At 61.3% G+C, this 230,686-nt stretch carries 205 protein-coding genes and 23 pseudogenes (2 of these 228 cut by a window edge); 111 read left to right on the top strand and 117 right to left on the bottom strand.

What is annotated here, in order from left to right; all coding sequences use genetic code 11:
* Positions 1-190 carry the 5' end (the start) of a formyltetrahydrofolate deformylase gene (gene purU / locus CTP10_RS36375; protein WP_116321507.1) on the bottom strand. It extends 683 nt beyond the left edge of the window, so only the first 190 of its 873 coding nucleotides appear in the window; its start codon is at positions 188-190; its stop codon lies off the left edge, out of view.
* Positions 191-600: 410 nt separating this feature from the next.
* Between purU and CTP10_RS36370 the strand changes: the two are divergent.
* The 6 genes and pseudogenes from CTP10_RS36370 to CTP10_RS36345 form a co-directional block, all read left to right on the top strand.
* Positions 601-1,796 (top strand): annotated as a pseudogene (locus tag CTP10_RS36370) (quaternary amine ABC transporter ATP-binding protein); the annotation flags it as partial.
* Positions 1,789-2,685 (top strand): choline ABC transporter permease subunit, encoded by an 897-nt coding sequence (gene choW / locus CTP10_RS36365; RefSeq protein ID WP_116321505.1) that lies wholly within the window; start codon positions 1,789-1,791, stop codon positions 2,683-2,685. The pseudogene CTP10_RS36370 and the gene choW, both read left to right, overlap by 8 nt.
* A gap of 186 nt (positions 2,686-2,871) precedes the next feature.
* Entirely contained in the window at positions 2,872-3,774 is a 903-nt protein-coding gene (locus CTP10_RS36360; protein WP_116321504.1) for a GlxA family transcriptional regulator, read from the top strand.
* A gap of 174 nt (positions 3,775-3,948) precedes the next feature.
* Positions 3,949-5,106, top strand: a complete 1,158-nt coding sequence (locus tag CTP10_RS36355) for a branched-chain amino acid ABC transporter substrate-binding protein (RefSeq protein WP_116321503.1) — start codon at positions 3,949-3,951, stop codon at positions 5,104-5,106.
* Positions 5,107-5,428: 322 nt separating this feature from the next.
* Entirely contained in the window at positions 5,429-5,923 is a 495-nt protein-coding gene (locus CTP10_RS36350; RefSeq protein WP_116321502.1) for a flavin reductase family protein, read from the top strand.
* 470 nt (positions 5,924-6,393) lie between these two features.
* Positions 6,394-7,967 (top strand): IS3 family transposase gene (locus CTP10_RS36345; RefSeq protein ID WP_271815432.1). Its coding sequence is split into 2 segments (ribosomal slippage): positions 6,394-6,823 and positions 6,823-7,967, totalling 1,575 coding nucleotides; the frame shifts between segments, so codons are not numbered across the junction.
* A gap of 261 nt (positions 7,968-8,228) precedes the next feature.
* Here CTP10_RS36345 and CTP10_RS36340 read toward each other — a convergent pair.
* The 19 genes and pseudogenes from CTP10_RS36340 to CTP10_RS36250 all read right to left on the bottom strand — a co-directional run bounded on the left by CTP10_RS36340 (position 8,229) and on the right by CTP10_RS36250 (position 23,847).
* Positions 8,229-9,323, bottom strand: a complete 1,095-nt coding sequence (locus CTP10_RS36340; protein ID WP_116322846.1) for a branched-chain amino acid aminotransferase — start codon at positions 9,321-9,323, stop codon at positions 8,229-8,231.
* Positions 9,324-9,759: 436 nt separating this feature from the next.
* Positions 9,760-11,028, bottom strand: coding sequence for an adenylate/guanylate cyclase domain-containing protein (locus CTP10_RS36335; protein WP_116322845.1), 1,269 nt, complete (start codon positions 11,026-11,028; stop codon positions 9,760-9,762).
* Between the two features lie 616 nt (positions 11,029-11,644).
* Positions 11,645-12,022 (bottom strand): type II toxin-antitoxin system VapC family toxin, encoded by a 378-nt coding sequence (locus tag CTP10_RS36330; protein ID WP_116322844.1) that lies wholly within the window; start codon positions 12,020-12,022, stop codon positions 11,645-11,647.
* The gene (locus tag CTP10_RS36325) at positions 12,022-12,258 is read right to left on the bottom strand and encodes a type II toxin-antitoxin system Phd/YefM family antitoxin (protein ID WP_116322843.1); all 237 of its coding nucleotides are present in this window, start codon (positions 12,256-12,258) and stop codon (positions 12,022-12,024) included. The genes CTP10_RS36330 and CTP10_RS36325 overlap by 1 nt, the downstream gene beginning before the upstream one ends.
* A gap of 336 nt (positions 12,259-12,594) precedes the next feature.
* Positions 12,595-12,855, bottom strand: coding sequence for an XRE family transcriptional regulator (locus tag CTP10_RS36320; RefSeq protein WP_116322842.1), 261 nt, complete (start codon positions 12,853-12,855; stop codon positions 12,595-12,597).
* Between the two features lie 208 nt (positions 12,856-13,063).
* Positions 13,064-13,198: pseudogene (locus CTP10_RS36315) on the bottom strand (tyrosine-type recombinase/integrase); the annotation flags it as partial.
* Between the two features lie 45 nt (positions 13,199-13,243).
* On the bottom strand, positions 13,244-13,678 hold the full coding sequence (locus tag CTP10_RS36310) for a hypothetical protein (RefSeq protein WP_233528370.1): 435 nt from the start codon (positions 13,676-13,678) through the stop codon (positions 13,244-13,246).
* On the bottom strand, positions 13,678-14,133 hold the full coding sequence (locus CTP10_RS36305; protein WP_233528369.1) for a hypothetical protein: 456 nt from the start codon (positions 14,131-14,133) through the stop codon (positions 13,678-13,680). Before CTP10_RS36305 ends, CTP10_RS36310 begins: the two co-directional genes overlap by 1 nt.
* Before the next feature lie 424 nt (positions 14,134-14,557).
* A complete protein-coding gene (locus CTP10_RS36300; protein ID WP_158577736.1) occupies positions 14,558-14,848 on the bottom strand; it encodes a hypothetical protein in 291 nt (96 codons plus the stop codon).
* Positions 14,849-15,324: 476 nt separating this feature from the next.
* Entirely contained in the window at positions 15,325-15,600 is a 276-nt protein-coding gene (catC, locus tag CTP10_RS36295) for a muconolactone Delta-isomerase (RefSeq protein WP_116322840.1), read from the bottom strand.
* A 93-nt stretch (positions 15,601-15,693) separates the two neighbouring features.
* Positions 15,694-16,035: a 4-methylmuconolactone methylisomerase gene (locus tag CTP10_RS36290; RefSeq protein ID WP_116322839.1), complete on the bottom strand. Its 342-nt coding sequence runs from the start codon at positions 16,033-16,035 to the stop codon at positions 15,694-15,696.
* A 69-nt stretch (positions 16,036-16,104) separates the two neighbouring features.
* Positions 16,105-17,388, bottom strand: coding sequence for an MFS transporter (locus tag CTP10_RS36285; protein ID WP_116322838.1), 1,284 nt, complete (start codon positions 17,386-17,388; stop codon positions 16,105-16,107).
* An 88-nt stretch (positions 17,389-17,476) separates the two neighbouring features.
* The gene (locus CTP10_RS36280; protein ID WP_116322837.1) at positions 17,477-18,139 is read right to left on the bottom strand and encodes a 3-oxoacid CoA-transferase subunit B; all 663 of its coding nucleotides are present in this window, start codon (positions 18,137-18,139) and stop codon (positions 17,477-17,479) included.
* Between the two features lie 5 nt (positions 18,140-18,144).
* Positions 18,145-18,843 (bottom strand): 3-oxoacid CoA-transferase subunit A, encoded by a 699-nt coding sequence (locus CTP10_RS36275; protein WP_116322836.1) that lies wholly within the window; start codon positions 18,841-18,843, stop codon positions 18,145-18,147.
* A 253-nt stretch (positions 18,844-19,096) separates the two neighbouring features.
* A complete protein-coding gene (locus tag CTP10_RS36270; protein ID WP_116322835.1) occupies positions 19,097-20,011 on the bottom strand; it encodes a LysR substrate-binding domain-containing protein in 915 nt (304 codons plus the stop codon).
* Between the two features lie 98 nt (positions 20,012-20,109).
* Entirely contained in the window at positions 20,110-21,000 is an 891-nt protein-coding gene (locus CTP10_RS36265) for an MBL fold metallo-hydrolase (protein ID WP_116322834.1), read from the bottom strand.
* Between the two features lie 360 nt (positions 21,001-21,360).
* Entirely contained in the window at positions 21,361-22,374 is a 1,014-nt protein-coding gene (locus CTP10_RS36260) for a tripartite tricarboxylate transporter substrate binding protein (protein WP_116322833.1), read from the bottom strand.
* A gap of 31 nt (positions 22,375-22,405) precedes the next feature.
* The gene (catC, locus tag CTP10_RS36255; protein ID WP_116322832.1) at positions 22,406-22,684 is read right to left on the bottom strand and encodes a muconolactone Delta-isomerase; all 279 of its coding nucleotides are present in this window, start codon (positions 22,682-22,684) and stop codon (positions 22,406-22,408) included.
* A 35-nt stretch (positions 22,685-22,719) separates the two neighbouring features.
* Complete coding sequence (locus CTP10_RS36250; protein ID WP_116322831.1) at positions 22,720-23,847, bottom strand: muconate/chloromuconate family cycloisomerase; 1,128 nt, start codon at positions 23,845-23,847, stop codon at positions 22,720-22,722.
* A gap of 114 nt (positions 23,848-23,961) precedes the next feature.
* On the opposite strand from CTP10_RS36250, the gene CTP10_RS36245 reads away from it, so the two are divergent.
* The gene (locus tag CTP10_RS36245) at positions 23,962-24,858 is read left to right on the top strand and encodes a LysR family transcriptional regulator (protein ID WP_116322830.1); all 897 of its coding nucleotides are present in this window, start codon (positions 23,962-23,964) and stop codon (positions 24,856-24,858) included.
* A 139-nt stretch (positions 24,859-24,997) separates the two neighbouring features.
* Here CTP10_RS36245 and CTP10_RS36240 read toward each other — a convergent pair whose 3' ends face one another.
* Positions 24,998-25,921, bottom strand: coding sequence for a LysR family transcriptional regulator (locus tag CTP10_RS36240; RefSeq protein WP_116322829.1), 924 nt, complete (start codon positions 25,919-25,921; stop codon positions 24,998-25,000).
* A gap of 174 nt (positions 25,922-26,095) precedes the next feature.
* On the opposite strand from CTP10_RS36240, the gene catA reads away from it, so the two are divergent.
* The 8 genes from catA (at position 26,096) to CTP10_RS36200 (ending at position 34,346) form a co-directional block, all read left to right on the top strand.
* On the top strand, positions 26,096-27,031 hold the full coding sequence (gene catA / locus CTP10_RS36235) for a catechol 1,2-dioxygenase (protein ID WP_116322828.1): 936 nt from the start codon (positions 26,096-26,098) through the stop codon (positions 27,029-27,031).
* 106 nt (positions 27,032-27,137) lie between these two features.
* The gene (locus CTP10_RS36230; protein ID WP_116322827.1) at positions 27,138-28,496 is read left to right on the top strand and encodes a Rieske 2Fe-2S domain-containing protein; all 1,359 of its coding nucleotides are present in this window, start codon (positions 27,138-27,140) and stop codon (positions 28,494-28,496) included.
* A complete protein-coding gene (benB, locus tag CTP10_RS36225; RefSeq protein ID WP_116322826.1) occupies positions 28,493-28,981 on the top strand; it encodes a benzoate 1,2-dioxygenase small subunit in 489 nt (162 codons plus the stop codon). The genes CTP10_RS36230 and benB overlap by 4 nt, the downstream gene beginning before the upstream one ends.
* A 38-nt stretch (positions 28,982-29,019) precedes the next feature.
* Positions 29,020-30,042: a benzoate 1,2-dioxygenase electron transfer component BenC gene (gene benC / locus CTP10_RS36220; protein ID WP_116322825.1), complete on the top strand. Its 1,023-nt coding sequence runs from the start codon at positions 29,020-29,022 to the stop codon at positions 30,040-30,042.
* Positions 30,039-30,815, top strand: coding sequence for a benzoate diol dehydrogenase BenD (gene benD / locus CTP10_RS36215; RefSeq protein ID WP_116322824.1), 777 nt, complete (start codon positions 30,039-30,041; stop codon positions 30,813-30,815). The genes benC and benD overlap by 4 nt, the downstream gene beginning before the upstream one ends.
* 99 nt (positions 30,816-30,914) lie before the next feature.
* Positions 30,915-32,315 (top strand): MFS transporter, encoded by a 1,401-nt coding sequence (locus tag CTP10_RS36210; protein WP_116322823.1) that lies wholly within the window; start codon positions 30,915-30,917, stop codon positions 32,313-32,315.
* Positions 32,316-32,371: 56 nt separating this feature from the next.
* Entirely contained in the window at positions 32,372-33,196 is an 825-nt protein-coding gene (locus CTP10_RS36205; protein ID WP_116322822.1) for a 3-keto-5-aminohexanoate cleavage protein, read from the top strand.
* A 328-nt stretch (positions 33,197-33,524) separates the two neighbouring features.
* On the top strand, positions 33,525-34,346 hold the full coding sequence (locus CTP10_RS36200; protein WP_116322821.1) for a hypothetical protein: 822 nt from the start codon (positions 33,525-33,527) through the stop codon (positions 34,344-34,346).
* 16 nt (positions 34,347-34,362) lie between these two features.
* Here CTP10_RS36200 and CTP10_RS36195 read toward each other — a convergent pair whose 3' ends face one another.
* From CTP10_RS36195 to CTP10_RS36155, 9 genes are all read right to left on the bottom strand, one after another.
* Entirely contained in the window at positions 34,363-35,754 is a 1,392-nt protein-coding gene (locus CTP10_RS36195; protein ID WP_116322820.1) for an aspartate aminotransferase family protein, read from the bottom strand.
* A gap of 216 nt (positions 35,755-35,970) precedes the next feature.
* Positions 35,971-37,260 carry a 4-aminobutyrate--2-oxoglutarate transaminase gene (gene gabT / locus CTP10_RS36190; protein WP_116322819.1) on the bottom strand — a complete coding sequence of 430 codons (1,290 nt, stop codon included), beginning with the start codon at positions 37,258-37,260 and terminating at the stop codon, positions 35,971-35,973.
* 10 nt (positions 37,261-37,270) lie between these two features.
* Positions 37,271-40,225, bottom strand: a complete 2,955-nt coding sequence (locus tag CTP10_RS36185; protein ID WP_116322818.1) for an FAD-binding and (Fe-S)-binding domain-containing protein — start codon at positions 40,223-40,225, stop codon at positions 37,271-37,273.
* Positions 40,226-40,466: 241 nt separating this feature from the next.
* Positions 40,467-41,948 (bottom strand): NAD-dependent succinate-semialdehyde dehydrogenase, encoded by a 1,482-nt coding sequence (locus tag CTP10_RS36180; protein ID WP_116322817.1) that lies wholly within the window; start codon positions 41,946-41,948, stop codon positions 40,467-40,469.
* Positions 41,949-42,053: 105 nt separating this feature from the next.
* Positions 42,054-43,709: an ABC transporter ATP-binding protein gene (locus tag CTP10_RS36175; RefSeq protein WP_116322816.1), complete on the bottom strand. Its 1,656-nt coding sequence runs from the start codon at positions 43,707-43,709 to the stop codon at positions 42,054-42,056.
* Positions 43,709-44,593 carry an ABC transporter permease gene (locus tag CTP10_RS36170; RefSeq protein ID WP_116322815.1) on the bottom strand — a complete coding sequence of 295 codons (885 nt, stop codon included), beginning with the start codon at positions 44,591-44,593 and terminating at the stop codon, positions 43,709-43,711. Before CTP10_RS36170 ends, CTP10_RS36175 begins: the two co-directional genes overlap by 1 nt.
* Positions 44,594-44,613: 20 nt before the next feature.
* A complete protein-coding gene (locus CTP10_RS36165) occupies positions 44,614-45,570 on the bottom strand; it encodes an ABC transporter permease (protein ID WP_116322814.1) in 957 nt (318 codons plus the stop codon).
* Positions 45,571-45,592: 22 nt separating this feature from the next.
* On the bottom strand, positions 45,593-47,212 hold the full coding sequence (locus CTP10_RS36160; protein ID WP_116322813.1) for an ABC transporter substrate-binding protein: 1,620 nt from the start codon (positions 47,210-47,212) through the stop codon (positions 45,593-45,595).
* Positions 47,213-47,264: 52 nt separating this feature from the next.
* Entirely contained in the window at positions 47,265-48,557 is a 1,293-nt protein-coding gene (locus CTP10_RS36155; RefSeq protein WP_116322812.1) for an NAD(P)/FAD-dependent oxidoreductase, read from the bottom strand.
* A 204-nt stretch (positions 48,558-48,761) separates the two neighbouring features.
* On the opposite strand from CTP10_RS36155, the gene CTP10_RS36150 reads away from it, so the two are divergent.
* The 3 genes from CTP10_RS36150 to CTP10_RS36140 all read left to right on the top strand — a co-directional run bounded on the left by CTP10_RS36150 (position 48,762) and on the right by CTP10_RS36140 (position 51,293).
* Complete coding sequence (locus CTP10_RS36150; RefSeq protein ID WP_147316294.1) at positions 48,762-49,787, top strand: N-acetyltransferase; 1,026 nt, start codon at positions 48,762-48,764, stop codon at positions 49,785-49,787.
* Between the two features lie 4 nt (positions 49,788-49,791).
* On the top strand, positions 49,792-50,727 hold the full coding sequence (locus tag CTP10_RS36145; RefSeq protein ID WP_116322810.1) for a 2-hydroxyacid dehydrogenase: 936 nt from the start codon (positions 49,792-49,794) through the stop codon (positions 50,725-50,727).
* A 74-nt stretch (positions 50,728-50,801) separates the two neighbouring features.
* On the top strand, positions 50,802-51,293 hold the full coding sequence (locus CTP10_RS36140) for an Lrp/AsnC family transcriptional regulator (protein ID WP_059970353.1): 492 nt from the start codon (positions 50,802-50,804) through the stop codon (positions 51,291-51,293).
* A 48-nt stretch (positions 51,294-51,341) separates the two neighbouring features.
* Here the strand turns inward: CTP10_RS36140 and CTP10_RS36135 are convergent, their stop codons facing one another.
* The 6 genes from CTP10_RS36135 to CTP10_RS36110 form a co-directional block, all read right to left on the bottom strand.
* A complete protein-coding gene (locus tag CTP10_RS36135; protein WP_116322809.1) occupies positions 51,342-51,692 on the bottom strand; it encodes a cupin domain-containing protein in 351 nt (116 codons plus the stop codon).
* 71 nt (positions 51,693-51,763) lie between these two features.
* Entirely contained in the window at positions 51,764-52,462 is a 699-nt protein-coding gene (locus CTP10_RS36130) for an HAD-IA family hydrolase (protein ID WP_116322855.1), read from the bottom strand.
* Between the two features lie 14 nt (positions 52,463-52,476).
* A complete protein-coding gene (locus CTP10_RS36125) occupies positions 52,477-52,962 on the bottom strand; it encodes a helix-turn-helix domain-containing protein (protein WP_233528368.1) in 486 nt (161 codons plus the stop codon).
* Between the two features lie 178 nt (positions 52,963-53,140).
* The gene (locus CTP10_RS36120) at positions 53,141-53,491 is read right to left on the bottom strand and encodes a cupin domain-containing protein (protein ID WP_116322808.1); all 351 of its coding nucleotides are present in this window, start codon (positions 53,489-53,491) and stop codon (positions 53,141-53,143) included.
* 69 nt (positions 53,492-53,560) lie between these two features.
* Positions 53,561-54,262, bottom strand: coding sequence for an HAD-IA family hydrolase (locus CTP10_RS36115; protein WP_116322807.1), 702 nt, complete (start codon positions 54,260-54,262; stop codon positions 53,561-53,563).
* Between the two features lie 108 nt (positions 54,263-54,370).
* Positions 54,371-55,990 carry an ABC transporter substrate-binding protein gene (locus tag CTP10_RS36110; protein WP_116322806.1) on the bottom strand — a complete coding sequence of 540 codons (1,620 nt, stop codon included), beginning with the start codon at positions 55,988-55,990 and terminating at the stop codon, positions 54,371-54,373.
* A 200-nt stretch (positions 55,991-56,190) separates the two neighbouring features.
* On the opposite strand from CTP10_RS36110, the gene CTP10_RS36105 reads away from it, so the two are divergent.
* Positions 56,191-57,132: a LysR family transcriptional regulator gene (locus CTP10_RS36105; protein ID WP_116322805.1), complete on the top strand. Its 942-nt coding sequence runs from the start codon at positions 56,191-56,193 to the stop codon at positions 57,130-57,132.
* 407 nt (positions 57,133-57,539) lie between these two features.
* On the opposite strand, the gene CTP10_RS41475 is transcribed toward CTP10_RS36105, so the two are convergent.
* Positions 57,540-57,779, bottom strand: a complete 240-nt coding sequence (locus CTP10_RS41475; RefSeq protein WP_442875252.1) for a hypothetical protein — start codon at positions 57,777-57,779, stop codon at positions 57,540-57,542.
* On the opposite strand from CTP10_RS41475, the pseudogene CTP10_RS36095 reads away from it, so the two are divergent.
* Positions 57,762-57,961 (top strand): annotated as a pseudogene (locus CTP10_RS36095) (hypothetical protein); the annotation flags it as partial. The gene CTP10_RS41475 and the pseudogene CTP10_RS36095 sit on opposite strands and share 18 nt — an antisense overlap.
* A gap of 440 nt (positions 57,962-58,401) precedes the next feature.
* Here CTP10_RS36095 and CTP10_RS36090 read toward each other — a convergent pair.
* The 7 genes from CTP10_RS36090 to CTP10_RS36060 all read right to left on the bottom strand — a co-directional run bounded on the left by CTP10_RS36090 (position 58,402) and on the right by CTP10_RS36060 (position 66,830).
* Positions 58,402-59,571: an iron-containing alcohol dehydrogenase gene (locus CTP10_RS36090; RefSeq protein WP_116322804.1), complete on the bottom strand. Its 1,170-nt coding sequence runs from the start codon at positions 59,569-59,571 to the stop codon at positions 58,402-58,404.
* 55 nt (positions 59,572-59,626) lie between these two features.
* Positions 59,627-61,225: an acyl-CoA synthetase gene (locus CTP10_RS36085; protein ID WP_199414707.1), complete on the bottom strand. Its 1,599-nt coding sequence runs from the start codon at positions 61,223-61,225 to the stop codon at positions 59,627-59,629.
* A gap of 62 nt (positions 61,226-61,287) precedes the next feature.
* Positions 61,288-62,466: a CaiB/BaiF CoA transferase family protein gene (locus tag CTP10_RS36080; protein ID WP_116322803.1), complete on the bottom strand. Its 1,179-nt coding sequence runs from the start codon at positions 62,464-62,466 to the stop codon at positions 61,288-61,290.
* A 19-nt stretch (positions 62,467-62,485) separates the two neighbouring features.
* A complete protein-coding gene (locus tag CTP10_RS36075) occupies positions 62,486-63,259 on the bottom strand; it encodes an SDR family NAD(P)-dependent oxidoreductase (RefSeq protein WP_116322802.1) in 774 nt (257 codons plus the stop codon).
* Complete coding sequence (locus CTP10_RS36070) at positions 63,259-64,431, bottom strand: acyl-CoA dehydrogenase family protein (RefSeq protein WP_116322801.1); 1,173 nt, start codon at positions 64,429-64,431, stop codon at positions 63,259-63,261. The genes CTP10_RS36075 and CTP10_RS36070 overlap by 1 nt, the downstream gene beginning before the upstream one ends.
* Before the next feature lie 37 nt (positions 64,432-64,468).
* A complete protein-coding gene (locus CTP10_RS36065; RefSeq protein WP_199414706.1) occupies positions 64,469-65,578 on the bottom strand; it encodes a phosphotransferase family protein in 1,110 nt (369 codons plus the stop codon).
* A 4-nt stretch (positions 65,579-65,582) separates the two neighbouring features.
* Positions 65,583-66,830, bottom strand: a complete 1,248-nt coding sequence (locus CTP10_RS36060; protein WP_116322800.1) for an ABC transporter substrate-binding protein — start codon at positions 66,828-66,830, stop codon at positions 65,583-65,585.
* A gap of 196 nt (positions 66,831-67,026) precedes the next feature.
* Here CTP10_RS36060 and CTP10_RS36055 point away from each other — a divergent pair, with 196 nt between their 5' ends.
* On the top strand, positions 67,027-67,782 hold the full coding sequence (locus tag CTP10_RS36055; RefSeq protein WP_199414705.1) for a FadR/GntR family transcriptional regulator: 756 nt from the start codon (positions 67,027-67,029) through the stop codon (positions 67,780-67,782).
* Between the two features lie 12 nt (positions 67,783-67,794).
* Here the strand turns inward: CTP10_RS36055 and CTP10_RS36050 are convergent, their stop codons facing one another.
* Complete coding sequence (locus CTP10_RS36050) at positions 67,795-68,700, bottom strand: LysR family transcriptional regulator (protein ID WP_116322850.1); 906 nt, start codon at positions 68,698-68,700, stop codon at positions 67,795-67,797.
* A gap of 186 nt (positions 68,701-68,886) precedes the next feature.
* On the opposite strand from CTP10_RS36050, the gene CTP10_RS36045 reads away from it, so the two are divergent.
* The 3 genes from CTP10_RS36045 (at position 68,887) to CTP10_RS36035 (ending at position 71,782) form a co-directional block, all read left to right on the top strand.
* The gene (locus CTP10_RS36045) at positions 68,887-69,420 is read left to right on the top strand and encodes a 2,4'-dihydroxyacetophenone dioxygenase family protein (RefSeq protein ID WP_233528367.1); all 534 of its coding nucleotides are present in this window, start codon (positions 68,887-68,889) and stop codon (positions 69,418-69,420) included.
* 127 nt (positions 69,421-69,547) lie between these two features.
* A complete protein-coding gene (locus CTP10_RS36040; protein ID WP_334223330.1) occupies positions 69,548-70,861 on the top strand; it encodes an MFS transporter in 1,314 nt (437 codons plus the stop codon).
* Between the two features lie 102 nt (positions 70,862-70,963).
* The gene (locus tag CTP10_RS36035) at positions 70,964-71,782 is read left to right on the top strand and encodes an alpha/beta fold hydrolase (RefSeq protein WP_116322799.1); all 819 of its coding nucleotides are present in this window, start codon (positions 70,964-70,966) and stop codon (positions 71,780-71,782) included.
* A gap of 25 nt (positions 71,783-71,807) precedes the next feature.
* Here CTP10_RS36035 and CTP10_RS41470 read toward each other — a convergent pair whose 3' ends face one another.
* From CTP10_RS41470 to CTP10_RS36015, 4 genes are all read right to left on the bottom strand, one after another.
* Positions 71,808-71,945, bottom strand: a complete 138-nt coding sequence (locus CTP10_RS41470; RefSeq protein WP_442875251.1) for a DUF779 domain-containing protein — start codon at positions 71,943-71,945, stop codon at positions 71,808-71,810.
* A gap of 512 nt (positions 71,946-72,457) precedes the next feature.
* Positions 72,458-73,105, bottom strand: coding sequence for a 4-carboxy-4-hydroxy-2-oxoadipate aldolase/oxaloacetate decarboxylase (locus CTP10_RS36025; RefSeq protein ID WP_116322798.1), 648 nt, complete (start codon positions 73,103-73,105; stop codon positions 72,458-72,460).
* Between the two features lie 26 nt (positions 73,106-73,131).
* Positions 73,132-74,115 (bottom strand): Bug family tripartite tricarboxylate transporter substrate binding protein, encoded by a 984-nt coding sequence (locus tag CTP10_RS36020; protein ID WP_233528366.1) that lies wholly within the window; start codon positions 74,113-74,115, stop codon positions 73,132-73,134.
* A 31-nt stretch (positions 74,116-74,146) separates the two neighbouring features.
* The gene (locus CTP10_RS36015) at positions 74,147-74,821 is read right to left on the bottom strand and encodes an RraA family protein (protein ID WP_116322797.1); all 675 of its coding nucleotides are present in this window, start codon (positions 74,819-74,821) and stop codon (positions 74,147-74,149) included.
* 86 nt (positions 74,822-74,907) lie between these two features.
* On the opposite strand from CTP10_RS36015, the gene CTP10_RS36010 reads away from it, so the two are divergent.
* Together CTP10_RS36010 and CTP10_RS36005 are read left to right on the top strand one after the other, a co-directional pair.
* Positions 74,908-75,804: a LysR family transcriptional regulator gene (locus tag CTP10_RS36010; protein WP_116322796.1), complete on the top strand. Its 897-nt coding sequence runs from the start codon at positions 74,908-74,910 to the stop codon at positions 75,802-75,804.
* A 581-nt stretch (positions 75,805-76,385) separates the two neighbouring features.
* Positions 76,386-77,895: pseudogene (locus CTP10_RS36005) on the top strand (ISL3 family transposase); the annotation flags it as partial.
* A 547-nt stretch (positions 77,896-78,442) separates the two neighbouring features.
* On the opposite strand, the gene CTP10_RS35995 reads toward CTP10_RS36005, so the two are convergent.
* Positions 78,443-80,311 carry an ISL3 family transposase gene (locus CTP10_RS35995; protein WP_116323889.1) on the bottom strand — a complete coding sequence of 623 codons (1,869 nt, stop codon included), beginning with the start codon at positions 80,309-80,311 and terminating at the stop codon, positions 78,443-78,445.
* Positions 80,312-80,549: 238 nt separating this feature from the next.
* Here CTP10_RS35995 and CTP10_RS35990 point away from each other — a divergent pair, with 238 nt between their 5' ends.
* From CTP10_RS35990 to CTP10_RS35965, 6 genes are all read left to right on the top strand, one after another.
* Complete coding sequence (locus tag CTP10_RS35990) at positions 80,550-81,056, top strand: hypothetical protein (RefSeq protein WP_233528482.1); 507 nt, start codon at positions 80,550-80,552, stop codon at positions 81,054-81,056.
* 11 nt (positions 81,057-81,067) lie between these two features.
* Complete coding sequence (locus tag CTP10_RS35985; protein ID WP_116323887.1) at positions 81,068-83,014, top strand: Mu transposase C-terminal domain-containing protein; 1,947 nt, start codon at positions 81,068-81,070, stop codon at positions 83,012-83,014.
* A 96-nt stretch (positions 83,015-83,110) separates the two neighbouring features.
* Positions 83,111-84,169, top strand: coding sequence for an ATP-binding protein (locus CTP10_RS35980; RefSeq protein ID WP_116323886.1), 1,059 nt, complete (start codon positions 83,111-83,113; stop codon positions 84,167-84,169).
* A 1,093-nt stretch (positions 84,170-85,262) separates the two neighbouring features.
* Positions 85,263-85,907 (top strand): hypothetical protein, encoded by a 645-nt coding sequence (locus tag CTP10_RS35975; protein ID WP_199414760.1) that lies wholly within the window; start codon positions 85,263-85,265, stop codon positions 85,905-85,907.
* 150 nt (positions 85,908-86,057) lie between these two features.
* A complete protein-coding gene (locus CTP10_RS35970) occupies positions 86,058-87,707 on the top strand; it encodes an ISL3 family transposase (RefSeq protein WP_116323892.1) in 1,650 nt (549 codons plus the stop codon).
* Positions 87,708-87,846: 139 nt separating this feature from the next.
* On the top strand, positions 87,847-89,490 hold the full coding sequence (locus tag CTP10_RS35965) for an ISL3 family transposase (protein ID WP_116323885.1): 1,644 nt from the start codon (positions 87,847-87,849) through the stop codon (positions 89,488-89,490).
* Positions 89,491-89,897: 407 nt separating this feature from the next.
* On the opposite strand, the gene CTP10_RS35960 is transcribed toward CTP10_RS35965, so the two are convergent.
* The 8 genes from CTP10_RS35960 to CTP10_RS35925 form a co-directional block, all read right to left on the bottom strand.
* The gene (locus CTP10_RS35960) at positions 89,898-90,992 is read right to left on the bottom strand and encodes a porin (protein ID WP_147316347.1); all 1,095 of its coding nucleotides are present in this window, start codon (positions 90,990-90,992) and stop codon (positions 89,898-89,900) included.
* Positions 90,993-91,154: 162 nt separating this feature from the next.
* Entirely contained in the window at positions 91,155-92,474 is a 1,320-nt protein-coding gene (locus CTP10_RS35955) for an MFS transporter (RefSeq protein WP_116323883.1), read from the bottom strand.
* A gap of 77 nt (positions 92,475-92,551) precedes the next feature.
* A complete protein-coding gene (locus tag CTP10_RS35950; protein ID WP_116323882.1) occupies positions 92,552-92,878 on the bottom strand; it encodes an NIPSNAP family protein in 327 nt (108 codons plus the stop codon).
* 2 nt (positions 92,879-92,880) lie between these two features.
* Positions 92,881-93,663 carry a 2OG-Fe(II)-dependent halogenase WelO5 family protein gene (locus CTP10_RS35945; protein ID WP_116323881.1) on the bottom strand — a complete coding sequence of 261 codons (783 nt, stop codon included), beginning with the start codon at positions 93,661-93,663 and terminating at the stop codon, positions 92,881-92,883.
* 85 nt (positions 93,664-93,748) lie between these two features.
* On the bottom strand, positions 93,749-94,168 hold the full coding sequence (locus CTP10_RS35940) for a cupin domain-containing protein (protein WP_116323880.1): 420 nt from the start codon (positions 94,166-94,168) through the stop codon (positions 93,749-93,751).
* Between the two features lie 173 nt (positions 94,169-94,341).
* Positions 94,342-94,962, bottom strand: coding sequence for a 3-isopropylmalate dehydratase small subunit (gene leuD / locus CTP10_RS35935; protein ID WP_116323879.1), 621 nt, complete (start codon positions 94,960-94,962; stop codon positions 94,342-94,344).
* Positions 94,955-96,346, bottom strand: a complete 1,392-nt coding sequence (leuC, locus tag CTP10_RS35930; protein ID WP_116323878.1) for a 3-isopropylmalate dehydratase large subunit — start codon at positions 96,344-96,346, stop codon at positions 94,955-94,957. Before leuC ends, leuD begins: the two co-directional genes overlap by 8 nt.
* Positions 96,343-97,245: an isocitrate lyase/PEP mutase family protein gene (locus CTP10_RS35925; RefSeq protein ID WP_116323891.1), complete on the bottom strand. Its 903-nt coding sequence runs from the start codon at positions 97,243-97,245 to the stop codon at positions 96,343-96,345. The genes leuC and CTP10_RS35925 overlap by 4 nt, the downstream gene beginning before the upstream one ends.
* 88 nt (positions 97,246-97,333) lie before the next feature.
* On the opposite strand from CTP10_RS35925, the gene CTP10_RS35920 reads away from it, so the two are divergent.
* The 3 genes from CTP10_RS35920 to CTP10_RS35910 are packed head-to-tail and all read left to right on the top strand — an operon-like array spanning position 97,334 to position 99,369.
* A complete protein-coding gene (locus CTP10_RS35920; protein WP_116323877.1) occupies positions 97,334-98,077 on the top strand; it encodes a maleate cis-trans isomerase family protein in 744 nt (247 codons plus the stop codon).
* 3 nt (positions 98,078-98,080) lie between these two features.
* Positions 98,081-98,740, top strand: coding sequence for a GntR family transcriptional regulator (locus CTP10_RS35915; protein ID WP_116323876.1), 660 nt, complete (start codon positions 98,081-98,083; stop codon positions 98,738-98,740).
* Complete coding sequence (locus CTP10_RS35910; RefSeq protein ID WP_116323875.1) at positions 98,737-99,369, top strand: isochorismatase family protein; 633 nt, start codon at positions 98,737-98,739, stop codon at positions 99,367-99,369. The genes CTP10_RS35915 and CTP10_RS35910 overlap by 4 nt, the downstream gene beginning before the upstream one ends.
* 403 nt (positions 99,370-99,772) lie before the next feature.
* Here CTP10_RS35910 and tnpC (CTP10_RS35905) read toward each other — a convergent pair.
* The 8 genes and pseudogenes from tnpC (CTP10_RS35905) to CTP10_RS35870 all read right to left on the bottom strand — a co-directional run.
* A pseudogene (tnpC, locus tag CTP10_RS35905) lies at positions 99,773-100,330 on the bottom strand (IS66 family transposase); the annotation flags it as partial.
* A gap of 120 nt (positions 100,331-100,450) precedes the next feature.
* The gene (locus tag CTP10_RS35900; protein ID WP_116324049.1) at positions 100,451-101,467 is read right to left on the bottom strand and encodes a site-specific integrase; all 1,017 of its coding nucleotides are present in this window, start codon (positions 101,465-101,467) and stop codon (positions 100,451-100,453) included.
* Positions 101,464-102,432: a tyrosine-type recombinase/integrase gene (locus CTP10_RS35895; protein WP_116324050.1), complete on the bottom strand. Its 969-nt coding sequence runs from the start codon at positions 102,430-102,432 to the stop codon at positions 101,464-101,466. The genes CTP10_RS35900 and CTP10_RS35895 overlap by 4 nt, the downstream gene beginning before the upstream one ends.
* Complete coding sequence (locus tag CTP10_RS35890) at positions 102,429-103,229, bottom strand: site-specific integrase (protein WP_271815750.1); 801 nt, start codon at positions 103,227-103,229, stop codon at positions 102,429-102,431. Before CTP10_RS35890 ends, CTP10_RS35895 begins: the two co-directional genes overlap by 4 nt.
* 1,214 nt (positions 103,230-104,443) lie before the next feature.
* Positions 104,444-105,487: pseudogene (tnpC, locus tag CTP10_RS35885) on the bottom strand (IS66 family transposase); the annotation flags it as partial.
* Positions 105,488-105,538: 51 nt separating this feature from the next.
* On the bottom strand, positions 105,539-105,886 hold the full coding sequence (gene tnpB / locus CTP10_RS35880; RefSeq protein ID WP_116324013.1) for an IS66 family insertion sequence element accessory protein TnpB: 348 nt from the start codon (positions 105,884-105,886) through the stop codon (positions 105,539-105,541).
* Complete coding sequence (locus CTP10_RS35875; protein WP_233528503.1) at positions 105,886-106,191, bottom strand: transposase; 306 nt, start codon at positions 106,189-106,191, stop codon at positions 105,886-105,888. The genes tnpB and CTP10_RS35875 overlap by 1 nt, the downstream gene beginning before the upstream one ends.
* Positions 106,192-106,636: 445 nt before the next feature.
* Positions 106,637-107,671: an IS110 family transposase gene (locus CTP10_RS35870; RefSeq protein WP_116324011.1), complete on the bottom strand. Its 1,035-nt coding sequence runs from the start codon at positions 107,669-107,671 to the stop codon at positions 106,637-106,639.
* Positions 107,672-107,789: 118 nt separating this feature from the next.
* Between CTP10_RS35870 and CTP10_RS35865 the strand changes: the two genes are divergently transcribed.
* Entirely contained in the window at positions 107,790-107,963 is a 174-nt protein-coding gene (locus CTP10_RS35865; protein ID WP_158577780.1) for a hypothetical protein, read from the top strand.
* A 1-nt stretch (position 107,964) separates the two neighbouring features.
* Positions 107,965-108,207: an EAL domain-containing protein gene (locus tag CTP10_RS41465; RefSeq protein ID WP_116324010.1), complete on the top strand. Its 243-nt coding sequence runs from the start codon at positions 107,965-107,967 to the stop codon at positions 108,205-108,207.
* Positions 108,208-109,118: 911 nt separating this feature from the next.
* On the opposite strand, the pseudogene CTP10_RS35855 reads toward CTP10_RS41465, so the two are convergent.
* Positions 109,119-109,526 (bottom strand): annotated as a pseudogene (locus CTP10_RS35855) (tyrosine-type recombinase/integrase); the annotation flags it as partial.
* A gap of 579 nt (positions 109,527-110,105) precedes the next feature.
* Between CTP10_RS35855 and ltrA the strand changes: the two are divergent.
* Positions 110,106-111,638 (top strand): group II intron reverse transcriptase/maturase, encoded by a 1,533-nt coding sequence (gene ltrA, locus CTP10_RS35850; protein ID WP_116324009.1) that lies wholly within the window; start codon positions 110,106-110,108, stop codon positions 111,636-111,638.
* Between the two features lie 58 nt (positions 111,639-111,696).
* Here the strand turns inward: ltrA and CTP10_RS35845 are convergent.
* Positions 111,697-112,652: pseudogene (locus tag CTP10_RS35845) on the bottom strand (IS5 family transposase).
* 344 nt (positions 112,653-112,996) lie between these two features.
* On the opposite strand from CTP10_RS35845, the gene phbB reads away from it, so the two are divergent.
* Positions 112,997-113,740 carry an acetoacetyl-CoA reductase gene (gene phbB / locus CTP10_RS35840; protein ID WP_116322542.1) on the top strand — a complete coding sequence of 248 codons (744 nt, stop codon included), beginning with the start codon at positions 112,997-112,999 and terminating at the stop codon, positions 113,738-113,740.
* Between the two features lie 723 nt (positions 113,741-114,463).
* On the opposite strand, the gene CTP10_RS35835 is transcribed toward phbB, so the two are convergent.
* The 3 genes from CTP10_RS35835 to CTP10_RS35825 form a co-directional block, all read right to left on the bottom strand.
* Positions 114,464-114,820, bottom strand: coding sequence for a cupredoxin domain-containing protein (locus CTP10_RS35835; protein WP_233528343.1), 357 nt, complete (start codon positions 114,818-114,820; stop codon positions 114,464-114,466).
* The gene (locus tag CTP10_RS35830; protein WP_116322541.1) at positions 114,817-115,347 is read right to left on the bottom strand and encodes a DUF4142 domain-containing protein; all 531 of its coding nucleotides are present in this window, start codon (positions 115,345-115,347) and stop codon (positions 114,817-114,819) included. The genes CTP10_RS35835 and CTP10_RS35830 overlap by 4 nt, the downstream gene beginning before the upstream one ends.
* A gap of 225 nt (positions 115,348-115,572) precedes the next feature.
* A complete protein-coding gene (locus CTP10_RS35825; protein ID WP_116322540.1) occupies positions 115,573-116,865 on the bottom strand; it encodes a c-type cytochrome in 1,293 nt (430 codons plus the stop codon).
* Positions 116,866-117,217: 352 nt separating this feature from the next.
* On the opposite strand from CTP10_RS35825, the gene CTP10_RS35820 reads away from it, so the two are divergent.
* From CTP10_RS35820 to CTP10_RS35790, 7 genes are all read left to right on the top strand, one after another.
* Entirely contained in the window at positions 117,218-117,502 is a 285-nt protein-coding gene (locus tag CTP10_RS35820) for a hypothetical protein (protein ID WP_147316287.1), read from the top strand.
* 8 nt (positions 117,503-117,510) lie between these two features.
* The gene (locus CTP10_RS35815; protein WP_233528342.1) at positions 117,511-118,440 is read left to right on the top strand and encodes an RNA polymerase sigma factor; all 930 of its coding nucleotides are present in this window, start codon (positions 117,511-117,513) and stop codon (positions 118,438-118,440) included.
* Positions 118,441-118,498: 58 nt separating this feature from the next.
* Positions 118,499-119,317, top strand: coding sequence for a GTP cyclohydrolase FolE2 (folE2, locus tag CTP10_RS35810; RefSeq protein ID WP_116322537.1), 819 nt, complete (start codon positions 118,499-118,501; stop codon positions 119,315-119,317).
* 49 nt (positions 119,318-119,366) lie between these two features.
* Entirely contained in the window at positions 119,367-120,092 is a 726-nt protein-coding gene (locus tag CTP10_RS35805) for an FAD-dependent oxidoreductase (RefSeq protein ID WP_116322554.1), read from the top strand.
* A 247-nt stretch (positions 120,093-120,339) separates the two neighbouring features.
* A complete protein-coding gene (locus tag CTP10_RS35800) occupies positions 120,340-120,600 on the top strand; it encodes a hypothetical protein (RefSeq protein ID WP_116322553.1) in 261 nt (86 codons plus the stop codon).
* A gap of 44 nt (positions 120,601-120,644) precedes the next feature.
* On the top strand, positions 120,645-120,893 hold the full coding sequence (locus CTP10_RS35795; protein ID WP_116322536.1) for a DUF2933 domain-containing protein: 249 nt from the start codon (positions 120,645-120,647) through the stop codon (positions 120,891-120,893).
* 35 nt (positions 120,894-120,928) lie between these two features.
* Positions 120,929-121,096 (top strand): hypothetical protein, encoded by a 168-nt coding sequence (locus CTP10_RS35790; protein WP_158577726.1) that lies wholly within the window; start codon positions 120,929-120,931, stop codon positions 121,094-121,096.
* A gap of 274 nt (positions 121,097-121,370) precedes the next feature.
* On the opposite strand, the gene CTP10_RS35785 is transcribed toward CTP10_RS35790, so the two are convergent.
* Positions 121,371-121,664 carry a phasin family protein gene (locus tag CTP10_RS35785; RefSeq protein WP_116322535.1) on the bottom strand — a complete coding sequence of 98 codons (294 nt, stop codon included), beginning with the start codon at positions 121,662-121,664 and terminating at the stop codon, positions 121,371-121,373.
* An 854-nt stretch (positions 121,665-122,518) separates the two neighbouring features.
* On the opposite strand from CTP10_RS35785, the gene CTP10_RS35780 reads away from it, so the two are divergent.
* Both CTP10_RS35780 and CTP10_RS35775 read left to right on the top strand, forming a co-directional pair.
* Entirely contained in the window at positions 122,519-122,911 is a 393-nt protein-coding gene (locus tag CTP10_RS35780) for a GreA/GreB family elongation factor (protein ID WP_116322534.1), read from the top strand.
* A gap of 566 nt (positions 122,912-123,477) precedes the next feature.
* Complete coding sequence (locus CTP10_RS35775; protein ID WP_116322533.1) at positions 123,478-123,702, top strand: amidohydrolase family protein; 225 nt, start codon at positions 123,478-123,480, stop codon at positions 123,700-123,702.
* 506 nt (positions 123,703-124,208) lie between these two features.
* On the opposite strand, the gene CTP10_RS35770 is transcribed toward CTP10_RS35775, so the two are convergent.
* The 5 genes and pseudogenes from CTP10_RS35770 to CTP10_RS35750 all read right to left on the bottom strand — a co-directional run bounded on the left by CTP10_RS35770 (position 124,209) and on the right by CTP10_RS35750 (position 129,895).
* A complete protein-coding gene (locus CTP10_RS35770; RefSeq protein WP_116322552.1) occupies positions 124,209-125,072 on the bottom strand; it encodes a hypothetical protein in 864 nt (287 codons plus the stop codon).
* A 980-nt stretch (positions 125,073-126,052) separates the two neighbouring features.
* Positions 126,053-126,445, bottom strand: a pseudogene (locus CTP10_RS35765) (ISL3 family transposase); the annotation flags it as partial.
* A 487-nt stretch (positions 126,446-126,932) separates the two neighbouring features.
* On the bottom strand, positions 126,933-127,253 hold the full coding sequence (locus tag CTP10_RS35760) for a hypothetical protein (protein WP_147316286.1): 321 nt from the start codon (positions 127,251-127,253) through the stop codon (positions 126,933-126,935).
* A 451-nt stretch (positions 127,254-127,704) separates the two neighbouring features.
* The gene (locus CTP10_RS35755) at positions 127,705-128,730 is read right to left on the bottom strand and encodes a bile acid:sodium symporter family protein (protein WP_116322531.1); all 1,026 of its coding nucleotides are present in this window, start codon (positions 128,728-128,730) and stop codon (positions 127,705-127,707) included.
* A gap of 568 nt (positions 128,731-129,298) precedes the next feature.
* Positions 129,299-129,895 carry a protoglobin domain-containing protein gene (locus CTP10_RS35750; RefSeq protein WP_116322529.1) on the bottom strand — a complete coding sequence of 199 codons (597 nt, stop codon included), beginning with the start codon at positions 129,893-129,895 and terminating at the stop codon, positions 129,299-129,301.
* Between the two features lie 130 nt (positions 129,896-130,025).
* Here CTP10_RS35750 and CTP10_RS35745 point away from each other — a divergent pair.
* A pseudogene (locus tag CTP10_RS35745) lies at positions 130,026-130,161 on the top strand (IS5/IS1182 family transposase); the annotation flags it as partial.
* A gap of 300 nt (positions 130,162-130,461) precedes the next feature.
* On the opposite strand, the gene CTP10_RS35740 reads toward CTP10_RS35745, so the two are convergent.
* The 5 genes from CTP10_RS35740 to CTP10_RS35720 form a co-directional block, all read right to left on the bottom strand.
* Complete coding sequence (locus tag CTP10_RS35740; RefSeq protein ID WP_116322528.1) at positions 130,462-131,268, bottom strand: lipo-like protein; 807 nt, start codon at positions 131,266-131,268, stop codon at positions 130,462-130,464.
* Positions 131,265-131,879 (bottom strand): sigma factor-like helix-turn-helix DNA-binding protein, encoded by a 615-nt coding sequence (locus CTP10_RS35735; RefSeq protein ID WP_233528340.1) that lies wholly within the window; start codon positions 131,877-131,879, stop codon positions 131,265-131,267. The genes CTP10_RS35740 and CTP10_RS35735 overlap by 4 nt, the downstream gene beginning before the upstream one ends.
* Positions 131,849-132,142 (bottom strand): sigma factor-like helix-turn-helix DNA-binding protein, encoded by a 294-nt coding sequence (locus CTP10_RS35730; RefSeq protein ID WP_199414694.1) that lies wholly within the window; start codon positions 132,140-132,142, stop codon positions 131,849-131,851. Before CTP10_RS35730 ends, CTP10_RS35735 begins: the two co-directional genes overlap by 31 nt.
* Positions 132,143-132,174: 32 nt before the next feature.
* Positions 132,175-132,327, bottom strand: a complete 153-nt coding sequence (locus tag CTP10_RS35725; protein WP_233528339.1) for a sigma factor — start codon at positions 132,325-132,327, stop codon at positions 132,175-132,177.
* Positions 132,328-132,544: 217 nt separating this feature from the next.
* Complete coding sequence (locus CTP10_RS35720) at positions 132,545-133,309, bottom strand: metallophosphoesterase (protein ID WP_116322551.1); 765 nt, start codon at positions 133,307-133,309, stop codon at positions 132,545-132,547.
* Positions 133,310-133,858: 549 nt separating this feature from the next.
* On the opposite strand from CTP10_RS35720, the gene CTP10_RS35715 reads away from it, so the two are divergent.
* The 7 genes and pseudogenes from CTP10_RS35715 to CTP10_RS35685 all read left to right on the top strand — a co-directional run bounded on the left by CTP10_RS35715 (position 133,859) and on the right by CTP10_RS35685 (position 137,925).
* On the top strand, positions 133,859-134,065 hold the full coding sequence (locus CTP10_RS35715; RefSeq protein WP_233528338.1) for a hypothetical protein: 207 nt from the start codon (positions 133,859-133,861) through the stop codon (positions 134,063-134,065).
* A 45-nt stretch (positions 134,066-134,110) separates the two neighbouring features.
* Positions 134,111-134,404, top strand: a complete 294-nt coding sequence (locus CTP10_RS35710) for a hypothetical protein (RefSeq protein ID WP_233528337.1) — start codon at positions 134,111-134,113, stop codon at positions 134,402-134,404.
* A gap of 828 nt (positions 134,405-135,232) precedes the next feature.
* On the top strand, positions 135,233-135,757 hold the full coding sequence (locus CTP10_RS35705; RefSeq protein WP_116322527.1) for a hypothetical protein: 525 nt from the start codon (positions 135,233-135,235) through the stop codon (positions 135,755-135,757).
* A gap of 105 nt (positions 135,758-135,862) precedes the next feature.
* Complete coding sequence (locus tag CTP10_RS35700) at positions 135,863-136,282, top strand: MarR family winged helix-turn-helix transcriptional regulator (protein WP_116322550.1); 420 nt, start codon at positions 135,863-135,865, stop codon at positions 136,280-136,282.
* Between the two features lie 133 nt (positions 136,283-136,415).
* Positions 136,416-136,850 carry a universal stress protein gene (locus tag CTP10_RS35695; RefSeq protein WP_116322526.1) on the top strand — a complete coding sequence of 145 codons (435 nt, stop codon included), beginning with the start codon at positions 136,416-136,418 and terminating at the stop codon, positions 136,848-136,850.
* A 30-nt stretch (positions 136,851-136,880) separates the two neighbouring features.
* Positions 136,881-137,133: pseudogene (locus CTP10_RS35690) on the top strand (RNA polymerase sigma factor); the annotation flags it as partial.
* Between the two features lie 63 nt (positions 137,134-137,196).
* Positions 137,197-137,925: a TerC family protein gene (locus tag CTP10_RS35685; protein ID WP_116322549.1), complete on the top strand. Its 729-nt coding sequence runs from the start codon at positions 137,197-137,199 to the stop codon at positions 137,923-137,925.
* 61 nt (positions 137,926-137,986) lie between these two features.
* Here CTP10_RS35685 and CTP10_RS35680 read toward each other — a convergent pair.
* Both CTP10_RS35680 and CTP10_RS35675 read right to left on the bottom strand, forming a co-directional pair.
* Positions 137,987-138,112 (bottom strand): annotated as a pseudogene (locus CTP10_RS35680) (IS6 family transposase); the annotation flags it as partial.
* Between the two features lie 422 nt (positions 138,113-138,534).
* Positions 138,535-138,957: pseudogene (locus tag CTP10_RS35675) on the bottom strand (ISKra4-like element ISBugl3 family transposase); the annotation flags it as partial.
* A 92-nt stretch (positions 138,958-139,049) separates the two neighbouring features.
* Here CTP10_RS35675 and CTP10_RS35670 point away from each other — a divergent pair.
* From CTP10_RS35670 to CTP10_RS35655, 3 genes and pseudogenes are all read left to right on the top strand, one after another.
* A protein-coding gene (locus CTP10_RS35670) for an IS3 family transposase (RefSeq protein ID WP_116322548.1) occupies positions 139,050-140,254 on the top strand; the annotation gives its coding sequence in 2 pieces (ribosomal slippage) (positions 139,050-139,368 and positions 139,368-140,254; 1,206 coding nt in all).
* Positions 140,255-140,879: 625 nt separating this feature from the next.
* Positions 140,880-142,201 (top strand): annotated as a pseudogene (locus CTP10_RS35660) (IS4 family transposase).
* A 223-nt stretch (positions 142,202-142,424) separates the two neighbouring features.
* Positions 142,425-143,282, top strand: a pseudogene (locus CTP10_RS35655) (IS110 family transposase); the annotation flags it as partial.
* 24 nt (positions 143,283-143,306) lie between these two features.
* On the opposite strand, the gene ybaL reads toward CTP10_RS35655, so the two are convergent.
* From ybaL to CTP10_RS35635, 4 genes and pseudogenes are all read right to left on the bottom strand, one after another.
* On the bottom strand, positions 143,307-145,025 hold the full coding sequence (gene ybaL, locus CTP10_RS35650) for a YbaL family putative K(+) efflux transporter (protein WP_116322524.1): 1,719 nt from the start codon (positions 145,023-145,025) through the stop codon (positions 143,307-143,309).
* Positions 145,026-145,678: 653 nt separating this feature from the next.
* Positions 145,679-147,596, bottom strand: a pseudogene (locus CTP10_RS35645) (aconitate hydratase).
* Between the two features lie 495 nt (positions 147,597-148,091).
* A complete protein-coding gene (locus tag CTP10_RS35640) occupies positions 148,092-148,487 on the bottom strand; it encodes a c-type cytochrome (protein WP_116322522.1) in 396 nt (131 codons plus the stop codon).
* Positions 148,488-149,069, bottom strand: a complete 582-nt coding sequence (locus CTP10_RS35635; RefSeq protein ID WP_116322521.1) for a ferritin-like domain-containing protein — start codon at positions 149,067-149,069, stop codon at positions 148,488-148,490. It lies immediately after the preceding gene.
* Positions 149,070-151,089: 2,020 nt separating this feature from the next.
* On the opposite strand from CTP10_RS35635, the gene CTP10_RS35630 reads away from it, so the two are divergent.
* From CTP10_RS35630 to CTP10_RS41210, 4 genes are all read left to right on the top strand, one after another.
* Positions 151,090-151,569, top strand: a complete 480-nt coding sequence (locus CTP10_RS35630; RefSeq protein WP_116322547.1) for an RrF2 family transcriptional regulator — start codon at positions 151,090-151,092, stop codon at positions 151,567-151,569.
* A gap of 65 nt (positions 151,570-151,634) precedes the next feature.
* Positions 151,635-151,832: a hypothetical protein gene (locus CTP10_RS35625; RefSeq protein WP_116322520.1), complete on the top strand. Its 198-nt coding sequence runs from the start codon at positions 151,635-151,637 to the stop codon at positions 151,830-151,832.
* A 234-nt stretch (positions 151,833-152,066) separates the two neighbouring features.
* Positions 152,067-152,273 carry a cold-shock protein gene (locus CTP10_RS35620; RefSeq protein ID WP_116322519.1) on the top strand — a complete coding sequence of 69 codons (207 nt, stop codon included), beginning with the start codon at positions 152,067-152,069 and terminating at the stop codon, positions 152,271-152,273.
* A gap of 156 nt (positions 152,274-152,429) precedes the next feature.
* Complete coding sequence (locus tag CTP10_RS41210; protein WP_317922844.1) at positions 152,430-153,260, top strand: DUF488 domain-containing protein; 831 nt, start codon at positions 152,430-152,432, stop codon at positions 153,258-153,260.
* 367 nt (positions 153,261-153,627) lie between these two features.
* On the opposite strand, the gene CTP10_RS35610 is transcribed toward CTP10_RS41210, so the two are convergent.
* Positions 153,628-153,999, bottom strand: coding sequence for a carboxymuconolactone decarboxylase family protein (locus CTP10_RS35610; RefSeq protein WP_116322518.1), 372 nt, complete (start codon positions 153,997-153,999; stop codon positions 153,628-153,630).
* Between the two features lie 309 nt (positions 154,000-154,308).
* Here CTP10_RS35610 and CTP10_RS35605 point away from each other — a divergent pair, with 309 nt between their 5' ends.
* From CTP10_RS35605 to CTP10_RS41460, 4 genes and pseudogenes are all read left to right on the top strand, one after another.
* Positions 154,309-154,524, top strand: a complete 216-nt coding sequence (locus tag CTP10_RS35605; RefSeq protein WP_116322517.1) for a DUF2945 domain-containing protein — start codon at positions 154,309-154,311, stop codon at positions 154,522-154,524.
* Between the two features lie 715 nt (positions 154,525-155,239).
* Positions 155,240-156,784, top strand: a complete 1,545-nt coding sequence (locus CTP10_RS35600) for an FAD-dependent oxidoreductase (protein WP_116322516.1) — start codon at positions 155,240-155,242, stop codon at positions 156,782-156,784.
* A gap of 36 nt (positions 156,785-156,820) precedes the next feature.
* Complete coding sequence (locus CTP10_RS35595) at positions 156,821-157,075, top strand: hypothetical protein (protein WP_147316284.1); 255 nt, start codon at positions 156,821-156,823, stop codon at positions 157,073-157,075.
* Between the two features lie 89 nt (positions 157,076-157,164).
* Positions 157,165-157,746 (top strand): annotated as a pseudogene (locus CTP10_RS41460) (hypothetical protein).
* Positions 157,747-157,881: 135 nt separating this feature from the next.
* Here the strand turns inward: CTP10_RS41460 and CTP10_RS35590 are convergent.
* The gene (locus CTP10_RS35590) at positions 157,882-158,625 is read right to left on the bottom strand and encodes a cation transporting ATPase C-terminal domain-containing protein (protein ID WP_199414690.1); all 744 of its coding nucleotides are present in this window, start codon (positions 158,623-158,625) and stop codon (positions 157,882-157,884) included.
* 718 nt (positions 158,626-159,343) lie between these two features.
* Between CTP10_RS35590 and CTP10_RS35585 the strand changes: the two genes are divergently transcribed.
* The 8 genes and pseudogenes from CTP10_RS35585 to CTP10_RS35550 all read left to right on the top strand — a co-directional run bounded on the left by CTP10_RS35585 (position 159,344) and on the right by CTP10_RS35550 (position 166,378).
* Positions 159,344-160,582, top strand: coding sequence for a Mu transposase C-terminal domain-containing protein (locus CTP10_RS35585; RefSeq protein WP_233528336.1), 1,239 nt, complete (start codon positions 159,344-159,346; stop codon positions 160,580-160,582).
* Positions 160,509-161,378 carry a TniB family NTP-binding protein gene (locus tag CTP10_RS35580; RefSeq protein WP_011154320.1) on the top strand — a complete coding sequence of 290 codons (870 nt, stop codon included), beginning with the start codon at positions 160,509-160,511 and terminating at the stop codon, positions 161,376-161,378. Before CTP10_RS35585 ends, CTP10_RS35580 begins: the two co-directional genes overlap by 74 nt.
* The gene (locus tag CTP10_RS35575; RefSeq protein WP_116322514.1) at positions 161,353-161,859 is read left to right on the top strand and encodes a TniQ family protein; all 507 of its coding nucleotides are present in this window, start codon (positions 161,353-161,355) and stop codon (positions 161,857-161,859) included. Before CTP10_RS35580 ends, CTP10_RS35575 begins: the two co-directional genes overlap by 26 nt.
* A 68-nt stretch (positions 161,860-161,927) precedes the next feature.
* Positions 161,928-162,569 (top strand): annotated as a pseudogene (locus tag CTP10_RS35570) (LysR substrate-binding domain-containing protein); the annotation flags it as partial.
* A 136-nt stretch (positions 162,570-162,705) separates the two neighbouring features.
* Positions 162,706-163,377 carry an epoxyqueuosine reductase QueH gene (locus CTP10_RS35565; RefSeq protein ID WP_116322513.1) on the top strand — a complete coding sequence of 224 codons (672 nt, stop codon included), beginning with the start codon at positions 162,706-162,708 and terminating at the stop codon, positions 163,375-163,377.
* 241 nt (positions 163,378-163,618) lie between these two features.
* Positions 163,619-164,602 (top strand): DUF1852 domain-containing protein, encoded by a 984-nt coding sequence (locus tag CTP10_RS35560; protein ID WP_116322512.1) that lies wholly within the window; start codon positions 163,619-163,621, stop codon positions 164,600-164,602.
* A gap of 27 nt (positions 164,603-164,629) precedes the next feature.
* Entirely contained in the window at positions 164,630-165,658 is a 1,029-nt protein-coding gene (locus tag CTP10_RS35555) for a methionine synthase (RefSeq protein ID WP_116322511.1), read from the top strand.
* 210 nt (positions 165,659-165,868) lie between these two features.
* Positions 165,869-166,378 carry a flavin reductase family protein gene (locus CTP10_RS35550; RefSeq protein WP_116322510.1) on the top strand — a complete coding sequence of 170 codons (510 nt, stop codon included), beginning with the start codon at positions 165,869-165,871 and terminating at the stop codon, positions 166,376-166,378.
* A gap of 288 nt (positions 166,379-166,666) precedes the next feature.
* Here CTP10_RS35550 and CTP10_RS35545 read toward each other — a convergent pair whose 3' ends face one another.
* Positions 166,667-167,068, bottom strand: coding sequence for a hypothetical protein (locus CTP10_RS35545; RefSeq protein WP_147316283.1), 402 nt, complete (start codon positions 167,066-167,068; stop codon positions 166,667-166,669).
* Between the two features lie 342 nt (positions 167,069-167,410).
* Entirely contained in the window at positions 167,411-167,839 is a 429-nt protein-coding gene (locus tag CTP10_RS35540; RefSeq protein ID WP_116322508.1) for a hypothetical protein, read from the bottom strand.
* 184 nt (positions 167,840-168,023) lie between these two features.
* On the opposite strand from CTP10_RS35540, the gene CTP10_RS41205 reads away from it, so the two are divergent.
* Both CTP10_RS41205 and CTP10_RS41200 read left to right on the top strand, forming a co-directional pair.
* On the top strand, positions 168,024-168,185 hold the full coding sequence (locus tag CTP10_RS41205; protein ID WP_334223329.1) for a hypothetical protein: 162 nt from the start codon (positions 168,024-168,026) through the stop codon (positions 168,183-168,185).
* A 41-nt stretch (positions 168,186-168,226) separates the two neighbouring features.
* Complete coding sequence (locus CTP10_RS41200) at positions 168,227-168,910, top strand: Fur family transcriptional regulator (protein WP_317920083.1); 684 nt, start codon at positions 168,227-168,229, stop codon at positions 168,908-168,910.
* Positions 168,911-169,564: 654 nt separating this feature from the next.
* Here CTP10_RS41200 and CTP10_RS35530 read toward each other — a convergent pair.
* Positions 169,565-170,473 (bottom strand): LysR family transcriptional regulator, encoded by a 909-nt coding sequence (locus CTP10_RS35530; RefSeq protein WP_116322506.1) that lies wholly within the window; start codon positions 170,471-170,473, stop codon positions 169,565-169,567.
* A 140-nt stretch (positions 170,474-170,613) separates the two neighbouring features.
* Between CTP10_RS35530 and CTP10_RS35525 the strand changes: the two genes are divergently transcribed.
* From CTP10_RS35525 to CTP10_RS35455, 15 genes are all read left to right on the top strand, one after another.
* The gene (locus CTP10_RS35525; protein ID WP_116322505.1) at positions 170,614-171,489 is read left to right on the top strand and encodes an NAD(P)-dependent oxidoreductase; all 876 of its coding nucleotides are present in this window, start codon (positions 170,614-170,616) and stop codon (positions 171,487-171,489) included.
* Positions 171,490-171,687: 198 nt separating this feature from the next.
* Positions 171,688-172,614 carry a VOC family protein gene (locus CTP10_RS35520; RefSeq protein ID WP_116322504.1) on the top strand — a complete coding sequence of 309 codons (927 nt, stop codon included), beginning with the start codon at positions 171,688-171,690 and terminating at the stop codon, positions 172,612-172,614.
* A 1-nt stretch (position 172,615) separates the two neighbouring features.
* Positions 172,616-172,993 (top strand): YciI family protein, encoded by a 378-nt coding sequence (locus tag CTP10_RS35515; RefSeq protein WP_116322503.1) that lies wholly within the window; start codon positions 172,616-172,618, stop codon positions 172,991-172,993.
* 7 nt (positions 172,994-173,000) lie between these two features.
* Entirely contained in the window at positions 173,001-173,948 is a 948-nt protein-coding gene (locus CTP10_RS35510; protein ID WP_116322502.1) for a fumarylacetoacetate hydrolase family protein, read from the top strand.
* Positions 173,949-174,017: 69 nt separating this feature from the next.
* A complete protein-coding gene (locus CTP10_RS35505) occupies positions 174,018-175,151 on the top strand; it encodes an ABC transporter substrate-binding protein (protein WP_233528335.1) in 1,134 nt (377 codons plus the stop codon).
* A 236-nt stretch (positions 175,152-175,387) separates the two neighbouring features.
* A complete protein-coding gene (locus tag CTP10_RS35500; RefSeq protein WP_116322499.1) occupies positions 175,388-176,380 on the top strand; it encodes an ABC transporter substrate-binding protein in 993 nt (330 codons plus the stop codon).
* Between the two features lie 35 nt (positions 176,381-176,415).
* Positions 176,416-177,015 (top strand): nuclear transport factor 2 family protein, encoded by a 600-nt coding sequence (locus CTP10_RS35495; RefSeq protein ID WP_116322498.1) that lies wholly within the window; start codon positions 176,416-176,418, stop codon positions 177,013-177,015.
* Positions 177,016-177,149: 134 nt separating this feature from the next.
* Positions 177,150-178,973, top strand: coding sequence for an amidohydrolase (locus CTP10_RS35490; RefSeq protein ID WP_411860274.1), 1,824 nt, complete (start codon positions 177,150-177,152; stop codon positions 178,971-178,973).
* 39 nt (positions 178,974-179,012) lie between these two features.
* The gene (locus CTP10_RS35485) at positions 179,013-179,456 is read left to right on the top strand and encodes a DoxX family protein (RefSeq protein WP_116322496.1); all 444 of its coding nucleotides are present in this window, start codon (positions 179,013-179,015) and stop codon (positions 179,454-179,456) included.
* A 74-nt stretch (positions 179,457-179,530) separates the two neighbouring features.
* Entirely contained in the window at positions 179,531-180,166 is a 636-nt protein-coding gene (locus tag CTP10_RS35480) for a c-type cytochrome (RefSeq protein WP_158577725.1), read from the top strand.
* Positions 180,167-180,233: 67 nt separating this feature from the next.
* Positions 180,234-180,851 carry a flavodoxin family protein gene (locus CTP10_RS35475; protein WP_116322494.1) on the top strand — a complete coding sequence of 206 codons (618 nt, stop codon included), beginning with the start codon at positions 180,234-180,236 and terminating at the stop codon, positions 180,849-180,851.
* A gap of 8 nt (positions 180,852-180,859) precedes the next feature.
* Positions 180,860-181,780, top strand: coding sequence for a branched-chain amino acid ABC transporter permease (locus CTP10_RS35470; protein WP_116322493.1), 921 nt, complete (start codon positions 180,860-180,862; stop codon positions 181,778-181,780).
* Positions 181,780-182,802, top strand: coding sequence for a branched-chain amino acid ABC transporter permease (locus CTP10_RS35465; RefSeq protein ID WP_116322492.1), 1,023 nt, complete (start codon positions 181,780-181,782; stop codon positions 182,800-182,802). The genes CTP10_RS35470 and CTP10_RS35465 overlap by 1 nt, the downstream gene beginning before the upstream one ends.
* Positions 182,799-183,566, top strand: coding sequence for an ABC transporter ATP-binding protein (locus CTP10_RS35460; RefSeq protein ID WP_116322491.1), 768 nt, complete (start codon positions 182,799-182,801; stop codon positions 183,564-183,566). The genes CTP10_RS35465 and CTP10_RS35460 overlap by 4 nt, the downstream gene beginning before the upstream one ends.
* Complete coding sequence (locus CTP10_RS35455) at positions 183,563-184,282, top strand: ABC transporter ATP-binding protein (protein WP_116322490.1); 720 nt, start codon at positions 183,563-183,565, stop codon at positions 184,280-184,282. The genes CTP10_RS35460 and CTP10_RS35455 overlap by 4 nt, the downstream gene beginning before the upstream one ends.
* Here the strand turns inward: CTP10_RS35455 and CTP10_RS35450 are convergent.
* The gene (locus CTP10_RS35450; RefSeq protein ID WP_199414689.1) at positions 184,279-184,788 is read right to left on the bottom strand and encodes a MarR family winged helix-turn-helix transcriptional regulator; all 510 of its coding nucleotides are present in this window, start codon (positions 184,786-184,788) and stop codon (positions 184,279-184,281) included. The two genes, CTP10_RS35455 and CTP10_RS35450, sit on opposite strands and share 4 nt — an antisense overlap.
* 205 nt (positions 184,789-184,993) lie before the next feature.
* On the opposite strand from CTP10_RS35450, the gene CTP10_RS35445 reads away from it, so the two are divergent.
* The 8 genes and pseudogenes from CTP10_RS35445 to CTP10_RS35410 form a co-directional block, all read left to right on the top strand.
* The gene (locus CTP10_RS35445; protein ID WP_233528334.1) at positions 184,994-186,607 is read left to right on the top strand and encodes an FAD-dependent oxidoreductase; all 1,614 of its coding nucleotides are present in this window, start codon (positions 184,994-184,996) and stop codon (positions 186,605-186,607) included.
* Complete coding sequence (locus CTP10_RS35440) at positions 186,595-187,467, top strand: intradiol ring-cleavage dioxygenase (protein ID WP_116322487.1); 873 nt, start codon at positions 186,595-186,597, stop codon at positions 187,465-187,467. The genes CTP10_RS35445 and CTP10_RS35440 overlap by 13 nt, the downstream gene beginning before the upstream one ends.
* Before the next feature lie 11 nt (positions 187,468-187,478).
* Positions 187,479-188,549 carry a maleylacetate reductase gene (locus CTP10_RS35435; RefSeq protein ID WP_116322486.1) on the top strand — a complete coding sequence of 357 codons (1,071 nt, stop codon included), beginning with the start codon at positions 187,479-187,481 and terminating at the stop codon, positions 188,547-188,549.
* Between the two features lie 21 nt (positions 188,550-188,570).
* Positions 188,571-188,983: pseudogene (locus CTP10_RS35430) on the top strand (Rieske 2Fe-2S domain-containing protein); the annotation flags it as partial.
* Between the two features lie 29 nt (positions 188,984-189,012).
* A complete protein-coding gene (locus CTP10_RS35425) occupies positions 189,013-189,393 on the top strand; it encodes a hypothetical protein (RefSeq protein WP_233528346.1) in 381 nt (126 codons plus the stop codon).
* Positions 189,394-189,777: 384 nt separating this feature from the next.
* Positions 189,778-190,092, top strand: coding sequence for an NIPSNAP family protein (locus tag CTP10_RS35420; RefSeq protein ID WP_116322485.1), 315 nt, complete (start codon positions 189,778-189,780; stop codon positions 190,090-190,092).
* A 293-nt stretch (positions 190,093-190,385) separates the two neighbouring features.
* Positions 190,386-191,477 (top strand): porin, encoded by a 1,092-nt coding sequence (locus CTP10_RS35415; RefSeq protein ID WP_116322484.1) that lies wholly within the window; start codon positions 190,386-190,388, stop codon positions 191,475-191,477.
* A 322-nt stretch (positions 191,478-191,799) separates the two neighbouring features.
* Positions 191,800-193,098 (top strand): annotated as a pseudogene (locus CTP10_RS35410) (DUF4158 domain-containing protein); the annotation flags it as partial.
* Between the two features lie 160 nt (positions 193,099-193,258).
* Here CTP10_RS35410 and CTP10_RS35405 read toward each other — a convergent pair.
* Positions 193,259-193,504, bottom strand: a pseudogene (locus tag CTP10_RS35405) (tyrosine-type recombinase/integrase); the annotation flags it as partial.
* Positions 193,505-193,796: 292 nt separating this feature from the next.
* Between CTP10_RS35405 and CTP10_RS35400 the strand changes: the two are divergent.
* The 3 genes from CTP10_RS35400 (at position 193,797) to CTP10_RS35390 (ending at position 197,048) form a co-directional block, all read left to right on the top strand.
* Entirely contained in the window at positions 193,797-194,861 is a 1,065-nt protein-coding gene (locus CTP10_RS35400) for an SMP-30/gluconolactonase/LRE family protein (protein WP_233528333.1), read from the top strand.
* A 179-nt stretch (positions 194,862-195,040) separates the two neighbouring features.
* On the top strand, positions 195,041-195,931 hold the full coding sequence (locus tag CTP10_RS35395) for a c-type cytochrome (protein WP_233528332.1): 891 nt from the start codon (positions 195,041-195,043) through the stop codon (positions 195,929-195,931).
* A gap of 37 nt (positions 195,932-195,968) precedes the next feature.
* Positions 195,969-197,048: a YncE family protein gene (locus CTP10_RS35390; RefSeq protein WP_233528331.1), complete on the top strand. Its 1,080-nt coding sequence runs from the start codon at positions 195,969-195,971 to the stop codon at positions 197,046-197,048.
* A 126-nt stretch (positions 197,049-197,174) separates the two neighbouring features.
* Here the strand turns inward: CTP10_RS35390 and ppc are convergent, their stop codons facing one another.
* From ppc to CTP10_RS35295, 19 genes and pseudogenes are all read right to left on the bottom strand, one after another.
* Positions 197,175-200,120 (bottom strand): phosphoenolpyruvate carboxylase, encoded by a 2,946-nt coding sequence (gene ppc / locus CTP10_RS35385; protein WP_271815975.1) that lies wholly within the window; start codon positions 200,118-200,120, stop codon positions 197,175-197,177.
* Positions 200,121-200,170: 50 nt separating this feature from the next.
* Positions 200,171-200,404, bottom strand: coding sequence for a hypothetical protein (locus tag CTP10_RS35380; protein ID WP_116323244.1), 234 nt, complete (start codon positions 200,402-200,404; stop codon positions 200,171-200,173).
* 137 nt (positions 200,405-200,541) lie between these two features.
* Positions 200,542-201,291 (bottom strand): 2,3-diphosphoglycerate-dependent phosphoglycerate mutase, encoded by a 750-nt coding sequence (gpmA, locus tag CTP10_RS35375; protein WP_116323243.1) that lies wholly within the window; start codon positions 201,289-201,291, stop codon positions 200,542-200,544.
* Positions 201,291-202,585: pseudogene (gene eno / locus CTP10_RS35370) on the bottom strand (phosphopyruvate hydratase). The gene gpmA and the pseudogene eno overlap by 1 nt, the downstream one beginning before the upstream one ends.
* Positions 202,586-202,590: 5 nt before the next feature.
* Positions 202,591-204,006, bottom strand: a complete 1,416-nt coding sequence (gene pyk / locus CTP10_RS35365; RefSeq protein WP_116323248.1) for a pyruvate kinase — start codon at positions 204,004-204,006, stop codon at positions 202,591-202,593.
* 14 nt (positions 204,007-204,020) lie between these two features.
* Complete coding sequence (locus CTP10_RS35360) at positions 204,021-205,649, bottom strand: NADP-dependent glyceraldehyde-3-phosphate dehydrogenase (RefSeq protein WP_116323242.1); 1,629 nt, start codon at positions 205,647-205,649, stop codon at positions 204,021-204,023.
* Between the two features lie 23 nt (positions 205,650-205,672).
* Positions 205,673-206,428, bottom strand: coding sequence for a triose-phosphate isomerase (gene tpiA / locus CTP10_RS35355; RefSeq protein ID WP_116323241.1), 756 nt, complete (start codon positions 206,426-206,428; stop codon positions 205,673-205,675).
* 70 nt (positions 206,429-206,498) lie between these two features.
* Positions 206,499-207,801 (bottom strand): annotated as a pseudogene (otnK, locus tag CTP10_RS35350) (3-oxo-tetronate kinase).
* Complete coding sequence (locus CTP10_RS35345; protein WP_271815974.1) at positions 207,798-207,929, bottom strand: hypothetical protein; 132 nt, start codon at positions 207,927-207,929, stop codon at positions 207,798-207,800. Before CTP10_RS35345 ends, otnK begins: the two are co-directional and overlap by 4 nt.
* Positions 207,926-208,819: an L-threonate dehydrogenase gene (ltnD, locus tag CTP10_RS35340; protein WP_116323240.1), complete on the bottom strand. Its 894-nt coding sequence runs from the start codon at positions 208,817-208,819 to the stop codon at positions 207,926-207,928. Before ltnD ends, CTP10_RS35345 begins: the two co-directional genes overlap by 4 nt.
* A gap of 109 nt (positions 208,820-208,928) precedes the next feature.
* Positions 208,929-210,251, bottom strand: coding sequence for an MFS transporter (locus CTP10_RS35335; RefSeq protein ID WP_116323239.1), 1,323 nt, complete (start codon positions 210,249-210,251; stop codon positions 208,929-208,931).
* Positions 210,252-210,385: 134 nt separating this feature from the next.
* Positions 210,386-211,210, bottom strand: a complete 825-nt coding sequence (locus tag CTP10_RS35330; RefSeq protein WP_116323238.1) for a FadR/GntR family transcriptional regulator — start codon at positions 211,208-211,210, stop codon at positions 210,386-210,388.
* Between the two features lie 720 nt (positions 211,211-211,930).
* Positions 211,931-214,132, bottom strand: a complete 2,202-nt coding sequence (locus tag CTP10_RS35325) for a xanthine dehydrogenase family protein molybdopterin-binding subunit (RefSeq protein ID WP_116323237.1) — start codon at positions 214,130-214,132, stop codon at positions 211,931-211,933.
* On the bottom strand, positions 214,133-214,606 hold the full coding sequence (locus CTP10_RS35320; protein ID WP_116323236.1) for a (2Fe-2S)-binding protein: 474 nt from the start codon (positions 214,604-214,606) through the stop codon (positions 214,133-214,135).
* Positions 214,607-214,685: 79 nt separating this feature from the next.
* Positions 214,686-215,711: a 4-hydroxy-2-oxovalerate aldolase gene (gene dmpG / locus CTP10_RS35315; RefSeq protein ID WP_116323235.1), complete on the bottom strand. Its 1,026-nt coding sequence runs from the start codon at positions 215,709-215,711 to the stop codon at positions 214,686-214,688.
* Complete coding sequence (locus CTP10_RS35310; RefSeq protein ID WP_116323234.1) at positions 215,708-216,670, bottom strand: acetaldehyde dehydrogenase (acetylating); 963 nt, start codon at positions 216,668-216,670, stop codon at positions 215,708-215,710. The genes dmpG and CTP10_RS35310 overlap by 4 nt, the downstream gene beginning before the upstream one ends.
* Positions 216,671-216,705: 35 nt before the next feature.
* A complete protein-coding gene (locus tag CTP10_RS35305; protein WP_116323233.1) occupies positions 216,706-217,473 on the bottom strand; it encodes a 2-keto-4-pentenoate hydratase in 768 nt (255 codons plus the stop codon).
* Positions 217,470-218,273: a 2-keto-4-pentenoate hydratase gene (locus CTP10_RS35300; RefSeq protein WP_116323232.1), complete on the bottom strand. Its 804-nt coding sequence runs from the start codon at positions 218,271-218,273 to the stop codon at positions 217,470-217,472. The genes CTP10_RS35305 and CTP10_RS35300 overlap by 4 nt, the downstream gene beginning before the upstream one ends.
* Entirely contained in the window at positions 218,270-218,563 is a 294-nt protein-coding gene (locus CTP10_RS35295; RefSeq protein WP_233528418.1) for a tautomerase family protein, read from the bottom strand. The genes CTP10_RS35300 and CTP10_RS35295 overlap by 4 nt, the downstream gene beginning before the upstream one ends.
* Before the next feature lie 33 nt (positions 218,564-218,596).
* On the opposite strand from CTP10_RS35295, the gene CTP10_RS35290 reads away from it, so the two are divergent.
* Complete coding sequence (locus CTP10_RS35290; protein WP_116323231.1) at positions 218,597-219,502, top strand: LysR family transcriptional regulator; 906 nt, start codon at positions 218,597-218,599, stop codon at positions 219,500-219,502.
* Positions 219,503-219,518: 16 nt separating this feature from the next.
* Here the strand turns inward: CTP10_RS35290 and CTP10_RS35285 are convergent, their stop codons facing one another.
* Positions 219,519-220,430: a LysR family transcriptional regulator gene (locus CTP10_RS35285; protein ID WP_116323230.1), complete on the bottom strand. Its 912-nt coding sequence runs from the start codon at positions 220,428-220,430 to the stop codon at positions 219,519-219,521.
* A gap of 112 nt (positions 220,431-220,542) precedes the next feature.
* Between CTP10_RS35285 and CTP10_RS35280 the strand changes: the two genes are divergently transcribed.
* Both CTP10_RS35280 and CTP10_RS35275 read left to right on the top strand, forming a co-directional pair.
* Positions 220,543-221,517 carry a Bug family tripartite tricarboxylate transporter substrate binding protein gene (locus tag CTP10_RS35280; RefSeq protein ID WP_158577749.1) on the top strand — a complete coding sequence of 325 codons (975 nt, stop codon included), beginning with the start codon at positions 220,543-220,545 and terminating at the stop codon, positions 221,515-221,517.
* Positions 221,518-221,545: 28 nt separating this feature from the next.
* A complete protein-coding gene (locus tag CTP10_RS35275; RefSeq protein ID WP_116323228.1) occupies positions 221,546-222,070 on the top strand; it encodes a GlcG/HbpS family heme-binding protein in 525 nt (174 codons plus the stop codon).
* A gap of 52 nt (positions 222,071-222,122) precedes the next feature.
* On the opposite strand, the gene CTP10_RS35270 is transcribed toward CTP10_RS35275, so the two are convergent.
* Positions 222,123-222,968: a TrmB family transcriptional regulator gene (locus CTP10_RS35270; protein ID WP_116323227.1), complete on the bottom strand. Its 846-nt coding sequence runs from the start codon at positions 222,966-222,968 to the stop codon at positions 222,123-222,125.
* 207 nt (positions 222,969-223,175) lie between these two features.
* On the opposite strand from CTP10_RS35270, the gene CTP10_RS35265 reads away from it, so the two are divergent.
* The 5 genes from CTP10_RS35265 to CTP10_RS35245 all read left to right on the top strand — a co-directional run bounded on the left by CTP10_RS35265 (position 223,176) and on the right by CTP10_RS35245 (position 227,220).
* Complete coding sequence (locus tag CTP10_RS35265; protein ID WP_116323226.1) at positions 223,176-223,901, top strand: RraA family protein; 726 nt, start codon at positions 223,176-223,178, stop codon at positions 223,899-223,901.
* Positions 223,902-223,913: 12 nt separating this feature from the next.
* Positions 223,914-224,933, top strand: coding sequence for a D-2-hydroxyacid dehydrogenase family protein (locus CTP10_RS35260; protein WP_116323225.1), 1,020 nt, complete (start codon positions 223,914-223,916; stop codon positions 224,931-224,933).
* Complete coding sequence (locus CTP10_RS35255; protein ID WP_116323224.1) at positions 224,930-225,907, top strand: Bug family tripartite tricarboxylate transporter substrate binding protein; 978 nt, start codon at positions 224,930-224,932, stop codon at positions 225,905-225,907. The genes CTP10_RS35260 and CTP10_RS35255 overlap by 4 nt, the downstream gene beginning before the upstream one ends.
* Before the next feature lie 26 nt (positions 225,908-225,933).
* Positions 225,934-226,722 carry an SDR family NAD(P)-dependent oxidoreductase gene (locus tag CTP10_RS35250; RefSeq protein ID WP_116323223.1) on the top strand — a complete coding sequence of 263 codons (789 nt, stop codon included), beginning with the start codon at positions 225,934-225,936 and terminating at the stop codon, positions 226,720-226,722.
* A gap of 288 nt (positions 226,723-227,010) precedes the next feature.
* A complete protein-coding gene (locus CTP10_RS35245; protein WP_116323222.1) occupies positions 227,011-227,220 on the top strand; it encodes a tautomerase family protein in 210 nt (69 codons plus the stop codon).
* Between the two features lie 219 nt (positions 227,221-227,439).
* Here the strand turns inward: CTP10_RS35245 and CTP10_RS35240 are convergent, their stop codons facing one another.
* Positions 227,440-230,686, bottom strand: the 3' portion of a protein-coding gene (locus CTP10_RS35240; protein WP_116323221.1) for an AAA family ATPase. The gene runs 176 nt beyond the window's last position; 3,247 of the gene's 3,423 nt are visible here — the last part of the coding sequence; the start codon falls outside the window, past its right edge; its stop codon occupies positions 227,440-227,442.

Raw genomic sequence — 230,686 nt, 5'->3', positions numbered from 1 at the left:
CCTGCGCGTCCGTTGAATGGAACACGCAGCGCAGGAAGAAGCGGTTGCTCAGGTCGTCGTCGAAGACGGTCAGCTCATCGATGTAGCAGCGATGGCGCTCGAGCAGGCCGACCGTGGCGGCCACCTGCCCCGGGGCACTCGGGCACGACAGCGTCAGGATGTGCTGCTGTGAAGGAGACAGCGCGTTCATGCGAATCCTCTCTGGTTGACTGGCCGCGCACGCATCGTGCGCGCACATGCCATGCGCCAAGTAGATCAGGCCGCGCGGACACCGGATAGAACCGAAACGCCGCGATGCTGGTACCAGCCCGCCGCGCCGAGCGGTGCGCCTGACCCGCCCATGAGGCGCCCATGCCGGATCGTCGGGGTCGTTTGTGAACAGTCGGCGTCAAAATCGCCTTGCCTGGTTGTCTTTGTCGTATTTCCGCAAGCGCTTGTCGGAATTCGTCGGCAGGGGAGGGCGTTTCTTGGCAACCATGTAGGGAATCGCGCAATGCAGGTTGCGGTGCGACGACAAGGTTTGCTCAGGCATTCCAGGGAGGAAGTAGCAACGTGCCGCCAGCGTTTCCCGGACCAGTGGAAAAAGCGTTGGCATGCCATATGACGAGTGAGTCCCCGCAGGACCAGGAGAAGTTTCAATGGATAGTCCCAAGGTCGTGGTCGAAGGTCTGTGCAAGGTCTTTGGCAGCAATCCCAGACAGGCGCTCGACATGCTCGCCGCCGGTTCGACGAAGGATGATGTGTTCCGGCGCACCGGCCAGGTGGTCGGTGTGCACAACGTGTCGTTCGAAGTGAAGGAAGGCGAAATATTTGTGCTGATGGGCCTGTCGGGCTCCGGGAAGTCTACGTTGATCCGCCTGGTGAACCGGCTGGTCGAGCCCACCGCCGGCAAGGTCCTGATCGGCGGCCGCGACGTGGCCGCAGTGAGCCGCGGCGAGCTGATCGCGCTGCGCCGCAAGGACATGAGCATGGTGTTCCAGTCGTTCGCGTTGATGCCGCAGCGCACCGTGCTGTCAAATGCCGCGTTCGGGCTGGAGGTGGCGGGAGTTGGCAGGAAGGAGCGCGAGCGCCGTGCCATGGACGTGCTGGAGCAGGTCGGCCTCGCGACATTCGCGCAGAAGCTGCCGCGCGAGCTATCGGGCGGCATGCAGCAGCGCGTGGGCCTGGCGCGTGCGTTGGCGGTCAATCCGTCGCTGATGATCATGGACGAGGCCTTCTCCGCGCTGGACCCGCTCAAGCGCAAGGAAATGCAGAACGTGCTGCTTCAGCTGCAGAAGGAGCACCGGCGCACCATCATGTTCGTATCGCACGACCTGGAAGAGGCGCTGCGCATCGGCAGCCGGATCGCGATCATGGAGGGCGGACGGCTCGTTCAGGTTGGCACGCCGCAGGAGATCATTGCTAACCCGGCCGACAACTACGTCCGCAAGTTCTTCGACGGCATCGACACAAGTCGCTACCTGACCGCCGGCGATCTGATGCAGACCAATGCGGTGCCGACCCTGTCACGGCTCGATGCGGCCAACATTGCCGCGACGCTGAACGGCAGCGAAGACTATGCCTTCGTGCTCGATGCGCAACGCAAGCTCCGTGGCTTCGTCACGCGCGACGCGACGCAAAGCGTGCGTCCCGTAGAGAGCATCCGGCGCAACGCCTCGCTCGACCACGTTGTCGAGCGCGTCGTCGCGAATCCCAATGCCCTGCCGGTCGTCGATGACGACGGCTGCTATTGCGGCTCGGTCAGCCGCGCCGTCATCCTGAAAGCAATCACGCACTCGCGAGGCAACCATGTCTGAACTACTCCCACTCGGCCGCTGGGTCGACCAGTCCGTCCACTACCTCCTCGATCACGATGCGGCAACGTTCGACGCCATCGGCCGCGCGATAGGGGGCCTCGCTGAATGGATCGAGCGCGGCCTGCAGGCCGTGCCGATGTGGCTGATGATGGCCATCTTCATCGGCATCGGCCTCTGGCGCGTCGGCTGGCGCTTCGCTCTGTTCGCGGCCGCGTCGCTGTTCGTGATTTTCGCGACCGGATTCTGGGATCAGACCATCATCACGCTGGGCCTCACGCTGTCGTCCACCATCATCAGCCTGCTGCTTGGCGTTCCGCTCGGCATCTGGGCGGCGAAGAGCAGGGTAGTGGCCGCCACCGTGCGCCCGGTCCTTGACCTGATGCAGACCATGCCCGCATTCGTCTACCTGATTCCCGCCGCGATGCTGTTCGGCCTCGGGCGCGTGCCGGGCATCCTGGCGACGGTGATCTTCGCGATGCCGCCCGCGGTACGGCTGACCAGCCTTGGCATCCGCCAGGTGAACATGGAGATCGTCGAAGCGGGCCATGCCTTCGGCTGCACGCCGTGGCAACTGCTATACAAGGTGCAGTTCCCGAACGCGCTGCCGTCGATCATGCAGGGCGTGAACCAGACCATCATGATGGCGCTGTCGATGGTCATCATCGCATCGATGGTCGGGGCCGGCGGCCTGGGCAACGAGGTGCTCGCGAGCATCCAGCGGCTGGATATCGGCCTGGGCTTCGAAAGCGGGCTCTCGGTCGTGCTGCTGGCGATCGTACTGGACCGCATCACCGAGAGCTTCGGCCGCGCGCCTGGTGACGCGAAGGCGCCGCTGTTCGCCGGGCTCAGGCAGCTGTTCGGCGCCAAAGCCAGCACGGCGCAAGCCTGATCCAGCGCCAGCCGCCGCCAGGAAATTGATCCGAGGGCCGTTGCAGCCGTGCCAACCGACAGCGCTTTCCCATCGATGCCGGCCACCGCGCCCCTCGGGCCACCCGGCGCACCCGGCTTACCCGGCTTACCCGGCCCATTAGGGCCACTCTCGCATTTCGGCTTCCTGACATTGCCTGACTTCTCGATGATCGCGTTCTCGAGCGCGGTCGAAGTGCTACGCATGGCCAACTACCTCGGGCGTGCCGATCATTACACGTGGTCGATCTATTCGACCGACGGCGATCCGGTGCATGCGAGCAACGGCATCGTGGTACGGCCGACGCGCGCGCTCGACCACTCGGCACTGCCGGATGTCATGATCGTTTGCGGAGGCATTCGAATCCGCGATACCGTCGACGAAGGCACGCGCGCCATGCTGGCGAAGCTGGCCGCGCAGGCCATACCGCTCGGCAGCATCTGCACAGGCGCCTACGCACTGATGTCGAGCAAGCTGCTTGACGGATACCGCTGCGCCGTGCATTGGGAAAGCCGGTCGACGCTGCACGAGGAGTTTCCGCTGGTGCATTTCGCCGACGAGCTGTTCGTCATCGACCGCGACCGGCTCACTTGCACGGGTGGCACGGCACCCATCGACATGATGCTGCATCTCGTCGGCTTGCGCTTCGGCCGGCAACTTGCGGCGCAGGTCTCCGAACAGTTCATACTGGAGCGTATTCGCAGCGCGACCGATGCGCAGCCGATCCCGGTCAACGCGCGGGTCGGGCTGTCGCGGGCGGAGCTGGTCGAGGTGGTGCGGCTGATGGAGGCGAACATCGAGGAACCCCTGTCACTCGATGAACTGGCGCGGCTGGTGCGGCTGTCGCAGCGCCATCTGCAGCGCATGTTCAAGTTTTATCTGAACGTGTCGCCGACCCACTACTACCTGACCCTGCGCCTGAAGCGGGCGCGCGATATGCTGCGCACGACCAGCGCGTCGATCGCGCAGGTGACGGCGGTCTGCGGATTCCAGTCGCCGTGCCATTTCAGCAAGGCATACCGTGCGCAGTTCGGCCATGCGCCCAGCCACGAACGCCGGCAGCCAGGGTGAGTGGTCAGCACCGCGCCGGCGCTTGGAAATGCGTGCATCTGTGTGTGAAAGTGTCTTTTTCGACATGCGACGCCACGATCGCTTGCATGGCTGTGCCATTAGAATCAATGGCAGGGAATTAGGCCGGCTGTAAATGGCATCCCGTCGACTCATTTTGGTCGCGGAGAGGATTCAATGACCAATCTTGCCGGAAGGCTGCTCGTTGCGAGCCTGAACGTCATACTGCTGTCCTTCGCTTGCACCCAGTCCCATGGGGCCGATCGGAAACAGGTCGTCAGGATCGGCGTGTCCACGCCACTTACCGGGCTCAATGCCGCCAATGGCAAGGACATGGAGAACGGTGTTCGCCTCGCCGTAGAGGAAGCCAATGCGCAGCGTATCCGGCTGGATGGTCAGGATGCCCGTTTCGAACTTGCTCCGGCGGACGACCAGAGCGATCCGCGCATCGGCGTTCAGGTGGCCCAGAAGCTGGTCGATGACGGGGTGGCCGTGGTTGTCGGCTACTACAACTCAGGCGTCGCGCTTCCGGCCGCGCCGATTTTCGCCCGGGCAGGTATCCCGGTAATCCATCCGGCGGCTACCAACCCGGCCATTACGCAGCAAGGCCTGAAGACCGTTTTCCGCATCATTCCGACCGATGCGCAAAACTCCGGCAACGCAGGCAAGTACGCAGTCACGGTAATGAAGGCGCAGCGCATTGCCGTGATGGATGACCGGACCGCGTTCGGCCAGGGGGCGGTGGACGAGTTCAGGAAGGCCGTCGCCGCGGCGGGCGGCGAGATCGCGATAGCGGAATATACCAACGACAAGTCGGTCGAGTTCAGCGCGCAGCTCACGAACATCCGGGCCGCCAACGCCGGCCTGCTGTTCTTCGCCGGACTGGACAACCAGGCGGCGCTCATCACGAAACGCATGCGCGAGCTGGGCATGCGCACCCAGTTCGTCGGCAGCGGCGGTATCGCCGACAGCATCTTCCTGAGCATTGCCGGGCCCGCTGCGGAAGGCGCGATGGCATGGGAATATGGGCGCCCGATCGACAGTCTGCCGCAAGGCAAGGCTTTCATGCAGAAGTTCCGGAAGCGCTTCGGCAGCGACAGCCTCAGCTATGCGCCGTTCGCCTACGACGCCGCGTGGGTGGCCATCAACGCGATGAAACAGGCCGGCTCCGCGAAGCCTGCCGAATTCACGCCGGCGCTGCGCGCAACGCAATACGAGGGGGTGACCGGGAAGATCGCCTTCGATGCCAATGGCGACCTGAAGAATCCCACATCGACCCTGTACCAGGTCAGGGGAGGCCACTGGACGCCGGTCACGACGATTGCGGTCGAGTGACGTGCGGGCTGGCCTCGTGGCGGTACTTCGGGGCAGAACGCGAATGCGATCTCCGGCGCCTGCATACGCATGTGCTTAACACTCCCGAGTAAGCCGGGTTGCCAGAATCCAGCCTTGGCGCGAATGTCCCAAGGTATCGACGCACCGGTTCTATCTCCCAAGCTGAAAAATTTGATGTACTAGTGACACGCCCTGCGGCCGACGCTCGGTTCGGAGCCCCCGGAACTGGTACGGCAGGGATGGCCGAGGGCAGTACGTCCGTCAGGACAGTTGACATCTTCATGTCGTCAGCTTGGCACACCGTTGGGTGAAAGGAAACATCATGGAACAGATCGATGGCCTGGCTTTCCGCAAGGCGTTGGGTGCTTTTCCCACCGGGGTGACCGTGATGACCACGTTGGACGCCACCGGAAGGAGGTGTGGAATGACAGTCAACTCCTTCAGTTCTGTCTCGCTGAATCCACCCTTGATTCTGTGGAGTCAGTCGCTTTCATCGAAAAGCTACACCGCGTTTCGGGATGCCGAGCGATTCGCTGTAAATATCCTGTCAGAAAATCAAATTCAGATATCCAGACAGTTCTCGACCGCCAGCGACGACAAGTTTCGAAATATTACCTTTCGATCTGGTTTGGGAGGTATTCCCATCATTGGTTCATGCGCTGCAAACTTGGAATGCGTGAAGGTTTCCGCCCATCGTGAAGGCGATCATGTCATTTATATCGGTCGAGTTATCCGCCTGGAACGGTCCGAGCACAGGCCACTCGTCTTTGGTGATGGGCGCTACCTTGTAGCACGAGCCCACGAGCAAGATCGTTAGCGGTTTTTCCCGCACCCCGGGGCAACTGCTGCGCGTGTTTTCGATACAAGCTCTTGGCGCCAGACTTACAGGTGTTGGCGCTTCGAAGTATGAACATCCGCGCCCCCCCCTGACATGGTGGTTTTACTTGCGTATCGAGTTTTCCGTAGAAAAGGATGCGAGTCAATGAAGACCAGGAACATGGCGGTCCCCATTATTTTCACGGCAAGCCTAGTCGTCGCGTATTTTTTACCAGATCGGATATCGGTTCCGATGATTCTATTGGCGTCGGTAATGGCTGTCAGTCATGCATGCCTAAGGAAATAGCATGCGTATAACGTGATGTCGCGTTGGTTGATTGTTGCCCTTGCCGGTCACCTCCAGCCGCCAGCGCACGACATCCTGAGCATCGCGCCGGCAGAAGAACCCCCCGCGGCAGAATAGATGTCGCCCCTATAGAATTTGAACCCTGGGGGCGATGAGAGAGAGAAGTGGCTCGTTACGGGAAGGATTTCAAGGACCGGGCGGTAGCGCGGTTGTTACCGCCGGAGAGTGCGGCGGTGGAAGTGGTTGCAAGGGAACTGGGTGTGGCAGTGGCCACGCTGGAGCGCTGGCGTGCGGACGCTATGTCCATGCCCGCTCGCGAGCGGGCATGGACAGCGGCGGCCAGGTTTGAGGCGGTGCTGGCGACGGCTGCGATGGACGAGGCCAGCAAGAACGCCTGGTGCCGTGAGAACGGTGTGTATCCGCAGGAGTTGGAGCAGTGGCGTGCTGCCGCCACGCAGGCGCTGGCGGAGCCCGAGGATGCGCGCGCCACCCCTCGCGAGACGAAGGCCGATCGGCGCCGCATCAAGGAACTCGAACGCGAGCTGCGCCGCAAGGAGAAGGCGCTGGCTGAAGCCGCCGCCCTGCTGATACTCTCAAAAAAGCTAGAGGGCATCTTCCCGAAGGACAAGGACGAGGACGCATGATCGGCCTGGAAGATCGCCACACGATGGTCCGCCATATCGAAACCGCGCATGCAGGCGGCGCTCGCCTGCGCCTGGCGTGCGAGGTAGCTGGCATAACCGTGCGCACTCTGCAACGCTGGAAGGCCCACGATGGCCTGGTGGTCGGCGACCGCCGCCCCGGGGCCGAACGGCCCACGCCCGCGCATGCGCTGAGCATTGAGGAGCGCGAACGCATTCTGGCCGTTGCCAACGAGCCGCGCTTCGCCGACATGCCGCCGGCGCGCATCGTACCGATGCTGGCCGACGAGGGTGTCTACCTGGCCAGCGAATCGAGCTTCGGTCGGGTGCTGCGCGCCCATGGGCAGACCCGGCATCGAGGACGCGCTAAGGCGCCGCGCCAGCGCCGTCCGCCCACCACGCACGTGGCCACGGGGCCGCGCCAACTGTGGTGCTGGGACATGACGTATTTGCCGGCCGAGGTCGCCGGGCGCTGGTTTTATCTGTACCTCATCCTGGACGTGTACAGCCGCAAAATCGTGGGCTTCGAGGTCCACGACCGCGACGACGCCGACCACGCGGCGCATCTGGTCAAACGCACAGCGCTGGCCGAGGGCATTCACGCCATGGCGGCCAAGCCGGTGCTGCACGGTGACAACGGCGCCACGCTCAAGGCCACCACGGTGTTGGCGATGTTGCACTGGCTGGGCGTCAAGCCCTCGTACTCGCGTCCGCGGGTGAGCGACGATAACGCCTTCGTGGAAAGCCTGTTCCGCACGGCCAAGTACCGGCCGGAGTTCCCGTCTACAGGCTTTGCCGATCTGGTCACGGCACGTACGTGGGCGGCCCACTTCGTCCACTGGTACAACCATGAGCACCGGCACAGCGGCATCCGCTACGTGAGCCCGGCACAGCGCCATGCCGGAGAGGACAACAAGATTCTGGCCGCGCGCCACGCGCTCTATGTTCAGGCTCGTGACTGCAACCCGCGTCGCTGGTCACGACACACGCGCGACTGGTCGCCAATCGACACGGTCACGCTCAATCCGGAGCGCGAGATTGCCGTGCCCACCGGTGGTATCAAGCCAGGAGCCGAAAACCAGCGTTTGGCTGCATGAATGAGGCGACATCTACCTTGACGCGCGCCGAGAACGCCCCCATGGTGGTCGCGGTCAGCTCCGACGCCCGCAGTCCGCCCAGATAGCGCACGGGCAGCACCCAGCGGCAGCGTGCTGTGTGCAGGCGCTCCCGAGCGGTCTCGGTCGGCACTGCGCGCTTCGCTTCATCGCAACACCTCGCTGTTGAGGACACCAGCAAGACCACGCCTGACAGGCGCTGTCACGGCCCTGACCCGGTCAACCCGGGGCAGGGCGCCGGGCTCAGGCGACGTAGTGGACCCAGCCGAGGGTGTCTGGCTCCTTGCCGCGCTGGATGCCGGTCAGCAGCGTACGGAGGCGGCGGGTGACTTCGCCTTCGCCGCCGTTGCCGATCGTGAATTCACCGCCGGCATGGCGTACGTTGCCGATGGCAGTCACCACGGCGGCGGTGCCGCAGGCGAACGTTTCCTTGACGCGGCCGCTGTTGGCATCAGCCTGCCATGCGTCGAACGCGTACGGGGTTTCCGACACCTTGATGCCTTCGCGGCGGGCCAGTTCGATGATGGATGCGCGCGTGATGCCGGGCAGGATCGTGCCGGACAGCGGCGGCGTCAGCAGCGAGCCGTCCTCCATGACGAAGAACACGTTCATGCCGCCGAGTTCCTCGATCCAGCGGTGTTCAGCGGCGTCAAGGAAGACCACCTGGTCGCAGCCTTTCTGCGATGCCTCCGTCTGCGCGATCAGGCTGGCCGCATAGTTGCCGCCGCACTTCGCTGCCCCGGTGCCGCCAGGCGCAGCACGCGTGTACTGGTCCGACACCCACACCGTGACCGCCGACTTGCCGCCCTTGAAGTACGGGCCGACCGGGCAGGCGATCACGCAGAACACATACTCGGCCGCGGCGCGCACGCCGAGGAAGGTCTCCGTAGCAAACATAAACGGGCGCAGGTACAGGCTGCCGTCGCCGCCCGGGATCCAGTCGCGGTCGATGTCTACCAGCGCTTCGACGGCGCGGAGGAAATCGGCTTCCGGCAGGTCGGCCATTGACATGCGGGCGGCGGAGGCGCGGAAGCGCTTGGCGTTCTCCTGCGGGCGGAACAGCGAGATCTTGCCATCAGCGCCGCGATAGGCCTTCATGCCTTCGAAGATTTCCTGCGCATAGTGCAGGACGGCGCAGGCCGGGTCGATCTGGAATGGACGGCGCGCTTCCACCTTGGCGTCATGCCAGCCGCGCCCCTCGGTCCAGCGGATTGTGACCATGTGGTCGGTGAACACGCGTCCGAAGGTAGGGTCGACCAGCGCGGCCGCGATCTTGTCGGCCGGTGTGGGGTTGGGGTGACGCTCCACGGTGAACTGCAATTGTTTGTCGGCGCTCATGTTTCTGTGTCTCTTCGTCTTAGGCTAGGGATTCCAAATGTCCTATGCAATACATGCAAGTCAGTCCCGGGATAAAAGGAGGCAAGTGGCGGTAAGGCCCAACGCTTCCCTCCCATCCGGTGCATGGGCTGAAGTGTAACTCGATGGTGCGGTGCAGTATCGCAAGCGCAAACCACAGTCGCGGTTCGTCGGTATCGATGACTGGGCGATCGCACGCGGTCACCATACGGAACGATCATCGTCGACCTGGAGTGACAAGGCGTGCCCGCAGCGCTTGGGTTGGCGAACCGTCGCATATTGCACCAAGGTAAAAGCCACCCCAATAACCAGAAAATCCTGGGACTTCGCGGGCACGAATTTCGCTGGCTGATCGACGGTTCAGGGCGACTCGACAGCAAGATAGCCCTCTGGAGTGAGGGCTATCTTGCCTTTCGCCTTACGTCACGTGGCCATTGCCCCCAGCCCGGCAAGCAGGGTTGCGGCCCGTCAGGAACCAGGTTTGCAGCGTGCCGATCCCTTTCGCCTCGATCGCGCCGCGCTCTTCGAACAGGAACGACTCGCCCAGCAGGCGCCTGGTCGCGTCGGTGACCTGCACCCGTCCGGCCACGCCGTGGGACTCCATCCGGCTCGCGATGTTGACCGCGGCACCCCACAAGTCGTAGATGAACTTGCGCTTGCCGATGACACCGGCGACCACTGGTCCGCTATGGATGCCAATGCGCAGCTGCAGGTTGAAGCCGGTGCGTTGGTTAAAGTGCATGAAGGCCTCGGTCATGTCCAACGCCATCTGCGCTGCCCGCACCGCGTGATCAGGTGCCGGCTCCGGCAGCCCCGCGGCCGCCATGTAGGCGTCACCGATGGTTTTGATCTTCTCGAGGCCGCGGAGGTCGGCAACGGTGTCAAACTCGGTGAAGATCTCATTGAGGACGGCCACCAGCTGCTCGGGGCTCATGCCCGCTGAAAACCGCGTGAAGGCCACGATGTCCGCGAAGAGGACCGTCACGTCCGGAAAGCTGTCGGCGATGAGTTCCGGATCGCCGCTGGCGACAAGATCAGGACGCGTTTTCAGCCGTTCAGCGATCGAGCAGGGCAGCAGATTGAGCAGCAGCCGCTCCGACAATGCCTGCTCGGCCAGAAGCCTGTCGTAGAGGCTCTGGAGCTCGTCGTGCTGGCGGCGGATCAATTCCCAGCTTGCCTGCAGTTCCTCGTTCTTCCGTGCCAGCGCGGCTTCTGCGCGCTTCTTCTCGGTGATGTTGCGCCCTTCCGGGAGCAGGAATACAACGTTTCCGTTCGAATCCCTGATCGGCAGCAGCGAGAAGTCGACAATGATCGTCTCCTTGCCCTCGCCCTTGGCCTGGACATAGTTTTCGAAGTCGCACCGGACAAATTCGCCCTGGCTTGCGCGTTGGATCATTTCTCGCAGCAACACCTGGGTCTCTGGCGAGCCCACCCACCAGCGGGCCTCCCAGAACGGCTTGCCTCGAATGTCGTCCATCCGTATGCCAATCGCCTCTAGCGCGGCACGGTTGATTTCGAGCATCGTGCCGTGCGCATCCAGCAGGCCCACGAACTGGTACATCGCGTCCAGCATGATGCGCGCGAGCTTGTCCCGCTGGGTCTGGAAATCGTCGCTCACAGAAAGCGTGACATCTCGCACCCGGAGTTCCATGGGGGTGGAGAAATGCCGTGGGTGAATGGTAGCCATGCTTCACCTCTCGCGTCTCGGGCACCGCGACGAGCGCGTGCCCGATTTCGTCAGAAGACCGTGACTACCTTGAACCATAGTTTGTCGGCGTCAATCCGTACCCGGGCATATCCCCATGGAAGCCAACTAAGGCTTCAAAATATCAGAGTTAAGCGTCGTGCGAAAAGCGCTCGGTCGTGGTCAGGCCGCCGGCAAGCCTCCAGCGCGCGGTCGGTTGCGGGTCGGACAGAAAGCGCTCGTATGCCGACAGCGCGGCGACCCCGACCGCCTACCGGCGCGAGGTCGAGCAACTGATTCTGTGGGCGGTCCTGCAGCTCGGCAAGCCACTGTCCTTGGACCTGCTCGCGTAGCGCGCGAGCCAGGCGGTGGCGTCGGAAGATCATCGGCGGCGGCGATGCGGGTGGCGCTGGCCGTGGCGCGGTTGCTGCCCGCCCGCGCCGTCTGAATTTGGACGCGGGAGCTGTTCCATGAGTAGGTGTCGTATTTTCAAGAAACTGGCCGAGCTGGAGGAGCGGTCGAATCGGGCCGCCCCCGGCTGCCAGGCGTAGTCGGCCAGAGTAGTGGGCCGGGAAACATGTCCGCTTACATGCCGTCACTGCCGGAGTTTCTGTGGACCTTAAATCCGAATGACGAGGTCGGAATACTTCCAGACGTGTTCGTCTGCCGATAGCAGTCGCAATGGTTCGATGATTGCCTGGGCGATCAGCAGCCGATCAAATGGATCTCGATGGTGGGTTGGCAGATGACGCACTGCGGCTGCATGCGAGTTCGTCACAGGAAGCTCGCGAAAGCCTGCGGCGGCAATTTCAGCGATGAGTTCGTCGACATCGACCTCGATCTTGTCGAGGCCCGCCTTGATGGAGATCTCCCAGATGCTGGCTGCACTGATGAAGACCTCCTCGGCATCCAGGATCAGTCGCTCCGCGGTCTTGCTCAACTTCGGGTCATTCGTGACCGCCCAGATGAAAACATGGGTATCGAGAAGGATGCGCATTACCTTCCTTCGAATGCTGCCAGCAATTCATCCGGAAGCGGGGCGTCGAAGTCGTCTGTCGTGCGGATCTTGCCCTTCAGCCCGCCGAGGCGCCGTGGGCTCTTTGACTGGACGTACGGCACCATCCGGACCACAGGCTTGCCCGCCTTCGCAATCACGACCTCTTGGCCTTCCACCACCTCTTCGATGAGGCGGGAAAGGTGCGTCTTGGCCTCATGGATGTTCACTGTCTGCATGGCTTTTCTCCCTGACGGACTTAGTCTAGCTTAGTCCAGACCTATCGGCAAGGATTGCCCCGATCTAGGCGCGTTTTCTCGGCGATATCAGAGCGGGGCGACGAGATGCGCGCCATGAAGCCACGCAGGTGCGGCACCGGATCGCGTTGGGAACCGAGAAATAGCGGGGACTGCAGATAGCCGACTGCTCCCCTTCACCAGGTCACCAACATCGCTTGGTATCGCCACCCAGCGCGATGCACCCTGGCAGCGTTCCGTGCCTAGGGCATCGGGCGTTGTTGGCTGGAGGTGACCGGCAAGAGCGGCAAGACGGACCCGTCCGATCAGCGGCTTAAATCACCGCAAGGGAAGGCTTAGCCGATCCCGCCAGTTGCGCAGTTCGGCTGCGCGGAAGGACTGGAATTTCCCGCACAGTGCCAGGAGCAGATCGGATTGCGGGGTGTCAATCAGGGTGGCGGCCTCCGACAACCGGAGCCCGCTCACTTTGATGCGGTCGGTGATGTCTTTCACGATGTTCGCTTTCAGCGGGATTTCTTCGGCGTCTGCGAAGCCAAGCTGCGCATAGACATTATTTTTTCCATACTCGAAGCAAAACATGTGAACTCCTTTCATTCGCTAGGCAACAACCCCTTTCTGCATCGTGCGTGATGGTGGCTGAGGGCGCGATTATTCCGCGAAGTGCATGTCAACACAATCTCGGGGAAACACTGAGAAGGGCCGCGCGACTGTTAACCGCTCGCCGTCTGCGCTGCGACGGCTGCCCAAGGACGGATCCGAAAAGGGGTTGGGCAGCCAAGGGAGAAGGACCTTGTGCATCGCGCCGGCAGAAGAATGCGCCCATGGGGGTGGCGGTCAGTTCCGACGCTCGCAAGCCGCCCAGATACAGCACCGTCAGCACCCCGCGGCAGCGCGCCGCGTGCAGGCGTTCCCGCGGAACTGCATGAACTCGATTTCTAAGGAAAAGCCTTGGCCCCTCGTCGCACCGTTATGTCAGCTCATTTGTTGGGGATCCGCCATCGAAATTCTTGAAGGCGGTTTTCAGAACACCGACCAGATCTGCCACGATTTCCGCATTATCGAGAACAGGGAATTCCTTTCGGAGCTTGTTCGAGACTGCACCCTGGTTGTCCCTGACCGAGCGGATGATCCGATCGATATCGGCGTCAGGACCGTCGATGATGTCCTTCACCATCCGCCTGGCGGTCGTCCACTCCTGCAGAATCCCGGCCTCCGTCCTCATCTCCTGCCTGATGGTCCTGTCGATGACATCGGCCATATACTCTACCTGCACAGTCAGGTCAGGGTAACGCCATGCCAGCAATGCCGCGTCGTACCCTGCGAACTCAAAGTTCGACTGGACGCCATCCGGATACAGCCGGCGGGTTGGCGCGAACTCACAAAGGTTGCCATACGTGGCCATTAATTGTCCCGTACGCGCCAACGAGCATTTCGAGTTGGCGCCGTTGCGGCAAAGTAGGTCTCAGGGTCGATCGCGTCGACGTAGTTGCCCCCGGTCACGGCCTCGACGCCGGCGATCTGCCGACCGGTGAGCCACTCATATAGAAATCCAACCCGTCTGGCATACTGCCCGGTACGCTCACTATTCAGCCATGCTGCCAACTCCGCCTGTGGGAGCACATCAAAGAGTCGCGCCAGGAATTCGAGATGGACGCCCTCTTGTCGGAGTGCGTAAGTCAGGTGGGCCTGCAGAGTGGGCGCCTGGCGAGAACCAGCCGGGTAGGTCTCAAGCGTTCTGCCATCGGTCACCACGGAGCGCCGAGCAGCGCCGATCTCGCTGGTGATCTGAAAATCCTGTACTGGGGTGACGTCATAGTGCTCTGAGAGCCACTTATATCCCATCCATTCTGTCGTCAAGGCGTGCTCCAGTCGCTTAATTTGGCTGGCAGACGTTTAAAAATTCCGCGAATCCTTGATTGTCGTTTAAACGCCACTTCTCTGCTCCCATTTTTATCCTGTCCGTGGGATTGCTAGCAGTGTCGCACGCCATCTGCTCGACCCGACCGGGCACTCCCAGGAACGCACTATGGTCTGGGCGACCAGTATTCGAGCAACGGGATGTCAATGACCAGGCGGCAGGGGGCGTCGATCTCGAGCATGCCTCGCATATGACGGACGTGCTTGGTTTGACGATGCTGGTCTTTGCCAAGGCGCATGCGCCTTGGCTCGAAGACGCTGTGCGGCCCATGCGTCCAAGACCGGCGAGCTGGCAGGGTGGGATTAGCCTCTTTGCGAGACTTCCATCCTGGCGTAGTGGTCAGCATCGGCATCAAGTAGGGAGTCACCGTTGTGCTAAGCCAGCCGGGTCTGACTTAGCAGAGGTGACAGGGTGCCGTGGCGCGGAGATGGCTTGCTGTGTGCCTTCGCTGAGCCGGCTGTCTATGCCAATGGCACCTACCAGGTCGAACCACGACTGGCGCATGCCATAGACGCCAATGGTCGCAAACACCAGGATCCCGGCATACAGGTATGGGCGCGGAACGACGACCTCACCCATGCCGATTGCGTAGGCGACCGTGATCGAGTCCTTATGCACATCCAACCCGACATACAAAGTGATATCGTGTTCCATGCTTTGCGACACGTGTCGCCGTCTGTCGACATGTTTGAGCTGCCGTTTCCGACCGAACACTACAAGCTTGCGATGGGATGGCATCCTCGCAAACCATGAAGACCTGCTTTGACATGGCTGCGAGCGCAGGTCTTGGAACTCCTTTCTCAGTAAGGCTGATCTGCGTTCCGTGACTGTCTCCCACTTGTCGTGGCTCAGGAAGAACGCTCCGATCACAGACAAGGAACAAGGCGTCCATTTTCGGAGCTGCACCAGAGCGACTTGGCGGTGTGCATTTTTCAGACGGCGTCTGGCGAAATGGTCGATGGGCCAAACCTGGTATTCCGGCCGATCCGCAACGTGGAGCCTTGGCGTGCGTCGTCCGCCATGTCGGATCAGAGGGGGCCGTTAGCGTGACAACGCCAGCGGGTATTGCCTTGCCGGCGCGAACCTTCCAGCGCCGGAGAGGGGTCATTTCGATTCAGTGGTGACGCTGCTCAGATCGCAGACGGATGTCGTGCCAGCGGCGTGACCTGGATGGTCATGTAGGGGAATAGGGGTAGTGATGACAGCAGATCATGCAACTCGTCATGGCTTTCTACATCGAAGATGCTGATATTGGCGTAGCGCCCCGCCACGCGCCAGAGGTGTGGCCATTTTCCGGCCCTCTGCATTTCGATCGCCCGCGCCTTTTCCGCCGCCTTGATGGCTTCGGCACGGTCTGCGGGGACTGAGTCGGGAATCTTCACGTCCATCTGAACGCAGTAAAGCATGATGTCTCCTTGTCTGTTCCAGGTAAGTGGGGCTGGAACCGGGCCGCCTCCGGTCCGGCTTCAGCCTATGCGCTAAATCGGGTAAGGCGGTGCCTAGCCAGCGCTCCTCGCGCCGGCGACGGATGCGGTGCGAAATGGCTTGAGCCGGCCGATAAAGGTCTTGCCGTGTTCGAACCACGCCTTGCGGACGTCGGAAGCCATGTAGCGGTCGTAGTCAGCTTCGTTCTCGAACCAGCATTCGCCGATGGCGTCCACATGCCCGATGTCGAAAAAAGGCACATGGGTGTCGGTCGGCTGCCCGGCGACGAGGCGGACCTCATACCGGTGCAGGCCAGGCACATCGTGCGACATCTCGTAGTGGCGCAGGCATTCAGCGCGGAAGGCTTCGTCGGTCATGCCTTCTGGCTTGACCAGCAGGTACAGCATGCGAATCACGTGGATTCTCCTTGTTGTCGGATTAACCATGGTCAATGGCTTGTGAACCTGGCAATCGTGCGATGCCCTTCAGGAAGGTGCGCGCGCCGGGTTGGCGAGCGTGACCGTGTCGCCGTCGTCCTCGGTGCCGATGTTCTCGATGGCAATACCTCGGGTCTCGGGCAGCAGCAGCATGCCGAAGACCGCGAACGCATAGGCTGCGAGGCAGAAGGCGCCCATGGCATTGGCCAAGCCGATATGAGTGGACAGCACGCCCACGCCGACGACGGAGCCCGCGCCGACTGACTTGCCCACGTTGTAGGCGAAGCCCATGCAGGTCGTGCGCACGTTGGTGGGAAACAGTTCGCTGAGGAACGGTCCCAGCGCGGCGAACATGCCGATGGCCGAGAAGCCCACCAGGAATCCCAGGATGGCGGTGAGCGTCGGGTTCAGCGGCAGCAGCATATAGCTGACGGTGACGATCCAGGCACAGATCGACAGCATGATCAGCGTGGGGCGGCGCCCGATGCGATCGCACAGGTCCGCCGCCACCGCGAAGCCGCAGAACGAGCCGAAGGCCATGATGAAGACGGTGACGATCCGCGAGGTGGCGGCGACCTCACGCTGGCTCAGCAGGGACGGCAGCCAGACCAGGATGGCGTAGCAGCCGGCCTGAAGCCCGATCACCAGCACGCTCGACAGGATCAGCGAACGCGCGTACCGGCGATTGAACACCGAAGCCAGCGACGCGCGCGGCGCGCTGCTCTGCCGGGCACGCTCGAACATGGGAGCGTCCTTGATATGCCGGCGGATAAACAGCACGATTGAGGCCGGGATGATGCCGATCCAGAACGCCGCCCGCCATGCCATGTCCTGCGGCAACCAGGCCAGCAGCAGCGTTGCGACCACCGCCGCCAGTGCCCAGCCGAGAGCAAAGCCGGATTGCACATAGCCCATGGCTTTGCCGCGGTGCTTCGGGTCGATGACTTCAGCCATCAGCGCGGCGCCGACGGCCCATTCTCCGCCAAAGCCGAGGCCCTGCAGCGTGCGTGCCACCAGCAATTGGTGATACGTCTGGGCGAAGCCGGCCAGCACACCGAAGAACGTAAACCAGACGATGGCAAAGACCAGGATGCGGGCACGGCCGTAGCGATCGCTGAGGATGCCGGCACCCCAGCCGCCGATCGCCGTGACGATCAGCGCCACGGTCCCGAGCACGCCGACCTCCGCCTTGTTCAGCCCCCACGCGAGCGTCAGCGCGGGTAGCAGGAAGCTGAACATCTGCATGTCGAACGAATCCAGGGCCCAGCCGGAATAGCAGGCCCAGAATGTCTTCTTTTGCTGGGGTGTCCCAGTCTTGTACCAAGTCAGCATGTTTGTCTCCTCTCTGTGTCGATCTGTCTGGATGGGCGGCCGGCGTTGCACCCTGTGTTTGAACAGGCACCGGCGCGGGTGCCCGGTTTCATGCGTATTCGGGCCGTAGCAGGGTGGTGAAGTCGAGTTCCACGTCGGTCACGGCCTGCAGCGCCTGTGGCGACATGTCGCCGACGGTTTCGATGACCGACACGCCGCGCGGGTCGATGGCGAAGGTGCCGAGTTCGGTGTAGACGCGGCTGACGCAGCGCAAGCCGGTCAAGGGATAGCTGCACTGGCGGCGCAGCTTGCTGGCCCCGTCCCTGGTGAGATGGTCCATCATGACGAACACCCGCCGGGCCCCGATGGCCAGATCCATCGCGCCGCCCACGGCCGGGATGGCATCGGGCGCGCCGGTGTGCCAGTTGGCCAGGTCGCCATGCTCCGATACCTGGAACGCGCCAAGCACGCAGATGTCGAGATGGCCGCCGCGCATCATGCCGAAGGCATCGGCATGGTGAAAGAATGCCGCGCCTTGCTCCAGGCGGATGGCTTCCTTGCCGGCGTTGATCAGGTCCCAGTCTTCCTGCCCCGGCTCCGCTGCCGACCACTGACCCAGCACACCGTTTTCGCTGTGCAGGATGACTTCGCGGTGCCGGGGCAGGTGGTTGGCCACCAGCGTGGGCAACCCGATGCCGAGGTTGACATACGATCCGTCGGGGATGTCCCGCGCCACGCGAGCGGCCAGCATATTCCTTGCCACTTGATCCATCGTTCTCACCCTGCCTGCATGACTTCAGCTTGTGCGGCTGCGCCGTCGCGCAGGACGACGCGGCTAACGAAAATCCCGGGCGTCACGACGTCCTCGGGGTCTAGGTCGCCTAGTTCGCATACGCGAGCTACGGCCGCGATCGTCTGGCTTGCCGCCATTGCCATGACGGGCGCGAAGTTGCGCGCGGTTTTGCTATAGATGAGGTTGCCCCAGCGGTCGGCGGCCGCGGCGTTGATCAGCGCGACATCGACAGGCAGGGGGTACTCGAGTACGTAGTCGCGACCGTCGATCTGGCGGGTCTCCTTGCCCTCAGCCAGCAGCGTGCCGTAACCAGTGGGCGTGTAGAAGGCGCCGATGCCGCTTCCGGCGGCGCGCAGGCGCTCGGCCAGCGTGCCTTGCGGCACGACTTCCAGCTCGATCTGGCCGGCGCGGTATAGCGCTTCAAATACATGGGCGTCGCGCTGGCGCGGGAACGAACACACCAGCTTGCGCACGCGTCGTGTTTTCAGCAGCGCCGCCAGTCCGGTGTCGCCGTTGCCGGCGTTGTTGCTGACCACCGTGAGGTCCCTGGCGCCCTGCTCGATCAGGGCGTCGATCAGTTCGTCGGGCATGCCGGCGCCGCCGAATCCGCCAATCGCGATGGTGGCGCCATCGGGGACATCGTCCATGGCTTCGCGCGCCGTTCTGTAAAGCTTATCGATCATGTCTCACGTCCTTGTTGTCTGCGAGACTAGATTGCCATGCAGTCGGTGGCTTCACAATTTCGGGTTCTGCAAGCAGCCTTAGCGTTGGCTTAAGGCGTGGTGAAGCCGGGCAACAGCACGCTTGCTTGCGGCGGGAGGCGCGCTATGCTCGTCAATCTCCATAGCTGCGAACGCGGGCGACAACGTACCCACGCGAGCCGGTCTCGGTGCTGACACCGAGCGGGTACGGGGCAGATGCAAGCAGGGAAGGGAGCTAGCCAGCGCTGCCGCCCGGTGCGTAGCGGCCGATCAGCCGGTTGGCGAACTCGCGGGCGAAGCTCGACAGGCCTTCCAGGTCTCGCGCGCAAACCTGGAAGGTGCGGATGGCCCAGTCATCGCGCAGGTTGCAGGCGCCAATCGGCTGCTCGCCCTTGAGGCGCGCGAACGCGGCCTTTGGCATGATGGCGATGCCAGCGCCGGCGGCGACCATGCGGCAGATGGCGTCGTAACTGGCCACATGCACGCGGATGGTCATGGGCTTGTGCAGCGCGCCGGCAGCACGCGTCATGAACATCTGGAAGGCACTGCCTTCAAGCAGCGCGACGAAGGCGTATTCCAGCGCCTGCTCGAACCAGACATCGCGCTGCGCAAGCAGCGGATGGCCAAGTGGTGCGACCAGAATCAGCGTGCTCTTGACGAAGGGCACCGCCTGCAGGCCCGTGGTGGGCACATTGCCGGAGATGATGCCCAGATCGGTGGCACCTTCGCGCACCAGGCGGACGATGTCGTCGCTCAGGCGCTCACGTACGTCGATGCGCACGTCCGGGTGGCTGGCGAGATAGTCGCCGATCACCGGTGGCAGGTACTCCGTGATGGCCGTGGTGTTGGCCACCAGCTTGAGCTGCCCCGAAAGGCCCGCAGTGAACGGCTGGAGGTTGCCTGTGAGCCGCTCCAGTTCGGCGAGCACCACGCGGGCGTGCTGGAGATAAACCTCGCCGGCCGCCGTCAACGCTACCCCCTGGGGCGAGCGCTCCAGTAAGCGCACACCCAGCGTGTCTTCGAGATTCTTGATGCGGTTGCTGACTGCCGGCACGGAAAGGAAGGAACGCTCCGCGCCACGGGTCAGGCTGCGCGTCTCCGCTACATTGACGAAAAGTCGGAAATCGGTGATGTCGAAGGGAACGGCCATGCCGCAGTTCTCACGAAGAAACTGACTGTGCCACGCTCATACCCGCGAGGGCGGGTAGGCGCGCGGCGGGAAAGCGGCCGTGCCGTGGCTACCATTGGTCACCAGGTGGCGGGCTCGAAGCGAAAGCCTTCGCCCTGTCGGCGCACGTAGCCACAGTAGGGCTCGCCGAAATGCACCGGCAAGACCAGTGCCTCGCGGTCAGCGGCCTGGTTGAGGAAGGCCAGGCGCGTACTGCGCGCCAAGTCGGGGCGGATGCAATAGCCGGAATTCACGTCAGGGCGCACGATTTGCAGCGGACTGTGCAGGATGTCGCCGCAGAATATCGCTTCCTCACCCTGCGAGCGGACGCGGAACGCGATCTGGCCAGGGCTGTGACCCGAGGCGGCCTCGACCTGCAGGCAGTTGGCGATCTCCTGTCCGGGCAATATCATTTCTGCCAGGCCTTCTGTGACCACTGGCATGACACTGTCAAAAAACGACTCGCCGAATACATCCACCACGCCCGGCTCCTTGTTGCGACCCTCGTCGCAGAAGACAAAGTCATCCTTGGGGATGTAGTAGCGCGCATTGGGGAAGGTCGGTACCCAGCGGTTGTCCTGCCAGATAGTGTTCCAGCCGACATGGTCCGCATGCAAGTGCGTCATCACTACATGAGTGACCTTCTCCGGCGGTGCGCCAGCGGCGATCATCCACTCGCGCACCAGCGTGTTGAGCATATTCATGCGCGCAATGCCGGCGCGCGGCTTGAAGTTGCCCACGCCGGTATCCACCACGATGATGTTGTCGCCGGCGTGCACAACCCAGAACTGGATCGTCACGATCAGCTTGTTCATGTGTGGTATCCAATGGTGCGGCGCCATCAGGCCAGCGTTGGCATCGAGCACGGCGCGGTCGATGTCCGGGAAGAGGAAGGCGGGATCATGCGTGGGTCCCGCGTATTCGAGGATGCGGGTGATCTTCAGGTCGCCGAGGGTGCGCGATTGCATCATGTTCCGTGTCTCCTTTTCTGGTGTTGCGATGGGCCGCCTTGGGATCTGTCTTGCGGCATGGCCAACGCCCGTATTAGCGGAGGTCAAGCATCGGTGATCTTCATCCCGCCGCCAATTTTTCATTCCAAAAGAGGGGTTTCAGGCAGATTCATGCGTGCATTTCACACTCGAATGTGTGTCAGGCCGAGCATAGCGTGGACCGAGAGCCCGATGACGGAATACATCCTTGGAGCAGGCGACCAGCGAGTTGCTCGCGCTTGAAGCCAAGCAATCAGGTATTGAACCAGCGTATATGCGAGCTTCAGCAAATGCGCTGGTCGCCAAACAATGTCCATTTGGTCGACCAGGCACGATGTGCGGTCAGTCGGCGCGAATGCCACGCTCGCGGATCAGCACGCCCCACTTCTGGCTTTCCTTCGCCAGGTGGTCGCGCAGGGCGGACGGCGTGCTGCCGATCGGCTCAGCACCGATCAAGGCCAGACGCTTCTGCACCTCCGGTTTCTTCAGTGCCTCGAGCATGGCTCGGTTCAGCGACTCGATCACCGGCTGCGGGGTCTTAGCCGGCACGAAGGCGGCGAACCAAGGCGATAGCTCATAGCCAGCCAACCCGGACTCGGCTACGGTAGGCACATTGGGCAGCGCCGTCGAGCGCTTGCTGGTCGTTACCGCGATGGCGGTGAGCTTGCCGGAATCGATATGCGGCTTGGCCGAGGTAATGCTGTCGAACATGTAGTCGACCTGGCCGCCAAGCAGATCGGTCATGGCCGGGCCACTGCCTTTGTAGGGAACGTGCAGCAGGTCGACGCCCGCCATGGAAGTGAACAACTCGCCCGCCAGGTGGATCGAGGTGCCGTTGCCCGCCGACGCATAGGTGTACTTGCTCGGCCGCGCCTTGGCATTGGCCACCACCTCCGCTACCGTCTTCGCGGGCGTCTTGGCCTTGCTTGCAACCAGCACATTGGGTACCACCGCCAGCAGCGACACCGGGGCAAAATCCTTCACCGGATCGTAGCTGAGCTTGCCGTACAGGGCCGGATTCACCGCCATGCCGTTGGCCACGATGATCATGGTGTAGCCGTCGGCCGGCGCGCGCGCAACCAGCTCCGCGCCGATGTTGCCGCCGGCGCCGGGGCGATTCTCCACCACGATGGCCTGACCGAGCGTGCGCGACATATCTTCACCCAGCGTGCGCGCGATATTGTCCATCGCGCCGCCGGCCGGAAACGGCACGATCCAGCGGATCGGGTGGTCGGGCCACGCTGCATGGGCGGGCGCGCTGGCCGCGGCCAGGACGAGCGTCAGCGCGGCGGCGCCGGTGCGGGCGTCAGGTGTGGTCAATGGCTGCGGGAACAGCCGTTGCAGCAGGGATTTCATTTGTCTCCGTCCTGTCTTTTGATTGAATCGTTCAGCGTATCGACGACGGATGCTTCGCCAGCGGCGTGACCGCAAGCTTCATGTACGGGAACAGCGGCAGGCCGGCCAGCAGCGTGTGCAGTTCGTCGTTGGATTCGACATCGAAGATGCTGTAGTTGGCGTATTCGCCCACCACGCGGTAGAGCTGCTGCCACTTGCCCTGGCGCTGCAGGTCCTGTGCGTAGGCCTTCTCGCGCGCCTTTATCTCATCGGCCTGGTCCGCGGGCATGTCGTGCGGCAGGTTGACGTCCATCCGTACCAGATAAAGCATGAGGGTTTCTCCGATCGTGTTGGGGCGGGCTGAGTTCAGCCTTGCTTTCGGCGATAGTGCGCCAGCTTGTCCTCGTCCAGCGCGAGCCCGAGGCCCGGCCCCTGCGGCAGGTGCAGCGCGAAATCCCGGTACTCCGGGCGCGCCGTGACGATATCGTCCTTGAGCAGCAGCGGCCCGAACAGTTCCGTGCCCCATGCGAGCTGCGGCAGCGTGCAGAAGCCGTGGGCGGCGGCGATGGTGCCGACGCTGCCTTCCAGCATGGTGCCGCCGTACAGCGCGATGCCGGCCGCATCACCGACCGCGGCAGTGCGCAGCATGCCGAAGATGCCGCCGGACTTGGCGATCTTCAGGGCAAACACGTCGGCGCCACCGATGCGTGCCAGCTCCATCGCGTCTTCCGGCCCGCACACCGCCTCGTCGGCCATGATCGGCACGACAAAGCGTGCGGCCAGTCGGGCCAGCGCGGCACGCTGTTCGCGTGGCGTGGGTTGTTCGATCAGGTCGATGCCGGCGGCTTCCAGCATGGCGATGCCGGTGGCGGCCTCGGCCTCGTTCCAGGCCTGGTTCACGTCAACGGTCACGCGGGCACGATCGCCCAGCGCGCGCTTGATCGCGGCCACGTGGGCCACGTCTTCGCGCACGGCACGGCGGCCGATTTTGAGCTTGAACGTGTTGTGGCGGCGGGCTTCCAGCAGTTGCTCAGCTTCTGCGATATCGCGCCCGGTATCGCCACTGGCCAGGGTCCACAGCGCCGGCAGCGTGTCGCGCACGGCGCCGCCCAGCAGCGTGGCCAGCGGCACGCCGAGGCGCTTGCCCTGCGCATCCAGCAATGCGGTTTCCAGTGCGGACTTGGCGAAGCGATTGCCGCGCGCCACCTTGTTCAGGCGCGCCATGGCCGCATGCACGTTGGCGGCGTCCTGGCTGACCAGCGCGGGAGCCAGGTAGGTGTCGATGGTGAGTTTGATGCCTTCGGGACTTTCGTCGCCGTAGGACAAACCACCGATCGTCGTGGCCTCGCCGATGCCTTCGATGCCGTCGCTGCACTGCAGCCGCACGATAACCAGCGTCTGCTGCTGCATGGTCGCCATGGCGAGCTGGTGGGCCCGGATGGTCGGTAGGTCGACGAGGATTGCTTCGACCGCCGTAACCGTTGCATGGGTCATTCGATACCTTTTCGGTGCTATTTGAGTTGCCTCTGAGTATGTATCTCGACCGTATGGGTGTCCAAGACTATTCGTGTCTGATAGCATACCGTACAGGTATTTCTGGGATCAAATATGGAGCTTCGCCACCTACGCTATTTCCAGACCGTCGCTCAGGAGTTAAATGTGACGCGGGCGGCTTCGATCTTGCATATGGCCCAGCCGCCCTTGTCCCGACAGATCCGCCAGTTCGAGGATGAGATCGGCGTGGAGCTCTTTCACCGCGTCGGTCGCGGAATGCGCCTGACCGAGGCTGGGCGCTTCTTGTTGGAGCAATCGCTACAAATGACCCAGCGGCTGGAGGAAACCATCGACGCCACGCGGCGTATCGGTCGCAACGAGAAGCGCTGGTTTGGCATTGGCTTCGTGCCGTCGGTACTGTACGGCTTCTTGCCAGAGCTGATTCGCGAACTGCGAGGTGCCGATAGCCAAGTGGAAGTAGGGCTCAGCGAAATGATCACGGTTCAGCAAGCGACCGCACTCAAGGCCGGGCGCATTGACCTGGGTTTCGGTCGCATTGCGTTGAACGATCCCGGCATCGTGCAAACGGTTGTAATGAACGAGCCGTTGATCGCGGCGTTGCCGGCTGCCGTCGCAGTTCGAGGTGACGACGCGCTCACGCCGGAAGAGCTGGCGCGGCGGCCGTTCGTGCTTTACCCTGCGCGACCAAGGCCCAGCTACGCGGATCATCTGCTCTCACTCTTTCGCGCCCGCGGGCTTCAGTTGCGGGTGATACAGGAAGCGAATGAACTGCAAACCGCGCTGGGGCTAGTCGCGGCCGGTCTGGGCATCACCTTGGTGCCGGCCTCCGTACAACGCTTGCACCGCGACGACGTGCGTTATTACCCCATTGAAGCACCTGGTTTCGTCTCGCCAGTGATCATGAGCATGCGGGCCGGCGACACGTCGCCCTTTCTGGCGCGCGCGGTGGAATGGGTGTTGCAGCACGCGGAGTCCCCCCTCAAGGCATAGCGTCCTAGTTCTGGGTCGGTGCCAGATAGGAAAACGCCAGCGCCGGGCTGCTGACCCCAGTATCCAAATCGGCGCCTTCACATCTGCCGATCAATTGGCGGGAGACGCGCTACCGCACATGTCGGCAACGACGACCGTTCTATGACCCCTTGTCCGTGCGAGGCACATAGGGAATTCCCTCTTCCTCGTAGAGTCGATAAATCAGTTCCAGCATTTCCTTGATGTCACGCGACTCATCCATCGCACGCATACTCATGATAATGGGCGAGGTGAGGGTTGGGTCGTCCAGTTCCATGTAGCTCACGTCGTCGCGCTTCAGCCCATAGACGCTGCTTGGGACGACTGCAATCCCTTCTCCTGCCGCGACAAGCCCCAATGCAATCTGCAATTCGCGCACGTCATAGATGCGCCGAGGGGTGAGGGCTCGCTCCTGGAAAGCCGACAGAACCTGATCCGCGTAGCTTGGCCTCGGTGCCTTGGGGAAAACAATGAGTGTTTCGTAGATGAGGTCCCGAAGCGCGAGCACCGGCTTCGAGGTTGAGAGCGGATGACCGACAGGAAGTGCAACGATCATTTTCTCCTCGCGGAGAATCACCCGGCGGATGTTCGCATCCTCGTGTCGAATCCGACCGAACCCTACATCGATGCGTCCGTCCTTGAGGGCGCGAATCTGGTCCATCGTCGACATCTCGTGGAGGCTGAGCTCGACCGACTTGTTCTCGTCCCGGAATCGCCGAATGATCTTTGGAAGCATGCCGTAGAGCGTGGACCCCACAAAGCCGACGGACAGACTGCGCTCGATGCTGCCAACACGCCTTGTCATGGATTCCAGCTCGTTCGTCTGCGCAATGAGATGCACTGCGTGCGAGTAAAAAAACTTGCCTGTCTCGGTGAGCTTGAGCGGACGAGAGCTTCGTTCGAATAGCTGGACCCCCAGTGTTTCTTCGAGCTGCTGTATTTGGCGGCTTAACGGCGGCTGCGCGATATGGAGCCGCTTTGCTGCGCGCGTGAAGTTGCGTTCCTCGGCAACCGCTACAAAATAGCGAAGATGTCGCAGCTCCATACAATACCTCCAAGATATGATCCGATACTAAAACGGTGTTGGACTCACCTGTTTGCCGTCCTCTATTCTGCCATCACGCTCTGTTTCAAGGCCGCATTATACCTTCTGAGTACATTCAGATCGACTTGAAACAAGGGTTTACCCCACCAAAGCACAGAAAGTTTAGGAGCAGACATGAGTGTCAAAGTGTTCGACTCGAAGGAAGTGCAGGACCTGCTGAAGGCCGCTGCCAATCTGGGAAACCAGGAGGGCAACGCTCGTACCAAGCAGATTACTCATCGTCTGCTAAGCGACCTCTTCAAGGCCATCGATGACCTCGACATGACGCCCGACGAGATTTGGGCCGGTGTGAATTACTTCAACAAGCTCGGACAAGATGGTGAGGCGGCCCTCCTGGCCGCTGGCCTTGGTCTCGAGAAGTATCTCGACATCCGCATGGATGCAGAGGACCGTGAAGCTGACATCCACGGTGGCACGCCGCGCACGATCGAAGGCCCGCTGTATGTTGCTGGCGCCCCGGTGCGCGATGGCGTCTCCAGGATTGATCTCAATGCCGACGAAGACGCGGGTCCGCTCATCATCCGTGGCACTGTGACCGGACCGGACGGCAAGCCCGTGGCCGATGCGGTTGTCGAATGCTGGCACGCCAACTCCAAGGGCTTTTACTCGCACTTCGATCCGACCGGCGCGCAAGACGATTTCAACCTTCGCGGCGCGGTGAAGACCGGGGCTAACGGCAAGTACGAGTTCCGCACGCTGATGCCCGTTGGCTACGGCTGTCCGCCGCAAGGCGCCACGCAACAGTTGCTTGACGTGATTGCCCGCCACGGCAACCGCCCGGCGCACGTACACTTCTTCGTAACGAGCGACAAGACTCGCAAGCTCACGACGCAGATCAATATCGAAGGCGATCCGCTGATCTGGGACGACTTCGCTTATGCAACTCGCGAAGAACTTGTGCCGCACGTTGTCGAGAAGACGGGCGGTGCCGCGCTCGGCCTCAAGGGCGACGCGTACAAGGAAATCGAATTCAACATCGAGTTGACCCCGCTGGTGCAAGGCAAGGACAACCAGCTTGTGAAGCGCCCTCGCGCCTCCGCCACGGCGTAACCCCTCACGCGGCGGCCTCTCTCGCCAGGCCGCCAACTTCCCCGCAAGAATTATCTGAACCGATGCCAAAGGGCTTGATCACGAAGCCCGCATAGGGAGACGACTCATGTCCGCAACTTTCGATAAAGCACGGCAACTGGACGATTTGCTGAGCAACGCCGTCCAGGATGACAAGGAAAATGGTGTCTTCCGTTGTCGCCGCGACATCTTCACGAACGCCGATTTGTACGAACTCGAGATGAAGCACATCTTCGAGAGCAACTGGGTCTACCTCGCGCACGAAAGCCAGGTACCGAACAATAACGATTACTACACGACGTGGATTGGTCGTCAGCCAATTGTCATCACGCGTGACAAGGCCGGTGAGTTGCACGCGGTCATCAACGCGTGTGCTCACAAGGGCGCCATGCTGTGCCGTCGCAAGCACGGCAACAAGGGCAGCTTCACCTGCCCGTTCCACGGCTGGACCTTCTCGAACGCCGGCAAGCTGCTGAAGGTAAAGGACGAGAAGACCACCGAGTATCCGGTGCAGTTCAACAAGCAGGGATCGCACGACCTGAAGAAGGTCGCGCGCTTCCAGAACTATCGCGGTTTCCTGTTTGGCAGCCTGAGCGAAGACGTAATGCCGCTCGAGGACTATCTCGGCGAGACGAAGGTCATCATTGACCAAATCGTCTCGCAGGCGCCGGATGGTCTCGAAGTGTTGCGAGGCAACTCTTCGTACATCTACGACGGCAACTGGAAGATGCAGATGGAAAACGGTTGTGACGGCTATCACGTCAGCACCGTGCACTGGAACTATGCCGCAACGATGGGCCGCCGCCATGTCGAAGGCACCAAGGCCGTTGATGCAAATGGTTGGAGCAAGTCGGTTGCGGGCGTGTATGGCTTCGAGCATGGCCATATCCTGCTTTGGACCAACACGATGAATCCTGAAGTGCGTCCTGTCTATCAACATCGCGACGAAATCACAGCTCGCGTTGGCGAAGACAAAGCCAAGTACATCGTGAATCAGACACGAAACCTGTGCTTGTATCCGAACGTGTTCCTGATGGATCAGTTCAGTACCCAGATTCGCGTCGTCCGTCCGATCAGTGTCGACAAGACAGAAGTCAGCATCTTCTGCTTCGCACCGAAGGGCGAAAGCGCAGAAAGCCGCGCGATCCGCATTCGTCAATACGAAGACTTCTTCAACGTCTCGGGCATGGGCACCAGCGACGACCTCGAAGAGTTCCGCGCGTGCCAGGCGGGTTACGCCAGCACGACGTCGATGTGGAACGACATGTCGCGCGGCGCACCGTTGTGGGTCCATGGACCTGACGCGAATGCGAAAGGCATGGGTTTGAACCCGCTTATCTCGGGCGAGCGTAGCGAAGATGAAGGTCTCTTTGTGGTTCAACACGAATATTGGATGCGGGTGATGCGCGAAGCCCTGCGCCAAGAACAGGCGGAGGCAGCCGTATGAGCATCGACTATCAAAAGATCTGTGGCGCTCTCTATCAAGAGGCGCGCTTTCTGGATGACCGTCAGTGGGACGAGTGGTTGGCCTGCTACACAGCAGACGTCACCTACTGGATGCCGGCCTGGGATGACGATGACAAGCTCACCGAAGACCCGCAAAGCCAAATTTCCCTGATGTACTACGCCGACCGCGGCGGCCTGGAAGACCGGGTGTTTCGTATCAGAACGGAGCGCAGCAGCGCGTCGATGCCGGAGCCGCGCACCAGCCACCACGTTACCAATATCGAAGTGCTGGCGGAGCGGGATAACGAAGTCGACGTTCGATACAACTTCAACACGTTGAGCCATCGTTACAAGGTCACGGATCAGTATTTCGGCACCGCCTACATCACCTTCCGCAACGTTGACGACCGGTTGCTGATTTCGAGCAAGAAGATTGCGCTCAAGAACGACTATATCCGCCAGGTGCTGGACGTCTACCACGTCTGATGCCACGGGTTGGAATGAGAAAGGACGCAGGAGGTAACATGTCCAGCTACAACATCGCACTGAACTTTGAAGACGGCGTGACCCGCTTTGTCGAATGCAAGGCCGGCGAAAAGGTTCTCGATGCCGCTTTTCGCGCCAAGATTAACCTGCCGATGGATTGCTCCGACGGCGTGTGTGGCACCTGCAAGTGCCGCGCAGAGAGCGGCCGCTACGATCTGGGCGACGACTTCATCGAGGACGCGTTGAGCGACGACGAGAAAGCTAGCGGTCTCGTGCTCACGTGCCAGATGGTGCCGCAGAGTGACTGCGTCATCGCAGTTCCGGCATCGTCGACGATGTGCAAGACCGAGCAAAGCAAATTCGCTGCGACGGTCACGAAAGTCGAACAGCACAATGATGCGGCGGTGGTCCTTGAGTTGGACGTGGACACCATCCCTCCGGTCTTCCTCGCTGGCCAGTATGTGAACATCGACGTCCCCGGCAGCGGAAAGCATCGGTCGTACTCATTTTCGTCTGCGCCAGGCGCATCAAAAATCAGCTTCCTGATCAAGAAAATCCCTGGCGGCGTGATGAGCACCTGGCTCGAATCGGCGCAGCCAGGCCACAAGGTGCAACTGACCGGCCCCCTGGGCAGCTTCTACCTCCGGGCAGTGGAGCGTCCCTTGCTGTTCCTGGCTGGCGGCACGGGCTTGGCCCCATTCCTGTCGATGCTGGAAGTCCTGATTCGCGCGAACTCTGAGCAGAAGGTGCATCTCATCTACGGCGTGACACGAGACCTCGACCTTGTCCAGGTGGAGGCTATCGAGGCGTACGTCGCGAAGTTGCCGAACTTTACGTTCAGCACCGTGGTCGCAGAAGCGGAATCGAGCCATCCCCGCAAGGGCTGGGTGACCCAGCATATGCCGGCTGAATGTCTGAACGATGGTGATGTTGACGTGTACCTGTGCGGACCTCCGCCGATGGTCGACGCGGTGCGCAAGTATTTCGACGACAACGGCGTGAAGCCCAACAGCTTCCATTACGAGAAGTTCACGCCCAACGCAGCCCCGGTGACCCCATGAGCGCCAGGCGATTCGAAGGCAAGGTGATGGTGGTCACCGGTGCCGCGCAGGGTATCGGACGCGGCGTCGCGCTACGCGCCGCCGCTGAAGGTGCGAAGGTTCTGTTTGTCGACCGCGCCGACTTCGTCTCCGAGGTCGCGGCGGAAGCAGTTGGGGCCGACACTGCCGGCTTCATTGCCGACCTCGAGACCTATGAAGGCGCGGCGTCCACGATGGCCTTCGCCGTGGAGAAATTTGGTCGAATTGACATTCTGATAAACGGCGTCGGCGGAGCCATTCGCATGCGGCCCTATGCCGACTTCGAACCGGCTCAGATTGATGCGGAAATCCGCCGCTCGCTCATGCCGACCTTGTACAGCTGCCACGCGGTGCTTCCGCACATGCTCGCTCAAGGACGCGGAACCATCGTCAACGTTTCCTCGAATGCAACGCGCGGCATCCGCCGCGTTCCGTATTCGGCTGCAAAGGGCGGTGTCAACGCGTTAACCCAGTCGCTTGCGATGGAGTATGGCGAGCACAACATCCGCGTGGTTGCTGCGGCACCCGGCGGAACCGAGGCGCCTCCCCGGCGCGTGCCTCGCAACGCGGCCGGTGATAGCGAGCAAGAGAGGACCTGGATGGGCGAGGCGGTGACGCAGGTTACTGAGTCGACTTTCTTCAAACGCTACGGCACGCTCGACGAACAAATCGCGCCGATTCTGTTCCTTGCCTCTGACGAGGCAGGCTATATCACGGGCGCTGTGCTGCCGGTTGCGGGCGGCGACAACGGCTAGAACTCATCGAAAGAAGAGACGAGCTGGAGGCGCGCGCGAGAACCGCAGTTGCCGCGGAGAACGCCGCGACCATTCCTAAAACAATGGAGGAGACAAAGCATGCGTCATATTGACGTTCACAAGCTCGCCGACGATGTGCGCTTCAACAGATTCCACGCTGGCCTGCTGTTCTGGTGCGCGCTTATCATCATCTTTGACGGCTATGACCTTGCCGTCGTGGGCATTGCGCTCCCATCCATCATGAAAGACATGGGCGTCGACGCGACCCGCGCCGGCTTCATGGTCAGTTCCGCGCTGTTCGGCATGATGTTCGGCGCCGTCATCATGGGTACGATTGCCGATCGCATTGGCCGGCCAAAAGCCATTGCAGTCTGTATTGCGCTCTTCAGCGTCTTTACTGCTGCGGCGGGAATGACGCAGGATCCGGTCACGTTCAGCATTACCCGGTTCCTTGCCGGATTGGGCATCGGCGGTGTGATGCCCAATGTCGTCGCCCAGATGACAGAGTTCTCGCCGCGCAAGATCCGCGGAACCATGGTCACGCTGATGTTTAGCGGGTATTCCGTAGGCGGGATTCTCGCCGCAATCATGGGCAAATCACTGATCGAGACGTATGGTTGGCAATCGGTATTCCTGGCTGCGAGCGTTCCCGTACTTATCATCCCTGCTGCGTTGAAGCTGATGCCGGAGTCACTGGCCTTCCTGATCCAGCGCAATCGTCTGGACACTCTCAAAGCAGTGCTGGCCCAGATGGAGCCCACCTACCGCGCTCAGACGACAGACCGGTTCGACTTGCCGCAGACCGAGAAAGGGTCCAGCGCTCCCATCAGCATGCTGTTCCGTGATGGCCGCGGATTCAGCACCGTGATGCTATGGGTCGCCTTCTTCATGTGCCTGTTCATGGTCTATGCATTGAGCTCCTGGCTCGCGAAACTCATGGCTGGCGCGGGCTATAGCCTCGGCTCGGCACTGACGTTCGTGCTGGTGTTGAACTTTGGCGCGATGGCCGGCGCAATCGGAGGTGGTTGGCTGGCAGACAAGTTCAATATCAAATACGTGCTGGTTGGCATGTACGCACTTGCCGCGATATCGATCACGCTGCTTGGCTACAAGATGCCGACCGAGGCCTTGTTCGTCGTGGTTGCGCTCGCCGGAGCATCCACGATCGGCACGCAAATTGTGACGTACGCCTATGCAGGGCAGTTCTACCCAGTTACCGTCCGGGGCACGGGCATTGGCTGGGCATCTGGTGTCGGCAGAAGCGGCGCAATCCTCGCGCCCATTGTCATCGGCGTGCTGGTAAGCATGTCCCTTCCGCTCCAGCAGAATTTCGCCGCAATGGCAGTGCCTGGTGTCATAGCAGTGCTGGCTGTGCTCCTGATTGACCATAAGCGGTCGGCATCGGTGATCGACAGCAGGTCGGGCCAGGGCGAAGAGGATTCGGAACGGACGGTCGTTCTAGACGGCGCCCAACCAGTACAGAGGTCGCGTTATCGGTGACCCTGGAGGCACCAAGAAATACCGCGTCCACGCTACCTATTCTACTGAGATCAAGCATGAACAAGCCTTGCATCATTTCTGTTGCGATCACGGGATCACTGCCGCGCAAGAAAGACAATCCGGCTGTGCCAATCACGGTGAGCGAGCAGGTGGAGTCGACCCAGGCGGCATTCGAAGCCGGGGCGACCCTGGTCCATCTTCACGTACGCAACGATGACGAAACTCCCACGTCAAATCCTGATCGTTTCGCCTTGGTGCTGGAGGGCATTCGCAAGCACGCGCCGGGCATGATCACCCAGGTGTCCACCGGGGGCCGCTCCGGGGCCGGCAATGAGCGAGGTGCCATGCTATCCCTGCGGCCGGACATGGCATCCCTGGCCACCGGCTCCGTCAACTTCCCGACCCGGGTCTATGACAATTCGCCCGACCTGGTCGACTGGCTCGCCGCCGAAATGAAAACCTACGGCATCAAGCCCGAAGTCGAGGCGTTTGACCTGTCGATGATCTTCCAGGCCGCGGCTATGCAGGCAGCGGGCGCGATCGTGGGTCCCCTGCATATCCAATTTGTGATGGGCATCAAGAATGCAATGCCTGTCGATCGCGAAGTGCTTGAATTCTACGTTCGTACCCTTAACCGCCTTTCGCCCGATGCAACGTGGACCGGCGCAGGCATTGGTCGAGATCAACTGACGATGGCTCGCTGGTCTCTCGAGCTAGGGGGGCACTGCCGCACCGGGCTCGAGGACAATGTGCGCATGGACAAGAATACACTCGCCCTGTCCAACGCCGCGCTGGTGCGCCAGGTTGCCGAGCTGTGCGAGGAGTATGGTCGCCCCGTCGCGACCGCAGCTCAGGCTCGCGAGATCCTGAGCTTGTGCTGAGCACCTTCCCACATCGCTCACTACAACACCAACCCAAGCCGTTCAACTGGACCGAGAGCGCTCGCGACATCCTTCAGAAAGTCATTCGCGTCAACCGCTGACCAAATTTCAAGATAACCGCCCGGTGTCGTGAAGGAGAGTGAACCAAAACGTGGGAGGCCATTTCCGTTGACTTGACCGCCGTCATAGACGGCATGACCGCGCCGTACCCGATGGGATACGGTGCTTGGAATCCGCGAAGTTTCTAACGAAAAGAGCCCATCCAGCCCGCCCGGCGCGCTGACCGTATCAGCTATGCTGGCGACGTTGCCAACCGATCGGAGTTGCTATGCGACTGATCATCGAGGCCCGCCTGGAGGGTGGGAAAACGGGTGAGACTGAAGCAACGATCGTTGCTGTGGTGGAACGAAAGGACCGGAGCGTCGCCGACCTGGGACTTACACTTGCCGAAGGTCGCGCCTTGCTTGCTGAGGTTCAATCGTTACTGGTGTCGGAGCAGACTGCCGGGTGGATGGGGGGCCAATTGGCTTGCGATCGTTGTGGCTCGATGCTGGCGCATAAGGACGCACGGTCGATCGTGCTGCGAACCGTGTTTGGCAAGGTCGACGTGCCGAGTCCGAGGCTGTGGGCGTGCAACTGCGCGGCGAAGCAAGGACAACCGCGCCGCTCAGTGAGTCCGCTGTGCAAGGCCGTTCACCAGCGTGTGACGCCGGAATTGGAGTACCTGCAGGCCAAATGGGCTGCCCATCTACCCTACCGTCAGGCCACTGAGCTGCTTCGAGAGGTCCTTCCGCTGGACAAAGGGATTTCCTTCGGTAGTACTCGCCGTCGGATCCTCGCCATCGGGAGGGCGCTGGACGCGCAGATCGAGCGCGATATCGTGTCTGGACCCAAAGCGGTCAGCGGAGAGCAGATTCGCGAATCGACCACCGTCGGCTGCGTGAGCGTCGACTCGGCTTGGCTGAGCTTCAGCAGCAGCCCCAAGAGCCGCAAAACGGCGCGCGAGCTTGCCGAGCTGAAATCGCCTTGGGCGCAGAAGTTGACTCGGGATCGACATGTCAACATCGTTGCGGGCCGCGCAACTCTTGCTGATCGCACCCCGCGTCTCTACGCGTACGTGCTAAGAGGCAATGGCGCGCGAATTCTCTAGCTGCGCAGGGTTCGAATCAGTTCGAAATGGCGGCGCGGACAGCAGGATCGGCCAGAACCTCGTCAAGCGCACTTCGCAAACGAAGGAACAACGTTTCAAAGTCGGCCTCCGAATAGCACAATGCCGGCGCAAAGCCAAGGATGTTGTCCCCGAAGGCCCGGTAGATCAAGCCGTTTCGGTACCCTGCGGCGAACAGCTTGTCGGACAGACCCAGGGCCGGGTCAAAGCGCTGCTTCGTCGATTTGTTGCTGACCAGTTCGAGTGCCCCAAGCAAGCCCAGGGAGCGAGCATTGCCCACCAGCGGATGGTCCAGCATCTGCTTGAGGCCATCCGAGAATGGCAGTGCGACGCGCTGGCCATTGGCCAGCAGTCCACCTTCCTGGTACAACCGCAAGACCTCCAGCGCCACTGCGGCACTCACCGGGTGAGCGGAATAGGTCATGCCGTGTCCAATGGACTGGCCGGCCGGCGTACCGTCCGCGATACCGTTGTAGACCGCATCGGACATCAGCACAGCACCCATTGGCACGTAGCCCGCCGTCAGCCCCTTTGCCACCGTCATGAGGTCTGGCTGCACATCTTCGTGCTCGCACGCGAACATCGGACCAGTACGGCCGAAACCCGTAATGACCTCGTCCGCGACGAACAGAATGTCCAACTCCCGGCACGCATCGCGCATTGCCTTGAGCCATCCGCGGGGCGGTACGATAACTCCGCCCGATCCTTGTACCGGTTCGCAGAAAAACGCCGCGACGTTCTCCGGGCCGAGTTCTTCGACCCTCTTGCGCAGCGCCGCCACGGAAGCAGCAATGATTGCAGTCTCATCGGTTCCGTCAGGCTGACGATACGGATAAGGAGACGGAATGTAGTGTTGATTGGCGCGAGGCAGGTCGAAACCGTAGTGGAACGCGGGCAGGGCAGTCAGGCCGGCGCCGAACGACGACGATCCGTGATAGCCACGCTCCAGAGAAATGAAGTGCTTCTTTGCCGGGCGGCCGGTGGCATTGAAGTAGGCTGTAATGTAGCGCACAGCCGAATCCACCGCGTCCGAGCCGCCTAGCGTGAAATAGACATGCCGCAGGGAAGCGGGTGAGAGCTCGACCAGCTTCGAGGCCAGCTCGATCGCCGGTTCGCTGCTGAAGTGAAAATAGCCGGTGGCATAGGGCAACTCGCGCATTTGTCGTGCCGCCGCTTCCACCACGCTTTCCTGGCCATACCCCACGTTGACGCACCATAGCCCGGCGAACGCATCCAGCAGTTCGTTTCCATCGGCATCGCGGACATAGGCACCCTTTCCGGAGGTGAGGATGGTGGGCCCTCGTTGTTCATGAGTGCGCCAGGCCGAGACGGGATGAATGAGGTGGGCGCGGTCTAGCGCGACCAGGGCTTCGTGGGATTCAGAGTGCATGGGCAAGGGTCGGTGCGAGAAAGGTCGCACTCAGCATATGCTGTTTCAGGAAGTAGTTGATGCCGCAATGCCACTGCGCAACCGGCGCCCGTCGCATAGTTAATGCCGATTCAGCAGAAAATGCCGCGCGCCACGAGAAGTGGACGTTCCCTGTCCCGGCCGTCCTACTGTGGGGGGGGGGGCGCGGCGGGTACGACCGTCGCGCCCATGCCAATATCACTTGGAAATGCTCGTGGACGCCCCAATCGCGTCACGCAGGATGGTCAAGGCCTCTGCGATGGTCTCGGGGGCGCTGTTCAACGGCGCCAGCAGGCGCACCGTGTTGCGATGCACACCGCACTTGATAACCAGCAGACCGCGCGTACGGCATTCGTCGATGACCGTTTGCGCCAGCGTAGCGTCCGGCTGGAAGGGGTCGCCGTCACGCACGAATTCCAGTGCGAGCATTGAGCCGACACCACGGACGGTGCCGATTGCCGGGAAATCACGCGCGATGGCGTCGAGACCGGAACGCAGCAGCTCGCCGGTCTGCTTTGACTTCTCGAGCAGCTTGTCCTGCTCGAAGACATCCAGCACGGCCAGCGCTGCGGCGCAGGCCAGCGGGTTGCCGGCGTAGGTGCCACCAAGGCCGCCGGGAGCAGGGGCATCCATGATTTCGGCACGACCGACCACACCGGCCAGCGGAAGACCGCCGGCCAGGCTCTTTGCCACCGTCACGAGGTCCGGCTGAATGCCGGCGTGCTGGAAGCCGAACATCGTTCCCGTGCGGCCAAAGCCCGCCTGGATTTCGTCGAGGATCAGCACGATGCCGTGACGCTTGGTCAGTTCACGGAGCGCCTGCAGGAACTCAGTACCCGCCGGCAGGAAACCGCCATCGCCCTGAACGGGTTCGAGAATCACAGCGGCAACGCGCTCGGGAGCTATTTGCGTGGCGAACAGATCCTCGAGCGCGCGGATTGCAGCGGCCGCGTCGAAGCCGCGATACGGATCTGGGTAAGGGGTATGGTAGATGTCTGCCGCCTGGCCGAAATTCTGTTTGTATGGCGTGCTCATGCCCGTCAGCGTCGAACCCAGAAGGGTGCGGCCGTGGAAGCCGCCGCGGAAGGCGATGACGCCGGGCACATTGCGATAGGCACGCGCAATCTTGATGGCGTTTTCCACCGCTTCTGCGCCTGTTGTCACGAGTAGCGACTTGTAGGCTTCACTTCCGCCAACCAGCTTGTTCAGTCGCGCTGCCAGATCCACGTACACGTCATAGCCAACCACCTGAAAGGCAGCGTGCGTGACGCGGTTCAATTGCGTGCGCACGGCCTCGACGACCTTCGGGTGATTGTGGCCAATGTTCTGGACACCGATACCGCCGACAAAATCGATATAGCGGCGACCCTCCACGTCCCACAGATAGGCACCCTCGGCCTTCTCGGCGAAGAGGGGATGGGCCGTGACCACTCCGTGGGGCACGTGTTTGCCGCGCTCGGCGATATAGGCTTGGTTGGTTTGGCTCATGCTAGATACCTCATTGAAGTTCAGCGACAGCGGCGTCGCGTTGATTTGCGGGGGCAACAGATCGGTCAATAGGGGCAGTCGCTTCGGCTAGAACCTCGGCCAAGTGGCGTGCATCGCGTCCGGATACCTTGCGAATCTGGGACCGGCAGCTGAAGCCGTCGGCAACCACCGTGGCGTCGGCGCCAAGGACGTCAAGCTTAGGAAGAAGCGTACTCTCGCCAATGCGGCGAGAGACGGCTGCTGTCTTCTCGTGGTAGCCAAAGGCACCGGCCATACCGCAGCAGCCGGTGTTCATTACGTTCAGGCCCATCGCGCTCTCTGCGCTCGAGCCACCGCATGCGCGCTGGTGGCAATGGGCATGTGCATGGACTTCCGTACTGGCCTCAAGCTTGATGCCGGCGCGCTTGGCGAACTCGGCCATCGTCTCGGTGAGACCCGCTAGCCTCTTCGCCCTCGGATCATTGGGAAGCATTGCCAGCATTTCGTCGCGGAAGACCGACAGACAGCTTGGCTCCAGTACCAGAACGGGAACACCCGCTGCGATGGGATCTGCCAGCACGTCAAGCAACTCAAGCAAATTGTTGCGCGCCTGGTCGAGAAGACCGACATCGTAGAAGGGGCGGCCGCAGCAGACGTGCCGTGAACTAAGCCGTGCGCGCCAGCCGTGCCGCTCGATCACCTTTACGGCCGCCTCCAGCACGTGCGGGGTGAAGCCGTTGTTGAAGCTGTCGGTCCAGACCACCACATCGCGCGGACCAAACGATTCGTTGCGCACGGTCTCCAGACGCCTTGCCGTATTGCTGCGGCGGAATGCCGTGTCTGCCACCGGTGGGAGAGCGGCACCCTCTGCCAGGCCGAACATTCTTCCGATCCTTCGCGAGACGCGGTTCTGCATGACTGCATTGAACGCGCCGCTGAAGCGGGTCGCGACGGGCAGCCACTGTCCGAGTCGGCCGATCAATGCGTCCATCGGCGCGCGCATACGTCGCTGATAGTAGCGATAGAGGAATTCGCTTCGGTATTTTGGAATATCGACGTGGGTGGGACAGTCGTTCTTGCAGCCCTTGCAGGAAAGGCAGAGGTCCATCGAGTCCTTCACGTCCTTTGCATCGCGCGTCTCGTCGATGATCTCGCCGTTAAGCATCTCAAAGAACATGCGTGCCCGCCCACGCGTGGCATATCGTTCCTCACGTGTGGCCTTGAAGCTGGGGCACATGGTGCCACCGTCCAGCGAACGGCACTTGCCCATGCCAATGCAGCGTTCGGTTTCACGTCCGTAGCCGGCGTTGGCACCGGCGCCCATCGGGTACGTGAACACGCTGGGGACGTCGCTGCGGCGATAGTCAGGGCCCAGCCGGAGGTTGGCGTCGACCGGCATGGCGTCGATCAGCTTGCCGGGGTTCATCAGGCCGTGCGGGTCCCATAGGGCCTTGAACTCGCGGAAGGCCTGCATAAGGCGTGGGCTGAACATGAGCGGGAGCAGCTCGCCCTTGGCCTGGCCGTCACCATGCTCGCCGGACAGGGAGCCCTTGTACTTGACCACCAGTGCTGCCGCCTCTTCCAGAAACTTGCGCCAGTCGCTTACGCCGGCCCTGGACCGAAGGTCGAAGGTGATGCGCGAGTGGATGCAACCGTCGCCAAAATGGCCATACATATTGGTCTTGTAGCCATAGCGGGCGACCAGTGCAGAGAACTCTCTCAGGTACGGGCCGAGCAGGGACGGCTCGACCGCGGCATCTTCCCAGCCTACCGTGGGATCGGGTTGGCCGGGCACCGTTGACAGTGAGGTAGCCGATGCCCCGGTTTCGCGGATGGCCCACAGTCGGCCCATTAGCCCGGCGTCTTCAACCAGTCGGACACTGGGCTTTGAGGCAAACGTTGCTGCGGCTGCCGACGCATGGCGTGCCTGCCTGATGGCCTCGCTGCGTTCGCTCGCTCCGAACTCGATCATCAGCCAGGCATTCCCGGCCGGAAGTTCGGCGATGTCGTCGAGCTTCAACCCCAGCTCCTTCAAGCCGCCGATGATGCCGGTGTCGAGGCCTTCCATGGCGATCGGGCCAAGGGGCAGCAAATCCGGCACGCAGTCCGCAGCGTCAAAGATCGACTCGAAGCCGAGCACGAGCAGGACCCGCTGCGACAATCCTTCCACTAGCCGTGTCTCGGCACGCAGAACGGTGGCGCATGTACCTTCTGTTCCCACCAGTGCACGCGCAATATTGAATCCGTTATCGGGCAGCAGCTGGTCCAGGTTGTAGCCTGAGACGCGACGCTTCAGACGGGGAAAGCCGACACGAATGTCCTCCGCATAGCGATCGGCGAGATCACGCAGCCCTCGCACAATGCGGGCACGCTCGCCACCGGCGGCCAAGTGCTCGGCGTACGCGGCTTCGCTGGTGGCACCGACCCAGAAGCGAGCCCCGGTGGCCGTTACCACCTCCAGACGCTCGATATTCTCGACGGTTTTTCCTGCCATGACCGAGTGGGCGCCGCAGGAGTTGTTGCCGATCATGCCGCCCAGGGTGCAACGGCTGTGTGTGGCGGGATCCGGGCCGAACGTCAGACCATGGTCAGCGGCAGCCTGCTTGAGCTGGTCGCAGATGACACCTGGCTGTACGCGACCGATGCGCGCTTCCGAGTCAATCGACTCAACGGCATGCAGGTATTTCGAATGGTCGATACAGATCGCTGCATTGACCGACTGTCCGCTCATCGAGGTACCCGCACCACGTGGCACCATTGCCACCCCCAGTTCGCCACAAGCGCGCACGGTAGTCTCGAGATCCGCCATGGTGCGGGGGATGACCACACCCAGCGGAACCTGCCGGTAGTTCGAGGCTTCGGAGGCGTAGATGGCACGCGTCACCTGGTCAAATCGCAACTCCGCCGTGGTCTCTGCTTCCAGGCGTTTGCGCAGGCGCAGCAGCAGGTTGAGATCGCGTGGCAATTGGGAGGTGGCTTGTGTCATAGTCGTCGCGGTTCGGCCCGTTCGGCGCCCGATGCGCAGGGGTTGTGGCTCAGTATAGGGAGGCGGGCAGTCAAGCTTTGACCGAAATCGGGGGGCTGTTCAGCAGCGTATTTCGTTGTCTGACGCCGAACAGCAGTTCCTTTTTTCGTGCCGGCCGCGCTCAGTGAGTGCGGCGGTTAGGCGCGAGATAAAGCAGGATGAGCCCGCGGTATCCGCAACCGCAGGCTCGAATGCCCCCTGCTCAGTCGAGCTGACCTTGGCAGACGTACTTGATGTGCATGTACTCTTCCAGACCGTAGCGTGAGCCTTCACGGCCATAGCCGGAGTCCTTGATCCCGCCGAAGGGTGCCGCTTCCGCTGCGATGGCGCCTTCGTTGATACCGACAATGCCGGACTCGAGCGCGTCGGCCAGGCGCCAGATGCGCTTCACGTCGTTCGAATAGAAGTAAGCCGCAAGACCGAAAGGCGTAGCATTGGCGGTGGCCACGACTTCAGCCTCGGTCGAAAAGCGCGTCACCGGAGCGACGGGCCCGAACGTTTCTTCGCACGAGCACTCCATCGTCGCATCGACATCCACGAGAACCGTCGGCGCGTAGTAGTTCGGTCCCGGGCAGCGGTCCGATTTGATCCGCTTGCCGCCCGCCACCACGCGGGCGCCGCGGCTAACTGCGTCATTGACGTGGCGCTCGATCTTGTCCACGGCGCGAGCGTTGATCATCGGGCCGATCTGCGCGGCCGAGTCGGTCGCGGGCGCCACGACGAGTGCGCTGACACGAGCTGCCAGCTTTTCCACGAATGCATCGTGGACCTTGTCCTGCACGAAAATGCGGTTGGGGCACACGCAGGTCTGACCGCCATTGCGGAACTTGGCAGCCATCAGTCCCTCGACCGCTGCGTCGAGATCGGCATCATCGAAGACAATGAACGGAGCGTTGCCACCCAGCTCCAGCGAAAGCTTCTTGAGCGTGTCAGCAGAGCGGCGCGCCAGGTGCTTGCCTACCGGTGTCGAACCGGTGAACGTCATTTTGCGTACACGGGGGTCGTCCAGCCACACGTCAACCACTTCGGCGGCACGTTCGCGCGATGCGGTAACGATGTTCAGCACGCCCGGCGGTACACCTGCCTGCTCGGCAAGCTTGACCAGCGCCAGCGAGGTAAGGGGTGTGTCTTCCGCGGGCTTGCATACGACGGTGCAGCCTGCCGCGAGGGCCGGGGCAATCTTGCGGGCGATCATCGCTGCCGGGAAGTTCCACGGGGTAATGGCAGCGATCACGCCGACGGGCTCACGCAACGCAAACATGCGACGGCCGGGTACCGGCGCTGCGATGACATCGCCATCGGCACGGGTCGCTTCTTCGGCGAACCACTCGATGTAGCTGGCTGCGTACATGACCTCGCCCTTGCCCTCGGCAAGCGGCTTGCCTTGCTCTCGCGAGATCAGGCGGCCGAGGTCCTCTACGTGCGCGACGACAAGGTCATTCCAGCGTTTGACGATCTGCGCTCGTTGCTTGGCCGGTACCTTCTTCCACGTTGCAAACGCTGCATGGGCAACATCCACGGCGTGCCTGGCGTCCGCTGCGCCGCTGTCCGGCACGATGGCAAACACTTCGTCGGTCGCCGGGTCGCACACGTTCAGCGTGCGGCCATCCGCGGCGGCGCTCCATTCCGCGCCGATCAGATTGGCGCCAGGCATGAGGATGGGGTTCTGGATGGTCAAAGACATTTCATCTCTCCTAGGCAACAGGGGGCCGCTGCCACGTCGCGCAAATGCGCAGACATGGCGAAGCAGCGATTCGGGTTATGAAGGAAGTAGCTGCGTCGGCAGCAGCTAGTGCGTTGCCACGGCCGAGTTCTCACATGCGGAGCGGGCAGCGGCCAGATCGACCTCGTCGATCCACCCACGCCGCAATTCCGGTACGGAACGGGCAAGCAGGTCGTAGTACGGGTGATGGGGTCCGCGCTCGTAGTCCGCGTGTGCAACCTGTGTCAGCTTGCGGCCGTGCTGCATCACCACGATTTCGTCGCAGATCGCCCGCACAGTGTGCAAGTCGTGACTGATGAACAGGTACGACACCCCAAGTTCGCGGCGCAGCTCCGCCATCAGGTCGAGGATCGCCGCGCCAACGACAGTATCAAGCGCAGAAGTAATCTCGTCGCACAGGATCAGCTCCGGCTCAGCCGCAAGCGCGCGGGCCAGGTTGATACGCTGCTTCTGCCCGCCGGAGAGGCCGGCAGGAGTGCGGGCAGCAAGGCTGGCAGGAAGCCGGACCAGATCCAGCAGCTCCCGGATGCGTGCACTTTGCTTGGACCCGCGCAACCCATGGAAGAATTGCAAGGGACGGGCCAGGATTTCCTCGATGGTGTGCGACGGATTCAACGCAGTGTCGGCCATCTGAAACACGATCTGGATCCGGCGCAAAGAATCACGGCTGCGTTTGTCCAAGGATGGCGGAAGCGGCTGTCCGTCGAACTTGATGCTTCCCGCGCATGGCGAAACCAGGCCTGCGATCGCCCGGGCCAACGTAGTTTTCCCCGAACCGGATTCGCCGATTACCCCAATGGACTGGCCCCGGTGAAGTGTCAGATCGATGTGGTCGAGGATCTTCACTGCCGGTTGTCCTTTGGCGTCGACCGGCCCATATCCTGCGGACACTCCTTTGACTTCCAGTAGCACCGGCCTCGATGCGGCACTCTCGGGCCTGCCGCCACGCTCTGCCGGTCGCGCGGCGGCCAGCAAGCTTTGCGTGTAGTCATCTACTGGTGCATGCAGAATCTGGTCAGTCTCGCCAAGCTCGCGCATCTTGCCGTCGCGAAGCACGAGGATGTGATCGGCTACTTGCGCCACAACGGCAAGGTCATGACTCACGTACACTGCAGTTGAGCGCCGCTCGCGCACCGCACGGCGGAATGCACGCAGTACTTCGACCTGCGTGGTGACATCGAGAGCCGTCGTCGGCTCGTCGAGAATCACGAGATCCGGATCGGTGATAAGCGCCATGGCGGCCATCAAGCGCTGCAGTTGACCCCCCGACACCTGATGGGGATAGCGCTCCCCAATTGTCTCGGGATCAGGCAGTGCCAGTTCCCGGAAGAGATCGATGGCCTTGCGCTCAGCGCTGGCGCGGTCCATCAGCCGATGGATCAGCGCCGGCTCGACCACCTGATCCATGATGGTCCGCGACGGATTGAAGGACGCTGCAGCGCTCTGCGCGATATAAGTGATGGACCGGCCGCGCAATGTGCGTTGCTCGGATGGCGACAGCGACAGCACCTCGGTGTCGCCAACGCGGATGTTTCCGCCGGCGATCCTGCAACCCTGGCGGGCATAGCCCATCAGGGAAAGCGCCGTGGTGGTTTTTCCTGACCCAGACTCGCCAATCAGGGCGAGGACTTCGCCAGGAGCAATGTGGAAGTTGACGTCGTCAACGATGATGGTGTCGCCTGCCGCGATGCGCAGGTTCCTTACCTGTACTGACTTGCCCATTATTTTCCTCCGGCGCGTGCCGAGCGGCCCGGCAGGTTGTCGATGACAAGATTGACCGCGATCGTCAGGCTCGCGATGGCCAGGGCCGGTGCGATGACGGCCATGCTTCCGTCTGCGAGCGCGCCAATGTTTTCGCGCACGAGTGACCCCCAGTCGGCGTCGGGCGGCTGAATGCCGAGGCCCAGAAAGCTCAGACTCGCAAGCAGAAGGACGACGTAGACAAAGCGCAGGCCAAGATCGGCCAGCATTGGTCCGAGAATGTTGGGCAGAATCTCCTTGCGCATGATGTAGGCAGTGCTTTCGCCTCGCGTCCGGGCAACTGTCACGTAGTCCATCGCATTGATGTTGACGGCAAGCGAACGGGCAATACGAAAGGCGCCAGGCACGTAGATGATCGCGGCGGTGACTGCGAGCATCCAGACCGAGGAGCCAAACGCCGCGACCATGATCAGCGCAAACATCTTGCTCGGAATGGCGGTCAGCGTATCGAGGCCTCGGCTCAGGGCCACATCGATCCATCGTCCGCTAACCGTGGCGAGAAGCGCTAGCGAGATGCCAATGCCACTCGCACACAGCGTCGAGACCAGCGCCACGCACACCGTGTAGCGGGCTCCCAGAATGACACGAACCAGCATGTCACGACCGAGGTAATCGGTGCCAAGCCAGTGTTGCACGCTCATTGGGGCGAATACCTGGACATCGCCAGAAGGGGTGCCGTCGGTGGTGATCAGCATGGGACCGATCACCGCCGCCGCCAGCCAGGCCAGCAGCACCAGCGCGCCGAGCCAGCCCGCCGGACCAAGCCTGGGAAAGCGGAACCGGAAGCGTGATTCTGTTGGGGTCACGGACGACTGCCGGGTGTGGGTATTGGTTGTCGTGGTCATATTAATCATCCAATGGCGCGTCAGCGATGGCGCAGGCGCGGATTGGCCACGATGCCGCAGACGTCGGCCAGCGTGACGAGAAGCAGGTAAGCCACGCAGAAGATCATGGCGCACACCTGGACTACTGGCATATCGCGCTGCGACACGCTGTCGACCATGAGCTTGGCGATGCCGGGATAGTTGAAGATGGTCTCGACAATGATGACGCCACCGAGCAGGTAGGACAGGCTGAGTGCGACGGCATTGGCGATCGGGCCAATCGCGTTGGGCAACGCATGGAACAACACCATCCGCGACGGTGAGGCACCCTTCAGGCGCACCATCTCCACATACGGGGCGTTGAGCTGGTCGATCACCGCAGCCCGGGTCATGCGCAGCATCTGCGCCACGATGACGCAGCACAGGCTTAACACCGGCATCGCCAATGAACGCAGCAGCGTTTGCCACGAGTCGCCTTCGCTGACATAAGCAAGGGCGGGCAGCCAACGCAACTGGACCGCAAACAGCAGTACTGCAAGGGTAGCGACAAGGAATTCCGGGATCGATACGACGGCGACCGAGCCGATACTTACTGCGCGATCAAACCACGTCCCACGATAGACGGCGGCCAGAATCCCAAGGCCCAGGGCAATGGGCACCGAGATCAGCGCCGTCAGCCCCGCCAGCAGCAACGAATGCGGAAGGCGGCCGCCAATGGTCTCGGTAACCGCCATCCCGGTCACCAGGGACGTGCCGGCCGTTCCCTGCAGCATGCCGCCCAGCCACTTCACGTAGCGTACGGGGGCCGGCACATCCAGGCCCATCTGTGCCCGAAGCGCGGCCAGCGCTTCAGGCGTGGCGTCCTGGCCAAGTTGCTCCTGAGCGGCGTCACCAGGCAACACCGCGGTGATGGCAAAGACGATCACGGAAACCGCCAGCAGCGAAAGCACGGCCATGCCGAGGCGGCGTGCCAACAAGCGCAGAATGAAAAAATTCACGATGCCTCCTACACCCTTCTTATCAAGCCGCCAGCCAGACGTGCTCGGCGAACGAATAACCCATCAGTCCACCGAGCGGTACGGGTGACAGTCCCTTCAGGCGCTTGTTATAGCCGTCTACCGAGGCGACAAACAGCGGGATGCCGATGCCGGCGTCCTGGCGGACCATGCCCTGCATCTCTGCATAGATCTGCTTGCGCTTCGCCAGATCGGTTTCGGCGCGCGCCTGCAGCAGCAGGGCGTCGAACTTTGGATCCTTGTAGCGCGACTCGTTCCAGGTTGCGTCGGATTTGAAGAACTGGGTGAACAGCGTGTCTGCGCTGGCTCGCGGATTCACGTTGCCGAAGCCGACGGGGCTGTTGAGCCAGTGGTTGGACCAGTAGCCGTCGGCCGGCATGCGCTTGACTTCAAGGTTCAGTCCCGCGGCCCGGGCGCTCTGCTGCAGAATCTGCGCCATGTCGACGGAGTACAGCGCGGCCGGCGACGCCACGACAGGTATCGGCGCGCTGCCGATGTTGGCCTTCTTGAGGTGGAACTTCGCCTTCTCCGGGTCGAACTTCGTCTGCGGCAGGCCAGCGGCGTAGAAGCGGTTGGTGGGATCGATCGGCTGGTCGTTACCGAGCACGGCATAGCCCATCGCAATGCTCTTCTTCATCAGTTCGCGGTCAAGAAGCAGCTTCATGCCCTGAACGAAATCGGGATTGGTGCCCGGACCGGTGTCGCGCCGCATGATCAGATCCGTGTACTGACCGGACTGTGTGACGAAAATATCGGCATTGGGCGAGCCTTTGACGCGGGATGCCGAGCGCGGATTGATCGACGCAACAAGATCAAGATCGCCGGAGAGCAGCGCGTTCACGCGGGCGCCTTCGTCGCCGATTCCGACGAACTCGATTTCGTCGAGATACGGCTTGCCGGGCTTCCAGTAGTTTTCGTTGCGGACCACTACCGAGCGCACGCCCGGCTTGAATTCCTTGAGCTTGAACGGACCGGTACCGATGCCCTGGTTGAAGTCAGTCGTTCCGGCACGGACGATATGGAAGTGGAAGGTGCCGACGATGACCGGGAAGTCAGCATTCGGCGCCGTCAATACGACGGTCACTTCATTGGGGCCCGAGGCCGTAACGCTCTTGATCTGCTCGGCCAGCGACTTTGCCTTGGAGGCCGTTGCGGGATCCTTGTGGCGCATCAGGGAGAACACCACGTCGGCCGGGGTCAGGGCTTTGCCATCGTGGAACGTCACGTCCTTGCGCAGCTTGAATACCCACGTGGTCGCGTCCTGTGTGGCAAACGAGGCGGCAAGGGCCGGTTGCGGCGTAAGCGTCGAGTCAAGTTCGGTCAGACAGTTGTACAGCATCGTTCCGCGACAGTAGTCAGTCTTGTTTGACTGCTTGGCCGGATCGAGCGTATCAGCCGCTGAGGCGTTATCGCCGGCTACGCGAATGCGTCCACCGCGACGAGGCGTCTGGGCGTGCGCCGACACCGCGACGCCTGCCAGCGATCCCGCCAGGGCCGCCTGCATGCTGCCTGCGGCCAGCAGCTTGAGAATATCGCGTCGTGTGGCGCCGCGTTGCAGGGCATGCATGATGCGGGACGATTCGGTGGGACCGACGAAGTCTTCCAGCGGCTTCTTGTCAAACATGGCGATAGATCCTTGATGGGGGCGGAGCGTTGTTCGGAGGGGTCTCGCAGCGTCAGGACACTGCGTCCTTCATCCTGAAATAGAGGCCGACGGCGGGCAGGAACCACGGCGGGCCAACGTGGCCGGGGATAGCAGGCCAGTCGCGCCCGCGCCACGGGTTGGCTGCGGCTTCGCCGGCCATCACCCGTGCCATGCACTGGCCCATGTGCACTGACATCTGTGTGCCATGACCGCTGAACCCCATGGCGTAATACAAGCCGTCGCGCTCGCCGGCATGCGGCAGGCGATCCTGGGTCATGTCCACCAGCCCGCCCCAGCAGTAGTCAATGGCAACGTCAGAGAGTTGCGGAAACGCTTCAAGCATGCCGGCGCGAAGGATGGCGCCGCTGCGTGCGTCCGATTGCGGGCTCGACACGGCGAAGCGCGCACGGCCGCCAAAGATCAAGCGGTAGTCCGGTGAAAGGCGGAAGTAGTGGTGGACGTTAGCGGTCGTCACGTACGTGCGCTGGCCAGCCAGCAGCGCCTGGGCGCGCTCCTTGCCCAATGGGGCGGTGGCAATGATGAAGCTGCCGATGGGGACGATGCGGCGACGCAGCCAGCCGAAGCTGCCATAGCTGCCGTGGCGGCTGGCTCCGGTAGCGAGCAGCACCTGGTCGGCCTGCACGGTACCGCGCGGCGTGTGGACACGGTACGAGTGTCCATTGCCAACGCGTGTCAGCCGTTCCACCGGCGTATTGAAGTGGATCGCAGAGCCATGGCGCGCAGCGGCGCTGGCCAGACCAACGGCAAATCGGCCCATGTGCATCTGGCCGCTTTTCTTGTAGAGCAGGCCACCGTGATATCGGTCGCTCGCAACTTCGGCGTGTACTCGCGCGGCGTCCAGGAGCTCCACGTCAGTATCGACACCATCGCGTTGCAGACGTTCGCAGCTGCGCAACAATGCCTCCATGTGGGAAGGCCGGGAGGCGAGCTTCAGCTTGCCACGGCGCACAAAATCGCAAGCGATGTTTTCCTCGCGTACGATTGATTCCACCGTATCGACGGCGGCGTCATAGGCGTGATACCAGGCACGCGCCAGATCGGCGCCGACGCGTGCCGCCAACGTGGCGTAGTCGACAGCAAGGCCATTGTTGACATGTCCACCGTTGCGACCGGACGCTTCCCCGGCAGGCCTGTCGCCTGCTTCGAGGACAATGACGCGCGCGCCTCGTCGTGCCAGGCTCAGCGCCGCCGACAGGCCGCAGAATCCACCGCCCACGACCACGACATCTGCCGTTGCGGGCAATGGGTCAGCCGATCCGGCGAACTCTGGTACACCTTCCTTCCAATAGCTATCGAGCTTCATTTCAGTCGTGGTTTGGGGCCGCTGGCGCTGCCTGGGTTGCTGTCAAAGCCTGCTGGCGTTGCGCTGCGTGCGAGTTGCGTCATCACGCTGAAATTGAAGCATGCATGCCCGATGAGTTTATGGGGTATTTATCGCCGCCACAGCGAATACTGCGGTTTCTGTCGGGCCATTCGGCATTGCCTGCCACGGGCACGCGGCACGTGCATGTGCACCGCAAAAAACTCAGGGATTACCCGCGGACTGCACCGCGCTGGTGCGCCTTCGCCGGGCAAGCATTTTTTCCTATCACGGCGATCTCCTTCGACGCATCATGAGCGCTTCCTGACTGAATCCCGTTGCGTCGTGGAAACAATGGAATCGGCAAACACTTACGAACAACCTGCTGGTAACGCCCTTCGAATTCGCCCGATGGTGGAGAGTGACCTGTCAGATGCTCTCCAGCTCCTGGAGCGGGCCGGACGGCCGCATCGACTGCGTGATCTGACGGCACTCTTTGAGGTTGGGGAGGGCGTTGTTATCCAGGCAGGCGATGCCACGGTTGGCATGGGCATGCGCTGGCTCTGGGGCGCAGAGGAAGCGTCCGTGGGGCTGATCGCTGAACACCCTTCCTGGCGAGAGCATGGCGTCAGCGAGCAACTCATGAATGCGCTTTGCTCGGGGCTCGAGCGTCACGCTGTGCGCATGCAAGTGACGCCCCCTTTACCGGATTGGGCAACTCGCCTGGGTTTTGTCCACGTGGGTGATATTGCACGGCTTGAAGGGCGTGCCGCGTTGCCGCCGCTCGTAGCCTTGCCGGATGGTTACCGTTTGCGGCCAGCAGGCCGCAAAGACCTGCTCCTGCTGACACAGCTGGATACCGCTGCGACCGGCATGACGAGGATGAAGATGCTGCAGTCATGGCTGCCCAACGCGCTGGCTACCATGGTGGTGGACCACCCGGACGGCGCTCAGGGCTTCGCGCTGATGCGTCGGTTCGGCCGTGGTGCCGTGATCGGCCCAGTGATTGCGCCATGTACTGAAACGGCCAAGGCATTGATTGCACATCTGGCCGCCATGGCCGATGGGCGTTTCCTGCGGTTGGATGTGATGAACGCTCCGGACTTGCGTGAGTGGATCGAGACAATCGGGTTGGAGCAGACGGGCCATACGGCCCTCATGGTCAAAGGCGGCCTCCAGCAACGCCAGCCACAGTGCCGCTGTGTCGTCCTGGCCGACGAAACCTTAGGATAAGAGTATGCGAGACGAGGTCACCTTTCTCTACAAGGCTGATCCCATTCGAGGGCAGACGTGGGCGGAAGTGTTTGAGCGGGAAGCGCCGCACGTGCGCTTTCGCATGTGGCCTGACATCGGGAATCCGGGTGATGTGGAGTACCTGGCCGCCTGGGAGCCGCCAGATGACCTGGCCGCCTTTCCGAATCTGCGTGTGTTGTTTTCTACCGGTGCGGGCATCGATCAGTTCGACCTGGACAGGCTGCCCGACCACGTGCCGCTGGTGCGCATGATCGAGCCTGGCATTGTCGAGGGGATGGTCGAATATGTCACGCTGTCAGTGCTCGCGCTGCATCGCGACATGCCAGCGTACAGGCGCCAGCAGGCGCAAGGCAACTGGAGACCGCTGCAGGTTCGCTCCGCGGAGTCCTGCCGCGTAGGTGTGCTTGGCCTTGGTTCGCTTGGGCAAGCGGTATTGACCAGGCTCGCTTCGTTCGGCTTCGATTGCGCGGGTTGGGCGCGGTCGGCGCATCGGCTGGACGGGGTGCGGACATACTGCGGATGGTCTGTTCTTGACGCGTTCCTTGCGCGCACCGACATTCTTGTGTGCCTCTTGCCGCTGACGGAGGAAACGCGCGGCATTCTCGAAGGCTCGCTGTTCTCGAAGCTGCCTCGTGGCGCGAAGCTGGTGCACGTCGGACGCGGCCAGCATCTTGATGCCGCGGCGCTCATGACGGCGCTCGACGATGGCGTGCTAGGTGATGCCATCCTTGACGTCACCGATCCGGAACCATTGCCGCCTGGGGATCCGCTATGGCGTCACCCCAACGTCTGGATCACGCCCCATGTGGCAAGCATGACCCGGCCAGACACTGCTGCGCGCGTGGTGCTCGAAAACTTGCGGCGCATGAAGGCAGGGGAACCCATGGTGGGACTGGTCGATCGCGCCAAGGGATACTGACCGGGAAAGTGCCTGTTGCTTACTCCGTGGCGGACGGAGAAAATGCTGGGCACACACTTCTGTCGCAAGGAAACATGGTAGCCCCCGTAAAACTCGACCGTCTGGACCTTCGTATTCTGGCCCAACTCCAGAAGAACGGTCGTATGACCAACGTGGATCTGGCGGAGGCGGTAGGCTTGTCTGCCAGCCCCTGCCTGATTCGCGTCAAGCGCCTCGAACAGGCCGGCTATATCGGTGGGTACAGCGCGCAGATCAGGATGGACAAGCTGGGCGACATCCTGACGGTTTTCACCGAGATCACTCTGGAGGATCATCACCGGGAGGATTTTGTGCACTTCGAGAAGGCGGTAGCAAATATCGACGAGATTGTCGAATGCCATCTGGTGAGCGGTGGCTATGACTACCTGCTCAAGTTCATCACGCGGGGTGTGAACCATTACCAGGAAATAATGGAGAACCTGCTGGAAAGCAATATCGGGATCGAGAAATATTTCAGCTTTATCGTCATCAAGTCTCCGTTTATCAAGACCCATTATCCGATCGAGCGTCTGTTCCCGTCGACGTGAATGGCATGGCGTGCCGGACCCCAGGGGCGAAAGCCCCCGGAGGATCGCTTAGCCCATTACCACGTAGACTTTGCGAAGGGTCTCGCGGATATCCCATACACCCACGGTGTTGGCGGGAAAGAACAGGGTATCTCCGGCACGAATCTCCCGCGGCGCTTCGCCGGCGGGCGTAAATGTGCAAGCGCCGCTCAGAATATGCATGACTTCCGCATTGGCCAGTTGCCGTTCGAAGCGACCTGGCGTGCATTCCCAGAGTCCGCTGCGATTGGCGCCAGAGCCCTCGATTGGAACCTCCAACGATACGGTTTCGCAGGCAGGCTGGCTCAGGGGGCGCGCGACCGCGCCGCTGGCTGTGAGGCCGTCGGCCCGGGCAGAATCTGAAACAATGACGATCGGCATAGGGAAGCTTGAAAGTGCAGAGGAAGGCGCCCAAACCTGGCTGGCTGGGCGTGCAACATCACAGAGTCGGCTTACTTGCCGGCTTCGACCGCGTCAGCCAGTTCGGCCAGAAAGTGGAAGTGGTAGTCCGGCGTGGTGTGTGCGGATTCGATCGTGCCACCGGATCCCTTTTGCGCATGCCGGCGCTCGATCCAGCAGGTCGTGATGCCGAGTTCTTTCGAGATGCCGATGTCGTGATATTGGCTCTGGGCGACGTGCAGGTTATCCGCCTGCTTGTAGCCCCAGGCGCCCTCGTAGCGGCCCCGCGCATAGGCAAAGTAGCGGGCGTCAGGCTTCTCGCACATGGCATCATCGCAGCTCAATTCCATGTCGAACGGATTGCCCAGCGTTTCAGCGAAGTGGCGCAGTGCCCAGGTTTGCGCGTTGGTCATCGTGACCAGCTTGAAATGCTTGCGCAGGCGTTTCAACGCTTCGACCGAATCGGGGAACGCGGGCCAGTGAGCGACGGAGTCGCGGAAGCCCTTTGCGATCTCATCGGTCGCGGGCAGGCCCAGGCCGGGGGCGATGACCTTCCAGCAGCGCTCCAGGTCGTCCGGGTACCAGGTCGTGTCGGGACTCTTGCGGGCTTGCCTGTAGGCAGCCAGGAAGTCCTCGTCGCCGAGCTTGGAATCCGGCGCGACGCTACGCAGGTAGTTGAGCATGCCGCGCTCGAAGTCGATCAGGGTGCCGACAACGTCGAAGGTCAGGACTTTGAAATCTTTCAGACTCATGGTGAACTCGCTCGTCAATGAATGGGGGCTGAGGCAGGAAGCGAAGCGCCACTCGGGCTCTGCAATTGCCGCGGGGTCAGCCCGCAGGCATTCTTCAGGCAGAGTGCAAGATGGCTTTGATCGTAGAAGCCGCACGCCTGTGCCGTGTCGGCAGGGGAGCAACCCCGTTTGAGCATGGTGCGCGCGCGTTCCAGCCGGGCGCCGCTGATGTATCGATGCGGCGGCATCCCGAGCGCCTGGCGAAACAGCGTGACGAAGCGGCTGACGCTGAGCCGGCAAAGCTTTGCCAGCTGCTCCAGCTTCAGGCGCTCGTCCAGATGCTGGTGAATGTACGTCAGCGCTGCTGCCACACGCGGATAGCTTGCGTGAGTGGGCAGGATTTCGACAGCGGTTTGTGGGGCGCATGCTGTGGCTTTCATGACCACCAGCATACGAGTAACCGCGCCGCGCTTCTCGCTGATGTTGCTGCGCCTTTCCGCATTGAATTGCAAAATGGGCATGGGCAAAAGCAGATCGTGTTGTGAATTATGAGGCACCTCAAACTGTGCCCCTCAAGGGCTCATTCAGATCGTCCCGAAGGGGGATCAGCGCGTAAGGACGCAGTCCCGAAGGCGACAGATTGAGACGTCGCATCGATCGCAGCATTGGATGAGCGTCCGCCCGCGTTTCGCGCGGCCCTTACTTCAGGATCACGAAGACCTTGCGCATTGGCTCCTGGATCTCCCAGGTGCCGGTCGTGTTGGCGGGGAAGAACAGCGTGTCGCCTGCCTTGATGCGCATCGGCTCGCCGCCGGTCGGCGTGAATATGCAGGCGCCTGCCAGGATATGCATGACCTCGGCTTCCGGCACCTGCCGCTCGTAGGATCCGGCAGTGCATTCCCACAGGCCGGTGCGGTTCTCGCCCGCGCCTTCGAGCGCGACTCGCAGGCTGCTGGTGCGGCAGGGCGGCTGGCTTAGCGGGCGACCGACCGGGCCATCGTCGGTCAGCTTGTTGCATTGCGCGGCATTCGGGATGATCGTGATGGGCATTTTCAATACGCAAGGACGAAGGGCGCACACCGCGATATCGCGGTGTGCGCCCAGGGGGTAGGGAGGGACTTACTGGTTGGCCTCGACAGCGTCGGCGAGCTGCGTCAGCGAATGGAAGTGATAGCTCGGCTCGGTCAGCTCGGGTACTTCCATGGTGCCGCCGAAGCCGGGCTGCGCGTGGCGGCGCTCGATCCAGCACGTCTTCAGGCCGAGCGCGTCTGCCACGCCGATGTCGTGGTACTGGCTCTGCGCCACGTGCAGGTTGTCTTCCTGCTTGAAGCCCCATTTGGCGTCATAGCGGCCGCGGGCATAGGCGAAGTACTGCGGATCAGGCTTTTCGGTCAGTGCATCGTCGGCGGTGTTGCTGTCGTCGAACGGAAAGTCCAGCGTCTTCTCGAAGTGCGACAGCGCCCAGCGCTGCGAGTTGGTCATCGCGACGAGCTTGAAATGTTTGCGCAGGCGCTTCAGCGCATCCACGGAATCGGGGAATGCCTTCCAGTGCACCACCGAGTCGCGCAGCCCTTGTGCGAGGGCGTCGGAATCGGGCAAGTCCAGGCTTTTCGCCATCAGGTGCCAGCAACGCTCCAGGTCATCGGGGTACCACATTGTCTTGTCTTCGGCCCGCGCCCGGCGGTAGGCGGCGAGGAATTCCTCGTCCGTGATCTTGCTGTCCGGCACGACGCGACGGAAGTAGTCGAGCATGCCACCTTCAAAGTCGATCAGCGTACCGACCACATCGAACGTCAGTACCTTGAAGTCTTGCAGTGCCATCAGATGCCTCTCTCGGAAAAATGAAGCGAAAAAAAGCGAAAGGAGTCCCCGGCCGCAACGGCGTGCGGCCGTGGTGGAAAGAAAAACTGGATCTTCCAGCGGGCGGGCTCAGCCTTCGAGCCAGACGTTCTCCGCGAACGAGTAGCCCATCATGCCGCCCAGCGGAATCGACGAGAGCCCCTTGAGCTTCTTGCTATGGCCGTCGATGGTGGCGACGAACAGCGGAATGCCGATACCCGAACCCTCGTGGATCATCACCTGCATGTCGGCGTACATCTGCTTGCGCTTTGCCATATCTGTTTCGGCGCGCGCCGCGGATAGCAACTGGTCGAACTTTGGATCCTTCCAGCGCGATTCGTTCCAGGTCGCGTCCGACTTGAAGAACTGCGTGAGGATGGTGTCCGCGTTTGGACGCGGCACGATGGAGCCGAAACCCACCGGGCTTTGCAGCCAATGATTCGACCAGAAGCCATCGGCCGGCATGCGCTTGATATCGAGATTGAGACCGGCCTGCCGTGCGGACTGCTGCAGTACCTGTGCGATATCCACCGAATACATGGCCGCCGGCGAGGCCACCACGGGGATCGGGGTGCTGCCCAGATTGGCCTTCTTCAGGTGGAACTTCGCCTTCTCGGGGTCGTACTGGCGTTGCGGCAACCCCGGAGAATAGAAGCGGTTGGTCGGATCGATCGGCTGGTCGTTGCCGGTCAGTGCATAGCCGAGCGCGATGGATTTTTTCATCAGCTCGCGATCCTGCAGCAGCTTCATGCCCATCACGAAGTCCGGGTTGGTTCCCGGACCCGTGTCCTTGCGCATGATCAGGTCGGTGTACTGGCCCGATTGCGTGACGAACACGGTATGGCCTGGCGAACCCTTGATGCGGGCAACGGAACGCGGATTGACGGTCGTGACCAGGTCGAGGTCGCCGGATAGCAGCGCGTTGACGCGCGCACCCTCGTCGCCGATGCCGACGAACTCGATCTCGTCCAGATACGGCTTGCCGGACTTCCAGTAGTTCTCATTGCGCGTCACCACCGAGCGCACGCCCGGCTTGAACTCCTTGAGCTTGAAGGGGCCGGTGCCGATTCCCGCGTTGAAGTCGGTGGTGCCGCTCTTGACGATATGGAAGTGGAATGTTCCCAGAATGACCGGCAGGTCGGCGTTCGGCGCGGACAGCACCACGGTTACCTCGTTCGGGCCGGAGGCCGAAACGCTGTCGATCTGGTCGGCCAGCACCTTGGCCTTGGAAGCGGTGGCAGGGTCCTTGTGGCGCATCAGGGAGAATGCCACGTCGGCTGGCGTCAGGGGTTTGCCGTCGTGAAAGGTGACGCCCTTGCGCAGCGTGAAGACCCAGGTCTTCGCATCCCTGGACGTGAACGACTCGGCCAGCGCCGGCTGGGGCGCGAGCGTTGCGTCAAGCGACGTCAGGCCGTTGTACAGCATGTTGCACCGACAATAGTCGACCTTGTTCGACTGCTTGGCCGGGTCCAGCGTATCGCCCGCGCCAGCATTGTCGCCGGCCACCCGGATCCGGCCGCCGCGGCGCGGCGTCTGTGCATGCGCCGAAACCGCCATGCCGGCCAGGCCTCCGGCCAGCGCTAGCTGCATGCCCCCGGCCGCAAACATGGCGAGCACGTCACGGCGGGTAAAGCCCCGCCGCAGTCCGTCCATGATGCGCGTGCTCTCTGCTGGGCCGATGAGGTTGTCAAGCTGGGTGCGGTCGTTCATGGCAGAAGGTTCCCTGGTGGCGTCGTCGCGTATGACAAGACTGCGTCTATGTAATAGGATCGGGCGCAGGACGAAACCGGCTTGGGTGACGTCCAGACAGCTCGCTTAGTGCAAAAATCCCTGTAACACGCCCAAAGTTTAGGAACACGGGGGACACGCGGGCAACTTCCCAATTGTTGGGTCAGGCATAATCTGAGGTTATGGCCAATTTCCGTCGCAAGCTGCCTAGCGCCAATGCACTATTCGTCTTCGAGGCCGCCGGGCGCTGCGGGAGCCTCACCAAGGCGGCTGCGGAGCTGTATGTCAGCCAGCCCGCGGTGAGCCGCATGCTGGCCCGCATGGAAGAGCGCATGGGCGTGCGCTTGTTCAACCGGGTGCGCGGCGGCGTCGAGCTGACCGATGACGGCCGCCTGCTGCATCAAGCCATTACCGCCGGGTTCAATACCATCGAGGCGTCAATCAGCGAGATCGAGGCGCGGGCGACCGGCATGGAGACAATCACCCTGTCGGTGTCGACCGCGTTCACGACGCACTGGATGATGCCGCGCATGGAGAAGCTGCGGCGGGACTTTCCCAATGTCGACCTGCGCTTCCAGCTGATTTCCGGCAAGGTGGGCGGTTCGATGCACGATGTGGACCTGGGTATCCGCTTTTTTACCGGCAACGAGAGGCCCGACGCGGGTGCGCTGCTGATGCCGGAGATCATCCTGCCGGTCTGCACGCCGGGCTACCGCGACAAGCCGGTGCACGGCAGCGACATCATCATCAACCTGACCGACAGCTTCCGAGACTGGCCGAATCTGTTTCCAGGCCTGCGCCAGCGGGAGCTCGATCTGTACAGCCTGAACTTCTCGGACTATTCGATCGTCATCCAGACTGCGATGCTGGGCCAGGGCATCGCACCGGGCTGGCTCAATGTCGTCTCGCACTGGCTGCGGCTGGGCACACTAGTGCCTGCAATCAGGCAAACGCATGTCACAGAGCGGCGCTGCTATCTGGTCCAGCAGCCCACTGGCACGCCGCGGCCGACAGTGGCGAAGCTGCGTGACTGGATTCTCGAGGAAACCTTCAGGGATCTGGAGGAGATCGACCGGATGTATCCGGAAATGGAGCTGCTAAATCTGGCCTCGGGACGAGGGTAGAGATCCTTGGTACGGTCGGGGTGCGACGAGGGCTTTGGAAGCCCGCAAAGCCCGCTAATCGGGCCAGCTTCTTGGTAGCGCAATTCCGTGCGAAGCGCGCAGCGGTAGCGCGCAAGCTCGGCTCGATCAGTTCATCGGTGCCAGCCACCAGCGCTCGATGCCCCTGGGCCTCGTGCCGGCAGAAGAACGCGCCCATGGTGGTGCCCGTCAGTGCTGACGCGCGCAAGCCGCCCAGATAGAGCACCGTCAGCACCCAGCGGCAGCGGGCCGCGTGCAGCCTTTCCCGGCCCGTCTCGGTCGGCATTGCTGCGACGGTGTCCTTGACCGTCTCCCACAGGTCATGGCTCAGATAGCGGGCAATGCGCGCCTGGGTGGAGGCGCGCCGGCGGCGGGCGAGGGCGAGCGGATTAACGCGGGTAGCCCGCCTCGGTCGACCACGCGAACATCGCGTTCAGGATCTCCATCGCCTGGCGCACGTGCCAGGCGGCGATGGCGTGGCGGCATGTTCGGGGAATCCCCCCAGTGGCGAACCTGCGCACGGTTCGTTGGTCGATTGAAAGCTCGCGCGCGATCGCCCAGTCATCGATGCCGACGACCCGCGGTCGTGGTTTGCGCTTGCGCCGCCCGACAGCAAGCTGATCGAACAAGGTTTTGGCTGGGTCAAGACGGTCGGACGCATGCGTCAGGTGATGGTGCGTGGACTGAAGCGAGTCGACCAGATTTTGTCCTGAGCATGGCCGCCTACACCCTTGTATACATGCATTTGCTGGGACAGGCGGAAGTAACTTTACAACGACGCTGGATCTTGGCAGCGTCCTCCAACCAATAAGGTATCAGGTCACGCGCCGGGCCGACGGTCACGCATCGTTCGCACGGATGCCTGAACAAGCGATACCTTTCATCGTGCCGCCCCTGTGTAGCACCATCGCCCGCTCGTACAGCGCCAGCCGCGTGGCTGATCGCTCAGGCGCTGCGATAAGCGTGAGTGGGTTGCGGCACAAGGTTATGCCACCGACCTTCACTTGCTGCGCGGCTTCCGATTCCCGCTATGGTCGGACAAAAAATGCTTGCGACTTGCTTGGCTGCTAGCGGCGCTTTCGACCGTCTCGCAGTAGGCAACCCACCGGCCCATGGCGACAATCTCGGTCGATGGGTGCGCACGCATGGAATCGCCTACGTTCGTCAACACCTCCGCGCCAGCGCACCTTCGTCACACAAAGTGCGGAAGACCAGCGATTACGAAAGTTCACGCGTGGGGACATTGTCGCCTCACCACGCCGACTGCAAAATATCGACCACCTGCTGCGCGCGGTCGATGCGGCGCGGGTTGGCGCGAACCCATTGGTTCTCCAGCGCCAGCCGTGCCAGGGTTTCGAACTGCGCTGGCCCGATGTCGAGCTCCCGCAGCCGCGTCGGCAAGCCCAGGTCATGGATCAGCGCGGACACCAGGCCAGCCGCGTCGGCTCCCTCATGTCCCAGCGCGCGCGCCACCGCGCGTTGCGCGGGTGCCGTCACCCCGAGGTTGTAGCGCATCACCGCCGGCAGCAGCACGCACGAGGTGATGCCGTGCGGAACGCCGAGGGCGCCACCCAGCACGTGCCCGATGCCATGGCTGGCGCCGTAGCGCACGCGGTTGACGCCGCTGGCGCAGAGCCAGACGCCAAGCTGGCAGTCCAGGCGTGCCGCATGGTCCGCCGGATCTTCCCGGTGCCGGCGCAAGGCGGCAGCCAGTAGTGCCAGTCCGTGCAGGCAGGTGGCGTCCGTCATGGCTTGCGCATCGACCGAGCAGACCGATTCCACCGCATGGTCGATCGCACGGATGCCGGTGGACAGCCAGAGCTGCGATGGCGTATGCACCGTGATTGCCGGATCCAGGATCACGCTGGCTGGCCCGATGCCATTCGCGGTGACATGATGCTTGCTGCCGCTGACGGGGTCGGTGCAGCCGGCCAGGTCGCTGAACTCCGCCGCCGACAGCGTGGTTGGCACCGCGATCTGCCGGCACGGCGGCGCAGGGATCTGTGGCACCTGCGGCCGCCCGGCGGCATCGACCCGCACGCGAATGGCATCCATGGCGGCGGCCGTGCGCACGTCCTGCGCCAGGCAAGCCAGCGCGACTTTGACGGTATCGATGGCGGTACCGCCGCCGATGGTGACGACCAGGTCGGGGCGCACCTCGCGCATCGCGCTGGCCAAGGCCATCACGGCGTCGCGCGGCACGTGCTCGACGCAGGCATCGAACAGGCCGACCAGCTTGTCGCGGACGCCAGCGATGGCGCCGCTCACTGCGCTGGTGGTGCGGTTCAGGGTGCGGCTGCTGACCACGAACACGCGCGTGGCGCCGCGCTGGCTGGCTTCCTCAGCCAGCACTTGCGCGGCGGGACGGCCAAAATGCACGCGTTCAAGCGGCAGGTAGCGATAGGTTCCGACTGGCATCATGACTCCGTATAGCGGGGGTTTTTCATGCGGGATGGCTTGGCCCACCGTGCGCAGCCTACTCGCGCTCACGCAGCAGGCGCCGCATCAGCTTGCCGCTGGCGGTCTTGGGCAGGGCGTCGACAAAGGCGATCGCGCGGGGATATTTGTAGGGTGCCGTGACCTGCTTGACATGGTCCTGCAGCGCGCGCGCCAGCGCATCGTCCGGCGTGAAGCCCGGCCGCAGTGTGACGAAGGCCTTGACGATCTCGCCGCGCTCCGCGTCCGGGCTGCCGACCACCGCGCACTCCAGCACCGCCGGATGCTCGATCAGCGCGTTCTCCACCTCCATCGGGCCGATGCGGTAGCCGGCCGAGCTGATGATGTCGTCGCTGCGGCCGTCGTAGTACAGGTAGCCGTCGGTATCGGCATGCGCGAGGTCGCCGGTGAGGAAATATTCGGTGCCTTTGTGCTGTGCTTGGGTCGTGGCGGTCAGCGCAGCATCGTTCCAGTAGCCAAGCATCACTTGCGGATGCGGCAGTCGCAGCGCGAGCTGGCCACTGGCGCCGGGTGGCAGCGGACGCCCCTGCTCATCCAGGATCGCCAGCACCGAGCCCGGCAGCGGCAGTCCCATCGAGCCGGCACGCGTGGGTACCCCGGGTGGATTCACCACTGTCATCAACGTTTCGGTCTGGCCGTAGCCTTCGCGCAGTTCCACGCCGGTGGCCTCGCGCCAGCGGCGCACCACTTCCGGGTTGACCGCCTCGCCCGCGGACACGGCCAGGCGCAACCGTCTCAGGTCGTAATCGGCGAAGCGCGCGTTGACGAGGTGGCGGAATTCCGTCGCGGCGCCGCAGAACACGGTGACGCCGTGGCGCGCGATCAGCGCCAGCCGCTCGGCCGGATCGAACGGGCCGTTGTAGAACAGCACGGCGGTACCCGCGGACCACGGCCCGAACAAGATGCTGGTGCCGGCCTTGCTCCAGCCAGTATCGGCAGTGCACCACATTAGGTCGTCGGCGCGCAGGCCCTGCCAGTGGCAGGCGGATACGCGCCAGCTGTAGAGAGCGCGCGTGGCGTGCAGCACGCCTTTGGGGTTGCCGGTGGAGCCGGAGGTGTAGTAGAGGATCGCCGGCTCGTCCGGCGCCAGGTCGGCGCAGGCGAACTCGTCGCTGCAGGCGGCCAGCGCCGCGTCGAAGTCGAGCCAGTCGGGCGCGCCACCCACGGCGATGCGGGTGCCGATGCCATGGATGCCATCGAACTTGCCGACGCTGTCGCGATGCGCGATCACGGCGGTCGCGCCGGCATGGCCGATGCGGTAGCCGACGTCCTTGGCCGTCAGCATCTCGATGCAGGGGATCGGCACCGCGCCCAGCTTGAGGCAAGCAACCATCGCGATCTGCCAGTGCGCAATGCGCGGCAGCATGACGATCACGCGGTCGCCGCGGCGCACGCCCGCGCCTGCCAGCAGGTTGGCGCAGCGGTTCGTCAGCGTGCGCATGTCGCCAAAGGTGTAGCGGCGCTCGGCGCCGGTGTGGTCGCACCACAGCAAGGCGAGTTTGTCGGGCTGCAGCCGTGCGTGCGCGTCCACCACGTCGCGGCCGAAATTGAAGCTTGCTGGCAGGGACCAGCGGAAGCGCTCGTATATGTCGGCGTAGGCCGTCATCGGGTCGGGCATTTCTTGTCTCCTGCGGCGCTGCGATGGCGCCGCCTGCATTGGCATCGGGTAAAGGTTCGGCGCTAGATCACGGCACGTTCGCGCAGGTGCGCGATCTCGTCGGCGGTATAGCCGAGTCCGGCAAGCACGGATTCATTGTGCTCGCCCAGCCGCGGCGGCGGCAGCCGCATGCTGCCAGGCGACGCGGAGAACTTGATCGGGAAGCCGAGCTGCGGGATGCGTCCTTCGACCGGGTGGTCCAGATGCTGCAGCATGCCCCGATGACGCAGCTGCGGGTCGTCGAAGGCCTCGGCCATGGCGTTGACGGGGCTGGCCGGAATATCCGACCCCGCCAGACGCTCCACCCACGTATCGCGTGGCTCGGCACCAAATACCGAGGTCAGGACAGCCTTCTGCAGCAGGGCGTCCTCGCCAGTCGGCCATTGCATCGGCTTGAAGTCCGGGCGGGCGATGAGGTCGCAGAAGCGGTGCCAGAAGTGCGCCTCGATAATCCCGAGCGACAGGTGACGGTCATCGGCGCAGCGGTAGACGTTGTAGCAGGGCGCCTGGCCGATGAACGGCCGCTCGCCCCCGCGTGGCTCCACGCCTCCGAACAGGTAGTCCGCCGCGTGATAGCACAGCCAACTCACCAGGCCGTCGGTCATGGCGATATCGACGAACTGGCCGCGGCCGCTGGCACCGCGCGCCGCCAGCGCGGTCAGGATGCCGACCGCCGCCATCAGCGAGCCGCCGCCGACGTCGGCGATCGACAGCCCCGGCACCATCGGCCCCGTTTCGGGCGTGCCGAACAGCTGCAGCGCACCGGTGAGCGCCATGTAGTTGAGGTCGTGCCCGGCCGCCTGCGCGCGCGGACCGTCCTGGCCGTAGCCGGAGATCGCGCAATACACCAGGCGCGGATTGTCTGCGGCCAGCACATCGTAATGCAGCCCCAGGCGCTCCATCACGCCGGGGCGGAAGCCTTCCACCACGACGTCGGCCTCGCGCGCGAGCCGCAGGAACACCTCCTTGCCCTCGGGCGCCTTCAAATCAAGCGTCAGGCTGCGCTTGTTGCGGTTGAGCAGCAGGAACGACCCGGATTCCTGCTTGTGGATCGGGGCGAACTGGCGGTTATAGTCGCCTTGCCCGGGTTGCTCGATCTTGAGCACGTCGGCGCCGTAGTCGGCAAGCAGCTGCGTGCAGAACGCACCGGGCAGCAGGCGGGTCAGGTCCAGAATCTTCAGTCCTTCCAGCGCGGAGGTCATGGCGGTCTCGCAGGAGTTATCAGGTGGCGGTCCAGCCGCCGTCCACCAGCAGGCTGTGGCCGGTGACGTACGCGGCGGCGGGCGACGCCAGGAACACCGCGGCACCCGGCACGTCGGCCAGGCTGCCGAACCGGCCCATCGGGATCCGCGACAGCAGCTTCGCGCCGATATGCGGATGCGTGACCACACCAGCGGTCAGGTCGGTATGCACGAAGCCGTAGGCTATGGCGTTGACGCGGATGCCTTGCTCGGCCCAGTCGTGGGCCAGCGCCTTGGTCAGTTGCTCCACGCCGCCCTTGGAAGCCACATAAGGCACCTGCCGCTTCAGCCCGATATGCCCGGCGATGGAACTGATATTGATGATCGCGCCCTCGCGGCGCGGCAGCATGGCGGCGCCCAACTCCCGGCAGCAGCGATAGACGCCAGTCAGGTTGACATCCAGGATCTGGTGCCATTCCGACGCGGTGGTGCGCTCCATCGAAGCATAGTGCGGATCGATGCCGGCATTGTTGACGAGGATGTCGATCTGCCCGAAGCGGTCGAGCACGGCGTCGCGCAGGCGCCGGATGTCGTCGTCGATGGCCACGTCGGCGGTGACCGCCAGCGCCTGGCCGCCGTGGCTGGCGATGGTGTCGGTCACGTCGGCCAGCTTGCCGGCGGTGCGACCGCAAACCGCCACGGCGGCGCCGTGTGCCGCGAGTGCTTGCGCGATCGCGCGGCCGATGCCGCGGCCGCCGCCGGTCACCACGGCAACCTTGCCGCGCAGGTCGAACAGCGTTGCATAGTTGGTCATCACACCCCCTCCGTACGCAGCACGCGGCGCGCAATGGCCCAGCGATGAACTTCGGATGGGCCGTCGTAGATGCGGAACGCGCGCGCCTCGCGGAAGATCTGCTCGACCACCGTGTCGCGCGTCACGCCCAGCCCGCCCAGTATTTGCATGCAGCGGTCCGCCACGCGGAAGATCGCCTCGGCGCAGAACACCTTGGCCATGCTGGACTCGTGCCGCGCATGCAGCCCCTGGTCGAGCAGCCACGCCGTATGCCAGATCGACAAGCGGCATAGGTGCATGTCGATCTCGTTGTCGGCGAGCATGAAGCCGACGCCTTCATGCTCGCCAATCGGCTTGCCGAACGCGTGCCGTTCACGTGCATGCGCGGTGGCGATGTCGTGCGCGCGGCGTGCGGCGCCGAGCCAGCGCATGCAGTGCGTGAGGCGCGCGGGCGCCAGCCGTACCTGCGCATAGCGCAGGCCCTGGCCGACTTCGCCGAGCACCTGGTCGGGTCCTACGCGGCAACCCTCAAAGAACACCTCGGCATGCCCGCCGGCAAAGCTCTGGTCGATGCTGTCGATGATGCGGCCGATGCGGATGCCCGGAACGCGCATGTCGGTCAGGAACATGGTCGGCCCGCCGCCCTCGCCAGGCACGCGTGCCATCACGATGGCAAAGCCAGCACCATCGGCACCGGTGATCAGCCATTTGTGGCCATGGATCACGTAGCCATCGCCGTCGCGCTGGGCCGTGGTTTGCAGCAGCTCGGGATCGGAACCGGCGCCGGGATGCGGCTCCGTCATGCAGAAGCAGGAGCGGATCTCCGCTGCCGCCAGCGGGCGCAGCCAGCGCGCCTTCTGTGCGGGCGTGGCCACGGCTTCCAGCAGGTGCATATTGCCTTCGTCGGGTGCGGCGCAATGCAGCGCCAGCGGCCCGAGCAGCGAATAGCCGGCTTCCTCGAACACGACCGCGCGGCCGAGATGCGACAGCCCCAGGCCGCCCCATTGCTCGCCAACGTGAGGCGCCAGCAGCTCCGCCTTCCGCGCGCGGTCGTTGAGTGCCACGCGCAGCGCCTCGGTGGGGCCATGCGCGCCGCGGCCGGCATCCGCCTCAAGCGGCAGGATCTCGTCGCGGATAAACGCCGCGGTGCGCTGGCGCAGCGCCTGCAGCGGCTCGGGTAAGGTGAAATCCATCTGGCTTGTCTCCGTATTGCGGATGTGCTTGTCCGCCTTAGCTCGCGCGTCCGCGCGCGATGTCGTGCGTGAAATCCAGGATCGAACGGCCGATGTGACCGAAGCGGGCATAACGGGGCTCGGTGGTGGCGCCTGCGAGAAAGCGCGCATGCAACTGCAGGAAGACCACGCCCAGTTTGAACATCGCCAGCACGCGATGGAACGGCAGGTCCGACAGGTCGCAGCCGGTGCCGCGGCGATAGGCTTCGGCGACCTGCGCGCGCGACGGGAAGCCCGGCGCGGTGGTCGGCATCTGCCGAAGTTCGCGCACGGCGTCGGGGTCGCCCGGCTCGGTCCAGTAGCTGAGCAGCGTGGCCAGGTCGAACAGCGGGTGGCCACGCGTGGCCATGTCCCAGTCCAGCACGGCGCGCGGGCGCAGGGTCGCGGGATCGAGCACGATGTTGTCGAGCTTGAAGTCGCAGTGCAGCAGCGTCGCCCTGGCGTCCGGCGGGCAATGCGTGCGCAGCCACTGCGACAGCTCGCGCACGGCGATGCCAGGCGCCGCGCCGTCGAGGGCTTCGGCGCGGCGCGTCCAGCCATCGATCGCGCGGGAAAGGAAGCCCTCGGGTTTGCCAAGGTGATCCAGGCCGACCTCGGCGGCGTCGGTGCCGTGCAGCTGCACCAGCAGGTCGACCAGCGTGCGGGCAAGCCGCGGCCCGGCGACGCGGCTGTCCAGCCACGGCGGCAGGTCGGCGCCGATGGTCAGGCCCGGCCGGTACTCCATCACCAGGAAGTGGGCGCCCAGGACATCGGGATCGACGCAGTACAACAGGCTGCGCGGCGCCTGTGGGAAGCGCAGCCACAGCCGGCTGCTGAGCACGCGATGCTCGCGCGCCATGTCGTTGGCGCCGGGTGGCAGCGGGCCGGGCGGCGGGCGCCGCAGCACGCACGGCTGCCCGTCCAGGCGGATCAGGTAGTTGAGGTTCGCCAGGCCGCCGGCAAACTGCCTTGGCATCTCCGACAGGTCCAGCTCATGGCCGAGCCCCGCGAGATACCGGCGCAGCCGGGCCCAGTCGAGCGGCACGGTCTGGCCGCGCGGACGGAAGCCGGGCAGTTCCGCATCCGCTTGCGGGTGTGGACGCGGCGCGGCGGGGAGGATCGTCGCCACGGCCTTACTCCTTGCGCGCGCCGGCGCAGGTCGACCTGGCGAGCGGCAGGAACGCCTGGTCGCCGGGGATTACCTGCCGCACGTGGTAGTAGTCCCACGGATACTTCGACTCGGCGGGCGTCTTCACCTGCAGCAGGTACATGTCGTGCACCATGCGTCCGTCTTCGCGCAGCTTGCCGTTGCGCGCGAACATGTCGGCGACGGGAAGCTCGCGCATCTTTTTCACCACGGTCATCGAATCGTCGCTGCCGGCGGCCTGCACCGACTTCAGGTAGTGCAGCACCGCGGAGTAGACGCCGGCCTGCGCCATCGTCGGCATGCGCTTCTGCACCGCATGGAAGCGCTTGGACCAGGCGCGCGTCTGCTCGTCCAGATCCCAGTAGAAGCCTTCCGTCAGGAACATGCCCTGCGCTTTGTCGAGGCCAAGGCTGTGTACGTCGGTAATGAACATCAGCGTCGCCGCCATGGTCTGCTTGCGCGTGATGCCGAAGTCTGCCGCCTGCTTGATGGTGTTGGTGGTGTCATTGCCGGCATTGGCCAGCGCGATCACCTTGGCCTTGGAGGCCTGCGCGGCCAGCAGGTAGGACGAAAAGTCCGAGCCCGGGAACGGGTGCGTCGAGCGCCCGACGACCTTGCCGCCGCCGGCGATAACCACCTCGGATGCGTCCTTCTCCAGCGCGCGGCCGCCGGCGTAGTCGGCGGTGATGAAGTACCAGCTGTCGCCGCCGCGCTTGAGCACGGCCCGGGCGGTGCCGGTCGCGAGCGCGTAGGTGTCATAGGTCCAGTGCAGTGCCGTGGGCGTGCAGTCCTCGTTGGTGATGCGGGTCGAGGCGCCGCTGGACACGATCACTAGCCGCTGCTTTTCCCTGGCCAGCTTGACCGCGGCAAGCGATGCCGAGGACGCGGGCAAGTCGACGATCATGTCGACCTTGTCTTCGTCGAACCACGCGCGCGCCTTGGTCGACGCGATGTCAGGCTTGTTCTGGTGGTCGGCCGAAACCAGGCGGATCGCGAATGATGGCTTGGCGCTGGCCTTGAAGTCTTCCACCGCCATTTTCGCGGCCAGCACGGAGCCTGAACCGGACAGGTCGGAGTAGATCCCCGACAAGTCGGTGAGGACGCCGATGCGCACCTCGTTCTCGGAAATGAGAGGTGGGGTGGCGGGTGGCGTGGCGGACTTTTGCGCCAGCGCGGGCGGCAGAGCGAGCGCCAGCGCCCACGCCACCGCTGTGGTGAGTGGTTTGCGTTGCATTTGTCTCCTCTCCTGGCCGGTGAAGCGGCCGGTGGGTGTGGACCGAACGTCTGTCGGTTTGTCTGACAATCAGAATAGCAGCCACTTTTTCGTTGTCAAGGGCTGGTGAGGTTTGACAGCGGAGAAGTGATTGAATAGTCTGATGGTCAGACAATGAGACCAGCCGGTGCACGCCGGCCCAGATAAGGAAACCGCGTTGGAAGCCGCATTCGAAAAGATCCGCACCGTCCCGGCCTACCGGGTGCTAGCCGAGGCCATGATCGAACGCATCCTCGACGGCCGCCTGCGCGAAGGCGATCCGCTGCCGACTGAAGCGAAGTTGTGCGAGATGTTCGGCGTCAACCGGTCCACGGTGCGCGAAGGCATCCGCGTGCTGGAGGAAGCCAACCTGGTGCGCCGCGAGCATGCCAAGAAAATGGTCGTGACGCGGCCCTCAGAAGCCGAGGTCGGCAAGCAACTGGAGCGCGCACTGGTGCTGCACGAGATCGTCTTCGACGAGCTATGGCAGGCCATGTCGGTGCTGGAGCCGCCGATGGCACGCCTGGCCGCGGCGCGCGCGACGCCCGAAGCGCTGGAGCGGCTCGACGACAACCTGCGCAGGACCGAGCTCGCGTTGAAGGCAGGCGAGAGCCTGGTGGAACTGGATATCGAGTTCCACGGCATCGTCGCCGGCATGAGCGGCAATCGCGCGCTGGTGCTGGCCCGCGAACCGCTCAGCCGGCTTTTCTATCCGGCATTCGCCGCCGTGATGACGCGCGTGCCAGTGGCGGGCAAGCGGCTGCTGGAGGCGCATAAGACCATCGTTGCCGCGATCCGCGCCGGCGATGAGGATGGCGCCGAAGCCTGGATGGAGAAACACGTGCAGGATTTCCGGCGCGGCTACCAGGCCGCCAAGCTCGACCTGCAGTCGCCGGTGGCTTCTCCGCACCGCGCGGCGGCGCGCGCGGAGTGATGCCGCCGGGCGCTACCGCGCCCAGGGCTGCGCCGCCATCCGTTCGGTCAAGGTATCGCAGAAGACCTTGACGCGCGGGCTGAGATGCTTGCGGTTGGGGTAGACCAGGTAAAGCGGCTCCTTGGCCGGATCCTGGTAAGACTCCAGCACTGGCACCAGGCGGCCGGCGCGCAGATCCACGCCGATATGGAACTCGGCCAGCCGTACGATGCCGAAGCCGCCGAGCGCGAGGTCGCGCGCGATCTCGCCCTGCGTGGTGTCGACAACGCTGGCCGGCCGCACGCCGTAGGTCGTGCCGTCCATGGCTCGGAACGGCCACACGTTCCATTCACTGACAAAGCTGAAGCCGACGCAGGTGTGCTGCTGCAGATCGTCTGGCGTCTCCGGCGTGCCATGCCGCGCCAGGTAGGCGGGCGCGGCGCAGACGATCCACCGGCTCGACGCGATCTTGCGCGCCACGCGCGATGAGCTGGGCAGGGCGCCGCTATGGATGGCGATATCGACGCCTTTGTCGAAGGCGTCTTCATACTGCGGCGCAATATGGAATTCCACCGACAGTCCCGGGTGTGCTTGCAGGAATTGCGGCAGCCACGGCACGATCTGGTGCCGCGCGAAGGTCAGCATGGTGTGGATGCGGATCCTGCCGTGCAGCGCTTCGCCAAGCGCTTCGCCGTGCGCTTCGGCATCGGCCATCGCTTCCACCACCCTCTCGGCGCTGGGCAGATAGCGCTGTCCCTCTTCGGTCAACGCCACCGTGCGACCCTGGCGCACGAACAGGCGCACGCCGAGCCGCGTCTCCAGTCGCGCCACCAGCTTGCTGACCGCCGACGGCGTGAGGTCGAGATTGCGCGCGGCCGCGGAAAAGCTGCGGCTGCGTGCCGACTGCAGGAATGCGACGAGCTCTGAGTATCTGTCCACGGTCCTGTTGCCCCTGCCTGCATCCATCTGGTAATCCGCAATTGTCGATGCACTGCGGCAGCGCAACCTGTGCCGGCGTGTCACAGCGGCTATTCCGCCGCGGTGCTGGTTCGCGGCGTGATGGCGAAACACAATGCGCTCAACCCTGCCTGGCCAGGGTCCGGTACCCACTCAAAGGAGCTCGCTGTGCAAGTGTATTCGCGCAAATTCCACAATCCCCGCGGCGTGCAAGCCGCGGTGAACCCGCTGCCGCCTGACGCGCGCCCTGACATCTTTTTCGGCAACCTGACCGACATCGACGATATCCGATGGATCTCGCAGGCCGATGGCGTTTCGTTTTTGCCGCTGTGCCTTGGCGTGACGCAAGGATATTACGTCAATCTGCTGCGCGTCCGTAAGTCCGGGGTGCTGTCTTGCCACAAGCACTTCGGCGCGGTGCACGCCGTCGTTCTCAAGGGTCGCTGGTTCTATCTGGAGCATGAAGAGATGTACACCGAAGGCTCTTTCATCATGGAGCCGCCCGGGGAGACCCATACGCTGGTGGTGCCGGACGACGTGCCCGAAATGGTCACCTGGTTCCACGCCATGGCGGGCTACATCTATCTCGAGGACGGCAACATCATCGGCCACGAGGATGTCTTCACCAAGCTCAACGCCGCGCGGCGGCACTACGAAGAGAACGGCCTGGACCAGCGCGACCTCGACAAGCTGATCCGCTGAGGCGCGCATCGCCGCCCCGGCAATACGACGGCATCCCTACGGCATCACGACAAGCACGCGCGGCGGCGGCCGCGCGCGACAACACAGAGGACCTTGACGACACCGAGCAAGGACCCGCGGAGACAATATGGAAATGCAGACCAGCCAGGCGCAGGAACTGGCGCAAGCCCCGCGCGCCCCCGCGCGCCGCACAGCCGTGCGGACCATCTTCGCCGGCAGCATTGGCAACACCGTCGAATGGTTCGACTGGTCGGTCTACACGGTATTCGCCGTCTATTTCAGCAAGCAGTTCTTTCCCGGGCAGGACAGCACGGCCGCCTTGCTGTCGACGTTTGCCGTGTTCGCGATCGGATTCTTCATGCGCCCGTTGGGTGGCTGGCTGATCGGTGCGTTCTCCGACCGCTACGGACGGCGTAGTGCGCTGACGCTGTGCATCATGATGATGGCGGGCTCGTCGTTCGTGATCGCGATCCTGCCGACATATGCACAGATCGGCATCTGGGCACCCGTACTGATGACGGTTGCGCGCATGGTGCAGGGCCTGTCGGTCGGCGGTGAATATGGCGCGGCCACGACCTACCTGACCGAATCGGCACCGCCGGCCAGGCGCGGCTTCTACGGCAGCTTCCTCTACTTCAGCATTGCCGCCGGGCTGCTGCTGGCGTCCGGGATGGCCTGGCTGATGACGCGCTACATGACCCCCGAAGCGTTGCATGAATACGGCTGGCGCATCCCGTTCTTCCTCGGCGGCTGCGGCTCGCTGTTCGGCTTCTGGCTGCGCCACGGGGTCGACGAGACGCAGGCCTTCACCCGGCTGAAGGCGGCGGGAGAGGTCCGGCGCCGCTCGCTGGGCTGGGTCTGGCAGCACCACCGCGGCGCGATGCTGCGGCTGATGGGCAGCACCGTGTTGCCGGCGTTCAGCTTCTACCTCTTCGTCAGCTACATGCCGGTCTACGCCATACGCAAGGGCGGTGTCACGCCTGAAGTCGCGTTCCAGGCGAGCGCGATCGCCATCGCGCTGTTCATGCTCGCGCTGCCGCTGTGCGGAGCGCTGTCGGACAGGCTGGGGCGGCGGCCGCAGCTCATCGCCTTTGCGCTGGCCAATTTGCTGTTCCTGTACCCGGTGGTGTCGCTGCTCAATGCGGACTTCCGGACGCTGCTGCTGATCGAGTGCTTCGGGATGCTGACGTACGTGCTGTATGCGTCGATCGCGCCGTCGATCATGGCCGAGTGGTTCGATACGCAGGTTCGCGGCGTGGGCATCGGTGCCGCCTACAACCTGGTGGTCGCGCTGGTTGGCGGCACCACGCCGTACCTGCTGACGTGGCTGTCGTCGCGCGGGCAGGAGGGGTGGTTCTTCCTCTATGTGGGCTGCGGCGCCTTCGTCACGCTGGTGACGTTTTGCAAGATGCCAGAAACGCGCGGCGTGCCGCTGCGATAACCGCGGCAAGCGCGGACGGCCAGCCGCCCATGCGAGCTGGCTGTTGCTGCCGGCAGAGCCGGCGCACAATCCTTTTCAACCTCAAGAATGCGAGGCAATGACATGCAAAGACTGACGATCGACGTGGACGGCGTCGCCACCAGCTATCTCAGCGCCGGGGATCCGGCGGATCCCGTGGTGCTGATGATCCACGGCACTTTCTGGAGCCGCGTATGGCAGCCCGTGCTGGATGATGTAGCCGCCGCCGGACTCTATTGCGTGGCCGTGGATCTGCCCGGGCTCGGGCACTCCGATGGCGAACTGACGGTCGAGACCGCATCGGTCCCGGCGCTGGCGGGCTGGGTGGAACGGTTTGCTGACGCGCTTGGGATTGCCGGCCCGGTCGGGGTGGCGGCGCACGACATCGGCGGCGGCATCGCGCAGCACCTGATGGTGCATGGCAACATCGGCGTCAGCCACCTCGCGCTGCTCAATGCCGTGATGTATGACTCGTGGCCGGTGCCTGCCGTGGCGCGCTACCGCGACCCCGCCGTAGCCGCCGCCACCACGCATGAAGAACTGGTGGCGGCGCGGCGCATCGCTATCACGCGCTGCCTGGACCGCGCGGCCACGCCCGTGCGGGTGGAGGAATACCTGGCGCCATGGCTGCAGGCGCGGGTGGCGCGGAACTGGATTGCGCTCGCCGCCGCGGCGGACAACCGCTATACGCAGGCATTGGTGCCGGCGTTGCGCGAGTCGCAGATCCCCAAGCTGCTGATCTGGGGCGAGGATGACCCGTTCCAGCAGGTCGAGCACGCCGAACGCTTCGCGCGCGAGATGCCGCACGCGCGGCTGGTGCGGATTCCGCATGCGTGCCATTTCCCGGCGGAGAACGATCCAGAAGCGGTGGCGAAGGCTTTGCGGGAGTTCTTCCGGCCCTGAGGTGGCGCGAGGAGGGGCGGCGCTATCAGCCAGGCTTCGCGGCCAGCCACGCCGCTTCCGTATCACTGAGCAGCTTCGACCGCGTCAGGAACCTCTGGCTCGTCCGCCCCTCCAGCGAAAACATCCCACCCGCGCCCGGCACCACGTCGATCACCGGCCGCATTTGCTGCCAGTACTCGAACTACGCGCGCGGCGCGACGGCGATCTCGCTCAGCCGGACATCGGCCGGTCCGACCAGCAGCTCGCCGTCGGGGTAGCACATCTGCCGTCGTCACACAAACTGCTGAAGGCCCAATTTTCCTTTGTTCCACGGGATGCAAAGTAGTGGGCGCTGTCGATGCTGCGATCGATCAACTGCGCCAAACCCTGGCGACCGAGCAGATGAAGGTTTGGCTTCGCGGCTGCCGAGCCTGCCTGATGTTCCGACGTTCGCCGAGGCGGGCTTGTCGAACTTCGAACTCGAGGTTTGACACGGCCTCTACGCGCCGAAAGGTAGGCCGACCACAGTCATTGAGCAATTGAACCAAGCTTTGTGCTTCGCGCTTACCGACCCGCGCTCGTCGGTAATGCGTCGCCATGATGCAAGCAAGTCAGAAGGCTGTCATTGTGTCCATCTGACGGTTTTCTGACTCGTTGCCCTTATTTGGTCTGCTCAGGTACTAGTCGGAAGGTTCGTCATCGCAGGCCGTATGAATCGAGCGTCGCTTGAAGCCCAAGAAGCTCGACCATCGTAGCGCCTTGCTCGAGCTTCCTCCTCATGCCGGCTTCTTTTTTCTCTCGTGCTTCGCTTGCGTCGATGACCGATTGGAGTTCCTCAGCTGCTACGACAACAAGGCCATCGCGGTCGCCGACGATGATGTCACCGGGATTGATTGGCGCGCCACCAACCACAACTGGCACGTTCAGTCGGCCCGGCTGTACCTTGTTGGTCCCCCGGATGCTGAGGCCGCGGCAGAATACCGGGAAGCCCATTTCGACGATGTTTGTCGCATCGCGAACGGCACCGTCGATGACCAGGCCTGCGATGCCAATTTTCTGTGCTGCAAACGTAAGCACATCACCCCATGGGCCGGCATTGACGAATTGCTTGGCGTCGACCACGAGCACATCGCCTGGTCGCGCCTTCGTCAGCGCATAGTGAATCATCAGGTTGTCGCCAGGCCGGATGTCGAGGGTCAGTGCAGGACCGGCAACACGCATCGAGGGGTCCAAGGGGGCAATAGCCGAGTCCACGGCACCTCGCTGGCCCTGAGCTTCGTGAATGGTTGCGGTGCCCAGGCGAACGAGTCGCGCAAGCTGGTCTGCGGTTGCAGGATGGTTCATGTCGAATATTCCCGAGTTCGTGTTGCTTAATCGACCTTCGCGCCGGACCGCTTGACCAGCGATTCCCAGTACGGCATCTCCTTCGTGATGAAGGCGCGGAACTGAGCCGGCGTGCCGCGAACGTCGCCTGAGCCCAAGTCGTTCAGCTTCGATGCGATGCCGGGTTCGGCGAGGACGGCATTGAGTTCTGCGTTCAGCCTCTGGATAAGCGGGGCAGGCGTTTCGGCGGGTACGAACAGGCCGTACCAGTTCTCAATGACAAAGCCAGGGAATCCCGATTCCTGCATCGTCGGGACGTCCGGCAGCGTCTTTGAACGCTTAGCTCCGGTGGTGGCCAGCAGACGCAGCTTTCCGGACTTGATGTGAGGCGCGATTGCCGTCGTCGTTTCGAATGCAATGGGTACCTGGCCTGCGATGACGTCGCTCAGCGCCGGGCCTTGGCCTCGATAGGGAACGTGCACCATATCGAGCTGACGCTCGAGCTTCAGCATTTCGCCTGCGAGATGCTGCGGGCTGCCGCTCCCTCCGGATGCATAGCTGTATTTCCCAGGCGCGGCCTTGGCCTGGTCGACCAGTTGTCCAACTGTCTTCACCGGAAGCGATGCATTGACGTAGAGAACGAGGGGAACCGAGGCCACTTCGCCAACTGGGGCCAGCGCTTGGGTTGGGTCGAGCTTCAGCTTGTAGAGGTTCCGGTTGATGACTATCCCGGTATTGTTTCCGAGCAATGCGGTACAGCCATCCGGCTTGGCACGCGAGACAAACTCGGTGCCGATGTTGCTGCTGGCACCTCCCTTGTTGTCGACGATTACCGTCACGCCGAGTCGCTTGGACAACCCGGGCGACACAATACGAGCCAGGATGTCTGTCGTACCACCAGGCGGATACGGCGAAACGAGACGCAGGGTCGGGCAGGGATAGGCGTCAGCAGCCGCGACCGTTGCAGAAGTGAGTGCGCAGGCTACGGTAGCAGCTGCGAGCGCGGCCATGGGATACATCTTCCAGCTCATCTTGTCTCCGATAATTTTTTTGGGTGTGGCGTTAGTGGCCAGTGCGCTGCAGCGTGTGGTAGCCGAACTGGCGTCGTGCCTCACCGAGCGAGGTGCCGGCCAGTGCGGCTTCGAGAATCTTCCCTTCCACCTCACGGGTGCGAAGGGCGCGGTCAAATACCTCTGCGGCACGCGCTTCTGGTATGACCACTACGCCATCGGCGTCTGCAACGATGTAGTCGCCAGGCTTTACTCGGACATCGCCCAGACTGACGACTTCGCCCACTGCCCTGACCTGGACGCGGTCTTTGCCAGTTCGCATGAATCGCCCGCGTGCGTAGAGTGGGTAGTTGGCCTCTTGGGCTTCTGCAGTGTCACGACAGACACCGTTGATAACGGTGCCGGCGATACCGCGGTGCTCTGCGATTTTGCTCATGATGCCGCCCCACACAGTGCAGTCGACGCGGCCGGAATTGTCTAGGACGGCGACTGCGCCTTGAGGGATGTCATCCAGGTAGTCGCCAACGGTCCCTGGCGTCGCGGTGTCGACCGGCACAAATGCGACCGTAAAGGCTTGGCCAAAGATGCGTGGCTCCCCGGCCTGGAGACCGATGCCGAGTGCGCTACCAGGCAGTTTGAAGTAGTCGAGCGCGTCCGAGATTTCGGCTGTGCTGAGGGCACGAGCTGCGTCCAGCAGACTTTTTGCGGGGGGCGAGGAACCGTCCATTGCATAACTCCATGTGTGATGGATGGAGTTTCGAGTAAAGTTTGAACTGAATCAAACATCAAAAATTGGTCTTACATTCAAAAAAAATGAACTTGAAGCAGCTGCGGTACTTCTGTGAGGTGGTGGATGCCGGCAGCGCTGTGGCTGCCGCCAGTCGCCTGTTTGTCGCGCCCACGGCAATCAGCATGCAGATATCGCAGCTTGAGTCGTTGTTAGGCGCGCCAGTGTTCGACCGGTCCAACCGGCCGATGACCCTGACATCCACGGGAAAATTCCTTTATCCGAGGGCGAAAGAACTGCTTTCTGAGATGCGTCGGCTCGATGAGGAGGCAAGGGCGGTCGCTGCTGGCAATCTCGGCTGGCTTGGAATTGGATTTACTCGGTCCGCAATCTTCTCCCTGGTCCCCGAGGCCGTGCGGCGTTTTCGAGAGAAGCTCCCAGGCATTCAGTTGGACCTGATTGAGCAACTATCCGAGCATCAGCCCGAATTGCTGAGAAGTGGCCGAATTGACGTCGGCATCTCGCGCTACATAGGGGAGTTCGATAGGGCCAGCGACCTTACCTACACGGAGCTGTTTGACGACCCTTTCGTCGCAGCGGTGCCAATTCAGTCACCGTTAGCGAAACGCAAGGCGGTGCGGGCCTCGGAGCTGGATGTGTTGGCGCTCATCCAGTATCCGAAAGACCCTCAAAGTCGGTACGCTAACCAGATGGTGGATGCACTTCGTCAGGCCGGCGGAAATCCACGGGCGGGGCACGAAGCCATTGAAATTCACACGGCACTGGGCTTAGTGGCTGCCGGACTGGGATTCACAGTGGTCGGTGCATCGGTTGCGGCGGTCAATAGACATGACGTGGCATTTGTTCGAATTGCACATATGCAAACGCAAGCGACGTTAGTGGCTGTGACACGAGCTGACGACGAGAGTCCGGTTGTGCAAGAGTTCGTTGCTGCCTTGGCGCTTGCGCATCCCAATTCGTGACGGTCAAGCGGGTAAGGAGTGGCCAGAATGAGCGCGACGAGATGTAGTGAGGACCGCCCTGGTTTTTGGCATAGCCGACAGCGCAGCGCTCGACGACCGGAAATCGAAGCTGCTGCGCGAGTTCGGCGAGTGGGCTTGGCGCGTGTCTCTAGTCCGCCTTTGCCCCGGAGATGCGAACTTGTTCTGCAGCGATGGGCATCTGCTTCTTGACGAAGGTCCAGTACTCATCCACACCCATCGGCTTGACTGGCAGTGAACCTTGCTCCGAGAACTCCTTTTGAAGCTCGGGGTCTCGCAAGGCCTGGTTCAGCGCCGTGTTCAGCTTCTCCAGCGCCGGCCTCGGCGTGTTGGCTGGCGGTCTGCATCGACGGCATGGTGGTCCGGCCTGGCGACCTGATCATCGGTGATGGTGATGGGCTGCTCGTCGTTCCCGCCGAAGAAGCCGAAGTAATTGCGGTCCGTGTGGAAGAAGTACAGCGAACCGAAGCCGGCGTTCTGGAATCCGGGTCTTCCGCACTTTGTGTGACGGCCGAGTCGAGGGCTTGATTTCGGGCCGATCTGGCCCCATGTTAGTTGTTACCATGAGCCAGGTTCTCGGTGGGATCGATCGCATTCTCACCCGCGTGGGTAAGCGCTTCGTTTCCTTCGTTTCCAGCGACGCGCGAGGGGAGACCATAACTGTCGAAGCCTGCAGTACGGTTCGCGCGGCACCTTGTCCTGCCTGCCATTGTTGGAGTCACCGACTCCACGGCCGCTATGTGCGCAGGCTGGAAGAACGTCCGATGCTCGAGCAGCGGGTCGTACTCGCGATTGAGGTGCGTCGCTTCAAGTGTACGAACGCCAACTGCCCCCGTCGTACTTTTGCCGAGAACATTCACGCCTTGGCCGGTCGGTATCAACGTCGTACGCGGTCGCAGGCTCGGGCGCTGCACGCGCTGGGCCACGCCCTCGGTGGTGAGGCGGCCGCCCGGCTTGCTGACACCTTCGGCTTGCGTACCAGTGCCGACACCGTGCTGCGGGAGTTACGCAGAGCTCCTGAGCGCAAACGCAAACCACGACCGCGGGTCGTCGGCATCGATGACTGGGCGATCGCGCGGGGTCACCAGTACGGAACGATCATCGTCGACCTGGAACGACGTGAGCCGATCGAAGTGTTCGCCGGCAGGGAAGCCATTGCAGTGACCGCGTGGATGCGTGCGCACCCATCGATCGAGATTGTTGCCAGGGACCGGTCCGGGGCCTACTCCGAGGCGGTCGACATCGCGCTGCCTGCAGCCACGCAGGTCTCGGATCGGTGGCATCTGCTGTGCAATTTGCGGGACAACGTCGAGAGGCTCCTATACCGACTCGGACCGCAACTGCGCCAAGCCGCGCAGCAAGTCGAGGTCGGTGGCGTAACCCAGGGATGGCAGCGCGAGTTGAGCCGCAACTCACTTTGGTCATGGCAGCGCCTGAGCGATCAACGCCGCGCCTCGCGGGTGGAGCTGTACGAGCGGGTTATGACGCTACACGCCCAGGGCGGCACGATGAAAGGAATCGGGCGCGAGACTCTCAATCGACCGTCGAACCGTGCGCAACTTCATCACCGCGGGGGCATTCCCCGAGCGCGCACCCAGAGCGCGGGGTCCGACGCCTTTAGATCCCTATCTCAGTTACATCGAGGAACGAGCACAGGGCTGTTGCTTTCCTGAACTGATCTGGCTGGAACTCAAGCAGCGAGGTTATACGGGCAGTCGCGCCGCCGTTCGGAATTGCGTGATTCGCCTCCTTTTTCCGCAGGGCAAGAAGTCTCTTTTCCAGGCACCCGTGCGCACGATGCCGTGCCCGTCGCCCAGGCGCGTGTTCGAATGGCTTATAGGATGGAGGAAGCTCGCGTTGGAGGAGCCCAGGAGCGCGGACCACGAGCGCTTCGTGCAGGCGCTGTGCAAGATCGAACCCGTGGTGGGCGAGGTCCGCAGCCTCGCGCGGGAGTTTCTCGGGCTCATGCACCGGCGAAGTCTGCGGCAGTTCGATCGATGGTTGAAGCGTCTTTCGCGCTGCGACGCTGCGGAAATGCGAAGGTTCGCGCAAAGCCTGCGCGCCGACTTACCGTAGAACGGAGCAAGTCTGTCACTCCGGAATCCAGCTGGAACCCGCATCGAATATAGAAATCCGGCCGGTGAATTGACACTATTGCTTGCACTCCCAGGAGAGTGAACCAAAACGTGGGAGGCCATTTCCGTTGACTTGACCGCCGCCATAGACGGCATGACCGCGCCGTACCCGATGGGATACGGTGCTTGGAATCCGCGAAGTTTCTAACGAAAAGAGCCCATCCAGCCCGCCCGGCGCGCTGACCGTATCAGCTATGCTGGCGACGTTGCCAACCGATCGGAGTTGCTATGCGACTGATCATCGAGGCCCGCCTGGAGGGTGGGAAAACGGGTGAGACTGAAGCAACGATCGGGGTCTTCCGCAATTTGTGTGACAACGGCGAATTCGTGTCGAGGACCCTTGCCGTCGTCTTTCCCGCCCGACTACCACTATTCTTCTTACTGACTAACGTAAGCGAGTCCGCCAGCCTCGCCGTGGCCACACGAACTCACGCGCCTGCGATCGCGACCGGACTGGCGGGGCCTGTAGAACAAAGCCGGCCGGTTTAGTTTGGCTTCAACACCCGCAGCCGCAGAAGCTCGATATTGGCGCGGCCATACATTTGGCGCTTGAGGAGCTTGAGCCGGTTGACATGACCCTCCGTCTGGCCATTGCTCCATTGCAGCCTGAAGGCCGCCCGCACAGCCGGTAAGTCGGCGCTCAGGCTTTGCGCGAACCGACGCATTTCCTCAGCGTCGCAGCACGACAAACGTTTCAACCATCGATCGAAGTGCAGCACACTTCGTCGGTGCATGAGTCCGAGAAACTCCCGCGCGAGACTGCGGACTTCGCCCACCACGGGTTCGATCTTGCACAGCGCCTTCACGAACCGCTCGTGGTCCGCGCTTTTTGGCTCCTCGATGGCGAGGTTCCTCCATCCGACAAGCCATCCGAACACGCGCCGGGCCGAGGGCATCTGCATCGTGGGCTTCAGGGCAAGCGGGGTCTTGCCCAGCGGAAAGAGGAGGCGGGTCACGCAACTCTGCACGCAGGCGGGACTGCCCTTATAGCCGCGCTGTTTGATTTCTTGCCAGATCAGTTCAGGAAAGCGACAGCCCTGGATGATTCGTTCCTCGATATAGTCGCGATAGGGATCCAAAGGCGTCGGACCCGGCGCTTTGAGTGCGCGCTCGGGGAATGCTCCGGCCCTGACGTACTTCTGCACGGTTGCTACGCTGATTGAGAGTTCGCGCGCGATTCCTCTGATCGTGCCGCCCTGGGCGCGTAGCGCCATCAACTGCTCGTACAACGCCAGTCGCGTGGCGCGTCGCTGAGCGCTCAGACGCTCCCATGACCGCTGTGCGTTTCGGCGGGGAATCCCCTGACGTTCCAGAGGCGTCGGACCCCGCGCCCTGGGTGCGCGCTCGGGGAATGCTCCGGCTTTGACGTACTTCTGCACGGTTGCTGGGCTGATTGAGAGTTCGCGCGCGATTCCTCTGATCGTGCCGCCCTGGGCGCGTAGCGCCATCACCTCCTTATACAACGCTAGCCGCTTGGCGCGTCGCTGAGCGCTCAGACGCTCCCATGACCGTTGTGAGCTTCGGCGCAGACCCTGCCGGCCCAGGGTCACCCTACTGACGTTTACTTGCTGGGCGGCTTGGCGCATTTGTGGCCCGAGTCGGTATAGCAGCCGCTCGACGTTGTCGCGCAGGTTGCTCAGCAAATGCCAGCGATCCGAGACTTGCTTGGCCGCCGGCAGCGCGAGGTCGACCGCTTCGGAATAGGCCCCGGCCCGGTCCCTGGCGACGATCTCGATCGATGGGTGCGCACGCATCCACGCAGCCACCGCAATGGCGTCCCTGCCGGCGAACACTTCGATCGGCTCACGTCGCTCCAAGTCGACGATGATCGTTCCATACTGGTGACCGCGCGCGATCGCCCAGTCATCGATGCCGACGACCCGCGGTTTTGGTTTGCGCTTGCGCTCAGGTACTCTGCGCAATTCTCGCAGCACGGTGTCAGCACTGGTGCGCAAGCCCAAGGCGTCGGCAAGCCGGGCTGCTGCCTCACCACCGAGGGCGTGGCCCAGCGCGTGCAACGCCCGAGCCTGCGATCGCGTACGACGTTGAAACCGATCGGCCAAGGCGTGGATGTTCTCGGCAAACGTACGACGGGGGCAGTTGGCGTTCATACACTTGAAGCGACGTACCTCAATGGCGAGAACGACCCGCTGCTCGAGCATTGGACGTTCTTCCAGCTTGCGCACATAGCGGCCGTGGAGTCGGTGACTCCAACTATGGCAGGCCGGGCACGGTGCCCTGCGAACTGTACTGCGGGCTTCGACAGTAATGATCTCCCCTTGCACTTCGCTGGAGACGAAGCGCTTGCCCACACGGGCGAGAATACGTTCGATCCCACCGAGAACTTGCCTCATGGTAACGATCAACGTAGACCAATTCGGCTGGAAATCAAGGCCTTGACTCGGCCGTCACACAAAGTGCGGGAGACCCAGATTTACTTCAGTGGCTGATGTCATGCCGGATGCCTTACGTCAGTACAGTCGCCCACTTGCCTTCGCCCGCAATGGATGGCGGCGTCGCATTGAGCTGTACAGCCCAAAGCTTGGGCGTCGGTTGAGCCTCGGCAGCTATGAGGCTTACCGGACATGGCTCATGGTCGAAGCCAATCCTGCGATCGAGACTTTCACCGAGCGCCCGGCTCGCGTGGCGGGACCGGGCAGTGCAATGATTGACTTCTGGATTCGCCTGCGGGATGCGCCTGCAGGGGAGTTCTGGTTGATTGAGCATCGTGATGCCAAGGAAGGCGACGATCGGGCAGTTGAAGAAGACACTGGCTCCGATAGTCTTTTGCATGGTCTGCCTGTTCGCGTCATTCATCAATCCGAACTAGAGGCCTGGAGGGTGCCGATCGCTAATTGGTCGCGCATTGTTCCCTACCTCGTCAGCTACCGGCGGTTCCGTACCCCTGTGCTCGAGCAGGCCATTGTGGTCTACCTGAATGAGCCGAGGGCGTTGGATGCGATCGTTGAGCGCTTCTCCGAATATGATCAAGCGAGTGTGGAGGCGTCACTCTTTGCATTGTTGGCATCCGGCCGCGTCGTTAGTCCCGACATAGCGGTAGCACCGCTGAGCGGCGCGACTTCCTTTCAGCGGGTATAGGAGGTGTCCAAATGGCCGGCTCGTCTCGCCGAATCGATCCGAACACAATTCGCCTGTCGGATTGGCCTCAACTTGACGAGCGTGTCCTCACGAGCGAAGCGCGGACCACGTTTGGACAGCGCCGCGATGCGATTGAGGCTTATGCCAGCGGTAGCTCTCTTGCGCAGGTCTACGAGACCTGGGGTATCCACCGTTCAACCTTAAGGCGTCTGGTCCGTCGAGCTATGAGCGCGCACCCGGATGGCCGCCCATGGGGATATCGGGCGTTGGTGCCGCATGTCCACGTGCAGCCTTATGAACGAAGCAAGGCGCCTCATGCGATCGCGCACGGCAAAGCGGGAAATGCTGGGGCCTTTGGACAATTGCTGCAGCGTCACCGTAATCTGGCCGAGCAGTTGCGTAAAGAGATCGAAACCAGAAAGGTCCATTTGCAGCCCGGTGAGAAAGGCCGTCTGGTGGGCCTCAAGGCGGTGGCGCACCGCTTTGAGCAGTCCTGTCGTGAATTGGGCCTAGGCGCTGGCGATTATCCGCTGAACCAGAAGTGGAAGGGCTTTCGTTCATTGGCCAGCACACTAAGGGGGTGGCTGCAGGATGATTTCGACTTAGCTGCGCGTGCCGCCGGCCAAAGGATCAAGCCCGCTTCGGCGCTCCGGCAGTTGCCTGAACGTGGATCCGCCGATGCGTTTGATACGGTCGAGTTCGACGCCCATAAGATGGACGTTCGCCTGAAGGTGATCGACAACGATCCACTGGGCGGCGAACAGAGCTATGAGATCGAGCGCGTCTGGTTACTGGCCATCATCGATGTTGCTACGCGCTGTCTCCTGGGCTACACCATTTCTTTGGGTCGCGAATGTAACCGCTTTGACGCCATCGAAACCTTCAAACGCGCCGTGACGCCGGCGAAGGTCCCCGAACTCACGCTGCCGGGCCTGCGCCTGCTGCCTACCGGCGGTTTCGTCTCGCAGGCCTTGGAGCCAACCAGCTACGCCTGCTGGCGACAGATCCGGCTAGACAATGCGCGAGCGCACTTGGCGACCACCAGTCTCGATGTCGTGTGCGAGGCGTTGGGCTGCACGGCCGATTTTGGTCCGGCATATCAGCCCGATGACCGGCCGTTCATCGAGCGCTTCTTTGGTACGATCGCCGCAACGCTATCGCGACGGCTGCCGGGGGCGATACCAGGAAAGGATGCGGCGCAGGTTATGCTGAGACGTCTGCGCGATCCGACCGACTCTCTACGGCTCCTCGTCACCTCCCAGGAGTTGGAGGAGTTGTTGCACCTGACGGTGTGGAACTATCACGGCACGCCCCATGCTGGCCTGGGTGGCTTCACCCCACTGGAGATGATGCGCCGGCATGTGCTTGGCATTGGTCGCGAGGCGATCCGATTGCGCCTGATCCCCAAGCCGATACGGGAGCATCCGGAACTGCTGCATGACCCGGTACTGTGCCGCGTCCATGGGAACCTCGGCCGTGGTGAGCGACCATACATTACCTTCTATCACGTGCGCTACACGAGCGAGCGGCTTGCCAGAAGCAGCGGCTTGATTGGCAAGCGTTTACGCGTTCACTATGACCCCTCGGACTTGAGAAGGCTCTGGGCCTGTACCGAAGACGGACACATGTTGGAGGACTTGTTCGCTAGCGGCAGATGGCGCGACGAGCCGCATTCGTTGCGGGTGCGCCAGCAGATCTTCAAGGCCAAGCGGGCGCGCGAACTAGACTTCGGCCCGGGCGACAATCCGATCGAGGTCTTCCTTGCCCTCAGACGTAAGCAGGCCGCAAAGCGTCGGAGAGCGGCCAGCGACATCGCGCAGGTGCAGCGCGAGCGCCGGACAGCAAAGCCTCCCGCCACTGAAAGTGAAACCGTGACACCCGAACAGCCGCCTTCGCCACTGGCCAAGGGTCCCGTTAAAGGCAAGGCGTTGCGCATTATCAGGGGGTACTCCCGCTGATCATGGGGGCGCGCGCGCAAACGGGCGCTGGCCGGGCCCGACTGTAGCCGGCCATGAAGGGCGAAGAGGAACTGATCTCGCCGGCAAGGAGCAGGCATGAACGAGAAGACCACCACGGCCTCGAAAGGCGCACCGCGCGCACGTGTCAGCGCGACCCGAGTCCGCGCAGCCAGCCGCACGCCTCATGCAACGACGGTGAATCCGGCAGACCTGACGGTGCACAATCATCCGCTTGCTCGCCGCCACTATCGGGTGGCGACGGCAGCGATCGAAAGCTTCGTCGACCTCGTCGAACACTGCGTGCGCGTACTGATCCCGGGCGCGTTAATCTACGCCCGTCCTCGCATGGGCAAGACTCACGCAATTGACTATTTGGCATTGCACCTTGGCAGGAACCGAGGTGACATCCTCGTGCTAAGGATGTCCTGCGAATATCATCGCACCGACTACGAGGGGGCGTTCTTCAGTGCATTGTTGAGCGCCGCTGGCATCAGGGACCCACAACCCAGGCTCATTGCCGACAAGCGCTTCGCTTTGATGCGTCGGATTAACGAACAACTACAAATGCGCTCAGGTCACATTGTGGTTCTCTTTTGCGATGAAGCACAGCGACTGTCCAAGCACGCACTGGAATGGCTGCGCGACGTCCATGATCAGCTCGCCCACCACGGCGTGCGCCTGATCACCTTTCTGGTAGGGCAGCCCCAGTTGATGGAGCAGAAGGCGCAATATCAGCTGTCTGGTGACGAGCAAATCGTCGCTCGCTTCATGATCGAGCAAATGCACTTCAGAGGCATTACAGGCGCCGTTGAAGCAGCAACCTGCCTGGCTAGCTATGATATGACTCGCTATCCAGAGGACACCGGGAGCACCTTCACGGCCTTCTTCTATCCCGACGCGTACGCTGCCGGCTTAAGACTGGAGCAATCTGCCACGGCGCTGTGGAATGGCTTCGTGAACGCCCACACGGTCGCGCAGCTGGCTGGACCGATAGAACTCCACATGGATTATTTTAGTCGTGCAGTCGAGTCGGTGCTACTGAACGGTCCCCAGTGGGACAGTGCAGGACTGGTACTAGATTCGGCGCATTGGGAGCGAGCAGTGCGGGAGTCGGGGTACGTCGCCGCGCAACAGACCGTCCAGCCGGAGGTATAGACCATGGTCTTGCCGATCCTTGTGCCCGACCTGACGGAGCCCGCTCCAGCGAAGCTGTGGATACCGCGGACGTCTACTAATTCCGCCACGCCGGTTGCTCCGCTCAATCGATCGCCGCGTGTGCGTAAGCCCGCTGACTTGAACATGGCGGTGAGCATTGCAACGGAGCGCGAACGAGCGATTGTGAGGGTCTTGCGTCCGCTGGGGATTGGGCCCCTCTCGCAGAAGCAAGCTAAGAAGGCTGGCCAACGGCTGGGAATCCATTGGTCTACGGTGTATCGCTTGCGCCGGCGCTTCCTCGCGGATCCTGTGGCGAGCGCGTTGATACCTCATGACCGGGGTCCCAAGGTGGGAGATCTGCGTCTAGCAGCTACGGTCGAGAATATCGTGAGTGAGGTGCTTACCGATTGGCTGCCGAGACAGGGTCGTCTCGCGCATCCGCTGCTCGAGGTCTGCGCCGAAATCCAGAAGCGATGCGCAGGAGCGAGTGTTAATCCGCCAAGCCGAGCTACCATTTCGCGACGCTGGGCCGCCCATCGGACGGCGGAGGCGGTGAGCAGTGCGAGAGTCCGACTTCCGCTCAGCAAATCGTCTTGGGCGTGTAAGACCACGGTTCTGAACATGCCGGAGACGATTGCAACGGAGCGCGAGCGGGCGATTGTGAGGGTCTTACATCCGCTGGGGACGGGTCCGCTCTCGCGTCAGCAAGCCAAGAAGGCTGGCGAATTGCTGGGAGTCCATCGGTCGACGATTTATCGCTTGCGCCGGCTTTTTCTCGCGAATCCTGTGGCGAGCGCGTTGATACGTCATGACCCAGGTCCCAAGGTCGGGGATCCGCGTCTAGCGGCGACGGTCGAGAAGATCGTGAGTGAGGTGCTTACCGACTGGCTGCCGCGACAGCCTCGTCTCGTGCATCCCCTTCTCGAGCTCTGCGTCGAAATCCGGAAGCGATGCGCACAGGCAAGTGTTAGTCCGCCAAGCAGGACTACCATTTCGCGACGCTGGGCCGCCCATCGGAAAGCGTAGGCCCAAAGCAGTGCGAAAGTCAGGGCACGTCGCCGCGTAACAGATAGTGCGGTTGGAAGTATAGACCATGGTCTTGCCGATCCTTGTGTTGGAGCTGTCTGAGCCCAACCCCGCGTACGAGCCGATACCGCGCAAACGCAAGGCAGTTCCACCGCCAACGAGTAAGCGCGATAAGCTCATCCGTCAATGGCACCAGATCCTGGGTAGCCGAGCGTTTATGTCCAACAGCGGGCGCTATCAGACCCGCGCATCGAGCGACTGGACATACGAGGCAATGGCCGGCGGCGAATCGAGTGCGTTGCTGCACGACAGCGAGCATTTGACAAGATTATTGCTGCGCCGGGCGTGGGCAAACGTGCCGCGTCGCCAACAGCGGCTGCTTCGTCTCGCCGTTCGATGTTTCGATCCGAACAAGCCCGCCATCAAGGTGGCAGCCACTCAGGTCAACGCGGCGGCGTGGCTGCTCGCCGCGATGCACTGGAACGGCTGTCGGCATCCCAGCGCTCTGTGGTGCAAGCCTCTGCATCCGCTGACTGGAGTGGTGCGTTGGCTCAGCGGCTTTGACGTTGTCGAACAGCATGAGCATTCGCGAGAGATCCTCACGAAGCTGGCGGAAAGGGTAGGGCGGGTCGAGCGACATAGCCGCCAACTCGTTGTTGCGATGAGGGCCGAAAGGCAAGTTGTCGCGTTGCTGCCAGAACTGCTGCAGTGAAGGCCTTTCCAGCGGCCCAGTCACCACATTCTTGAAACGGAACTGTATTACTTCATAAGCGGAACACGATTACGGGTCTCCCGCACTTTGTGTGACGGCCGAGTCGAGGGCTTGATTTCCGGCCGGTTTGGCCGTACGTTGATCGTTACCATGAGGCAAGTTCTCGGTGGGATCGATCGTATTCTTGCCCGTGTGGGCAAGCGTTTCGTCTCCAGCGATGCGTGCGGGGAGACTATTACTGTCGAAGCCTGCAGTATGGTTCGCGCGGCACGTTGTCCTGGCTGCCATCGTTGGAGTCACCGACTCCACGGCCGCTATGTGCGCAGGCTGGAAGAACGTCCGATGCTCGAGCAGCGGGTCATTCTCGCTATTGAGGTGCGTCGCTTCAAGTGTACGAACGCCAATTGCCCCCGTCGTACGTTTTCCGAGAACATCCACGCCTTGGCAGGCCGGTATCAACGTCGTACGCGGTCGCAGGCTCGCGCTTTGCGCGCGCTGGGCCACGCCCTCGGTGGTGAGGCGGCGGCCAGGCTTGCTGACGCCTTGGGCTTGCGCACCAGTGCCGACACGGTGCTGCGGGAGTTGCGAAGAGCTTCTGGGCGCAAGCGCAAACCACGACCGCGGGTCGTCGGCATCGATGACTGGGCGATCGCGCGCGGTCACCAGTACGGAACAATCATCGTCGATCTGGAGCGACGTGAGCCGATCGAAGTGTTCGCCGGCAGGGACGCCATTGCGGTGGCTGCGTGGATGCGTGCGCACCCATCGATCGAGATCGTCGCCAGGGATCGGGCCGGGGCCTATTCCGAAGCGGTCGACCTCGCGCTGCCGGCAGCCAAGCAGGTCTCGGATCGCTGGCATCTGCTGAGCAACCTGCGCGACAACGTCGAGAGGCTGCTTTACCGACTCGGGCCACAACTGCGCCAAGCCGCCCAGCAAGTAAACGTCAGTAGGGCGACCCTGGGCCGGCAGGGCGGCGGACTAAGCCGCTTCAACTCACTCAGGTCATGGGAGCGTCTGAGCGATCAGCGACGCGCCACGCGGCTGGCGTTGTACAAGCAGGTGATGGCGCTACGCGCCCAGGGCGGCACGCTCAAAGGAATCGCACGCGAACTCTCAATCAGCGATGTAACAGTGCAGAAGTTCGTCCACGCGGGGGCATTCCCCGAGCGAGCACCCAAGGCGCGGGGTCCGACGCCTTTGGATCCCTATCGCGACTATATCGAGGAACGAATCCTCCAGGGCTGTCGCTTTCCTGAACTAATCTGGCAAGAACTCAAGCAGCGAGGCTATAAGGGCAGTCCCGCCACCGTGCAGAGTTGCGTGGCCCGCCTTCTCTTTCCGCTGGGCAAGACGCCGCATGTCCAGAAGCCCGTGCAAACGATGCCAATTCCGTCGGCCCGGCGCGTGTTCGGATGGCTTGTCGGATGGAGAAAGCTCGCTGTCGAAGAGCCACAGAGCGCGGACCACGAGCGGTTCGTGCAGGCGCTGTGCAAGATCGAACCTGTGGTGGGCGAGGTCCGCAGCCTCGCGCGGGAATTTCTCGGACTCATGCATCGGCGAAGTCTGCGACATCTCGATCGATGGTTGAAACGTTTGTCGTGCTGCGACGCTGTGGAAATGCGTCGATTCGCGCAAAGCTTGCGCGCCGACTTACCGGCTGTACGGGCGGCCTTCAGGCTGCCATGGAGCAATGGCCAGACCGAGGGTCATGTCAACCGGCTCAAGCTCCTCAAGCGCCAAATGTATGGCCGCGCGAATATCGACCTTCTGCGGCTGCGCGTGTTGAAGCCGAACTAAATTGGCCTGCCTTGTCCTTTTGGACTCGCTTAGTCCGGTCGCGATCGCAGGCGTGAAGTGTAGTAATCGCGGGTCTCCCGCACTTTGTTTGACGGCCGAGTCGAGGGCTGGCCGATTTGGCCGTACGTTGATCGTTACCATGAGGCAAGTTCTCGGTGGGATTGATCGTATTCTCGCCCGTGTGGGTAAGCGCGTCGTCTCCAGCGATGCGTGCGGGGAGACCATTACTGTCAAAGCCTGTAGTACGGTTCGCGCGGCACGTTGTCCTGGCTGCCATCGTTGGAGTCACCGAATCCACGGCCGCTATGTGCGCAGACTGGAAGAACGTCCGATGCTCGAGCAGCGGGTCATTCTCGCTATTGAGGTGCGTCGCTTCAAATGTACGAACGCCAATTGTCCCCGTCGTACGTTTGTCGAGAACATCCACGCCTTGGCCGGTCGGTATCAGCGTCGTACGCGATCGCAAGCTCAGGCGCTACACGCGCTGGGCCACGCCCTCGGTGGTGAGGCGGCCGCCCGGGTTGCTGACGCCTTGGGCTTGCGCACCAGTGCCGACACCGTGCTGCGGGAGTTGCGAAGAGCTTCTGGGCGCAAGCGCAAACCACGTCCGCGGGTCGTCGGCATCGATGACTGGGCGATCGCGCGCGGTCACCAGTACGGAACAATCATCGTCGATCTGGAGCGACGTGAGCCGATCGAAGTGTTCGCCGGTAGGGACGCCATTGCGGTGGCTGCGTGGATGCGTGCGCACCCATCGATCGAGATCGTCGCCAGGGACCGGGCCGGGACCTATTCCGAAGCGGTCGACCTCGCGCTGCCGGCAGCCAAGCAAGTCTCGGATCGCTGGCATCTGCTGAGCAACCTGCGCGACAACGTCGAGAGGCTCCTTTACCGACTCGGGCCACAACTGCGCCAAGCCGCGCAGCAAATAGAGGTCGGCAGCGTGACCCAAGGCCGGCAGGGGGTGCTGAGCCACAACTCACTCCGGTCATGGCAGCGCCTGAGCGATCAGCGACGCGCCACGCGGGTGGCGCTCTACGAGCGGGTGATGGCACTGCGCGCCCAGGGCGGCACGCTCAAAGGAATCGCGCGCGAACTCTCAATCAGCAAAGCAACCGTGCAGAAGTTCGTCCACGCGGGGGCATTCCCCGAGCGCACGCCCTGGGCTCGGGGTCCTACGCCTTTGGATCCCTATCGCGACTATATCGAGGAACGAATCGCCCAGGGCTGTCGCTTTCCTGATCTGATTGTGCGAGAACTCAAGCAGCGAGGCTATAAGGGCAGTCCCGCCTGCGTGCAGAGTTGCGTGGCCCGCCTTCTCTTTCCGCAGGGCAAGGCACCGCTTGTCCAAGTACCCGTGCGTACGATGCCGTGCCCGTCGGCTCGGCGCGTGTTCGGATGGCTTGTCGGATGGAGAAAGCTCGCTGTCGAGGAGCCGAAGAGCGCGGACCACGAGAGCTTCGTGCAGGCGCTGTGCAAGATCGAACCCGTGGTCGGCGAGGTCCGCAGCCTCGCGCGGGAATTTCTCGGACTCATGCATCGGCGAAGTGTGCGACATTTCGATCGATGGTTTAAACGTCTGTCGTGCTGCGACGCTGCGGAAATGCGTGGGTTCGCGCAAAGCCTGCGCGCCGACTTACCGGCTGTGCGGGCGGCTTTCACGCTGCCATGGAGCAATGGCCAGACCGAGGGTCATGTCAACCGGCTCAAGCTCCTCAAGCGGCAAATGTATGGCCGCGCGAATATCGAACTTCTGCGGCTGCGCGTGTTGAAGCCAAGCTAAACCGGCCTGCCTTGTTCTACAGGACCCGCCAGTCCGGTCGCCATCGCAGGCGCGTGAGTTCGTGTGTCCGGGAAGCGGTTGGGGGGCTCGCCCACGTTAATCAGAAATAGGAATGGTGGGTAGTGGGGCGGGAAAAACGACGACAAGGTCCTCCGCGTGAGTTTGCCGTCGTCACACAAATTGCGGAAGACCCGCGATTACTTCTCTTCACGACCAGCCAAAAATACCGAGCAACTTGACAAGGTCAATACATATCAGTGTTGTTGGTCCAGTCGGTTACCTCGGTGCCAAATTTATCTTCCGCTACGGCACCGCGGCCTGCGCCTCCCACTCGGACCCACGTGCCCGCAGGCGCGCCGCCGCCATGCCGAACAACTCATTCACTTGTGGCCCGGGCCGGCTGCCGGTCAGAACACGTGGCGGATGCCAATGTGCACGGCGCTTTGGGTATGGGCAGATAGGGCGGTTGGGGCGAGGAAGTACAGTTGCGCACCGCCGTCATGGGCGTATTGGTACGTGTACAAGGCGTACACGCTGGTGCGTTTGCTATAGGCATACTGGGCGCTGGTGCCAAACTGATCGCGCTTCCCCGTCAAAATGGCGTTGGCAGCGCCGTGGTTGGGCTGATAGCGCGCATAACCAATGCCGAGGCTAAGGGGGGCGGTTAGCTGGTAACGCAAGCCAACGTCATAGACGTCGACCCTGTCGTTCGTCAGATTCCACTCGCTACGCGTATACAGTGCATTGAAGGAAAGTGCCGTTGTGATATCCCAAGCAAGGCCGGCACCGACGACGGTATATTTCCCGCCCGTTGCAGGATCCTGCCGCATCGTGTAGGTGCCTTGGGCAGCCATGCCGCCTCGATCGAACTGCGCGGTGGCGCTCACGGTGCGACCCGCTGAAGGCTGGCCGGGTTGCTCGCCGAGCCCGTACATGGCGCCGGCTGTGAAGCCGCCCCAGTTTGGTGTCTGATATTTGACGGAATTATCCACGCGACCTCCGCCAAGGCGATCAATATCGGTGGAGCTACCATTGGTGCCGATGAATGCCCCGGCTGTCAGCGGTCTTAAATAGTACGCGCCCAGGTATCGATTACTCCCATATCGGTTCATGTCGAACATGAAGTCGTACTGGCGGCCGAAGGTCAGCATGCCGGCGCTGCTTGATGATAGGCCGACCCAGGCCTGCCGGCCGAAGATACGCATGGCAGATGCTGAGCTTTGACCGAGCGTGCCATCATCTGTATTGACACCTCCCTCGAGCGCGAACAACGCGCGCCAGCCCGTGCCGAGGTCTTCATTGCCGCGCAGGCCGAAACGGCTGGCGGCTGTTCCCCCTGCTTGTTCGCGCACATTGGAATGACCGCCGATATCATTGACATAGGCAATGCCGGTATCGATCAGGCCGTACAGCAGCACATCTGCCTCGGCGTTGCTCGTCCACATAGTCAAGGCCAGCGATGTGACGGTAGCAGTGACAGGTTTCAGCTTGGCGTGGAGCACAGTTGTTCTCTCTTAAGGGAATTTTGGTTGCGGTTTTCTGGAAATCGACGCGCGCAGACACCCGTTCCGAATGCCATTCGGCATCGGATGTCGCGCGAAACTGGTGACGGGACGCGTGCCGCCGGCGCGTCGCCCGTGGGCGTTGCGCCGGTGCGGCGGGAGTTAGCGGTTCACCAAACGGGCTGGGATAGCCATTACAATCACGGCGGCCAATGCTAGGCTGCCGGCGGTCAGGTACATACCGACTGCCCCGCTGCCAGTTGTGTCACGTAGCCAGCCGACCAAGTACGGGCTGACAAATCCGGACAGGTTAGCCACCGAACTGATGACGGCAATTCCCGCGGCGGCGGCCTTTCCGCCGAGCAGGAGTGTGGGCAGGCGCCAGAATTGCGCGAAGGCTGTCAGGATGGCGGCGGTCGCAACGGTGAGCATAGCGATCGCGAAAATGGTCTCGGTGCTGTAAGTCATACTGAGGACCAGAGCGATGGCACCCACCAGCGCGGACATCGCCAGGAACGTTTTTCGATCTCGCCGGGCGTCGGCTACGCGTGCTACCCATACCATCGCAGCGATGGCGGCTCCATACGGAATGGCGCTAAAGAGGCCGATGTCGAGCAACCCCTTGATACCGGCCTCACGGATTAGCGTTGGCATCCAAAAGCCCATCCCGTAGATACCCATGCCAATGCACAGTTCGATCAGGCACATTACCCAAACCATCGGCAAGGTGAATGCATCGCGCACCGAGTGACCAATCTGTTCTGTGTGTTCTGCGGTGAGATTCTGGAGCAATCGCTGTTTCTGCGGCTGGGTAAGCCACTGGGCATCGTCAACACGGTCGCGCAACATGAACAGGACGACAAGACCCAGCAAGATCGTTGGCACGCCTTCAATCAAGAACATCCATTGCCACCCACGCAAACCGCCGGCATCGTGAAAGGCCTGCAAGATCCACCCGGACAACGGACCGCCGACCACACCTGCTACCGGCACGGCAATGAAGAATAGCGACAATGGCTTACCAATGCGGCTCGGTGGGATCCAGTAGGTCAGGTAGAGCACAATCCCGGGGAAGAAGCCTGCCTCTGCGACACCCAGCAGGAATCGCAGGACGTAAAAAGTCGTCGGGGTTTTTACGAACATCATCGCTGCGGAAAGAAGTCCCCAGGTGATCATGATCCGTGCGATCCATCGACGCGCCCCTACCCTGTGCAACACCAGATTGCTAGGCACCTCAAAGATGAAATAGCCAAGGAAGAAGATCCCGGCGCCTAAGCCGTACACCGTTTCGCTGAATCCAAGGTCGCCTAGCATCTGCAGTTTCGCAAAGCCGACATTGACCCGATCCAGGTAAGCCATTGCGTAGCTGATGAACAGGATCGGAATGAGTCTCCAGGCAACTGTTCTGTACAGCGCAGCGTCTGCTTCCTCTCCGACCGCCGGCGCTACATCGGCAGGCGTGGCCTCTCGTGTTGTTGTCATGGCGTCAGTATCCTTTGTGGTTCGGGCACCGGATTATTGCGGCGCCATCCGTCTTGGTTGTAAGTAATCAGAACATCTCAGGCTTTCGCGTTGCCGATCCGGGAGAAGCGGGTGGGCACTAGCAGCCGGTTCTCCATTCGCGCGATCATCGGTAACACCTTGGCGGTAAATTCAATCCACCTATCGTCTTGGGCGAGTTGTGCGCGCTTTTCCTCCCGGTCGCCCATGGTGCAGAACTGCCACAGGTGCACCACGCCATTTAGCGTGCCAGTCTCTGTGGTGAAGTACGCAAGCGGGCTTCCCAGGTAGCGCTCCTGGATCGGCAAGCCCTCGACTTCGACCAACATCAGGAAGTCACGAGTCTTGCCTGGATGCAGGGTGTAGGTGCGTTCCTCGACGATCATGGTTATGCCCACATTGCGAGAGAGCGATCCGGCATGCGCCCGATGAAGGAGCCGATGGAGACGCGATCTACCCCCGGCTCGGGAATACCTGCGCCGATCTCATGCGGGTTGCGGGTATTGAAGATGACTACATCGCCAGCGGTGGGGGCATACTCGAAAGCCGGTGCACCAGCCACAATGTCGTGCGAGAGCCCGTAACTCTTCGGAATTTCACCCTCGACGCGCTCTGGTGTCCACGGTGCGTTGTGCACGGTCGTGATGCCACCGAATTTCGGCTGCTCGGAAAAAAAATTCCAGCCGAGTTGTGCGTCGATATCGCGAATCGAATAGTCAGGCGTGTTGAAGGGGGCGTAATCCGCGTGCAGATCCACGCCTTCCGATGCCAGGCGGATGATGCCGGCAAAATAGTGACCCATGCCGGGCTCCTCTGCGGCCCCGACTTTGTGGGGGTAGACCGACGACAGCGTATCGATCAGCCGCTGCACAGGATCGAATGCGCGTGCGGTGACCTCGGCCAGATCGGCATTCGCGACTTTAACAGCGTCGAAGTAGTCTGACTTGGGTCGGTCCCAGCGATATTCGTACTGGGCCATGCCGATGTAGCCGATCCGCTTGGCGACGTTGTAGTACTTAATGTTGCCCCGCTTGGCGGACTGGGTGAATGCAATACACTCCTCGGGGGTTGCGAAACCCTTGATGCGGATCGCCGGAATCTTATTATTCAGCAGTGCCTCAAGGTTTTCGCGGGTCAAGCTATGTTCACGCAGGCTGGTCCATGTTGCCATTGTTGATCTCCTTGGTGATAGCTGGCGCGCGCCCGCGCCGCGAGCGGTATGTGCAGCGGAAAGGGTGCGCCATAGTATTGGCGGACTATTCTTTGGACAGGGCTTCGAGTTGCTCCGGCGTGACCCATGTCTTCCGCGGAGGGGACTTGATCTCAACCTGCTCGCAGTCTTCCAGTGCTTCGCTGAAATGCTCCACGCCAAGGGGATGCAGCCAGGATGCGCCAGGCTCGGCGATAAACTCCTTGCCACCAATGATGAGTCGCAGGCGGCCTGAGATCAGGTATCCGATTGATTCGTGGTCCATGTGTTTGTGGACCGGATCAACTAAGCCTTTCTTGCGGTAAACATGAAGGAACAGCATGTCGTCGCCCACAAGCATCTTGCGAACTTCAACGTGGCCCTGTTCTTTGACGCCCTCGACCGCAGCGATCTGTTCTGGCGCAATATCGTCGCGGTTAGCGAAGTAGCTCTCGGATTTGGCGAGGATGCGCGATGTGTCAGTCATTGGAATCTCCTACTCTGAAATGGTTTGGGTTGAACGAACTTTGGTCGCAAATGCGAATCTCTTTCCTATAACGTCCTTGGCAGAGCCTGGAATTGAACGTCGCCCGATCGAGGACAGCATCCGGATGGCGTGCCGGGAAGTCTTGGCCGCCACGGGGGCATTCGGGTGTGGCATCAGGTTGTCTCCTGCCATGGGCCAAGCCATGGCATTTCTGTCGCTGTCCTCCGTTCATAGGCTAAGAGGTGCTGGTGCAGTGCCAAGGTGGCTGCGATCTCATCGGTACCGCTGAGCAGGCGTTCGGCGTCGCCCGCCTCCAACTGGAAGGGCAGGCGAGCACCGTCGGCCAGCTTGATCTGGCGCTGGCGCACGTCAATGCCTATGTCGGTAGTTTCGGTGACTGCCAATGCGGCGACGATTGCGCGATACTCCACAGGTGCGACGCTTGCGGGAATGATTCCGTTGCGCAGGCAGTTGGAATAAAAGATATCCCCAAACGAAAGTGCAACGATGGCACGCACGCCGCAATCGGCCAAAGCCCACACGGCATGCTCGCGTGAGGAGCCGCAGCCGAAGTTCCTGCCCGCCACCAGCACCGTGGCGTGGATGCATGGCGCGTTCTCGAAGCGACGAAATTCATCAAGACGCGCCGTCCGCCAGTCCGCGAACAGGGCAGGGCCAAGTCCCGTGCGCTTGGTCGTGCCGAGAAAGCGGGACGGATAGATGGCGTCGGTATCAACGTCGTCGCGGGCAAGCAGCAGGGCGGGACCGGCTGCTTCAAAAATGGGCTCAGGCATGTAGAAACTCTCGCGGGTCGGTCAAATATCCGGCGACCGCCGAAGCTGCAACGGCGGCGGGGCTTAGCAAGTGTGTCCGGCCACCACTGCCCTGGCGGTTTTCAAAATTCCGGTTCGAAGACGATGCGCAGCGTTGACCCGGCTGCAGTTGATCGCCGTTCATTGCTACACACATCGAGCAGCCGGGGCCACGCCACTCGAAGCCCGCGCCGACAAAGATGTCGGCCAGGCCCTCCGCCTCGGCCTGGTGTTTCACGGCGGCGGAGCCGGGAACAACCAGCGCTTGCACGTTGCGTGCCACGCGTCGACCAGCGGCGATGGTCGCTGCCGCGCGCAAATCCTCGATACGCGAGTTGGTGCAGGATCCAATGAATGCTACATCGATGGGCACACCTTGGACGGCCTGACCGGCTTTCAGGCCCATGTAGTCGAGCGCAGCCTGTATCCGGTCACGCTCGCCCCGAGAGTCGGCGGCGTCCGGGTCTCCGGCGCGGCCGCCAAATGTGGTTGCGTCAGCGGGAGTCGTGCCCCACGTAAGGGTGGGCTCAATGGCGCTGCCGTCGATGCGGACCGTGGTGTCGAAGTCGCGCCATGAATCGGTTTTCAAGGATAGCCATTTCTGCGAAGCGCTTTCTGAAGCTGCGTTCTGCAGTCCCGCCGCATGCTCTCGCAACCAGGACACCGTGACTTCGTCAGGCGCCACCATACCGAACCGCCCCCCAGCTTCGATTGACATATTGCACAATGTCATTCGGCCTTCCATGCTCAGCGCACGCACTGTGCTGCCGAAGTACTCGATCGCGCTGCCGACTGCGCCCGCTGTGCCGATTTTCGCGATGATATGCAGCGCCAGGTCCTTGGCATAAACAGCCGGCCCAAGGGCGCCCGTCACCTCAATGCCAAGCGTGCGCGGTCGCCGTACCCAGAGGCTCTGTGTTGCAAGCACATGCTCGATCTCTGAGGTACCGATACCGAAGGCAAGTGCACCGAATGCGCCCAGCGTCGCCGTATGGGAGTCTCCGCAGACCACCGTGCAGCCCGGCACGACAAAACCTTGTTCCGGAGCCGTGACATGGACAATGCCATGCCGACTGGTATGCAATGGGAAAAACGGAATGCCGGCAGCCGCGGCGTTGGCGGCCAGCGTGTCGACCGCTTCACCGCAAGCAGCAGCGGGGCCCTGCAAGGTGGGTACGGAATGATCCGGCACGGCGATATGCCGGCCCGGAACACGCACTCGGCGCCCCGCCATTTGAAGCTGATCGAAAGCCTGTGCGCTCGTGACCTCATGCAGGACGTGGCGATCCACGTACAACAAGTCGCACCCGTCCGCCCGCGACGCTACGCGGTGGGAATCCCAGAGCCGCGAGAACAGGGTCGTCACAGCGCGTGCTCCCGGGCGTTGGATTGGATGCGATCTGTCGCGGCGAAGTAGTCCTGCAACCCCATCCGCTCATTGAATTGAGAGAAGGAGGCAAGAGCCGCGGTGTCGATCCTGCCATCGCACAACTGGCTCAGCGTTCGCCCGATGGCGTACGTGGCCGAGAAAAGAAGTGTTGCTGGATAGATGGCGATGGCATAGCCAATCTGCTGAAGGGTGGCCGGAGAAAGGTAGGGAGTTTTGCCGCCTTCGACCATGTTGGCCAGCAGTTTTTCGCCGCGGAAGGTGCCACATATCCGCGCCATTTCCTCCTCGGTCCGCGGGGCTTCGACGAACAGGATATCGGCACCCGCACGCAGGTAGCGTTCACCACGGCGCAAGGCCTCGTCCAAGTCGTGGGTGGCCCGGGCATCGGTTCGCGCGATGATCTGGAGCGGGACATCACCGCGCGCATCCACTGCCATATGAATCTTCTCGACCATTTCCGTGACATCAGTGACCTGCTTGTCGTCCATGTGTCCGCAACGCTTCGGGGATACCTGGTCTTCGAGCTGAATGGCAGCCGCGCCCGCTCGGATGTAGTCATGCACGGTCCGACGTACGTTGAGCACGCCGCCGAAACCTGTGTCGGCGTCCGCAATTAGTGGAACGCGTGTGACATCGGAGATCCGACGAACCTGATCCGCTAGTTCACTGCCCGTGATGAGTCCAAGGTCTGGCATGCCCAGTGAGGCCGCAGTTACTCCATATCCGGTCAGATAGATCGCAGGGAAGCCTGCCTGCTCGATGAGACGGGCACTCCAGCTGTCGTAGGCTCCCGGCGTGATGACGATAGGGCTCTCTTCCAGCCGTTTCCGCAGCGTCTCACCCCTGATTGTACACAGTGAGTCGTTTTTTAGCATGTCCATCCCCTGTTTTTGGTTCGATCGTGTACAATCCTACGCAGGTGTTCGATGATATGCAACTTTTCTTTTGGGAAGAGAAACTGAAATGACTGACTCCCTGGGTTACCGTCGCAAGTACGCGGTGCTGATCCCTTCGACCAATACTTCGGTGCAGCCAGAATTTGATGCTATGCGACCGCCGGGTGTAACGAACCACATCAGCCGGATCCGCATCCCCAATATCCCGCTCAGCGACAACGCTGACTTTCAGCGTCTGATTGACCTCATTGCCGCAGCGCAGGACGAAGCCGTTGACTCGGTGATGTCGTGCGAGCCGGACCATCTCGTGCTCGGCATCTCCGCGGAGACGTTTTGGGACGGCTTGGCCGCAAGCCGCAAACTAAAGTCCTACTTGGAGCAAAAGACTGGCCTGCCGGTGGCGATGGGATCTGATGCATGCTCTCTTGCGCTAGACGCATACGGGGCCCGCACGATCGGGGTGGTCACGCCTTACCAGCCGGTTGGCGACGAAAATGTGGTTCGCTTCTTCGAGGAGTGCGGCTATCGTGTAAAGAAGATCAAGGGCCTGCGTTGCGCAAGTCCGGTGCAGATCGCCCACGTCCAGCCTGAAACGCTTGCCGAAGCTGTCGAAGAGGTCAACGGCCACGATGTCGATGCTGTGGTACAGGTCGGCACCAATCTGGCCATGGCATCGTTGGCTGCCAAGATGGAGCTGAAACTGGGAAAACCGGTGCTTGCAATCAATTCGGCTATTTATTGGCAAGCCTTACGAAGCGCCGGCATCAACGATAAGATCAGCGGCTTCGGATCGCTTCTAGAGAGGTTCTAAGCAATGAAAGGCAGCAACGGAGCCAAATCCACGGCCGGCGAGATCTATGGGCTTATCAAGGAGCGCGTTATCGATGGCGCTTTTCCGGCCGGCATGCGACTTACTGAAGACGGGCTGGCATTGGAGTTCGGGACCTCGCGTACCCCTGTGCGCGAAGCCATGCGTTTGCTCGTTAGTGACGGGTTTCTACACTTCAAGCCGAATAGCGGCACGTTCGTGCGTCATTGGACTGTAGACGAGCTGCGTGACATCTTTGACCTGCGGTTGCTGTTGGAAAGCGAGATTGCCAATCTGGCTGCTACGCATATCACCGCCGAAGAAGTCGCCGAACTACAGCAAATCCAGGACGAAATCGAGTCGCAAGGCCTTGACATGAGCGAGGAAAACCTGACCCGAATCAGCGCACTGAACCGCGAGTTCCACAGGCTGATTGGGCAGGCGAGCCGCAATTCTCGGCTTGTCGGCATGTTGACCAATGCGATCGAAGTGCCAATCGTCCAGCGTACGTTTCGCCGGTATGGCTCAACGCAACTGCAGCGCAGCTTCCATCACCATCGCGAGTTGATCGATGCGTTCTCCGCGCATGACGGCATGTGGGCACGAAGCGTTATGCACTGTCATATCAACTCGGCCAGGCAAGCCATGATTCGAGATACGCAATGACTAATACAGCGCTCCAACAAGACTATGCCGATTCAGGCTTTGGGCGCTCTCTGGGCTTAGGGAGTAGTCAGGCGGTGATCATGGTGGATTTCGCCTGCGCGTATTTCGATCCCTGCTCGCCTCTTTTCGCACAGGCGGAAGGCGTGCGGCGATCGGCTATTGCTATGCTGAGGCTCGCGCGTAGGATGGGGTTGCCGGTCATCCATACTCGAGTGGAGTACGATAGCGAGGGGCACAATGGCGGCGTGTTCTATCGGAAGATCGGAGCGCTTTCTGTCTTTCGGCAGGGCAACCCGCTTGGTGCTTTCGCAGAAGGACTGGAACCCACTGCCGGGGAGATCGTGTTGACGAAGCAGTACGCCAGTGCTTTTTTTTCGACGCCGCTTGTCTCAACTCTCAATGCGCTACGCGTCGATTGTGTACTAATCGCAGGTATGAGCACCAGCGGCTGCGTTCGCGCTACGGCAGTGGACGCAATCCAGTTCGGCTTTATTCCTGTCGTGCTGGAAGACTGCGTCGGAGACCGGAACGATGCGCCCCATCAGGCTAGTCTTTTCGATCTGGCTTCGAAGTATGCCGACGTCCGCAGCAGCAGTGATGTATTCGATGCGCTTTTGGGGCAAGGCTGATCCCTCATACAGTACGGCGGGGAGAGTTGCCGAAATACAATGCCCAAAGCGATCGCGCCGCAAAGCAAAGGGGAAAATGAGCGGTACCTCCGGCGGGGGCAAGCCAATGTAATGCACGTGCCGATGTCGTAGCCATCGGTATTGCCATTGAACCCTGCCTGAAAGGTGCCGATGAAGCCGGGTGGCGCTGTGCTTCCGTGAGCGTCGATTCGGCATGGTTACGGCATTGCGACTCCGTGAGAGGCCTTGGTCGCCACGTCAACCTTATTGCCTAGCGCGCGACATTTACCGACAGGCCACCAAAGTTCTATGCCTATGTGCACCGGGAAGTTACCTCGGCTGCAGCGCGGCTCGATCAGCTGTAACCGTCCGGCGGACAGCGTTCTTGACGACGGGGTTGCTTTCAGGCGGCGGTCGAACGGATCTGCTCAGCCATGGCCCATGGCAGCAGTTCGCTGACGCGATTGACGGGGTGGTCGGCGATGCGCGCAATGACGTGGCGCAGGTAGGCCTCGGGGTCGAGGCCGTTCAACTTGGCTGAGGCCACCAGCGAATAGATAGCGGCACCGCGTTCGCCGCCACTGTCAGAGCCGAAGTGCAGGAAGTTCTTTCGGCCGAGGGCAACGGCCCGCAGCGCACGCTCCGCTGCGTTGTTATCGATCTCAACGCGACCGTCACTGGCATACAGGGTCAATGCCGACCACTGATTCAATGCATAACCAATAGCCTTCGCGGTATCGCTTTTGGGCGACACCTTGCTGAGCGTCGAACGTAACCAGATCTCGAAGGCCTCCAGCAATGGACGCGCCCGCTCCTGTCGGACGCGCCTTCGCTCGTCGGGAGGCTTCCCGCGGATATCAGCCTCAATAGCGTAAAGTTCGCCGATCCGGCGCAGCGCCTCAGTGTTGACGTCGTTCCTGCGTGCTAAGTACAGATCGTGGAACTTTCGTCTCGCGTGAGCGGTATCTGGAGCTCCAGATACGGCGCAGTATCCCGAGTACGGTTTTATGCTGAGCATCGAGCGGTCGACGCTTTTACGTAGACTTCGGATGCTCCTGCGTCACCACATAAATCTTATCGCTTACAGCGAACTCAGAAACGCGAGAAGGTCGGGTTTCGGTTTCCATGATCTCGCATGAGCAGGCTCGATCCCAGCATGCTGCCAGAACATTTCCAGGGCATCGCGCTTCATCTGAAGGTTTGTCTCGATGTAGCGTCCGGTTGTCGCAATGCTCGCATGACCAAGATAGTCGCGAATCACCGGCAAGGCGTTACCCGATTGCAGCAATCCGACAGCACAACTGTGCCTCAGTACATGTGGCGTGACCCGCTTATGAGCGAGCGCAGGCAGTTCCCGAGCCGCGGCTTGCACGTGCCGGCGCAGAATGTAGGCAATCCCATCACGACTTAGCGCTTCTCCATGGCGATTGAGAAAAACATGAGGCTGTGTGCCCGGATGGTTGATCGTTCCTAGCCGGCGAAGCGCATCGGCAGTCTCGCGCCACAACGGCAGGAGTCGATCCTTGCGACCTTTACCGTGGAGCCGGACCTGCCGTGGAGAGGCTAGTTGCAGGTCGTTCCAGCAAAGACCCGCCGCTTCACTGACACGCGCGCCGGTATTGTAGAGAAACAGCAGTAATGCGTAGTCGCGATGCCCACGAATGGTCTTTGTGTTGGGCGTTGCAAGAATCGCACGGACTTCATCAGCTTCCAAATAGGTCGCCGGCTGATGTCGTGCCTTCTTTGCCGGAATTGCGAGCGCTCCGGCATACTGATGCGAGTGAACGATGTCTGTGCGCAGCAGGTGTTTGAAGAAGCTTCGAATAGCGGTACGTCGACAGTTGCGCGTTGCCACCGAGTTTGACCGGTCCGTCTCGAGATGAAGGAGGAATCGGGAAACCGTTGCAGCATTCATGTCACCAAGATCAATAGCCGAAACGCTGCACCCCTTGTTCGTCGCGACGAACTCAAAGAAAAGCTTCAGGGCATCGCGATAGGCGCGCACCGTATGGATGCTAGCACCGCGCGCGCGTTGCAGGTAATCGGCAAAGAACGACTCGACCCGAATGAACAAGGCCGCGGATGGTGCATTCTTCATTCTGGACTATGCGCATGGCGCAGATGATTCTGGAGCTGTCTGCTGGCGAGATCCAGCAGTTGTGGTGTCGCCTTCAGGTAGACCTCTGTACCGAGCACGTCCTGATGACCGAGATAGGCAGATAGTAAGGGTAGCTTTGCGTGGACATCCACTCCGGTAGATGCCCATGCCGTGAGACGATGCACCGCGAAGGCGTGGCGGAACTCGTACGGTCTCGGTCCGATCCTGCCGGCGGGTGGTTTGATCGCCAATTGCCGAAGCAACCGCCGAATTGCCTCCGATGCGGACTTCACCGTAAGTGGTGTGCCGTCCAGACGAATGAACAACGCTTGCGGTTCTTTGACGCGACGATTCCGAAGGAGCTGTCGACGTGCCTCCAGGTATTGATGCAGCTCCCTGGCCAGATCCGGGCGAAACGCCACGATGCGGGATCGCCCTTTACTGTGCGACACCAGGAACGTGTTGCGGCGGAGATCTACGTCCTCCATATTCAGGTGGACCGCTTCTCCCAGTCGCAGGCCAGTGCAGTAAAGCACCAGCATCAATGCGCGAAACATTGGCCCCCAAATCCAGCGACCGCGATGGCTGCTCGCCGCATGCAGGAGCCGAAGCACTTCTTCATGCGAGAAGATGTACGGGAGAAACGGCGATTCCTTGACTGGCGCGAGCGCATGTTCGGGAACATATCCGCGCGGATCGGTGCGGCGCCTGTAAAGGCACAACTGGCGGACCACCCCGAATTCCTGGCTCACCGTGACGGCCTTGCGTCCGGCGACGCGCGACGACCATCTCCGGATAGCCTCATCAAGTGCCACGGTCTGCTCGCCCCATTGTTCGGCAATGAACAGCACGAAGCCGTTGAGCACAAACTCGCCGCGGTGATATTGCACGCCCATGGCACGCCGGAAGTTCAGAAAGTTCGCTGCATCACGGGCCAGCCCTCTCGCTGTCACAAGCGTTCTCATGATGGCACCGGCAGTGAAACGTCCCGCAACGACTCCGTTGCAATGCGTACGTATGCAGAAATGGAATCCGGGTCGCGATGGCCAAGAATATCGGAGACTACCCGCGGGTCCGCACCAAGGTCAATTTGACGTGATGCGTTGGAGTGACGCAGCACGTGGCTGCCGAGGTAAGTAGCTGTCAAGCCGGCCACGGTGGCATGCTTGACCACGATGTGCCTGACAGCGGACGCGCAACTCAGAGGGGCGAATGGCAACTTGCACTGAAGAAATAGATAGCGGGTCGTTGCGTGTGGTGGTCTTCCGTCGCGAAGATAGAGAGCCAGTGCCCTCGCGACGGCCGGCAGCAGCGGTAACGTGAAGGCCGTTCCGGTCTTCGGTCGAATCACCCGAAACGTGGCGGCGCTCCAGTTGATATCGTCAAGTCGCAGCCCGATCACTTCGCCGGCGCCGAAGCCATAGGTGCTCATCATTAGCAGTATCGCGTAGTCGCGCAGACCACACGGATTTGACCGGCTAACGGCATGGAGCAACCGCTGCACATCCTCCCACGGCAGCGCCCGACGTGGACGCTCATACTTTGGCTGTACGGGCGCTATTACTGAATCGGCGAGATTGCGCCGGCTGCGAGCGGTGGCAATCAGAAAGCGCGCGAAAGACCGGATGCTGCCAGCGATGTCGGCCGTCGTGGTACGGGCGTATCGATGACTGCAGTCAACGAGAAACGTATCGATATCAACCAGAGTCATGGAGCGCCACGTCTGACCGCACTTGCGAAGATGCTCCAGAAAATAGCCCATGTGGATCAGCCTCTTGTGCACAGTCGTCTGCGGGCTGCCGCGATGTGCTATGAGGTGATCCGTGTATGCGCGCAGTACCCCCGTCGCAGGGCAACTGGCAACCGGCGCAACCCGCCAGGGCGGCGCTTCCCTTCCGAGCACGCAATAAACACGATTCAATGCGTGAACCGCAGTCCTAGCGTTCGCCGCTGCGTCGGGACCTATATCATGCCGTCGGGAATACCAATCGACGAAGCGACGTGCACCATAGAGAGTCAACTGGGCTTGCTCGTGCAGTCCGCGCTGGTCGCAATATGCCCTGAAGCGCCTGATCCACCGGAGATACACGTAGGCACTGCCGTCCTTTACGGAGCGGTCGTCACGCCACACGTGGATGATCTCGCTCGTCGTCGGGGACGGCCTGGATCGGCGTGTATCGGTCGGATCAAGCTGCATAATGTTTGCTCAAAGTTGACCGCTGCAGCGTAGATCGGCTCGCGCCTCCCGTCAGGCCCCGTGTCTTGTTGGTCAAGCGCAGGACGGATCCACACGCCTCGCTGCAATCTCAGAAAACCCAGCGGTGCCGGTAGTTCGCTGAGTATCTGTGGTGGGAGCGCATGCCTCAACTCCAGTAGCGTCCGGTACGGGCTGGCTTCGCCGGGCATGCGGCACCTTTGCGGCATGCTCGGCGTTGGCAGTTGCAGGGAAGATACCGCATGCAGCGCTGCTTCAACCGCGCGTACCCTGCGGCGCAACCAACGTACAGCCGACGGCAAACTCACGTCGTCCCGCCGTAGCGCATCGGCAGCGGCCTCCATGCTGCGCACATGCGGCAAGCTTGCGACGGCGGCGTCGATCGAGGCAAGCAGACCCGGCAGCCTTGCGGCGAGAAAATCAGGCAGGAGACTGAAAGTTCGGTGTCCCTGAGGACAGTACCACCTGGCAATGCGCATCCCTGATGGTGCCGCACGCCGATAGGTGCCATGGCGAGCAAACGAGCAACCGCCAGAGGGATGCAACGGACAACGGTCCAAACGCGCGATGAGCCATTCGCGATTCGCGACGTAGCTCTCGGCACTCGATACCGTTCGCAGTGGGATCTGCATGTTCACCGCCCAGACGCCGTACATGCATAGCGTCCAGACAGATAATATGCCGAGTTGTTTGGCCCTTCAAACTCGTCCGTTGGCGCCCGAACGGCGCTCACCCCACATAAAACGGTACTCGGGATACTGAGCGACACATCCGGCCTCTTGCACCTCGCCGTCTCTGTAAATCGAGTTGTAGCCTGCGAATGCGTCAGCTTGCAGGATCCCCCTGAAGCCTTTCAGGTGGGCTTGCGGATATTCGCCTGACCGACTCGGGCTGTACGCAAACCATACGGCTGGCGCGTCCACTGAACCAGCGGGCCTGTCGTCACGTACATAGGTCCAGAGCCGTCCGGTCTTGGTCTTGCCCTTCCCAGGTTCAAGTACTGGTACCGGCGTATCGTTAGCGTGGATCTTCGACGCCGCCATCACGTACTGCCGGATTGCATCGACCAGGGGGCGCAATAGTGCGCTGGCTTGTCCGACCCAGTCGGCAAGTGTCGAGCGGCTCAACTCGACGCCATCCCGCGCGTATATCGCCGACTGCCGATACAGGGGGAGATGGTCGCAGAATTTTCCAACCAGGACACGGGCGAGCAGACCAGGACCAGGCATACCGCGATCAATGGGCCGGCTGGGCGCTGGTGCCTGTACGATGCAGTCACAGCAGGCACAGGCCTTCTTTGGTCGACGATGCCGGATCACTCGCCAGTGCCCCGGCACGTACTCGAGTTGCTCGGCGATGTCTTCGCCAAGCTCGTTGAGCGTTCCGCCGCACTGCGGACAGCACACATCGTCAGGTTGATGGACGAGATCTTCGCGCGGTAAATGATCAGGGAGGGCTCTGCGTCCAGTCGGCCTGGTCACGTCCTTTGAGCGCTGCTCGCTTGCGTCGAGCACTCCGGCACCTTCGTCGGCCTGCAGATCCTCCAGACGTAATTCCAATTGTTCGATCTGGCGATCAATCTTCTCGGACTTGCGCCCGAACTGCATTCGTTGGAGCTTTGCGATCCACAGCTTCAGGCTCTCGATTTCCAGTGCTCGATCTGAGAGTGTCCTCTGAAGCGTCGCGACCGTGCCACGTAGATTTTCCACGTCGCTGTCGCGCTCGCGAAGCTCAGCTTCCCGCGCCAGAAGCAGGGCCTTCAAGGCGTCGATGTCGTCGGGAAGTGAAGCGTTACTGGAGGTCATGCAGGCAGTCTAGGCGCCAGCGTCACTCCCCACGTGTGTTGTCACAGACGTTTACAAAGCACTGCACGGACGGGCCGCATTGATGGGTTGCCGCCAGTCGAACCCCTCCAACAGAAGGCCAAGTTGCGCATTCGTCAGGGCCACCACGCCACCTTCGGCACGCGGCCAGGCGAACCTACCCCGTTCCAAACGTTTGGCGAACAGGCACAAGCCACCGTCCCGCCAGTACAGACACTTGAGCAGATCACCACGTTTGCCCCTGAAGATAAAAACGTGGCCAGAGAATGGGTCTTTCTGCAGGACCATCTGCACTTTGGCAGCTAGGCCATCGAAACCACATCGCATGTCAGTAAATCCTGCAGCAACCCAGATCCGGGTGTTCGCCGGCGGCTCCATCATCAGCTCAGCCATTGCACGATCATACGCAGGGTTTCTGGATCGACTCGGCCTTCAATGCTCACCTGGCCCTTGGCCAGGTGCAATCGGATGACTCCTGCTGGCAACGCTTCCGGCCGCTCGCATGGCTTGCCCGTGAGCGACGCTTCGACTCCGGGGCCTCTGACTACAACGGGGAACAGCACTGGGGTGTCACCAACATGGGGGATCCCTAGTTGGCCTGCTCGAAGCATGCGACGCCACCGAAAGACCATGTTCACGTTTAGACCGTGTTCCAGCGCCAGCTTTGAAACCGAGACGCCTGGCACGCACGCAGCTTCTGCAAGCCTTTGCTTCAGTTCGATCGGATGATTGCGGCTGCCGCGTACGCGGCCACCACGCTTAGCCACAGTCTCCAAAGTAGTCTTCGCCAGATTTTTGATGGGAACTACTCTGGATAGGTTCGACTCTCGCGTCTACACGGCCATCAGCGGACGTACATGGACGCCCCCAGTTTGCCAAGCTCTCACTCATGACAACGAGAAGAGGAAGATTGCTCCCGTACATCCGGACTTTTGATGCGAGCATGGACATGCTCACTGTCCCTGATGGGATTTGCTGGTCGGCGCCTCGATCGCTTACACGCACTCTTGGTGCCTCGTCCGGGAAGGGCTTTGCCGACCACGGTCTTACCTGTCTCGCCATCACTTCGTGATCGCTTGCGCAATCTGTGGTGTGATCCCTCTGAAGTCTGTTTTGACTGGCCCGACTTGACTACGCGGCTGCGATAGCAGGCGTGTAGTCGGGTCGGAACTGACGGTCGTGCGCAAGCAAAGCCCAAACGATTCTAGCTGTTTTGTTGGCCAAGGCGACCGCCGCGACGTTAGCGTTTCGGCGCGTTGTCAGCTTGACCAGCCAACTATCACGGTCGTTCCTCTGCGTCGCTCGATAGATTACCGACCGCGCTCCGTGGATGAGCAAGGTTCGAAGGTATGCATCACCTCTTTTACTCATGCCAAGCAACTTTGCCTTGCCGCCGCTGGAATGTTGTCGAGGCACAAGTCCCAGCCACGCCGCGAGTTGCCTTCCGTTGTCGAAGTTCTTTGCATCGCCCACCGTCGCAGCCAGCGCGCTCGCTGTGATCGGTCCGATTCCAGGCACCTGCTCGAGTCGTCGGCTGATTTCGTCGTCACGATGCCAAGCCTTAATTTGTGCCTCGATCTCTTTGACCTGTTGATCGAGCAATTTTAGGTGCTCGAGCAGACGGTCGATAAGCTGGCGGAATGTGCCAGGCAAATCGTTCGTCGCATCCTCGATCAGATCCGGCACACGTAGGGCGATATAGGCAATGCCTTGTGGCACAACGAGACCGTACTCAGCCAGCAGGCCACGGATCTGGTTGGCCTGAGCGGTGCGAGCCTTTATGAAGCCCTGGCGCACGCGATGGAGAGAGAGGACTGTCTGCTGTTCGATGTTCTTGATCGGTACAAATCGCATCGTGGGCCGCGTTACAGCCTCGCAAATGGCTTGTGCATCGGCCGCATCGTTCTTGTTGCTCTTGACATAAGGCTTCACAAACTGCGGCGCCATCAGCCGGACCGTATGCCCTAGCGCCTGCAGCTTACGGGCCCAGTGGTGTGCACTGCCGCACGCCTCCATCCCGATCAGGCAACTCGGGAGGTTGGCGAAGAACGCTGCAACTTGCTCACGCCGCAACTGCTTGCGCAGCACCATCTTGCCTCGCTCGTTTGCGCCGTGGACCTGTAGCACATTCTTGGCCAGGTCGATCCCAATTGTCGTAATTTGCATGATGGATGCCCCTTCCGGTTTGAGTGGCTAGCGACACTTCCACTCTGGCACATCGATGCCGTCACCGGGTGGGGGCGTCCATCCCATTGCTTACGATCAGCTCCTCAGTCGAAACGGTGTGGCGACCGACGAACGCGTTACCGTGATCAACGACGGCGCCGGTGATTTTGAAAAGACCGTCCAGGGTAGTCAGCTCGCACGCGCCAGAATTCCCGATTGGTTCGGTGGGGGCGAAGGCTTTCCCGATCAGGATGGTGCCGGCAGCGGGACTCGAACCCGCACCCTAGATTAGTATGGCCAAGGCTCTAAATTTGCGAATCGTGGCTGAGGGCGTGGAGACTGCCGACCAAGTCCGGTACCTCCGCGAACAAGGTGTGGATTGGGGGCAGGGATGGTGGTATGCAAAGCCAATGCGAGCAGACGATTTCCAGTCTTTCGTCGAACAATGCAACGGGTCAACCGGAGGTAGTGGCTTTTGTTGCACCGCAGGCAGTGGAAACTCGTCGTATACATCGACCGGAAGCAAAGGTAAATGACCTGCCTCAGTTCCCGGTGCAGCACCCATGAATAACATTATGGCAGTGGGGATAGCAAGAGGCAGGCGGCGGCCGAATCAGGCTGGCGCCGATGCGCCGCGCCGGCGCTGCGGCCCGGCAGATGATTGAGCTGGTTGCCGCTGCGCAATGGGGTGTACCGTCCAGGCGCGCCTTCACGAACTCATTTACATCCCTAGCGGTCGCTGCCGAAGCTATGGCGAGTTTGCGCAGGCCGCGGCACAACAATCCGTGCCGCCGGCCGAGCAGCTCAGGTATCGCGAGAATGGCCTCGCGGTCGGGCTTGCGAACGCCTCGCTTGCAGTTGCTGCGCCCGTTTTGCATCCTCCCTCCGGGCGAACCCGACCGCACTTTGTGTGACGAGCGCGCACTGGCGTGGAAGATGTTGTCGCGTGGAACGGCCGTCGTCTCCACCGCCCACCACCACCATTCTTCGTGGGCGAGGCCGCCAGCCTCGCGCCGGCCGCACCAGCTCACCGCCTGGGATGGCGATCGGACCAGCGTGTCCAGCAGGTCAAGGCAATCTCCAAGCAGACTCCGGATAGATTTAAGCAAGCTTGGATGGCAAGCTGGAGGAGCAATTCATCTACAAGTACCCACACTTTCGGTCGCCGTAGATCCAACTGAGCACGTAGACGGGCGCATCCCCCAATTTCGTTCCACTCCCACGAATGACGACCTTCAACAACAAGCATAGGGAGAATGGTTGTTTGATAGCCAAATTGCAATTAATCGCCGAGCTTTATCTGCAACGACCAAACAGCTAGCATGAAACCCACCCCCCCCCCCATACTTTCACGATCATGAAACTACCATGCGACAAAGCGGAGGGACGTCCCACAGAAACCGAAAGACAAAGGCCCCCGCCGAATTCGGCCTAGCGAGCTACGTGCTCAAGCCTTGCGGACCCAGCCAATCCGGTGCCGCTCCTGCGTGGCTTCATGGCGCGCATCCTCCTCGCTATGCAGGTAGCCGCTCGTCGTCGAGATCGACGCATGCCCGAGGTTATCCCTGACGTAGCGCAGGTCCACCTGCTGGTCGGTCGTGTGCGAGCCGGCGGTATGGCGCAGCCAGTGGGCCGAGGCACTGGCCAGTACTGCGGCTTGCGCCTCCCACTCTGGCCCCCGCGCCCGCAAGCGCTCCGCGGCCATGCCGAATACTTCTTTCAGCACCAGGTGCAGCGCCCCGCGTGACAGGGCCTTGTCGCGCCCCGTCTCACGGCCGATCACCGGCAGCACCAGCGGGCGCATCTCCCCAGGCTGCGGGCTAGGCGCCAGCCCGTGGGCGCGGCGGTAGCGTGCGGGAGCGTTGGGACTTGGCTTCAGCCATTCGTCCGAACCGGTCGAGGAACTCGGCCAATTCAGCGGGCATCTTCTATCCTGGGTGTCGCATCCGCCCCAATCGGTGATTGGCTCCTCTCGATTGATGACTTCATCTCGAGCTCGGCAGGCGACCGAATCGCTCAATGCTAAACGCCCATTTCCAATACGGTGCTTTGCACTCCCATGGGCGTTGTTGCATAGTGCGCCGGGAGACCGGCAAGGAGTAACGGGTGAAAGTCCCAGACAGCGAAGATCTAGCAAATCACGTTGTCCCCGAGTCATGCGTGGCGGTCCGCGAGGAGCGTTGCGAAGCGTTGACAGGGGTGCGTATAGGCCAGCCATTGAGCCACGATAGAAACGTTCATCCCGGGCGCCGACGCAGTTATGCAGGCGGAAGGCAACATGGTGGGGCGCGCTACAGCGAGCGCGTCACCGGCCCGGCGTGGTCTGAGACCCTGGCATGTACGTACGCTCCTTGAACGGGAACCGGGAGATCTCTCGTCTGGCCAGTCGCAGCGCAGGGCTGGTCCGTGTTGGGAAGGCGAGGAGCCGTAGCCGATGATGAACGGACGAGAGAAGTCAGACTCCGCCATAGTAGCGATGAAGCTTGCGAACAAAGTCGGGAAACCGGCCGCGGAGTGGGTGGAGCGAAGGGCGGGGGCCAAGGGGAACGCGGGTCAGCCACACACGTGCCGGGCACAGAACCGGGAAAGCGTGCCACAGGGGCTGGAACGTGTACGACACGCTGCAAGGCAGCGGAAGAAGGAGCGGTTCACCGCGCTTTCGCACCATGTCACAGTTGATTTGCTCCGGGAGGCATTCTTCGCGCTCAAGCGCAAGGCGGCGCCTGGGGTGGACGGCCTGACGTGGCAGGACTACGAGGCCGGCTTGGAAGAGCATCTTCAAGCTTTGCACGCGGCAGTTCAGAGCGGAGCGTACCGGGCACTGCCAGTACGGCGACGGTATATACCGAAGCCGGATGGCAAGCAGCGTCCGCTGGGGATCGCCGCGCTGGAGGACAAAATTGTCCAGCGAGCGGTGGTCGAGGTGCTGAACGCGATCTACGAGGAGGACTTCCTCGGGTTCTCGTACGGCTTCCGGCCCAGGCGCAGCCAGCACGATGCGCTGGATGCACTGGCGGTAGGGATCACCAGCACCCCGGTGAACTGGATTTTCGACGCCGACATTCGGGGCTTCTTTGACTCGGTAAGCCAGACTTGGCTGATCCGCTTCCTTGAGCACCGGATCGGCGACGAACGCATCATCCGCCTTGTGCGCAAGTGGCTCAAGGCGGGCGTTCTGGAGGATGGAGAATGGAGCGTCAGCGAGACAGGCACGCCTCAGGGCGCGGTGGCATCGCCACTGCTCGCCAATATATACCTGCACTACGTCTTCGATCTCTGGGCCGAGCAATGGCGACGGCGAGAAGCCAAAGGCAACGTCATCATCCTGCGCTATGCGGATGACATCGTTGTTGGCTTTGCGCATGAAGCCGACGCACGGCGCTTCTGGGATGCACTGCGTTCGAGGTTTGAGCAGTTCTCGCTTGCGCTTCACCCGGACAAGACCCGGCTGCTCGAGTTTGGTCGCTACGCAGCGGCCAACCGGGCGCGCCGAGGGCTTGGCAAGCCGGAGACCTTCACCTTCTTGGGCTTCATTTACATATGCGGGAAATCCCGTCGCGGGTCCTTCCAACTTCAACGAAAGACTCGTGGCGACCGTATGAGAGCAAAGCTCAAGCAGGTTAAGGAGCAGTTACGACAGCGCATGCATGAACCGATCCCCTTACAAGGGAGATGGCTCAAGCAGGTGGTCAGTGGCTACTTCGCGTATCACGCGGTGCCCACGAACTCGCGGGCACTTGGCGCCTTCCGTCACCACGTCACTGAACTCTGGCGACGCACGCTACGGCGGCGCAGTCAGAAGGATGGCATGACCTGGGAGCGGATTGCCAAGATCGCTGACGCCTGGCTCCCGAAACCTCGAATCCTTCATCCGTGGCCTGACCGGCGCTTTGCCGTCAATCACCCAAGGTGGGAGCCCGGTGCCCGAATCGGGCCCGCCGGGATCTGTGCGGGGGGTGCCCAGTAATGGGTATTCCTACCGCGATAATCAGATCTGAAAACAAAGGTTTCCCGTGCTGATGAATTCAGGCGATGCGGACGGACTGCGGGCGTGCAAGGGCCGCCATGCGGTTGAGTACGCCGACGCGGATCGCCACCTCGGCCGCCTGGGCCCCGACATCACGCGCCCACAAGCGATTACCCGTGAGTGTCTTGAGCCGGTACATCAAGTTTTCGACCAGCGAACGCCGGTGATAGCCGCTGGACGTCTTCCATTCGCGCCTGCCACTTCGGGCAATGGCGTCAATGGCCTCGTTGCGCCAGACCGCACCGGACGTGGTCTGCGGCCATGGCATCGCTCCCTCACGCGGCGGAATCGACGGTTGCGCGCCTCGCGCAGCAATCGCCGTGTGGCATTGCTTCGTGTCGTATGCGCCATCGCCACCGATAATGTCGATTGGCGTATCGGTGGGGATTTGATCGAGCAACTCGGGCAACACGTCAGCGTCGCCAACGTCCTGATGTGTCATCAAAGCTGCGCTTACCTTGTCTTGGCGTCCATCGCCAGATGCACCTTGCGCCAGGTGCGCCGCTTCGAGTAGCCGTGCTTGCGCACCTTCCACTCGCCCTCGCCGAATACCTTCAGGCCAGTGCTGTCGACCACCAGGTGCAGCGACTGACTGGCGCGCTGCACCGGCAGCACCACGTTCAGATCCTGCGCGCGGCGACTCAGAGTCGTGTAGTTCGGGACTGGCAAATCGGCGAAGGCGAGCTTGCGAAGGCTATGTGCAAAGCCCTGCAGCGCACGCAACGGCAGACGGTACACCTGCTTGATTCCGAGCAGCATCTGAATCGCCGCGTCCGAGTAGACGTGTGGCCGGCCACGCCTGGGCGACGCCGCCTCGGGCGCTGCATTCATCACGCTTTCATCGATCCACATCGTGACGTCGCCTCTCGCGATCAAGCCTGCGTTGTACTTTGCCCAGTTCCTGACACGGTAGGTCCCCTTTGGCTCTCCCCGCTTGTGTTCGTCCTTGCGCATCTCTCGGGCAAAAATCGAGAATCTACGCAGTTACCCGAAGAGTTAACAGGGGCGCCGCCCAGACCGTTGCGCGTAAACGTCAGGGCCCAGCCAGACACCCGGATTTATGCAACAACGCCACTCCCATGCGGCGATGCGGCGATGCGGCATGTTCGGGGAATCCCTAGTCCAGATAAACGCATAATGCATAGAAATGCAAGGATGAGATACATCTCGCGTGCGTATCAAGAAACTGATCTGCGGCGGGACTGAATAACCACCTCCGATCGGCCGGCAATAACTGGGGGGCGCGCGCCACCAAGAAAGCGTAGTGACCTAAACTCGATCACGAGGAGTTGAGTGCAATGAAAAAGCAGATTGCAGTGGTGACTGGAGGCATGGGTGGGCTGGGCGAAGCCATTAGTGCCAAGCTCCATAACGCGGGATATACGGTGGTGGTTACCCATTCCCCTAGCAATGCTGGTGTGGCGGGCTGGCTGACCCGGATGGCGGCAGATGGGCGTCAGTTTCAGGCCTATGCGGTCGATGTCGCCGACTACGACTCGTGCCAGGCATGCATTGGCAAGATCCAATCTGAAGTCGGTCCGGTCGACATCCTTGTGAATAATGCTGGCATCACACGGGATGCCAGCTTCAAAAAGCTGGACAAGGTCAATTGGGATGCGGTCATCCGCACCAATCTGGACTCGGTGTTCAATATGACGAAGCCGGTATGCGACGGCATGGTGGAGCGGGGTTGGGGTCGCATCATCAACATATCTTCCATCATCGGCTCCAAGGGTGGCTTCGGTCAAACCAACTACGCGGCCGCCAAGGCGGGCATACATGGCTTCACCAAATCGCTTGCGCTTGAAGTTGCGAAGCGGGGCGTGACCGTCAATACCATCTCGCCGGGATATATTGCCACCGCGATGGTCACGGCAGTGCCCAAGGATATTCTGGATACCAAGATCATTCCGCAGATCCCGGTGGGTCGCCTGGGGAAACCCGAAGAAGTGGCAGCGCTGGTCGCATACTTGTGTTCCCGCGAGGCTGCCTTCGTGACAGGGGCCAACCTAGCTATCAACGGCGGCCAGCACCTGCAGTAACTGCGCCCCGTCCACGAAGATATGACCGGCCTTGCCGCCGGTCGTTCACTGCGAGACTACGAGTCGGGCTTGTAGGTGCCGCTCTGTCCCATCGTTGGGACTTTCGAGCTGGTTGTAGCCTGGGGTGTTCAAAACAACGGTAGCGCGAACGATCCGATTGTGTGCGCGTTGCCAGATGAACTCGATGAGTTCTTTCGCCTGAATTCGGCCTGGTTCGGCGTTGGCAACAGGCAGGTCTCGCCCGTGCTTTGCCTCGTTGGCCCACGTCCGGGCACTCATCTTTTGGCTGCCGGCTCCAGCCCAAGGTGCGTCATTGAAAAATTGCTCAACGCAAACAGCGTAGGCAGTTGTCGCTTGTTCTTCACCAAGCCACGGTAACGCACCCGAGGTAGGAGAACCGGCACGTGATCAGGTGCGGAACAAATGCTCGACCTCGGCGCGGATATGGGCAATGACGTGCTCAAGTCCATCGCGCCGCTTCCCCAACGGCGTCGCCTTGTCCAAGGCCCGGTGCTCACCCTGGGCGCCTCGCGGTGTGCCGGTTGACGGTGACGTCTTGGGTTTTATCACGCTTTTCGACCCCTCGGTAGCCGACATCACCGAACACGTCACGCCTCTTGCCATGGAGGAATGCATAATGATTCGACAAGGACGTGGCGCGGCGGCGGGGCAGGCTTCCTGAAGCTCGGCCGCACGCCGCAATGATCCAAACGTTGCCCCGTTTCATTCGACGCGAAGGGTGGCTTTCATGGTCGGATGCAATGTGCAGATATAGGGAAATACGCCGGCCTTCCTGGCCACGTATTTCCACGACTTCCCAGTTGCGATGGCCTTTGAGTCGAATCCGCCGGATTGCGCCGTCACCGTGTGTGGAAAGAAGTCCCGGTTGATCCACACAACGGTGTCGCCCGCCCGCACGGTGAGGGCCTGCGGTTCGTAACGGGTACCCTCAATCACCACCGTGTGCATGACTGGCCTAGCGCTTGCTGTAACGATCGGTTGCACCAATAGCAATCCTGCCGTGGCCCACAGCGCCGCAGCCCGATATCGCGTGGCCAGTACCCCCATACGCGTCATCATTTCTTCATGCCGAGCGAGGCCTGAATTCCCTTGGCATGCTCCAGGTGCGCCACGAAGGCAGGCCGAACCTTTACCAGCAGCGCTTTCAATTCTTCGTTCTTGGCATTTGGTATCAACGTCTTATCCATTGCATCGATCACGGTCTGATGATAGGTGATCTCGTGGTCGACGTAGGCGCTGTCGAACTCGGCTCCCTTGAGGCCTTTGAGTTTCTGTAAGTTCTGGTCGCCGCCCGTCTTGAGACCTGTGCTGGTCGCGCTGTCTTCGGGCTTGACCTTAAGTTTTTTCACGAGTGCGCTTGCAGACTTATTGACGCCGGTATGATCGGTAATCATCTGCTGTGCGAATGCCTTTACGTCTTTGCTGGATGCCCGTGATTTGGCGAGTTTTCCGGCGTCGATGTCAACTTGATTCGCCGTGACGACAATGGCGGCGATTTGCGCGTCGTTTGGTGCGGCCTCCTCGGCCACTGCTGCGCCGGTTGAGAGAAACATAGCGCAGGCAAGGATGATGTTTGTGATTTTCATGGCTTCGTGTCCTCATTGGTTTGTAATACGTCCCATCAGTATAGGAGTCACCTGGATTGTTTGAACCGAAATTTGCATTCGTTGCGTGGGCATCTTTGTAGGGGGCAAAACTCACGCATCGAAGCCGGGTATTACACGCGCATGCCGCGGATAGGTTGGGGATCGGAATTCGCGCTGTCACGGTCACGGATTGTGCGTTCACACACGAACTTGGCTCAAGCGACGCTACAAGGATTTTAGGTATTCGGCCAGATCGGCGATCTCCTGGCTGGTCAGGCTAAGCGCCTGCTTCGTGTTGTAGGTCTGCACGACATCCGTCAGCGTCGCAGCCGACCCGTCGTGGAAGTAGGGCGGGTGCTGCCATACGCCGCTCAGCGGCGAGGTCCGATACTGCTTGGTCGCCGAGCGGGATGCATAGCTTGGCGATTCGGGTTCGGCCATCGAATCGGCGGGCGGATGTAGGCGCGAATTAGCGTCCGTGAAGGTCGTTCCGCTATGACAAGTGGCGCATCTCCCGGCGCCTTCGAAAACGAGCTTTCCCCGCTGCGCCGCCATATCGTCGAAACTGCCGGCCGGTGCCGGCGGGGCCTTCAGGGATAGCTGGTAGGCCTGCAGGGCTGGGAGCTTGCTGGTGACAAGATCCTCCGTGCCATGCGTGATGGACAGGTTCAGCCGCGGTTCGGACACGGAGCCAAGGCCGCCCATTTCTGCCACGGCGACATACCGGTTCCAGTAGGCGATGTCTTCGCCGTCGCCGGTAACGGTAATGCGATGAATGCCGGCCAGACCGTAGGCGGGCGGGATCACAACAGGGTTGCTGAGCCCGTCGATATTGTGCCGGGGATCAAACTTGCCGGCGCCCCACGCATTGAGGACCGTCTTCATGGCGGCATCCACCGCCGGCGACAACGCAATGATTGCGCCCGGGCTGAGATCGCGATTGGCCCATCCATCCAGGCGCTTGCCAATGCCGGGCGCGAACGAGTTGTCGACCGTCGAATGGCATAGCGCGCAGGTGATCCCGACCCGGACCAGCTTGTCCACTCCGTTAATGGTTTCGACGGTGCCTTTGACGCCGACGACCGCGTTCAGTTTCAGCAGAGCCACGGTGGTGGCCGGGCTCTTCAGGTCGACGGTGCCATTCCTGATGCCGTCCACGACCGCCGCGGGCAAGGCTTCAGCATCCACTTTCAGACCGACCGACAGGGCGGTCACGGGGTCGACTGCCGTGGCGATGACCTCGTGCATCTTCAGTGTATCGGTCCAATGTGCTTCATCGCCAAATGTGTCGAACCGGAAGATCTGCTTGCCCTGTTCGACCAGCGCTGCCTGCTTCGCTGTGGCATCCTCGTTGACTGCCACAGTCTCGCCCGACGAGCCGCCGCAAGCCGCGGCAGCCGCCACGGCGGCGCCTGTCGTCATGGTGGTCAGCAAGCGCCGGCAGGTGATCATTGAGCGCGCCTGCCGCCTGCGCATTGGTTGGGTCGCGGGCGGATGTACGTGCGGAACCTGTTTCATGATCAGTCTCCTTCGTTGTGGATGAAACCGCTGCGATTGAGCCGCGGCGCAGCAGCGCAGGGTGGTAGGCGATGGTGTCAATGCATGACGGGCGGAACGCCGGGCGGGCTCCCCGGCGCGCGAGCACGATCGGGGCATCGTTCCGACGGCGGGTCGATTGGCCTCGTGGGCGTGCTGCTGAGGGGGCGCTCTGACATGACATCCACCCGTTCTACTGGTCTGGACATTAGACGCACCAAGTCGCCGAAAGGTGACAGACCACGCGCTACCCATGAGCTGCAAGGTTCCATCCGAGGTTTGGCAAATGGCGTAGCACGGAGCACTGCCTATGAACTCGCCGGACAGATCGCCTATGATGAAAGCGGACATAAAAAAAGATATGGCCCTGCTTCGAGAGAAGGCTCAAGCCGGCTGCGAAGCAAAAAGATGCCTCCACCACTCGATGGCAGGGCCGGAGGAAGATGCTGGCGAGCCACAAGATGAACCGGAGGCGGTCGTCGATCGTTTCCCGTTCCGCCGCCGCAAGATCCATCGCAGGTTTCCGGATGCATGGATGAAGGCGCGCTTTTTCCCAGAATCTGAAGGCATGCGTCTGGAATTGTGGCCACCGCCCGTGGATGCATGGCCACGCCCCTGACAATCCTAATGCCGAAGATCGGCTCAGCGTTTCCTCGCCCAACGGGCAGTTATCGTCAGGACGGCATGGCCGCGAGCACACGCGTGAAATCTGTGGCGGAAATCGACGCGGACCAACTGGCGTCAATTGCTTGCCCCGTAGTCAAATTGCCTGTCACCTTTGTGGGACGTCACGCGTCTAATTGCCAGAAGCCGGAAAAAGGAGCGATATCCAGAATGCCTAATACAGTGAGTGCCCAGCAGCCACCACCGACCATTGACGCTCGCCCGGATGCCGACCTTGTGACGGGCGCCAGAACCGGGGATGCAAGTGCATTCGAGATCATCATGCGCCGCAACAACCGTCTGTTGTTCCGTGCAGCGCGGGGTGTGGTGTCTGATGATGCCGAGGCTCAGGACGTGGTACAGGAGACCTATCTGCGCGCCTTTATCAGCCTGGATTCGTTCCGCGGCGACGCTGCCTTGAGTACCTGGCTGGTGCGCATCGCAATCAATGTCGCGATGAGCGCGCAACGCAAGAGAGGGCGGCTCATCCAGATGGAAGACAGTGAGGAACTTGGGGCCGAACCTTCGCAGGAGAATTTGATGTCATTCCGCACCGCGGACAGCGAATCGCCCGATGCCATGGCCGAACGGGGCCAGATGCGCGAGATCTTGCAAGGAGCGATCGAGCGGTTGCCGGCCATCTACCGCAGCGTTTTCATTCTGCGCGCGGTCGAAGACATGAGCGTCGAGGAAACGGCATTCTGCCTTGACGTCAGCAATGATGTTGTCAAGACCCGTTTCCTGCGGGCGCGCACGATGCTGCGCGCCATCCTGGCTGAGCAGGCAACGCCATACTTGCATGCCACCTTCGCGTTTGCCGGATCGCGCTGCGACGCTGTGGTCAACCATGTGCTGAGCGAACTCAACCGGCGCGGCCTGATCAGGCCGCACTGATGCCAATACCGCTGGCAAGCCCGGGTACCTACCCTGCGCAAACAAACAAAGGACGAATATGAACGCCCCAGAGAGAACCGCTTTCCTTCCGGACGTGCAGGCGACTGAGGATCAGCGGAAGCTGGCCATCGACGCCGTTGGCGTCAAGGGGGTGCGGTATCCGGTTACCTTGCGTGCGGGCAAGAGACTGTTGCCGACCATCGCAACATTGTCGATGGCCGTCGGGCTGCCGGCCACCGCCAGGGGTACGCATATGTCCCGCTTCATCGAGATGCTGGAGGCTGAGAAAGAAGCGCTCGACCAGGCCGGCTTCAAGGCATTCCTGTTCGCCATGCTGCAGCGATTGGATGCACCTAGCGGGGAACTTGAGATGCGGTTTCCATACTTCGTCAGGAAATCCGCTCCGGTCTCGGGCGTGCAGAGCCTGCTCGACTATGAAGTGCGTTGGCTAGGTACCGTGGCGGAAGACAGGCAGTATGGATTCTGGATGTACGTTACGGTCCCAGCTACCAGCCTGTGCCCATGCTCGAAAGAGATCGCCGCATACGGCGCACATAATCAGCGCTCGCACATCTGCGTCGGGGTCAGGCTCGCGGAAGAGATGGCCGTCGAGGAACTGATTGCCATCGCCGAACGCAACGCCTCCTGCGAAGTGTATGGCCTGCTGAAGCGCGCAGACGAGAAATACGTCACTGAGCAGGCATACGACAACCCGAGGTTTGTCGAAGACCTGGTGCGCGATGTCGTGCTTGCGCTGGGTAGCGATGCGCGCGTGATGGAATTCGAGGTCGAGGCGGAGAACTTTGAATCGATTCACAATCACTCGGCTTTCGCACGCATCACGCATCCGGGTCACGTGAGGCTGACCAGGCGGTAGGGGAAGGCGAAAGTATCCGGACCAGGCAACCCATTCTCGAGGGCATATGATGAATTCCTATGAAGTAAGGCTGAAAGGATGCGAAGAAGTCGCGGCTGGCACCTTCGCCTTTCATTTTGAAAAGCCGTCCGGTTTCCATTTCAAGCCCGGCCAGGCGATCGACCTGGTCCTCCCCGATCCTGCGCCGCCCTCGGGGCGGTACCTCGCGCGACACACGTTCTCACTTGTTAGTGCACCGTTCCAGGATGAACTGGTCATTGCGACGCGAATGCGCGACAGCCCGTTCAAGCGGGCAATCAAGTCCTTGTCAGCCGGTGCCATCGTTAGGCTGGAAGGGCCGTTCGGGTCCCTGACCCTGCACGGCGATCGCGCACGGCCCGCGGTCCTGGTTGCGGGGGGCATCGGTGTCACGCCCTTTGTCAGCATGCTGCGGCAGGCGGCGCGGGAGCAGTTGCCGCAGCGCATTCTGCTGCTTTACGCCAATCGCCGCCCGGAAGATGCTGCATTCCTCGTCGAGCTCAGGCAGCTTGAGCAGAGATACAAGTACTTCCACCTGATTGCGACAATGACGCAGGCAACAAAGTCCGCGCTTGCGTGGGACGGCAGAGCTGGCCAGATTGACGAAGATATGCTCAGAAGGGCCTGCAGCGAACTTGACGCACCGGTCTACTATGTGGCTGGGCCACCGGGCATGGTGGAAGCGATGCGGGACGTCCTGATTGATCTTGGCGTCAATGAGGATGCGATCCGCAGTGAAGAATTTTTCGGCTACTAGCGAATCACAATCGATTCGAAAAGGCAGGCCGCAGTGCAGAAAGGCCTGTGATCTCGCTTGCCAGCGGAGGGGGCGGTCCGGTATATCTTGCAGCAATTTCCGCGCACGTTGATGACACTGACATACGCCCGAATATTGCCGAGATTGCCCAGAGATCTAGCCAGGGAGCGTCTGGTGTGCAAGCCCAAGCGGTCCCTGATTGGCTGGGGTCGGGAAGTCGCTAATCGCTACAACTATAGCCCTTGTGATGCTTGGCGCGAGCGGCTGGTCCGTGGCGGCCGGCTCAAGCCATGGTGGCGAAGGCCCCAAGTCCGGTGCGCAGGACAAAGGGCCCGACATGATGATGGGCCGCATGATGGGTGGCGGCATGATGGGCAGTTGTCCCATGATGGGGCTTCCTCCTGGAAACGAGAAGCTTTCGATGCAGATGCACGCGGACATGATGCAAGCGATGGGCGAAATCATGCGCAAGTACGCGGACAAGATCCAGACGCCACCAGCGAAGTAAGGACGCCGTTCCGGTTCAAACCTTCCCCGATAGGAGTACCGCAAATGAAATGCGATACGAAGACGCTGATCACAGCGGGCATCGGCCTGCTGGCGATGCTGGCTGCCGCCTATGCTGTATGGCCGCCGGTCCATGCGCTTGTCCCGGGCATTGGCCCGTATTTGCTGCTCTTGCTCTGCCCGCTGTCGATGTGGCTGATGATGAAGAGCATGAGCGCGCACGATGATCAAGTGAGCGCGATGACCGAGCACCTGCCAGCGCAGAAGCCCGATCCGTTTCGCATCAAGGAGTAAGTGGACGGTCGGAGTTCGTAGGGTACGCGCAGCAGATGCGTGCCCAGGCCGCCAACGAAGATGAGAGGTTGCGCGTGAACAAATCGTTGATATGGAGAGTCCTCCTGATCGTGTTCGCCGTGATCGGCGTGCTCGCATCCCTTGGCGCGGTAGGCATGCTCGTGATGCATCAACGCATGATGGGCGGGTTCGGTCTTTGTTAGCCCGGGTGGGCGCGATGATGCGGCGCCTGGCGCTCGGCTTCCTTGCGGTAGGCGCGCTCAGTCTCGGTCGATTCGTGTAGGGCCAGCCAGGCGTCTTGCACTTACCTGCCGGCAGATCAACTCGTTGTCCTCACAGTTGCTGACGCACGGTACGCGCCTTGACGTCATGGCGCGATCCCATGGTGAAGGCAATTGGCTCGCGTTGCGGCGTGACGGCGTAGGTCGGATGCAGGCACATGCGGCGCTGCGGCTTCGTAGCTTCGACCTTGGCGCTTCACGATTCCGGGCTTGGATCATGCTGGAATGAGAAAGCTTGCCCGCTTGCCAACTGCATCAGAACGATCTGCATTGCCAGGAGATCCCGAGGCCTACCCATTGCGAACATCTGTTTCGTGCACTCACCGGATCTTTGCATCGAAATAGGGACCAATTGAAGATTCCATTCGAGTAGCTTCTCAAAGTGAGCAAAAGCTTGCCCCATGAGGCCTACCATGTCCGCCATGCCCCACAAGACTTCAAGGTTCGTCCGCTGCGCTACGGAAATATGGTGTATGGCTAGAGAATTCATGATCACACTCCTGTAAGCAGCCGCGATTTTTCCGCGTGCTGAGGGGGATGGGGCCGCATGCGAGCCCGCCATGCGAAAGCCGGATTCAGCCGGCTTGCGCCCGATTGCCAGGGAAAAAGCTGAACGCTCGCACATGTGCCCGCTGCATGGCAGCAGCGCGCATCTCTGACCGCAAGCCAATGGTCAATCGAAGTTCAACAGGGCGAACCCATTGATCGGATGACCAATACGGAAACAGAAGTGCAAGGTGAGGTGGAATCCGGAGCTTGTTGGGCGCTTCAGTCGCGTGCCCAAAGAAGTTCCGGAAAAATTAGAGGCAGGCGCGACTCACTCCATATCGCGGCTGCTTCGTGCTGTAGAAGTGCGAGGCCTTCGTTGCAGCGCCAACTTGTGACGGTAAGGCTACTATCTGCGATACCGGCTGTCGCTTCACGCCTGATAACCCGAATTGGCAGAAATACTGCACCACCGTATCCATTGCCTAGTTCCTCAAGCAGAAAACTGAAAACGAGTCTGTTGACTATTTGATCATCTTATCCAATTCCCAGGAAAAGGCAAACCGGCTGCCGGTATCCTTGCCTTGGTGCGGAAACCGGCCGGTCGCCCAGGCTTCCCTTGAGACGCGAACCCTGTTTAAATGATGACTGTGAGGATTGTCATTCTCGCATCTGAATTCCCGTGAAACGCACCTTCCCGCTCCATCGCGCGGCGACTGCCGCAATGCTCCCTGCCGCCCGGCGCTCTGCCTGACCTCGTTTGGTACCGTCTGCAGAGCACCGGGCCGAAACTCGTTTCCCTGACGCCATGGACAGTCTGCCTGGCGAATGGATTCAAAGTGATGCGCGGAGATTGCGATGCGAAAGACGATTTTCCTTACAACGGCCCATATCGAGCGGCTCAATTCTCTTGTGCTGGATCAGGGGTTGCCGACGCATAAGCGGCAGTGCCTGCGTGACATGATCGAGCATGCGATCATCTGCACGCACACCAGCCTGCCGGCCAAGGCCATAACGCTGCATACCCCATTTTTATGCATCGAAGCGCACCATCGTGAGCATCTGCTTTGGCGCATTGTGTACCCTGAAGACGCCGACTATCGCCAAGGCAAGCTGTCAATCCTGTCGCCGGCGGGTATGGCGCTGTTTGGTTTGCACGAGGGCCAGCATGTCCGTGTCGCGGTACCTGAGAGCCTGAACTTTCTCGAAATCACGGTCGAGGAAATCCTGGAGTCTGAACGCATCCATTGAACTTTCCAAAGATCAGGATAGCGCCCCTCTGGCTTGGGTCCCTGCGCAGGTGGGGACTTGACCGTCAGAGGAGATCGCACTCGGCACCAGTGCTGACGTGAAGCAGAAGAAGGGCATTGTCGAGTTTGGGATCGGGAGGGATTAAATGGCGTAGTGATAAGGCGGCACTGCGCTTTCGCGGGCCACCGGTTCTCGGTGGCAATCGTCTCATGCGATCCGCTGGTCGTTTTTTGTTGAACCACGCTATGTTGAGGCGCTGCTATTCGAGCGCGGCGTAGTCGTCAGCTACGAAACGATCCGCCACTGATGTGACAGGTGCTGGGCAACGTTCGCCCACTTGCGTCGAAGCCGCACGTCGCAAGCTCGGTTCCAACTGCCATCAGGGACGAAAATGTTCGTCACGCTACGCCACGAGCCCTATGTGTTGTGCTGTGGCGCGCGGTCGATCAGCACGGTATCCGAACTCGACATCCTTCTGTAGAAGCAGACGGGACAAGGGTACAACAGTTAAGTGGTTCCTCAAGCGCGTGCGGGCCGCTTGCTCCAAGGCGCCAAGCAGGATCATCATGGGACAGTTGCGCAGCTACCCGGCTGTCAAGCCAGAGATCCGGGAGTTCACGATGGTCGAGCACGTGTTCGTAGGGGCCAAAGCACGCGGCAAGGAGCAGCAGATCCCGCTGAAGGATGCCATCGATGCAATCACCATCCACGCCGTACGCTTCCTGAACTTGGCTGACCGCGTCGGCTCAATAGCTCGGCAGGCATGCGGAAATGGTGATGCTGGACTGTGACGCCTTCCAGGTCACCGAGGCCGAGATGGGCTACAACGGAGCGCTGCAAACAAGCTTTGAAGGCAGGGAGTCTATGCCGCGGACTGAACGCCAGCTACGCGTTCCATCCCATCAGGTCCAGCGCGAGCACCAGCCCCGCCAAAGCGCAGGTTGCCGACACGCCAGCCAACAGTCGCACATCTCGGAACGCCTCGCCCGCTCGCCTTGCCTGTGCCGCCGCGACGAGTGCAGCGAGGCCCATTCCGGCCAATACACACCCTATACCTACCATAACGATTACTTGCTCCTATGATTCTGCAGAGTTCCGCGACTACTGCGATCGCGGTCCAAAGGTGACCGGGTCAGGACCCACTTTCTCAGTGAACGTCAGTTGCACATGGCGCTTACTGCTGACGGACAGGCATAGGTTCCGCTCACGGAAGTCGCCCAGTGTGGCCAGCGCACCGTCGTGCTCGACCACCATGCCCTGCAAGCGCACGCCACGCCTCTGGATCAGCAGCCGCGCCTCAGCGCGGCTCCCAGCTTCCGCTCACCAGCCTGGCGGGCTTCTGTCTGGCGACGACGCGGGCGCTATCTTCCCAGATGTCGACGCGCACGTTCAGGCCGGCATAGATGCCGTAGCCCGGCCCGGTCAGGATGTCTTCCTCGGTCTGCACGCCTTCGCCGGCCTTGATGGCGCCTTGGGCGGCGATGGTCTCTCTGGCCTTGATGCCCCAGCCCGCCTCCAGATGCTGGCCGGCACGGATCGCGCCGCCAGCCTCGATGCCGCAGCCGGCGACGATATCGTGCTGGCCTTCGATATTCCCACCCGCCTTGATGCCCTGGCCGCAGCGGATAGCGCCTTGCGCCACGATGTTCTGCCCGGCCTGCAGGTTGCCGCTCACCGATATGCGCCCACCGGCGGTAACATCCCAGCCGGCGCGGACATTGCCCTTGCAGTCGATCTCGGTCTCGGCTTCGATGCCCCAATTGGCCTTGACGTCGCCGCCGGCTTCGATGGTGCCGCCGCTGTAGAGATTGCCCGCGCTGTCGATGTTCTCGCCGGCGACGATGGAAATGCCGGCCCGGATGCCCGCGCCGACGCGGATGCTGCGCCCGGCCCTGACCACCGACTCGACATCGATGTCGCCGCGCACGATCACGGTGCCGGCAAAGACCAACGCCTTGGCATCGAGCTTATCGAGCGTGAGCACGGCGTCGGTCGGGCCGAACTGGTTGAGCAGCCAGCAGGCATCGTTCACGCGGTTGGCTTGGACCAGGGCGTCAAGCAGGCGCTGGTAGTCGGTGCCGTCGTGGCGGTTGCGCAAGAACCATCTGTAGCCACCCGCGCAGGGACGCTTGGCTTTGACAAAATTCTGAGTGAGTTCCATGACCATGAAGACGTAGCTTGTAGGCTGGCTTCCCCGCTGCGCTGCGGCCCGACCCGGCGCTAGCCGGCAGGAAATCGTGCAACGCGGTTTCGCGCCGGAGCGGCCGGCGCGCACCTAGATCCGATCCCGTCCTATCGGAATCTGATCGAGGTCGGATCAATCGAGATTGAGGGCGAGGTAGAGGACGGCCATGGCCCCCATCACGCAAAGTGTCCTGCGATAGATGACTAAGGTCTTGCGGCTGATCGTCGGCATGCGCTCTCCCATTTGCACGTTGAACAGTGGGCCGTCATCGATGCTTGCGGCCCCCGGGCAATGTGCCGTGCAGGGAGATCAGATCCGGACTGTGGGCTAGTCCCTGATTCCCCGCACGGCTAAGAGAAGCACGGCGGGAAGATGGAACTGTTGGGCGACGCTGACTTGCAGGGCGGCTAGGCCGCGGTGCTGTGCACAGGCGCGTGCAGCCGCAACATGCTTGGCATGCTGGCGGTTGGCGGTGCGGATCTGTACAGAGTGCATTCGGTCGCTACGTTTGCTGGAGGAGGGTTGTTATGCGCCGAACCATTGTTGGCCGGCTTCCGGTGGGGCTAAGTGCCCCTATATTCGGTTTCGCCGCTCAACTTGCAGGGCTGCTTGCCCCGCCCGGATGCGGAGACTGAGTTCACTTATACCATATGCGGTGGGGTTTGCCCACCTTGCCGGCAGGATCGGCAGCGCCAGGTTGCCGATCCCGTGGCGCCAGATGGAGCGATGAAGAACACAAGAACGCGCTATCACGGTCATCGCTTTCCCGCCGCCGTCATCAGTTGCGCGGTGGGCTGCTATTTCGGTTCAACCTCGGAGGGAGCACTGGCGAATGAGTTGCGGACTACGTAGGGGTGGTAGATACTGATGGTGGGCAACTTGCGAGCGTTGCCCGACACTTTCTTCGTGGACTTTCCTGGGCTCTCTGCCTTCTGGCTGAGGGCCATTTTTTTGGTTCACCGATTTCCGGGGAACGCCGCCCGGATTTTCAGGAAGAAGTAATGGTCATCGCGGAAGCCGTAGGCCATGCGTTTGATGACCTTGATCCGGTTGTTGATGCCTTCCACCAGATTGGTCCCCAGTGGCCAGCCGCTGTGGGCCAGGATGCCTGGCAGGTATGGCTTGAGCCGTTTGGCGAACTGACATAGCGGCGCGATGCCACTGGCCATGGCCCGGTCGTACCATTCTTGCCAGAAGCGCTTGGCGTAGCCGGCGTTTCGATATGTCCAAAGCGTCTTGAGGTCGTCCTTGAGCACGTAGACGGTCATCAGCGCCTGGTTGGCCGCCAGTATTTCCTCAAGGCGGATCTGATCGGCCTCACGGGTAACGTTCTCCCGATTGCGCAGCAGGTGAGGCTCATTAATTGTGCCGCCGGCTCAAATCTTCCCTTGGCGATGGTTCGCGCTCAGATGCCGGCATGCCAAGTATTCGCCGCACCTCGTCTTCGTCGATGACACCTACTCCGCACGCCGGGCACTTCAACAAATTCAGTACGATGGACGAGCCAGGCTCCGGCGAATTAATCTCAAGGCAGACGGGAGACAAGGGGATCTCCTTGCAGGTGGGGCAAAGCATGAGGGGCAGATTCTAGTTGTTGGCCGGCACCCGAGAGGCGGGGCCTCAATGATACGTCTTGGGGACGACGACGGCCTCAAAAACCCCTACAGCGGCGCTTCAGTGCAAGAACGTACTGTATGTGCCGTCGCCTTGACTGAGTACTGCTGGATGCGAGTGGTTGCTGCCTTCCCAGTGGCAGCATTGTGGAGTTGGAGCCGGCCAGAGAGAATGACCTGTCGCGTCGGTTCGGCGTTGGATACGAGGCAAGCGGGCGTCAGGCTAGGGTTGCGCCGAGCGCATCGTGTCGACCTCAATTACCGGGAGCCTTGTTTGATCTTCGTCCGCTCTGGACACCACACCCCCTACCTGAACCTGTTCCCCAAGCATAGGTTTGACTGCGTCTGGATCAACGCCGTCCAGAACCCAAACAACTCCACTGCGTGTATGGATCACCCAATAGGTGAACGGTGCGTTGCCACGTAACGACAATCGTCCGCGAACTTCGACATGCTGACCCACGGAGTATTCCACAGCGTCGACGGCGAGCGTGTAGGCGGAGGTGCCAAGTATCAGGACGGCCATTGTGATCTTTTTTAGCATTATCGTCTTCTTAGCAAAGAAAGACCTCAAAGTGAAATGTTGCCCGAGCCGGCGTCATTCTGATTTCATCAGTTCCACTAGACTCGCGAAGCAGCCCGGTGGATCGAGGCGTGCCTTACCGTGCAGCCGTAGCTTACCGAGCGCGGTCAGTATGCGAAGAGTTCATCGGCGAGACTGTTGTCAGCTCGTCACAAGGTATGAACCGCGCCGGGAATCCCGGAGACTGAGCTTCCATATAGATTTGTGTGACGACCGCCAAAGGCACTCCTGTCTCTGCGAGATTCTCCTAATGAGTCCATGCTCGTTCGTGGTTATCATCGCTCCCCGCAGCTATTTCGCGTGCAACCCGCCGCCGGCGAGGAACCCTTCGGTCTGAACCGGCCGCTGCGCCGGCCCCGGCTCTGGCTTGCGCCGTGGCGGCACGGGCTGGGCTTTCGCCACGACGCTGGTGTCAGGCGCGCGCGCGTGGGTCCTGCCGCTGCACCGATTCGCGCATGGCATAGCGCGAGGCCATTACCGAACAGACTATCAGCTGCAGCTGGTGGTACACCAGCAGCGGCAGCACCAGCAGGCCCAGCGCCGGGTGGCCGACGAACAGGATCTTGGCCATCGGGATGCCGTTGGCCAGGCTCTTCTTGGAGCCGCAGAAGACAGCGGGGATCTCGTCCTCCACGGGAAAGCCCAGGCGGCGCGCCACGACGGTGGTGGCGCCCAGCACCACGAACAGCAGCACGGCGGCCAGCGCCATTACCGCGGCGATGGTTTGCCACCGGTACTGGTGCCACAGGCCAGCGGCGGTGGCGTCACAGAAGGATGAATAGACGATCAGCACGATCACGCCGCGGTCGAACTTGTTGGTGATCTGCTTGCGCCGGGCCAGCCAGCCACCGATCAGCGGGCGCAGCAGCTGGCCCAGTGCGAACGGCAGCAGCAGCTGCAGCGCCACGCCGGTCAGGGCCTTGCCCAGCGGCATCGCGGCGCCGCTGGCGCTGATTACCAGGCCCATCAGCACTGGCGTCACTGCCATGCCGATCAGACCGGAGATGGTGGCATTGAAGATGGCGCCTGGTACGTTGCCGCGCGCCATCGAGGTCATGGCCACCGACGACGATACCGTTGACGGCAGCGCACACAGGAAGAACACGCCCAGCAGCAGATCCGCCGGCAGCGCGTTGCGCAGTGACAGAAACAGCAGCAGGCCGATCATCGGGAAGACGACATAGGTGAAGGCCTGCACGAACACATGCAGCTGCCAGTTGCGGGCGCCGGCCACCAGTTGGTCACGCGACAGCGCCGCGCCGTGCAGGAAGAACACCAGCGCCACGCCCAGGCTGGTCACCACGCCCAGGTGGAGCGGGCCCTTGCTGCTGCCCACCTCGGAGGCCAGCAGGGCAATGCCGATGGCGGCCAGCATGATCAGAACAAAGCCGTCGATCACGTCATAGAGTTTCTTGAGCGTGGAAACAATCTTGGACATCTAACAGTTTTGCCTAGTATTGGACGTCAGCGGGATCGCAGCGTACGAACTTGTGCTGACCGATCAGCAGGAGGACGTGATCCTGCCAACCATCGACATAGCCCAGCAGACGGCGTAGGCCGGCGCCGACGGGAGTAAAAGAGCGGCTAACAAAACCATGTCAGCGGCAGCGCCCGATGGGCACCGCCGCGAAATATATCGTGCTGCCTTTGGCGCAGGCCGTAGCGCTGCCTGAGGACACGACCGAGAAGTCCATGTCGACAATGGCGGCCGGCGGTAAGCTCCCTGATCCGCTCGGCGACAGACTCGGTCTTGTACTGGATCACGGGCCGAAGTGGACAGAGCGTTGTGTACTCAGGAACATGACTGCCCTCCAATAGCGTGCCTCGTCGGTGCAACGTCGTGATCTCAGATCTACGGCCACTGCGTTTTGCTGAAGCGCGCTATCAAATCAGCAGCGCCCCCGAGCCCCGCATGGCGGCGTGGCTCAAACAAAACAGCCTCCGGAATTCCTCACCTCTTTCCAACTTTCCGCGTGCTCGAGCTGGCGATGTCAGCCAGGAAGGACTCAAAAGTCCCCGGCACTGACATAGGAGTAACTCCAGAGCGTCGCCTGGAGCAAACAAGTCTTGACCCATGCGGCATGCATAGCTTCTACATCCTCACGGCTATGGCCGTGCTTGGCTAGAAATGGCCAGAGCGTATGCGTAATGGGATAGATCAGCAAGAACAGGTCCCTGAATGGAACAATGCTAGTCGCGGCCACGCCGTCGGTACGGTTCTTCGCAATCCGATGGTGCCGCCGGCCAATCTCGTACTGGTAGTCAAGCCATGCCTGGTCATACTCGGCACGCGCCGTATCGAGAATCCACTGGCCAAAGCGTTTGCGCACCGCAGCAAGATAGTCACCGAGCGGACTTCCGTCAAGTTGACTCGCGAAGGTCGAGACCAGATGCGGGTTCGAGGCGACGAAGCCGTACCAGACATCTAGAATTGCCTCGACTTGCTCTTTGAGCACATCATGCGATAGCCGAAGGAACTTAGCATCCTCGTCGCCGAACAACACGCTCTTCTTCATCAACTCGAACTCAGTCATCGTGATGGGGAAACTTGGGATGTCGGACGAACCGTAGAGGTAGCCGGGAATTTCCTTATCCTGACTCATCGTGCGCTCCTTTGAAGCTTTGAGGCGTGACACACACCATCCCTGTGTCACGATAGGCGGCTTGCCGGGTCGGATCAAGACCTCACTCTTCGGCAGAGGGAACTCCACGCCGTGAGCGGCTGGTCTGTCAACGATTGCCTGGCTGCCCAACTTCAAGCGCTTGCGCGTCCAATTCGAGTGCCTCGCCGTCATCGACGAAGCCTTCTTGAAGTTCGCCTGCCTGCTGCATCATCTGCTGGCGCCACCTCAGGAAGTCAGTTTGTTAGGCCCTCCTACAGCAGAATTCGAAATTTGAATTTCGTGCCTTGGTGAACGAGCTGCCTGCTGCGTTGGACTACAAGTTTTCCACCCGGCCGGGTGAAGGCCGGGAGGTCCGTCCAATGGTGTGAGGTGGCCCCAGCGAAAACTTTACACTATTAATAATACATCATATCGTGATATATACAGACGACCCGAGTGTAACCCACCGCGCCCTTTGCAACAGCCCGGGATGCTCGTTGCCAGGGGCCGAGACACACGTCGCTGTCCAATTGTTGGGTTCCCGGGTGATGGGATAGATGGGCAGGCTAAGCGCTGGCGCGCCGGCTACTACCAGCATCCTGCACGGCGGGTGTATCGTCGGCCCAGGCCAGCGCGCGGTAGTCGAAGTCAGCGAGCAGGTTCGGCTTCACCACATCGAAGTAGGGCGAGAGGTCGAAGTCCCGTGGTGTGTACAGGCTGTGGTGACGGATGTGCAGAATTTCGCGATGACAGTGCTGGCAGGCGGGATCGGCGGAGCCCGACCGGGTCACATCGGGCAGAATCGGATAGCGCAGCGTCTGGAATGCCTGAGCGATCAGGGTGGAGCAGATCGCTCGCGTTGGCTCGCCGCTGCCCAGGGCAAGCAAGCGCCGCCGCCATCGCGCCGGCACGGGCGGCGTCGGAATGAGGTAGCGCGCGAGATCGATCACATTCCTCAGATCGTACTGCTGGCCGATGCGTCCGATCGTATGCGCGACGAGCTTCTGCACGTCTTGCGTCGACAGCCCGACGGGCCTGCAAATGCGCGTGTGCAAGCCGGCGAACACGCTCAGGCCCACCGCGCGCACGCCGCCTCGCAGATCTGCTTCGACGAAGGTTGGGCGCTCCCCGCCGCTGGCCGGAGGCGGTAGCGCATCGCCCACAAACAGCGCCGCGTGCGACCAGGTGGATTGCGTCAGGTACTTGATCGCCACGCTGATGCGCGTATTGCCTTCGACCAGAAGCACGTCGCCAGGACGCAGTGCCGCGGCAAGCAACCCCGGCGCGACGGTCGCCACCAGCGAGCCCTGTCGCTTAGGCGCGCCAAGGTATTCCGCCAGGTGCGTTCCAATGAACGCGAGCAGCGCGTTCATTCGCGCCCTCTTGAGCAGAGGGGTGACCCCATGGGGGATTCCCGATCAGCTGCAACCGGTGCCAGCACGGCCACAACGATGCGATAGCACCGCTCTCCGTCAAAGGCGAACGCATTGCCAATGGACGCGTCGATGTCACTCGACAAGCCCTCGCGCAGCAGGTTGCGAGCGCGAAAAAAGTGTGGGCGCACCGTCGCCTCTGAGATCTCCAGCGCTTGGGTAACCTCCTCGACGCTCAATTCCTCGACCGCGCGCAGCACAAAGATGCTGCGAAAGGTGTCTGGAAGCAGGTCGATGCGCGCCTCCATCAGCTGGCGGATTTCCGAGCGCATGGCGACGCGATCCGGTTGTCGGTCTGGATCATCTTGCAACCACACTTGCGGCTTTGGCTCGGCAAAGTTCATCGCGGCAGCCAAGGGAATGATTTGCGCATCCCTGCCGCATGCCGACTTGACGCGATGGGCGAAGGTCGAACCGTGGGACCGGATCAGTCCTCGCTGGTGGAGCTCGCCGAGAACATGGCTGACTACCGCGTCGCAGCGCTGGCCGGCAAAACTGAACTTGTTGTGCAAATGGGGCTTCATCTGTTCGGCCAGGGATTCGCGCGGCATGGCGCGCGCCCGCAGGAAGCGCGTCTTGACCACATCGTTGCTGACACCGAGGCAAACGCGGTTTCCTCTACGCTCATGTCCTCGACGGCTCGCAGAATGAATACGCGGCGGTCGATGGCCGGCAGGTGCTCGACGGCACCCTGCAAGAGCTCGCCTACCTGGCCTCGTTCGGCCATGGCATCGGGCGGTTCACCGTCGGGGGTGCGGAAGGACATCACATTCTCCGGAAAGGATTCGGTCGCCAGGCCTTCACTGTCTTCCATTTGCACGATCCGGCCATTCTTGCGCTGAGCGCTCACCGCGACATGGCAATGCGCGCCAGCCAGATGCTCAGCGGAGCCTCGCCGCGAAACGAACCCAGCCTGGTGAAGGCGCGCAGGTAGGTTTCCTGCACCACGTTCTGGGCCTCGGCGTCATCAAGAACCACGTCGCGTGCGGTGCGGAACAACAGGCGCTGTTGCGACGCATGACGGTCTCGAAGGCCGAGGGTTCGCCGGCGCGGGCGCCGGCTACCAGGTCAGCATCCGGGCGGCCATCGACAGCAGCCGGTAAGGGCTTGGCAATCCGATTCTGGTCCATTGGCGTGAGGCTCCTTTTCCGGCTTCTGGTCATTCGACGCATGCAGTTGCACGAAGGTGACAGAGGAGGGGAGCACGGCCAGCAATCTAGGTCACTTCGACCACAAGTTCGGGGTCGAACGACGGGTTTTCGGCCACCCCATTGCGTACGTAGCCTCTAGGATTGGCAATGACGCGCGTGTCCCCTATTCGATAGTCAAAGCTGTCGTGGGTATGGCCGTGCATCCAGAGCTGAGGCTGCCATCGCAGGATGCGGGACTTGAGATCCGAGACGAAACACGCGTTGAGCAGCGAGTGGGAGAACCTGGGGTGAATGCTGTCGCGCGACGGAGCAAAGTGCGTGATCACCACGGTTGGGCCGTCGTGCCGCTCGCGAAACTTCTGCTCCAGCCATGCGACCGAGCCGTCGAACAGCAACTGCGATAGCGCTGGGGTAAATTTCTGCGCAAAGTCGGGGGCGACCTGAATATGAGAGAAATCGCGCACCAGTTCGGTGGCCTGTCGCAGGCCAAGCTCCCTCTCATCCGCACGCCGGTAGAGCCGGTAGTCGGACCAGAGCGTGCAACCCAGGAAACGCACGTTGCCACAGAGCGCTTCGGCGCGCTCCAGCACGCGCACTGAACTGCCATCAGCGTGAGCCCGCAGCTGTGTCATGGTGGTCATTAGGTCCGTCCCGTAGAACTCGTGATTACCGGCTACGAACAGCGCGGGCTGGCGGAGCTGCTTCGCCCAGTTGATCGCCGCCTCTGGGCGGCAGATATCGCCCGCGAGCACGGTCACATCGGCGCCCGTTCTGGGCGGCTCCATCGGATGGACGGACAGGTGCAGGTCCGACAGTAGTGCGATCTTCATGGCAGCCCCTACCTTGGCGCGGCTCAAGGTTTGGTCACATATCCGGATCTTTCCATCATAGTCGATGGCTCCTGCAGCCTCACACCGTGCAGTGAGTTCGTGCGGCTTGTCACCTTTTCATTGCTGTGCACGTCTAACGGCCATCAGCAAGCGAGCAGACAGCTTCCTTATGTCTGAGCGTCTGCCCAGACAACTCGTGGGCGAGCCCGTCGTCGCGCTTACATCGGCATTCCTTCTGGCTTCGGTGGTTTGTCGCCGGAAGCACAGACCGTTGCCACCGGCGATAGATTGCCTGCCGTTCGTCCGTTGCGGTCCCTTCACCCGTCAGCAAGGATATGAACCATGAACAAGATACTGCCGGTGCTCATGCCTGAACCGTAATCCCTGCCTGCACCGCAGCCGCATCCAGCGACGGCGTGGCGAGGCTTGCTCAATACGATAACGGCCGCCGTCGCGGTGCTGACTGCTGCAGCCTGTGGCGGCTCTTCGGGAGACGGTGGGGGCAGTCCGGCATCGAGCCAGGCAGCCGTGATTGAAGAAGGCAAGTAGATGTTCCGCTTCGAGACATTCGGCGACGAGGCGCAGTTGACCGATAACCTGAAGATGCACGAAGTCATTGGCAGCGCGGTGGATCCACTTACCGCATTGTCAGTCGTGCTGAAAGTGGACGCCGAGGCGCTGCCCGAGGCAGTCGCGGCGGGACTCAGGAATGGCACGGTTGACTCACGAGCCCATCCAGCATGGTGGCGCTGCTGAAACTGAATGCAGTGGTCGGCGTCAAGGGAACCGTCGAGACAGCCAATGGCGTCGACGGTGGACAATTCGATCGCGCCGGGCTTTGGCAAGTGCCTGGACGGATGGGCCAATCGCGATCTCAATCCCAGCGCGATCATTGCGCTTTCGCGCGCCGTCGACGCAGCGATGAAGAAGGTCTTCAATTCCTGGGGCGCGGGCAAGTTTGATCCCCGACACAATATCGACGGCATCAGCAAGCCGGCGGTGATACCCCCGCATACGGCCTGGCAGGCATTCATCGCATCACCTTTACGGGCGATGGTGAAGACATTGCCTACTGGAGCCCCTATGTCGCAGTAGCTGAAATAGCAGTCTTGGCTCCGTGTCCCGAGCCCCGCCTGACTTGGCCGAGTACCTGAAATCGTTGTGACCATGGTCGGTTCCATGACTCGTCGCATCAGGATCGATCACCGGACACGGCACTTTCGAGAACCAGCGCGCACTGCCGGCCTTACACCAATCGCAGGCGCGCCACAGCGCGCCGCTACGCTCGCTACCAGGTCCTGCTCAATTGAAGGAAGGCATGCGTTTCATCATCAGCACCGCTCGCCCCTGGCATTGCCGGCATAGGGGGATGCGCGCCGCAATGAGATTGCGCTCGCTCGACGGACAAGCCTGGGCGCCGATCAGGTCGCTGTCGTGGGAGTAGGTTCAGGAGGGCGATGCCACCCTAGACGTGCACGTCGATTTCCAGATGGCCTTTGGAACGATGGGGAAGGCCATCGCAAATGACCCTGTCCTGTTCGCCTGCGGTCCTGGGATGTCTGGCCGCCCACTGCGCAAGCCATCTCGGACCCATGCTGATCGGGTCTATGACCAGAAACATATCGTCCGATATCCGCAGGCAAGACCTTAAAGCCGTATCTGCGGGTGGTGCCGCACTTCCACGAATATTCTGCGTGGACCACAAAGGGTTCCCGGACGTGGTTCATCGAGTGCTATCGGCTTGAATATATCACAGTATGATATAAATTTAGGTATGAGGACATGCTCTACCGGGTCCAGGAAACAGGCTGTTCGCGTTCGGTCCGGCTGCATCTGTCTGCCTAGGCTGGGTTTGCCGTGCTTCTTGCCAAGTTTGTCGTCGGAGACGGTGTCACCAGGCCTCGCTCACTGCAGGAGGACATCATGGAACTTCGCACGCAATCGCACCACTTAGCGCGTCGAACGCCAGACTGGCGCGTCGCCGTCATCGCCGGACTTGCTGCGGGGGTGATCTTTCTGCTACTGGAAGTGCTGGCGACGTGGATTTTGGGAACAAGCCCGTGGGTACCGTTGCAAATGACGGCAGCCATCGTCATGGGGCACAGTGTTGTTTCGCTACAGCCTACCTTTGACCTAGGCATCACGCTGGTGGCGTTAGTGGTTCACTTTGCGCTGTCCGTCATTTTCGGACTGGTCCTGGCAGCAATCATGGCGTTGTTTAGATTTGTCTCGAGTATCGGTATGGCCGCACTAGCGGGTGCCATCTTTGGACTGGTTGTCTATGGGCTTGCCTTCAACGGCATGACTCGAGTTTTTCCGTGGTTCGGGGATGCGCGCGGCGCTGCTAGCCTCGTTACACATCTCGTGTTCGGACTGGTGGTTGCCATTACCTATATGAAACTAGAGCGTAAGCTCGACAACCGTGTCACGACGCCTGCCAAGAGGTGACGCCAGCTTGACAGGGACTTGGTTGGTCAAGGCACATGCTTCGCTGCAATAGCAGTCCAATGTTGGGCCGACCAAGGGTCACTGGCGATGTCCAGGGAGCAGAGTATGAATCCTGACACGCGATACGACGTAACAAAGCAGAACTTCGAAGCGCTGTCCGAGTTTCGGTACGAACTGCGCCGCTATTTGCGATTTTCCGAAGTAGCAGCGCGCGCGGAGGGCATCACGCTCTTACAGTATCTGCTGCTGCTACATATCAAAGGCTTCCGCGATCGCGATTGGGCAACGATTGGGGAATTGGCAGAACGCTTGCAAGCCGCCCCAAACGGCGTCGTCGCCTTGGTGTCGCGCTGCGAGGCGGCAGGGTTGGTGACCCGCTTGCAGAGTGACGCGGATCACCGCCAGGTGGAAGTGCATCTGGCGGCGCGAGGTGAGCGTTGCCTGATGCATCTGGCAGCGCTTCACAAAATCGAGCTCAAGTCATTGGGTTCGGTTTTCAAGATAGCAAAGCTGTCGATACCCTAGCCTCTTTTGGCCGGATGGACGCATTTGCTTGCGATGCATGGGCAATGCCGAGATCTCAAACGATGTCCCGCGGAGAAACAAGTCTATCCTTTAGAGATAGCCACCCGCGGCATTCAATAGAAGGAGCTATAAGATGTTCAAGCACGTCCTGCTACCCACCGATGGATCCGATCTCTCCAGGAAAGCTGCGGCGGCTGCCATCGAATTTGCGAAGTCAAGCGGCGCGAAGATCACCGCCTTCACTTGCATGGATGAATATCCCTTCCTGCAATCGAGCGATGCGAGTCACCAGACACGCAAGACATTCGAGGAGCACGCTGCGGCGGACGCGCGTGCTCGCCTGAACCAGATCGTCGCGGTTGCAGAGGCGGAGGGTGTCGCCTGTGGCACCGATTTGACGACATCGACCACACCATATAGGGACATCGTGACGGCAGCCACCCGACACGGTTGCGATGTAATTTTCATGGCATCCCACGGCCGACGGGGCCTTGCCGGTCTGCTGGTCGGAAGTGAAACGCAGAAGGTCCTCACGCATTGCACGATTCCGGTCCTCGTCTATCGCTAGGACCTTCCGCGGATTTGCTGGGCATGGAAGCGGGCAGAAGGCCAAACGCTACAAGATAGTCGAGCCCCATTGCAAGTGTTCTCGTTGCGGGCACTTGATGAGTCGAGCGTCGAAGAGGTTGCGCAATGGGTCGAAGTTCCCAAGGCCACGGTGCGTACCTGCTTCTTCCGTGCGCGCGAACTCTTGCGCGAAGCGCTGCCCCGTGCAAATGGATGTCGCGCTTGAAGATGCATTCTCATTTGCAGAAGAGCGCTGTGACCGCATTGTGGAAGCTGTTTTGGCCCTCTCCACGGGCGGCCTTTCCGGGTTATGCCGATGTTGGATTTCATTTTTGGACTGGACGTTTATGCTCGAATCCATCGAGACGCTCCATTGGGGCGCCGTATTCCAGATCGTTCTGATTGATATTTTGCTCGGTGGCGACAACGCTGTTGTCATCGCCTTGGCCTGTCGCAACTTGCCAGTCAGGCAAAGGATTAAAGGCATACTTTGGGGCACGGTCGGTGCCATCTTGCTTCGAGTCTTGCTCATCGCGTTTGCACTCACGCTGCTGGAAATTCCTTTCCTTAAGGTGGTGGGTTGTGTCCTGTTGGTGTGGATAGGAATCAAGCTCCTTGCGCCTGAGGAAGATGAGCACGGGAAGATAACAACCGGTGGTACATCGGTTTGGTCTGCCGTCAAAACCATTATTGTTGCCGACTTTGCGATGAGTCTGGACAACGTTATTGCCATTGCAGGCGCAGCCCAGAATACCCACGTGGATCATCATCTGTATTACGTGATTTTTGGCCTGTGTGTGAGTGTACCGATCATTGTGTGGGGCAGCACGCTGGTACTGAAACTGATAGATCGTTTCCCGGTGGTCGTGACATTGGGTGCAGGATTGCTGGGCTGGATTGCCGGTGGCATGCTGATAACTGACGTCGTTGTTGTCGAGCACTTGGGTCAGCCCAGTTCAATGCTCAAATTGACTGTAGAAATCGTCATTGCACTGCTGGTCATTGCCTCAGGGAAATGGCTTGTGGCACGCAGGCGGCGGAACATGTCAGTCAGTGAGAGGTCTGCGGCGACGTAAGGTGTGTCTCTGTCGCAATAAGGGCGTGGTGACGAGCGAAGTGGGCGAGTCAAAAAGTCGCTCAAGCGGCCAAGGAATAGAATTGCTCTGCAGCGGACGGAGTGCTCCCATCGGGGTACTGCATCTGTCCCTTGGCGATCATATGCATCAACTCGATGCCGCTAAGGAGAATGGGCGCGCAGCGAAAGGCCAGCCCTGCGCGCGCAGCGACACGTGACGAATTCATTCAACACACTCCGTCATTAATTTAGCTTCCACCTGGTGCGCAGCCTTGGGCCTTGTCCATGTTGCGAGTCCTTTGCCGGGAGGGAGTCGAACCCTCTGGACTCCAACGAAAGGTTTCCGCTTTCACATCCCCCTTTTCCAGGCTTTCCCTGGCGCGATGTCATTTCCCTTCACATCTGGAGCATGGTTCTCACGTTCCGTACCAAAGCATGCGCTTAGATCATGCCGCCTATACACCGGCTGCCACCGGGCCCGTAAACAGGTGCCGTCCCGGTTTGTCCTGAGGCGCTTGGCCAACCTCAGTTTCGACAGCGTCCTAGGCAATAACGATGCGGGGAGTGGAAAGAAACTGGGGGATGCGCCCGTTTACGTGCTCAGTTGGATCTACGGCGACCGAAAGTGTGGGTACTTACAGATGAATTGCTCCTCCAGCTTGCCATCGAGCAGTTCGACTCGCGCCTCGAGAAGGTAGTGGGCACCGTTGATAGACCACCGCATCTGCTGTCGTTTGGACAGACGGCGGGTGATCAAATGATTCATCACTGATTCTGCCGGAGCGGTAGAGATTCGCCTCCCCGCCCGCCTTGCGCGCGCATAGTCAACAAGGATGGCTGCGTTGTGCTGGAGAAAACTGAGGAGTCGATTGGCAGCACCGAAGGTAGTCGCTGCGGCAGGGCCATAGAAGCTTTCACGCTTCAACGCCTCCACTTTCATGGAGGCAGCCAACGTCCTGGTCAACTCTATACCTATTGCCGCTCGGCCTCTCCACAGTGCATCTCGTATTTTGCGCCATATCTTTTCGCACTGGAGCGGCCCCCTGAAACGCCGGACACAGTCCCCCATTTGCAATAGCGGGTCGGCATACGACTGTGTTTATGACTAAAACGAAGCAGGAATTGGTGGAAGTGTTGACGGGGCCGGAGCGCCGGCGGCGGTGGTCGCCGGAAGAGAAGCTCGCGATGGTGCGCGAGAGCTGCGAGCCGGGTAAGACGGTGTCGATGGTGGCGCGCCAGCATGGCGTAAATCCGAACCGGCTCTTTCATTGGCGCAAGCTGTACCAGGATGGCAGCCTGTCTGCGGTCAGTGCTGGGGAGGAGGTGGTGCCAGCTTCGGAGTTGAGCGATGCGCTCAAGCAAGTTCGTGAGCTGCAACGCCTGCTGGGCAAGAAGACCATGGAGAACGAGATTCTGCGCGAGGCAGTGGAGGTGATGAAGTCGCGAAAATGGATTGCGCGCTCACCCTCATTGCCGGGGGACGACCTGTGAAGCGGGTCTGCGAAGTTCTCGGTGTAGCGCGCTCGAATGTGGCAGAGAAGCTGACTCGTCCTGCGGATTGGCGGGATGGGCGCGGCGCCAGGCAAACCGACGATGCGGGGTTGGTCGAGGAGATTCGGAATGCGGTCGCGCATCTGCCCAGCTACGGCTATCGCCGGGTCTGGGGTGTACTGCGTAGGGAGCGCGAACGCCACAGTGCACCGCCCGTCAATGTGAAACGGGTCTATCGGGTCATGCGTGTACACGGCCTGCTGTTGCAACGCAGAGCGGTTGCGCCGAGGCCTCAGCGCCGGCATGACGGCAAGGTTGCTGTAGAGAAAACCAATCAGCGCTGGTGCTCTGACGGCTTTGAGTTCCGCTGCGACAACGGCGAGCCATTGCGCGTGACGTTCGCCCTGGACTGCTGCGACCGAGAGGCGATGAGCTGGGCGGCGACCACCGGCGGGCATAGCGGTGATGTGGTCCGCAACGTGATGTTGGCCGCCGTCGAGAATCGCTTTGGAAACGTGCTGAAGACGCCGACGGAAATTGAATGGCTGACCGATAATGGCTCGGGCTACACGGCCGACAAGACCACGGCGTTTGCGTCGGCCATCGGCCTGAAGCCGCTGACCACGCCGGTCTGCAGCCCGCAGAGCAACGGGATGGCCGAGAGCTTCGTGAAGACCATGAAGCGTGACTACGTCGCCTTCATGCCCAAGCCAGATGCGGAGACGGCGGTTCGCAATCTGGCCATCGCCTTTGAGCATTACAACGAGCAGCACCCCCATAGCGCCCTGAATTACCGCTCCCCGCGGGAGTTCAGACGTGCGCTGGCCTTATCAACCTAAGGGTGTGACCGTGTCCGGGGACACGGGGGCAAATCCACGCACCGTGAGAAGATCTCTGGGCGCGGTAGAATGTAATGGCGCGAGAACAGCGGTGATCGTATCGAGTGAAGTTTCATCGCAAGGTGGAACCAGTCGAGCATGGGTGACGCTACTCGAGGCGCGATTTGGGTCACCAGGCTTCGCATCCCGCTTGCACCGTCGTTAACGACGTCCACGAACGTCGACAGGAGACCAACCGCACTGCTTCAAGGCTGCGCTCACTAAAACACGCGCCAGGGTTCGACGAGGAATTGCGCAGGCAAATCGCCTTGTCATCCTACCCTCTCGTTCAATTCGGCCTGCGAGCACCTCGAACTTCGAGATCTCCTCGAATGGATAGGCTGTAACCACAGTACTGTCAATAGCCATCGAAAGCGATTTCGCCCGTTCCTCGCTCTGAGGATCCGAGCCCCACCCCAATGCGAACCAGAGGGTTCGACTCCCTCCCGGCAAAGGCTAAGAGCCACCCCTTTCAAGGTGACGAAGAATAGGGCACGCTCCGTGTTCTCGAAGCGAAATCGGAGTCAGTGGCGTGGTACTGGACGCAGTGGTGGAACGCTTTATCGAACACAGCCCGATCAGCGTGATGGCGCGCCTGGGGTTGCAACGCGCTCTCGATCCGGCCTGGATCGACGAGTTGTTCGAGCAGGAGCGGGAAACGCAGTACACGCGGGAGCTATTGTTCTCGACCACGGTGGAAATCATGTCGCTGGTCGCCGTGGGGCTGCGGCCGTCGGTGCATGCGGCGGCCAAGGCCAGTCCGGCGCTGCCGGTTTCCATCACCGCGCTGTACGACAAGATCAGCCGGACCGAGCCGGGACTGGTTCGTGCCCTGGTGCAAGGCAGCGCGCGGCGGCTGGGCCCGGTCGTGCAACCGATGTTGCGCAAGCAGCCGCCCTCGGTGGACGGCTATCGTCTGCGCATCGTCGATGGCAGCCACTTGCCGGCGAGCGAAAAGCGCCTCAAACCATTGCGTGGGTTTCGGGGCGCGGCCTTGCCCGGGCAGTCATTGGTGGTCTACGACCCGGATACGGCGATGATCGTCGATCTGGTGCCCTGTGAGATGCCCATGCCCAGGAGCGGGCCATCATGGAAACCCTGCTCGAATCGGCCCAGCCTGGCGAGTTGTGGATCGCCGATCGCAACTTCAGCACCCGGGCGATCCTTGCCGGCTGGCAGCAACGTGGCAGCGCCTTCCTCGTGCGGGAGCACGGCCGCAATCCGAGCCCGAGCGAACTGGAGCCGGCACGCGAAATGGGCCGGGTCGAAACCGGGCTCGTGTACGAGCAGGCGGTCAGCATTCTGGATGATTCGAACACGCCACTGGTGCTGCGGCACATCGAGTTGCATCTGGATGGCGCGACCGAGGATGGTGACACCGTCATCCGCCTGCTGACGAATGTTCCGGCAACCCACCTGACAGCCGAGGCCGTGGCCAGGCTGTACCGGCAACGCTGGAGCATAGAGAATCTGTTTCAGCGACTCGAATCGGTGCTCAATAGCGAGATCCGTTCGTTGAGTCAGCCGCGCGCGGCGCTGCTGGCCTTCGGCGTGGCAGCGCTGGCGTATAACGTGCTGAGCGCAATTGCGACAGCGGTGAGAATCCGGCATGAACTGGATAGCAGTGACATCGAGCTCTCACCGTATTACCTCGCCAGCGAAATCCGGGCGATGTATGCCGGCATGATGATCGCTGTGCCGGCCGAGGTATGGCAAGGCTATGACCCGCTCACACCGACCCAACTCGGCCGTGAGCTGCTCAGGATGGCGAAGCACGTTGATCCCCGCGCGATGCGCAAACATGTGCGGGGACCGAAAGCGCCCAAGAAGAATGGCTATGTTGCCGGCTGCGTGACACGACGGCATGTGTCTACCGCCCGTGTGATCAAGGCTGGACGTGTCGATTAATCACCTTGAAAGGGGTGCCTTTAACTGCCCTGCACACAAAAAAACTGACAGGCCCGTGGAATTTGACATCAAGGCAGCCTTTGATCAGATGGTATGGACGCCTCCCCCCGGCAACGGGGCGCCGCTTACCTGCAAGAGGAACTGTAAGGATCCTCGCTGCCGTGGCATCCCTATGCCAAAGTGGAGGTGTCGATTGCAACGACCCTGATCGGGAGGATCCAAAATGAAGCTTATCGTCATCGGCATGGATATTGCCAAGTATGTCTTCCAACTTCATGCGGTGAATGCCAACACCGGAGAAATCGAGCGCATCAAGTTGAAGCGGAGCCAGGTCACCGACTTCTTTGCTCAACGGGAGCGTTCACTCATTGCCATCGAAGCTTGCGGCAGTGCCCACCATTGGGCACGAGAACTGCAGAAGCTCGGCCACGAAGTGAAGCTCATCTCTGCGCGATCGGTTCGTCCCTTTGTGTTGCGTAATAAAACCGACGCTGCCGATGCCCGAGCTATCTGGACAGCAGTCCAGCAGCCCGAGGCGCGGTTTGTTGCGATCAAGAGCGAGCAGCAACAGACCATTCTGGCGCTGCACCGCATCCGGGCTCAACTGATGAAGTTCCGGATCATGCAGACGAACGCATTGCGCGGCTTACTCTATGAGTTTGGTGAAGTCCTTCCGGAAGGTTATCGGGTATTTGCCGAAAAAATTTCTGGTGCGCTCGCCAAGATCGCGAATCGCTTGCCAGCCATGCTGATCGACAGCCTACGAGAGCAATGGGCACGCGTGCAGGCAACCGACAAGGAAATCGCTGCGCTGGAACGTCGGCTCAAGGTTGCGCTTCGCGACAATCAGGAATGCAAGAAGATCGCTGAAATTCCTGGCGTGGGCCTGCTAACCGCCACGGCTGCGGTGGCTGCGATCGGCGATGCCAAAACGTTTCGCTCCGGGCGTGAATTCGCTGCCTGGCTAGGCTTGGTACCGAAGCAAACGGGCACCGGCGGTCAGGTGCGCCAGCTCGGCATTAGCAAGCGAGGTGACACCTACCTGCGCACCCTGCTCATACACGGCGCAAGATCGGTGATCATATCGAGGCTCGTGTAAGGCAAATCAAACTTCTGCGTCGTGATTGCTTTGCGGTACAAAGCGCCCAAGAACGTGAGCAGACATACCCTTCGCAAGTTCCTCTTCCCCGAAGAAGACAGCGCCCAACTTCTCCTTGCGAAGAAGCTGCGACTCGTCTTCGCTGTGCGTGCGAAGGACGATCTCAACTTGAGGATTTAGCGTCTTGGCCGTTTCGACCATCTGACGGACAGAGAGGGGCTCGGGCACAGCCACGACAAGCATAGCGGCATCGGCTATATGAGCTTGAATCAGGACGGCGGGGTCTGCGGCATTCCCGGACACTGCAGCAAAGCCTGCCTTTCGCAGGCCTTCGACTAGCTGGCGGTTCTCGTCTGCGATGATGAAGGGAATACCACGTTGCTGCATCGCGCTAGCAATCCGTCTCCCAACACGGCCATAGCCGACCAGCACGACCTGACCCCGAAGGTACTTACGTTCGGTGCTCGTCGGTAATGCGGCGTATGGGTCTCCACGTTGCTCTAGTCGGCGCGCCACGGAGGAACGCGCCAGGATCCAGTCGCGCACGGGCTCCACCGCAGCGAATATTAACGGGTTGATCGCAATGGAGATCAAGGCGCCGGCCAAGACAAGGCTCATGCCCTCTTCCGGCAGTAAGTTGAGCGAAACTCCCAAGCCGGCCAGGATGAATGAGAACTCGCCGATCTGCGCGAGGCTGGCGGAAACGATCAAGGCAGTGTTCAGCGGATAGCGGAATGCCAAGACCAACGCAAAGGCTGCCAGCGATTTGCCCAGGACAATAATGGCGACCACCGCCAGTACGTGCAAGGGTTGCTCCCGCAGAATCTCTGGCTTGAAAAGCATGCCCACGGATACGAAAAACAGCACCGAGAACGCATCGCGCAGCGGCAAGGACTCTTGCGCGGCGCGATGGCTGAACTCCGACTCACGCATCACCATTCCGGCGAAGAAGGCGCCTAGCGCGAATGACACATGAAACAGCTCGGCAGCACCAAATGCAATGCCGATCGCCACAGCCACAACAGCAAGCGTAAACAGTTCCCGCGAACCGGTTTTGGCCACCTGCCACAGCAGCCAAGGCAGCACACGCCGACCGGCAATCAACATCAATGCGATGAAAGCCATGACCTGCAGCAGAGTCTGTAGGAGCGTGACGCCCAGAGACTCTGAACTTTGCGCCGACGCGTTCATTGAGCCGCCAAGCAGGCCGGCGAGGGGTGGTAACAGGACAAGCACCAGCACAGTCGCCAGATCCTCGACCACCAGCCAGCCGACGGCGATCCGGCCGTTCATCGTTTCCAGTACACCGCGGCTTTCTAGCGCTTTCAACAGAACAACGGTACTGGCGCAAGACAAAGACAAGCCGAAGATCAGACCAGTGCCCCAATGCCAATCCCAGGTCCACGCGATGAGCGTGCCCAGCGCCGTGGCAAGTCCCATCTGGACGACAGCGCCGGGTATGGCAATGCGCTTGACCGCTAGCAGGTCACTCAATGAGAAGTGCAGCCCAACGCCAAACATCAAAAGCATGACGCCGATCTCGGAGAGCTGGGATGCCAGATTCACGTCGGCGACGAAACCAGGGGTGGCAGGTCCTATAATGATGCCCGACACAAGGTAGCCGACGAGCGCCGGAATCTTGATGCGTTCGGCGAGAAAGCCTAAAACGAGAGCAATGCTGAACCCTGCGGCGATCGTGGTGATTAGTGTTAGGTTGTGATCCATGCTTCGTCAGCGGGGGGCCATCTAGGCAAATGGCCGTGAAATGCGGGGAGAAGAGGCATTGTAACGGTAGTGACCGTTGCTGCAATTTGAGGCAGGCGACCCTGTGATGCGTTGAGGTCTCTGCATCGGCTCTGTCGCGGCAAGGAGGTAAATGCGCTCCCGGGTCTACCAGGTAGATTGCGATCAGGGGGCCAGCGAATTGAACTGCTCTGCAGCGGACGTAGTGCTCCCATGAGGGCGCTTCATCGGGCCGGTTGAATGGAATCTTCAATGGGTTCATGCTGCTTTTCCAGGCTCTTGCGAGTACACGAAGCAGCTGCTGGCGATGAGCAGGCCTCGGGATGTCTTAGCAATGCAATTTTTCCTAAAGCATTTGGCTAGCGGGAAAGCTTGTTTGCACCCACGAGTGGTGCCTGCGATGGCTTGATCAGCTCGCCATAGACACCAATGTCACGAGATGCCGAAGATGCGGGCGCACGGATCCAGACCCAGTGCTCGCTCTTTCGACATATCTCTCGAGTTCTTCAATACCGCATTCAGCAAGGCATATTTTGGGAGCTTCTTTAGCAATGAACACCGGCACGTCACGCCTTGTGACTGTCATCATCTCCCGTGGGAGAAGCCTGGTGGCGGGCGGACCATTCGACCCGTGATCAGTTCCGCTCACGCATCCAATTGATCAGGCCGCCGGCGCACAGCACCGCGACCTGACGCGGCGAGAGTTGGTGAGTCAGTATTAGCCGGTCGCCGCTGCCCTCGATGCTGGCCTCAATCTCGGATCCTGCGGCCAGGGCAACGTCGAAATGCTCGAGCACCAGCACGTCACCCTGTGCGAGCTTGTCGTAGTCACTTCCGTGCTTGAACGTCAGCGGCAGCACCCCGAAATTAATCAGGTTCTGCCAGTGAATACGGGCGAAGCCTTTGGCGATGACGACGCGCAGGCCCAGATACCGCGGCGCGATGGCCGCGTGTTCGCGGCTCGAGCCTTGCCCATAGTTCATCCCACCCGCGATGGCGTGGGCGCCAGCGGCTCTTGCGCGCTGCACATAGTGCTCGTCGAGCTGCTCGTAGACGAAGTCGCTGATAGCGGGAATGTTGCTGCGGTAGGGCAGCACGCGGGCACCGGCCGGCATGATGTCGTCGGTAGAAATGTTATCGCCGACCTTGAGCAGCAGCGGCAGCCTAAGCTTGTTCGGTAGCGGACCGAAGTCCGGCAGTGAATGGATGTTTGGGCCCTTCAGCAAAGTCTGCGCACGAGCCTGCTCGTATGTCAGCGGCGCCATGAGATTCTGCGTGTCAACTACGGGATCCTCCGGCTCGACGATACGCGGATAGTCCATTCCTAACCCGCGCGGATCCGTGATTCTCCCAGTCATGGCCGAGGCCGCAGCTGCAGACGTGATCCTCGCGCGTGCCGGAACGGCCCGCGAAGTTGCGCGGCACGGTGCGCAGGCTGTTCTTCCCGGTGGCCGGGGCCTGGCCCATACCGATGCAGCCGTTGCAGCCGGCCTGATGCAGGCGAGCACCGGCGTGTAGCAGGTGAATCACGTGCCCGTCGCGCATCAAGGTTTCCAGCATACTGCGAGAGGTCGGATTCACGTCGAACGAGACATGTGACGCCACGGTGCCGTTCCGGACGATCTGGGCCGCCACTGCAAAGTCACGGTAGCCCGGATTGGCGGAGGATCCGATATAGGCCTGATAAATTTCTTCGCCGGCCACTTCTCGCACCGGGACGACATTGCCTGGACTGGACGGTTTGGCAATCAATGGTTCGAGCAGCGACAGGTCAATTTCGGCCTCTATGTCATAGCGGCAGTCAGCATCGGCCAGCAGGCTGGTGAAAGCATCCTCGCGACCCTCGGACGCGAGAAAACGTCGCACTGCTTCATCGGCGGGAAATACACTGGTCGTCGCGCCGAGCTCGGCACCCATGTTGGCGATCACATGTCGATCCATCGCCGACAGCTTGTCCAGGCCCGGCCCGTGGTACTCGATGATGCGGCCGATGCCGCCGTCGACCCCGTATCGGCGCAACATTTCCAAAATCACATCCTTGGCGCTGACCCAGTCCGGCAACTCGCCGGTCAACTTGATGCCCCAGATTTCCGGCATGTTCAGGTAGAACGGCTCACCGGCCATCGCCATGGCAACCTCCACTCCGCCCGCTCCGATCGCCAGCATGCCTAGTGAGCCGGCCGCGCAGGTATGGCTGTCCGAGCCGAGAAGCGTCTTGCCCGGACAACCGAACCGCTGCATGTGTGTGGGGTGGCTGACGCCGTTGCCAGCCCGGCTGTACCAGACGCCGAAGCGCTTGCAGGCGCTGAGCAGGAATAGGTGATCGTCCGGATTTCTGAAGTCCTCCTGCAGCAGATTGTGGTCCACGTACTGGGCGGAAAGCTCAGTCTTGACGCGGTCCAGCTGCATCGCCTCAAGCTCGAGCATGACCATCGTACCGGTGGCATCCTGGGTCAGCGTCTGGTCGATGCGCAGCGCAATCTCCTCGCCAGGGTGCGTACGACCACTGAGCAGGTGTGTGTCAATCAGCTTCTGGGCGACACTTTTTCCCATGGTTTGCCTCTATTCGGTGAGCGGTGTGAGGGACGACGCCTCGCAATTGGGAGTCCATTCCTGGATAAGAATGGGCGGCAGACTTCACTGCAAGGACCTCATCTCGGCATTGTCGAGGACAGCCAGCAATTGCGCTTCCGCCCGCCGTTCCCGCGCCAACTCCGCTGTATGTAGCAACTAAAAGGCCTTCAACGCACAAATGAAAAGTTGGAACATCTCCGGACAGAATCCGTCTGAAGCCGGCTTGGCCAAGGTCCTCTCTGCGCCTCAAGCACTTCAATGAAGCGGGACATGTGTCGATTAGCACCGCGAGTTGACCCCGTGGTTGCCGCTGATGCTGCCCCGGCCATGAGTGCGATACAGGCCGACCATGCCCGCATCCCGGGTCAAAGTGTGGAGCATCTGCATGCAATTACGGCTCATGCACCGCTGCCATCCAACAGGTATGAGCCGCCACCGGTAGCGGAACAGGTCTCTGACAGAGGCAATCGACAATTACTTGCACTCGGGTGCATCGCTCCTCTGCGTCAGGTAAGCGATCAGATCTGCGCGCTCTTGGTCGTCCTTCACTCCCGCGTACCCCATGCTTGTACCCGGGATCACCTTCAGCGGATCGGCCAGAAAGCGATTCAGAGTGCGTTCGTCCCATACTAGCTTCGATTGCCTCATCGCATCGGAGTATGCGAAGCCGGGCTCGCTACCCGCACGTCGTCCAAGGAGACCGCAATGCTTGGGCCCTGTGCGGTCGTAGGTGAACGTGTGGCAGGCCACACAGCGATCATAGATTGCTGCGCCGGCGGCCGGGTTACCGCGCAAGACGCCGCCGCCGGACGCGGGCGCCCCGGCCAAGGCCGTGATGAGGCCGAAACTCGCCAGGAGGCTTCTGTACATCTACGAGACGAACGCCGACGGCACGGGCGTTTCGCCCAATACATGGCGCAGTACGGCCCAGTGCATGGCCTCATCGCCAAGTATACTGGCGGCCGCTTTGGCGAGGTCACGGTCATGGAAGATCGGCACCGCTCCAAGATAGGCACTGACCGCTCCCTTCTCCAGGGATGCCGCAAAGCGGAGGACGTCGTTCTGGGTCTTGAGCGAGTCGGTCGGGAACGTGTACTTTTCCTTCGCTGAAACTGGCTTACCGCCCAGTTTCGTGATGGTTTGAGAAAGCACGTTCGCATGCTCCTTGTGGTGGCCCTGAAACGTCACAGCGACATCCAGTATTGGCTTCTTCAGTAGTCCGCTTTGCGCCCCGACCTGGTAAGCTGCGATGGCTTCAAATTCCGCTCCGAGCGCGGTATTCAGAACGCGGACGTCGTCCTCCGGCGAGCCTTCCCCGGCGGCTGCAAGCGCTTTCCTACCTGTTAGCAACGCGATCGCCGTGCCTGAGAGCAAGAGACCGGACTGGTGGAGGAAAGCGCGGCGTGTGTCGGCTTGCGCAAAAGGAGTAGTTAGACGTTGAATCGATGACATAGCTGCCTCCTTGACAGGTGTCTTACCTAACTTCACGACGAACTGCTTTTCGCCTGCACTGCAAGCGGAGCAAGGACTTCGACGATGCGGTCGGAGCGCTTTCCCGTAGAAAAGAAACTTCATCCGGAAAATCTTCCGTGCACTTCGCGCAAGAGACGCGTCCGTTAGAAGTGCGTACGCACCGTCACCTCCTGAATGCCAGGACATTCGACGTCCCTCGACGGTCCTTTCTTCCGGCCCGGCGTCACAGGGAATCGGGATTGCCGAAGCGCTGCGACCACGCTTGAGGATGGTCGGGTGTAGTAGTGTGAATCGACAGCCCTATCCATATGGGCCACAAAATGAAGAACTTATGAAGCAGGGACCCAATGCATGCGAAGAAATCGGGGACTGGCGAGGGCGTTCCAACTGTAAAAGCCATACGCCTTCAGTTCGGCACGCACGGAGCTCGTCACACGTTTGCCGTCGTTAGCGCACCATAGCATCGCGCCGCGCTGATTCGATTCGCAAAATTTGCTGAACTCGGTGTCGATTGCAAAACAAGCATTTGAGATGCATGTTATGCCGTAACTGCGAGATTGGCAACGCATATTGCAGCCGAGGCGCTGCAGGCGCGTGCGAACCATTACCATCAATGGCGATCAGCACCTGCAGTGAGTGCGTCCGATGGTTGCGACCGCGGACGGGCTTTCCCCACCCACTCGATGTGGGTGCGCCACCGGCGCGCGCTTAGGCTTCGAGTACGTAAGAGCCGGACGCATTGGCCAATACGACCCAAGCACCCAAGGTAGGCGGCATCGTCTGCTCGCTGGAATGTGCGAGCCATCGTTGCGACCGCGGCCACCACGATCCTTCACATACTGGCGTGCTGGCGGAACCATTCGTTCGGGCTGAGATAGGGGATTGTTCTTGGCCTGCAGGCCAAGACGTTAGTGCCGCCCGGCATTTCCAGGCTCGGGGACGATGCCCGCCCCCCAGACGTGAGCGGGAAGCTGCCCTAAATGTCTGCAGGTGAACCTTGTTGACCGAACGCCAAGGCGACACGTCGTCGCGTTCTTAGCCGACCACAATGATCGGCAACTTGGGATCGGGCAGCGTAATCGACCGACGGTGGGTCTCCTCACGCTGGTTCCGCCAGCGAGTAAGTTTCGTCCCCCCGTCTTTAACGTCACCCTTAGCACCTCAGGGTTCAGCTACAGACAGTTGATCGGCGAGGGTTAATCATCCATTGCTGAGCTGCTGCTCATGATCTGCTTCCGCAGATCGGTGGGACGGCCCGTCAGCAGCCCTCTGTGTAAAGAAAGATGTCACGCAGATGGCATACGGCCACCGCTCCCACGGCGGCCAGCTAAGCGACTTCCGTGCGAGGAAGAGACAAGTCTAGCGACTTGGTCTCACCACGGGTGCATCGATTGCCTGGCACAGCGCCATCTGCTTGCCAGGTGCGGCCAGATGCCACGCCCAGGCCAAAGATGCCACGCCCAGGCCAATCCTGCCAGACCCAACGCATCAGACGAGACGCCGCGCGTGACCTGCAGGAGTGCCGTATGCATGAGTCGGTCGTGGCGCATTGAGCGATCCGGCGGCAGGCGTCGGCGGACAATCGGCGTCAGTGGGGGAGTCGATGACAATCGCCACCAACCGCGGTTTGTCGATAGGTCCTAGGACATCGTAATTCTCAAGCGGTTAGGTGGCTGACTTCAACGTTAGAGAACGGATGTCCGGCGATGCGAACTGGCTCATTCCGAGCGGGCGCGACGCAATAAGCGATGCATGCCAATACGCATCTTGGCGAACCAGCGCTCGAAATTTCCAACGCCGGAGACTGCTAGAAATTGCGTCCTGGCTTCCTGCGCCATGGCAATAGGGGAAAAACCCCAAGGAGGAGGCAGTGAAAAGGTGCGAAATGGCGCAGAAAAAGAAGTATATTGAATGCATGTTTTGCGCTCACCGCCAAATTGGCAAACGCAGGTTGCAGCCGAGACCTTGCAGTCGCGACGACAAGCAAGTGGAGACGCAAATGAGACTGACTGAATACACCGACTACAGCCTCCGCGTGCTTCTCTATGTTGCCGTGCACCCGGATGAATTGGTGACGGTACAGTGCATCGCAGAAACTTTCGGCATCCCCAAGAACCATCTGACAAAGATTGTGGCGCATCTGGGCCAACTGGGATTTCTCACGACCGTGCGAGGACGATGCGGGGGTATTGCGCTAGGTATGGCACCGCAGAAAATCAATCTCGGCAAGGTGGTCCGTGCCACCGAGCCCGATTTCCGGCTGGTCGAATGCTTCGCGTCGGAAGGGAACCGGTGCATCATCACCGGTGCCTGTGGCTTGCGCCATGTCCTTGCTTCTGCGCTCGCTGCTTACCTTGCTGTCCTGGATTCGTACACGCTGAAAGACCTGGTCAAGCGGCCTGAGGCACTTCAACGTGCATTGTCCGGCGCCAGCATCCTCCCGGCCAGGATCGAAAAGCGCGCGCCGCAGACCCACTGAGTTCTGGTGACGACTGTTATGGGCGCTTCCCGGCAGACCTAATATTTGTGACTTAGGAGACAAAAATGCTGAGTCCCCATGAAGTGGCGGCCCTCATGCTGATCAAAGACGCCCCACTTAACTCCGAACTGGATCGTACGGATCTTGACACCCTCCTCGAACGGCAGCTTGTCCGCGTGGAGGAGTTCGTCTGTGGTCACCCAAGTCTCCGTATCACGGCCAGAGGTAACGCCGTCCTCAACGCCATCGTGCGTATCCGCTGAAGGCCGGAGGGGCAAGAGAAGTCGGAAAAACAAGGGAGTCTCAATGAACCTGTTGCCCGATGACTCAAAGGTAAACCCTTTTGGCAAACCATTTTGGTTTCGGTGAGCGTAATAGGTATTCTGCAGGCACGGCAATCGTTTCATTGACGAACAACAATCCAGAGGAGGCCTCCAGCACGTTCGGTTATTTTTTCAAAATGAAAATTCTTTATTGCTCTTAAATTGGAGAATGACATGACGACTGGCATTGTGAAGTGGTTCAACAACGAGAAAGGCTACGGGTTCATTACCCCACATGAAGGGGGGAAAGACTTGTTTGTACATCACAAAGAGATTCAGGGTACAGGGTTCAAAACCCTTGAGGAAGGTACCAGGGTCGAATTCGAGGTCACTCAAGGGCAAAAAGGACCGCAGGCTTCGCAGGTTCGCGTGCTTCGATAGCGCCTCCAGCGTGACCAGCCTGGGCGGCGGCGTCCCACGCCGGCGCGTCAGTGCAGAACAGCTATGGGCTTATGCCATCCACCTCAGTGGATTCGATCGGGCAATGTGCAAGCGATACGCGTTCGGGCAGCCTCTGGTCGATCGCATTGAAAAAGCATGGTGGACAGGATCAGCAATCAGGAGATCGGCTTTGATCACGTCGGACATCATGAAATGGGGCAGGTTGACGGCGCGCACTCCGGCATGTCCCGTCCGGCAACAGTCCGCCGGCGCAAGCCCGGTATATCCGCTGCGAACGAGGCCCTTCGTCGCGGGTTCGCGCGGACGGATAGAGGTATTCTGAAAATGGGGGCAACAGAGCAACCCATCCGACTGCCTGCTGCCAAGGTCGTAAGCCGGACAACGAACGACGTCGATGTCAGGATCCCCGTCACCATCAGGAGCGCGAACGGTCGCGCGGCCATACCGTTTTTCACTATCGGCCATTCAACGCGCCCAGTCACTGCTTTCGTCGGCCTGCTCCGAGTCGCCCACGTCGACGTACTCGTCGACGTCAGAACGGTTCCCCGATCGCGCACCAATCCCCAATACAATCAGGAAGCGTTATCTGCCGCTCTTTCGGAATTTAAAATTGATTACGTGCACATTGCTGAGCTCGGAGGGCTACGGGGAAAGCAACGCAACATTGCAACCCATGTGAACGCATTCTGGATTAATGACAGCTTTCACAACTACGCCGACTACGCGATGACAGAGCCGTTTCAGCGGGGTCTGAGACGCCTTCGCAAGCTTGGCCATACTCGGCGCTGCGCCATCATGTGCGCGGAGGCCCTGTGGTGGCGTTGCCATCGGCGAATCATTGCGGATTACCTGCTCAATGCTGGAGAGCGCGTCTTCCACATCCGTGTGGAGAACCACATTGAAGTGGCTCGGCTCACCTGCGCTGCCCGGCGTACGCCCTGCTACACGCTGGCCTATCCAGCGTAGCTCGGCAATGAGCCACTCTACTGCTGGTGCATGGGGCGCCTCTGCTGCCAGCATCGCGCCAGATCACGCACTCAATCGGAATGTGGCCGGAACGTACGCCTTCCCACAGGCGAGCAAGACGGCTGAAGTGTCTAGTCCAGGCTGCTGGGTCCGCGAGAGACATTTGCCCACCCAACACGGCCAACCTGATGGCGCTTCATGAGGCGCTTGCCCGCCGGGTCGGGTGTGACATCCATATGCGATCGGGCAAAGGCAATTATTCGCCAACTACCGAACGCCCGGACCGTCGACATCCGAGCCCATCCGGCATGCCTGAGGGCCGCGCAGCCCGCGCTCCCGCGGGTCTGCCATACTCGGTTGCACGTGCTTAATGACCGTGGACATGGGGCATCTCTTCCGAATTTGAACTCACATTCGCCGCCATCGTGTCGAGCGCCAGGGCCGAATGGGCATACGCAGCGCCTGCACGCATCTCCGCCGCAACCCAGATGGCCTCCATGATTTCCTGCCCCGTCGCGCCGCTTCTAAGGGCGGCCGCCGTGTGGCCCCGTATGCAATAGGGGCACTGAGTGACATGGGCGACTGCTACCGCGATCAACTGCTTCGTCTTCGTAGGCAGCGCGCCGTCGACGAAAACGCTGTCGCTGAACACCTTGAACGCCGCGAGCGGTCCGGGCGCGAGCTCCTTGCGCCTTGCCGTGATTCCCGCGTCCGACGCCGGATACATTGCATTGTCCATGGCATTGCTCCTAACTGGTTCACTGATGGCGCCACTACGTAACGACGAACACACCCGCCGACAGAACGCAGGCGGCGCTGGAAAGCAGTTGGCCATCGGCCCTTGGCCGCCGATCCGGGATAACACACAAGCGATCAGTTGAAGCCACTGCCACTATGTTGACACTTTCATAATTTAATTTAACTTAAATTATATCATAACATGATATATGCTGAGGATGGATGGGAGCAGTTGCTTTTGCTGTTGAATCGTAACGCGTCTGCGAGATTCTCGGCATCACTGCACTTGCATCGAACAGGGGCATCTATCATGACAACAAGGCTCAGGGTTGGCGATTACGTGACTTGGAACTCGGAGGCTGGTCATGTCAGCGGCAGGATCATAAAGGTGCATACGAAAGACATCGATTACAAGGGGCACACTCATCACGCCAGCGTGGAGGATCCGCAGTACGAGATCAGGAGTGACAAGACCGACCATATCGCGATGCACAAAGGTGGCACGCTGAAAAAGATGCAGCCCTAGAGGGGGGGGGGGGGGACTGCAAGCCGCGGACGAATGTGAAACCTGGCGCTGCGCGGAGCGCATTGGCCATTCGGGATCGCTCCCGTGAGGTTCGCATGTGCGTACAAGGAGCGGGTACGGAAGACTTGGCGCTGGGCGTGACAGGGGCATCAGAACCCGTAACCCTTTTCGCCCTGTACCAACATAGTCCGGCAATCGACGGAGGATACCTATGCGTGCTCGCGCGAGTTGCAAGCGTTTCGTCCTTCCGATAGTGACTGTCTTTTCGATCAGTCTATGGATTCTTGCCTTCGCCTGCGACGTTATCCGTGTGGGCGGAGCCCCGGGATACGCGTGGTCGTCCGTCGCGCTTTTCAGCACGGTAGGCGCGCTTTGCGCGGCAGTACCCGGATATATCGGCCGTCCTTCACAAGGGGGGACGCTCCGCCAGTCAGGAAACGCGCGCTGACACACATGGCCCACAAGCTCTCCGTCGTTGTGCTGAATGCGGCCTATATCCGGCTTCGCGGAATCCCACGAGCATGGGTTCGGGCATGAGCACCTCCGGTTCTGCGTTCGGTCGCCGGTTTCGAACTGTTCTTGGTTTCAGCCTGGCTTGGCGGCCAGATGATGCTCTCTGCAAGGTTGTGTCGGAGGTGGTGAGAATCGCTCGCCTGGCCGTCCTGCGAGTGACGGGTGGGAACCTGCCGGCAATCGTCGACATCAGGAGAATCGAATGAACGAACATGCGAAAAAACTGAGCGGACCGGACCTCGCGAGGGGCATTGCGCTTTCAGAAGTTGCCGACGGCGCGATGCTGCCGGGTCATGCCAACGGCGAGCCAGTATTGCTTCTGCGGCGTGGAGGTGAGCTGTTCGCGATTGGCGCTCATTGCACACACTACGGCGCTCCGTTAGCCGACGGGCTGCTGGTCGGCGACACGATTCGCTGCCCCTGGCATCATGCCTGTTTTAGCCTGCGCACCGGTGAAGCGCTCCGCGCCCCAGCGCTTGATCCGGTTGCCTGCTGGCGTGTCGAACAGCAGGACGGCCGCGTGTATGTTCGCGAAAGGCTTGTGCGTGCGGAACCGAAGCAGTTGCCCCAGGCGGCCGGGACCCCTCATTCGATCGCTATCGTGGGCGGCGGCGCCGCAGGCAACGCCGCCGCCGAGATGCTGCGCCGCGAGGGTTATTCCGGTCTCATCACCTTGCTGAGCGCCGATGCAGCGAGGCCGTGCGATCGACCCAACCTCTCGAAAGGTTTCCTGGCGGGCTCCACGTCCGCAGAGTCGAATCCGCTGCGTCCAGTGGAGTTCTACAAGGCGCATCGCATCGACTTGAAGCTGGATACGCCTGTCGTCTCGCTCGACACGACGAGCCGACAACTTCACCTCGTGGACGGCAGTCGTATTGCATTCGATGCACTGCTGCTTGCCACCGGCGCGGAGCCGGTGAGGCTGGCGGTGCCCGGCGGAAATCTCAGGCACGTGCACTATCTGCGCTCGCTCGCCGACAGCCGCGCACTCGTCGGCAGTGCGCTCACGGCAAAGCGAGCAGTGGTGATCGGCGCGAGCTTCATCGGCCTCGAGGTGGCTGCATCGCTGCGCGCACGCAATATCGAGGTGCACGTGGTTGCGCCGGAGAGCGTTCCCATGGAGAAAGTTCTCGGACCGGACGTCGGAAACTTCATCCGCGGGCTCCACGAACGCCACGGAGTAACGTTCCATCTTGGCAGCACAGCGGTTTCCATAGACCAGAAGGGAGTCCAACTGAAGAGCGGGGAGAATCTTCCTGCCGATATTGTCGTTATCGGCATCGGCGTACGGCCGATGATCGCGCTCGCGGAGCAGGCAGGCCTCGCCATCGACCGCGGCGTCACCGTCAACGAATACCTCGAGACAAGCGTACCGGGCATCTTCGCGGCAGGCGATATTGCCCGCTGGCCGGACCGGCTCACCGGCGAGCGCATCCGCGTCGAACATTGGGTGGTGGCCGAACGCCAGGGACAGACCGCAGCACGCAACTTGCTCGGTCGGCGCGAGCGATTCGACGCCGTGCCGTTCTTCTGGACCGAGCAGTACGATTTCGGCCTTGCTTATGTCGGCCACGCCGAGCGGTGGGATCAGGCCGAGATCGATGGCAAACTCGATGGCGAGACGCAGAACTGCACGGTCACCTATCGGCGGGGTGGCAAGAAACTGGCAGTGGCCATCGTGCACCGGGATCTGGAGGGACTGCGTGCGGAAGTCGAGTTTGAGAAGACGATCGCGACTATAGGCTAACGGCGCGTGAGTATTGTGAGCTAGAGGGAACGCAATATGCAGGCGCAACACGCGCTGGCTGCACGAGTCAATATCGGCGGACTATGGAATGAAATACAGGGACTACTACGAAGTCCTCGCGCTGCAAATGGCGCACCGCAGGATGAGGTACGATGCGCGTATCGCAAGCTCGCGCGCAAGGAGAATCCGGACGTGAGCCAGCAGGCCGACGGCGAGGACCGTTTCAAGGGCTGGGCGTGGCCAATAAGGTTTTCAAGGACGTGGCTGATCAACGAAGAAGTGATTATGTAGCGTTAGTCTTTCGAGGCCAGCATAGAGTGCTGCTGCACCCCTGGCGGGATTGACTTCGTCTTCCCAAAAAGGGCGCTGTCGCCTTCAGCATGACGAACCGTGCCCCGTGCGTATTCCCGCCCGAATTGGGCAGGGCTGATGGCGTCCGGCATTGGCCTGAACGCGATTTTCGCCCACGCCGCAGCGAAGCCCGGCAAGCCGGCTTTCATTTCGCAGTCCGGTACGCTCACAAGGGCTGTACTCGACAGGCCTTCGCCCGGGATATCGGCGTGTCGCATGTCATTTCGCTGGGCGACAGTGCCGACGTGGATCTGGGAGATGTGCTTGATTATCTTGTAGGCAATGGCGACACGCTATGTGGAATCGGTGCGCAACGCTGACAAATTCATGTCCGCGGCATGGGCGTGGCGCGCAATAAGCCCGTGATGGTGGTGAAGGCCGTGCTCGTACCGGAAGGTGCAAAGGCCGCTGCGTCGTACATCGGCACGCTGGCCGGCGCCGATGACGTCTGCGATGCGGCGATGTGCCGGCATGCTCCGCCTCAACATCACCGATCAAGTGTTCGATGCCGTCGAAACGCTGGCAGGTGCATGCTCCGCCAGCCAGCCCACGTCCAATTGGCCATTGTTGTCCGTTCGGACCCAAGGAAAGGGGCCTCGGCGGGCTCTTGATGGACACCGTGTGTTGCTGAAGCTACCGAAAGACTGTGGCTTCGTCGTGGATCAGGAAGGCGGCGCCGATGGTATACGCCTGGGGCTTGCCTTGCAGTAGCGCTCACCCCCCGGTGCGTGCGGCCGCCCTCGAGTTCAGACCGATGCTCGTGCCGCCTGCGTGCTGCCACGAAAAATTCGGAGGCGAGCGAGCAACTTGCGCATCTCCTCGAGCAGCAGCACCAAGGAGGCGACGCCGACCGCAATGAGCCAATCGCTGGCCGTCAGGTCGGCGGTATGGAAAATGCTTTGAGCCGGCCCCCAGTGCACCGCCACCGCCTGCAAACCAAGGACCGCAGTGAGCGACGCCCACAACATGGGGTTATCGAAGAAGCGGCTATTGAACGTCGACCCCTTCTCGGCGCGGGCATTAAAGACGTTGAAGAACTGGAACAGCACGAATGTGGTGAACGCCAGGGTCAGCGCACGTGCTTCGGAGCCGTTCTGCATCCCGTAATACAGCACGCCCACTGTACCAGCCATCATGGTCGCGCCCAGCGCCATGATCTTGCCGAAGCGGCGCCGGCTGAGAATGTCATCGCCACGCCGGCGCGGGCTCTCGTGCATGGCGCCTGGTCTTGGCCGATCGAGCGCCAGCGCAACTGCCGGCGGGCCGTCCATGATCATGGCCACCCACAGCACCTGGATGGCATTGAAGGGCTCCGGCAGACCGGCCAGCGGGGCCACCAGCAGGGTCATTACTGCACCGGTGGTGGTAGAGAGTTGGAAGCGGACGAAGCTGATGATATTTTCGTAGAGAGTTCGGCCCTGCCTTACCGCGCCGACGATGGTGGCGAAATTGTCATCTGTCAGCACCATGGCAGCGGCTTCTTTCGCCACCTCGGTTCCTGTAATGCCCATTGCCACGCCAATTGTTGCAGATCGCCAATACCCCCAGCGGTAGCCGCTATATCCGCTAGCATTCACTCGATCCAACTGATTGATCCGTAATGGATCTTTCGTCCGTTGTGACGTCTACCACTGTTGCTGGTAGGCAACGCGTTTTGGGGCGTTGGGTCCACTAATTCCGCCAGCCTGGGTCACCCGTTCAGTAAATCGCCTAATGTGACTGAGTCACTGTCTTGGACACGCGATGAGGATTGCAACGAAGCGCGAGCTGGCGATTGCGAGGGTCTTGCGTCCGCTTGGGAGGGCTCCTCTCTCGCGTAGGCAAGCCGAGAATGCTGGCAAATTGCTGGGAATCCATTGGGCGACGGTTTACCACTTGCGCCGGCGCTTCCTCGCGGATCCGGTGGCGAGCGCGTTGATACCGTATGAACGAGGTCCCAAAGTGGGAGATACGCGTCTAGCGGCGACTGTCGAGGAAATTGTGAGGGAGGTACTTTCCGATTGGCTGCCGCGACAGCCTTATCTTGCTCATCCGCTCTTCGAGCTGGTCGTCGAAATCCGGAAGCGATGCGCAGCGGCAAGTATTAGTCCGCCAAGCAGATCTACCATTTCGCGACGCTGGCGCGCACATCGGGAAGAAGAGGCACTTCGGCTCGCAACGCTGCCGGGTTCTGAGATTCCCCCAGGCCATCTTGTGGCGCGCTGTCCGATGGACATTGTGCAGATTGATCACACGCTGGCCGATTTGATGCTGGTGGATGATGCGAGCCGACGCCCCATTGGCCGGCCATGGCTAAGCATCGCCCTCGATGTTTCGACAAGATGCGTCGTTGGCGTATACGTCGGGATGGACCGCCCCAACGCGGCAACTGTTGCGTTGCTATTGACTCGCGTTGTCTTGCCAAAGGATGGCTGGCTCGCCAGCCTCGATGTTAGCGTTGATTGGCCTATGCACGGCATTCCACAGCTACTTCATCTCGATAATGCGGCGGAATTCAAGGGCAGGGCATTGCGAGCGGGGTGTCGGGAGTACGGCGTCGAACTGATGTACCGACCTGCGGGGAGACCGTACTTCGGGGGCCATATCGAACGTTTGATGAGGACCATCATGGAACGTGTCCACAGTTTGCCAGGGTCGACTGGCTCGTCACCCAAGGGCCGCAAGGCCAGACCGCCGGAGAAGGAAGCCTCCTTGACGATCCGGGAGTTTGAGCGGTGGCTAGTTCTCGAGATTGCCGAACGCTATCACCACAACGCTCACCGCGGGCTGCAGGGCGCCACTCCGTTTTCGCAGTGGGCGACGGCGGGCCAAAAGACGCCTCCACGCTTACTCCCCAATGCGGCGCCTGAACCATTGCGCTTTCTAATCCAGTTCTTGCCGATGACTTATCGGACCGTGCAGTCAGATGGGCTGACGCTGTTCTACCTGCGGTACTGGCATCCAATATTTGCCGCCTGGCGGGCGACCAAGCAGAAAGTCATTACAAGATACCACCCTGAGGATCTCTCCAGAATCTTTGTCAGTGTCGACGGAAAGCACTACGTTGAAGCGACATTTGCGGACTTGCGTCGTGGCCGAGTGTCATTGTGGGAGCAGCGCAGTGCGTTACGGCGCTTACGATCCCAAGGCAAAGAGTATGTCACAGAAGCGAAGGTATTTGACGCGATTGATGAGCAACGTCGGATTGTCTCCCACGCTAGATCGCAAACGTTAGGAGCAAATCGTCAAGGCGAAGCTCTGAAGGAACTGTCGCCACAGAGCCTTGGCGAGGCGCCAAACTCGGTACGTGCAAACACGTTGGGCAAGCAATCTGAGCCGGCAGTGGATTACAACAAGCCGCCCCCAGTGTCAATGTCGAGCCGCTGTAATTGCAATGCGCCCGCTGCTAACACATCTGCTCCCGGCCGCGAGAGAGCTGGCTATGTGCGACGATGGTGTCAGAATTAAAGGATTGGCACGTAGCCATTGGATAGATTACCCGCGCGCAACCCAAGCACTGGAGATTCTCGAGCGTCTCCTCCAAACACCTCAGCGGGAGCGTATGCCGTGTCTGTTGCTGCACGGAGATTCCAACATCGGTAAGACGCAGATTGTCTCCAAGTTCCAGCGTCGTCATCCACCCGAGTACGACGAAGGGAAGGGCGTCGAGTTGCGAAGTATTGTTGCTATGCAGATGCCACCGACACCGGAGCAGCCGAGGTTCTATTCTTCGTTGCTCTTCGAACTGGGTGCTCCCTTCAACGCGGCGGCAAGGCTATCTGCGCTTGAGAACCTGAGTCGTGCCTTGCTTCGAAAAGTCTCGGCGCGCATGCTGATCGTTGACGAGGTTCATCACTTGTTGGCAGGCAACTATCGGGAGCAGCGTGCATCCCTGAATTTGCTCAAGTTCCTCGCCAATGACTTGAAAATCGCGGTTGTCCTCGTTGGCACTCAAGACGCCGTCTTGGCGCTCCAAACGGATCCTCAGATGGTCAGTCGATTCGCCCGTTTCGAGGTGCCGAGATGGCAGGAGACGGAGGCATTTCGTTCTCTTCTCGCAGCCTTCGAGATGATTTTGCCGCTTCGACGTCCGTCGAATCTCGCACGGCGAGAGATCGTACATGCCATTCTGACTGCAAGTGGAGGGCTAACCGGGGAAGTGTCGCGTGTCTTGACTGTTTCCGCAGAACTCGCGATCCGGGATGGGAAGGAGGCCATCGACCTGGGTCACATAGAGAATGCAGCGCGAACCCTGCTCTCCTGAGGGTGTCAGGCCTTGGCCCGTTGCTCCGCGTCCATTCGATGACGAAGCGTTTGGCGGTTGGCTCGGTCGCCTGGCCGCAAGGTATCAGATCAGTGTTGACCAGTTGTGGCAGATTGGCGACCTTGGTGCGTTTCCGGCGTTGACCAATTCTGGCTGGCTGCTATTTCCCCCGATGGATGAGCAGGCACTGTGCCGCCTTGCGATGCTGACTCATATTGGTATGCCAAGGCTCGAGGCACTTCAAACACCTATGGCGTGGGTGTCAGACCGAGATCAGCTCCCATACTGCTTCGACTGCCTGGTTCTGAATCCCGTCGACGTTTTCTCGCCTCGCTGGAAGCGGGATTGGCTGGATCCGCACACGGCTGTCTGCCAAGTCCCTGGCCATAGGCTGAATTCGCTCCCACCATGCACGCTACGCATCTGCCGCAACCTCACTGCGGTGCTCCATGCGATCAGCAAGCGTCAGCGCAAGGGGTAGGAAAAAGCGGTCAAATCTCCATATTGGCGGAAATTGTGACCACCATTGGCGGAAATAACGATCTGCAACAGCAGTTCGCCCAGGGTGAGCGAGGCGCCCTGCGCATCGGCATGGAATGTCACCCTTGTTACCAGTGGCTGTTGAAAGTCGTGTCGCCCTATTTGGCCGCGTGGCCGGACGTTGACGTAGACGTGAAGCAAAAATTCCAGTTTGGTGGCATCGGCGCGCTGTTCGGTTACGAGATCGACCTGCTGGTCACGCCCGATCCGCTGGACAAGCCGGGCCTGGTATTCGAACCGGTATTCGACTACGAGCAAGTCCTGGTCGTTGCCGGCAATCACAAGCTGGCCAAGGAGGAATACATCAAGCCCAAGCAGTTGACCGATGAGATACTGGTGGCCTACCCGGTGCCGGTCGACCGCCTGGATATCTACAGCATGTTCCTCACGCCCGCCGGCATCACGCCCAAACGCCATAAGGCGATCGAGACCACCGACATCATGCTGCAGATGGTCGCCAGCGGCCGTGGCGTGGCAGCACTGCCGCGCTGGCTGGTGCTGGAATACGCGGACAAAATGGATGTGGTGCCGGTCCGGCTGGGCAAGAACGGTATTGCCAAGCACATCTTTCTGGGCGCTCGTGAGGCGGACATGAGTATCGATTACCTGCGTGCATTTATCGAGCAAGCGAAAGGGCCTGCCGTGGCTTGATTCATCGTTGCGACCGAATCCATGAGCGCTGCTCATGGAAACATGAAAACATATCGATTTTCATGTCCCCGGCCGGACACCATAATTCGGGCTTATTCAGTCCGACGAATGCGGGCGTAATTCATGGAGAGTTCTCATGGCGTCCGCAATCGAACGCAAGCCACTGGCGTTACCCGCCGGACACAAGCAAGTGCTGCTGCATTCCTGCTGCGCACCGTGCTCGGGTGAAGTGATGGAGGCCATGCAGGCCTCCGGCATCGACTTCACGATCTTCTTCTACAACCCGAACATCCATCCGCTGAAGGAATACGAATTGCGCAAGAACGAGAACATCCGTTTTGCGGACAAGTTCGGCATTCCCTTCGTCGACGCCGATTACGATCGCGATAACTGGTTCGCACGTGCCAAGGGCATGGAGAACGAGCCGGAGCGCGGCGTGCGCTGCACGATGTGCTTCGACATGCGCTTCGAGCGCACCGCGCTGTACGCCCATGAGCATGGCTTCCCGGTCATCACCAGTTCGCTGGGGATCTCACGCTGGAAGAACATGCAGCAGATCGACGATTGCGGTGTGCGGGCGGCGTCGCACTACCCGGACATGCTGTACTGGGAATACAACTGGCGCAAAGGCGGCGGCTCGGCGCGCATGATCGAGATCAGCAAGCGGGAAAACTTCTACCAGCAGGAATACTGCGGCTGCGTCTACTCGCTGCGCGACACCAATCGGCATCGCCTCGAAAGCGGCCGGGAACGCATTCAACTGGGCGTGAAGTTCTACGGCGACGACGACTCGGCCACCGAATCCTGAACTCGCCATCTGTAGCCAGATAAGACAGCCTGGTCGCGCTGCGTACCGTCCGGGGCATATCCCGGATCGCCACGGCGCAGGCCCTCGGAATTCCGCTGGGGCATCCGAAGCAACTCGAACCCAACCTGCGCCCCTTATCCGCTGCGATTCTGCACAAGACTGAACGGGCCTCCGGCCATTCCATTCATCATTTTTGTCCCCGCAGTAAGGGGCGTCTCCTTCATCGGGGCATCAGATCACCATGAGCACAGATTTTACATTTTCGATTAAGAGCATTCGTTTCGACGAAGATTATCGCCCGTCAGACAATACGCGCATCACGACCAACTTTGCCAACTTGGCCCGGGGAGAGAGTCGCCAAGAGAATTTGCGCAACACCTTCAGGATGATTGACAACCGCTTCAATGCCTTGGCGCATTGGGACAACCCCAAGGGCGATCGTTATGCCGTCAATCTTGAAATCATCTCCGTCGAGATGAATATCGATGGCGAAAGCAGCGACAACGGCCTCCCCTTGATTGAAATCTTGAAGGCGAATGTTGTCGATCGAAAAACCGGCGAGCGCATCGAGGGCATGGCAGGAAATAATTTCTCATCTTACGTGCGAGATTATGACTTCAGCGTCCTATTACTGGAGCACAACAAGAATAAGCAGGAATTCAGTGCCCCGGATAACTTCGGGGATCTGCACGGGAAGCTATTCAAGTGCTTCGTGAATTCGAATGCTTACAAATCTCATTTCAGCAAGCAGCCCGTTATATGCCTGAGCGTTTCGAGTAGCAAGACCTACCATCGAACTGCGAATCAGCATCCTGTGTTGGGCGTTGAATACCTGCAAGATGAATATTCCCTAACCGATGAATATTTCAAAAAAATGGGGCTGAAGGTTCGCTACTTCATGCCTCCGAATAGCGTTGCACCTTTGGCTTTTTATTTTTCTGGCGATTTGCTCAGTGACTACAGCAGCATCGAGCTTATTAGCACCATCAGCACGATGGATACGTTCCAAAAAATTTACCGCCCTGAAATTTACAACGCGAATTCCGCCGCCGGTGAATCTTATCAGCCGAGCCTGAAGCACGAGGATTTTTCGCTGACTCGAATTGTTTACGATCGGGAAGAACGCCGCCGGCTGGCTATTGAGCAGGGACAGTTTGTCGAGGAGCAATTCATAAAACCGTACCAAGCCATTCTCCAGCAGTGGTCTGCCAACTATGTTCTTTGATCAAATAAAAACGAAAGGTCATTAATCGTGAAAAAATTGCTTCCCACCTCAACTGCCGGCAGCTTGCCTAAACCCTCCTGGCTTGCACAACCCGAGAAACTTTGGTCGCCCTGGAGATTGCAAGATGAGGAATTAGTCGAGGGCAAACGAGACGCTTTGCGTTTGTCGCTGCAAGAACAGCAACACGCTGGCATCGATATCGTCAGTGATGGTGAGCAAACGCGCCAGCACTTTGTTACTACGTTTATCGAGCACCTCAGCGGCGTTGATTTCGAGAACCGCAAGACCGTTCGAATTCGTGATCGCTATGATGCGAGCGTACCCACGGTCTTCGGTGCTGTGGCCCGCCAAAATCCGGTTTTTGTCGAAGACGCCAAGTTTCTGCGTCAGCAAACCAAGCAACCCATCAAATGGGCTTTGCCAGGCCCCATGACCATGATCGACACGCTTTACGACGATCATTACAAAAGTCGAGAAAAGCTGGCTTGGGAATTCGCCAAAATCCTCAATCAGGAAGCCAAAGAACTGGAGGCCGCCGGCGTTGATATCATTCAATTCGATGAGCCTGCATTCAATGTTTTCTTTGACGAGGTAAATGACTGGGGGGTTGCCACACTGGAAAGGGCGATTGAAGGGCTCAAATGCGAAACGGCCGTGCATATTTGCTATGGCTACGGCATCAAAGCCAATACCGATTGGAAAAAGACGCTGGGGTCGGAGTGGCGGCAATATGAAGAAGCCTTCCCCAAGCTGCAAAAATCCAATATTGATATCGTCTCGCTGGAATGTCACAACTCTCGTGTGCCGATCGACCTCATTGAACTCATTCGAGGCAAGAAGGTGATGGTGGGGGCCATCGACGTGGCAACCGACACCATTGAAACGCCGGAGGAAGTCGCCGATACGTTGCGCAAGGCACTTCAGTTTGTCGATGCCGACAAGCTCTATCCTTGCACCAACTGCGGCATGGCCCCCCTGTCCCGTGCAGTAGCACGAGGCAAGCTGAATGCGCTGAGCGCCGGCGCAGAAATCGTCCGCAGAGAACTCTCGAACTAATGCCGAGCTGAAGTCGGAAGTGCCGCACGGGGGGATTGAGGGCAGGTGTAGCCCGAGTATCCGGATGAAGGAAAGACCTTTGTCGACTCCGATTTGGCCGGCAAGCGCAAGCAGGCCCGTAAGGCGCTGTTCTGATCGAAATGGATCAGGTGGCACCGTCGACGGGTTTGCTTGCCCTGATCGAGCGGCACCCAGTATTTAGTACCTAATATGTCACTTTCCAGTACTGCTATCGAGCCACTGCGCTTTCGCGAAGCGCTCGGGCACTACGCATCCGGTATCACGGTGATTACATCGCACATTGACGGCGAGCCGATCGGCTTCACTTGCCAGTCGTTCTATAGCGTGTCGATGAACCCGCCGCTGGTCTCATTCAGCGTCATGTCCAGTTCGCCCAGCTATCCAAAAATTCGCCAGGCGGGTCGATTCGCAGTCAACATCCTGTCGGATAAGCAAGTCGAGATTTCCAACCAATTTGCCCGACGCGGCACGGACAAGTGGCACGGCGTCGAACGACAGGAATCGCCGCTGGGTAATCCGCTCATTGCCGGCAGCCTTCACTGGCTCGATTGCGAAATCTACGCCGAACACACGGCAGGCGATCATTTGATCGTGATTGGTGAAGTGAAAGCGTTGAACCGGCAAGAAGCTGCCGCTACGCAGCCCTTGCTGTATTTCAAAGGCCAATATCGCAACATCGCCGCGCATAAGGCGATTTGAGCGGGAAGGGGTGACTCATCGCGTCGGGTCCGAAGAAGCGTGCCTGTCGGACCTCGGCCTCCGACGGCGGCTTGGGCGCCGGTTGGCAGGGTGCCTTGCACTTCCAGCATCGGTACCTGTCCCTCGGATTGATAGCAGTGCAGTCGAGGGCAGGTCCAGTCGTCTTGTGGCAGCGTCATTGGAAGCGATTGATTGAGGAGGGTTGCTGGACGACCTCGGAAGTTTCACCGACGCTGAGCCCGCAGCGGCGGTGCACTTCTGTATCGGACCCGAGTGCACAGTGAAGAATCATCTGCTTCGGGAAACAAAGCCTACCGCGGTCTCGCGGAGCCGCGGGGACCTCGCCGCGGCAGCCAGTTCTCGCAGCGTGTCGGTTAGCGAAATGCCGCCGACCTCTCGTATGCCTGAATTGATCAGCCGGCCAACCATGCAAATGCCAAACTCGCTCGGCTGCCGGCCGAGGGACCGAAGCAACTCCGGCTCATAGTTCGGCAACGATTCAAGTCCATGGAGAACCGTCCATACCACGCCAAAACCATCTTCCTCTGGGTAGCGCTCAAACACGCTCAGAAGCTGAGGTATTGCTTGCTCGGGATACCCTGCCTGCCAGGGTTCGGCAACGAGCGAATCCAAGGGAAGCCAGTTGTCCTCTTTAGCGACAAAGCTGGCGATGTCGTGAGCGATTTCCACGGTGGCCCGAGGACATAACGAGAGAGGTGTTCGGTCGTTCAGGGCAGAAATTGGAGTTTATCCCGACTGTCTGTTTATGGCCGTACTCGATGAAGCCAGCAGGGATAGCCGCGCACAGGCTCACGGCGCGAGCGTGATCCCTCCCAGTGAGATCCGCCATACGTGGTGACAGTCCTCGTTCGATCAAAACGCAGGCATTGCGTCCTTATACGCCACGGTTTCCTACATCGGGCGCCACTGGTAGATCGCGTGCAGATTTCCCTCGTAGGAACAGCCATCACGCCCGCGACCGTGCGCGAAGCCCCGTGATGCCGTGCCTTATCTCGGATTGCCCGCCCGCTGTCAGGCCTTTTCACTGGCAGGTTCGCCAGCCAGCGCGACTTCCGCCTCGTCGGTCACCGTGCTTTCCGCTATCGCGTTGTCGACTTCCGAAACCATGTCGCCTAGACCGATGACGACCGTGATATTCGGCGTCCAGTTCTTGCGGTCGGTGCTGACCTCGGCAAACGTAGTCACCGTTGCGGTGTAGCCCTGGGCTCTGAGGTCATCGGCTAGCCGTTGCGCGCGCGGTTCCAGCGCTGCTTGCGGATTGTCTTCGTTGATGTCGAGTACCAGTCTGGTCTCGAATTCTTCCTTGCCCCTCTGGATTGCCGTTTGCATTGCCTTGAGTTGCTTGTTCGCGAGCGCGACGAGCTTGCTGTACCTGGATTCTTCCTGGCTGGCGCGCAGTGCCTTGGCTGCGTTGATGATTTCGGTGCGGTCCACGAACATGATTGCCTTTCGAGGTGGGGGAGAGAAAGCGCAGGCGCCGCGCGGGGGCTTTAAGAGCCAGCTTTTCCGGGATGCGACGACAACTGTATAAATATACAGTGCTCGCCAGCTAGCCTGCAAGGGTTGGTGTTTTTGATTTCTTCAAAAAATTTGAAGTGTGCCTGACTAGAAGGCGGGTTATCCGGTGATTCGCTCAAGCCGGACGGGAAGCGGCTTTACGACAACAAAGCCTGAGAGTCTCGGTGCCGGTATCCTGAACCCGCAGAAGGCACGCATTCTTTTGATGCTCGCACTGGCGAATCAGTCCGATTTATCCCAAATCGCGCGCTATTTTAACGAACCGTAGTATCAACGATCTGTGGGGAGAGCCAGGGCTGTGTCTTCCTCATGACCTTAGAGTTGTATCCCTGGCGCGGCGCCGCTGCGTGTTGGGTGAAAGTGTCTGGTCTAGTTGAGGATTTACTACAGCTCGCTGGCGAGAGTGCAAGTCAGCCGTTGCGCTTGGGCTGCGCAATGTTTCACGAATCCACCATCATTAAGTGTAGTGGTGGGGTCATTTTTTTTTGCATAATGAGCGAGTCTCAATGCCATCGGCATTTTGGCATGATATCTATGGAGAAAGTTCAGGGAGAATTTAGCTCTTGGAGCGAGCTGAGTGCTACAGGTCTGCGGCGTACTGTGCCTCGTATGCTTATCCTTTCGATGTTCCAGGAGAAGGCACATCTGCACTTGACCGCAGAAGACATTTTTCGTAGATTTCTAAATGAAAATAGAAATATTGGTTTGTCAACTGTATATCGAGTTCTTCGCCTATTAGTGCAAGAAAAGCTACTGACTTGTCAAAAATTCGAAAACAGTTCAACCATTTTTGAGTTGAACGAAGGCGATCATGATCATTTGATATGCGTCCAGTGCCGGACAGCTGGCGAGTTTTGCGACCCAAAAATAGAGGTTCGGCGGATCGAAATTGCCAAGGAAAAGGGGTTCGTCCTGCGCAACCACACGCTGACTCTTTACGGGCTTTGTGCGAGCTGCCAGGCGAGTGCCGGCAGATTAAACCGATTTGGATAAATAACGCAGGAGCGGTCCACGTTGTCAAACTGGCTGTCGATATCATGCACGGATGCAGGGAAGGGCAGTGCGGGGGTTCTCCCTGAACTCAGGGTAACGGAACCCCGCATGCCTTGCCTAGCGTGTCGGAGATGAGGCGCTCGGAGATCAGCCTCAGGTGCGCCATTGCGCCCCGTCCTAGCCTCCAGCACGCGAATGCAGTGGGGCATCGTGCACGATCGAAGCGTCATGGTCGGCCTGTGCCAGCAGTCGGCGAGCGGCACCATGTCGCCGTCTATGCTGAACAGGCTGTCTGTCAAGGGTTTCCGTGGCTATTGTAGGCAGCAAGCTTTCCTGGCGAGCGCGGTGACGTCGCAGTGTAGGTACCTTTCCAGATTAAACGGGCTGTCGCATGAGGGCTTTCTTCGAGAGTTCTCATGCGAGAGTGCCAAACGATCACAGACTAATGGGACGAATAACTTAGAAATGCAGTAAACCCACGAAATGGCCTGTGCTGCGTTAGGGAGATGGCCGACTGCGGGGTGTCAGCAACTTCCCGGGGCACTCTCCCCATTCATAGAGATCAGCATGTCGTGCAGCGCTCCAGGCGAGTCATGGCCCTCATCGATTTTTCGGGGAAGGTGGCCGAGTTCCTTAAGGTAGAAGCAGCGGTCGTCACGCCTGCGCCTGGAAATCATCGCTCACCACTGTGACGATAAAGTCGCGCAGCCACTTGTTTCCAGGGTCGCGGTGATACCGATCGTGCCAGTAAATGCCGATATCAAAGTCGGGCAGCTGTAGGGGGACCGGTTTGGTGATTATCTCAAAGTGCGGCATCAGCCTCTGAACCAGAATCTCGGGCGCGCACCATAAGAGGTCCGAGGCAATGATGAAGTGCGGGGCGGACAGGTACTGCGGCAGGCGCAATTTGATCTGGTGCCGGGCACCCGCGTCGATTAATGCCTTTTCCAGAACTTGGTGCCCACTGCCGGAATACTCCACGAGCAAATGCTGTTGCTCGCAGAAGAGTTCGGTGCTCAGTTCGTGTTTCGCCAAGGGATGCCCCTTGCGCATGACGCAGACATAGTGCTGACTGAACAGCTGGCGGCGATGAATGCCGGTTTCCAGCGCCGGCAGGAAGCCGAGCGCGAAATCGATCCTGCCGTTGGCCAACCCGCTCAGCGTTTCATCGATCGGCTTGAATACAGTCCGCACCTTGATATGGGGTGCTGCTACCTCAAGTCTTTGCATCAATGCAGGGAGGTGTACTACTTCGCCGATGTCGCGCGTGCGTACAGTAAAGAGCCGGCGGGAAGTGAGCGGGTCGAAGCTCGCCTCTTCTACGAGGGTATTGCGGATCATTGCCAGCGCATCCAGCAATTGCTGGGCAATGGCCGTGGTGTGGGGCGTCGGTTCCATGCGCCGGCCGACCAGCGTGAACATCTTGTCGCCGTGCTCCGTCCGCATCCGCTTTAGCGCACTGCTGACCGCCGCCTGCGTCAGCCCTAGGTTTTCCGCCGCGCCCGTCACCGACCGGTCGCGCCACAAGGCTTCGAAGACATATAACAAGTTGAGGTCTTTCATGAGTTGGTGCTCCGCCGCCGTCCGCGCAGCAAAACTATAAATCCTGTTAATACTATGGATTCTAAGAATCGATATAGTTTAATGAAAAATGCGTCACTAGAATACCCCTAAACATACAGAAATGACGCGGAGACAGAGACATGGGCACCCCAGCAATCGTCGGCGTGATCGGCCTCGGCCAGCTTGGGCTGCCGATCGCCACGAATCTGATCGAGGCCGGCCACCGGGTGGCCGGCTTCCGCCGCACCGGCCGGGAAGAGTTCGTCGCCCGCGGTGGTCAGGCGCTCGACAGCCCGGCCGAAGTCACCCGCCAAGCCGATATCCTGCTGCTTTGCCTGCCAAGTGAACAGGCGGAGCTGGATGTCTTGCAGGGCCCCAATGGCGTCCTGGAGGCGCTCAAGCCCGGGCAGATAGTCATCGAGCTCAGCACCTATAGCAAGGCATTCAAGATCGAGCAGGCCGAACGTATCCGGGAACGCGGCGGTCGGGTGCTCGAGTCCGAGGTCAGCGGCTCACCGCCGATGGTGACGCAGCGCAAGGCCTCGCTGTACTTGGGCGGCTCCAGGGAGCTTATCGAAGAATGCAAGCCGGTGCTCGATGCCATCACGACCCATCATTTCCACATCGGCGAATATGGCGCGGCGGTGGCCATGAAACTGATCGCCAATTATTTGCTATCGATTCATATTCTCGCCGCGGCGGAGGCGATGAACCTTGGTGCCAAGGCCGGCTTCGATCCGCACATGGTTGCCGATGTGATCAAGCATGGTGCGGGCAGTTCGACCATGTTCGCGATTCGCGCACCGATGATGGCGGCGCGTGCTTTCACGCCGGCGATCGGGCCGTTTGTCACACTGAAAAAGTACCTCGACCTGGGCGGTGCATTGGCCGATGAACTGGGTGTCGCCACGCCTCTCTTTTCGGCGGCCGCCCCGTATTTTTACCGCGCTATCGACAGCGACATTTGCGACGAGGACGCCGCGGCGGTCATCAAGCTGCTGGAATCGGAGTCGTAACAGAAGACACAACAACGAGCGTAACGTGATCATCGAGACGCTCGCTTTGACGATCGCGTGCAACGCCGCCCCGCCTTGTCGGTCAAGCCCGAATGGCGCGTCTTTCTCTGTAAGGCGGGGCACATTGTCATCCACAAGGATTGCGAGCCGCTGACGCAGCTGCCGTTTTCTCCCCTCACATATTAGGAAGACATTGCGATGATCCACTCGCTGCTTCACGTCGGCATGACCGTACCCGATCTCGAAATCGGCCGCGCCTTTTATGAGCTATTTGGCCTGGAAGCGCATGCCTGCGGCAACGACCTGGTGTTGCGCTGTCCCGACCGGGCGCAGGATCAGATCCGTATGATGCTAGGGCCGAAAAAGCGCTTGAGCTATGTCTCGCTGGGCACCGACGCGGCTGGGATGCAGACATTGAAAAGTCAGCTGGAGCGTGCCGGCGTGGTGGTCGTGGATGCACCTTTCCGTGTGCCCTTCGGCGGCATTTGGTTCCAGGACCCGCACGGCGACTGGCTCAACGTGCAAGTTGAGGAAGCGGTGCCATCCCTGATGGTGGCGCCGCCGGAAGTCAACGCGCCCGGGCGCTACCGCCGCATCGGCACCCGCGCTTGCGATGTCGCGTCCATGCAAAAGCGGGCGCGGCCACGCCGCCTTGGGCACCTGATCAAGTTCACCCCGGACGTCGACCGCTCTGCCGATTTCTACATGCAGGTGCTGGGGCTGAAGATGTCCGACCGCGCGCAAGACATCCTGGCCTTCCTGCGCGGCGCGCAGGGCGGCGACCATCACATCCTGGCGTTCGCGAAGAGCACGCATACTGGCTTGCACCACCTGAGTTTCGAAGTCGGCGATTTCGATGAGATCGAGATCGGCGCGCAGACTATGGTGCGTGCCGGCTACAAGAGCGCGTTCGGCCCCGGCCGTCACGTGGGTGGATCGAATTACTTTCATTACATCCGCGATCCGTGGAATAGCCTGGTGGAGTACTTCTGGGACATCGACATCATTCCGGAAGACGACAGCGGCTGGGTGCCCTTGAATGTCACGCCGGACGAACTGACCGCGGTATGGGCCAGCGAGCCGCCGCCGCCAGAATTTCCGATGAACTTCGAACTGCCGGACTGACATGGACATCAACGACAGCGTCCGCGCCCTGCTGGCGAATATGGTGCAAAAGCCTTTGTACGTCGCGCTGCGGACACCGAACGACCTGTCGCGCTTCAGCGCGCTGCTGGAAGCGCACCTGCAGTGGGCAATCGCCGCCGAGCAGCGCGGGGAGTTGTTCGCATCCGGTCCGTTCGGGGAAGAAGGCGGTGTGCCGGGTGCCCTGGGGGGAATGTCGATCGTGCGTGCGGCATCAATGGAAGAAGCGCAACAAATACTGTCCCGGGATCCGTTTGTCCGGGAGCGGGTATATACGCCATCAATCAGGAAATGGCTGCTCATGGAAGGCGGCATCACGGTGACGCTGCGCTTCTCGGACCAGTCATACCTACTCCGATAGGAAAACAATGAAATACCAGCTTTTTACGTATGCGGACAAGAACGGGGCCGCAGGGACGGGTATCGCCGTCAACCAGCAATTGTTCGATTTGGCTCGCGCTGCCACGGGTAGCTCGTTGGCCGGGAAATCGGTGATGGAGCTGCTGGATAATTGGGACAGCGCGCATGCCCAACTGCTCGCCATCGCCGATGCCTTGCCCGCATCCCCGGACACATACGTCGACTATAGGCTGTCCGCGGACGCCGTCACTTTCCTGCCGCCGGTCCCGCACCCCGGCGTGATCTATTGCGCCGGCGCCAATTATCGCGACCACGTGGAAGCCATGAGCCGCGCGCTGAACCACAAGCTGGTGGTGGATCCGAAGGCGGAAGGCATTCCGCCCTGGCATTTTCTGAAGGCTGGGAAGGGCAGCCTGGCCGGGCATCGTGAGGTCGTGTCGTTCCCCGCCCACAGCAACATGCTCGATTGGGAAGCGGAACTGGCCGTCGTGATTGGCCGCCGCGCCTCCAAGGTCAGCGTGGATGACGCTTTGCAGTTCGTCGCCGGCTATTCCTGCTCGAATGACTTGTCAGCTCGCGACCACCTGAAGCGGGAGAAGATCGATGTCAGCTCGCCATTCCGCTTCGACTGGATCGGACACAAATGCTTCAACGGTTCCTGCCCCATCGGCCCATTCCTGACACCGGCGGCCTTTGTCGAGTCTCCCGAAGACCTTGACATCAAGTTATGGCTGAACGGCGAACTAAAACAGGATTCCAACACGCGCAACCACCTGTATGGCGTGGCGGATCAGATTTCCTATCTGAGTCACCGCGTCGACCTGCATCCCGGCGACATCATCCTGACCGGCACCCCGGCGGGCGTGGGCGCGGAAAGCGGGACCTTTCTGAAGCGCGGCGATGTGATGAGGGTATGGATCGCAGGGCTCGGTGAATTGGAGACCACCGTCGCTTGATGGCCTTCCTTGAGAATAAGAGTGGAGACAGATATGAAAACTAAACTCAACTGGGCACTGGTAGCAATGATGATTGCCGGCATCGCCCCGGCGGCGATGGCGGACGTCAAAGTCGGCTTCCTGGCGACCCTGTCGGGACCGAGCGCCGATGTCGGGCGCGACCAGGTCGACGGCTTTAGCCTGGCGCTCGATCAGTTATCCGGCAAGCTGGGCGGCGTCGCCGCCTCGGTCACCAAGGAGGATGACCAGCAAAAGCCCGAGGTGGCGATGAATGCGCTTGCCAAGCTGATCGACAGGGACAAGGTCGACCTGATCGTTGGAATGACTTTCGCCAACATTATGATGGCGATGCAGAACCGCATTGCCTCGACCGATCTGCCGTTCATCGGCACCGTCGCCGGTCCGTCCCCTGTGGCTGGCAGCCAGTGCAAGCCCAACCAGTTTGTGATGTCCTGGCAGAGCGACGTGCCGGCAGAGGCAGTCGGCAAGTATCTCGAGGACAAGGGCATCAAGCGCGTCAGCACGTTGACGCCGAACTTCGTCGGCGGCAAGGACAAGATCCAGGGCCTGAAGCGCTACTACAAGGGGGAGATCGTCGATGAGATCTACACCCCGCTCAATCAGCTCGATTTTTCCGCTGAGCTGACCCAATTGTCGGTGTCCAAGCCGCAAGCGGTCTATGCCTTCTATCCGGGCGGGATGGGCGTTACGTTTGTCCGGCAGTTCCAGCAGGCCGGGCTGCAGACCAAGATTCCTCTGCATACTTCCAATACCATCGAAGGCGCCGCCGCGGACGCGATGAGCGCGGCGGCGGCTGGCGCCATCGTGGGCGATACCTGGGCACCCGGCGCGCCCAATCCGCAATCAAAGCAGTTTGTCGCGGCTTTCGAGAAGCGCTACGGACGCACGCCGTCGCCTTACGCGGCGTTTAGCTACGACGCAGCGATGCTGCTCGATGCGGCCATCCGCACCCTCAAGGGCAATGCCGCCGACCACAAGGCGCTGACGGCAGCAATCAAGAATGCGCAATTCAAGTCGGTACGGGGCGACTTCAAATTCGGCAAGAACAACTTCCCAGTACAGAACTACCACATCTACCAGGTAGCCAAGGGCGCGGCCGGCCGGCCCGAGTTCAAGCTGCTGGCGGCCGATGTATTGAAAGAGCATACGGACGCCTACGCGGGGCAGTGCAAGCCCAAATAGGAAGGTCTGAAACCGGAGCACACCGTTGTCAGGAGGCAGCCTCGAGGTCCCCTCCATCGGGGACGCTTTGCCTGAGTTCTCAAATAAAAGGCATATCGCGAACGGCGGTGCGCTCAACCTCTCGGGTATTGTCAGCGACGTGGCCAGCAACACGGTGGCGGCTGGATCGCAAATCGGCCTGATGATTGACTTGCGCCACTTCCTCTAAATCCGCTGCTTGCCGAGGAGGCAATTTCATGAATTGCATCAAGAGAATCGCGTTGACGTTGGTGCTGGCGTGTATCGCCGGCATATCCGCGGCGGCCGAAAGGCCGATTGAACTCATCATATTCCCTGGCGGTTCCAACTGGCCGCTGTGGGTGGCCCAGGACAAGGGCTTCTTCACGGTGGAAGGCGTAGCCGTGAACGTGACGCCCACCCCCAGTTCGGTGTTCCAGATGACAAATCTGATCGACGGAAAATTCGATATCGCCATGACCGCCGTGGACAACCTGATCGCCTATCGCGAAGGGCAGGGCGAAGTGTCCGGCAAGGTCGGCGCGGACCTGGTCGCTGTCATGGGCGGGGACCGCGGTTTTCTCAAGTTGGTTGCAGCACCTGGTGTGGAATCCATTGCCGGCCTGCGCGGTAAGACGGTATCGGTGGATGCCAAAAGCTCAGGATACGCAGCGGTCCTGTTCGAACTGCTGGCGCGGGCCGGCGTGGGCGAGGCCGATTACAAGGTCGAACGCGTCGGCGGCGTCCTGCAGCGATTTCAAGCACTGATGGAAGGCAAGCAGTCGGCCACCTTGTTGGTCTCGCCGTTCGAATTACAGGCACAGGCGCGCGGATTCAAAGTGCTTGAATCGGTGTCGGACCGCTTGGGCGCCTACCAAGGGGCGGTCGCCGGCGTACGTCTGGGTTGGGCCCAGCAAAACCAGGCGCGGTTGGAAAGCTTCATCCGCGCTTATGTGAAAGGGGTCGAGTGGCTGTATGACCCGGCGAACAAGGCGGAAGCGCTGCGGCTGTTCCTGGAGCGCATGCCAAACAGCAATCCGGCGATGGCGGAGGCGGCGTTCAAGGTATTGGTGAATGAGAAAAGCGGGTTCCAGCGCCGGGCTGCCCTCGACCCGGCCGGTCTGGAGCAGGTGCTGAAACTGCGTAGCAAGTGGGGCGTGCCCAGCAAGGAAATGGGCAGTCCATCGAAGTACTACGACCGCAGCTATTACGACCGGGCTACCGGCCACTGACTTCTATCAATCAGGCTGTAACAAGGATAGTTGCAATGACTGATGAACTATTGGACCGTCTGGCGATTCGCGATTTGGTGGAGAACTGGGCACTGTGGCGCGACGCGGGCGACTGGGAACGCTTTGCCACTACCTGGCATGACGATGGCGTGATGATGGCGACCTGGTTCCAGGGTCCGGCAAAGGAATTTATTCGCGTGACCCAGGAGGGCTGGGCCAAGGGTGTGAGCATCCTGCATTTTCTAGGTGGGACTGCGATCGAACTGGCCGGCCAGCGCGCCATTGTGCAGACCAAGATGACCATCTCGCAGCGCGCGGACGTCGATGGCGTGCCGTGCGATGTGGTGTGCACGGGCCGCTTCTATGACTTCGTCGAGAAACGCGACGGCCGCTGGGGTGTCGTGCTGCGACAGCCGATCTACGAGAAAGACCGCATCGATCCGCTGCAGCCTGGGGCCGGACTCGAACTGGACGCCGTGCAGCTGGCGCAGTACCCCGCAGGCTATCGGCATCTGGCCTATATCCAGACCCGCATCGGCTACAACGTCAAGCGCGATATGCCGCAGCTTACCGGCCCCGAGGTCGAGGCGCTATACCAGCGCGGCCGGACCTGGCTGAGCGGCGAAGCGCTCTGACAGCACATTGCCAATTTCAACCGAGGTTTGAAGGAGACAACATGGATCGCAGGGAATTTCTGGTCAAGGCTTCAGCCGCCGCCAGTATTTCTTTGTCCGGTTGCGTCAGCGTGCAAAGTGCCAATGAAGCCGACATGATCCTGCGCGACGGCAGGATCTATACGCTCGACGGCCACAACAGCATCGTATCGTCGATTGCCTTGAAGGGCGGCAAAGTGCTCGCGGCAGGTAGCGATGCCGAGACCGCCCGCTTGCAAGGACCAGGAACCCGCGTCGTTAACCTCGCCGGTCGCGTCGTGATACCTGGCCTGAACGACTCGCACATGCACCTGATCAACGGAGGGCTGCAATACAACCTGGAAGTCCGCTGGGACGATGTGCCCTCGCTGGTAGATGCATTGCGAATTCTGCGCGAGCAGGCGCAGCGCACGCCGCCGGGACAGTGGGTACGTGTGCTCGGCGGCTGGTCGGAATTCCAGTTTGCCGAGCAGCGCATGCCGACGATCGCGGAACTGAATGCAGTCTCACCGGACGTGCCGGTCATGGTGCTGCATTTCTACGATACCGCATTGCTGAACAAGGCTGCGGTGCAGGCGCTCGGCTATGGTAGGGATACGCCCCAGCCCCCGGGCGGCGAAATCGTGAAGGATGCGCAAGGCGAGCCGACGGGTGTGATCCTGGCCAAGCCCAGTATGTTCTCGGTCTATTCCGCCATGCGCCGCGCGCCGCAATTGGGACCGCAAGCGCGCCTGAACTCGATGCGCCAGTTCATGCGTGAGCTGAATCGGTTGGGCATCACCAGCGTGAGCGATGGTGGTGCCGACAATAACTTGGCCGACTATGTCCTGATGAAGGAACTGGCGCAGGGCCGGCACATGACCGTGCGGCTGGCCTGCAGCATGTTCAGCTTCTCGCCCGGTAAGGAATATGCAGACTTCGAATCCTGGATCAAACAGGTCAAGCTGAGCGACGATCCGTTTTACAAGATCTATGGCATGGGCGAGATCTTGACCTTCTCTGCCTTCGATTCCGCAAACTTCATTCTGCCCCGGCCCGACTTGCAGCCTACGGCAGAAAAGGATTTCGAAAAGGTGATCCGCTTGTTCGTGGAGAAGGGCTGGCCGTTCCGCTTCCACGCGACGTATGACGAATCGATCAGCCGGCTGTTGGGCGTGCTGGAGAACGTGCACCGCGATGCGCCGCTGGGGAAAGTGCGCTGGATTCTGGATCACGCCGAGATTATCAGCAAGCGCAATATCGACCGCGTAAAGGCATTGGGCGGCGGGATCGCGGTGCAGGATCGCCTGTACTTCCAGGGCGAGAGCTTCATCCGGCGTTACGGCGAAGGGGCGGCCAGGCGCGCCTCGCCGGTGATGGACATGCTCAAGGCCGGCATACCGGTGGGCGCGGGTACCGATGCGACCCGCATCGCCAGCTATAACCCGTGGATTTCACTGTACTGGTTCGTCAGCGGTAAGACCGCAGGCGGCACCCAGCTGGTCGGCGCAGCCAACCGTCTCGACCGACTCGAAGCGCTGCGCCGCTACACGGTTGGCAGCGCCTGGTTCTCCGGCGAGGAAAAAGTAAAAGGGACGCTGGAGCCGGGCAAGTTCGCGGACCTCGTGGTGCTGTCGGAAGATTACTTTGCGGTGCCGGAAGAACGTATCAAGAAGATCGAGTCGGTGCTGACTGTCATGAACGGGCAGGTGGTGTATGCCAAAGGGCCATTCAGGCCGCTGGCGCCGCCGGACTTGCCGTATGACCCCGCATGGTCACCGGCGGCGGTGGCGCGCGCGGACGAGGGCAGTTATCTGGGGACGGCGCTGAAGAGCAGTAACCATGGCTGCGGCCACGTGCACGGCAATGGCGATTTCTGCGGCGGCGTCAGTCATAACCACGGCTGGATCCAGGGCGATGGAGGGGTATGGACGCTGAGCTGCAACTGCATGGTGGTCTAGGCCAGCCAGAGGACAGGCTGAAACGTGAAGGAGTAAGACATGGAAGAACGTGATTTGATCAGTAACTGCGGTGCATTGATGGGGCGGCTCCTTATCGGCACCGTCTATATCGCGAGCGGCATCGGGCTTGTGGGATCGTTCCACGGCGTCACTGCAATGATGACCGGTAGGGGCATACCGCTACCCATGCTGGCCCTTTGCCTCACGATTGCGGTATGGTTTGTCGGCGGTATCTGCGTCATTCTCGGCTGGCAGTTCCGGCCTGCCGCCTCGGTGCTTTTCGTGGTCAGCGTTCCGGTGGTGGTTGGTATCCACTGGCCGTGGAGTGCCGGCATGAAGGCATTTCCGGATGAATTGAACCACTTCATGCAAGGGCTGGCAATGCTGGGCGGACTGGCGTATCTGGCAGCGTTCGGGCCCGGCAGGTTTTACATTGGACGGACCCGCCGCAATGCACAGTTCGACGTTATGGAGGCGAGGTGAGAGCGGCGCTGCCATGGCTGCTGATTCTCGCTGAATCGGCAGTCGCGAGCCCAGCCATGGCAGGACCGGATGGCATGGCGATCGAAGCCAGGACCATCGCGGCCTACAACCAGGCCAGCTTTGGCGACCGGCAGGGTGATGTTGCCAAGGGCCAGCGCATCGTCATGCAGGCCTGCGCCCAATGCCACGGCGCTCAGGGAAATGCCGTCAGCAGTACGTTTCCGAATCTTTCCGCGCAATTGTCCAGCTACCTTGTGGCGCAATTGATGCTGTTCAAAACAGGCGAGCGCAGAAGTCCGATCATGCAACCCGTCGCCCAGAACCTGAGCGCCAGCGACATGCTGGACGCCGCAGCCTATTATTCGTCGCAGGCGCCCGGCAGGCCCTATGCGTCCAACAATGCGGAACTGCTGGCGCACGGCGAAAAACTGTACCGCGAGGGGGATTCACAGCGTGGTATCCCGGCATGCATCCATTGTCATGGCATGACTGGCAGTGCGATCGCGCCAATCTTTCCAAGGATAGGCGGTCAGTCGCCGGACTATCTCGAATTCGTGCTGGGCGTTCTCAAAACCAAGCGCTTTGTCATCCACGAAGCGTATGTGATGAAAGCCATTCTCACGAACTTCACGCCGGAGGATATCAAGGCGGTGTCGACCTATACATCGACACTGACCGCCGCCAAACCGGAGAATGGGCGCCGACCGTAAGCGATCAAGGCGCTGCCGGCGTTTACACCTTGACCCATCTATAGATTGAAAGAAAGGACCGCTATTCATGACCACCATCGCTATTGTCTTCCACTCCGGCTACGGGCACACCAAGCGGGTTGCCGAACATGTACGGGCCGGCGCCGCATCGGCCAATGCGACCGTCGAACTCATCGCCATCGATAGAGTAGGCAACATTCCCGAGGCCGCGTGGGAAACGTTAAAGAATGCCGACGGCATGATCTTCGGCTCCCCCACCTACATGGGCAATGTGTCCTGGCAATTCAAGAAGTTTGCTGACGCATCCAGCAAGACCTGGTTCAGGAAAGAATGGAAGGGCAAGGTCGCAGCTGGCTTCACCAATTCGGCCAGCCTGAATGGTGATAAGGGATCGACCATTTCCTACCTGGCGACCTTTGCCGCCCACCACAAGATGCTCTGGGCTGGAACCGACATGCATCCGTCCGCCGAGAAGACGTCGACCCGCGACGACATCAACCATCTGGGCGGCTATCTTGGCTTGCTGGTGGCGACGCCTGGCGACGCCTCAGTCGAAGAGATGATCCCCGGCGACCTTAAGACGGCGGAGGTGTTCGGCGCGAACGTCGCAGCGGTGGTGAAGCGGCTGGCGCCAACCCTGCCTGCCCATGCAGACGCCGCCCGGATCCAGTGTGCCGCGCAATAGGAACAGTCATGAGTATCAGCTTGATCCTTCCACAATTACTGAACGGGCTGCAGTTCGGGATACTCCTGTTCCTGCTGGCGGCCGGCCTGACGCTGGTGTTCGGCATCATGAGTTTCGTGAACCTGGCGCATGGTTCGTTGTACATGCTCGGCGCGTATTTTGCGGCGGCGGCGTTCCAGCAGACCGAGTCGTTCACGGTTGCCGTGCTGGCGGCCGTGGGCGGCTGCGCTGTGCTGGGCGTGGTGCTGGAGCGGATCGCCGTCTCGCGCCTGTACAGCCGCGACCACCTCGATCATGTGCTGGCGACCTTCGGCATGGTGCTGTTCTTTAACGAAGCAGCCCGCATGATCTGGGGCCCGCAACCGCACTTCCTGCCGGTGCCGGCCGCCCTCGAAGGCACGATCGATCTGTTCGGCGCGAGCTATCCGGCCTACCGCTTCGCCATCATCGCGGTCGGCCTGGCGGTGGCGGTTGGCGCGCACTACCTGATGCACCGCACCCGGCTCGGCATGCTGATCCGCGCCGGAGCCGTCAATCCGGCAATGGTCGGTGCGCTGGGCGTGAACATCCAACTGCTCAATGCGCTGCTGTTCGCGCTGGGTGCCGCGATGGCCGGGCTTGCCGGCGTCATGGCCGCGCCCGTCCTGTCAGTGCAGACCGGCATGGGCGAGCCGGTGCTGGTCACCACGCTGGTGGTGATCGTGATCGGCGGCATCGGCTCCGTCAGCGGCGCCTTCTATGCCGCGCTGATCGTCGGGGTGGTCGACACCCTGGGGCGCGCCTTCCTGCCGACCTTGCTGCGCGAGCTGATGAGCCGCGACCTCGCCAATGCGGCGGGGCCGGCGCTGGCTTCGATGATGATTTATGTCCTGATGGCGCTGGTGCTCGCATTCCGCCCCGAGGGCCTGTTCCCCGCCAGGAGAAAATAATGCAAGCCAAACTATCCGCGTTTCGGATTTCCGTGGCGGTGCCGCTGCTGCTGTTCGCGGTACTGGTCCTGCTTCCCTTTGTCGCGCATGCGCTGGAGCAGCCGTTTTATGTCACTTTCGTCGCGCGCATCATCGTCTATGCGATCGCTGCCACCGCGCTCAATCTCGCGCTGGGCTATGGCGGCCTGGTCAGCCTGGGCCATGCGCTGTTTTTCGGGCTGGGCGCGTACAGCGTCGCGATCCCGGCGTTCTACGGCATCGACAGCGGATGGGTCCATCTGGCGGTCTGCGTCGTCACCTGCGGCCTGGTTGGTCTGGTCACCGGCGCGATCAACCTGCGCACCACAGGCATCGCCTTTATCATGATCACGCTGGCGTTCGCACAGATGGGCTATTTCGTCTTCGTCAGCCTGAAGCATTACGGCGGCGACGACGGCACCACGATCCTAGCCACCTCGAAGTTCTTCGGACTTGACCTGGGCCAGCCGGATACCGTCTACGCGTTCTCGCTGGCCGTGCTTGCGCTCCTGACCTGGTGGATGGCGCGATTGCGCGTGGCCCCCTTCGGCATGGTGCTGCGCGGCGCAAAGCGCAACGCCCGGCGCATCAATGCGATCGGCCTGCCGGCACGGCAATACCAGCTGTCTGCCTATGTGCACTCGGCCATCCTGTGCGGCATCGCCGGCATGCTGCTGGCCAACCTGAACGCGTTTGCGTCGCCCAGTACCCTGTCATGGATGGTGTCGGGCGATCTGATCGTGATGGTGGTACTGGGCGGTATCGGCACGGTGTACGGCGCGCTGCTAGGTGCCTTTGCCTTGCTTGGGCTTGAAGAGGTGATCAAGCTGTTCACCGAACACTGGATGGTGGTGTTCGGCCCGCTCATCGTGCTGATGGCGCTGCTCGGCAAGGCCGGCCTGGTTGGCCTCCTGGAAGGAATCGAAGCACGTCTGGCGCAAACGCACGGCCGGCCCCGAGGCAGAGCCGCCGTGGTGCAAGCCAAGTCGGAGGGACAATCATGAGCGCCAACCTGTTGCGAACAGAAGCGCTGGTCAAGCGTTATGGCGGCTTGCTGGTCACGGACCACGTGTCGATGGATATCCGGGCCGGCGAACTGCATGCCATCATCGGCCCCAACGGCGCCGGCAAGACCACGCTGATCAACCAGCTGTCGGGCGAACTGTCTTCCAGTGAGGGCAGGGTGCTGTTCTCCGGCACGGACATGAGCGCGCTCCCGACACACCGGCGCGCGCGGATGGGCTTGCTGCGTTCCTACCAGATCACGTCCGTCTTTGAGGAGTTCACCGTGCGCGAAAACGCCGTGTTGTCCGCGCTGGGTGCGCAGGAACATGGGTTCCGCTTCTGGCAACCGATGCTCGGCCGCACGCTGCTGGTCGAGGCGGCCGAAGCCGCGCTGCAGGCCACCGGCATGGCGGGGCGGGCCGATGTCCCCGCTGCCGATCTCGGCTATGGGGAGCGGCGCCAGCTGGAACTGGCCATGGCGCTCGCGGCGCAACCGAAGTGCCTGCTGCTCGATGAGCCGATGGCGGGTATGAGCCCACAGGAATCGGGCGCGGTGGTCGAACTACTGAAAAGTCTGAAAGGCCGCTATTCGATCCTGCTGATCGAGCACGACATGGAAGCGGTATTTGCGCTGGCAGACCGCATCACAGTGTTGGTCTACGGGAGAGTGATGTTTACCGGCACTCCGGACCAAGTCAGGGAGAACCCGGCAGTCAAGGCCATCTATCTCGGTGAAGAAGATATTAAGGAGTGCACCTCATGACTAGCTTGCTCAACGTGCAGAATGTGCAGGCCTCCTATGGGCATGCGCAGGCACTCTTTGGCGTCTCGTTCAATGTCAAGGCGGGTGAAGTCGTTACGCTACTCGGGCGCAACGGCATGGGGCGTTCCACCACGATCAAATGCCTGTTCGGCCTGTTGCCCGTCAAATCGGGCGCGATCCGGTTCGCCGGCCGCTCGGTCGATTCGCTGGCATCGCATCAGATTGCGCGGCTGGGGCTGGGCCTGGTGCCGGAAGGCCGCCAGGTGTTTCCCAACCTGACGGTGGAAGAAAACCTGGTGGCGACGGCGCGGGCCAGCCGGGAGCACGAGTCGTCCCGCAAGAAGTGGACGCTGGAGCGGGTGTACGGCTTCTTCCCACGCCTGAAGGAGCGCCGCGGCAACCTGGGGTGGCAGTTGTCCGGCGGCGAGCAGCAGATGCTGGCGATCGGGCGCGCTCTGATGACCAATCCGCGCTTGCTGGTTCTGGACGAGGCCACCGAGGGACTGGCGCCCATCATCCGCGCGGAAATCTGGAACGCCCTGAGCGAACTGAAATGCGAAGGCTTATCGCAAATCGTGATCGACAAGAATGTCGGCGCGCTGCTGAGGTTTGCCGACCGACACTTCGTGATGGAAAAGGGAAAGGTCGTGTGGAGCGGCAGCTCGGACGCCTTGCGTAACGAACCGGACATCATTCATCAGTATCTGGGAGTCTAGTCGCGCAAGATATCCTCGTCCGCCCCAAACTGCGCCAGGCCTTGCTTGAGCAGCTTGAAGGTTGTCGCACCCAATTCGTCCTGCATTTCATGCTCGGCTTGCTTGATGGCGATCTCAAAGGATTCAAGCCAGGCCAGCCCAGCATTAGTGAAATGCACGATGCGGGCACGCTTGTCATCCGGGTCCGGAATGCGTTCTATCAGGCCGATTTCCTCAAGCTGGCCGATTAGCTCGCCCACGGATTGTTTGGTGATGTCGGCCCGCTTCGCAATCTCCGTCGCGCGCGTGCCACCCACATCCAGATTGCGGGTTATCGACATCTGGCTCAAGGTGAACTCGCCATAGCCAGCTTCGGCCATCAATTCCAACACACGCTTTTCAAAGCGCTGGGTCGCCATATTCAACAGCCGGCCGATGTTGCTTTTGCGCCATTCATATGCAGCCGCACTGGTGGCCGGGGACTCCGTCTTTTTCGTGTTCTTTCTTTCTGCCGTCATGTTTTGCATTAAATACCCGCCGTGAACCGGCGCCAATTGACAATCGTACCCGCTTCCGCCCTTGACCATGTAGTCAGACTACCTTACTATCGTATTTAAGTAAGGAAGCCTTACCAGTTTCCCTGCGACTCTCTACATCAGATAGTGAAACGAGGTCTATATGCTGCCAGTCAAAAGCTCAGTTGTGATCATTGGAGGAGGCCCCTGCGGGCTGATGCTCGCGAACGAATTAGGGCGACGCGGGATAGCAGCGGTGCTGGTGGACGAAAAGCCCGGCACCGCTTTCAACCCGCAGGCCAACGCCACGCAGGCGCGGACGATGGAGCATTTCCGGCGCCTGGGTTTTGCCGATGAAGTAAGAAACCTGGGCTTGCCTGCCGACTATCCGACGGATATCGCGTACTTCACGCGCTTCTGCAAGCACGAGATCGGCAGGTTCGAACTACCGTCGGCGAAACAAGCGAGGGAGAAGGTCAACGGCCTGGCGGGCTCCTGGAGCACGGCTGAATTGCCACATCGCGTGTCGCAGAAATACGTCGAGGCGGTGTTACGCAAGCAGGCAGAGTGCCTCCCTGGCGTGTCGGTCAACTATGGCTGGCGCATGAACGGCTTCCGGCAGCTAGATACCCATGTCGAAGTCGACGTCGAGCGCGTCGAGGACGGACTGCGGCAGACGTTGACCGCCAGCTACATGGTGGGCGCCGACGGCCCGCGCAGCAAGACACGCGAGGCACTGGGCCTGTTCTATACCGGAGAGACCGGGGTGATCCGGGACTTCATGGGCGGCCGCATGTACGCCATTTATGCCCGCTGCCCGGAACTGTACCGCGCCAGCCCCCACCCCCGGGCGTGGATGAATGTGTGCTTCAACACCGAACGCCGGGCCTTTATGGCGGCCGTGGATGGCAAGGGCGAATTCGCCTTCCATACGCAGCTCCAGCCGCATGAAGTCGAGACCGAGCTGACTGAAGACGACGCCCGCCGCATGTTCCAGGCCGCCGCCGGCGCCCCGGTCGAGGTGGAGATTCTTTCGCGCGGGTCGTGGACCGCCGGCCACTCGCTGGTCAGCAATCGTTTCCGCTCAGGACGCGTGTTCCTGGGCGGCGATGCAGTGCACCTGTTCACGCCAGCCGGCGGGCTGGGCTATAACACGGCGATCGAGGACGCGGTCAACCTCGCCTGGAAACTCGCCGCCGTCATCAAGGACAAGGCCGCGGCCACGCTGCTAGACACCTATGAGGCGGAACGCCAGCCGATTGCCAAACGCAATACGAGTTACGCCAAAACTTTTGCCGATTCGCTGGGGCTGTTCAAGCCAGTTTCGGAGATTGAAGAAGATAGTCTTGCGGGCGCGCGCGCCCGGGAACAGGCCGGGCATTATTTCCGGGCACATGGCCGCGCCGAATTCAATATTCCAGGCGTCACCTTCGGCGGCCGCTATGACGGTTCCGCCGCCATCGTCTCGGACGGCACAGTGCCGCCACCCGACAAGGCAAACGAATATATCCCGAGCGCCTGCCCCGGCGGCCGTCCGCCCCACTTGTGGTTGGCGGATGGCAGTTCGCTGTTTGACGCGTTTGGCTTTGAATGGACCTTGTTGGTCCTGGGGGCCGATGAGGCAGGCGGCAACGCCATGGTTGAGGAAGCCGAGCGCAGAAAGATCGACCTTAAGGTAACCACCCTGCAGGTTGCCGAAGCGCGGGCGTTGTACGAAGCGGACTTTGCGTTGATACGGCCGGACCAGATTGTCGCCTGGCGCGGCAATTCCTGCGCCCGGGCGAAAGAAATTTTCCATCAAATCTTAGGCGAGCCACCATGCAAAATTTGAACGAAGACACGATTACACACGCAGTCATCGAGCAAATCGCCCACACGCCGAACCCGCGCCTCAAGCGGATCCTGACTAGCCTTGTCCAGCATCTGCATAACTTCGCGCGCGAAGTGGAACTGTCCGAAGACGAATTGATGACAGCGATCCAGTTCCTAACGCGGTCCGGGCAGATGTGCAGTGACAAGCGCCAGGAGTTCATCCTTCTGTCGGATACGCTCGGCTTGTCGACGCTGGTGATGGCCATGAATAACCGCAAGCCGCCGGCATGCACGGAGTCGACCGTGTTCGGTCCTTTCCATGTCGAGAACGCGCCGGTTTTCCCGCTCGGCGCCGACGTTGCCAACGGCGCCAAGGGCGAGCCGTGTTTCGTGTCCGGGGTGATACGCGGCGTGGACGGCGAGCCGGTGCCGCATGCGCGTATCGAAGTATGGCAAGCGGACGAGGACGGCTACTATGACGTTCAATATGCCGGCCTGGGCAAGTTCCAGGGGCGCGGCGTCCTGTGCGCCGACCAGGATGGACGTTACTACTTCCGTTCCATTGTGGCCGAGCCTTATCCGATTCCACACGATGGTCCGGTCGGAGACATGCTGCGCGCGACAGAACGGCATCCGTGGCGGCCGGCTCACCTGCATTTCTTGATCAAGCAGACGGGCTACCAGACCCTGATCACCCATATTTTCCGCAAGGGCGGTACCTATCTCGATTCGGACGCGGTGTTTGGCGTTCGCTCCACGCTGATCGCCGACTGGCTGCGCCATGAACCTGGTCGTGCGCCCGACGGTTCGATCATGGAAGTCCCCTTTTACACGCTCGAGTACGACTTCGTGCTCAATCCGGCAAAGAAGGATAGCTGAAGGAGAGTCAGATGTTGGAGTTCACCTATGAAAGCCGCATCCCGCGCATAGTGTTCGAACCAGGTGCGCTGCGGCATCTGCGGAGGGAAGTGGAACTGCTCGGAACCACCAAGGCCCTGGTACTGTCGACGCCTGACCAGGTGCGGCACGCCGAGATGGTGGCGGGAGAGTTGGGCCAGCGCTGCGCCGGCATCTTTGCCAAGGCGGTGATGCATGTGCCGATCGAAACGGCGCGGGCAGCGCGCGACGAGGCGCGCCGCATCGGCGCGGACTGCGCCATCGCCATCGGCGGCGGTTCCACCATCGGCCTGGGAAAAGCTATCGCTCTCGAATCGGGGCTGCCCATCCTGGCGATACCAACCACCTATTCCGGCTCGGAAGTCACACCGATCTACGGCGTCACCGAAGCCGGCATCAAGAAAACCGGCCGGGACCCGTGCGTGCTGCCGCAAACCGTGCTCTACGATCCGGAACTGACCACGACGTTGCCATTCTCGCTTTCGGTGACCAGTGGCATCAATGCGATCGCGCATGCCGCCGAGGGGCTGTATGCGCAGGATTGCAACCCGATCATGGAACTGCTGGCGATAGAGGGCATCCGCGCGCTGGCCCAGGGATTGCCCAAGCTGAAGGACAACCCGGGCGACATCGAAGGCCGTGGCAAGTGTCTGTACGGGGCATGGCTGTGCGGCACGGTGCTGGGCAACGTCGGCATGGCTCTGCATCATAAGCTCTGCCACACGCTGGGGGGCACCTTCAATCTGCCGCATGCCGAAACCCATACCATTATCCTGCCGCACGCGCTGGCCTATAACGCACCCGCCGTTCCCGCGGTCATGTGCCGCATCGCACTTGCCATCGACGCGGAAGACGCTGCCACCGGGCTGTGGCAGTTGGCAAAAAGCCTAGGTGCCCCGGTCGCGCTGCGCGACATCGGCATGAAGCAGGAAGACTTAGCCCGGGCGGTGGAATTGGCGGCCACGGCCGCCTACCCCAATCCGCGGCCATTGGAGGTGGATGCGTTGCGAGGCCTGCTGGAACGCGCATACACCGGTCAGCCTCCCTTGATACTCGAGGAGTAAAGCCCATGTTCCTGAAATGCCGAAGGCAAGGTCGTCGCACTGGAAGATTTCTGCCCACACCGGGGCGCGCCGCTGTCACTGGGCTTTTTGCGCGACGGTAAGCTGGTCTGCGGTTATTACGGCCTCGAAATGGAATGCGAAGGCAAGACCATCTCCATGCCGCTGCAGCGCGTCGGCGCTCTCCAAGCATCCGCAGTTTTCCCGTGGTGGAGCTCCATGGCTTCGTTCGGGTCTGGCCGGGCGATGCGGCGCAAGCCGATCCCGCGTTGATCCATCCGCTTGAATGGGCGGAGAGCCCGGATTAGGGCTATGGCGGCGGACTGTATCACATCGGTTGCGACTCCCGCCTGATGATCGACAACCTGATGGACCTGACGCATGAGACCTATGTGCATTCCAGCAGCATCGGCCAGAGGGAAATCGACGAGACGCCGCGCGGCCCCACCCAGGGACGCATCTGTACGTGTGCGGACCCGCCGGCTTCATCGAGTATGTGACCTCGACCGCGAAGCAGAGTGGCTGGGCCAGCGGCAATGTGCATCTGGAATACTTGGGTGTCGGACCGCAGAACACGTCGGCGGATAGCGAGTTCGAGGTGAAGGTCGGCAGCAGTGGCAGGTGCTTTACGGTGCCGGCCAATAGGACCGTCGTGCCCGTGCTCGATACGGTATCGATGTTCCGCTCCCCTGCGAGCAAGGGGTATGCGGGACCTGCATCACGCAACTGCTGGATGGCGCGCCGGACCAGGGCTGTGTACTTCACCGACGATGAGCGCGCGAAGAACGATCAGGTCATACCGTGTTGTTCAAGGGCGAAGAGCAGCGTGCTGGTGCTGGATCTGTAAGGGGTCGCATGCGCCGGATAGACGCCCGCATAGTTCGATGATTGCCACGGTTCCCGAGAGGCATGCGATGCCTGCGCGAAGCCATTCGGTTTGCGGTACTTGGCCTTTTAGTGCCTTGCCGCCATGGGAACTCGACCAGGGTATTAAAAATGAAGCATAAGTTGGATTTATACAATGGTTTTACCTGTGACATCTGGATTTTGGAGGCCGGGCCGACAAGAATATGGTCAGGAGATATAGCGCAACCCCGTCGCTGAGTACCGCACCCTCATTTAATGCGCGCCTTGTTTTCGCGCATGCCTGAAGACGACATCCAAGTCGTCAATATTCTACTAATGACGACACCGCAAAAATCGTCCATCGCACTCAAAAGAAGCCATTGTCATGATTATTGAGCAACGCACCTACTCATTGAAGCCGGGCAAGGTACGAGAGTTCCTGTCCCTTTACGAAGCCGAGGGTCTGGCCATCCAAGCGGAGGCACTGGGTAACCTCCTGGGGTACTTCACCACGGAGACGGGGGAGCTGAATCGAGTTGTACAGCTGTGGGGTTTTGATTCGTTTGAAGAGAGAGTACACCGTCGGGCAACCCTCTCAGGCAAAGAGTCATGGCGCGCGTTCCTGGCCAAGGCTGGTTCACTCGTTATTGCGCAAAAGAATGAGATTCTTCTGCCAGCGCCGTTCTCTCCTATCCGGTGAAGGGCCAGGATGATTCGCTCACACAACCGGTTGGGCTCACCGTTACCGAACTGAAAGTCAGCGGGCGATGTACACGGACATCTTTCGCGTGAAGATATCCGATAGGGGCGGGGATATCCTTGCGTTCCCGCATAGTTCGGCTGGCGGCAATGACCAGATGATCGCATTGTCAAAAGTTCGCAGCTGGCTTGCACCACCTCAGGCCCGGTCGTGCGCTACCGCGAAGGGGCCGCGACAAACGAGTGGCTAATGTCCGCTAAAAACAAATAAAACCAAAATATGGAGGAGATAATATGAAAATTCGCACAATTGCGACAGCGCTCTTGACTGCAATCCCAGGCTTGGCCGGTGCGCAGAACGTGACACTATATGGCGTGGTCGACACAGGCGTCGCATTTGTCAATGGCGTAGGCTCGGCACGGAATACCGAGACGTTCATGCCGAACTTGACCGCTACCGTACCGTCGCGCTGGGGGCTACGTGGTAGCGAGGACCTGGGCGGGGGAAACAAGGCACTCTTCTGGCTGGAGTCTGGCTTTTCGCCAGATAGCGGCGCGGCAAATCAAGGCGGGCGGTTGTTCGGTCGCCAAGCGCTTGTAGGCCTATCCGGCGCGTGGGGCCAGGTGGCATTTGGACGTCAGTACACGATGCTGTTCTGGGCAATGGCGGAGCCTGACATGCTTGGGCCCAACATCTTCGGATCAGGTTCTCTCGACAGCTATATTCCGAACACGCGAGTAGACAATGCCATTTCCTACAAGGGTACTTTTGGCGGAGTGACAGTTGGGGCCACTTACAGCTTTGGGCGTGATGTGGTTAACGCCGGCCCAAGCCCAGCCGGTACGAATTGCGCCGGCGAAAACGCGGCGGATAGTCGTGCATGCCGGGAGTGGTCAGCGCTGATCAAGTATGACGCTCAGCGTTGGAGTGTAGGAGTGGCCTACGATTCTCTGCGAGGCGGTCCCGGTGCGTTCGGTGGCCTCACGAACAGTTCACTGACCGACGACCGGCTATCGGTGAACGGCTACTTCATGCTTGGCGATGCCAAGATTGGTGGAGGATGGCTTCGTCGCGATAATCGCGCAAGCACAACCCCACGCAGCGACATGTACTACGCAGGCGTTTCGTATCCGATCACAGCAGCATTCAGTGTGGACGCCGAGGCCTACCATCTCCGCTTCCACGATAGCCCCAATAAAGCATGGATGTTCGCCGGGCGCGGAACCTATGCCTTTTCGAAGCGTACTTCTGTTTACGGGACGGCAGGCTTTATTGACAACCGTGGAAACTTGGCATTGTCCGTCAACGGCGGCCAGGCTGGCACCAATCCGGGACCCGGCGGAAATCAATTCGGCGCAATGGTCGGTGTGAAGCACATTTTCTGAGGAGGCTCCTCGCCCAGAAGGCTTTGCATAACCCGATGCAGCAAGGCAGCGCCCTCGGTATCCGTCTAATCGCACTTGGACTCTGTTCAGAGTAGGCCTTGCAGAGCTCTGATTCAGTCTTGTCAGTCCGTAAAAAAGTCGATCCTGATGTCAGACACTTGCGGCGCCGCCGCTTCATCCAGAGCGTTATGACGGTCCTTGCTGCTGTTGAGGGCGAGCCGGGATAAAGCCCAAAAACCGGCTGGCTGGTGCAGGGCTACCAGAAGCGCTGCCCGTTCGCGATCGACTACCTGATCGACTTGGCCCGCGGCAGCCGCCACCGCCCGGTGAAGGGACAGAATTTGACCTACGGCAGTTTTTTCAACTCACCAGTGCTGACATCGCGGCAATACGGGAGCGGTTTCGGGCCGACAGATACGCCGCGGTCGGCCTACAACTCGTTTGCCTCCGGGCCTTCGGTCGACCGTTGGACCGGATTGCTGCCGTTCCGCGCAATCTCCTTCAGGACGTGTGCGAAGCTTTTTCCTTGCCGCTGTTGTCGATTGCCAGTCTGAAGACGCTGTACCAACGACGCCCGACGCTATACGAGCATCAGCAATGGGGCAAGGAGCACCTTGGCATCAAGCCGTTCGATGACACCAGCCAGGCCGCTTTGCTGGAAATGCTCCGCATGCAAGCTGCCGCAGCGGCAGACGTGGATGAGCTTGTCACCACCGCTCAGCGATGGCTCTACGATCGCTGCCGCCTCATTCCCGGCCAGCGCCAGATCACCGACATGGCAAGGCATGCATTTTCCGCCTACGAGGCGCAAATGCTCGCAGCGGTTAACCGCGCAGTGCCGGCGGCCACGCTGCAGCACTGCATGGAATCCGTCCGCAGTCGACGGGCTGACGGCTCTGCAACGCACCTCGAGTGGATCAAGGCGCCTTCCAGGCGCAACGGCCCCAAGAACCTCGCTGAAACGCTGGACAAGATCCGCTACCTGAAGTCCCTCGCTGTGCACGAGTGGAATCTGGATGACATCGCTTTGCCCAAACTGCGTGCCTATGCGCAGAAGGTGCAAGCAAGGCGTCCGGCCAAGACCAAAGCACTGAAGGAAAGCACCCAGGCGCTTGAACTGGTGTGCTTTCTACGGATGAGTTTGCTGGAACTCACTGATATCGCGATGCACCAGACCGGCCGACGCAGCCAGGATCTGTTCCGACGCGCGGCCAGCACGGCGCAGTCGACGCACACCCGCTCCGCCGTGGAAGACAGGCAGCAAGCGCTCAAGGCCAAGGCCGTCCTGCAAGAAACGAGCAAGGCGACCGAGCAGCGAGTGGATGAAGCCCTGAAGCACCTGGCCGTCGTCACCGACGCGGTGCATTCGAGCTTTGCGTCACACGTGCGCGCGGCGCTGACCGGTGACCATCAGCGGATTCACGCTCTACTGTCGGGCCTGGAAGGCCTGGAATTCGGCGGCAGGGAGGACGATCCCGGCTTTGCGAACCTCAAGGCATGGCGCGACCTGCAGACAAGGAAGCTCAATGCTCTGCCAGAAGACTTTACGGAAACCGGCGTTGGCGCGGCGTGGCATGACCTCGTCCATGATCCTGACCCAAAGCGCGGCTATCAGGCCTTCCCCCGCGGCAAAGATGAAGGTATTTCATCAATGCTTCCGCTATTGTTCAGTCCCGAGCCAGCACGTGCAAGTAGCATTCGCGTCGAAGCGGTGAGGATCAAGGGGGATTACTTTACGAATACCGTTTGAAGCAGCGGCTACGATACATTGAGGAGGTTGCTTATTTCTCAGTGCCCCAGCCGATCCGGTGCCGCTCCTGCGTGGCTTCATGGCGTGCATCCTCCTCGCTGTGCAGGTAGCCGCTTGTCGTCGACAACGAGCTGTGCCCGAAGTTGTCGCGCACAAAGCGCAGGTCGACTTGCTGGTCAGTCATGTGCGAGCCGGCGGTGTGGCACAGCCAGTGCGCCGAGGCGCTGGCCAGCACCGCGGTCTCCCATTCTGGTCCGCGCTCCCGCAGGCGCTCCGCCGTAGCGCTCTCCAATAAGTTATAACTAGCGGTTATCGCCCAATTCAAAAATGTGAATAGACAGTAATTGGAACGGCGGCAAAAATCTCCACAACAATTCGAATTCAAACAGGAGACAAGCATGCCAGCGACGCCCCGACCTGCGTGGGCGCGCGCTTCCCACTCCGCCGTCTTTTTCCTCAGACCAGCGCACAGAGGTCCACGCCCGGCAAGCTCCGGACGCACTCGCGGACCTGGCCGGCACACCTTCCCGGCATTCGTCTTCAACGACCAATAAAAAGGTAGCCAACCCATGATGTTGCGTCATCCTCATTGCCACCATTTGCATGCCGACGGGCGGTCTCGGCGGCGTTTCCTGGCGTTCTGCAGCGGCGCCGTATTGGCGACGCAGGCCGTTGCACTGGAGTCCGGCCCGCTGGCGGCCACGCGCCTGCCGGAGCCAGTTGTGCTTGACGAACGGTTCCGCGATTTGCTGCGGCCCGGACAGTTTCTGGAGAGGCTTGCGACCGGTTCGATCTGGAGCGAAGGGCCGGTATGGGTACCCCGTCTGCAGAGCGTGCTGTGGAGCGACATTCCCAACAACCGCATGCTGCGGTGGTCCGCGGCCGGCACGGAGGTGTTTCGCCAAACGGCGCAGTTCACCAACGGCCATACGCTGGACCTGCAAGGCCGGCTGGTGTCGTGCGAACACGGCCGGCGCTGCATCTCGCGCACCGAGGCTGACGGCAAGGTGGTCATCCTAGCCGACCGCTACCGTGGCAAGCGCCTTAACTCGCCGAACGACGTGGTGGTCAGGTCGGACGGCTCCATCTGGTTCACTGACCCAAGCTACGGCATTCTCAGCGACCGCGAGGGCTACAAGGCCGAGCAGGAGCAGTCTGGGCGCTACGTCTATCGCCTGGACCCGGTGACTGGCGCGCTCGAGATCGTCGCCGATGATTTCGTGCAGCCCAACGGGCTGGCATTTTCGCCGGACGAGTCGAAGCTGTATATCTCCGATACGTCGGCATCCCACGAGCCCGATGGCAATCATCACGTGCGCGTGCTGGATGTGGCGGCGAACGGCAGGCCGGGCAAGCGCCTCGCGGGCGGCGGCGTATTTGCCGTTATCTCGCCTGGATTGCCAGATGGCTTGCGCGTGGACACCGACGGCAGGGTCCTTATCACCGCCGAGGACGGTGTGCACGTGCACGCGCCGGACGGCACAGCTCTCGGGCGTATCACAGTGCCGGAGAAGACCGGCAACTGCACGTTTGGCAGTGCACCGGGTAGCACGGTGCGCAACCGGCTGTATATCGCCGCGTCGAGCTCCCTGTATGCCATTACGCTGAATACGACGGGCGCGGGGCACGCATGAAATTGTCGCGAATCTATCCTGCTCGATGGTGTGCCGCGGTATTGAGCGGTGCCGCAATGCTGCCAGGGGCGCCGGCGGCGGCGGATTTCTCCGCGCCGCGTGCGGGTGAGGTTGCCGATACCGCGCGCGCTACCCAGCTCCTCAAGCGCCACGCCGCGTTACCGGTGCGGCCATGGTTCGTGCCCGACGCGGCCACCATTCCGGCAGGTGAGGCCGGCAACGAGATCCGCCGCGGTAAGGCGCTCCTCGAGCAGACCGCGAGGTCAATCGGCCCCAATGCGCCGGATCCGGGCAAGCGGTTCGCCGGCAACAACCTCAACTGCGTACAGTGCCATGCCGCGGGTCCGTCCGGCCTGCCGGGCACCAAGCCGTACGCGCTGCCACTCGTCAACGTGGCTCATGAGTATCCGAAACTTGACGTCAAGTCGATGAAGGTGATCACGCTGCAGGATCGCATCGCCGGCATGGTGGGCAAGGGGCCGGTTGGCGGCATCCCCCCCGACAGCGCCGAGATGCGGGCAATCGTCGCGTACCTGAAATGGCTGGGCAGTGGCGGTAAGCCCGATACCCGCATGGCCAAGACGGGCTTGTACGAGGCGGCGCTGCCTTCCCGGCCAGCCAACACGAAGCGCGGCGAGCAGGTGTACCGCGCACAGTGCATCGCCTGTCATCAGCCCGATGGCACGGGCGTGAAGCAAGCCGATTTTGCGCGCGGTGGCGGTTACAGCTTTCCGCCCATCGCCGGCAACGACAGCTACGACGATGGCGGCCACATGGCCATGGTGCCGCTGATGACACGCTTCCTGCTGCTCAACATGCCTTATGGCGCCTCGGAGCAGAGTCGGAAACTAAGCCTGGACGATGCCTACGATGTGGCCGCGTATGTTGTGAACGAACTGCCGCGCAAGCACAACCCGGGGCGCGTCCAGTCGTATCCGAACGAGAACTTCAGGCCTGGCGGTTTCGTCATTCCTGAACAGTTTCCGGGGAGCCCGGCAGCGTACCAGCGTGCGCGCCTCGGGCCATTCGCCGACCCGCCAGCACTTGCGGTTTCCGCAGGCACGCGCTGACCGGGCACTCATCAGGCACCAAGGAAGGAGACTCACCATGCAATCCCTACCATCCATCACGCAGTCCACCCGTCCGGCACGCCGCCGTTTCCTGCAGCAGTGCGCCACGGGCGCGGCTGGCATTGGCCTGGCGGGACTGGGCACGCTGGCAGGACCCGCAGCGGCCAACCCGACGGTGACCCGCCCGCGCGAGATGCTGCTTCTGATCGAGAAGTCCGCCCATACTTTCAGCATCTACGACGCGGAGACGGGCGAGGTGGTCAGGCGCATACCGATGCCGGCGGGTGCCCTGTATCCGCACGAGTTCGTGGTGGACTCCAGCCGGCGCTATGCATACATCGGCCACTATGGCGTGCAGAATTCCGGCATCGAGGGCGTGGGCGGCAACCGCATCTTCGTGATCGACCTAAAGCAGATGGTCCACGTGCGCACTCTGCGCACTGATGCCTTCTATCGCATCCATGGCCTGGCCATGGATGACCAGGATCGTCTCTATGCTTTGTCGGAGACGCAGGGGGCAGTGCTGATCTTCGACGACCCGAGCCGCAGCGAGACGCCCAACCGGGCGGTGCCGACAGGGGGCTACAAGAGCCACCTGGTCGCGCTGACGCGCGACGGGAAGCAGGCGTTCTCGATGAACCTCCTGTCCAACACGGTGACCTACTTCAAGCCGCACGACCCGGCATTCGTGCCCGTCGTCATCAAGCCGGGCCGCAAGCCGGAGGGCAACTGCCTGTCGCGGGACGAACGTACGCTGTACGTCACCAACCGCAATGACAACACCGTGGTCGCCATCGACATTGCCACGCAAAAAATCACTGGCAGTGCCGCGACGGGCAAGGATCCGACGCGCGTGTACCTGGCACCCGACGGCAGGCTCTTTGTCTCGAACTACGGTGAGAACTCGATCTCGTTGTTCGATGCGGTGCTCAAGCCGGTCGGCCACATTGCCCTGCCCGCGCAACCGATCGCGGTCAGCTTCCATCCGCTTCGTCCGATGGCCTATGTCTCGCTCACCGACGACACGCTGGGAATGCTCGATCTTGCGACGCTGCGCTTTACGCGGTTCGTGAAGACGCTGGCAGAGCCGGACGTATCGATGGTGATCGTAGCCTGATGGCATGCCGCCTGCGCCGCTACGGCGGGCGAGGCGGCTTCCTGCAATCGCCGGTAGGAACGCTCATTTCTGAACACCACTGCACAGATCATCACCCCGGACGAGGACGAGGGCACCTATAGCCCCTCAGCCGCTGTTGCGCAGCCCTGCCGCCACCCCGTTGATGGTTAGGTGGATGCCGCGCCGGACGCGGATATCATCGCCATCCTTGCCCGCCCGGTAGCGCTTGAGCAGCTCCACCTGCAAGTGGTTCAGCGGATCCAGGTAGGCAAACCGGTTCTTGATCGAGCGCGCCAGCAGTGGGTTGTCCGCCAGCCGGTCCTGGTGCCCGGTGATCAGCGCGAGCATCTCGCTGGTCAGGTGCCATTCCTTGCTGATGCGGTTGAACACGGTGCGGCGCAGCGCCGCGTCATCGCACAGTTGTGCATAACGCGAAGCCACCGCCAGGTCGGTCTTGGCCAGCACCATGTCCATGTTGGACAGCAGCGTGGAGAAGAACGGCCACGTCTTGACCATGCGGCGCAGCGTGGTGACGGCGGACTTGCGCGCCTTGTCGTCCGGGGCGCGGTCCAGCAGCGCCTTCACCGCGCTGCCGAAGCCGTACCAGCCCGGCAGCAGCAGGCGGCACTGGCCCCACGAGAAGCCCCACGGGATCGCGCGCAGGTCTTCGATGCGGCGGTGCTTCTTGTCCATCAGCTTGCGCGAGGCCGGACGCGAGCCCAGGTTCAGGTCGGCGATCTCGGTGATCGGCGTGGTGGCGAAGAAGTAATCCTTGAAGCCCGGGGTCTCGTAGACCAGGTCGCGGTAGGCCGAGAAGGCGCGGTCGGACAGCTGCTGCATCACCGCCTCGAACATGTCGAGGTCCCTGGGCGCGTTCTGCTGCGGCAGCAGCGACGCTTCCAGCGTGGCCGCGACCACCGTCTCCAGGTTGCGCCGGCCGATCTCGGCGTTGGCGAACTTGCTGTTGATGATCTCGCCCTGCTCGGTCAGGCGGATCTGACCGTTGACCGTGCCCGGCGGCTGCGACAGGATCGCGTCGTAGGTCGGGCCGCCGCCGCGGCCGACGGTGCCGCCGCGGCCGTGGAACAGGCGCAGCTTGACCTTGCGCTCCTCGAACAGCTGCACCAGCGCCAGTTCGGCCTTGTACAGTTCCCAGGTGGAGGTCAGGAAGCCGCCGTCCTTGTTGGAGTCCGAGTAGCCAAGCATCACTTCCTGCTCGACGCCATGGTGCGCGATCACCGAATCGAAGCCCGGCAGGTCCAGCAGCGACTGCATGATGCCGGCGGCGTTGCGCAAGTCCTCGATGGTCTCGAACAGCGGGATCACCATCAGTTCCATGCGCGCCGGGTCGGTCTTGCTGCCCAGCGTGCCCTGCAGCATGCCGGACTCCTTCTGCAGCAGCATGACCTCGACCAGGTCCGACAGCGTCTCGGTGTGCGAGATGATGTAGTTGCGCGCGATGCGCTTGCCGTAGCGCTTGCGCAGCTCGCGCGCGGCGGCAAAGATTGCCAGTTCCTTGCGGGTCTGCTCGGAATACTCGTGCCACGGCAGCGTCAGCAGGCGCGGCTGGCGCAGCTCGGCCAGCAGCAGCTCTAGCTTGCGCTGCTCGGGCAGGGCGGCGTAGTCCGGAGCGATGCCGGCGGCGGCGAACAGCTCGGCGATGACCGCCTCGTGCACGTCCGACACCTGGCGCATGTCGACCGACGCCAGGTGGAAGCCGAACACGCCGATGGCACGCGCCAGCGCGTCGATGCGGGCGCCCGCCAGCGCCTGGCCGTGGTTTTCGCGCAGCGAGTCGATCACCACCTGCACGTCGGCGGCGAAGGTTTCGGCGCTGTCATAAGGCTCGGCCGGCGCCACCGGGCGGCGCGGCGCGGCGTGGCCGGTCAGCGTCTTGCAGGTGGCGGCCAGGCGCGCGTAGATGCCGATCAGCGCGCGGCGGTAGGGCTCGTCGGCACGGTGCTCGGAATGGTCGGGCGAGCGCTCGGCCAGCGCCAGCAGCTCAGGGCTGGCGTCGACCATCAGCGTCGACATCGACAGTTCCGCGCCCAGCGCATGGACTTCATCCAGATACCAGTCCAGGATCATCTGGGCCTGCTGGCTGGAGGCATGCTCCAGGGTCTCGGCAGTAACGTTGGGGTTGCCGTCGCGGTCGCCACCGATCCACGAGCCCATCTGCAGGAACGGCGCCAGCGGTGCCGGCTGCGTGCCAGGGGTGCCCTTGCGCTTGCGCGTGGTCGGGAACACTGCGGCGATATCTTCTTCCAGCTCCGTCATCAGCTGCGGGATGCCGCGCAGGAAGCAGGTGCGGTAGTAGGACAGCGCGTTGTCAATCTCGTCGGCCACCGTCAGGCGCGCGTCGCGCAGCATGCGGGTCTGCCACAGCGTGGTGACCTTGGCGTGCAACTGGGCGGTGTTGTGCTCGCGCTCGCGCGCGGTCGTCGGCAGGTCGCGCTCGGCCAGCAGGCGGGCGATCTCGCGCTCGGCGTCCAGGATGCTCTTGCGCTGGACTTCGGTCGGGTGCGCGGTCAGCACCGGCACGATCAGCGCCTCGTCCAGGAACTTGCGCAGTTGCTTGCCGGTGACGCCGGCGGCGTCGATCTTTTCCAGCGCGTGCTGCAGGCTGCCGGCCTGCGGCGGCGAGCCGGCCAGCGCGTGCACGCGGCGGCGGCGGTTGTGGTGCTGGTCCTCGGCGATATTGGCCAAGTGCGAGAAATAGCTGAACGCGCGCACCACCTGGTTGGTCTGGTCGCGCGACAGGCGCTTGAGCAGGCGGTCCAGCTCGGCGCCGGCGGCACGGTCGTTCTCGCGGCGGAAGCGCACCGCGGTCTGGCGGATGGTCTCGACCACCTCGAAGGCGGCGTCGCCTTCCTGCTCGCGCAGGCAATCGCCCAGCAGGCGGCCCAGGAAGCGGATGTCCTCGCGCAGCGGCAGGTCTTTTCCCGTGACGGCTTCGCTCGCGGGTGAGTCAGGGGCAGGATTCGAAACGGAGGTTCCGTTGAGGGCGTCCAGCTGCTCGGCTGGTGGTGGATTTCTTCGCTGGATCGCTGGACGTATTGCTTGCTGCGTCATGGGTGTATTCAAGTCGTCTGGGGTAAGGAAGAGCGATCCTCCTTCCCGTGTCAGGTGGGCGTCACCAGCTTCCAGTCGATTTCCGGCGGAAAGACGCCCCAGCTGCCGTCGGCGTGTCGAAAGAAAAAGATAGCCACCGGGTTGTCGGTTCGAGGCAGTTCGACACGCACACAATGATTTCTGCCCAGTCCTGAATGCAGGACGCGGCTTATCCGTAGCGATGGGATTGAAGCGCTGCCGAACCACTTCTCGACCAGAAACCTTAACGATGCTTGAGTCTGCACTTTCGTCTCCGCGGATTAGGGAAACCGCACCTGCACGAGGTCACCGCCGGCAGCGCGCAATACGTTTCCACGCCACCGGCGACCTCCCGTCGTCGCACGGGTACTGCCCCCGCTACGGGGATGGTGAGATGCCAGATCTACCGCTCCGCGGAGCCTTGCCTGGCCACTCTCTGCATGGCTGCTTCGATCTCGGCGGCGTCACCCAGATACCGGCGACTGCGGCCCTTGAGCTCGTCGTCCAACTCGTAAACCAATGGCTGCCCGGTCGGAATGTTCACCTCGACGATGTCCTCGTCGGAGATGTCGTCGAGGTACTTCACCAGGGCGCGAAGACTGTTGCCGTGGGCGACAATGATCACCCGCTTGCCCGACCGCACCGCTGGCGCGATGGTCAAATGCCAGTAGGGCAGGAAGCGCGCCACCGTGTCCTTGAGGCATTCGGTCTTCGGCAGCGCGCCGGGCTCGATGCCGGCATAGCGTGGATCGTCGGCGCCGATGCGCGGGTCGTCATCGGGCAGCGGCGGCGGAGCGATGTCGTAGGCGCGGCGCCAGACCTTGACCTGGGCCTCGCCGTGCTTCGCAGCGGTTTCCGCCTTGTTCAGGCCTTGCAGCGCCCCGTAGTGGCGCTCGTTCAGCCGCCACGAGTGGTGCACCGGGATCCACATCCTGTTCATCTCTTCCAGCACCGTCCACAACGTCTTGTTGGCACGTTTGAGCATGGACGTGAAGGCGACATCGAACTCGAAGCCTTCGCTGCGCAGCTGCTGGCCGGCCGCCCGCGCCTCGGCCAGCCCTTGCTCGGTCAAGCCCACGTCGGCCCAACCCGTGAATCGGTTCTCCTGGTTCCAGATGGACTCGCCGTGGCGTAGCAGGACAATGGTGGACATCAGGCTCCCCTCAGCACAGGAACGGCGGTACGACCGCCGTAGACCGCATCGGAGCCGAGCTCCTCTTCAATGAGTAGCAGGCGATTGTATTTCGCTACACGGTCGGAGCGGCAAAGCGAACCGGTCTTGATCTGCGTCGCGCTTGTTGCCACGGCCAGGTCTGCAATGGTTGTGTCCTCTGTTTCACCAGAACGGTGCGACACCACGGCTGCATAGCCGGCACGGCTGGCCATCCTGATCGCCGCGAGGGTCTCGCTGAGCGTGCCGATCTGGTTGGGCTTGATGAGAATTGCGTTCGCGATGCCCTCGTCGATGCCGCGCTGCAGGATCCCGGTGTTGGTGACAAACAGATCGTCGCCTACGAGCTGGACGGTCCGGCCTAACCGCTCGGTCAGCAGCTTCCAGCCGGACCAGTCTTCCTCCGCCAGGCCGTCTTCGATCGAGAGGATCGGATAGCGTTCCACCCAGCCCGCGAGCACCTCGACAAACTCGGCCGAGCTGAACGACCTGCCTTCCGATGCCAGGTCGTAGCGCCCCTCGTGGTGGAACTCCGAGCTCGCGACGTCGAGGCCGAGGCAAATGTCGGCGCCTGCCTTGAAGCCCGCTTTTTCGATCGCAGCCAGGATCACCTCGATGGCGGCCTCGTTGGACGGCAGGTTCGGCGCGAAGCCGCCCTCGTCGCCCACCGACGTGCCGAGCCCCTTGGACTGCAGCACTCCCTTGAGCGCATGGAAAACCTCGACGCCATGGCGCAGCGCCTCCTTGAAGCTTGGCGCGCCCACTGGCAGGATCATGAACTCCTGGATGTCGACGCTGTTGTCGGCGTGGGCGCCGCCGTTGATGATATTCATCATCGGTACCGGAAGCTGTAGTGCCGTGTCTGGCGTTGGCGCCAGGTATCGATACAGCGGCACGCCGGCAGCCTGCGCTGCGGCCTTTGCCGCGGCGAGCGACACGGCAAGGATCGCGTTCGCCCCAAGGCGCGACTTGTCGCTTGTGCCGTCGAGTTCCACCATGCGGTGATCCAAGGCGGCCTGATCTGTGGCGTCGACGCCTAGCAGCGCCGATCGCAGTTCACCATTGACATGGCTCACCGCGCGCGTGACACCCTTGCCGCCATAGCGGCGTGAGTCGTTGTCGCGGAGTTCCAGCGCTTCATGGCTACCGGTGGACGCTCCCGACGGCGCGGCCGCGAAGCCCGTTGCGCCGCCTTCGAGGGTGACCAACGCGGCGACGGTGGGGTCCCCCGCGAGTCTAGGATTTCGCTTGCACGGATGTTGTTGATCTTGGACATGGGTGTCAAGCCTTGGCAATGTGAAGGAAGTTGGTCGTGCCCGCTACGCCGAATGGCATGCCGGAGGCGATGGCAATGGTATCGCCCGCCTCGGCGAAGGCTTCGCGGCGGGCCATCGCGCAGGCTTGATTCACCATGTCCGGCACGTCCAGGATGCTGTCATCGGCGTGCACCGAGTGCACGCCCCAGACGAGCGCCAAGCGACGCGCCGTGGCGAGGTCCGGCGTCATACTCAGCACCGGCACCACCGGGCGCTCCCGCGCCGCGCGCAGGCTGGTGTAGCCCGATCGCGTGTATGTGACCATCGCAGTGACCGGCAACAGGCTCGCGCTCTGCCGCAACGCGAGGCAGATCGCATCGGCGACAGCCGCTTGTGGCGCAGTGTGCGATGCATCGATCGCGTTGCGGTAGTCCGGATCCGACTCCACCTCGGCGATGATGCGGTCCATCATCACTACCGCTTCGCGCGGATGCTTGCCGGATGCGGACTCGGCTGACAGCATCACCGCGTCGGCGCCGTCGTACACCGCGTTAGCCACATCAGAGGCCTCGGCGCGTGTCGGCACCGGCGACGTGATCATCGATTCAAGCATCTGGGTGGCAACGATGACCGGCTTGCCGGTGGCCCGGCAGGCACGCACGATGCGTTTCTGGATTCTCGGCACCTGTTCGGCTGGCAGTTCGACGCCCAGGTCGCCCCGTGCAACCATGATTGCGTCTGCCGCCTCGATGATTGCGTCCAGCGACTCGATCGCAGCTGGCTTCTCCAACTTGGCCAGCACCGCGGCGCGCCCCTGGACGATGGCTTTTGCCTCATGCAGGTCCTCGGGCCTCTGCACGAACGATAGTGCAATCCAATCGACGCCCAGCGTCAGCCCAAACTCGAGGTCGGCGCGGTCCTTTGGCGTCATCGCCGAGATGGGCAGTAGCACCGAGGGCACGTTCACGCCCTTGCGATCCGAGACCGTGCCGCCGGTGATAACCTGCGTGTCGGCGAAGTCTGGCCCGCACCTCTCCACCTTGAGGCGCACTTTGCCATCGTCGATCAGCAACTCGGTGCCGGTCTTGAGCGCCGCAAAGATCTCCGGGTGCGGTAGAGGGGCGCGCGTGGCGTCGCCCGGGGCCGGGTCGAGGTCGAGGCGAAATGCCGCGCCGGTTTGCAACGTAGCCGGGCCGTTGGCGAGCGCGCCGATGCGCAGCTTCGGGCCCTGAAGGTCGAGCAGCACGGCGATGGGCCGCCCAGTCTCCCGCTCGACGTGCCGAATGATCTCGAGCCGTTCCTGGTGTTGGGCGTGCGTGCCGTGGCTGAAGTTGAGCCGGAACACATCGGCTCCGGCCTCGAACAAGGCGCGCACCGTGGTCAGGTCAGAACTCGATGGTCCCAGCGTGGCGACAATCTTGGCACTGCGTTTGCGATGCATCATGTCGACTCCGCTCACAGGATAAAGCCCGTGTTGATGAACTTGGATTGGTGATCGCGCACGATGGTATTTAGCAGTTCTTTGTTAGGCTCGGTCTGCTTGGTGGCGACCATCGACCGGATCGAGAACGCGCGCAGCGCGTCGCTGACCGACAGCGTGCCTTCGGCCGAATCCTTACGGCCGGCAAAGGGGAACACGTCGGGCCCGCGTTGGCACTGGCAATTGAGGTTCACGCGGCAGACCTGGTTGACCAGCGGATCCACCAGTGCGCCGATCTGCTGGGCGTCGGTGCCGAAGATGCTCACCTGTTGCCCGTGGTCTGAGGTAATCACGTAGTCGAGCGCTTCTTCCACCTCGTCGAAGGCCATCACCGGGACCACCGGGCCGAACTGCTCCTCGCGGTACAGCTTCATCCCCTCGCTCACCGGGTAGACCACGGCCGGATAGAACAACGTGCTGCAGATGGCGCCGCCGCCGTCGTTGATGACGCGCGCGCCCTTGGACCTTGCGTCCTCGATCGCTTCCGTCATATATGCGGTGCGATGCGGACCAGGCAGCGGCGTGATCTGCACGCCGTTCTCCCATGGCATGCCTATCTTGAGCCGCGCCAGTTCGGCCGCGAAGCGGTCAAGGAAGGCGTCGACCACCGATCGGTGCACGATCAGCATCTTGAGGGCGGTGCAGCGTTGGCCGTTGAAGGAAAGCGCGCCGAGCAGACATTCCTTGACTGCGAGGCCCAGGTCAGCATCCGGTAGCACGATGGCCGCATTCTTCGCATCTAACCCCAGCACCGCGCGCAGCCGGTGGGATTTGGGGTGCTGCTTCTTTAGATGGTCGGCCACGCGGCTCGAGCCGATCAGTGCCAGTACGTTGACCTTGCCCGAGGCCAGCATCCGCGGCACCACCAGCTCGCCGGGTGCATAGATGGTGTTGACTACGCCCGGCGGAAACGCGTCGCGGAAGACCTCGAGCAGCGGCTCGAACAGCAGGGTGCCATACTGCGGCGGCTTGAGGATCACCGTGTTACCCATCAGCAGCGCAGGAATCAGCGTACAGAAGGTCTCGTTGAGCGGATAGTTGTATGGCCCCATGCACAGCACTACGCCAAGCGGAGTGCGGCGGACCTGGCCAATGGTTCCCTCGACCACCGTGAATCGCGAGTGGCCGTTATCCATTTCCTTCAGGGCCTCGATGGTGGCCTGGATGTACTCAACGGTGCGGTCGAATTCTTTACGGGAGTCGGCGAGGCTCTTCCCGATTTCCCACATGATCAGGCTCACGATTGTCTGCCGGCGCTCGACCATGCCTTTCACGAACTTCTGCATGCAGGCGATGCGGTCAGCCACCGTCATCGTTGGCCAGGCGCCCCGACCGCTGTCATAGGCTGCCACCGCGGCGTCCAGTGCGGCGTCGCTCTGCGCCTCGCCCATCACCGGGTAGCTGCCGATCGTGACCTGCTGCACGGTGCCGTCGGCCAGCGTCGTGCACACCGGCGACAGGGCATCTTTGCAGGGGCCGTCCCACGTCTCCATCTGTCCGTTGACCAGATAAGTACGTTGGTGGATTTCGGCTGCCAGGCGGTATTCATCCGGTATCGTCCCAGCGGCCGGGAAATGCCGTTTGAGGCTATGGTTATCAATCATTTCAGTCTCCGTGTCTATGCCGATCAGCCGGCTGCCCCAACGATGGCGAGGAAGTCCGACGCAACGAGCGAAGCACCACCAATCAAGCCACCGTCGATGTCGGGTTGTGCAAAAAGCTCGGCTGCACTCGCCGGCTTGACGCTGCCGCCGTACAGGACACGCGTTCGCTGCGCGGCTTCCCCGTCGACCCCGGCGAGCTGCTGTCGAATCAGCGCATGAACCTGCGCCGCCTGTTGCGCCGTAGCTGTCTGTCCGGTGCCAATCGCCCAGAGCGGCTCATAGGCGATGACGCAGTTCGGCAGATGGTCCGCGCTCACGTGAGACATCAGCGCGTCGAGCTGGCGCAGCACGATGGCCTCGGTCTGTCCCGTTTCGCGTTCTGCCAGCGTTTCTCCGAGACAGACAATGGGCGTCAGTCCGGCCTCCAGCGCCGCCACAGCCTTGAGCCCGACGATGTGATCGGTCTCGTGGTGCGCCGTGCGTCGCTCGGAATGACCGACGATCACGACGGTGCAGCCGAAATCTTGCAGCATGCTGGCCGACACCTCACCGGTGTACGCACCGCTTCGATGCTCGCTGACCGATTGCGCTCCCCAGGCGATCGCGGAACCCTGGAGGAGGTGTTGGACTTGCTCAAGGAAGGGGAAGGGCACACACAGCGCGACCTCGCCGGGCGAAGCCACACTCAGTGCGTCCTTGATCTCAGACACCAGCTCATGGGCCGAGGCCCGGGAACCGTGCATCTTCCAGTTGCCAACGATCAAAGGTGTTCTTCTCATTTATCGTTCCCGGTGGGGGAGGGTTGATTGACACAACTCCGGCAGGTGCGAGGGCGTGCGGCCGCACTGGTCATGCCGCCTCCAGTTGATCGAATGCCTTGGTGAAGAAGTCCTCGGTGCCGAAGTTGCCGGATTTGAGTGCGACATGCAGTGTTTCGCCGCTGCAGGCAGCCGACTGCACGCTCGTCCACGGCACCCCCGGGTCGATCTGTGGCCCGATCGTCATCTGCCGCACACCCAGTGCCTGGACCACCGCCCCCGAGGTCTCGCCACCAGCCACTACCAGCTGGCGCACGTCACGCTCAACCAAGCCAACGGCGATCTGCGATAGCGTTCGCTCGACCATCTCGCCAGCCCGCGCGACACCGAGCCGCGATTGCACTAGCTGGACGGCGGCCGGGTCGGCGGTGGCGTAGACCAACACCGGGCCATCGGCCAGTCGCGGGCCAGCCCACGCCAGGGCTTGGCCGACCACATCGTCGCCGCCAGCAATCGCCAGCGGGTCGATGGCGAAGCTCGGTCGCCCGGCATGCCTGAAGTGCAAGACCTGGGCGTTGGTTGCTGGCGAGCAACTGCCGGATACCACCGCCTGAACGCCCGAGGCAGGAGGCAGGGCATCGGCCTTCGCACCTTCGGGCAGTGCACCGCTCGCTTGCCAATTCCGGGGCAAGCCAATAGCGATGCCCGAGCCGGCGGTGACAAGGGGCATACCTGCCAGCGCCGGGCCGATACGCATCAGGTCGTCGTTCGAGATCGCATCGATCACTGCGATCTGAACGGCCTCGGCCTGCAGCGCCGCGAAGCGTTCTCGCACCGCCTGGGGGGCCCCGCGCCACAACGTCATACGGGACAAGGCCCACCTTGCGCCGGGTCTGCTGCTGCAGCACGCGCACGAGGTTGGCGTCGGTCATCGGTGTCAGCGGGTGCTTGCGCATGCCGCTGTCGCTGAGCAGTTGGTCGCCAACGAACAGATGGCCCCGGAACACCGTACGCTGGTTCTCGGGGAAGGCGGGACAGGCGATGGTGAAGCCCTGGTCCGGGCCGTGCAGTGCGTCAAGCAGTGCATCGGTAACCGGACCGATGTTGCCCTCGGCGGTCGAGTCGAATGTCGAGCAATACTTGAAGTAAATCTGTTGCACGCCTTGTGCACGCAACCAGCGCACGGCCGCGAGCGATTGCGCCACCGCATCGGCAGGCGCGACAGTGCGCGACTTGAGCGCGACCACGATGGCGTCCGCCGTGATCGGGCGCGTATCGTCCTCGGGCACGCCGATGGTCTGCACTGTGCGCATGCCGCTGCGCACAAGATTGTTGGCCAGGTCGGTGGCGCCGGTGAAATCATCGGCAATGCAGCCGAGCAGTGGGCGGATCATGGTTGGGTCTCCAGCAACGGGCACAGCGCGGCCGCCGCGTTCTCGCGCACAGGGTCGCGGATGAGGTATTTGACGAGGCCCTGGGCGTTCAGGATCGTCGGGGTGTCGGACGACACCGGCACGTTCATGCCCCGGCCGCCGGCAGGGTGATGCCGGGGAAGATCTTGATCACCGCCGAGTCGTCCGCGCGGCCGTGGCCGGCCGTTGACGCCTGCATGAACATCTGGTGCGCGGTGGCGGACAGCGGCAACGGAAACTTGGTCGCGCGCGCGGTGTCGAGCACCAGGCCGAGGTCCTTGACGAAGATGTCCACCGCCGACAACGGCGTGTAGTCGCCCGCAAGCACATGCGCCATGCGGTTCTCGAACATCCAGCTATTGCCGGCGCTGTTTGTGATGACCTCGTACAGAGCTGCCGCGTCGACGCCCTCGCGCAGGCCCAGCGCCATTGCCTCCGCGGCGGCGGCGATGTGCACGCCTGCCAGCAGTTGGTTGATGATTTTGACCTTGCTACCATTGCCGGCCGCATCGCCCAGCCGGTAGACCTTGGCGGCCATCATGTCAAGCGCTTTGCCGACCTTGGCGTACGCCGCCGGGCGGCCCGAGGTCATCATCGTCATCTGGCCTGACGCGGCCTTGGCAGCGCCACCAGAGATTGGCGCGTCTAGGTAGAGCAACTCCCGCTCCGCCAGCCGCTGTTCCAGTGCAATCGACCAGTTGGGATCAACAGTGGAGCACATCACAAAGACGCTGCCGGGCTTCAGTGCTGCGGCCGCGCCATGCTCACCAAACAGCACGGCCTCGGTCTGCGCGGCATTGACCACCACGCTGACCACCGTTTCGCACTGCGCGGCCAACTCGGCCGGATTCGCGCAGGCCACGCCGCCCTCGGCGGCGAAGGCCTGGGCTGCCTCTGCGCGAACGTCGCACACGTGCACGCGGTAGCCCGCGCGGCGCAGCGACTGAGCCATGCCCAGTCCCATGGCGCCCAGGCCGATCACTCCGATGTTTTCACTCATGGTGTAGGTTTCCCAGAATTGGTGGCCGTAGGGCGTCCCTGCAGGGCGCGGGCCTTTCGAACAAGAGCTTGTGCGTGATTGGGCCGCTCGTGTGCGGCCCGATGACCGATCAGCGGTTGACCAACTGCGCCGGCGTGCGCCACACCAGGAACGCGCCGAGGATCAGCATGCCGGCGAGCACGTACATGCCGCTCTGCGTGCTGTGTGTCAGGTCCTTCAGGTAGCCGATCAGGTAGGGGCTGGCGAAGCCCGCCAGGTTGCCCACCGAATTGATGACGGCGATGCCCGCAGCTGCGGCGGTACCGGAAAGGAATGCCGTGGGCAGGGACCAGAACAGTGGCGCGCAGGTCAGCACGCCCGCCGCCGCCAGCGACAGGAATGCAATGGATACGACCACGTTTTGCGTGTAGGACGCCGCCACGGTGAAGCCGATGGCGCCGATGGCGGCCGGCACGATCAGGTGCCAGCGCCGCTCACGGCGGGCGTCCGCGCTGCGGCCGCACAGGTTCATTGCGACAACGGCGCAGATGAACGGGATCGCACTGAGCAGGCCGATGTTGAGGTTGCCATTGATGCCGGTCGCCTTGACTAGTGTGGGCATCCAGAAGGTGAGGCCGTACTGCCCCATCACGAACGCGAAGTAGATCAGGCACATGGCCCAGATGCGCCCGTCCTTGAAGACCTCCGAGACGGAGTGCGGGCCCTTCTTGCCGTGCTGGGCGTCGGCTGCGACTTCCCGTGCGAGCAACTGCTTCTCGGTGTCATTGAGCCACTTGGCCTGGCTGATGCCATTGTCCAGAAAGAAGATCACGGCAATGCCCGCCAGCAGCGCCGGCACGGCTTCGATCAGGAACATCCACTGCCAGCCGGCCAATCCATGGGTGTTTTGAAACGCGTCCATGATCCAGCCCGACAGCGGGTTGCCGAAGATCCCCGCGACCGGAATAGCCGACATGAACACCGCCACGATCTTGGCCCGACGATGGGCGGGGTACCAATACGTCAAGTAAAGAATGACGCCCGGGTAAAAGCCGGCTTCGGCCAGCCCCAGGAGAAAACGCATCATGTAGAAGGTGGCGGGTGTCTTGACGAAGACGAATGCAGCCGACAGCAAGCCCCAAGTGATCATGATCCGCGCGATCCAGATACGCGCGCCGATCTTGTGCATTAGCAGGTTGCTTGGCAGTTCGAACAGGAAGTAGCCGAGGAAGAACACGCCGGCCCCCAGGCCGAACACGGTGTCGCTGAAGCCTAGATCCTGGCCCATCTGCAGCTTGGCGAAGCCCACGTTCACGCGGTCGAGGTAGGCGATGACGTAGCACAGCATCAGAAATGGAACGAGGCGCCAGAACACCTTGGCGTAGGCGCGACGCTCGGTTTCGTCGGCGATGGTCGAGGCTGTGCCTCCGGTTCCTGCGGCGGTGGGTGTCATGAGCGGTCTCCTTTGTCGTCGACAGAACCGGCTCGATACAACCGGTTGTTGTCATGTAATCATGTTGTACGACAACTTTACGCGTAGGAATCCGCTTCTGACATAAGTATTAACCCGGAGCTCAGCCCCCGAGCTCAGTCCCCGGGTTTTGCCAGCCCCATTACCGCCTGGGGCGCACCGAGCTCCGCGCGCAAGCGCTCCGCCAGTTGGCGGCCTTGCTGAGCCCAGAAGTCCGGCGCCGCGCGGCCAATGCGCTCTGCCGCGTTGGCCATATGGGCCGCGGCGGCGAAGCGAGCGGCTACAACGTCACCGCTTTCGATCGCGCGCACAATCGCGGCGTGCTCATCGCGCACCTGCTGCGCGAAGTCAGCGCGAGTGGCCTCGTTGGCGCGCGTCACACGGGTGGCATCGAGCAGGAAGTGATTCAGGTAGGACAGCGTTGCCAACAGGAAGGGGTTGCACGCTGCTTTGGCGACGGCGGCGTGGAAGGCGACGTCTTCCGCAACGCCATCCCCCCCAGCAACTACCGCTTCTTCCAGTGCCTGGATCGTCGCCTTGATATTTTCGAGATCTTCTGGTGAGCATCTCGCCGCGGCCAGCGCGGCAGACTCGGCCTCCAATGCCCTGCGGACCTCCACCATCTGGATCACAGCGTTCACCGAACCATCCGGCGCCAGCACCAAGTGCTCGGGCGCCGGCTTTCCGCTGTTCTTGACGAACGCCCCGGACCCCTGGCGCGACTCGACCAAACCAAGTGTCTTCAGCCGGGATAAGGCTTCTCGCACCACGGTGCGGCTGACGCCAAAGCGCTCCATGAGGGCGCTCTCGGTTGGCAGGCGCTGCCCCGGCGGAAACTGGCCATCACGGATACTTACCGAGAGCGCTTGCGCCAACTGCTCGGAAAGTCGTGTGCCGAACTGCAAGTCGGGGATTTGGTCGAGCGGAAACGAGTTGGCCATGGTGGCGTACGGACGAGGAAAGGCTGTATGACAACAGTATAACCTCACGCCCCGCGAGGGGCCTCTTGCCCCCGTTTCATTTGTGGATCTTCGGCTACTTGGCGCTGCCGAAACAGCCATGGCGCGGATGCTTTCCAGAGTGAACAAGGTGGGTAATCTCACCTCGAAGCAAAGTCAATGCGACTAACGCCATGGTCGCCTCTTCGGGGCAGTGGAGCGTCCCACGTAAACTGACGAAACCGTTTTTTTAAATGCAATTAATCGCCATGATGGCAAGGTCAACGCTATGCTTAGCTTGCATCAGACTGGTGAGTGCCTTGCCGTGGAGGATTAGTTTCACGATCATGAAATAATAGTCTGAGCCTACCCGCGGCGGATTTTCCTCTTCACATGCCACGACCACTACTCGATCAGCCGCCACCATTGCGCGTAACGTTCGCACCTTTCACCAGCTCGGCGACCATATTCGAAGGGTTAGACGATGCTGGTCGTGCCGAAGGCGCATGCTTTGGCTCGAACTGGCCGCCGCTCATGTGGCCAAGGTTTGCGAGGAGGTGTGGACCCACGACTAATTCAACACGGTGATCTGCGTGAGGCGTCGATTCTGAAGCGCTACCGTTGGGCGCATCGGACGGGCGCCCGCCCCGCAGCGCGGGGGAACGCGCCCGCTGGCGCTACCGTGGATCGGTCGCGAGACGGCCCGCTAGAGGCAGTGTTTTGTCACTTCAAGAGCGCGAGCACTTTCTCAGGCAAGAATGGGACGGACCGCATGCGGATGCCTGTCGCATTGAATATGGCATTGGAGATAGCGCCCGGGATCGTCGCAGGCGCCATTTCGCCCACCCCCCAAGGCACCGCTTCCGGCCTGTCGATCAGGCTGATGGAAATGTTCGGTACTTCAGGGAATCGCAGGATGGGGTAGGTGGACCAATCAGTGGTCGTGATCCGATCGCGATCGAATCGGACTTCCTCAAGAAGAACCCGGCTGATAGTCTGCACAATCCCTCCCTCAATCTGATTGCGGGCGCCGTCAGGGTTGATCACCTGGCCGCAGTCTTGACTACACCATACGTCGGTCACGCGGACCTTTCCGCTCTTCAGATCAACCTCGACGTCCAGAACCGTAGCGACGTACGTTCGATCATTGTCGTAGCGAAGAAAGGCAAGGCCGCGACCCCGTGCACTGCCGCCGCTTAACTGCGCCGGCGTAGGGGCGGGGCGGTACTGCCATGCCGACATACGAGCGACATCCTCCAGTACAGTGCGGGCGCGAGTATCAGAAAGATACTCAAGACGCCACGCTAGCGGATCGGCGCCAGCTGCAGTCGCCATTTCATCGAAGAACGCCTCATTGGCGAAAGAATTCTGCAGCCGGCCCGGAGATCGCAAGTGCGATGTACGAAACGCCCGGTCCTGCATCCGATGGACGTTTGTGACGATATTTGGAAAGGCATAGAGGACTTCGGCGTTCTTTTGGATCTGTGCGGTGATATACCCTGTACGCTTTTGCCCAGAGAGGGTTGCCGCCAGCAGGGGAAATTCGCTGAGCGTGCCCTGTGCCGCTGCAAGGTAGAAGTCGGACTTCCAGGCGGTAGGTCGCCCGTTTTCATCGATCCCGCCTTCGAAATCCACCACAGTCGGCGGACTCTTCGGATCCCAACCGTGCTCGTCGGCACGCATCCACTGAACGCGCACCGGTTGAGCGATGGCCTGGGAGATGAATGCTGCATCGGCCGCACAGTCTTCGTGGCCGTTTCTGCCGTAGCAGCCAGCGCCGTCCAGATAGATCAAGCGAACCTGAGCCTTGTCGACGCCGAGCACGCTCGCGATTTCTCCCTGCAATGAGTGGGTAGCCTGGGACGCTGACCAGATCGTGCAGCGTCCCTCCTTGAAATCCGCAACGGCACTTGCCGGGCCAATCGAGCCGTGCGTGTGCGGTGCAAACGTATAGGTGGCCTTCAATCTCTGCTTGGCCTGACCGAGTGCGGGCGAGACTTGTCCCTTTGCAGCGGGCCGTTCCACACTCCGAACCGGCAGGGAGCGCCAGTATTCGGTCAGGGCAGATTGATCAGGAAAATTCTCGGCGCTTAGCCAGTTGACCTTTAGCATCCGTGCTGCCTTCACAGCGCTCCACTCGGACTTGCAGACAACCGCAAGATAGTTTTCTTTGTGGACGATGCGCACGAGGTCTCTGACGCCCTTGACGGATGCGGCATCAAAGCCAACCAGGCGCGCGGCCGGGCCGCTGGGGCGGATCACTCGGGCATGCAGCATTCCAGGCAGCTTGAAGTCCTGCATGTAAGTGAAACGCCCACTTAGCTTGTCGGGAATATCGACACGACTGACCGATTGCCCCACGAGACGCCGGCTGCCGGGTGGCTTCAGTGGGACGTAGCTGTCCAGTGGTACATCGAAGCTTTGCGCCGCAACGACTTCGGTGTATGGAATCTGCCGTTCCGGACCTGCCGAGATAATGCCGTTGCTCACGGTCAACGTCTCCGGAGGCACGCCCCACCGCGCTGCGGCGTATTGCGTCATCGCCCGCCGGGCGCATGCGGCAGCTCGCCTGAGTGTAGTCCCACCGTCCTGGATGGTCAGGCTTCCCGCGGTCTGTCCCTGGTCGACGGTCAGCAGCGTGTCACCCATGACGAGCTCGATCCGGTCAAAGGCAACGTCCAGCTCATCTGCAACCATCTGCGCGAGCGCCGTGCGGGTCCCTGTTCCAAGATCGACCTTGCCGCTGTACACCATGACCCGACCGTCCTTGCCGATGCGGAGCCACGCATCCAGTTGGTTCTTTCCCATGGGCTTGGGCGAAGCAATAGGGCGGCCTGAGTCGGCGTTCTGCGCCAAGGCACGGGTGCTGAAGGAGAACGATATCACCAGCCCGCCCATCCCCTTGAGGAAGTCTCGGCGGTCCATTCAGATTTCCTCCTTGGGGAACGCTGCGGCGCGCCGCACCGCCTTGATGATGCGGGTATGGGTGCCACAGCGGCAAAGGTTGCCGGCCAGTGCTTCGCGAATCTCGCTTTCGCCTGGATTAGCGTTGGATCTGAGCAGGCCTGCAGCGCTCATTACCATGCCGTTAATGCAGTATCCGCACTGGACGGCTTGTTCCTTGATGAAGGCACTTTGCAATGGGTGAGGGCGCTCGGGAGTGCCCAAGCCCTCAAGCGTCACAATGTTCGCGCCTGGAAGTGTGGACACAGGAAGCAGGCAGGACCTCGTAGCTGTCCCATTCAGCAGCACCGTGCACGCGCCGCACTGGCCAAGTCCGCATCCAAACTTTGGGCCATGGAGGCCTAGCTCGTTGCGAAGGACATAGAGCAGCGGCGTATCGCCGTCCGCACTGACGGTGTGGGGCTTGCCATTGACGTTGAGTTTGAAAGTTATCATCAGCGCTCCAATTAAAAGAAGGGACAACCTCGTTCGGTTGTCCCCACCAAAGAGCTGTTCGCACAACGCCCGGCCGCGCTCACCGAGGCGTGGCGTCCCGCAGCAGATCCAGCGCCACATCGACGATCATGTCCTCCTGGCCGCCTACCATCTTGCGGCGACCAAGTTCGACCAGGATGTCCACGGTCTTGAGGCCATACTTGTCGGCCGCGATTTCCGCGTGGCGCAGGAAGCTGGAATAAACGCCGGCATAGCCCAACGCAAGCGTTTCGCGGTCTACGCGGACCGGGCGATCTTGGAGCGGACGGACCAAGTCGTCCGCCGCATCCATGAGGCCGTACAGGTCGCAGCCGTGACTCCACCCCTGGCGTTCCGCAGCGGCGATAAATACCTCCAGCGGGGCATTGCCCGCACCGGCACCCATCCCGGCAAGGCTCGCGTCAACGCGTGTGCAACCCTCCTCGAGCGCAATCAGGGAGTTCGCGACCCCGAGGCTCAGATTGTGGTGCGCGTGGATACCCGTTTCTGTCTCCGGATTCAGCACGTCCTTGAATGCACGGAAGCGGTCGCGGACGTCGCTCATTCCCAATGCACCGCCCGAATCAACGACATATACGCATGTCGCGCCGTAGCTTTCCATCAGCTTCGCTTGTGTTGCGAGATTCTGCGGCGTTGTCATGTGACTCATCATCAGGAAGCCGACGGCGTCCATACCGAGCTCACGTGCGTATTCCAGGTGCTGGCGTGAGACGTCCGCCTCGGTGCAATGTGTCGCCACGCGGACCACTCGAGCGCCGGCATCAAACGCATTGCGCAGATCATGAGTGGTCCCGATGCCCGGTAGCAATAGCGTCGCAATTGCCGCGCTCTGTACTGACTCCGCTGCGGCCGCAATCCAGGCGACGTCCGTGTGGGCGCCAAAGCCGTAATTGAAGCTGGATCCTTCCAGCCCGTCGCCATGCGCGACCTCTATACTGTCGACGCCGGCCCGATCCAGCGCTGCGGCGATCGCCTTCACATTGTCGAGGCTGTACTGATGGCGTACTGCGTGGCTGCCGTCGCGCAGCGTGACATCCGAGACGTAGATTCGCTTGCTGTCGTTCATTGCGTGCAATCCTTTGCGCTACGCGCGATGCCCGCGGCCATGCGGCGACGCGCCATGAGGTCTCCACAGGCCAACGCCGCGGAGGTCATGATGTCCAGATTTCCCGCATAGGCGGGAAGATAGTGCGCCGCCCCTTCCACCTCGAGGAATACCGAGGTTTTGAGCCCATGGCGCAGGCCGAGCCCTGACACATTGATCGGCTTGTCTGCAGGAATGTCGTCAAACTGGACCGCCTGCTTCAGACGGTAGCCCGGTACGTAAGACTGAACGGCCGTCACCATGTTGGCGATGCTTTGTTCCACGGCTTGACGGTCGGCCGGTTCCGAAAGCACGAAGACCGTATCGCGCATGATCAAAGGCGGCTCCGCCGGATTCAGCACGATGATGGCCTTGCCGCGTTCGGCTCCACCAATCTGCTCAATCGCCTTACGAGTCGTCTCGGTGAACTCGTCGATGTTTGCGCGTGTGCCGGGTCCCGCGGACTTGCTCGCTATCGATGCAACGATCTCGGCATAGTGGACCTTGGCGACGCGCGACACGGCGGCCACCATTGGAATCGTCGCTTGCCCACCGCACGTGACCATGTTCATGTTCGGCGAATCCACCTCCTCGAGATTGATTGCCGGAATGACATACGGGCCGATCGCCGCGGGCGTGAGATCGATGACCTGCACGCCTGCACGTTGCAGGACCTCATTGTGGCGCGCGTGAGCGCTTGCAGATGTCGCATCGAAGACGATATCGATACCACGGAATGCATCGAGTCGAAGCAGTCCTTCGATACCGTCGGATGTCGTGGCTACGCCGAGCCGGGATGCCCTGGCCAGGCCATCCGACGTTGGATCGACGCCGACCATGGCGCCCATTTCAAGATACTTGCTGTTGCGCATGACCTTGATCATCAGATCGGTGCCGATATTGCCCGGACCAATGATCGCAACCTTTACCTTTTGCTGCATGTCTGTCTCCATAGAACTCAGTGTCGTCGTGCGTGTCAGTTGTCGACGCGAAAGCCCGCGCGTCCAAACCGCTCCATTTCGACGGAGACATACTGCCCTGGCCTGAACCACTCGGCGTGAGTCGCGCCACCGGCCATCACGATCCATCCGGCTTGCAGTGGCTCATCGGCGAGTTCGGCAAGACGCGCTGCAGCGACCAGCGAACGCAACGGGTGTCCGAGCAAGGCGGCCGTGGAGCCGGCCTGTACCGTGCGCCCGTCGATCGACAGCGTGAGGCCGAGGTTCGAGAAGTCCTGGCGTGGGTCCTGCCATGGCCCGATGACAAAGCCGCTTGAGGAGGCGTTATCTGCAATGACCTCGGGAAGCGAGAATTTGAAGTCCTGATAGCGCGAATCGATGATTTCGAGAGCGGGCGCGATGGCTTCCACGGCAGCGAGCGCCTGCGCTGGGGTGACCTGCCCGTAAAGCGGCGCGCGCAGGACGAAGGCGAGTTCTGGCTCGACGCGTGGATGCACGAAGCGGGAGAAGTCGATTGTCGAACCTTCTTCAATCAGCATGCCGGAGGTCAACCGTCCCCAGATGACGTCGGACAGGCCCATCTGTAGCATCTTGGCGCGGCTGGTAAAACCCATCTTTACGCCAACGCGCTTTTCGCCGCGATCCAGTCGGTATCGGATGGATGTGCGCTGCACTTCGTAAGCTTCAGCGAGGGACATCGCCCCCTCAGGATCGAATTGGGCGACGGCCTGCGCGTGCTGCGCGGCTTCATCGAGAATGCGTGCGAAGCGGGAATACTGGCTCATGCTGCCCCCTCGGTCGTTTGGCCGAATACGGCTCTGACGGACCCGAGGCCGCTGATGCGAGCCTCGAATATGTCGCCTGCGCGGACCGTGGCCATCGGACCCAATGCACCTGAAAGGACGACCGAACCTGCCTTCAAGGGTGTGCCGAAGCCGGCCATCGTGCGGGCAAGCCATACGACGGCGTTCAGAGGGTTGCCCAGGCATGCGGCGCCGGCGCCCGTCGACACGAGGTCACCGGCGCGCTCGAGTACCATTCCGCACAGACGCAGGTCGATCTCGCCGAGTTTTTTCGGCGTGGTGCCGAGCACGAAAGCCGAGGAGGAGGCGTTGTCGGCGATGGTATCGGCGATGCGAATGTTCCAGTCTGCAATCCGGCTTCCCACGACTTCCAGCGCAGGCAGCAGGTATTCCACGGCGTTGAGGACGTCCAGCGGTCCTGGATTCTGCATCGTCAGATCCCGTCCCAGCACGAACGCGATCTCAGCCTCGATCTTGGGCTGCGTGAGCGTCTCGAAAGGGATCGGCTCGCTATCGCCATAGCACATGTCATCAAACAGCATGCCGAAGTCCGGCTGATCAACGCCGAGCTGCCTCTGCACCGCGACGGAGGTGAGGCCGATCTTGCAACCCACCATGCGATGACCATCGTCACATTTCTGCATCGTGTTGAGACGCTGGATTGCGTAAGCAGATTCGATGGTGATGTCTGGATAGCTCTCGCGTAACGGGGCGATGTACTCGCGCGTTTGCGCCGCTTGCCGCAATGCAAGGGCAGCCGCTGCGATTTCGGTCGGCTTCATTGGGATACCTCCTTTGTGAGGGGGGGCTCGTCCTTGGCGCGATCACCAACGACCCAGTGCGCGGGTTCTACGGGCGTGGCGAACACGCGGATCGATTCAAGCGGGACGCCCAACGTCTCATGAACGGTTTGTGCAACTGCCTTAAGGCAGCGCTTCACGACGGCCTCATCCCGACCGCTGACAAGGGAGATATGAACGATTGGCACAGCGAGCCTCCTAAAGATCTGGAGAAAGTATTGCGGCGCGCTGCCATGCCAGTCCAATACTGATTTCGCGTCCGGTGATACCATTCCGGTATCGTAAATCCGGCCGAAGGGACAACCATGGACGTGCGGCAGATGCGTTACTTCCTGGCAGTGGCCGAAGAGCTCAACTTTGGCCGGGCCGCTGAGCGGTTGCACATGGCGCAGCCCCCTTTGACGCGACAGATCCGCGCGTTAGAGGAGCAGATCGGCACGCGGCTGTTTGAGCGCGGGAATCGCGGGACAGAGCTCACCGAGGCGGGGAAGCGGCTGATGCAGGACGTCCCCAACATTCTGGCGCTGACCCAGCTGGCGGAAGAGCAGGCCAGGCTCGCAGGCGCAGGCCTGCTAGGGCGGCTCGATGTGGGAATTTTCGGCGCGGGGATCCTGAATGTGATCCCCCGCCTGTTGGCCCGGTTTCATACCGCGCGGCCGGAAGTCCAGATCGGTCTTCACAACATGACGAAGAGCGAGCAGATCGTTGGGCTGCGGGAGCGCCGCATCACGGTTGCGTTTAACCGCCTGGTTCCCGAAGAAGAGGACCTGATTGTGGAACCGGTTCTGCGCGAGCCCTATCTGGTCGCACTTTACGAGGGCCATGCCCTGTGCTGCCGTGCTGCCATTTCAATTGCCGATCTAGACAATGAGGCGATGATCCTTTACCCGAATCTTCCGTTGCATGGCATGGCGCAGGAGGTCGCGGAAGCGTTCCGGCTGGCAGGGGCCAGGCTGCGGATCGAGCAGGAGGTAGAGGACGTGGTGACATGTATCGCGCTGGTCGCCAGCCGGTTTGGACTTGCCGTCACGCCTGAGTCTGCAGCGAATCTCCGTTTGCCGGGGGTCGTGTACAAGCCTTTGAGAGACCCCAGGTTGCGCGACATTGAGCTGAGTTGTGTCTATCGCCGGGGGGACACGTCTGCCGTGCTGCAGGGATTTCTTGGCATCGTGCGTGACTACCAGAATGATCCTGGCGTGGTCACGCCATAGCGCAGGCGAGGCCGGGCTATGCCGTCACGGCGCACGAGAATGCTAAGGCTTCCTGCTGGATCGTTTCGATCAAGGCTTCTGCCGCCGGAGAGAGCGAGCCTGCGCCACGATGGATCAGAAACACCTCGCGCTCAACGACAGGATTGTCGAGCCGTTTCCAGGTGATTTTGCTTTGATCCGCCAGCACGGTCGCAGAGCCCGGAACGATCGCCACACCGAGGCCGGCCTTGACCAGGCCGATCAGCGTGCCGACATAGGTTGCCTCGAAGACCGGTTCGCCTTCCAGGCCGGCAGCGATCAGTCCATTGTCGGCAAGTTCTCTGAGCACGCTGCCACGTGGCAACGCCAGCAAGGGCATGTCCCGCAGATCGGACCAGTTTAGTTGCGCCTTTTCCGCAAGCGCATGGCCGATAGGAAAGACCGCGGCGAGGGGTTCACGGAACAATATAGTTGCGTGCACACCGTCGGGAGTCGAGCCGAATGTCCCGATACCGATATCCGCCGCGGAGTTCGCTACCTGGGGCAGCACCTGATCTGGCAGCGAGTCTTTGAGCAGTAGCTCGATGCCGGGGTAGCGCGAACGGAACGCGGCAATCACGCTCGGCACAAAAGTACTCGACAGAACCAGCGGCGCGGTCAGCACCACGCGGCCGCGCCGCCTGGCCACCAATTCGCCCACATTTGTGACGACGTGGCTAACGTCTCCGAGAATACGTTCGGCCCCTGCAAAGAGATCCTGCCCGATTTCCGTTAATGCCACCGAGCGTGTGGAGCGGTCCAGCAATTTGGCATTGAGGGCTTCCTCGAGATCGCGGACCAGCAGACTCACGCTTGACTGGGTGAGATGCATGGACTCCGCCGCCTTGGTGAAGCTGGCATAGCGCGCGACCAATACGAGCGCTTGCAGTTGCTTTAGAGTCACATTCATTGATATTTTCAATATATCGATAGGTATAAGTCGTTTGAATTATAGATGGGCCGGGTATTAAATGCTGGCAACGGGTGCCATGACACATGGACATCCCACTCAGGAGACAGGAATGCTACGTCGTGCCCTTATTTGTGGTCTTTCCACGGCCTTTGCACTCGGCTTTCCGCTCGGTGCATTGGCGGAACAAGCTTTCCCCGACCGTCCCATCAAGCTCACTGTTGGCTTCGCCGCGGGCAGTTCAGCGGATGTCGTGTCACGCATCGTGGCGAAACGCGCGGGGGAAATCCTCAAGCAGCCTTTGGTGGTCGACAACCGTCCCGGTGCGAGCAGTTCCGCGGCAGCCCGTGCCGTCGCTGCGTCGCCGCCGGACGGCTACACGCTCTTCATCGTGACGGTGGCCAACGCGATCAATGCGAACTCGCGAGGCACTGTGGGCGTGGACCTGCCCAAATCGTTTGTGCCCATCACGCTCCTTGGCCGCGTGCCGAACGTGCTGGTCGTCCATCCTTCCCTAAACGCCAAGTCTCTGCAGGACTTCATCTCCTTGGCGAAATCGAAGCCCGGTCAACTGAGCTACGCGTCGTCTGGCATTGGTACTTCGCCTCACCTGGCAGCGCTGATGTTCAACAAGGTCGCCGGGGTGGAAATGCTCCACGTTCCCTACAAGGGTAGCTCCGAAGCCATGACGGATCTGCTTGCGGGGCGGGTCAATGTCATGTTCGCGCCGGCATCGACCGTGATGCGCTATGTCAGTGACGGCAAGTTGACAGCGTTGGCCACGGCCGGTGCGCATCGCTCGCCAGCAGCACCGAAGCTCGCAACGCTGGCTGAGCTTGGGCTGCGCAACTTTGAATCATCGGTGTGGTTCGGCGTCGTGGCACCCGCAGGCACATCGGCCGCTGTACAAACGAAACTTGTGGAGGCATTCCACGAAGCGCTTAAGTCAGACGAGGTGAAGGCGCAGTTGGGCGCGCAAGGGTTCGAAGTGGAGGGCATGGCGCCGCAAGCCTTTGCGAAATACATGCTGCAGGAGACGGACAAATGGGGGCGCGTCATAAGGGACGCGGGTATCACACTCAACTAAACGATCAACCAAGGAAGGAAGCGTAGCAATGGAAAAGCTCACAGCACTGGAGTGCCGGGAATTCATCAAGGTCGTGGTCGAAAAGGCCACCGAGATGCGGGTTCCCATCACGGTGGCGGTTGTTGGTCCGGAGGGCCACTTGATCGCGCTTGAACGAATGGACGACGCCGGCTTTATCACACCGGACACCGCAAAGGCAAAGGCCTTCACAGCGGCGGCTTTCCGCTCGATGAGCCCGCGCTTCCCGGATGGCCTGGTCATCCAGCAGTGGTTCAAGGAGCGCAATCCCCAGATGCTGGCAAACGCATCGGTATTCACCAACGGCCAGGTCGTGGCCTCCGGTGGCTGCGCTCCCGTGTTCAAGAACAACGTGATGGTTGGCGCTTACGGCATCAGCGGTGGCACTTCGGACCAGGATGAAGTCATCGCGCGCTATGCCCGCGCCAAGGTGGGCTGGTCTCACCTGCCGGCTGATGATGACACGCCCGATGACGTCAGAGAGCACATCAACACCATCTACGCGAAAGTCGGCTTGGAGGAGCGTAACCTGTAACACGCCCCCAAGGGTCATGATGGAGGCGGGCCCCAACGCCCGCCTCCATCGATCATACAGTCTGCTTCTTGGCCAGGCGTAGCCCCATATCAGCCGGCCGGTACTTTTCGCGCAATGCGGAAAGATGCTCGCCAAACAGCGAGTCCAGGGTAGGTCCAATCCTTGAGTACATCTCAGCGAGATAGACCTCGTGCGTGATCATCGTTTCGACGACGTAGACCAGCGAGGGGTTGCTCGCAAACGACGCAGAAGCGTCGGCGGTATAGGAGGCAATGATGAAGCTCTCGCTGTCCACCGTCATCGTGAAAACGACATCGCTTGCCCCGCGATGGGCTCCACGTCCCTCATGCAGGAACACGCTGAAGCGCGGGTCTGCGCGCAGCGCACTATCGTCTTCTCCAAACACGATCAGAATGATCTGCGCGCCCCGGTTGGCTGCCGCTGTGAGCATGGGCAACCTGGGCACAATCATTTCCGCTGGCGCCTTGACCCACACATGGCGTTGCGCGCCGGTGATCATCTCGTCGATTTTCGAATCGATTTGCGCAGTGCCGCGATATGCCCAGACATAGACATTGGTGTCTGGCTGTGTCCGTTGCTTAATCGCTTCGGCAACCCCGGTGCATAGCTCGGTTGTCTCCTTTGCACGCCGACCGAAGAACTCGGCGGGATCGACGGGTACGTACTTCGCCGGGCGACGCATGACCTCTTGAACCGCGCCCTTGGCAGCGAGTGAGTCCAGCACAGCATACGCATTGGCCTTCGGGAGACCGGACCGTTGAGCCACCTCGTATGCGGTCGCAGGCGACGCGTCGGACAGCGCGATGTAGGCCCTCGCCTCATGGTCCGTAAAACCGAGTCCCTGCAATGACTTCTTCAACTGTTCATCCGACTGCACTCAAATTTCTCCTTTCATGGCGATGGCTAGGGCCACCTTGTGGTCTCGCCAAGAGAACACAGTGTACCGCGTCTCGTGATTTACCCTATGGGTAGTTGCAGTTACTACTACCCGATGCTACAGTGGACCTATTGAAATGCAGCAGCTGTGTGTCATGCATGCTGTCAAGCCGCAATAACCTCCCATATCTAATTGGAGCGAGACGTTATGGAAGAGAAAAAGCTGACGGGAAAAATCGCTCGCGAGCGCATCCGTTTAATGGAGGCACCGCGTCCCGATCCAAATTTGATCGAGGGATTCAAGGGGCTCGGGCACGCGAGCGGAATTTTGTCGGACATTATGGACGAGCTCGGTATCACGGGAGTGCTACCGGCCTCGCTTTACCGCCCGACCATTTCCGACGCATGTATCGTTGGACCGGCGCTCACGGTGCGCAACATCATGCAGCGGGAGCATGCGTACGAGACGGCCAAGGCTCACGTGAATAAGATGGCTGAGTTTGAAGCCCACAATCTGGCCCACCGCGGCGAAGTATTGGTTATTGCCGGCGTGTCCGGTGTGTCCAATATTGGTGGCATCTCGGCGCAAACGGGCAAGCGTCAAGGCGAGGCTGGCGCCATTGTCAGCGGCGGTATTCGTGACGTCGATCATTCTCGCAGCGTGGGGTACCCGATTTGGTCCACTGAAGTCACACCAATAACTGGAAAATGGCGAATTGAATCGGTCGAAATTAACGGTGACATCGAACTACACGGTGTTCGTGTGTCGCCTGGCGATATTGTATTCGCCGACGAAACTGGCATTTGCTTCATCCCGCAGTCGCGCGCTGCCGAGGTCCTGGATTTGGCCAGGAAAAAATTTCAGGCGGAAGAGAGAAAATGTGCGCTGATTGACCAGGGCACGTTGATCCCCGATTTGCCAAGCAACGCTTGACCGGGGGCAGGGATGAAAATCGCGATTTTGGATGATTACTCGAATATCGTGCAGCAGCTTGAATGTTTCAAGCTGCTGAAAGACCACGAAGTTTCGGTATATAGCGACTACGTGAACGATCTCGACCGCCTCGCGCAGTGGCTGCGTGGCGTGGAAGCTCTGGTGCTACTACGCGAACGCACTCCCGTGGGCGACGCGTTGCTCTCCAGACTGCCCGATTTGAAACTGATCAGTCAGAATGGACACGTGCCGCACATCGATATCGAGGCTTGTACGCGCCATGGCGTCGTTGTCAGCTCCACATTGACGTCGCGACCGTCTTATGCGGCGGCTGAGCTGACTTGGGGCCTGATCCTCGCCGCAACCCGTCACATCCCATACGAAGTGCAGGCCCTGAAGCATGGGCGATGGCAGAGCACGATCGGCCGCGGTCTGCGGGGGCGGACGCTTGGCATTCTTGGCTATGGCCGCATCGGCAAGGTGATCGGCCAGTATGCACGTGCCTTCGAAATGAGCGTCTTGGTGTGGGGGCGCGAGCGCAGCCAGGCGCAGGCCAGTGAAGACGGACACGCGGTTGCGCAGAGCCGGGAACAGTTGTTCCAGGAATCAGATGTCTTGTCGCTACATGTACGCCTCACCCCTGAAACGCGGGCTAGCGTGACGGCGTCGGACCTCCAGTTGATGAAGCCGACGTCTTTGCTGGTGAACACCAGCCGAGCAGAACTCATAGCCCCTGGAGTACTGGCCACAGCGCTGCAAGCGGGTCGGCCCGGCATGGCTGCCGTCGACGTGTTCGAGCAAGAACCGGCCCTGGATGCTGACAATCCTCTGCTGCAATTGCCCAACGCTATTTGCACTCCGCATCTCGGCTACGTCGAGATGGACAACCATGAGACAGCGTACGGTAACGCATTCAGGCAAATCCTTGCTTACGCGGACGGGGCGCCCATCGCCGTTCACAATCCCGGCGCCGCAAGCGGTTTCGAATCGATTCAATTGGCACATTCGTCTCACCAACGGGAGTTGTCATGATTGGTCGTAACTTGCTGAAGCTAGGCGCCGTCGTGTCCTGTTGTCTCCTTGCTATGTCTGGAGCACTGGCACAGGATCCAGCTTTTCCGTCAAAGCCCGTGCGCGTCATCGTACCGTTCACTGCAGGTGGAAGCCCCGATCTTCTTGCGCGAACAGTCGGGCAAAAACTGACGGAAATGTGGGGGCAACCGGTCGTGGTCGAAAACTATCCAGGTGCTGGGGGGGCGGTCGCGGCGAGGATGGTGGCTCGCGCACCAGCAGACGGTTATACCTGGCTTGTCGCTCCAAATAGCGTGCTCGTCTTTGCTCCGCTCATTGGGCCGGTACCGTATGACACGCAGAAGGACTTTGCGCCGATTGGCATGGGGATTTCGGTCCAGAACCTTCTCGTCGTGAACCCATCCCTTCCGGTCCACAACGTGCCTGAGCTGCTGGCGTTGGCAAGGTCCAGGCCAAACGAGCTCACTTATGCATCGGGGGGCGCGGGTTCGCCGCAAAACTTCTCGTTGGAGCTGCTGAAAAGCATGACCGGCACGTCGATCCGCCACATTCCGTACAAAGGCTCCCAGGCTGCACTGACCGATTTGCTTGGTGGACGCGTCGACATATTCCTGAGTCAGGCCAATTCGCTGCTTCCGATGATTAAGGCAGGAAAGCTGCGCCTGCTCGCGGGCACAGGTGCGAAGCGATACAAGTCCTTTCCCAATGTCCCTGCGGTAGCCGAGACCATTCCAGGCTATTCCGTGGATATTTGGTCCGGGTTCGTCGCACCAACCGGCACGCCAGCGAAGGTAATCGAAAAGGCGAACGCGGACCTGCTGAAGGTACTTGCGATGAAGGACGTGCAGGCCATTTTCGAGGCCCAAGGCGTCGAAGCACGCCCCAGCTCTCCACAGGAAATGGCAACGATCATCAAGAACGACACAGCCAGGTGGGCAAAGGTCGTGAAGGAAGCCAACATCAAGGCTCAGTGATTCTTAAACCGATACGGAGTAATGATATGGATCTCGATCTGAAAAACAGGGTTGTCATCATCACAGGCGGAAGCCGGGGGATCGGTCTGGCGTGCGCGCGTGCGTTCGCGGCCGAGGGCGCCAAGGTGGGCATTATCTCCCGCGAGCCAACCGGGTTGCGGGCTGCAGTGGATGCCTTGGGCCAGGCGGGACATGCAGTGGCAGCAGAGCCTGCCGACCTGCAGGACCCTGACAGCGCGGAAGCGGCGTTCCGAGCGATTGAAGGCCGGCTGGGTCCGGTCGATGTTCTGATTAACTCCGCTGGCGGCGCAAAGCGCGTTGTGCCAGCGGAACTGAACGCCAAGGCTTGGCGAGTTGCAATGGACGCGAAGTACTTCACGTACATGCACGCTATCGACGCAGCATTGAAAACAATGGTGTCGCGCCGGCAGGGGGCCATTGTCAACATCATTGGGACGGGCGGGAAGATTGCCAGTCCGCTCCATCTGCCTGGAGGGGCAGCGAATGCTGCGCTGATGCTGGTCTCGTCAGGACTCGCCAACGCATGGGGCAAGCACAACATCCGCGTGAATGCCATTAATCCCGGCGCCACCTATACCGACCGGGTCAAGAATGCGCTGGAAACCGAATCCAGGCTTACCGGAAAGTCCGAAGCTGAACTGCTAAAGGCGAACGAGGATCGGATCCCGCTCGGCAGATACGCCCACCCGGAAGAAGTAGCGCGGACTGCGTTATTCCTCGCGTCGAATTGCGCAAGCTACGTGACTGGGGCGTTGGTCACCATGGATGGTGCTCTGAATCCGATGGTGGTGTGAGCGCAAGCATGTTTGTCGAGGGCGGCGCGGGTATGCAACTGGGAGCCGGTCCGCCTCGTGGCTCGGTATGGCACTCGGCCTGCGTCACGTCTTCTGCAACGATGCTACGAATAAGGTCGCAATCGCTTGTTCGCGGAGCAACAAAGCCCAAAGGGTGAGCGCGTGAGCGTGGGGGCTACGCGCTACGATCGAGACCTCAACATATGAGCGGTCCAAGGCTGGTGGCAATCCAGAAAAGATGCGCCAGAGCCGGCCACTTTCCCATCCCGTTTCACTTGGAGAACCGTAATGCCGATCATTCAAATTATCATGGTCAAAGGTCGTCCCGATGAGCTCGTCAAGCATTGCATCAAGGGCATCGCGAATACAGTTCACGAGACCCTCGGGGTACCGCTTGAAAGCGTACGCGTCATTGCGTGTGAGGTCCCAGCCACGCACTGGGCTGCGGGGGATGTGACCAAGGATGAGCAGCGTGCGCAAAACGGCGTTCCGCAATAGGACACCGTCTCGGCGTGTTCCCTGCCGTCGCGGAGTGCTAGGAGCAGGGAAAGCGAATACCGTGCCGGTATCTTCCCGCTGCCGCGAGAAGCCAAAAAGGCGAGAGACTGACGCGGGATGAATGGCGGCAGCAGGCCACCGCCACGGTCTACGTGGAGAGGGCGACAGGATGTATGAAGGCCTGCTACTAGCGTGAACGGGCCCCGACGTAGCTCCTTGTCACAGACGCTCAAGTAGTCTCTCGGCTTGCCACAAGTCAGCGGTGTCGAAGCCTTCCGTGAAGGAGCCGCGAATTTCGGCAAGCATCTGCCGCGCTGCTGCCGTCTTGCCTTGTCGTTGCCAAAGCCGAGCCAAGCTCAGCACCGCTCGCAGCTCCAGCGACATGGCACGTTGGTGGCGCGCCACTGCGATGGCTTTGTGAAAACACACTTCCGCCTTGTCGTCGCCCGCGGATCGATCGGTCCGGGCGCTTGGCTCATGAACCAGCAGTTCACCCTTGAGTCGATGCAGCTCCGCTTCGTAGTAGCGCTCCCCGGTCCTGTCCAGCATGGCCATTGCCTCGACCAGGGTATTCTGGCCTGCCTCGGCTTGCCCTGCGTTCCCATAGGTTTCAGCCAGCAGGGCCAGAAAGTATGACCTTCCAAGTTGTGCGCCCGTGGCCTGATAGGCGGTCAGGCCTCGACGCATTCGGGCAATTCCTTCCTCGCTATGTCCGAGCGAGGCCAGCGCCCAGCCCTGAAGGATAGTTCCCCACGCCAGGTGAAGCGGAAACCCCTGCTCGGTCGAAAGCGTGACGATCGCCTCGGCGCAGTCCATGGCCAGTTGCGCCTCATGCCGCAACTGATGTAGCTCGGTGGTAACAGCCAAGGTGTGGGCGAGGCCAAGAGGGTGAGAGGCACGAGCCAGGATGAGCGCCTCCTGGCTTCGCTTGATGGCCTGATCCGGATAGCCCAAGTACCACAGAATCAAGGCCAAGATCCTCCGGCCCTGCATCCCCGGGTGGTCCCGTCCGTGAAGAAAGGTCCCTCCGTCCGGCGGCTCTGCGTCGTGGAGGGTAACCGACTGCTGCACGTGGGTATGAGCCATACCGAGTTCGCCCAAACGAAACAGAGTCACCCCGCGCAAAAAATGAGCCTGCATCAGCATCCCGGGGTTCTGTGAGTTTTCAGCTAAGCCGAGGAGTCGCTCCCCCAGCTCTTTTGCGGTCGCGTAGTCGGCACGCAATTGATAATAGGTCCGCAGCCCCATCTGCACTGAGAAGAGCTGCGAAGGTTCTCCAACCTGTTCGCACAATGCGAGCGCGCGAGTGTAGGTCGCCTCCACCTCCGGCGCGCCATAACCTCTTGCGGCCATCCAGGCCGGACCGATGTCCAGTTGTAGCGCGAGTTCTTGCTGGACCCGCTGGGGCGTGTCGGGCAGACGCTCGAGCATCGCCAGGGCCGCGCTGAGCTGTCGGATTGCTTCGAGACTGGCGGAACGCTGGAAGGCCTGTTGCCCGGCGCACTGCAGGTACTCCACGGCTTTCGGAATGTTGCCGCTCAGGCTGTAGTGGTGCGCGAGCTCGCTCCAATAGTCCTTGAGCCGACTATGGAAAAGCGTCTCGATGGCCTGTGCCGTGCGTTCGTGCAACACGCTACGCCGTTCCATGAGCATCGAGTTACCAGCGACTTCCTGAGTCAGTGCATGTTTGAACACATACTCCACCTCCGGAAATGCAGCCCGCTCGTAAATGAATTCTCCGGTCTCCAAGCGGGACAGCAGACGGCGTAGGTCGACTTCCGGCTGCCCGACGACCTGCCGGATCAGACTCAATGGAAACTCCCTGCCGATCACGGCAAGAATCTGCAGCAGCTCCTTTTCCGCGGTGGGCAGCCGGTCCATACGGGCCGCGAGCACGCCCTGCACAGTCGTCGGGATATGCAGCGCGGTCGGGGTCTTCTCGATCCGATAACGCCCAGGATCGCCGAGCAGCGCACCTTCCTCGACCAAGGTCTGGACCACCTCTTCGATGAAAAAAGGATTGCCCTCCGTCTTCTCGAGGACAAGCAGTTTGAGAGCCGTGAGCCCGGCATCATCACCGAGCAACTCGGTCAGCAGGCGCTGGGCGTCGACGGACCCCAAGGGATCCAGTCGCAGTTGGGTGTAGTCGTTTTTGAGGCCCCAGTCGTGCTGATATTCGGGCCGATAGTTCACGAGCAGGAGGATCCGGGCGTTTGGCACACACTCGATAAAAAACACGAGGAAAGCCTCGGTTTCGCTGTCCAGCCATTGCAGGTCCTCGAACACGATCTCGAGGGGCTCATTGATGCTTTCACGCACCAACAGTCGCGCAATTGCGTCGAATGTACGTTGACGCCGAATCTGCGGATCCATCTGCGCCAATACCGAACTCTGCCCGGCGACCCCCAGCAGGTAGAGCAGGTAGGGCACGATGCCTTCGAGACTATGGTCGAGGGTCAGCACGCGGCCGGTGACTTTCTCCCGGCACCTTCGCTCATCATCTTGGCTGGTGATCTGGAAGTAGTTCTTCAAGAGCTCGATCAACGGAAAATAGGCGAATGATCTGCCATGTGAGACCGAAAAAGTTTCCACCACCAGACAACCTCGCGGCGAGAGCCGTTTGAACTCATGGAACAGCCGCGACTTCCCAACCCCGGCTTCTCCCACGACGCCGACGATTTGCCCGTGTCCGGCCTTGACCTCATCCATCGCCTTATGCACTTGCTCCAACTCCAACTGGCGGCCTACGAACCGGGCCAGCCCGCGTCGCGTGGCAACTTGCAGTCGTGTGCGCAACAAGCCGAGGCCGAGTACTTCGTAGACGGCAAGCGGCTCGGGAACGCCCTTGATTTGAGTCGCGCCCAGGGCTTTGAACGCGAAATATCCCTCGGTCAGCTTATGGGTGGCCTCGCTCACGAGGATCGACGAGGGCGTGGCCATCGCCTCCAGTCGTGCAGCAATATGGATCGTGTGCCCTACCGGGTCGTAGTCCGTGTGAAGATCGTCCTTGCGGATCGAGCGCACCATGACCTCGCCCGTATGGACACCGACGCGAATTTGCAGCGGCATGCCTCGGTCCAGGCGGGTCCGGCCGCTATGGCGGCGCATCGCTTCCTGCATGTGCAGCGCCGCATATAGTGCCCGCTGGGGATGGTCCTCGTGGGCAATCGGGGCGCCGAACAGGGCCAGGATCCCATCGCCCAGCGATTTCGCGACGAAGCCCTCGTAGTAATGCACGGCGTCCATCATAAGTTCGACGATGGGGGCGATCAGCTGGTGCGCTTCTTCCGGGTCCAGGTCGTGGATTAATGCTGTGGATCCAGCCATATCGGCGAAAAGCGCCGTGATGGTCTTGCGCTCACCGGCGGTTTCGCCGCGGGATTCCAGGGCCGCCTGCTCAGCCAGGATGCGAACGGCGAGGTGGGGAGGTGTGTAATGAATGGGCGCAGAAGCCGCTGGTTGAACA

It is taken from the genome of Cupriavidus sp. P-10 (genome assembly GCF_003402535.2).
Lineage (GTDB): Bacteria > Pseudomonadota > Gammaproteobacteria > Burkholderiales > Burkholderiaceae > Cupriavidus.
The sequence above is the reverse complement of the archived record's forward strand: the minus strand, read 5'-3'. Positions and strand labels throughout refer to the sequence as shown.

Coding starts and splice junctions, on each gene's coding strand:
- choW (WP_116321505.1), top strand. CDS start 1,789: ATGTCTGAACTACTCCCACTCGGCCGCTGGGTCGACCAGTCCGTCCAC.
- CTP10_RS36360 (WP_116321504.1), top strand. CDS start 2,872: ATGATCGCGTTCTCGAGCGCGGTCGAAGTGCTACGCATGGCCAACTAC.
- CTP10_RS36355 (WP_116321503.1), top strand. CDS start 3,949: ATGACCAATCTTGCCGGAAGGCTGCTCGTTGCGAGCCTGAACGTCATA.
- CTP10_RS36350 (WP_116321502.1), top strand. CDS start 5,429: ATGGAACAGATCGATGGCCTGGCTTTCCGCAAGGCGTTGGGTGCTTTT.
- CTP10_RS36340 (WP_116322846.1), bottom strand. CDS start 9,323: ATGAGCGCCGACAAACAATTGCAGTTCACCGTGGAGCGTCACCCCAAC.
- CTP10_RS36335 (WP_116322845.1), bottom strand. CDS start 11,028: ATGGCTACCATTCACCCACGGCATTTCTCCACCCCCATGGAACTCCGG.
- CTP10_RS36330 (WP_116322844.1), bottom strand. CDS start 12,022: ATGCGCATCCTTCTCGATACCCATGTTTTCATCTGGGCGGTCACGAAT.
- CTP10_RS36325 (WP_116322843.1), bottom strand. CDS start 12,258: ATGCAGACAGTGAACATCCATGAGGCCAAGACGCACCTTTCCCGCCTC.
- CTP10_RS36320 (WP_116322842.1), bottom strand. CDS start 12,855: ATGTTTTGCTTCGAGTATGGAAAAAATAATGTCTATGCGCAGCTTGGC.
- CTP10_RS36310 (WP_233528370.1), bottom strand. CDS start 13,678: ATGGCCACGTATGGCAACCTTTGTGAGTTCGCGCCAACCCGCCGGCTG.
- CTP10_RS36300 (WP_158577736.1), bottom strand. CDS start 14,848: ATGGAACACGATATCACTTTGTATGTCGGGTTGGATGTGCATAAGGAC.
- catC (WP_116322840.1), bottom strand. CDS start 15,600: ATGCTTTACTGCGTTCAGATGGACGTGAAGATTCCCGACTCAGTCCCC.
- CTP10_RS36285 (WP_116322838.1), bottom strand. CDS start 17,388: ATGCTGACTTGGTACAAGACTGGGACACCCCAGCAAAAGAAGACATTC.
- CTP10_RS36280 (WP_116322837.1), bottom strand. CDS start 18,139: ATGGATCAAGTGGCAAGGAATATGCTGGCCGCTCGCGTGGCGCGGGAC.
- CTP10_RS36275 (WP_116322836.1), bottom strand. CDS start 18,843: ATGATCGATAAGCTTTACAGAACGGCGCGCGAAGCCATGGACGATGTC.
- CTP10_RS36270 (WP_116322835.1), bottom strand. CDS start 20,011: ATGGCCGTTCCCTTCGACATCACCGATTTCCGACTTTTCGTCAATGTA.
- CTP10_RS36265 (WP_116322834.1), bottom strand. CDS start 21,000: ATGATGCAATCGCGCACCCTCGGCGACCTGAAGATCACCCGCATCCTC.
- CTP10_RS36260 (WP_116322833.1), bottom strand. CDS start 22,374: ATGAAATCCCTGCTGCAACGGCTGTTCCCGCAGCCATTGACCACACCT.
- catC (WP_116322832.1), bottom strand. CDS start 22,684: ATGCTTTATCTGGTACGGATGGACGTCAACCTGCCGCACGACATGCCC.
- CTP10_RS36250 (WP_116322831.1), bottom strand. CDS start 23,847: ATGACCCATGCAACGGTTACGGCGGTCGAAGCAATCCTCGTCGACCTA.
- CTP10_RS36245 (WP_116322830.1), top strand. CDS start 23,962: ATGGAGCTTCGCCACCTACGCTATTTCCAGACCGTCGCTCAGGAGTTA.
- CTP10_RS36240 (WP_116322829.1), bottom strand. CDS start 25,921: ATGGAGCTGCGACATCTTCGCTATTTTGTAGCGGTTGCCGAGGAACGC.
- catA (WP_116322828.1), top strand. CDS start 26,096: ATGAGTGTCAAAGTGTTCGACTCGAAGGAAGTGCAGGACCTGCTGAAG.
- CTP10_RS36230 (WP_116322827.1), top strand. CDS start 27,138: ATGTCCGCAACTTTCGATAAAGCACGGCAACTGGACGATTTGCTGAGC.
- benB (WP_116322826.1), top strand. CDS start 28,493: ATGAGCATCGACTATCAAAAGATCTGTGGCGCTCTCTATCAAGAGGCG.
- benC (WP_116322825.1), top strand. CDS start 29,020: ATGTCCAGCTACAACATCGCACTGAACTTTGAAGACGGCGTGACCCGC.
- benD (WP_116322824.1), top strand. CDS start 30,039: ATGAGCGCCAGGCGATTCGAAGGCAAGGTGATGGTGGTCACCGGTGCC.
- CTP10_RS36210 (WP_116322823.1), top strand. CDS start 30,915: ATGCGTCATATTGACGTTCACAAGCTCGCCGACGATGTGCGCTTCAAC.
- CTP10_RS36205 (WP_116322822.1), top strand. CDS start 32,372: ATGAACAAGCCTTGCATCATTTCTGTTGCGATCACGGGATCACTGCCG.
- CTP10_RS36200 (WP_116322821.1), top strand. CDS start 33,525: ATGCGACTGATCATCGAGGCCCGCCTGGAGGGTGGGAAAACGGGTGAG.
- CTP10_RS36195 (WP_116322820.1), bottom strand. CDS start 35,754: ATGCACTCTGAATCCCACGAAGCCCTGGTCGCGCTAGACCGCGCCCAC.
- gabT (WP_116322819.1), bottom strand. CDS start 37,260: ATGAGCCAAACCAACCAAGCCTATATCGCCGAGCGCGGCAAACACGTG.
- CTP10_RS36185 (WP_116322818.1), bottom strand. CDS start 40,225: ATGACACAAGCCACCTCCCAATTGCCACGCGATCTCAACCTGCTGCTG.
- CTP10_RS36180 (WP_116322817.1), bottom strand. CDS start 41,948: ATGTCTTTGACCATCCAGAACCCCATCCTCATGCCTGGCGCCAATCTG.
- CTP10_RS36175 (WP_116322816.1), bottom strand. CDS start 43,709: ATGGGCAAGTCAGTACAGGTAAGGAACCTGCGCATCGCGGCAGGCGAC.
- CTP10_RS36170 (WP_116322815.1), bottom strand. CDS start 44,593: ATGACCACGACAACCAATACCCACACCCGGCAGTCGTCCGTGACCCCA.
- CTP10_RS36160 (WP_116322813.1), bottom strand. CDS start 47,212: ATGTTTGACAAGAAGCCGCTGGAAGACTTCGTCGGTCCCACCGAATCG.
- CTP10_RS36155 (WP_116322812.1), bottom strand. CDS start 48,557: ATGAAGCTCGATAGCTATTGGAAGGAAGGTGTACCAGAGTTCGCCGGA.
- CTP10_RS36150 (WP_147316294.1), top strand. CDS start 48,762: ATGTGCACCGCAAAAAACTCAGGGATTACCCGCGGACTGCACCGCGCT.
- CTP10_RS36145 (WP_116322810.1), top strand. CDS start 49,792: ATGCGAGACGAGGTCACCTTTCTCTACAAGGCTGATCCCATTCGAGGG.
- CTP10_RS36140 (WP_059970353.1), top strand. CDS start 50,802: ATGGTAGCCCCCGTAAAACTCGACCGTCTGGACCTTCGTATTCTGGCC.
- CTP10_RS36135 (WP_116322809.1), bottom strand. CDS start 51,692: ATGCCGATCGTCATTGTTTCAGATTCTGCCCGGGCCGACGGCCTCACA.
- CTP10_RS36130 (WP_116322855.1), bottom strand. CDS start 52,462: ATGAGTCTGAAAGATTTCAAAGTCCTGACCTTCGACGTTGTCGGCACC.
- CTP10_RS36125 (WP_233528368.1), bottom strand. CDS start 52,962: ATGCCCATTTTGCAATTCAATGCGGAAAGGCGCAGCAACATCAGCGAG.
- CTP10_RS36120 (WP_116322808.1), bottom strand. CDS start 53,491: ATGCCCATCACGATCATCCCGAATGCCGCGCAATGCAACAAGCTGACC.
- CTP10_RS36115 (WP_116322807.1), bottom strand. CDS start 54,262: ATGGCACTGCAAGACTTCAAGGTACTGACGTTCGATGTGGTCGGTACG.
- CTP10_RS36110 (WP_116322806.1), bottom strand. CDS start 55,990: ATGAACGACCGCACCCAGCTTGACAACCTCATCGGCCCAGCAGAGAGC.
- CTP10_RS36105 (WP_116322805.1), top strand. CDS start 56,191: ATGGCCAATTTCCGTCGCAAGCTGCCTAGCGCCAATGCACTATTCGTC.
- CTP10_RS36090 (WP_116322804.1), bottom strand. CDS start 59,571: ATGATGCCAGTCGGAACCTATCGCTACCTGCCGCTTGAACGCGTGCAT.
- CTP10_RS36085 (WP_199414707.1), bottom strand. CDS start 61,225: ATGCCCGACCCGATGACGGCCTACGCCGACATATACGAGCGCTTCCGC.
- CTP10_RS36080 (WP_116322803.1), bottom strand. CDS start 62,466: ATGACCTCCGCGCTGGAAGGACTGAAGATTCTGGACCTGACCCGCCTG.
- CTP10_RS36075 (WP_116322802.1), bottom strand. CDS start 63,259: ATGACCAACTATGCAACGCTGTTCGACCTGCGCGGCAAGGTTGCCGTG.
- CTP10_RS36070 (WP_116322801.1), bottom strand. CDS start 64,431: ATGGATTTCACCTTACCCGAGCCGCTGCAGGCGCTGCGCCAGCGCACC.
- CTP10_RS36060 (WP_116322800.1), bottom strand. CDS start 66,830: ATGCAACGCAAACCACTCACCACAGCGGTGGCGTGGGCGCTGGCGCTC.
- CTP10_RS36040 (WP_334223330.1), top strand. CDS start 69,548: ATGGAAATGCAGACCAGCCAGGCGCAGGAACTGGCGCAAGCCCCGCGC.
- CTP10_RS36035 (WP_116322799.1), top strand. CDS start 70,964: ATGCAAAGACTGACGATCGACGTGGACGGCGTCGCCACCAGCTATCTC.
- CTP10_RS41470 (WP_442875251.1), bottom strand. CDS start 71,945: ATGCGGCCGGTGATCGACGTGGTGCCGGGCGCGGGTGGGATGTTTTCG.
- CTP10_RS36025 (WP_116322798.1), bottom strand. CDS start 73,105: ATGAACCATCCTGCAACCGCAGACCAGCTTGCGCGACTCGTTCGCCTG.
- CTP10_RS36020 (WP_233528366.1), bottom strand. CDS start 74,115: ATGAGCTGGAAGATGTATCCCATGGCCGCGCTCGCAGCTGCTACCGTA.
- CTP10_RS36015 (WP_116322797.1), bottom strand. CDS start 74,821: ATGGACGGTTCCTCGCCCCCCGCAAAAAGTCTGCTGGACGCAGCTCGT.
- CTP10_RS36010 (WP_116322796.1), top strand. CDS start 74,908: ATGAACTTGAAGCAGCTGCGGTACTTCTGTGAGGTGGTGGATGCCGGC.
- CTP10_RS35995 (WP_116323889.1), bottom strand. CDS start 80,311: ATGAGGCAAGTTCTCGGTGGGATCGAACGTATTCTCGCCCGTGTGGGC.
- CTP10_RS35990 (WP_233528482.1), top strand. CDS start 80,550: ATGGTCGAAGCCAATCCTGCGATCGAGACTTTCACCGAGCGCCCGGCT.
- CTP10_RS35985 (WP_116323887.1), top strand. CDS start 81,068: ATGGCCGGCTCGTCTCGCCGAATCGATCCGAACACAATTCGCCTGTCG.
- CTP10_RS35980 (WP_116323886.1), top strand. CDS start 83,111: ATGAACGAGAAGACCACCACGGCCTCGAAAGGCGCACCGCGCGCACGT.
- CTP10_RS35975 (WP_199414760.1), top strand. CDS start 85,263: ATGGTCTTGCCGATCCTTGTGTTGGAGCTGTCTGAGCCCAACCCCGCG.
- CTP10_RS35970 (WP_116323892.1), top strand. CDS start 86,058: ATGAGGCAAGTTCTCGGTGGGATCGATCGTATTCTTGCCCGTGTGGGC.
- CTP10_RS35965 (WP_116323885.1), top strand. CDS start 87,847: ATGAGGCAAGTTCTCGGTGGGATTGATCGTATTCTCGCCCGTGTGGGT.
- CTP10_RS35955 (WP_116323883.1), bottom strand. CDS start 92,474: ATGACAACAACACGAGAGGCCACGCCTGCCGATGTAGCGCCGGCGGTC.
- CTP10_RS35950 (WP_116323882.1), bottom strand. CDS start 92,878: ATGATCGTCGAGGAACGCACCTACACCCTGCATCCAGGCAAGACTCGT.
- CTP10_RS35945 (WP_116323881.1), bottom strand. CDS start 93,663: ATGGCAACATGGACCAGCCTGCGTGAACATAGCTTGACCCGCGAAAAC.
- CTP10_RS35940 (WP_116323880.1), bottom strand. CDS start 94,168: ATGACTGACACATCGCGCATCCTCGCCAAATCCGAGAGCTACTTCGCT.
- leuD (WP_116323879.1), bottom strand. CDS start 94,962: ATGCCTGAGCCCATTTTTGAAGCAGCCGGTCCCGCCCTGCTGCTTGCC.
- CTP10_RS35925 (WP_116323891.1), bottom strand. CDS start 97,245: ATGCTAAAAAACGACTCACTGTGTACAATCAGGGGTGAGACGCTGCGG.
- CTP10_RS35920 (WP_116323877.1), top strand. CDS start 97,334: ATGACTGACTCCCTGGGTTACCGTCGCAAGTACGCGGTGCTGATCCCT.
- CTP10_RS35915 (WP_116323876.1), top strand. CDS start 98,081: ATGAAAGGCAGCAACGGAGCCAAATCCACGGCCGGCGAGATCTATGGG.
- CTP10_RS35910 (WP_116323875.1), top strand. CDS start 98,737: ATGACTAATACAGCGCTCCAACAAGACTATGCCGATTCAGGCTTTGGG.
- CTP10_RS35900 (WP_116324049.1), bottom strand. CDS start 101,467: ATGAAGAATGCACCATCCGCGGCCTTGTTCATTCGGGTCGAGTCGTTC.
- CTP10_RS35895 (WP_116324050.1), bottom strand. CDS start 102,432: ATGAGAACGCTTGTGACAGCGAGAGGGCTGGCCCGTGATGCAGCGAAC.
- CTP10_RS35890 (WP_271815750.1), bottom strand. CDS start 103,229: ATGGGCTATTTTCTGGAGCATCTTCGCAAGTGCGGTCAGACGTGGCGC.
- tnpB (WP_116324013.1), bottom strand. CDS start 105,886: ATGATGGAGCCGCCGGCGAACACCCGGATCTGGGTTGCTGCAGGATTT.
- CTP10_RS35870 (WP_116324011.1), bottom strand. CDS start 107,671: ATGCAAATTACGACAATTGGGATCGACCTGGCCAAGAATGTGCTACAG.
- CTP10_RS41465 (WP_116324010.1), top strand. CDS start 107,965: ATGGCCAAGGCTCTAAATTTGCGAATCGTGGCTGAGGGCGTGGAGACT.
- ltrA (WP_116324009.1), top strand. CDS start 110,106: ATGATGAACGGACGAGAGAAGTCAGACTCCGCCATAGTAGCGATGAAG.
- phbB (WP_116322542.1), top strand. CDS start 112,997: ATGAAAAAGCAGATTGCAGTGGTGACTGGAGGCATGGGTGGGCTGGGC.
- CTP10_RS35835 (WP_233528343.1), bottom strand. CDS start 114,820: ATGATGACGCGTATGGGGGTACTGGCCACGCGATATCGGGCTGCGGCG.
- CTP10_RS35830 (WP_116322541.1), bottom strand. CDS start 115,347: ATGAAAATCACAAACATCATCCTTGCCTGCGCTATGTTTCTCTCAACC.
- CTP10_RS35825 (WP_116322540.1), bottom strand. CDS start 116,865: ATGAAACAGGTTCCGCACGTACATCCGCCCGCGACCCAACCAATGCGC.
- CTP10_RS35820 (WP_147316287.1), top strand. CDS start 117,218: ATGATGAAAGCGGACATAAAAAAAGATATGGCCCTGCTTCGAGAGAAG.
- CTP10_RS35815 (WP_233528342.1), top strand. CDS start 117,511: ATGCCGAAGATCGGCTCAGCGTTTCCTCGCCCAACGGGCAGTTATCGT.
- folE2 (WP_116322537.1), top strand. CDS start 118,499: ATGAACGCCCCAGAGAGAACCGCTTTCCTTCCGGACGTGCAGGCGACT.
- CTP10_RS35805 (WP_116322554.1), top strand. CDS start 119,367: ATGAATTCCTATGAAGTAAGGCTGAAAGGATGCGAAGAAGTCGCGGCT.
- CTP10_RS35800 (WP_116322553.1), top strand. CDS start 120,340: ATGCTTGGCGCGAGCGGCTGGTCCGTGGCGGCCGGCTCAAGCCATGGT.
- CTP10_RS35795 (WP_116322536.1), top strand. CDS start 120,645: ATGAAATGCGATACGAAGACGCTGATCACAGCGGGCATCGGCCTGCTG.
- CTP10_RS35790 (WP_158577726.1), top strand. CDS start 120,929: ATGCGTGCCCAGGCCGCCAACGAAGATGAGAGGTTGCGCGTGAACAAA.
- CTP10_RS35785 (WP_116322535.1), bottom strand. CDS start 121,664: ATGAATTCTCTAGCCATACACCATATTTCCGTAGCGCAGCGGACGAAC.
- CTP10_RS35780 (WP_116322534.1), top strand. CDS start 122,519: ATGCGAAAGACGATTTTCCTTACAACGGCCCATATCGAGCGGCTCAAT.
- CTP10_RS35775 (WP_116322533.1), top strand. CDS start 123,478: ATGGGACAGTTGCGCAGCTACCCGGCTGTCAAGCCAGAGATCCGGGAG.
- CTP10_RS35770 (WP_116322552.1), bottom strand. CDS start 125,072: ATGGAACTCACTCAGAATTTTGTCAAAGCCAAGCGTCCCTGCGCGGGT.
- CTP10_RS35760 (WP_147316286.1), bottom strand. CDS start 127,253: ATGCTAAAAAAGATCACAATGGCCGTCCTGATACTTGGCACCTCCGCC.
- CTP10_RS35755 (WP_116322531.1), bottom strand. CDS start 128,730: ATGTCCAAGATTGTTTCCACGCTCAAGAAACTCTATGACGTGATCGAC.
- CTP10_RS35750 (WP_116322529.1), bottom strand. CDS start 129,895: ATGAGTCAGGATAAGGAAATTCCCGGCTACCTCTACGGTTCGTCCGAC.
- CTP10_RS35740 (WP_116322528.1), bottom strand. CDS start 131,268: ATGAACGCGCTGCTCGCGTTCATTGGAACGCACCTGGCGGAATACCTT.
- CTP10_RS35735 (WP_233528340.1), bottom strand. CDS start 131,879: ATGCCGCGCGAATCCCTGGCCGAACAGATGAAGCCCCATTTGCACAAC.
- CTP10_RS35730 (WP_199414694.1), bottom strand. CDS start 132,142: ATGGAAGACAGTGAAGGCCTGGCGACCGAATCCTTTCCGGAGAATGTG.
- CTP10_RS35720 (WP_116322551.1), bottom strand. CDS start 133,309: ATGAAGATCGCACTACTGTCGGACCTGCACCTGTCCGTCCATCCGATG.
- CTP10_RS35715 (WP_233528338.1), top strand. CDS start 133,859: ATGTTCCGCTTCGAGACATTCGGCGACGAGGCGCAGTTGACCGATAAC.
- CTP10_RS35710 (WP_233528337.1), top strand. CDS start 134,111: ATGGCGTCGACGGTGGACAATTCGATCGCGCCGGGCTTTGGCAAGTGC.
- CTP10_RS35705 (WP_116322527.1), top strand. CDS start 135,233: ATGGAACTTCGCACGCAATCGCACCACTTAGCGCGTCGAACGCCAGAC.
- CTP10_RS35700 (WP_116322550.1), top strand. CDS start 135,863: ATGAATCCTGACACGCGATACGACGTAACAAAGCAGAACTTCGAAGCG.
- CTP10_RS35695 (WP_116322526.1), top strand. CDS start 136,416: ATGTTCAAGCACGTCCTGCTACCCACCGATGGATCCGATCTCTCCAGG.
- CTP10_RS35685 (WP_116322549.1), top strand. CDS start 137,197: ATGCTCGAATCCATCGAGACGCTCCATTGGGGCGCCGTATTCCAGATC.
- ybaL (WP_116322524.1), bottom strand. CDS start 145,025: ATGGATCACAACCTAACACTAATCACCACGATCGCCGCAGGGTTCAGC.
- CTP10_RS35640 (WP_116322522.1), bottom strand. CDS start 148,487: ATGTACAGAAGCCTCCTGGCGAGTTTCGGCCTCATCACGGCCTTGGCC.
- CTP10_RS35635 (WP_116322521.1), bottom strand. CDS start 149,069: ATGTCATCGATTCAACGTCTAACTACTCCTTTTGCGCAAGCCGACACA.
- CTP10_RS35630 (WP_116322547.1), top strand. CDS start 151,090: ATGAGACTGACTGAATACACCGACTACAGCCTCCGCGTGCTTCTCTAT.
- CTP10_RS35625 (WP_116322520.1), top strand. CDS start 151,635: ATGCTGAGTCCCCATGAAGTGGCGGCCCTCATGCTGATCAAAGACGCC.
- CTP10_RS35620 (WP_116322519.1), top strand. CDS start 152,067: ATGACGACTGGCATTGTGAAGTGGTTCAACAACGAGAAAGGCTACGGG.
- CTP10_RS41210 (WP_317922844.1), top strand. CDS start 152,430: ATGGTGGACAGGATCAGCAATCAGGAGATCGGCTTTGATCACGTCGGA.
- CTP10_RS35610 (WP_116322518.1), bottom strand. CDS start 153,999: ATGGACAATGCAATGTATCCGGCGTCGGACGCGGGAATCACGGCAAGG.
- CTP10_RS35605 (WP_116322517.1), top strand. CDS start 154,309: ATGACAACAAGGCTCAGGGTTGGCGATTACGTGACTTGGAACTCGGAG.
- CTP10_RS35600 (WP_116322516.1), top strand. CDS start 155,240: ATGAACGAACATGCGAAAAAACTGAGCGGACCGGACCTCGCGAGGGGC.
- CTP10_RS35595 (WP_147316284.1), top strand. CDS start 156,821: ATGCAGGCGCAACACGCGCTGGCTGCACGAGTCAATATCGGCGGACTA.
- CTP10_RS35585 (WP_233528336.1), top strand. CDS start 159,344: ATGGACATTGTGCAGATTGATCACACGCTGGCCGATTTGATGCTGGTG.
- CTP10_RS35580 (WP_011154320.1), top strand. CDS start 160,509: ATGCGCCCGCTGCTAACACATCTGCTCCCGGCCGCGAGAGAGCTGGCT.
- CTP10_RS35575 (WP_116322514.1), top strand. CDS start 161,353: ATGCAGCGCGAACCCTGCTCTCCTGAGGGTGTCAGGCCTTGGCCCGTT.
- CTP10_RS35565 (WP_116322513.1), top strand. CDS start 162,706: ATGGCGTCCGCAATCGAACGCAAGCCACTGGCGTTACCCGCCGGACAC.
- CTP10_RS35560 (WP_116322512.1), top strand. CDS start 163,619: ATGAGCACAGATTTTACATTTTCGATTAAGAGCATTCGTTTCGACGAA.
- CTP10_RS35550 (WP_116322510.1), top strand. CDS start 165,869: ATGTCACTTTCCAGTACTGCTATCGAGCCACTGCGCTTTCGCGAAGCG.
- CTP10_RS35540 (WP_116322508.1), bottom strand. CDS start 167,839: ATGTTCGTGGACCGCACCGAAATCATCAACGCAGCCAAGGCACTGCGC.
- CTP10_RS41200 (WP_317920083.1), top strand. CDS start 168,227: ATGACCTTAGAGTTGTATCCCTGGCGCGGCGCCGCTGCGTGTTGGGTG.
- CTP10_RS35530 (WP_116322506.1), bottom strand. CDS start 170,473: ATGAAAGACCTCAACTTGTTATATGTCTTCGAAGCCTTGTGGCGCGAC.
- CTP10_RS35525 (WP_116322505.1), top strand. CDS start 170,614: ATGGGCACCCCAGCAATCGTCGGCGTGATCGGCCTCGGCCAGCTTGGG.
- CTP10_RS35520 (WP_116322504.1), top strand. CDS start 171,688: ATGATCCACTCGCTGCTTCACGTCGGCATGACCGTACCCGATCTCGAA.
- CTP10_RS35515 (WP_116322503.1), top strand. CDS start 172,616: ATGGACATCAACGACAGCGTCCGCGCCCTGCTGGCGAATATGGTGCAA.
- CTP10_RS35510 (WP_116322502.1), top strand. CDS start 173,001: ATGAAATACCAGCTTTTTACGTATGCGGACAAGAACGGGGCCGCAGGG.
- CTP10_RS35505 (WP_233528335.1), top strand. CDS start 174,018: ATGATTGCCGGCATCGCCCCGGCGGCGATGGCGGACGTCAAAGTCGGC.
- CTP10_RS35500 (WP_116322499.1), top strand. CDS start 175,388: ATGAATTGCATCAAGAGAATCGCGTTGACGTTGGTGCTGGCGTGTATC.
- CTP10_RS35495 (WP_116322498.1), top strand. CDS start 176,416: ATGACTGATGAACTATTGGACCGTCTGGCGATTCGCGATTTGGTGGAG.
- CTP10_RS35490 (WP_411860274.1), top strand. CDS start 177,150: ATGATCCTGCGCGACGGCAGGATCTATACGCTCGACGGCCACAACAGC.
- CTP10_RS35485 (WP_116322496.1), top strand. CDS start 179,013: ATGGAAGAACGTGATTTGATCAGTAACTGCGGTGCATTGATGGGGCGG.
- CTP10_RS35480 (WP_158577725.1), top strand. CDS start 179,531: ATGGCGATCGAAGCCAGGACCATCGCGGCCTACAACCAGGCCAGCTTT.
- CTP10_RS35475 (WP_116322494.1), top strand. CDS start 180,234: ATGACCACCATCGCTATTGTCTTCCACTCCGGCTACGGGCACACCAAG.
- CTP10_RS35470 (WP_116322493.1), top strand. CDS start 180,860: ATGAGTATCAGCTTGATCCTTCCACAATTACTGAACGGGCTGCAGTTC.
- CTP10_RS35465 (WP_116322492.1), top strand. CDS start 181,780: ATGCAAGCCAAACTATCCGCGTTTCGGATTTCCGTGGCGGTGCCGCTG.
- CTP10_RS35460 (WP_116322491.1), top strand. CDS start 182,799: ATGAGCGCCAACCTGTTGCGAACAGAAGCGCTGGTCAAGCGTTATGGC.
- CTP10_RS35455 (WP_116322490.1), top strand. CDS start 183,563: ATGACTAGCTTGCTCAACGTGCAGAATGTGCAGGCCTCCTATGGGCAT.
- CTP10_RS35450 (WP_199414689.1), bottom strand. CDS start 184,788: ATGCAAAACATGACGGCAGAAAGAAAGAACACGAAAAAGACGGAGTCC.
- CTP10_RS35445 (WP_233528334.1), top strand. CDS start 184,994: ATGCTCGCGAACGAATTAGGGCGACGCGGGATAGCAGCGGTGCTGGTG.
- CTP10_RS35440 (WP_116322487.1), top strand. CDS start 186,595: ATGCAAAATTTGAACGAAGACACGATTACACACGCAGTCATCGAGCAA.
- CTP10_RS35435 (WP_116322486.1), top strand. CDS start 187,479: ATGTTGGAGTTCACCTATGAAAGCCGCATCCCGCGCATAGTGTTCGAA.
- CTP10_RS35420 (WP_116322485.1), top strand. CDS start 189,778: ATGATTATTGAGCAACGCACCTACTCATTGAAGCCGGGCAAGGTACGA.
- CTP10_RS35415 (WP_116322484.1), top strand. CDS start 190,386: ATGAAAATTCGCACAATTGCGACAGCGCTCTTGACTGCAATCCCAGGC.
- CTP10_RS35400 (WP_233528333.1), top strand. CDS start 193,797: ATGATGTTGCGTCATCCTCATTGCCACCATTTGCATGCCGACGGGCGG.
- CTP10_RS35390 (WP_233528331.1), top strand. CDS start 195,969: ATGCAATCCCTACCATCCATCACGCAGTCCACCCGTCCGGCACGCCGC.
- ppc (WP_271815975.1), bottom strand. CDS start 200,120: ATGACGCAGCAAGCAATACGTCCAGCGATCCAGCGAAGAAATCCACCA.
- gpmA (WP_116323243.1), bottom strand. CDS start 201,291: ATGTCCACCATTGTCCTGCTACGCCACGGCGAGTCCATCTGGAACCAG.
- pyk (WP_116323248.1), bottom strand. CDS start 204,006: ATGCATCGCAAACGCAGTGCCAAGATTGTCGCCACGCTGGGACCATCG.
- CTP10_RS35360 (WP_116323242.1), bottom strand. CDS start 205,649: ATGATTGATAACCATAGCCTCAAACGGCATTTCCCGGCCGCTGGGACG.
- tpiA (WP_116323241.1), bottom strand. CDS start 206,428: ATGAGAAGAACACCTTTGATCGTTGGCAACTGGAAGATGCACGGTTCC.
- CTP10_RS35345 (WP_271815974.1), bottom strand. CDS start 207,929: ATGAACGTGCCGGTGTCGTCCGACACCCCGACGATCCTGAACGCCCAG.
- ltnD (WP_116323240.1), bottom strand. CDS start 208,819: ATGAGTGAAAACATCGGAGTGATCGGCCTGGGCGCCATGGGACTGGGC.
- CTP10_RS35335 (WP_116323239.1), bottom strand. CDS start 210,251: ATGACACCCACCGCCGCAGGAACCGGAGGCACAGCCTCGACCATCGCC.
- CTP10_RS35330 (WP_116323238.1), bottom strand. CDS start 211,210: ATGGCCAACTCGTTTCCGCTCGACCAAATCCCCGACTTGCAGTTCGGC.
- CTP10_RS35325 (WP_116323237.1), bottom strand. CDS start 214,132: ATGGACCGCCGAGACTTCCTCAAGGGGATGGGCGGGCTGGTGATATCG.
- CTP10_RS35320 (WP_116323236.1), bottom strand. CDS start 214,606: ATGATAACTTTCAAACTCAACGTCAATGGCAAGCCCCACACCGTCAGT.
- dmpG (WP_116323235.1), bottom strand. CDS start 215,711: ATGAACGACAGCAAGCGAATCTACGTCTCGGATGTCACGCTGCGCGAC.
- CTP10_RS35310 (WP_116323234.1), bottom strand. CDS start 216,670: ATGCAGCAAAAGGTAAAGGTTGCGATCATTGGTCCGGGCAATATCGGC.
- CTP10_RS35305 (WP_116323233.1), bottom strand. CDS start 217,473: ATGAGCCAGTATTCCCGCTTCGCACGCATTCTCGATGAAGCCGCGCAG.
- CTP10_RS35300 (WP_116323232.1), bottom strand. CDS start 218,273: ATGAAGCCGACCGAAATCGCAGCGGCTGCCCTTGCATTGCGGCAAGCG.
- CTP10_RS35295 (WP_233528418.1), bottom strand. CDS start 218,563: ATGGTATCACCGGACGCGAAATCAGTATTGGACTGGCATGGCAGCGCG.
- CTP10_RS35290 (WP_116323231.1), top strand. CDS start 218,597: ATGGACGTGCGGCAGATGCGTTACTTCCTGGCAGTGGCCGAAGAGCTC.
- CTP10_RS35285 (WP_116323230.1), bottom strand. CDS start 220,430: ATGAATGTGACTCTAAAGCAACTGCAAGCGCTCGTATTGGTCGCGCGC.
- CTP10_RS35280 (WP_158577749.1), top strand. CDS start 220,543: ATGCTACGTCGTGCCCTTATTTGTGGTCTTTCCACGGCCTTTGCACTC.
- CTP10_RS35275 (WP_116323228.1), top strand. CDS start 221,546: ATGGAAAAGCTCACAGCACTGGAGTGCCGGGAATTCATCAAGGTCGTG.
- CTP10_RS35265 (WP_116323226.1), top strand. CDS start 223,176: ATGGAAGAGAAAAAGCTGACGGGAAAAATCGCTCGCGAGCGCATCCGT.
- CTP10_RS35260 (WP_116323225.1), top strand. CDS start 223,914: ATGAAAATCGCGATTTTGGATGATTACTCGAATATCGTGCAGCAGCTT.
- CTP10_RS35255 (WP_116323224.1), top strand. CDS start 224,930: ATGATTGGTCGTAACTTGCTGAAGCTAGGCGCCGTCGTGTCCTGTTGT.
- CTP10_RS35250 (WP_116323223.1), top strand. CDS start 225,934: ATGGATCTCGATCTGAAAAACAGGGTTGTCATCATCACAGGCGGAAGC.
- CTP10_RS35245 (WP_116323222.1), top strand. CDS start 227,011: ATGCCGATCATTCAAATTATCATGGTCAAAGGTCGTCCCGATGAGCTC.